The sequence below is a fragment of the Agrococcus baldri genome, assembly GCA_900114805.1.
Classification (GTDB): Bacteria; Actinomycetota; Actinomycetes; order Actinomycetales; family Microbacteriaceae; genus Agrococcus; species Agrococcus baldri.
In genome coordinates this window covers 57,312-278,537 of the sequence record FOZN01000004.1, presented here as the reverse complement: position 1 = coordinate 278,537, position 221,226 = coordinate 57,312, and the positions used below count along the sequence as shown (strand labels likewise).

Sequence of the window (221,226 nt, the reverse complement as noted above, 5' to 3'; positions counted from 1 at the left end):
AATAGACGTGTGGAAGGGGGAGCGATGTCTGATGTCCTGATCGACCGGCCCGAGCTCGAGAGCCTGGGGCAGTACGAGTTCGGCTGGCATGACTCCGACGAAGCGGGAGCCATTGCCAAGCGCGGACTGAGCGAGCAGGTGGTCCGCGAGATCTCCGAGCTCAAGAACGAGTCCGACTGGATGCTCGAGCGCCGCCTCAAGGGGCTGCAGCTGTTCGGGCGCAAGCCGATGCCGACGTGGGGTGCCGACATCTCCGGCATCGACTTCGACAACATCAAGTACTTCGTCCGCTCGACCGAGCGCCAGGCGCAGACGTGGGAGGACCTCCCCGAGGACATCCGCAACACGTACGACCGCCTCGGCATCCCGGAGGCCGAGCGCAGCCGCCTCGTCGCCGGTGTCGCAGCGCAGTACGAGTCCGAAGTGGTCTTCCACTCGATCCAGGCCGACCTGGAGGCGCAGGGTGTCATCTTCATGGACACCGACACGGCGCTGCGCGAGCACCCGGAGTTCTTCGAGGAGTACTTCGGCACCATCATCCCGGCTGGCGACAACAAGTTCGCCGCGCTGAACACGGCCGTGTGGTCGGGCGGCTCGTTCGTCTACGTGCCGCCGGGGGTGCATGTGGAGATCCCGCTGCAGGCGTACTTCCGCATCAACACCGAGAACATGGGCCAGTTCGAGCGCACGCTCATCATCGCCGACGAGGGCTCGTACGTGCACTACATCGAGGGCTGCACGGCCCCGATCTACTCATCCGACTCGCTGCACTCGGCAGTGGTCGAGATCGTCGTGAAGAAGAACGCCCGCGTTCGCTACACGACCATCCAGAACTGGTCGAACAACGTCTACAACCTGGTCACCAAGCGCGCGATCGCCGAAGAGGGCGCGACCATGGAGTGGATCGACGGCAACATCGGCTCCAAGGTGACGATGAAGTACCCGTCGATCTACCTGATGGGCGAGCGCGCCAAGGGCGAGACGCTGTCGGTGGCCTTCGCCGGCCCCGGCCAGCACCAGGACGCCGGCGCGAAGATGATCCACATGGCCCCGCACACGACGTCGTCGATCGTCTCGAAGTCGATCGCCCGCGGCGGCGGCCGAGCCGGCTACCGCGGCGAGGTGCGCGTGGATGCGAACGCGCACCACTCCGCCAACAGCGTCGTCTGCGACGCCCTGCTGGTCGACACGATGTCGCGCTCCGACACCTACCCGGCGATCGACATCCGTGTCGACGACGTGGTGCTCGGCCACGAGGCGACCGTCTCGAAGGTCAGCGAGGAGCAGCTGTTCTATCTCATGTCCCGCGGCATGACGGAGACCGAGGCGATGGCGATGATCGTCCGCGGCTTCATCGAGCCGATCGCCCGCGAGCTGCCGATGGAGTACGCGCTCGAGCTCAACAAGCTCATCGAGATGAGCATGGAAGGATCCGTCGGTTGATGACTGCGACAGAGACGACCCCTGCCCACCTGACGTCGGCTGAGCCCTTCGTCCCCATCCAGACCCGGTCCGAGCGCCCGACCTCGTTCGACCCGGCCGAGTTCGGCACGCCGACCGGCCGCGAGGTGAACTGGCGGCTCTCCGACATCAAGCGGCTCGCGCCGCTGTTCGTCGACGAGGAGACCGAGACCGGCGACGACATCGGCATCGACTACCAGCTCGGTGAGCTCGAATCCCGCGGCCTGCTGGTCGAGTCGACCGGTCACGACACCGCGCCGCGCGGCGAGATCTTCCGCCCCGAGGACGTCGTCAGCGCGATCGCCTGGAAGCGCTGCGCGAATGCGCTCCACATCCGTCTCCCCGAGGGGCAGGTGCAGGAGGAGCCGGTCATCGCCCGCCTGATCGGCAAGGGCGCGGACCGCCACTCGAACGCGCACATCGTCATCGAGGCCATGCCGGGATCGGTCGGCACCATCGTGCTGCACCATTCCGGCTCGGCGCTGTATGCGCAGAACCTCGAGATCATCGTGCGCGAGGGCGCCCGCCTGACGCTCATCTCGGTGCAGGACTGGGAGGACGACACCGTTCACGCCTCCTCGCACCAGGCCGTCGTGGGCGAGGGCGCGTACCTCAAGCACATGGTGGTCTCCTTCGGCGGTGGCGTCGCGCGCGTCAACCCGTCGATGCGCCTCGCCGGCCTCCACGCCGAGGGCGACATGTACGGCCTGTCGTTCGCCGACAGCGGCCAGCACATCGAGAGCCAGGTCTTCATGTTCCACGAGGGCGTCTCGACCCGCGGCAACGTGCTCTACAAGGGCGCGCTGCAGGGCACCGGCGCACGCTCGGTCTGGATCGGCGACGTGCTGATCGGCAACGGAGCGACCGACACCGACAGCTACGAGAAGAACCAGAACCTGGTGCTGACCGACGGCGCGCGTGCCGACAGCATCCCGAACCTCGAGATCCAGACCGGCGACATCGCGGGGGCGGGCCACGCTTCCGCCACCGGTCGCTTCGACGACGAGCAGCTCTTCTACCTCGAGTCGCGCGGCATCGAGGAGGAGGAGGCTCGTCGCCTCGTCGTGATCGGCTTCCTCATGGAGATCGTGCAGAAGATCGGGGTGCCCGAGATCGAGCAGCGCCTCGCCGAGGCGATCGAGGAGGAGCTGCGCCGCGGTGCGGGTCTCGCCCCGGCCACGAAGGCGGGGGCATGAGCGCACAGCGTGCCTGCGGCGTGAACGACGTCGCCGTCAACGCGGCCATGAAGGTGGACCTCGACGGCATCGCGGTCGCGATCGTCAAGGACTCCGCCGGTGACATCCACGCCATCGGGGATACCTGCACGCACGGTGAGATCTCACTCTCGGAGGGCTTCGTCGAGGGCGATGCGATCGAGTGCTGGGCGCACGGCTCGCAGTTCGCGCTCAAGACGGGCAAGCCCTTGAACCTGCCCGCCTACGAGCCGGTTCCCGTGTTCCCCGTGACCATCGACGGCGACGATGTGCTCGTCGACGTCCAGAACCCACTGACTCAGCAGTAGCAGACGGATTGACGCGGCTGCTGCCGCGAAGGAAGGAAGCGCCATGAGCGTCCTGGAAATCAAGGACCTGCAGGTCTCCATCGAGACCGAGCAGGGCAAGAAGGAGATCCTGCGCGGTGTCGATCTCACGATCAACTCCGACGAGATCCACGCCATCATGGGCCCCAACGGCTCTGGCAAGTCGACGCTCGCCTACACGATCGCCGGCCACCCCCGGTACGTCGTCGACGGCGGCTCGATCACGCTCGACGGCCAGGACGTCCTCGCGATGAGCGTCGACGAGCGCGCGCGCGCCGGCCTGTTCCTGGCCATGCAGTACCCGGTCGAGATCCCGGGCGTGACGGTGTCGAACTTCCTGCGCACCGCCAAGACGGCGATCTCGGGCGAGGCACCGCGCGTCCGCGAGTGGATCGGCAGCGTTCGCGGCGCCATGGAGAACCTCCGCATGGACCCGTCGTTCGGTGAGCGCAACGTCAACGAGGGCTTCTCGGGCGGCGAGAAGAAGCGGCACGAGATCCTCCAGATGGAGCTCCTGCGCCCGGCGTTCGCCGTGCTCGACGAGACCGACTCCGGCCTGGACGTCGACGCGCTGCGCATCGTCTCCGAGGGCGTGAACCGGATCAAGGCCGAGAGCGGCCTCGGTGTCATGCTCATCACGCACTACACGCGCATCCTGCGCTACATCGAGCCCGACCGCGTGCACGTGTTCGTGAACGGCCGCATCGCGGAGCAGGGCGGCTCCGAGCTGGCCCACCGCCTCGAGGAGGAGGGCTACGATCGGTACCTGAAGGCAGGTGTCTGATGGCTCTGATCGAGGTTGACGCAGCGAAGTTCGACGAGGCGACCGAAGCGCTGAAGGACGTCGTCGACCCCGAGCTCGACGTCAACATCGTCGACCTGGGTCTGATCTACGACCTCGCGTGGGACGACGAGCAGGATGCGCTGGTCGTCTCCATGACGCTCACCTCCGCGGGCTGCCCGCTCACCGACGTGATCGAGGCCGAGATGGCTGAGAAGCTCGACGGCGTCGTCGACCAGTTCCGCATCAACTGGGTGTGGATGCCGCCGTGGGGTCCGGAGCGGATCACGGAGGACGGCCGCGAGATGATGAGGGCGCTGGGCTTCTCCATCTGAGATGGACCCGCTCGACTGGCTCCTCTCGCTCTACACCGCGACCATCCCGGTCGGTGGCGGTCAGGAGCTGCTGCTGCGCGAGGTCGTCGGCAATGCCTTCGGCCTCGCGAGCGCGCTCGGCGGCATGCTGCGGCGGGTGTGGGCATGGCCGGTCGGCATCGTCGGCAATGCGCTGCTGCTGACCGTCTTCCTCGGCACGCTGCTCGATCCGGCCCATGAGCTGCCCGCGCTGCTCGGGCAGGCCGGCCGCCAGGTGATGTTCATCGCCGTCGCCATCTACGGATGGGTCCGGTGGCGCCAGGCGCGCGACGGCGGCGGCCAGATCGTGCCCCGCTGGGCGTCGTGGCCGCAGCGCGGCGGCCTGGTGCTCGTGCTGGTGCTCGGCACGATCGCCATCACGCCGCTGTTCCGCATGCTCGGCTCCTACGAGCCGGTGTGGGCGGATGCGTGGACGTTCGTCGGCTCGCTGCTGGCCACCTACGGGATGGCGAAGGGCTGGACCGAGTTCTGGCTGATCTGGATCGCCGTCGACCTCGTCGGCGTGCCGCTGCTGTTCAGCGCCGGCTACTGGGCGACCGCGCTGATGTACGCCTTCTACGGCGTCTTCACGCTCGTCGGCTTCATCGTCTGGTCGCGCGCTCGGCGCAAGCCCACCATCGAGACGGTCATGCCCGATCCGCGGATCGGGAAGCCGCAGGACTGAGCCTGCCGCACCCCGGCTTCAGTGCCGCGGCTTGCGCGGCGGACGCTCGTCGCGCTGGCGCCGGTCGTCCGGGCCGCCGCGGTCGTCGCGCTGGCGTCGCTCGTCGCGCCCGCCGCGCTCGTTCCGGCCGCCGCGCTCCGCGCGCCCGGTGTCGACACGGATGTCGATGGGCACACCCATGATCCGGGTCTGCGACAGGCGCTCGAGCTGCGAGCGGTCGAGCTCGGGCAGCTCGACGAGCGTGAAGTCCCAGCGGATCTGGATGCGGCCGAAGTCGTCGCGCCCGAGGCCGCCCTCGTTCGCGAGCGCGCCCACGATCTGGCGGGGCTCGACGCCGCGCCGGCTGCCGACGGCGAGGCGGTAGGTCGTCGCGTCCGAGGGGCCGCGGCGGGAGCGGCGCTCACCCTGCTCGTCGCCGCCGGCGCGGCTGCCCTGCTCCGCGCGCGGGGCGCGCTCGGTGCGCGAGGCCTGGAGTTTGCGGTCGGCCGCCTCGTCCAGCAGCAGGGGAGTGTCGCCCTGCGCAACGACCGCGAGCGCGGCGGCGACGTCCTCCTGCGGCACGTCGTGGTGCTCGACGTAGTGGGCGACGATCTCGCGGAAGCGCTCCACGCGGTCGCTCTGCGCGAGCGCGGCGGTGATGGCGTCGTCGAAGCGCGCCAGGCGCGTGGTGTTCACCTCGCCGGCGCTCGGCATCGGCATGACCGTGACCGTCGCCTTCGTCGCCTTCTCGATCGCGCCGAGCATGCGGCGCTCGCGCGCGGTGACGAAGCTGATCGCGTCGCCCGAGCGGCCGGCGCGGCCGGTGCGGCCGATCCGGTGCACGTACGACTCGGTGTCGATCGGCAGGTCGTAGTTGATGACGTGGCTGATGCGCTCGACGTCGAGCCCGCGGGCGGCGACGTCGGTGGCCACCAGCACGTCGAGGTCGCCGGCGCGCAGCTGCTCGATGGTCTTCTCGCGCTGCGGCTGCGCCACGTCGCCGGAGATCGCGGCTGCCGCGTAGCCGCGCGCTCGCAGGCGCTCGGCCACCGTCTCCGTCTCGTTGCGGGTGCGCGTGAAGACGATCGCTCCCTCGAAGGGCTCCACCTCGAGCACGCGCGTGAGTGCCTCGAGCTTCTGCTGGTAGGAGACGAACAGCGCCCGCTGGGTGATGTTCGGGGTGGTCGAGGCGCTCGCCCGCACCGTGACCTCGGCGGGTTCGCGCAGGTGCTTCTGCGAGATCGCCCGGATCTGCCGCGGCATGGTGGCAGAGAACAGCGCGACCTGCTTCTCGGCGGGGGTCGACTCCAGGATCTGCTCGACGTCCTCCGCGAAGCCCATGCGCAGCATCTCATCGGCTTCGTCGAGCACGACGTGCGTGAGACCGGAGAGGTCGAGCGTGCCCTTCGCCAGGTGATCCATGATGCGACCGGGCGTGCCGACGACGACGTGCACGCCGCGGCGCAGCGCCGAGAGCTGCACGCCGTAGCCCTGCCCGCCGTAGATCGGCAGCACGTGCACACCGCCCAGGTGCGCCGCGTAGCGCTCGAACGCCTCGCAGACCTGCACCGCCAGCTCGCGCGTCGGCGTCAGCACCAGCACCTGCGGGCTGCGGCGCGCGACGTCGACGGCGGCGAGCACGGGCAGCGCGAAGGCCGCCGTCTTGCCCGTGCCGGTCTGCGCGAGTCCGATGACATCGCGACCGGCGAGCAGCAGCGGGATGGTCTCGGCCTGGATCGCCGATGGAGTCTCGTAGCCCACGTCGTCGAGCGCGCGCATGATCGCGGGCGGGAGGCCGAGGCTCGCGAACGTCGTGCGCTCGGCGTCGGGCTCAGTGGCAGGGGGCTGCTGCGCGTCGGTCATGCACGCAACGCTACGCGCTCCACGGCGCATCGCGCGCCGCGAGGTCGATGAGGTGCCACGACGGCGCGCTTCGCCCGGGCATGACGACGCCCGCGCGGTCGGCTCGCGCGGGCGTGGTCGAGGCATGCGCCGGTGGCGCGACGGGTCCGGCTCAGCCGGCGCTGCGGTCGAGTGCCCGCACGCCCTTCCAGGCGAGCGGCAGCGCCGCGGCGGCGATCGCCCACTTGACGAGGCCGCCGACGATGAACGGCAGGAAGCCGACCGCGAGTGCGCCGCCGAGGCTCACCGGGGTGCCGAGCGTGGCGAGCACCATCGCCATGTAGGGGATGCCGAAGGCGAAGGGGATAAGGCTCGCCAGGCCGAACAGTGCGATGGCGAGCACGGGGCGACGATCCCAGCGGCGCTCGGCGAGCGCGCCGACGACTGCGGCGGTGGCGATGAAGCCGATGATGAACCCGAAGCTGGGCTTGCCGATCGTTGCGATGCTGCCGGTGAAGCCGGCGAAGATCGGTGCACCGGCGAGGCCGAGCGCCATGTAGCCGACGAGCGCGGCGACGCCGCGGCGGAAGCCCAGGGCTGCGGCGACCAGCATCACGCCGAGCGTCTGGCCGGTGATCGGCACCGGCCACATCGGGATCTCGGCCTGCGCGAGCGCGGCGACGACGGTGATGCCGGCGAGGACGAGCAGGGCGTCCTTCGCGAGCGTTCGCTGACCGACGAGCGCGTCGGCGAGCACGGTGCGGCGGGAGAGTGGCACAGCAGCTGCAGTCATGAGCGACAGCCTATGCGGGGGCGATGGCCGCTCGGTGCACCTATCCATTCCGGCGCCGCCGATCTAGCCTGGCTGCATGAGCGATCTGAGGGCCAAGGCCACCACCCTGCTGCGCATGCACGACGACTTCGTCGTGCTCCCGACCGTCTGGGATGCGTGGTCGGCCCGTGCAGTGGTCGACGCCGGCTTCGCAGCGATCTCGATCGGCAGCCACCCGCTCGCCGATGCGCGCGGCCAGCGGGACGGCGAGGGGATGAGCCTCGATGACGCGCTCGAGGGCATCGCACGCATCACCGCCGCAGCCGACGTGCCGGTCAGCGCCGACCTCGAGTCGGGCTACGACACGGCGCCCGCCGAGCTCATCGAGCGCCTGCTGGAGGCGGGCGCCGTGGGGCTGAACATCGAGGACACCGTGCACAGCGAGGGCCGCATGCGCGAGCCGCAGGAGCATGCCGACTACATCGCGGGCCTGCGCGCCGCAGCCGACGCGGCAGGCGTCGACGTGGTCATCAACGCGCGCACCGACGCCTTCGTCAAGCCCGAGCTGCACGGCGGCGACCCCGTGACGCAGGCGGTCGAGCGGATGCTGCTGGCCGAGCAGGCGGGCGCGCGCTGCCTGTACCCGGTGAAGGTGCCCGACTCCGCGGCCCTGACGGCCGTGCTCGAGGCGGTCACCCTGCCCGTGAACGTCATCGCGCATCCGCTGGAAGGGTCGGCCGTCGGCGGGCTGCAGGAGATCCGCGCGCTGGGTGCCCGTCGCGTCACCTTCGGCCCGATGCTGCAGAAGGCGCTCACGGCGACGATCGCCGAGCTCGCCGCGCCCTGGCGCTGAGCGGCCGGCGTCCGCGCTGATAGGCTGAACGGCTGGCCCGCTCTCTCGGGCTCACCCCCACCCCCTGTCGAGGAAGGCTCCTGCGCGCATGATCGCTGTGTCTGGATTCGAGCTCTCCGTGGGCCCTCGCACGCTGATGAGCGACGTGTCCTTCCGCATCAGCGGGGGCGACAAGATCGGCCTGGTGGGCCGCAACGGCGCCGGCAAGACGACCATGACGAAGGTGCTCGCCGGCATCAGCGACGACCGCGACGGCCACACCTTCAGCGGCACGATCGACCGCAGCGGCGAGATCGGCTATCTGCCGCAGGACCCGCGCTCGGGAGACCCCAAGCAGACCGCCCGGCGCCGCATCCTCGACGCCCGCGGCATCGGCGAGCTGGTCGAGGGCATGCGCCTGGCCACCGAGCAGATGGGCGAGGGCGGCGCGGTCGCCGACGACGCCATGCGCCGCTACGGCCGGCTCGAGGATCGCTTCCTGGCGCTGGGCGGCTACGCGGCCGAGGCCGAGGGCGCCGCGATCGCCTCCAACCTGCAGCTGCCCGACCGCATCCTCGACCAGCCGCTCGAGACGCTCTCCGGCGGTCAGCGCCGTCGTATCGAGCTGGCCCGCATCCTCTTCTCGGGCGCCGACACGATGCTGCTCGACGAGCCCACCAACCACCTCGACGCCGACTCGGTGGTGTGGCTGCGCGAGTTCCTGAAGGGCTACCAGGGCGGCCTGCTGGTGATCAGCCACGACGTGCAGCTCGTCGAGGAGACCGTCAACCGGGTCTTCTACCTCGACGCCAATCGCCAGGTCATCGACATCTACAACATGTCGTGGAAGCTCTACCTGCGGCAGCGCGAGGCCGACGCCGAGCGCCGCAAGCGCGAGCGCGCGAACGTGGAGAAGCAGGCGAGCCAGCTCGAGCTGCAGGCGGCGAAGATGGGCGCGAAGGCCACGAAGGCCGTCGCCTCCAAGCAGATGGCGAAGCGCGCGGAGCGGATGCGCTCGGGGCTGGAGGACGTGCGCGCCGTCGATCGGGTGGCGAAGCTGCGCTTCCCGAAGCCCTCGCCGGTGGGCAAGACGCCCATCATGGCGCGCGACCTGTCGAAGTCCTACGGCTCGCTCGAGATCTTCACGGCGGTCGACCTCGCCGTCGATCGCGGCTCGCGCGTCGTCATCCTGGGTCTCAACGGCGCCGGCAAGACGACGCTGCTGCGCATCCTGGCCGGCGTCAGCGAGAGCGACACCGGCGAGATCGAGCGCGGCCACGGCCTGCGCGTGGGCTACTACGCGCAGGAGCACGAGACGCTCGACGTCGAGCGCAGCGTGCTGCAGAACATGCTCACCGCCTCGCCCGACATCACCTCCACGGAGGCGCGCCGCGTGCTCGGCTCGTTCCTGTTCACCGGCGATGACGCCGACAAGCCCGCCCGCGTGCTCTCGGGCGGCGAGAAGACCCGCCTGTCGCTGGCGATGCTGGTGGTCTCCAGCGCCAACCTGCTGCTGCTCGATGAGCCCACGAACAACCTCGACCCCGCCAGCCGCGAGGAGATCCTCGGCGCGCTGGGCGCCTACGAGGGCGCGGTCATCCTCGTCAGCCACGACGAGGGCGCCGTCGAGGCGCTCGACCCCGAGCGCGTGCTGATCATGCCCGACGGCACCGAGGATCTCTGGAATCCCGAGTACCTCGAGCTCATCGGCCTGGCCTAGCCTTTCTCTGGCGGCATTCCGCCGCCGGCTGACAGCATGGAGGAGCAGCTGCGATGGACGAGCTGAGCGGATGGGTCCTGGTCGTCTGGGAGTCGTTCAATGCTGTCGGCGTGCTCGCCTTCGCGCTCTCCGGTGCGCTGCTGGCGACGCAGAAGCGCATGGATCTGGTCGGCATGGCCGGCCTCGCGGTCGTCACCGCGACCGGCGGAGGCATGGCCCGCGACGTGCTGATCGGCGCGACACCGGCGGCTGCGCTCACCGATTGGTGGATGCTCGCGGTCGCGCTCGTGGGCGCCCTGCTGGTGTTCCTGCTGCACCGATGGATGAGCCGGCTCGACACGCCGGTGCTGGTCTTCGACGCCATCGGCCTGGGCATCTTCGTCGTCGACGGCGCGAGCAAGGCGATGCAGTACGACGTCGGGCCGGTCGGCGCGGCCTTCGTCGGCATGCTGACCGGCATCGGCGGCGGTGTGCTGCGCGACGTGCTCGCAAACGACGTACCCGCAGTCTTCCGCCGCGAGTCGCGGCTCTACCTGCTGCCGGCGCTGATCGGCTCGAGCATGGTGGCCGCTGCCGTCAGCCTCGGCATCGGCTCCTGGTGGCTGATGGTGCTCATCGCCGTGCTCGTGTGCGCGCTGCGCATCGCCAGCGAGCTGCTGCACTGGCGGCTGCCGGCGGTGAAGACCGAGGCGATCGACATCATCGGCCGCTGATCGCGCTGCGCGCGCCTCAGGTGCGATCGAGGATGTCGTCCTCGACGTCGGCGTCGGTCCGCCGCACGCGCTTGGGCCGCTCCTGGGGCGAGGCGCTGCGCAGCTCGTCGCGCATGCCCCACGCGACCGCGGCGAAGCCGCCGAGCGCGAACACGTACCACTGCAGCGAGTACGACAGGTGCGGGCCCTCGTCGAGCACCGGCCGGCTCGCAACCGAGACGTCGTCGGGCACGCCGCCGTCTTCGCTGACCAGCAGCCCGTATGCGCCGGTGTAGGTCGGTTCGCCCAGCGCGTCGGCGAGCTCGTCCAGGTCGACCGAGGCGATCTGCCCCTCGGGCGCGCCGCGGCCGGCGATCGAGCCCTCGTCGGGGCGCAGGCGCGCGACCACCGTCGTCGGACCCTTGGGGGTCTCCGGCTCTGTCATCGGCTGCTCGGCGCCGGGCGCCTGGTCGATCCAGCCGCGGTCGACGATGAAGACGGTGCCGTCGGCGGTGCGGAAGGGCGCGATCACGTCGAACCCGACCTGGCCGCTGCGCCAGCGGCCGCGCAGCAGCAGCTGCTCGTCCGGCAGGTACTCGCCCTGCAGCAGCACCGGCGTCCACTGCTGGTCGGGGTCGAACGCACCCGGGTCGGGCAGCGCATCCGTCACCGCCGCCGGCGCCCGGTCGTAGTTCGACTCCAGCCGGTCGATCGCGGTGAGCGCCTCCTCACGCCGGTTCCACTGCCAGATGGCGAGGAAGCAGCAGACGATGGCGAACACGACGGCCAGCGAGAGGTAGCCGAGCCAGCGTGGCTCGCGGAGCAGGCGCAGCATCAGGCGACCCGCTCCACGGTCTCGCCGAAGGCGGTCACGATCACCGGGAAGCCGCGCGAGCGCAGCCACTCGGCGAGGGAGTCGCGGTGCTCGTCACAGGCGGCCCAGGTCTTCACCCGGTCGGCGGAGTGGATGCGCGGGTTGCGCCAGTGCACCGCGTGCGCCGCGTCGGCGCTGCAGCCGGAGGCCGAGCACGGCGTCGCGCCCTGGCCGCCGTCGAGCATCGACAGGAGGCTCACAGCACGTCGCCTCTCGGCGCGGCGCCGCCGGTCTCGGGTGGTGCGGAGGCCGCGGCGGAGGGGCCAGGCGGTAGCGCGTTGGGTGCCTCGAGCCCATCGGTCGTGGGACGGGTCGACACGTTCGCGACGACGACCGCGAAGAACGGGAGGAAGACCGCCAGCGCCGCGGGTATCAGCTTCCACCAGTCGGGCACGATGAAGAACACGCCGAACGCCGCGACCCGCACGACCATCATCCAGAAGTACGTGCGGAAGCGCCTCTGACGATCCTCGTCAGGGGACATCGGGAGGTCGGTGAGCGACCCGGCGCTATCTCGAACTCTGTGCTCTCGCATGGCTCCGATCAGTCTACGCGCGTGGCGCGGGCGATGGCCCTGCGCACATGGGCCTGCGCATAGGCTCGGGGGCATGACTGCACGCACTGTCCTCGTCACCGGCGGCAACCGCGGCATCGGCCGCGCGATCGCGCAGGCCTTCCTCGACGCCGGCCACCGCGTCGCCATCACCTCGCGCGACGGCTCCGGCCCCGAGGGCGCGCTGGCCGTGGCCGCCGACGTCACCGACAGCGCCTCGGTCGACGCGGCGTTCACGACGATCGAGGCCGAGCTGGGCCCGGTGGAAGTGGTGGTGGCGAACGCCGGCATCACCCGCGACACGCTGCTGATGCGCATGAGCGAGCAGGACTTCTCGGAGGTCGTCGACACCAACCTCACGGGCGCCTTCCGCGTCGCGCAGCGGGCCTCGAAGGGCATGCTGCGCGCCAAGTGGGGCCGCATCGTGCTGATCTCGAGCGTCGTCGGCCTCTACGGCGGCCCCGGCCAGGTGAACTACTCGGCGTCGAAGGCGGGCCTGGTGGGCATCGCCCGCTCGATCACCCGCGAGCTCGGCGCGCGCGGCATCACCGCCAACGTGATCGCGCCCGGCTTCATCGAGACCGACATGACGGCGGAGCTCGACGACAAGACGCAGGCCGAGTACAAGAAGGCCATCCCTGCCGGCCGCTACGCGACCCCCGAGGAGGTCGCGAACGTGGTGCGCTGGATCGCCAGCGACGAGGCCGCCTACATCTCCGGCGCCGTCATCCCCGTCGATGGCGGCCTCGGCATGGGTCACTGACCTCCGGATCCCCGGCATGGAGTCGCGACACCTCAGCGTCGTCATCCGCCGCGACTGGCGCGCGGTCGCAGCCTTCGCCGGTGATCCCGAGCAGCTGCCGCGCTGGGCGGCCGGCCTCGCCACTGGCGAGCTGCGCAGGGACGGCGACGCGCTGGTGCTGGAGTCTCCGATGGGGGAGGTGCGGGTGCGCTTCGCGCCGCACAACGCCTTCGGCGTGCTCGACCACGACGTGACGCTGCCCGACGGCACGGTCGTCCACAACCCGCTGCGTGTGCTGGCGCATCCGCACGGCGCAGAGGTCGTCTTCACGCTGCGACGCCTGGACGGCGTGAGCGCGGATGCGTTCGAGGCCGACGCGCAGGCGGTGGCCGCCGACCTCGCGCGGCTCAGGTCGCTGCTCGAGCGCTGAGCGCTCCGCAGGTGTACGACGGTTTGCTCACAACCGGCGGTCGGGAGCGCCGATCGCCATGCATCTGCTTTCAGGGGCGAGCGGGCGCGGGCAGCAGCGCGATGAGCTCGCGGAAGTCGGGCACCTCGACGATGTGGCTCGCCTGCTCGCGCACGGCGGGCTTCGCGCAGAACGCGACCGAGATGCCCGCCGCTCCCATCATCAGCAGGTCGTTGGCGCCGTCGCCGACCGCGACGATGCGCTCGCGCGGCACGCCCAGGTTGAGGCGCAGCGACTCGAGCGTGTCGCGCTTGGCCGCACCGTCGATGACGGGACCGATCGAGCGGCCCGTCAGGCGCCCATCCGCCACCTCGAGCCGGTTGGCGCGCGCATGGTCGATGCCGAGCTGCGCCGCCAGCGGGTCGAGCACCTCGTGGAAGCCGCCCGAGACGGCCGCGACGACGCCGCCGCGCTCGTGCACCTCGGCGATCAGCTCCGGCACGCCGTCGGTGACGGTGACCTGCTCGCGCACGTCGTCGAGCACGGATGCGGGCAGGCCCTCGAGCATCAGCAGACGCTCGGCGAGCGAGGCGGCGAAATCGAGCTCGCCGCGCATCGCGCGATCGGTGACCGCGGCCACGTGACGCTCGGCGGCGGGCCCGACCGCGCGCGCGATCAGCTCGATGACCTCATCGCGGATGAGCGTGGAGTCGACGTCGGTGACCAGCAGCAGGGCGGCGCCGCTCACTGGAAGATCTTGGTGCCCTTGGGCACCGTCACGATGCCGGAGGCGGAGATCGAGAAGCCGCGCGAGCGGTCGAGGTCGTGGTCGACACCAACCTGCACCCCGGGCCCGAGCTCGACGTCCTTGTCGATGATGGCGCGGCGCACGACCGCACCGGCGCCCACGTGGACGAAGTCGAACAGGATCGCGTCGGAGACCGTGGCGCCGGCATCGACCACGCACCAGGGAGCGACGACGCTGCGCACGATCGATGCGCCCTGCACGACCGAGCCGGAGCCCACGATCGCCTCGTTGACGTCGGCGGCGCGGCCCCACGCATCCCTCGTGAACTTTGCCGGCGGCGCGTTCACGATCTGCGTGTAGATCGGCCACTCGCGGTTGTAGAGGTTGAAGATCGGCAGCGCCGAGATGAGGTCCATGTGGGCGTCGAAGAACGACTCGATGGTTCCCACGTCGCGCCAGTAGTACTTGTCGCGCTCGGTCGCGCCCGGCACGGTGTTGTGCTTGAGGTCGTACATGGCGGCCTCGCCGCGCTCGACGAACCACGGGATGATGTCGCCGCCCATGTCGTGGCTCGAGCCCTCGAGCCCGTTGTCGACCGTGACCGCCTCGACCAGCGCATCCGCGTCGAAGACGTAGTTGCCCATCGAGGCCAGCACCTCGCCGGGGGCGACGACCAGGTCAGAGGCGTCGGCCGGCTTCTCGTGGAAGGCCTTGATGAAGCCGGGGCTCGTCTCGTCCTCCTCGATCACGCCGAACTGGTCGGCGAGCTCGATCGGCTGCCGGATGCCCGCGACCGTGGCGCGAGCCCCGGAATCGATGTGGGCGCGGATCATGTCGCTGAAGTCCATGCGGTACACGTGGTCGGCACCGACCACCACCACGATGTCGGGCTTCTCGTCGGCGACCAGGTTGAGCGACTGGAAGATGGCGTCGGCGCTGCCCGCGAACCAGTGCTTGCCGGTGCGCTGCTGCGCCGGCACCGACGTGACGTAGGAGTTCAGCATGTTCGACATGCGCCACACCTGCGAGAGGTGCCGGTCGAGCGAATGCGACTTGTACTGCGTCAGCACCACGATCTTGCGCAGATCGGAGTTGATGAGGTTGGAGATCGCGAAGTCGATCAGCCGATAGGCGCCGCCGAAAGGCACTGCGGGCTTCGCCCGATCGGCCGTGAGTGGCATCAGCCGCTTGCCCTCGCCGCCGGCGAGCACGATTCCGAAGACCTTCTTCTCCATGGCCTCACCATACGGGGAGTCACGTGTGAGGAGCCAGGATTTGCATACTGCGAAGCGCGCAGATCGCTGGCGTAGGGTGAGGCCATGCGCGTCGATCTGCTCACGAAGGAGTACCCGCCTGCGGTCTACGGCGGCGCCGGAGTGCATGTGACGGAGCTCGCGAAGGCGCTGCGGCGCACGATCGAGGTGCAGGTGCGCTGCTTCGGGCAGCCGCGCGACGAGCACGACACCACCGCATACGAGGTGCCCGATTCGCTCGCCGATGCGAACGGAGCGCTGCAGACGCTCGCGGTCGACCTGCAGATCGCCGACGCGGTCGCCGGTACCGAGCTCGTGCACTCGCACACCTGGTACGCCAACGAGGCGGGGCGCCTCGCGCAGGAGCTGCACGGCGTGCCGCACGTGGTCTCGGCGCACTCGCTCGAGCCGCTGCGGCCGTGGAAGGCCGAGCAGCTCGGCGGCGGCTACCGCATCTCGAGCGACATCGAGCGCCGTGCCTACGAGGCCGCCGACCGCGTGATCGCCGTCTCCAACGGCATGCGCGCCGACATCCTGCGCTCCTACCCCGCCCTCGACCCGGAGAAGGTCGTCACCATCTACAACGGCATCGACCTGGAGTCGTGGGCACCGAACCCCGACCCCGGCCGAGCGCGCGCGCTGGGGCTCGACCCCGAGCATCCGTCGATCGTCTTCGTCGGCCGCATCACCCGCCAGAAGGGCCTGCCGCACTTGCTGCGCGCCGCCCGCGCGCTGCCGGACGACGTGCAGCTGATCCTCTGCGCCGGCGCGCCGGACACGCCCGAGATCATGGCGGAGGTCAAGGGACTCGTGCAGGAGCTGCAGGCGACCCGCGAGGGCGTCGTCTGGATCGACGACGTGCTGCCGCGCGAGGCTCTGCGCGCACTGCTGACACACGCGACCACCTTCGTCTGCCCGAGCGTCTACGAGCCGCTCGGCATCGTCAACCTCGAAGCCATGGCGTGCGGCGCGCCGGTGGTCGGCAGCGGCACCGGCGGCATCCCCGAGGTGATCGACGATGGCGTGACGGGCTTCGTGGTGCCGATCGACCAGGTGCAGGATGGCACCGGCGCGCCGACGGATCCCGAGCGCTACGAGGCCGATCTCGCCGATGCGCTCTCGCGCATGGTCGCCGACCCCGAGGCGGCGAAGCGGATGGGTGAGGCAGGGCGGGAGCGCGCCCGCACCCACTTCGACTGGGGCCGCATCGCGGAGCAGACGCGCGAGCTGTACGCCACCGTGATCGCGGAGCGCGCCGCAGCCGCCGGGTAGGCGCCGCGCCGCAGCCGCTGCCCGCGCGCCCGTGCGGATCGGGTCGCCGCGCTCGATAGGCTCGCCTGCATGGCCAGCGTCCTCGAGCTCACCGACGTCTCGTTCGTCAGGAACCGCAATCGCATCCTCGACTCGATCTCCTGGACGGTCGACGAGGCCGACCGCTGGGTCATCCTCGGACCCAACGGCGCCGGAAAGTCGACCATCCTGCAGCTCGCCTCGGCGAGCACGCACCCGACCTCCGGCACGGTCGAGGTGCTGGGGGAGCGCGTGGGCAAGGTCGACGTCTTCGAGCTGCGCACCCGCATCGGCCTCGCCGCCACCGGGCTGGCACGCCGCATCCCCGCCCACGAGCGGGTCGGCGACGTCGTGCTGACCGCCGCTTATGCGGTCACCGGCCGCTGGCGCGAGCGCTACGAGTCGTTCGACCTCGAGCGCGCCGCCGAGGTGATGGACGCGTGGGACCTCACCGAGCTCTCCACCCGCACCTTCGGCACCCTCTCCGACGGCGAGCGCAAGCGGGTGCAGATCGCCCGCGCCGTCATGACGGACCCCGAGCTGATGCTGCTCGACGAGCCCGCGGGCAGCCTCGACCTCGGCGCGCGCGAGTCGCTGCTGGAGTCGCTGGCGGACTACGCCTCCTCGTCCCTCGCACCCGCGATCGTCATGGTCACGCACCACGTCGAGGAGATCCCGCCCGGCTTCACCCACGCGATGCTGCTCGGCGAGGGCAGGATCCAGGCGGCGGGCCCCCTCGAGGAGGTGCTGACCGACGCCAACCTCACTGCCACCTTCGGTGTGCCGCTACAGGTGCAGCACGAGGACGGCCGCTGGCGCGCCCGCGCCAAGCGCTCGTGAGCACCCGCCGCGCCGCACCATCCCACGACTCGCACACCACTCGACTGAACTGATACACTCGTCTGTCGGCCCGCACGTTGGCCGTAGACTTTCCGCGCCCGAGCGACCAAGGACTGCAATGAAGACCGAGACTCACCCCGACTACCAGCCGATCGTGTTCCGCGACCTCGCCTCGGGCGAGACGTTCCTGACGCGCTCGACGGTCACCAGCGACAAGACGATCGAGCTGGACGGCGAGACCTACCCGGTCATCGACGTCGAGATCTCGTCGGCTTCGCACCCGTTCTACACGGGCAAGCAGCGCATCATGGACTCGGCCGGCCGCGTCGAGAAGTTCAAGAACCGCTACAAGGGCTTCGGCGGCTGATCCAGCAGCTTCCACGAAGGGCGTCGGGCTTCGGCTCGGCGCCCTTCGTCATGTCTGGGCGTGGCGGGCCACTGGCGGCTACGCGCGGCTACGCGCAGCTGCCGGCTACGAGCGCAGCGGCCAGCCGCGGCCGGCGCTGAACGCCGGGTCGGTGCGGCGCCGGTAGGACTCGAAGTCGGCGGCCTGCTCGTCCGCCCAGCCCGCCGTCATCTCGTGCAGCGAGATCGGATCGATGCGCAACTCCGCGTACCTCGCCGCCATCGCCTGCGCGACCCTGCCGGCGGCGATCGCGTCGGCGCTCGCATCGTGCGCGTCGAGCAGCTCGACGCCGTAGATCTCGCTCGCCACCTGCAGCGTGCGCTTGCCGCGGCGGAACTTGTCGAGCCGCCGGTCGAGGATCATCGGGTCGATCACCGGGCGGGCGTCGAGCGGCTCGTGGCCGTGCCTGCGGCACTCGGCGTCGAGCAGCGAGATGTCATAGGCGGCGTTGAAGGCGCATACTGCGAGGCCCTGCGCGAAGTAGCCCGCGAGCACGTCGCGGATCTCGCAGACCGACGCCGACGCATCCGCCCCCTCTGCCCGTGCGCGCTCGGTGGTGATGCCGTGGATGGCGACTGAGCCCTCGGGGATCTCGATGCCCGGGTCGACGATCCAGGAGCGCTCCTCGATGACCTCGCCCGCGGCGTCGAGCACGCCGACGTAGGCGGTGACGACGCGAGCCTCGGCGGGGTCGACGCCGGTCGTCTCCAGATCGAACACCACGAGCCGGTCGATCCAGCGATCCGGTGCGTTCGCGTTCACCTCGAGGATCGGGCGCAGCAGCTGGGTCTGGGTCATGGCCCCACGCTAGCCGCGGCCTCCCACACCCGCCGGTAGGCTCGGCGAGTGCCTGTGGATGACCGACCTGCCGACGACCCGGCCGCGACCCGCCCCGGCGTCGACTCGCCGTATCGCGCACTGCTCGACGCGCTGCCGCAGCGCCGCCGCGAGGCGATGGTCGACGGCGTGCGCACCGCGGTGTTCGAGTACGGGCCGGAGGACGGCCCCGCCATCGTCTTCGTGCACGGCTTCCGCGGCGACCACCACGGGCTCGAGCCCGTCGCGGCGCATCTGCCCGGCTTCCGCGTGCTCGTGCCAGACCTGCCGGGCTTCGGGTCATCGGATGCGCTGCCGCACGCCACGATCGACGCCTACGCGGCGTGGTTGCGGGCGTTCGTGGCCGCCGAGGCGCCGGCGCTCGGTGGGCGGCGGCCGGCGGTGCTCGGCCACTCCTTCGGCTCGATCGTGGTCGCCCACGCCGCCGCCCAGGCTTCCGACGGCACCGTACTGGAGGCGGATCGCATCATCCTGGTGAACCCGATCGCGACGCCCGCGCTGGCCGGCGCCAACACGTTCGGCTCGCTGCTCGCGCTCGGCTACTACCGCGCTGCGGCCGCGCTGCCCGAGCGCGCGGGGCTCGCGGTGCTGGGCGCGCCCCCCATCGTGCGCGGCATGAGCGTGTTCATGGCGAAGACGCGCGACAAGGCACTGCTGCGCTGGATCCACGACCAGCACGACCGCTACTTCTCGCGCTACGCGTCGCGGCAGTCGGTGCTCGAGGCCTTCGACGCGTCGATCCGCCACACGGTCGGCGAGGTGGCGGGGCGGATCGCGCAGCCGGTGCAGCTGATCGCCGCCGACCGCGACGACATCACCCCGCTCGCGCACCAGCACCGCCTGCGCGCGCTGTTTCCCGATGCCCGGCTCGCGGTGCTCACGGGCGTCGGCCACCTCGTGCACTATGAGCAGCCGGCGCAGGCGGCACGTGTCATCCGCCGCTTCCTGGCCGAGCCCGCCGCGACCGACGGCAGCTAGCCCGTGCGCATCCTCTTCGACTGCCGCTACGTGCGCTTCCCGCGCCACGACGGCATCTCGCGCTTCTCGGCAGCGCTGGTCGCGCAGCTCGCCCGCGAGCACGAGGTGACCATGCTCGTCAGCGACGAGCGGCAGCTGGCGATGCTGCCGGCGCTGCCGCACGTGCTCGGCCCGTCGCCCACCGGCCCGCTCGAGCCGCTCACCGCGTGGCGGCTGCGGAAGGTGCCCGCCGACGTCGCCTACTCGCCGATGCAGACGATCGGCTCGGTCGGCCGCGCCTGGCCGCTCGTGACCACCGTGCACGACCTGATCTACTACCGCCACCCGACGCCGCCGCGCGACCTGCCGGCGCCCGTGCGGCTGCTGTGGCGGCTCTACCACCTCTCCTACGCGCCGCAGCGGCTGCTGCTGAACGGCGTCGACGGCGTCGTCACCATCTCGCAGACCACGCGCGAGCTCATCCGGCAGCACCGCCTCACCCGCAGGCCGGTCGCGATCGTGCCGAATGCCGCCGCGCCGCTCGGCGAGCCCGTCGACCACGACTCCCCGCCGACGAAGCGGCTGGTCTACATGGGCTCGTTCATGCCCTACAAGGACGTCGAGACGCTCGTGCGCGCCGCCGCCCTGCTGCCCGGCCACGAGCTGCACCTGTGCAGCCGCATCGATCCCGCGACCCGCGAGCGGCTGACGGCACTGGCGGCAGGCGCATCCGTCATCTTCCACGACGGCGTCTCCGACGAGGAGTACGCCGAGCTGCTGCGCTCTGCCTGCGCGCTCGTGCACGCCTCGCACGAGGAGGGCTTCGGCATCCCGCTGCTGGAGGCGATGAGCCTGGGCGTGCCTGTCGTGGTGGCCGACACGGCGATCTTCCGCGAGGTGGGCGGCGAGGCCGCGGTGTACTTCCCGGTCGGCGATGCGGATGCGCTGGCGCACGCCGTGCGCGCGCTCGAGGGTGAGTGGGCGGCCAGGTCGCGCGCCGCCCGGCAGCAGGCCGCCACCTTCAGCTGGCGCTCCTCCGCCGAGCGGCTCGGCGCGTTCCTGGCCGAGGTGGCCGCGACGGGGCGCCGCCGGTAGCGATCAGAACGGCGCGACGAGCGCGTCGGCGATCTCGGTGAGCGTCTCGCTGGTGCCGCCCTCGACGCGCACGGCCGCCCGCGCATCCCACTTCGTCTCGCCGCGGTTGACGATCACGATCGGCACGTCGGCGCGGCGCGCCACCTCGAGCAGCCGCGTGCCCGAGTTCACCACCAGCGAGGAGCCGGCGACCAGCACCGCCTGACCCGCGGCGATCGTGTCGCGCGCCGCGGCGAACACCGCCGGCGGCACGAACTCGCCGAAGAAGACCACGTCGGGCTTCAGCATGCCACCGCAGTGGGGGCACGGCGGCACGCGGAAGTCCTGCGAGGCGTCGATCTCGACGTCGCCGTCGGGCTGCAGCCGCACCTGCTCGGGCACCACGATCCAGGGGTTGAGCCGCTCGATCTCGGCGGCGATCCGTTCGCGGTCGTAGCTGCGCCCGCACTGCAGGCAGGAGACGGTGTGCATGCGCCCGTGCACGTGCACCACCTCGCGGGAGCCGGCCCGCTCGTGCAGGTCGTCCACGTTCTGCGTGGCGATGCCGGTGATGAGGTCGGCCTCCTCCATGCGCGCGAGCGCGCGGTGCCCGTCGTTGGGCTGCACGCCGGTGAAGCGCTTCCAGCCCAGGTGGCTGCCGGCCCAGTAGCGACGCCGCGCCTCCTCGCTCGAGCGGAAGGTCTCGAAGACCATGGGCGTGCGCGGCGGCGCGCCGGCGCCGCGGTAGTCGGGGATGCCGGAGTCGGTCGAGATGCCGGCGCCGGTCAGCACCGCGACGCGTCGTCCTCGCAGCAGGTCGATCGCCCGTTGCAGGTCGCTGGCTGTGTCGAGCACGTGCCCAACCCTAGTGCGGCGGTAGGCTCGACGACCGTTGGGGCAGGGGGAGCGGCGCATGGAGATCATCCAGATCGACTCGCTCGACGACCCCCGCCTGCACGACTACGTGGGGCTCACCGATGTCGCCCTGCGACGCCGCACGGAGCCCGAGCGCGGCCTCTACATCGCCGAGTCGCAGACCGTGCTCGAGCGCGCGCTGCGCGCCGGTCACCAGCCCCGCTCGATCCTCGTCGCGCCGCGCTGGCTGCCGCAGGTCGAGGAGATCCTGGCTGCCGCCGAGGCGGTGCGGGAGGTGCCGGTGTTCGTCGGCGAGGAGCCTGTGCTCGAGCAGCTCACCGGCTTCCACCTGCACCGGGGCGCGCTCGCGTCGATGCAGCGCCCGGTGCTGCCGGATGCGGCGGCCCTGCTCGCGCAGGCGCGTCGCGTCGTGGTGCTCGACGGCCTCGTCGACCACACGAACGTGGGCGCGGCGTTCCGCTCGGTCGCGGGCATCGGGGCGGATGCGGTGCTGGTCACGAAGACCTGCGCCGACCCGCTCTACCGCCGCAGCGTGCGGGTCTCGATGGGCACCGTGCTGCAGGTGCCGTGGACCCGGATCGAGTCGATCGAGGCGGCGGCGCCCACCTTCCGCGAGGCAGGCTTCGAGACCGTGGCGATGGCGCTGCGCGACGACGCGGTCACGCTCGACGAGTACGCCGCGGCGCCGGCCGAGCGGGTCGCGCTGCTGTTCGGCTCCGAGGGGCCTGGGCTCGGCCGCCGGGCGCTCGCCGCCGCCGACCGGGTGGTGCGCATCCCGATGCACCACGGGGTCGACTCGCTCAACGTCGCCGCATCCGCCGCCGTCGCGATGTGGGCGCTGCGGGGCAGCGCGTGAGCAGCCCCGCGGTCACCGCGGTCACGCAGCGCCGCCGCCGCACGCATCCGCTCGTGCTCCTGCTGCGGTGGGCGGTGCTGCTGGCCCTGATCGTCGCCGTCGTCGCGGCCACCGCGATCGCCTTCGCCCCGGCACCGCGGGTGGCGGCGACGCCGATCGCGCTGCCGGAGGCGAGCGGCGCGCCGGTCTCGGTCGCGTGGCCCGAGGGGATCGCGCGCTCGGCCGGCTACGCCGTCGTCGGCATCGACGCCGCGCAGGAGCACTGGGGCGACGAGTCGGCCGTGCCGATGGCGAGCCTGACCAAGCTGGTCACCGTGCTGACCGTGCTGGAGGCGCATCCGATCGCCGGCGACGACCGCGGCGCGGCGATCACGCTCGGCCGTGCCGACATCAACGCGCTCGGTGCCGCCATCGCCGAGGCCGCGCCGGTGGTGCCGGTCTACGACGGCATGGTGGTCGCCCAGCGCGACCTGATCGAGTGGTCGCTGGTCGACTCGGCCGGCAACGCCATGTGGTCGCTGGCCAATTGGGCCTTCGGCTCGATCGACGCCTACCTGGCGGCCGCGAACGACTGGGCGGCCCGGAACGGGCTGGCCGACACCGTCGTCGCCGACCCGTCCGGCCTCTCGCTCGAGAGCCGCTCCACGGCCGCCGACATGACCGAGCTGGGGCTGCTGGCCGTGGCCGACCCGGTGGTGCTGGCGGCGATCGGCATGGAGCGCGTCGCCGTGCCCGGCGGCACCGTGGCCAACACCAACCCGCTGCTCGGCGAGGGCTTCATCGACGGCGGCAAGACGGGCACGCTACGCGTGTGGGGCCGCAACCTGTTCGTCACCGCCGAGCGCGACATCGAGGGCGAGCCGCGCCGCGCTGTGGCGGTGATCATGGGCGTGGTGACCCAGGACGACATGAACGCCGCGATGCTCGCGCTGGTCGAGAGCCTCTGGGACGACTTCGGCACCGTCGCGCTCGTGCCCGCCGGCACGCCCGTCGCCGAGTACCGGGCGCCGTGGGGCGGCGTCGTGGAGGCGGCCACCGTCGCAGACCTGCACACGGATGCGTTCGGCCCGCACCTGCCGACGGCCCACTTCGCGACGGCCGAGGCGGTGCAGGACGGCATCGAGGTGGCGGCACCGCGCGGGCAGGTCGGCACCGTCGTGGTCGAGGACATCTACGGGGTGACGACCCAGGTGCCGGTGCGCACCGACGCCATGCTCGCCGCACCCGACCTCGGGTGGCGGCTGACGCATCCCTCGACCGCCGTCGAGTGGTATTTCGACTGAGCGCTGGAGCTGAGAGCGGAGACCATTTCTGGTCTCCGCCGCGACGCCAGCTCCGAAGCCCGTCTCGGGCTGAGGTATTAGCCGCCCAGGTGCTCGAACGGCAGCACCGGGCCGGCCTCCGGCCGCTTGGCGTGGATGGTGTCGCCGGAGGACTGCCCGCGCAGTCGCCGCACGACCCAGGGGGCGAGGTGCTCGCGCGCCCAGTGCAGGTTCTCCACCGCCATCTGCTGCCGGGTGCGGCGGGGCAGGGGCTCGGGCTCCATCGCCGTCAGCTGGTGCTGCACGCCGAGCGCGTCGAGCACCAGCATCGCGATCGCATGGTGCCCGTAGTGCGAGAAGTGCAGCCGGTCGGACGCCCACATCTGCGGCTGCTGCAGATGGTGCGCCGACCACATGTCGGCCACCACGGCGCCGTGCTTCGCGGCGACGCCGAACAGGTTGGCGTTGTAGATGCCGACCTTGCCACGGATCGCGCGCAGCACCGGCGTCATGGCGATGTCGGGGCCGTTGAAGAGCACCACCTCTGCGCCGGTCGCCCGCAGCCTGCCGACGATGACGTCGAGGCGCGCGGCGAGCGCGTCGGGGTCGCCGCCGGGTCGCAGCAGATCGTTGCCGCCCGCGGAGATCGTGACCAGGTCGGGCTGCAGGGCGATCGCCGGCTCGAGCTGCTCCTGCTCGATCTGCCCGAGCAGTCGCCCGCGGATGGCGAGGTTCGCGTACTGGAAGTCGGGCCGCGTGCGCGCGAGCTCCTCGGCGACGCGGTCGGCCCAGCCGCGCAGGCCGTTCGGCAGGTCGGGCTCCTCGTCGCCGACGCCCTCCGTGAAGCTGTCGCCGAGAGCGACGTAGCGCGTGTAGGGATGCTCCATGCCGGGGTGCGCGGTGCCAGGGTGCTGCATGCCCTCCATCCTGCCCTGCCGGGGCTGGATGTGGGCACCGCGTGGGACGATGGATGCGTGAGCAAGCAGGACGGCTCGAACCGACTGGTCTCGGGTCCGGAGGTCGACGATACGACCGCGACGATCCTGCACGTCGACCTGGATGCGTTCTTCGCCTCGGCGTCCCTGCTCGCCCGGCCAGATCTGCTCGGCAGGCCCGTCGTCATCGGCCACGACTCGTCGCGCTCGGTGGTCACCGCAGCCACCTACGAAGCGCGCAAGTACGGCGTGCACTCGGCGATGCCGATGGCGCGCGCACTGCGGCTGTGCCCGAACGCGATCATCCTCGACCCCGACTTCGCGCTCTACTCGCGGCTGTCGCAGCAGGTGATGGGCATCCTCGACGAGACCTCGCCCGACGTCGAGCGGCTCGGCATCGATGAGGCCTTCGTGGGCATCGCGGGGCTCCGCCGGCTCGCCGGGGGCGCCAATCGCATCGGGCCGACGCTGCGTGCGCGCATCCGCGCCGAGACCGGACTGGTCGCCTCGATCGGCGCGGCCGGCACGAAGTATGTCGCCAAGCTCGCCTCCTCCCGGGCCAAGCCCGACGGGATGCTCGTGGTGCCGAACGAGCAGGTCGTCGACTTCCTGCACCCCCAGCCCGTCTCGGCGCTGTGGGGCGTCGGCCCGAAGCAGCAGGACCGACTGGCCCGCTACGGCCTCCACACCATCGCCGACGTCGCGCACACCTCCGAGGAGCGGCTGAGCTCGTGGTTCGGCGAGGCGACGGGGCGCCACCTGGCCGACCTCGCCTGGGGCCGCGACCCGCGCGCGATCGTCGAGCGCGACCATGACAAGTCCTTCGGCCACAACCACACCTTCTTCCGCGACGTCACGGACCGCGCCGAGCAGCAGGGCGAGATCCTGCGGCTCGCGACCGGCGTCGGCCGGCGGCTGCGTGACGCCGGCGTGCAGGCGCGCACCGTCACGCTCACGGTGCGCTTCCACGACTTCAGGACCATCACGCGCTCGCGCACGCTGCCGGAGGCGACCGACGTCACCCGCGTGATCGTCGAGACCGCCTGGTCGCTGCTCGAGCAGCTCGGCGAGCTGCCGCCCGTGCGACTGCTGGGCGTGCGGGCGAGCTCGGTGCAGCCCTCGGCCGACCACGGGCTGCTGTGGGACGACAGCGAGACGTGGGGGAGCGCGGAGCGGGCGATGGACGCCGTGCACGACCGCTTCGGCGCGGCGACCGTCGTGCCGGCGAGCATGCTGCGGCGCGAGCGCAAGCGCGACGACACCGGGCCCAGCGGCGGCGACTGACGCGCGTTCAGCCCCGCGCGAGCCAGCGCTCGAGCGGGATCGATCCCAGCTCGTCCGGGGCCAGCACCCAGACGACGACGTAGACGAACCAGCTCACGACGGTCAGCGCGAGCACGATCGTCAGCAGCCGCACGAAGCCGGCGCTCGTGTTCGTGTGCCGGGCGATGCCGCCGCACACCCCGCCGATCAAGCGGTCCGGTCCGCGGTGGAATCCGGACGCGCGGATGCTCGAGAACAGCGTCGTCATGCCGTCACCGTAGCGCTCGCGCGGCCACTGACGGACCAGTCCGCCTCGCACGAGCGCTTGACGTGCAGCCTGTATATACAGCACTATACAAGCACCGATCCGCCACCGTGCACGAAGAGGAGCCACCCGATGCAGGTCACGTCCCCCGGCCACGAGGCGCGCGAGGTCCGCGCGCCGCGCGGCACGCAGCTGTCGGCGAAGAGCTGGCAGACCGAAGCGCCGCTGCGCATGCTCATGAACAACCTCGACCCGGAGGTCGCAGAGCGTCCCGACGACCTGGTCGTCTACGGCGGCACCGGCCGTGCCGCGCGCAGCTGGGCCGCCTACGACGCGATCGTCGAGACGCTGCGCGACCTGGAGGACGACGAGACGCTGCTGGTGCAGTCCGGCAAGCCGGTGGGCGTCTTCCGCACGAACCGTTGGGCGCCGCGCGTGCTGCTCGCCAACTCCAACCTCGTCGGCGACTGGGCGACCTGGCCGGAGTTCCGCCGGCTCGAGGCCGAGGGCCTGATGATGTACGGCCAGATGACGGCCGGCTCCTGGATCTACATCGGCACCCAGGGCATCCTGCAGGGCACCTACGAGACATTCGCGGCGATCGCCGACAAGCGCTTCGACGGCACGCTCGCCGGCACCATCACCCTCACGGGCGGATGCGGCGGCATGGGCGGCGCGCAGCCGCTCGCCGTGACGCTGAACGACGGCGCCTGCCTCATCGTCGACGTCGACGCGTCGCGCCTGCAGCGCCGCGTCGGCAAGCGCTACCTCGACGAGATCGCGGCCGACCTCGACGACGCGCTCGCCAAGGTGCAGCAGGCGAAGGACGAGCGCCGCGGCCACTCGGTCGGGCTGGTCGGCAACGCCGCAGAGGTCTTCCCCGAGATCCTCCGCCGCCACCGGGCGGGCGAGATCACGGTCGACATCGTCACCGACCAGACCAGCGCCCACGACCCGCTCTCGTACCTGCCGATCGGCTACACCGTCGCCGAATGGCAGGAGCGCGCTGCGGCCGACGCCGAGACCTTCACGACGGATGCGCGGGCGTCGATGGCCGCGCACGTCGCGGCCATGGTCGAGTTCCAGGACGCCGGGGCCGAGGTGTTCGACTACGGCAACTCCATCCGCGACGAGGCACGCCACGGCGGCTACGACCGGGCGTTCGAGTTCCCCGGCTTCGTGCCGGCGTACATCCGCCCGCTGTTCTGCGAGGGCCTCGGACCGTTCCGCTGGGCGGCGCTCTCCGGCGACCCGGAGGACATCCGCGTCACCGACGAGGCGATCCTCGAGCTGTTCCCGGAGAACGAGCATCTGCACCGCTGGATCCGCGCCGCGCAGGAGCGCGTCGAGTTCGAGGGCCTCCCGGCGCGCATCTGCTGGCTCGGCTACGGCGAGCGCCACCGCGCGGCGCTGCGCTTCAACGACCTCGTGGCCGAGGGCAAGCTCTCCGCGCCGGTCGTGATCGGCCGCGACCACCTCGACTCCGGCTCGGTCGCCTCGCCCTACCGCGAGACCGAGGCGATGGCCGACGGCTCCGACGCGATCGCCGACTGGCCGCTGCTCAACGCCCTCACGGCCGCCTCGTCCGGCGCCACCTGGGTCTCGATCCACCACGGCGGCGGCGTCGGCATCGGGCGCTCGATCCACACCGGGCAGGTCTCCGTCGCCGACGGCACCGAGCTGGCCGCCGAGAAGCTCTCGCGGCTGCTGCTGAACGACCCCGGCATGGGCGTCATCCGCCACGTCGACGCCGGCTACCGGCGCGCCGCCGACGTCGCCGCAGAGCGCGGCGTCCGCATCCCGATGGAGCCCGTCATCCGGGACGGCGAGCGGCGGGCGCGGTGACGGCGATGACCGGTCAACTCGAGCCGCCAGCGTGGTCGGGCCGTGACGACGGCCCCGGTGCCGAGCACGCCCGATGGCACGCCGCGGTGCAGCCCTATCCCGCGCAGGGCAGGGGGGCGGATGCGGTGCCCGGCGTCGTGCTCGTCGGCTTCGCGAGCGACGCGGGCGTGCGGCGCAACGAGGGCAGGCCCGGCCAGGTCGACGGTCCCGACGCGCTGCGCGCGGCGCTCGCCCCGCTTGCGCTCACGGCGCCGCTCACCGCCTACGACGTCGGCACCGTGCGCGTCGAGGGCGACGCGCTCGAGGGCGGCCAGGAACGGCTGGGGGAGATCCTCCGCGGCGTGATCGATGCCGGCCACCTGCCCATCGCGCTCGGCGGCGGCCACGAGATCGCCTACGGCAGCTACCTCGGCATCGCCGACGCCGCGCTGCGCGAAGCGCGGCCGCGACTGGGCGTGCTCAACCTCGACGCGCACTTCGACCTGCGCCGCGCACCCCGGGCATCCTCCGGCACGCCGTTCCTGCAGGCGCTCGAGCGCGAGGGGGCGCTGGGGCGGCCCGTCGACTACGCCGTCCTCGGCATCAGCGAAGCCTCCAACACGCACGCGCTGTTCGACACTGCGGCGCAGCACGGCGTGCGCCACCTGCTCGACGACGACAGCCGCGACACCGCATCCGTCGATGCCTTCCTGGATTCCTTCCTCAGCGAGATCGACGTGCTGTACCTGACGATCGACCTCGACGTGCTGCCGGCGTGGATCGCGCCGGGCGTCTCGGCGCCGGCGTCGTTCGGGGTGCCGCTCGAGATCGTGCAGCACGTGTGCGACCGGATGAGCGCGAGCGGCAAGCTGGCGCTCGTCGACGTCGCTGAGCTGAACCCGGCGTTCGACATCGACCGTCGCACGGCCCGCGTCGCCGCCCGTCTCATCCACCGCATCGCGATGCGCCACGTGCCCGTCGCAGCGGCAGGGGTCGCGTGATGCTGGTCGACACCGCCGCGCTCGCCCGCGAGTTCGAGGCCACCGGAGGCGACGGCACGCCGGTGTACGAGCGCATCAAGCGCGTCATCGGCGCCCGCATCCGCACCGGCAAGTGGGCTGAGGGCGACCGGCTGCCGTCCGAGCATCAGCTGGTGACGGCGCTGGGCGTCTCGCGCATGACGGTCAATCGGGCGCTGCGCGAGCTCGCCGACGGCGGCACGATCGTCCGCAGCATGGGCGTGGGCAGCTTCGTGGCCGAGACGAAGGCCGCCTCTCCGCTGCTTGAGGTGCGCAACATCGCCGACGAGGTGCAGCGGCGGGGGCACCGGCACAGCACCCGGCTCGTCTCACTCGCGGCGGAGGACGCCGACGACCGGCCGTTCGCGGCCGACTCGATGACCGACCGGGTCTACCGCTCGGTCATCGTGCACTTCGAGGACGACACCGCGATCCAGCTCGAGGATCGCCTGGTCAACCCGGCCTTCGTGCCGGAGTACCTGCAGCAGGACTTCACCAGCTTCACGCCCAACGACTACCTCACCCGCGTCGTGCCGCTGGTGCGCACCGAGCTGGTGATCGAGGCGGTGCTGCCGACCGACGAGCAGGCGGCGCTGCTGGGCATCGAGCCGCATGAGCCGTGCCTGCAGATCCGCCGCAGCACCTGGTCGGCCGAGGGCCTCGTGAGCGTCGTGAGGCTCACGCAGCCCGGCGCCCGCAGCCGCCTGGAGGGCGGCTTCGAGACCTCAGGGGCGCGCTGATCCCAGGCGAGCGCTGTCCCGAGGCGAGCGCTGTCCCGAGGCCGACGCTGCCTCCGGTCGAAGCTGCCTTCAGCCGACATCGGCGTCAGCGGCCCAGCCAGCGCTCCAGCGGGATGGAGCCCGACTGGTTCGGCGTCAGGATCCAGACGCCCGCGTAGACGCCCCAGCCGAGCACCGGCAGCGCGAACAGCAGCAGCGTCAGCAGTCGCACGAGCCACACGTTGACGCCGGTCTTCGCGGCGATGCCGCCGCAGATGCCGGCCAGCAGGCGGGCGGGACCGCGACGGAACCCCGCGGAGCGGATGGAGTTGAAGAACGACATGCCGCAACGGTAGCCCTGCAGGCTGTGCGCCGAGCAGGCGGACGCTCGACGATCGGCTCAGCCGATCGCGGCCGAGAGCCACGCGACCTGTCGCAGCCGGAAGCGCACCTGGGCACCGATCTGCTCACCCGCGAAGGCGCGGGCGCCGTCCACCGCCTCCGGCGGCAGGTGCCGGCGGGCGAAACGCTCGGCGTCGACGGGTGCGCCGGACCGCTCCTCGACCGCCCCGCGCTCGGCCAGCTCGCTCGATGGCGATGATCGGCGTACCGGGAGAGGCGAACAGCGCGTCGCGCTCTGCAGTCGGGAGTGCCATGCGGCGAGCCTGCCACGACCCGCTGACGCGCGGAACGAGAAGAGGCCCGGAGCGATGAGCTCCGGGCCTCTGCCTGTGCGCGAGGGGGGACTTGAACCCCCACGCCCTAATACGGGCACTAGCACCTCAAGCTAGCGCGTCTGCCAATTCCGCCACCCGCGCAAGGTGTCGGACCACTTGGTGGACCAAGAGAAGACATTAGCACGGCCCGCGACGCGCTCACGACCATCGCGCAGGGCGACGCGCCGAGCTGCAGCACCACCGGCGTGCCGACTGCGCGCACCCCGGCCGAGGCGGTCGCGGCCGCACCGAGCGACTAGCCTTGCGTGGTGACCGACCGCCTGACCCGCACCGCCCAGATCGCCAGGGACCTCATCCGCATCGACACCCAGAACTGGGGCGGCGGCCGCTCCAACGGCGAGGCGGATGCGGCGGCCTACGTCACCGAGGTGCTGACCGCGATGGGCGTGGCGAGCGAGACCGTCGAGTCGGCGCCCGGCCGCGCGAGCGTGGTGGCGCGCATCGAGGGGGAGGACCCGTCGCTGCCGCTGCTGGTCGTGCACGGGCACCTCGATGTCGTGCCCGCCGACGCGAGCGAGTGGAGCGTCGACCCGTTCGCCGGTGAGATCCGCGACGGCCTGCTGTGGGGCCGCGGCGCAGTCGACATGAAGCAGATGGACGCGATGATCCTGGTCGCGCTCGAGCGCATCCTCGCCAGCGGCAGGAGGCCACGCCGGGGACTGGTGATCGCGTTCTTCGCCGACGAGGAGGCCGGCGGCGTCTACGGCGCGCAGTGGCTGGTGCGCAACCATCCCGAGCTGTTCGCGGGCGCGACCGAGGCCATCAGCGAGGTCGGCGGCTACTCCATCGACGTCGCGGGGCAGCGCGCCTACCTGCTGCAGACCGCCGAGAAGGCGCTGCAGTGGATCCTGCTGCGTGCGCGCGGCACGGCCGCCCACGGCTCGCAGCATATGCGCGACAACGCCGTCACGAGGCTCGCCCGCGCCGTCGCCGCGGTCGGCGCCCACGAGTTCCCGGTCGAATACACCGACACGACGCGCGAGCTCTTCGCCCGCCTGGCCGAGCTGCAGGGCATGGAGGACGACGACCCGGATGCGGTGGCCGAGCAGCTGGGGACCGTCTCGCGGTTCCTGCGCTCGAGCCTGCGCCACACGGCCAACCCGACGATGCTCGACGCCGGCTACAAGCACAACGTCATCCCATCGGTCGCCGAGGCTCGCATCGACATGCGCCCGCTGCCCGGCCGCGAGCAGGAGGCGCTCGACACCATCCGGGCGCTCGTCGGCGACGACATCGAGGTCGAGCTCGTGCACGGCGACGTCGGCCTCGAGCAGCCCTTCTCGGGTGCGCTGGTCGAGGCGATGACCGCCGCGATCGGCCGTCACGACCCGGGCGCCCCGGTGCTGCCGTACATGCTCTCCGGCGGCACTGACAACAAGCCGCTGTCAGAGCTCGGCATCGCCGGCTACGGCTTTGCGCCGCTGCGCCTGACGCCCGACCTCGACTTCGCGGCGATGTTCCACGGGGTCGATGAGCGCGTGCCCCTCGAAGCCCTCGAGTTCGGCACCGACGTGCTCGAAGACCTGCTGCTGACCTACTGAGGACCTGCTGAATCCATGGACTGGCTGATCGCGATCTTGCTCGGTGCGCTCCAGGGCGCCACCGAGTTCCTGCCCATCTCCTCGAGCGCCCACCTGCGCATCGCCGGGCTGTTCCTGCCGGGCGCCGAGGATCCCGGCGCCACCTTCACCGCCATCACCCAGATCGGCACGGAGCTGGCGGTGGTGATCTTCTTCTGGAAGGACATCACGCGCATCATCGGCAAGTGGTTCCAGCAGTTCTCCGGCAAGACCGACCGGAGCGACCCGGACGTGAAGATGGGCTGGCTGGTCATCATCGGCACGGTGCCGATCGTCATCGCCGGCGTGCTCTTCCAGGACCTCATCCGCGACCAGCTGCGCAGCCTCTGGATCACCGCGACGGTGCTGATCGTCTTCGGCATCATCCTCGGCATCGCTGACATGCTCGGCCGTCGCGTGAAGACGCTCGAGACCACCACCTACCGCGACGGACTGCTGATCGGCGTCGCCCAGGTGCTCGCGCTGATCCCCGGCGTCTCGCGCTCCGGGGCCACCGTCACGATGGGACGCGCGCTCGGCTACGAACGGCCCGCAGCGGCAAAGTACGCGTTCTTCCTCGCCGTCCCGGCCGTCTTCGGCGCCGGGATCTACGAGACCATCCAGGCGGTCAGCGAGCCGAGCTCCGTCGGCCTGGGCATGGGCCCGACGATCCTCGCGACGGCGGTCGCCTTCCTGGTCGGCCTGGTGGTCATCAAGTGGCTGATGGACTGGATCTCGCGCCGCAGCTTCATGCCCTTCGTCGTCTACCGCATCGTGCTGGGCGCGCTGCTGCTGGTCGCCCTCAGCGCCGGCTGGATCGAGGCGCTCTGATGCACAGCTGGCAGCGCCCCGCGGTGCCCTCGCTGGAGGCGCTGGGAACGGGCGAGGGCACCCGCCCGAGCGTCCACGACGTGCGCACGGATGCCCGGGTGGTCGTGCCCGAGGGGCCTACCGCATCCATGTACACCTGCGGCATCACCCCGTACGACGCGACGCACCTCGGGCACGCGTTCACCTACCTCGCGTTCGACACGCTCACCCGCGTCTGGCTCGACGCCGGCATCGAGGTGCGCACGGCGATGAACTCGACCGACGTCGATGACCCGCTGCTCGAGCGGGCGGCGCGCGACGGTGTCGATTGGCGAGAGCTCGCGCAGCGGCAGCAGCAGCTCTTCCGCACCGACATGGAGGCGCTGCGCATCCTGCCGCCCGACCACTGGGTCGCCGTCACCGAGCGCATCGCTCCCATCGGCGATGCCGTGCGCCGGCTGCTCGACTCCGGCGACGCCTACCGGCTGGCGGCCCCCGACGGCGAAGATGCGCTGGGTGAGGACGTGCTGTTCGACACCACCCGCGCGCGGCGGTTCGCCGTCGGCGAGGGCAGCCGCACCGATGCCGCGCAGATGCTCGAGCTCACCCGAGAGTTCGGCGGCGATCCCGACCGCCCGGGGAAGCGCTCGCCGCTGGACCCGCTGCTGTGGCGCGCCGAGCGCCCCGGTGAACCTGCCTGGGACTCTGCAGTCGGCCGCGGGCGCCCGGGCTGGCACGTGGAGTGCACCGTGATCGCGATGGACGAGCTGGGAGCGCCGTTCACGGTCGCCGCGGGCGGCCGCGACCTGCGCTTCCCGCATCAGGAGCTGCAGGGGCACCACGCCATCGCGCTCGGTGCGCCGCTGTTCAGCATGACGCGGCTCAACGCCGGTCTGGTCGCCTACCAGGGCGAGAAGATGTCGAAGTCGCTCGGCAACCTGGTGCTGGTGTCGAAGCTGCTCGCGCAGGGCGCCCGGCCGGCCGCGCTGCGCCTGGCGCTGCTCGACCACCACTGGCGGCAGGACTGGGAGTGGGCGGACGACGAGCTCGAAGCCGCCGAGCAGCGGCTCGACCGCTGGCTGGCGTGGTCGACCACTCCGGACGACGACCCCTCGCTGGGGGAGTCGGTCGTGCCATGGCTGCGCGTGACGCTCGCCGACGACCTCAACACGCCCGCCGCGCTGCAGGCGGTCGACGCCTTCATCCAGCGCGCCCCCGCCGATGCCGGCAGCCTCGCGGCGATCGACGCCCTGCTGGGCATCGATCTCGCCGCCGTAGCAGCGCGCTGACGCACGCGGCCGGCTGACGGCCGCTCGGGCCGATACTCAGACCGGCGGGGCGTCCTCGTCCGGCTGGTCGTCGCGCGGCTCCGCGGGCGGCGCGGGAGGCACGCTGCCGCCTTGGCGAGGCGGCTTCGGGCCCTGATCGCGCAGGAAGCGCTCGAACTCGTGGGCGATGGCCTCGCCGCTCGCCTCGGGGCTCTCGACGGCGTCGCGCTGCTCCTCGAGCTTGCCGATGTAGGCCCGCATCTCGTCATCGCGCTCGGTGATCTCGTCGATGCCGCGCTCCCACTCGCCGGCCTGCTCCGGCAGGTCGCCGAGCGGGATCGTCACGTCGAGCATCTCCGAGAGCCGGTCGAGCAGCGCCACGATGGCCTTCGGCGCCGACGCGTTGTGCACGTAGTGGGGCACCGATGCCCACAGCGACGCAGTCGCGATGCCCGCCTCACCGGCCAGCAGCGCCAGCACCGACATGATGCCGGTGGGGCCCTCGTAGTCGCTGGCGACCGCACCGAGGCGCGACTGCAGCTCGGCGCTGTCGCTGGTGATCGAGGTCGAGATGGGGCGGGTGTGCGGCACGTCGGCCAGCATCGAGCCCACGAAGACGATCGCGTCGATCTCGCAGCCGCGCGCGATCTCCAGGAACTCCGCCGCGAAGGCCGTCCAGTTGCGGCTGGGCTCCGCACCGACGAGCGCGAAGACCTCGCCCTCGTTGCCGGAAGAGACGTCGAGACCGGCGTCCTCGGCGAGCGCGGTCCTGCTGGAGGGCCGCGTCGGGGCGTAGGCGATGGTGGCGGGCCACTGCAGCGCACGCGTGCCGTCCTCGAGCGTGCGCACCACCGGTCGGTGCAGCGCGAAGTCGACGAAGTCCTCAGGCTCGATCTCGTCGAACGCCTCGAGCTCGCACGCCTCGATCAGCTTCCGCACCGCACCGCTCGCGGCGTCGCCCGCATCCGTCCAGCCCTCGAAGGCCACGACCATGATGCGACCCTCGATGGGTCCTCGTGCCACTGACGGCACCTCCTCGCGTCAAACGGACACTCTACGCGCGCCAGTAGGCTTGCGCGGTGACTTCGCCTACCCCCGACGCCGTCTCACGAGCCCTCGATGCCGTGCTGTTCGACATGGACGGCACGCTCATCGACACGGAGCCGCAGTGGATGGCAGCCGAGGCCCGACTCGCCGCCGAGCACGGCATCCCGTGGGGGAGTGCGGAGGCGGAGGCGCTCGTCGGTGTCGACCTCTGGGACGGCGCCCGCGTGTTCATCGCCAAGGGCGTGCCGCTCGACGAGGATGCGATCGTCGCGCGCCTGGTCGGGGAGGTGCTCAGCGCCCTCGGCGACGAGCTGCCCGTACGGCCAGGTGCGCTCGAGCTGCTGAGGGCGCTGCTCGACGCCGAAGTGCCCGTGGCGCTCGTGACCATGTCGACGCGCGAGATCGTCGACCGCGTCGAGGCCGCCCTCGCCGAGCGGCTCGGCCGCGCGCCCTTCACCGTGACCGTGGCGGGCGATGAGTGCACGGAGGGCAAGCCGCACCCCGAGCCCTACCTGCAGGCGCTGCGGATGCTGGGGGTGAGCGCGGAGCGCTCGGTCGCGATCGAGGACTCCCTCCACGGTGCGCGCAGCGCGCTCGCCGCGGGGCTGACGACGATCGGGGTGCCGCACGCCGTCGACATCTCGCAGCTGCCCGGCATCGTGCACTGGCCGAGCCTCGCCAGTCGCAGCGTGGCAGAGGTGGCTGCGAGCATCGGGGAGGCCCGCGCATGATGGGCAGGACCGGCCCGTTCCAGTGGGGCGACGTGGTGCAGCTGACGGGCCCGAAGCAGCGCATGTACACGATCGTGCTGACGGAGGGCAAGCAGTTCGGCACGCAGAAGGGCGCCGTACCGCACTCGGCCATCGTCGGGCTCGACGACGGCTCGCTCGTCACGGTCGGCGACGCCGAGCACCTCGCGATCCGTCCGCTGCTGCAGGACTACATCATGTCGATGCCGCGCGGCGCCGCGATCATCTACCCTAAGGACGCGTCGCACATCCTCGGCTTCGCCGACATCCACCCCGATCTCACGATCGTCGAGGCCGGGGTCGGCTCCGGTGCGCTCTCGCTGTGGCTGCTGCGAGCGCTGCACGGCACCGGCCGGCTCGTCTCCTTCGAGCGCCGCGAGGAGTTCCGCGACGTCGCGGAGGCGAACGTGACCGGTTTCTTCGGCGAGCGGCCCTGCAACTGGGACACCGTGCTCGGCGACCTCGCCGACGAGCTGGGGGAGCACGTGAGCGAGGGCGAGGCCGACCGCGTCCTGCTCGACATGCTGGCGCCTTGGGAGTGCGTCGACGCCACGGCGACCGCGCTCCGCCCCGGCGGCCTGGTGCTCTGCTACGTCGCCACCGTGACGCAGCTCTCGCGCACGGTCGAAGCCATCCGCGCCGACGGCCGCTTCACCGCCCCGAAGTCGTCCGAGACGCTCGTGCGGGGCTGGCACGTGGAGGGCCTCGCCGTGCGGCCCGACCATCGGATGGTCGCCCACACCGGCTTCCTGATGACCGCCCGCCGCATCGCCGACGGCGTCGAGCTGCCCTCCTTCCGACGCCGAGCGGCCAAGGCCGACTTCGCCGAGGCCGACATCGAGGCATGGACCCCGGGCGCCGTCGGCGACCGCACCCCGAGCGCGAAGCGCGCGCGTCGCGCGCGCCGCGACGCGCAGCGGCAGGCGGAGGCGATAGCGGCGGGCTCGGAGCCGGCTGGCGAGGCAGCGTCGGACGTCGACGACGCGCAGGTAGACTGACCCGGTCCCGAACCCTGAAAGGCATCGCTGTGCGCACACGCCCCCTCATGATCGCCGCGCTGCTCGTCGCCGCAGCCGGCCTCACCGCCTGCCAGGCGCCCGCAGGCAGCATCGACGGCTGCATGCCGACGCTGCCCGCCGGAGCCGCGTCGAACCAGGTGAGCGTCGAGCAGACGGAGGGTGCGCCGACGGTCGACTTCGAGATCCCGCTGGTGACCGACGGCGACCAGGCGACGCTGACCGGCGGTGACGCTGACCGCATCGAGGACGGCGACGTCGTCGACGCGAACTACGTCGTCTACTCCGGCAAGACCGGCATGATCATCACCAGCTCGTACCCCGAGCCCGGCTCCGACGTCCCGGCCGCCGAGGCCCTGCGCCTGTCCGCCGGCGGCGACACGGCGCTCAGCCAGGCGGTCTCGTGCGCGGCCCCCGGTTCGACCGTCGTGCTCACGACCACCATCGAGAGCCTGTTCGGCCCCGGCGCAGAGTCGCCGGAGATGGACATCGCCGCGGCCGACACCGCGGTGGTCGTGCTCGACGTCACCGGCACCCACCCGGGCCGCGCCGAGGGCAACGCGCGCCCCGGCCAGCAGGGCATGCCGGCGATCACCCTCGCCACCGACGGCCGTCCCGGGGTCACCTTCCCAGGCGGCCCCGCACCGGCAGAGCTGACGGTCATGCAGAGCATCGAGGGCACCGGCGAGCCCGTCGCCGAGGGCGACAGCGTGCTGCTGCACTACACCGGCATCGTCTGGGAGACCGAGGAGGTGTTCGACTCCTCATGGGAGCGCGGCGCCCCGACCGTCATGACCATCGACGACGCGAACCTGATCCCCGGCTTCGTGGACGCGGTGGTCGGCCAGCCGATCGGCAGCCAGGTCGTGGTCTCGATCCCGCAGGAGCTCGGCTACAACGACGCGGCCACGCGCCCCGCGACGATCCAGGAGGGCGACCACCTGCTGTTCGTGATCGACATCCTCGACCGGGTCGAGCCCGTCGCCGGCTGACGGCGACCCGTCGATGAACCGCGTCGAGGCCGAGGAGCGCCAGTTCTCTCTGCTGCTCGCGCTCGTGGACACGAGCGTCGGCTTCACGAAGCATGAGCTGTTCACCCGAGTCGCCGGCTACCAGGGCCAGCCGGTCGGCGATGCGCTCGAGCGCATGTTCGAGCGCGACAAGGATGCGCTGCGCGAGCACGGCATCGTCATCGACGTCGTGCAGCCCCCGGGCGACGACAGCAACCAGGAGGCCCGCTACCGCGTGCTCGACGGTGTGCTCGGCTCGCCCGCAGAGCTGCAGTTCGACGCCGAGGAGCGCGACCTGCTCGACCTCGCGCTGCGCGTGTGGCACGAGGGCGGCCTCACCGAGGAGTCGCAGCGCGCGGCGCTGAAGCTGCGCGCCGACCCCGAGTTCCGCGGCGGCCTGCCGCTCGAGCGCACCCCCGGCCGCACGAGTGACCCCGAGGACGCCGAGCCGGCCACCGCATCCGTCCTGCAGCCCCGCCAGCGTCCCCGCGAGAGCGCCTTCCAGGCGTTGAAGCGCGCCGCCGACCGGCACCGCGAGGTGGTCTTCGACTACCTCAAGCCGGGGGAGCGCACACCCCGCAGCCGCACGGTGCAGCCGTGGGCGACCGTGCTGTTCCGCGGCCGCTGGATGCTGGTCGGCCATGACCTCGGCGCTGAGGACACCCGCACCTTCCTCATGCAGCGCATCGTCTCGCCTGTGAAGGACCGCGCAGCCAAGCATCCCTTCGAGGTTCCGGAGGATGCGGCGACCGCGGCCCTGGCCAAGCTCGAGCAGATCTGGGCGACCGCCTCGGTGGGCGTGCACGCGCTGCCCGGCAGCGACGCCGACATCCGTCTCCGGCACCGGCGCGACACCAGGGAGGAGGACGGCCTGCTCGTCGTCCACCATGCCGACCGTCATCTCATCGCAGACGAGCTGACCGGCTTCGGCTCCGACGTCGCCATCGCCTGGCCTGCCGAGCAGCGCGAGCTGGTGCGGCAGCGCCTCGAGCGCATCCGCGACGCCCATGACGACGAGCGCACCGAGGAGGCCGCCTCGTGAGCGAGAGCCGCATCGAGCGCGGCATCGGCCTGCTGCTCTCGCTCATCCAGTACGTCACCGCGTCCGGGTCGGTGACGGTGCAGGAGGCGGCCGCCCACTTCGGCGTGCCCGAGCAGCGCATCCGCGAGGCCGTCGAGCGCGTCTTCATGGCCGGGGTGCCCGACGGCGCGGGCGACTTCATCCGCTTCGACATCGACTTCGACGCGTTCGAGCAGCAGGACGTCATCTCGGTGACGATGCGGCCCGCCTTCGAGGACGAGACGGTGCGCCTCTCGCCGCGCGAGGCCAGCGCGCTGATCGCCGGGCTCACCCTCGTCGCCGGCTACACAGGCGCCGCGCCGGCGCGGGTGGCGGCGCTGCGCGAGAAGCTCCGCAGAGCCGCCTCGCAGGGCGCCGACACGGTCGCCGTCGACGCGCTCGCCGTGCCGCTGGCGGCGCAGCGCATCCGCGACGCGATCCGCGACCGCTCCGTGCTGGCGATCGACTACCGCAAGCCGGGGGCCGGAACGCAGCGGCGGCGCATCGCCCCGGTGGCGCTCAACCTCAACGAGGGCCAGGTCTTCGTCGAGGCCGCCGATCTCGACAAGCAGGGCATGCGCACCTTCAGGCTCGACCGCATCGAGGCGATCGAGCCGACGGACGATGCATGGCCGGATGCGCTGCCAGAGCGTGAGCGCACCGTCACGGGCACCGCACAGGTCGTCTCGACCCGCGCTGCGGCGGCCCTGCTGCGCGACTACGCCACCTCGGAGCCGGTCTCGGTCGACGGGGAGCGCGTGCGGTTCGACATCGAGGTGTGGAGCGAGCCTGCTGTGCTGCGCGCAGTCGCCGCGTGCGGCGGGGACGCCGAGATCGTGGCACCCGCGAGCCTGCGGCGCGCGATGCGCCGCTTCGCCGTCGACGCGCTCGGGAGCGCGAGCAGCGGCCGGGAGCAGACGCAGCAGGACTGACGCACCCGTCCCACCGCGATGCCGGTAGGATGGGTGACGACCAAGACGGGGCGGAAGGCGATCATGGGTGGATTTCTCGGCAATGCGGGAGCGCATTGGTGGATCATCCTCATCATCGTCGTGCTCGTCTTCGGTGCGGCGAAGCTGCCGGCGCTCGCCCGCAGCCTCGGGCAGTCGGTCAACATCCTGAAGAAGGAAGTCAAGGGCGACGGCACGAAGGACGACGCCGCCAGCACCGACGGCGGCGACTCGACCGCCAGCACCGACCGGAAGTAGCCGATGGCCCGCAAGGGGCGCACGGCTGAGCGGCAGTCGAAGCTGGAAGGCCGCATGCGGCTGGCTGAGCACCTGCGCGAGTTCAAGCGTCGCTTCTACATCTCGGGTGCCGCGATCGTGGCGGCCGCCATCGGCGGCTTCTTCCTCGCCGAGCCGCTGCTGCGGCTGCTGAGCTCGCCGCTCGCCGAGCTGCAGGCGGCGGGACTCGACGTCGAGCTGAACATCACCAACATCACGCAGGCCTTCGACGTGCAGATGCGCATCGGCTTCCTGCTGGGCATCATCATCTCGAGCCCGATCTGGATCTGGCAGCTGCTCGCGTTCATCGTGCCGGCGCTGCGCACCATCGAGCGCCGCTACGTGTTCGGGTTCATCGCCGCAGCCGTGCCGCTGTTCATCGCCGGCTGCGCGACCGGCTGGTTCGTGCTGCCGCGCATCATCCGCCTCTTCGTCGGCTTCACGCCCGACGGCTTCACCGCCTTCCTCGGCGCGACCGACTACTGGGACTTCTCACTCAAGCTCGTCTTCGCCGCCGGCGTCGCCTACACGCTGCCGGTCGTGGTCGTCTTCCTGAACCTTGCCGGCATCGTCTCGGGAAGGGCGATCCTGGGCGCGTGGCGCTGGGCCATCCTGACGGCCACGCTGTTCGGCGCCTTCGTGACGCCGGCCGGCGACGTGTGGAGCATGTTCATCATCTCGGTGCCGATGGTGGTGCTGTACTTCGCGGCCGCCGGCATCGCGCTGCTCGTCGACCGGCGGCGCGCCAAGCGCGAGTCTGCCAGGGTTGAGGCATGAGCGCGGTGACCCGATGACCATCGCGACCGACGCGTTCGCCCGCGCGATGCCGTTCGGGCTCGACCCCTTCCAGCGCGAGGCGTGCGAGGCCATCGAGGAGGGCTCGAGCGTGCTCGTCGCCGCTCCGACCGGCGCCGGCAAGACGGTCGTGGCCGAGTTCGCGATCCACCTCACGATGGAGGCGCCGACCGGTCGCGTCTTCTACACGACGCCTATGAAAGCCCTGTCGAACCAGAAGCACCGTGAGCTGACCGAGGTCTACGGCAGCGCATCCGTCGGCCTCCTCACCGGCGACACCTCCATCAACGGCGATGCCCGCATCGTGGTGATGACCACCGAGGTGCTGCGCAACATGCTCTACGAGGGCCGCGACCTGTCGCAGCTCGAGTACGTGGTGATGGATGAGGTGCACTACCTCGCGGACCGGTTCCGCGGGGCGGTGTGGGAGGAGGTCATCATCCACCTGCCGCGGCACGTGCGGATGGTCTCGCTCTCGGCCACCGTCTCGAACGCCGAGGAGTTCGGCGCCTGGCTCGACGCGGTGCGCGGCGACACCCGCGTGATCGTCTCGGAGCACCGGCCGGTGCCGCTGGACGCGCACGTGCACATCAAGGGCCGCCTGGTCGATCTGTTCGACTCGAAGGCGGGGGAGGACACGCACCGGCCCAGCAAGGAGCTGCAGCAGCTGGCGCGCGGCACCGACCTGGCCGACTCCGCCGCGCACGGCCACCGCGACCGGGGCGGGCACAACCGCTATCGCTCGAGGCGCCCCGACAAGGGCGGCCGCCGGGGCGCGCCGGGCGGTTGGGGCGGCCCGCCCCGGGTCGACCGGGTGGCGCTGATCGAGCAGCTCGACCGGCAGGAGATGCTGCCGGCGATCGACTTCATCTTCTCCCGGGCCGGATGCGACGCGGCTGTGCAGCAGGTCGTGGACGGCGGGGTGCGGCTCACGAGCCCTGAGGATCGCGCCGAGATCCGCGCGATCGTCGACGAGCGCACGCGGCTGCTGGACGACGCCGACCTGGGCGTGCTGGGCTACTACGACTGGATCGACGGCCTCCTGCGCGGCGTCGCCGCCCACCACGCCGGCCTGCTGCCGGTGTTCAAGGAGGTCGTGGAGGAGCTCTTCCGCGCCCGCCTGCTGAAGGTGGTCTTCGCGACCGAGACCCTCGCGCTCGGCATCAACATGCCCGCCCGCACCGTCGTGCTCGAGCAGCTCGAGAAGTTCAACGGCGAGGCGCGCGTGCGCATCACGCCGGGGGAGTACACGCAGCTCACCGGCCGCGCCGGCCGCCGCGGCATCGACACCGAGGGTCATGCGGTGGTGATCTGGAGCGGCAAGCTGCAGCCGGTGGAGGTCGCCTCGCTCGCCTCCCGCCGCACCTACCCGCTGCACTCGAGCTTCAAGCCCACCTACAACATGGCCGTCAACCTCATCGACCGGCTGGGCGTGCCCGGCACCCGTGAGGTGCTCGAGACCTCGTTCGCGCAGTTCCAGGCCGATCGCTCGGTCGTGCAGCTGGCGCGGCGGGTGGTCGACCAGCGCGCCAGCCTGGCCGGCTACGAGGAGTCGATGCGCTGCCACCTGGGCGACTTCTCCGAGTACGCCGCGCTGCGGCGCGAGCTGGCCGACCTCGAGCGCGACGCGCAGCGCAAGAACCTCGGCCACAGCGAGCACGACCGCATCCAGAAGCAGCTGAAGGGCGTGCGCGGCCGCATGAAGCAGCACCCCTGCCATGCCTGCCCGGAGCGCGAGTCGCACGCCCGATGGGGCGAGCGCTACTGGCGCCTGCAGCGCGACGTCGAGAAGGCCGAGCGGCAGATCGCCCGCCGCACGGGCGAGATCGCCGAGCGCTTCGACCGCATCACCGTGATCCTGCGCACGCTCGGCTACGTCGCGGAGACCGAGTCGGGTTCGCGCGTCTCGCCCGCCGGCGAGGTGCTGCGCCGCATCTACGGCGAGCGCGACCTGCTGGTCGCCGAGAGCATCCGGCAGGGTCTCTGGAACGGGCTGGACGCGCCCGCACTGGCGGCGCTCGCCAGCGCGCTGGTCTTCGAGGGCCGCCGAGACGACGGCATGCTGCCGCAGCGGATGCTGCCCAAGGGCGCGTTCCTCGACGCGCTGGATGCGACGCACACGCTCTGGGCACAGCTCGACGACCTCGAGCAGGAGCACCGGCTGCCGGGCTCCGAGCCGCTGCAGACGGGGCTCACCCTCGCGATGCACCGCTGGGCGCGCGGCTACCCGCTCGACGGCGTGCTGCGCGACACCGAGCTGGCCGCCGGCGACTTCGTGCGCTGGACCAAGCAGACGATCGATGTGCTCGAGCAGATCGAGCAGGTCGCGCCCAAGCGCCTCACCCGCAACGCCCGCGAGGCCGTGGAGCGCATCCGCCGCGGCGTCGTCGACGCATCGGGCTCCGCGCTGTGACCGTCAACCCCCTCGCCGGCGCCGGCATCAAGCAGCGCGTCGCCCGCACCCGCGCGCGGCAGCCGCTGTCGACGGCGTACGCGTGGGCAGCAGCCATCCTGGCTGGGGCGATCATGCCGCTCGCCTTCCAGCCGTTCGACTGGTGGCCGCTGATCGTGCTCGCGGTCGCGCTCTCGCTGCTCTCGCTGCGGGGCCGCACGATCGGCACCTCCTTCGGACTGGGCTTCACGACCGGTGCGATCTTCTTCCTGCTCCACATCCAGTGGATCTCCGTGTACCTCGGGCCCGTGCCGCTGATCGCCCTGACGGCATGGATGGCCGTCTGGTGGGGGATGGGCGGCGTCGTGCTTGCGCTCGCCTGGCGCTGGGCGGAGCCGCGCATGCCGGGCCCGATCGGGTCGTTCGTCATGCTGCCCCTGCTGCTGGGCGGCCTCTGGCTGCTGCGGGAATCGCTCTCGTCGACCGTGCCGTGGGGCGGCTTCGCCTGGGGCAGGCTCGCGCACTCGCAGGCCTCCAGCCCGCTCGCCGACACGACCAGCTGGGTGGGCTTCGCAGGCCTCAGCTTCCTCATCGCGACCGTCTCGGCGCTGGTGGTGCAGCTGGCGCTGCACCACCGCACGATCCTGCGCCGCCGGCTCACCTTCGGCGCCATCGCCCTCATCCTGCTGGTCGCCATCCCCGGCTTCCCCATCGAGCAGAGCGGCAGCCTGCGCGTCGGCGCCGTGCAGGGCGACAGCGAGGCCGGCCTGCTCGCCCCGCGCGTGCCGGGTCAGATCCTGCAGCAGCACGTCGATGCCACGCGCGAGCTCGCTGGCTCACAGCTCGACCTGCTCGTCTGGCCCGAGAACGCCGCCGAGTTCTACGCCGACGAGACACCAGCGACCCTGGCGGCGCTCGACCGCGTCGCCACCGAGTTCGACGCGCCGCTGGTGGTCGGCACCGTCACCCGCGACGGCGACGACACCTACAACGCGCTGCTGCAGATCGAGCCGGGGCAGGGCGCTGTGGCCGAGTACCGCAAGCAGCATCCGGTGCCGTTCGCCGAGTACCTGCCGCAGCGCGAGTTCTTCGGGCCCATCCTCGAGCAGCTCGGGTTCCTCGAGCTCATCCCGCGCGACTTCTCGATCGACCCGGCGAGCCCGAACGCCTTCCGCCTCGCGGGCACCAGCGCGGGGCTGGCGATCTGCTTCGACATCATCGACGACTACCTCGCGCGCGAGATGGTGCTCGAGCACGGCGCCCAGATCATCCTCGCGCCCACGAACAACGCCGACTTCGGCGAGGGCTCCGCCGAGAACGTCCAGCAGCTCGCGATCGCGCAGCTGCGCGCGGTCGAGGCGGGCCGCGCGGTCGTCAACATCTCCACCGTCGGCACGAGTGCGATGATCGGTCCCGATGGCACGATCATCGATCGGCTGCCGCAGTACGAGCCGGGGACCATGCTCGACGACCTGCCGCTGTCGACGACCGTGACCCCGGGCATCCGTCTGGGAGCATGGATCGACTGGGCCCTGTGCATCGGCAGCGTCCTCACCCTGGCCGGCCTCGGAGTCGCCACGGCAATGCAGCGGAAGGAGCGAGCGGATGCCTGACGTCATGATCGTGGTGCCGACCTACAACGAGGTCGAGGGCCTGGAGCGCACGGTGGGGCGGCTGCGCCAGTCGGTGCCGCACGCCGAGCTCGTGATCATCGACGACGGCAGCCCCGACGGCACCGGCGAGCTCGCCGACCGGCTCGCGAAGGCTGACGCCGGCACGCTCGTCATCCACCGCAGCGAGCGCGGCTACCGCTCCGCCGTCATCGAGGGCATGCGCTTCGCGATGTCTCGCGGCGCCACCCGGGTCGTCGTCACCGACGCAGACGGCTCCTACGACGCCGACGCCCTGCCTGAGCTGCTGGCCGTCTCGCAGTCGGGGGTGGATCTGGTGATCGGCTCCCGCTTCGTCGAGGGCAGCGACGTGCGCAACATGGGCTGGCGGCGCAGCGTCGCGGCGAAGGTCGGCAACGCCTACGCGCGCACGATGCTCTCCACCGGCGTCAAGGACCTCACGAGCAGCCTGCGCGTCTACCGCACCCGCATCCTGGAGTCGGTCGACCTCGATGCGATCAAGGTGGACGCCTACGCCTTCCAGATCGCCATGGCGGTGCGCGTCGCGCAGGCCGGCGGCACCATCGCAGAGGTGCCGGTCGGCTTCATCGAGCGCGCCGTGGGCAGCTCGAAGATGCGCGTGCTGGAAGAGCTCGGAACGATCGGGGCGGTCACCAAGTGGGGGCTGTCGGGCGTGCGCGCCCTGCCGAAGCCGCCGCGCTGAGCTACGGCAGCAGCGGCAGCGCCAGATCGCAGCGGTCGGTGACGATGCCGTCGGCACCCAGATCGAGCAGCTCCTGCATCTCGACCGGGTCGTTGATCGTCCACACGTGCACCTCGACGCCCGCGCGCCGGAACGCGGCGACGCTGCGCTCGGTGATGATCTCGAGCCCCTTGTGCCTGCGCGGCACCTGCAGCGCCACCACCGGGCGGAGGATGCGCTCGAGCTGACCGTGCAGGCCGAGCCGCTGGGCGGCCAGTGCGCGCACGGCGAGCGACTGCGACGCGCTGGTGGCGACCCCCGGCAGCAGCTGCTGCGCCTGCTTGCGCCGCCGCTCCGAGAACGAGGTGAGCAGCACGCGGTCGGTGGCCTTCGCCTCGACCACCGCACGCACCGCGGGCACGACGGAGGCATCCGACTTCAGGTCGATGTTCCACTTCGCGTCCGGCAGCGCCAGCAGCGCCTCGCGCAACCCCGGCACCCGCTCGCCCTGGCCCAGGTCGATCTCGCCGAGATCCTTCCAGAGCGTCTGCTCGATCACGACGTCCCGCCCGGCGACCCGGTCGAGGCCCGGGTCGTGCGCGAGCACGGCGACGCCGTCGGCGGTGGCGTGCACATCGGTCTCGAGGAACGTGGCACCGGCATCCACTGCGGCGATGAACGCCATCATCGTGTTCTCCGGCGCATCGAGGGCGAGCCCCCGATGCGCCAGCACCCGCGGCGACGCCGGGGTCAGGAACGCGCTCACGCCCGCGTGGGCCCGCCGTCCTGGGGGGCGTCGGGGAGATCCTCGGGGTCGACCGCCGGTGCATCCGCCCGCACTTCGCGCGCCGTCTCGATCGCCTCGCTGTAGTCGGTGTCGGGGGTCTCGTCGGCGAGCGACGTGGACGAGGAGACGTTGTCGATGCGGCCGGCGTCCTTCGGGTCGATGCCGCTGGCCTGCAGCGTCTCGGCGATCGAGGGCACCTCGACGTCGGAGACCGAGTCGGCCTGGAAGGTCTCGTCCAGGATCGACTGGCCGGTCTCACCGCTGTGCTTGGTCTTGGCCTTCTGCGCCGGCACCTCGGCGCGGCCCTCGAAGAAGCCCTTGCCGACCTGCTGCAGCGCGTCGGTGAGCTCCGACGGGATGATCCAGAGCTTGTTCGAGTCGCCCTCGGCGAGCTTCGGCAGCGTCTGCAGGTACTGGTAGGCGAGCAGCTTGTTGTCGGCGTCGCCCTCGTGGATGGCGGCGAACACGCGCTCGATCGCCTCCGACTCGCCCTTGGCCAGCAGCACCTGGGCCTCGGCGTCACCCTTGGCGCGCAGCACCTGTGCCTTGGCCTGGCCCTCGGCTCGCAGGATCTCCGACTGGCGGAGGCCCTCGGCCTCGAGGATCTGCGACTGCTTCGAGCCCTCTGCGGTGAGGATCGCGGCGCGGCGGTCGCGCTCGGCGCGCATCTGCTTCTCCATCGAGTCCTGGATGGAGTGGGGCGGGTCGATCGCCTTCAGCTCGACGCGGCCGACGCGCAGGCCCCACTTGCCGGTGGCCTGGTCGAGCACGTTGCGCAGCTGGCCGTTGATCGTGTCGCGGCTGGTGAGCGCCTCCTCGAGGTTCATGCCACCGACCACGTTGCGGAGCGTGGTGGTGGTGAGCTGCTCGACACCCGAGAGGTAGTCGGCGATCTCGTAGGTGGCCGCGCGCGCATCCGTCACCTGGAAGTACACGACGGTGTCGATCGAGACGACCAGGTTGTCCTCGGTGATCACCGGCTGCGGCGGGAACGAGCGCACCTGCTCGCGCATGTCGACGTGGTACGCGACGCGGTCGATGAACGGCACGAGGAAGTTGAGGCCGGGCTGCAGCACCTTGTGGAAGCGGCCGAGCCGCTCGACCACACCGGTGAAGCCCTGCTTGATGATCCTGATCGACCTGAAGAGCGTGACGAGCACGAACAGGACGACCAGGATCACCACGACGAGCAGGAATGCTCCGAGGATGAATTGTCCGTCGATCGGCATGAGGCAGCTCCTTGGGTTAGCGCTGGGCTGGGACGACGATGGCCGTCGCCCCTTCGATGGCGGTGACGACGATGCGCTCGCCGACGTCGGGATCGCGCGGCTGCACCGCGGGGGAGAGGCGGGCCGTCCAGATGTCGCCGTTCACGAGCGTCACCTCACCCGCGCCGCGCACGAAGGAGCGAGTGACCTCGCCCGCCATGCCCAGCAGCGCCTCGATGCCCTGCAGATTGACCTGGCCGGATTCGTGCAGGCGATGCAGCAGCTTCGGCCGCACGAGGAACAGCAGCGTGATGGCAGCCGCGGCGGCGATCAGGATCTGCGCCCACCAGGGCAGCCCGGTGATGCTGGAGACGAGGCCGACGACCGACGACATGCCGATCATCAGGAACGTGAACTCGAGCGTCACCATCTCGATGATGAAGCACACGAGCGCTACGACGAGCCACGCGATCCAGGCATATTGGACGAGATCCACACGCCCAGCATATTGAGCGGATGCTGTGACCGGGCAAGGCGCGCGCGGCCAGCCCGGTCGCGGGTCGCCGCCGTGGCCGCACGGGCCGCACAGTAGTCTCATCGGGAACGAAGGAGCACACGTGTCGGAGACCCCCACCGCCCCCCTTGAGCCCGGTTCGCTGACCGGCCGCACCGCGCTCGTGACCGGCTCGAGCCGCGGCATCGGCGCGGCCACCGTCGCGCTGCTCGCCGCCGCCGGAGCGAACGTCGTCGTGAACTACCGCGCCAAGGCGCCGCGCGCCGAGAAGGTCGTCGCGGCCGCCCAGGAGCAGGGCGTCGAGGCGATCGCCGTGCAGGCCGACCTCACCGACGCCGCGAGCCTCGCGACCATGTTCGAGGCGGCGCGCTCGCGCTTCGGCGGGATCGACATCCTGGTGATGAACGCCTCCGGCGGCATGGAGAGCGGCATGGGCGAGGACTACGCCATGCGGCTGAACCGCGATGCGCAGGTCGCGCTGCTCGAGGCCGCGCTCCCGGTGCTGAGCAATGGGGCCCGCGTCGTGTTCGTCACCAGCCACCAGGCCCACTTCATCCGCACCACGCCGACGTTGCCCGAGTACGAGGCCGTCGCGCTGTCGAAGCGTGCGGGCGAGGACGCCCTGCGCGAGCGCATCCCGGCGCTGGCCGAGCGCGGCATCGAGCTCGTGGTGGTCTCCGGCGACATGATCGAGGGCACCATCACCGCCACCCTGCTGGAGCGCGCCAACCCGGGCGCGATCGCCAGCCGCCGCGAGGACGCCGGCAAGCTCTACAACGTCGAGGAGTTCGCGCAGGAGGTCGCGCTCGCCGCTGTCGAGCCGGTGCCTGCCGAGCACACGCGCCTGGTCGGCGACGTCGAGGGATTCGGCGCTGCCGAGGGCACCGCCTGATGCGCGCCGAGGACATCGAGCAGCTCGTCACGCTCTCCCGCCCCGCCGTGCACCCCGGCGGCAAGTGGGCGATCGTCGCGGCCTCACGGCCCGACCTTCGCGCGAACCGCAACGTCGGGCAGCTCTGGAAGGTCTCGCTGCGCGACGGTTCGCGACGACGACTCACCGGCGGCACCGCCGACCGCGCCCCGCAGCTCACGCCCGACGGCCAGACGGTGCTGTTCGTGCGCCCCGATGCGGCCGACACGCCGCAGGTGTGGGCCATGCGCGTGGACGGCGGCGAGCCCGTGCAGGCGACCGCGCAGGCGGGCGGCGTGCTGGAGTTCGCGGTCTCGCCCACCGGCGACCGCATCGCCTTCACCTCGATCGTGGCCGAGCCCGGCCGCTACGGCTCTGTCGCCGGCGTCTCGCCGGCGCAGGAGTCGCCGCGCCTGATCACCCGCAACCGCAACCTCGCCAACGGGCTCGGCAGCCTCGTCGGCCGGCACGCCCACCTGTTCACCGCGGCGCTGCCCGATCTCGATGCCGAGCCCCGCTACGACCGCGCCGCGCATCCGCACGACGATGAGACGACGAAGGACGACGCGCCGCACGCGCCCGAGGCGGTCAAGCTCAGCCACGGCGACTTCGACCACGCGGCACCCGCGTTCTCGAGCGACGGCGAGCGCGTGCTGTGCACGACGGCCCGGCACGACACCCGCGACGACGACCTGCTGACGGCCGTCGTGGAGTTCGACGCGACCGTCGCCGAGGGTGAGCCGCACACGATCCTCTCCTCCCGCGCGGGCCTCAGCGTCGACGAGGTGCAGGCGACGCCCGACGGCGGCTTCGTGCTGATCGCGGGCAAGCTGGGGGACTCGGGTCGTGACTTCGTCGCCCGCCAGGCGCAGCTGTTCGTGCTCGAGCAGCCGGGCGCGCACGCCGAGGAGGTCACCGACGAGGAGTCGGTCGACCTGGGCGAGAGCGGCAGCCACTCGACGGTGGTCGAGGACGGCGTGCTCGTGCAGGAGCGGCGGCGCGGCCGCGTGCGGCTGGTGCACGTCACCGGCGGCGGCTCGAAGGAGCTCATCGGCGGCGACCTCGAGGTGCTCGGCCACGGCGTCGGCGAGGGTGTGACAGTCGCGACCGTGCGCACGCCCACCTCGATGGGCGAGCTCGCCGTGCTCGACGACCGCGGGCTGACGGTGCTGACCGACTTCGGCAAGGCGCTGGGTGAGACCGGCCTGGTGGAGCCGAGCGAGCACGAGTTCGCCGCCCGCGACGGCGGCACCGTGCACGGCTGGGTCTTCATGCCCGAGGGCGAGGGCCCGCACCCGGTGCTGCTGAACATCCACGGCGGCCCCTTCGCGCAGTACGGCGTCGGCGTCTTCGACGAGGCGCAGGTGGCCGTCGCCGCCGGCTACGCCGTCGTGCAGTGCAACCCTCGCGGCTCCGCCGGCTACGGGCGCGCGCACGGCGCCGCGATCAAGCAGGCGATGGGCACCGTCGACCTGCACGACGTGCTCGACTTCCTCGACGGCGCGCTGGACGCGCATCCGTCGCTCGACCGAGAGCGACTGGGCATCATGGGCGGCTCGTACGGCGGCTACCTGACTGCCTGGACGATCGCCAACGACCACCGCTTCACCGCGGCCGTCGTCGAGCGCGGCTTCCTCGACCCCGAGTCGTTCGTCGGCACGAGCGACATCGGCTGGTTCTTCTCGGGGGAGTACACGGGCACCGACGCGGATGCGGTGCGGGCGCAGTCCCCGATGGCGCAGGTCGGCAACGTGCAGACCCCGACCCTCGTGGTGCACTCCGAGCAGGACTGGCGCTGCCCACCCGAGCAGGCCCAGCGCTACTGGGCGGCGCTCAAGCGGAACGGCGTGGAGACCGCGCTGCTGCTCTTCCCGGGGGAGGACCACGAGCTCACGCGCACCGGTCAGCCGCGGCACCGCGTCGAGCGATTCGAGCACATCCTCGCGTGGTGGGCGAAGCACCTGCCGACGCCCCTGAACCACGGCTGAGGGGACGGGCTCGGCGGGGTGGTGACCTAGGTCATCATCCCGCTGATCTCGTCGACGGCCCGCACCACCGCATCCCGCCCGACCCGATCGATGACGCCCAGCCCGTAGAGGATGCTCGCCGCCTCGTCGTAGGAGCTGTGGAAGCGGATGCCCGCCTGCTCGAGGCTCGCCCGCTTGGCGCCGGTGACCGGCACCACCTCGTGGATGAGCACCGCGACCACGAAGTCGGGGCCGCGGCGCAGCATCTCGGCGCCCACCTGCGCGTCGGCCTGGCCGCTGTCGCCGAGGAAGAGGAACCGGCACTCGGGGAACAGCGAGCGCTCGCGCTCGAAGTTCTGCAGCTTGCGCGCCTTGATCGAGGCCTTCGTGAAGAGGTTGAAGACGGAGCCGCCGAGCACCGCGTGCGGCGGCATGCCGAGGCCGGTCAGGGCGTTGCGCGTGTACTGCTCGATCAGCCCCTTCGGGCCTCCTGGGCGCGCTGTCACGAATGTCAGGTCGCCGGGCCGCGAGGGCTCCGCCGCGCGGCCCTGGTCGAGCGCCTTGAGCAGCTCGACCACGCCCGGGTAGACGGTGCCGCGCGGATAGCGGCCGTCGTGCAGCATCGCCTTGACGGTGTCGTCGATGTCGCAGAGGATGCGCAGGTCGGGCGAGGGTGCGGATGCCGCTTCGGCGGCGATGTGGGCGAGCACGGCGTCGCGGTCGGCGGGCGTGAGGCGCTCGTAGACCACGTGCTCGAGGTCGTGGCTGTCGCCGGTGGCGTTCAGCAGGTACTTCATGTCGCGGAAGGGCTCACCGGTCAGGGAGGTGAGCATCGATCGGATGCCCGTCGACAGGATCGGGCTGGGGGAGAGGCGCCGCAGCGCGTGCACGACGCGGGCGCGCATGGCAGGGCTCAGCTCGTCGACACGGTCGGTGCACAGCAGCTGCACGAGCTCGCGGCGCTCGTCGCCGCGGAAGAGGCCGGTGAGCACGGTGCCGGCGATCGCTGCCACGGAGCGCTCGAGATCGATCTGTTCGAGCACGCACTCGAGCTGCCCCTGGGGCGTCGCGCGCAGCTGCTGCAGTGCTTCCCTCGGCTTCATACGAGCGATCCTCGCAGGCGGATGCTGAGCGCCCCGCGATCGATGCGCGCGTCCAGCCGCGTGATGCGGCCCGCCGCATCGCCGTCGATCTGCACCGGCAGCAGCTCATCCGTCCAGCCCAGTGTGACGCGCTCGGCGGTGCGGTGCCGCAGCACGCCCTCGGCGCGCGCGATGCCGGCGCCGGCGGCAGCGATGCGACCCCAGTGGGCGAGGTGGCGCGGGCTGACGGCGGCGATGTGCAGCAGGCCGTCGTCGAGCCGGGTGTCGGGCAGCACCTGCAGGCCCGCGGGGATGCGTGCGGCGTTGTGCACGAGCACGCTCCAGGCGTGCGTCGACTCGATCTCGCCGCCGTCGAAGCGGCCGCGCACGGCGAAGCTCGGGCTGCGCAGCCGGCGCGCTCCGATGGCGATGTAGGCGGCCCAGCCGAGCCGGCGCTTGTGCAGCAGCGAGGCAGCCTCGACAGCCAGCGCGTCGTTGCCGACACCGGTCACGACCAGGAAGGCGCGCTCGGGCTCGGTCACGCCGTCGCCCCGCGTGAGCACGACGCGGCCGAGGTCGATGCGCGCGGCGTTGCCGCTCGGCGCCGATCCGCCCACGGCGATGCGCGCCGTCGCTGCCGCATCCCGCAGCGGCAGGTCGAGGTTGCGAGCGAACAGGTTGGCCGTGCCGGCCGGCACGATGCCGAGCGGCACGCCGGTGTGGGCGAGCACGCTCGCCACCTCCCGCACGGTGCCGTCGCCGCCGATGGCGACCACGGCATCCGCCCCCTGCTGCAGCGCCGCACTGGTCTGCGGACCACCCGGCTCAGCGATGCTCGTGGGCAGCACACGCGCGTCTGCCCCGGTGGCTGCCGCTTCGCGCAGCACCGCGTCGACGGCGCGGTCGAAGCCTCGCGCGGTGGGATTGCCGATGACGGCGAGCGAGGGCACGCGGCCAGCGTAGCCGCGCGCACTCGGCGGCCGGCGGTCACGCCGTCGTGAGGGCGCCACCGGCCCGGCATTGCCCGTAGGCGACGGCGAGCACGAGCGCGACGATCACGGCATGATAGGCCGCAGCGACAGGAAGGCGCCCAGCCGCGCGATCTCATCGTGCACCGCATCACGCAGGCGGGCGCTCGGATCCTCGTCCCAGTGGATGCGGTGCACGCGCAGCGCACCCGCGTCGCGATCGGACTTCGCATCCACCTTGCCGACCAGCCGATCGCCATCGAGGATCGGCAGCGCGAAGGCGCCCCACCTGCGCGTGGCGGCGGGCGTGTACTGCTCGAGCGCGTACTCGAAGCCCCACAGCTGCGTCATGCGCTTGCGATCGGCGATCAGCCGATCGAGCGGCGAGAGCAGCGCCACCCGGCCGGCGAAGCCCTCGGCGCTCGCATCGGGGTCGAGCCGCCACTGGCCGCGCAGCACCGTTCCGTCGGCGCACTCGACGCGCACGGGCTCGCCCTCGTCGCCCAGGTGGGTCGCTCGCGCGATGCCGCACGCGCGCAGCCAGCGCTGCCCCCAGGTGCGCTCCGCCTGCTCCCGCTCCACCGGCTCGACGGGCGGCAGCACGCGCTCGGCCAGATCCCAGACGCGCGCGGTGCCGAGCCGTTCGGCGACGACCACCTCGCCGCGGATCTGCAGCAGCTCGAGCATCATCGCGACGTTCCGGTCGGTGTTCCAGCCGCTGGAGCGGTAGGGCACGTCGGCGGCGTCGTCGATGTCGGCCTGCGGCAGCGGGCCGTCCTCGCGCAGCTGCGCCAGCACCCGGGCGCGAAAGCCATCGTTGGCCTCCAGCCAGTCGCGCGCCGAGGCGTGGATCGCGTCGGCGGAGCGGCCGATGGCCGTGAGCCACGGCAGGTCGCTCGTGGCCCGCAGCGCGATCGCCCACGCCTCCATCGGGTGCCGGTGGGGGCCGAGGTGCTCGACGAGGCTGAGGTCGACCTCGACGCTGCGCCGCACGTCCTCGTAGGCGAGCTCCGGGATGCGCGTGTGCGCGATCTGCTCGGCCGAGGGGCACACGATGTCGGCCGGGTTCAGCGGCAGCAGCGTCAGCTGCTCGGCGAGCGCGGGCAGGTCGCCCGCGTCGCGCTGGTCATACCCGTCGGCGTCGAGCCACTGCGCGCGCACCGCGATGCGCCGCGCCTCCTCGGCCGTGATCGTGCGCACCTCGCTGACAACCATGTGGCGATGCTACGCACTGCCGCCGACGCGAGTCCGTGGTGTGGGGGAGGATGGGCGCATGGAGGACGAGCTCCGCATCGTGCCGGCGAACCGTGCCAGTCCCGCCGACCTCGACGCGATCTTCGGCAGTCGCGGCAACGGATCCCGCTGCCGATGCCAGCGCTACCGGCTCGAGCGCGGCGAGACCTTCGCAGGCACCCCCGTCGAGGAGCGCGCCACGCGCCTGCGCGACCAGACGAGCGCGGGCGAGCCCGACGCATCCGCCACCACCGGCCTCGTCGCCTACCTGGGCCAGCTGCCGGTGGGCTGGGCGGCCGTGGCGCCGCGCTCGGAGCACCAGGGACTGGTGCGCGAGTTCACGGTGCCCTGGAAGGACCGGGATGAGCACAGCGCGGATGCGTCGGTGTGGGCGATCACGTGCCTGTTCGTGCGCGCGGGGCACCGCAGGAGCGGCATCAGCCGCGAGCTCGCGGCGGCTGCCGTGGCGTTCGCTCGGGAGCGCGGCGCGCGAGCGGTGGAGGCATACCCGATCACGACCACCGCGGTGATCGAAGAGGAGCTGCACGTCGGCACGCTGCCGACCTTCGAGGCGGCCGGCCTCACCGAGGTCTCGCACCCGACGAAGCGACGGAAGGTGCTGCGCGCAGACTTCGCCTGATGCCGGACCGCGGCTGTGCGTCGCATATCAGCTCCGGCGCCTCGCTTGCCGCCTCCTGCGTGTACGCCCCCGGCGCACCCGCGGTGCCAGAATTGCCACATGTCAGACACGCGCCGCCGCCCCGAGACCGTCGCCGTCACCGCGGGGCGCCCGCCGCACGCGCCAGGAGCGCCCCTCAACGAGCCCGTGACCTTCACGAGCACCTTCGTGCAGGGCGGCGACCCCGTCTACGCGCGCTATGGCAACCCCACGTGGAGCGCCTTCGAGGAGGCGCTGGGAGAGCTCGAGGGCGGCGACTGCATCGCGTTCGCGAGCGGCATGGCTGCGGTGAGTGCCGTCATGGCGCAGGTGCCGCACGGGGGAGCGGTCGTCGTCGCGCGCCACACCTACCAGCACGCGCTGCTGCTGCTCGACGAGGGCGCCGCGACCGGCCGCTTCGAGGTGCGGCGCGTCGACATCACCGACGCCGACGCGGTCGAGGCCGCGCTGCCCGGAGCGGCGCTGCTGTGGCTCGAGTCGCCCACGAATCCAGCGCTCGAGATCGCCGACATCCCGCGCCTGACGGGCGCGGCGCAGGCAGCCGGGGCGCTGAGCATCGTCGACAACACCTTCGCGACGCCGTTGCTGCAGCGCCCGCTCGAGCTCGGCGCCGACGTGGTCGTGCACTCCGCGACGAAGCTCATCGCGGGCCACAGCGACGTCGTGCTGGGTGCGGTCGTGACGCGCACGCCCGAGCTGGCCGAGCGCATCCGTCACCACCGCGGTCTGCACGGCGCCATCCCGGGCCCGATGGAGGTCTTCTTGGCGCTGCGGGGGCTTCGCACGCTGTCGGTGCGGCTCGAGCGCGCCGCGTCGAATGCGCGCGAGCTCGCACGCAGGCTCGCGGGTGCGCCGGGTGTCGTCGACGTGCGCGACCCCGGCTTCAGCACGGTGCTGGCGATCGTGCTCGCCGATGCGGCCGCCGCCGACCGGGTCGTCGAGCGCGTGCAGCTGTGGATCCCGGCGACGAGCCTCGGGGGAGTGGAGTCGACGCTCGAGCGGCGCCGGCGCTGGCCGACGGAGGCGCCGACCATCCCGGAAGGGCTCATCCGGCTGTCGGTCGGCATCGAGCACATCGACGACCTGGCCGAGGATCTGCTGCACGCGCTCGGCAGCTGATCGGCGGCGGCCTGCGCGGCTGCGCCTGGGCCTCAGCGCCGCCGGAGGTCGCGCACGGCCAGCACGGGAGCGCCCGCCGCACTCCATGATTCGGGTGCGGATGCCGCCACGGCGCGATCAGACGCGAGCACCGCCTGCCTCGCGTCGTCGACGCGGGAGTGGCGACCGAGCCCGACGCCCTGCCCGTCGACCGCGTGGAAGAGGTCGAGGCTGCGCTCGATGAAGCCGAGGAAGTGCGCGCCGCCGGCGTCCGACCGCGAGGCCACCCACAGGTCCTCGCTCGGCGACGACCACGTCACCGCGGAGCGTCCACCGTCCGTCGTGCGAGCGATCGAGCGGCGCTCAGGCACCAGCGTCTGCGACATTGCTTGCTCCTTCGTTACATCATTAGTTCGATGATCAACCTATACCATCGTCGAACGATAGGGTGACATCGACGCGAGAGAGAGGAGCACCACGATGCACGCTGCTGCGACGCCACAGAACTCCGGCTACTGGTACCCGGAGCACGGGGTGCCGACGAGCGTCGACGTGCTCAACCTGCTGCGGCGCTACCGATCGGCCGAGAAGGCCATGCGGGCGCGGACGCGGTCGTCGATGGGCATGGGGGAGACCGACCTGCTCGCGCTGCGGCTGCTGCTGCAGGCGGAGCGGCGCGGTGAGACGCTGCGCCAGCGGGACCTCGCCACTGCACTGGGGCTCGCATCGCCGTCGGTGACGGCGCTCGTCGACCGGCTGGTCAAGAGCGGGCATGTGCGTCGCGAGCCTCACCCGGACGACCGACGGGCCTCGATCGTCGTGCCGACCGTCGACACCGACGACGAGGTGCGCGCGACCCTCGGCGCGATGCACCGGCGGATGATCGACGCGCTCGACAACCTGGGCGACGCCGAGCGCCGCACGGTCGCGGGCTTCCTGGAGCGCATGTGCGAGGCGGTCGAGACGGTCGACGATCACGAGCAGCCTGGCCACGCAGCACGGACGCCCGCTCGCTAGCATCGCTGCTGTGAGCGACGAGGCTGATCGAAGCGACTGCGTGTTCTGCGGCATCGTCACCGGCGCGGTGCCGTGCGCGAAGGTGGCAGAGGATGCGACGACCCTCGCCTTCATGGACATCGATCCGGGTGCGGACGGCCACCTGCTCGTGATCCCGAAGCAGCACAGCGCCGACCTCATCGACATCCCGGCCGACGCCCTCGCCGCGACGGTGCTCGCTGCCCAGCGCATCGCCAGGGTCGCGCTCAGCGAACTCGACGCTGACGGCGTCAATCTGCTGCAGTGCAGCGGGGCCGAGGCCTGGCAGACGGTGTTCCACTTCCACCTGCACGTGATCCCGCGCTACCGGGACAGAGCCAAGGATCGCCTGGAGCTGCCATTCGAGCCGGGCCACCCGGCCGATGCGGCGGCCATCGCGGAGCGCGCACGGGTGCTCGCGGCCGCGCTCGAGACGACTAGCCTCGAAGCATGAGTCGCACCGTATGGGCTGTCATCTGCGCGATCGTGGCGATCGTCATCGCGTGGCTGATCGTCGACGTCGTCTTCAGCCTCCTGTGGTTCATCGGGAAGCTCGTCATCGTGGCCGTCGTCGCCGTCGTGGTGTTCTTCGTGCTCCGCTCCTTGATAGGCCGCCGGTCGTCAGAACGCTGACCGACGCGCATCGTGCGCGTTGTGCGGCCGCCGTTCCGCGCCCTGCTCAATGCGCCGATAATGCACATTATGTCGGATTGAGTTGATACCGAAGCTCCGGCCCCACTCTCCCTGAGGCCCAACTCAGCAAACAGATCCCACCAAAACCCGCTCCTGACCGGGTGTTTTCCGCGCAGGGCCGGACGCCGGCCGACGGGCGCCGCTCCTGATTGGTGCAAAGTTTGCACCACCATGAATGCAAGTCATCCAGCGCCTCGGGCGTCGTAGGTCAGCATCTGCTGTATAGTCAGTGCATGCTGACTATTGCGAATCGACCGGACGTGATGCATCGGCTGGGCCGGGCACTGGCGGACCCGACGCGCTCACGCATCTTGTTGAACTTGCTACAGGGACCGAATTACCCCGCTGTCCTTGCGCGCGAGCTCGAGCTGACACGCTCGAACGTGTCGAACCATCTCGCCTGCTTGCGGGACTGCGGCATCGCCGTGGCCGAGCCCGAAGGCCGGCAGACGCGATACGAGATCGCCGACCCACACCTCGCCCAGGCACTGACCGCGCTGGTCGAGGTGACGTTGGCTGTCGACGAGCAAGCACCGTGCCTGGATCCGGAGTGCCCGGTCCCCGGCTGCTGCGAGTCGACCCGATGAGCGCAGAGACGCTCACCGAGGCACGACGAACCACCCTGCATCGCCGAGTGCGGTTCATCGTCGGCTTCACGATCACCTACAACCTCATTGAGGCGATCGTCGCGATCTGGGCGGGCTCGATGGCCTCCTCGGCCGCGCTGATCGGGTTCGGGCTCGATTCGATCGTCGAGGTGCTCTCCGCGGCCGCAGTCGCATGGCAGTTCACGCGCAAGGATCCGGAACGGTGGGAGAAGGCGACCGTCCGCGCGATCGGCATCGCGTTCTTCGCGCTCGCCGCGTACGTCATCATCGACGCGGTGCTCACGCTGACCGGGGTGGAAGAGGTCGATCACAGCCCGCTCGGCATCGGCATCGCCAGCCTCAGCCTGCTCGTCATGCCGGCACTGGCCTGGTTCGAGTTCCGCACCGGTCGCGAGCTCGGTTCGCGCAGCGTGCAGGCGGACGCCAAGCAATTGCTCCTGTGCATCTACCTGTCCGGCACGGTGCTCGTCGGCCTGTTGCTCAACCTGCTCTTCGGCTGGATGTGGGCAGATTCCGTGGCTGCACTCGTTGTCGCGGGACTCGCGATCCGCGAAGGCGTCGAGGCATGGCGCGGCGATGTCGAATCGCCCTTCGAGGTCCTGGGCGATCTCGAGGAGAAGGACCTCTAGATGCTCGCGACCATTGCCTCCGCGATCGGCATGTTCGCGGCAACCAACATCGACGACATCGTCATACTCACCGTGCTCTTCCTCGCATCGTCCCGCGGCGGGCCTCGACCCTGGCAGATCGTCCTCGGCCAATACCTGGGATTCGCAACCCTCGTTGCGATCAGCGTTGTCGCGGCACTCGGGCTCACGATCATCCCGGACGAGTGGGTCGGCTTCCTTGGCCTCCTCCCCCTGCTGATCGGTGTAATCGGACTCATCCGGGGACTGCGCGAGCGCGACGATGCAGATCCTGACGAGTCAACGATGAAGGGCCTCGGCCTGCTCGGCATCGCCGGGATCACCATCGCGAATGGGGCGGACAACATCAGCCTCTACACGCCGGTGTTCCGAACCATCTCGCCCGCAGACACCACGATCACCATCGTCGTGTTCCTCGCTCTGGTGAGCGTCTGGTGCCTCTTCGGTAAGGTCATCGGCACGCACAAGGCCGTCACCGAGACTCTCGAGCGCATCGAGCACTGGCTCGTGCCCGCCGTGTTCATCGGCCTCGGCCTGTTCATCCTGATCGAATCCGGCGTCGTCCCCCGCCTCTTCGAGGCACTGGCCTAATGTCGACGACTGGCAACAGCTCGCCAAGTCCCGCGGCAGCACCGGCAGTCGCCGCGGGAGGCGCCTCCCCGCCACACACGACACCTCGATTGTGGAGGGTGACCCTGCTCGGCTACCTCGCTGCGCTCGCCGCCGTGGCGATCGATCAACTCAGCAAGATCTGGGCAGAGGCGACCCTCGCTGTGGGCGAGCGTCATCCACTGCTGGGCGACATGCTCGCAACGCAACTCACCTATAACCCGGGTGCGGCACTCTCGCTCGGCGCCAGCGCGACACCGCTCATCACCGCCCTCGCAGCTGCGGGCACTCTATTCGCGGCTTGGCTCACCTGGAGAACCACGTCGCTACCCTGGGCGCTGAGCCTTGGCCTCATCCTCGGCGGTGGCCTCGGGAACGTCATCGACCGCCTGGTACGGCACCCCGGTCCCGGCCGAGGCCACGTGGTGGACTTCATCGCCTACGCCGATTGGTTCATCGGAAACGTCGCAGACGTGTTCGTGTTCGGCGGCCTGACGCTCTGCATCGCCCTCGCCTTCAAGGGCAAACCCATGCGGTCCTAATCCTCAGGACCTGGCTGTGCCGCGCTCGGCCGAGTCCGAGCGCGGCAGCTCACGACGTGAGTCGATATCCCCGATATCCAGTCAAGGTGGGCAGTACCCCCACTCGCACGTTGGTATCACTTCACGCCCACGACGCGCCCTGGCGGAAACTCGCGCCTGACCGGGCGTTTTCCGTGCGTGGTGAACTCTTAACGAGCGCTCACCGCTCATAGGTGATGCAGACAATGCACCAACCCGGCGTCCTGCGGCCCGGCCGGTGCGGCCCGGGTCGGGTCAGGCACAGCAGGAGGTGGGTAGTTCGTTGCGGAACAGCCCGGCGGCGATCCGCAGGCTCTCGGCCATGGTCAAGTAGGGAGCCCAGGTGTCGGCGAGGTCGTCGACGGTCATCTCGGCCTTGATCGCGTAAGTGGCGGCGAGCATGATCTCGCCCGCTCCGTCAGCGACCGCGTGGACGCCTAGGACCTTGCCGGTGCGTGCGTCGGCGACCAGTTTCAGCGCGCCGCGAGTGTCGCGGTTCACCAGTGCGCTCGGCACGTCCTCCAACGCCAAAGTGCGGCAGGCACACGGGTGGCCTTGCTCAAGCGCTTCTTTCTCAGTGAGCCCTGCCGAGGCCAACTGTGGGCGGGTGAACATCACCGCCGGCAGGCCGGTGTAGTCCACCGTCTCACGCTTTGCCCCACCGTCGCCGAGTGCGTTGACGGCAGCGACCCGTCCAGAGGCGGCGGCGACGTACACATACTGCGGAGTGCCCGCAACGTCGCCCGCTGCATACACCCGCGGGTTGGACGTGGCCTGGTGTTCGTCGATCACGACGAAGCCCCGGGCGTCGGTGTCGACGCCCGCTGCCGCGAGATCCAACGCGATGGTGTCGGAGTGCCTGCCGGTCGCCACCAACAGTCGCTCCGCAGTCACCTGGTTCCCGGACGCGGTGATCACTCTGACGCCGCCTTCCTCGGCGGTCTCGACACCGGTCGCGTGTTCGGCGATCACGGCGATACCGTCATCGGCGAACACACCGGCCATGACCTCGCGCAACTCCGGCTCTGCGCGCGACGCCAGGCGCCCGATCACAGTCACGCGAGCGCCGAGGTGCGCGAACAGCTGGGCCTGCTCCATCCCGACATAGCCGCCACCGATGATCACCAGCGACTCGGGCACCTCGGTCAGTTCCATCGCAGTCGTCGACGTCAAGTACTCCACATCCTCGATCCCGTCGATGCCGCGCACCGTGGGCTGCGAACCGGTCGCGATCACGTAGGACCGTGCCCGCAGCGGCTTCCCGTCGACCTCCACCGTGTCCTTGTCGGCGAAGCGAGCCTCACCTGAGATCAGCGGGAACCCCCACGCGTCAGCGACCTCGGTGTACTTGTGCTGCTTGAGTCGGTCGATCAACTCAGCTTTCTGCGCCACCAGGGCGTCCAGGTCCACGCCGTCCGCGGAGGTGGGAACGCCGTCGAACGGGTTGGTTAGCGCACTGTGCCGTGTCCCGGCAGCGGCCAGCAGGGTCTTGGACGGAATACAGCCGACGTTGACACAGGTCCCGCCCAGAGCGCCGCGCTCGATCAGTACGACCTCGGCGCCCGCCTTGCGGGCCGCGATACCTGCTGCCATCGCGGCTCCTCCCGACCCGATTACGGCCAGGTCAACGTCGTACTCCGCGCTCATCTCAAGCTCCTCCGGTTTGGTATTCGCCCATCCATCACCCACCATGGACCTTCCAGTGCAGTAGAAGGTCAAGTACCGAGAGCGGAGACCGCCATGCGAATCGGTGAACTCGCCGAGGCCACTGGCACGACCACCAAGACCCTGCGGTTCTACGAGGACAGCGGACTGCTGCCGCCCCCCGAACGGACCGTCAGCGGATACCGCGACTACGACCAGGATGCCATCGCCAGGCTGGATTTCATCCGGCGAGGGCGCGCCACCGGACTCACACTCGCTCAGGTCCGCGAGGTGCTCGATATTCGAGATGCCGGGACCGCCCCGTGCCACCACGTCAAGGAGCTCCTCGACATCCGCCTCACTGCCCTCGACCAGCAGATCGCCGACCTACAAGCGCTCCGCACCAACGTCGCCCACCTCCGAGACGACGCCGCACAAGCCAACCCCTCCGAATGCCAGTCCAAGGACGTATGCCGATACCTGTGAGCCCTTCGTGGCCATAAGGCCGCGGCGGTAGCGCATGACGACCGGTGCGGACTGCTCAAGGCGACTCTGTGCTCAGGTTCACGACCTGGGTTGATATCCCCGATATCCAGTCCCAGACGGGACGACGCGCTTGAACGCTCCCCTTCATGCGGTGACACGACCTGCCGATGCAGAGCAACAACTGCGTGCGGACACCACCTATGTAGAGGAGGTGATCCGACTCGCGGAAGACTTCTGCTGAGACCAGCGCTTGACCGCCTGGACGGACCGAGGATGACGCAGAACGTCGAGATCACTGCCCCCGCAGGTCGTCGAGCAGCTCGTCCATCGATTCGGCGGTGCGCAGCTCATGCTTCGGCAGCGCGGACAGATTCGGGCGGCCCGTCCTCTTGCTCGGGATGATTCGCGTCGACGACGCCGTCGGCTCGACCCTTGCGACAGGTCGGTTGTAGGAGGTGATCGTGTAGCTCTCCCCCGCTTCGACGTCGCGCAGCATCTGCATCGGGTTCTGTCGCAGCTCACGCACGGAGATCGTCTTCATGGGCAGAGTGTAGATCGGTGAGGTGCATCGTAGGTTGGGCGCCCTCAGCCCCGTTGCACCGCGCTCACATCGACGCAGACGACGCCCGTGTTGCCCTCCTGATCGGCGATCACGGTGAGCCCCGACTCATCGCCGCGATCGACGACCCGTCCACCGGCGGCGACCGCGGCATCGATCCGCTGCTGGGCGGTCTCGGGCGCCACGTACACCTCGACGTGGAATCGCTGGCCCGCTCCCCCGGCCTCACCGAACCACAGGTTGGGCACGCGACCCGACGCATCCCGGATCTCGTCGCTCGGTGAGCCGTGGCCCTGCGATGAGGCGTCGCCTGTGAGCAGCGCTGCCCACACCGGCGCGATCGTCGCGGAGCGCGCCGCGTCGAGGCCGAGCTCGATGACGCTCACCGAGCCCGGCTCCGACCGCAGCCGCCGCTCGCCCGCGATCGCCGTGATCCGCCGCGCGAGGTCGATGTCGAGCTGCGTGACCCACTCGACGATGTGCTCGGTGTCGCCGTCGCGGTAGACCGCGTCGTCGCTGGTCAGCTTGAGGTCGACGCAGCCAGGGGCCATCGAGACGCGCGGATGGTGACCGAGCTCGTCGCCCGCCTCGCCCACCGCCGCCAGGAACCTGACGCCGGCGCCGAAGTCGTCGATCAGGTAGCGGGCGTGCAGCCCCTGCGCGAGCTTGCGCCAGTCGGTCAGATCGGCCGCGGCGATCGCGCCGCCTCCCAGCATGTCCATGTTCCCGAACGCTATCGCCGAATCGACCGCCCCGCGAGGGCGCCGCTCCCCCTACGATCGACGGCATGGCGGCCGACGACTACGCGATCGAGCCGCTCAGCGTGGAGACGTGGGACGCGTTCGCCGCGATGGTCGACCGGCACAACGGCATCTTCGGCGGCTGCTGGTGCACGTACTTCCACCCCGAGTGCGCCGACCGGCAGCCCGGCGCCGAGGGCACAGGCTGATGAAGCGGCAGCTGGTCGAGGCCGGGCGTGCGCACGCGGCGCTCGTGATGGCCGGCGACGAGGCGATCGCCTGGGCGGAGTTCGGCACCCCGGAGGAGCTGCCGAACATCCACCACCGCAAGCAGTACGACGCCGAGGCCGACCTCGCCCCCGACTACCGCATCACGTGCATCTTCGTCGACAAGCGGCACCGTGGCGACGGCCTCGCCAAGGCCGCGCTGCAGGGCGCACTCGGCCTGATCGCCGCGCAGGGCGGCGGCGTCGTCGAGGGCTACCCGCACGAGATCGGCGCCAAGCGACCGAGCAACTCCTTCGTCTACAACGGCACTCGCACGATGTACGAGGAGGCCGGCTTCACGCACATCCGCCCGAAGGGGCTGAAGAACACCGTCATGCGGCGCACGGTCGAGCCCGCCTGAGCGCAAGGAGCGCCATGCCACTGCAGGAGATCGCCGACGGGGTGCTCGTCCACGAGAGCGCGTGCATCCAGAGCAACTGCGTCATCGTGCGCGGCGACGAGGGCGCGCTGCTGATCGACCCGGGCATCACGCGCGACGAGCTGGCCGGCATCGCGCGAGCGCTCGACGAGCGAGGCCTGCCGGTCGTCGCGGGCTTCGCCACCCATCCCGACTGGGATCACGTGCTCTGGCACCCCGCGCTCGGCGATGCACAGCGGTACGGCACGGCCGACTGCGCCGCGACCATCCGCGCGTTCGTCGGTCGCGACGGCTGGCGAGCCGAGCTGGCCGACTATCTACCGCCCGAGTTCGCCGACGACATCCCGATGGAGCTGCTCGGCGACATCACACCCCTCTCGCCCGGTGCCGCGCACATCCCGTGGGCCGGCCCGCGCATCCGCATCATCGAGCACCGCGCGCACGCCCCCGGCCACGCGGCATTGCTCATCGAGGACGCCGGCGTGCTCGTCGCCGGCGACATGCTCTCGGATGCGCTGATCCCCTTCCTCGACCTCGACGCCGCCCAGCCGCTCGACGACTACCTCGGCGCGCTCTCGCGCTTCGAGGAGATCGCGGATGCGGTGCGCACGATCGTGCCGGGCCACGGCTCGGTCGGTGACGGGCAGGCACTGCGCGATCGCATCGCGCTCGACACGGCGTACATCGAGGCGCTGCAGCGCGGCCGCGAGCCCGACGACCCGCGCATCGGCCCCGACGCGCCGCTCGACTGGATGGCGGACGTGCACCGGGCGCAGCTGCAGCGCCTGCGCGATCGCATCGAACCGCGATAGTCGGGTGCCTTCCGGCGCTGCCGGGGATCCTCGAGGCAGGAGGGACACCATGATCGCAGCGCTCAACCGGCTCGTCGAACTCATCGAGGAGGACCTCACCGAGGAGCTCGACGTCGCCAGCCTGACCGCGCGGCGTCGGTCCGGCGCCGGGCGGGTCGCCTCACTCGGCCATGCGCTCGCCGTCCGGTGAGAGCACCCACCACGCCTCGTTGACGCCCTGGCCGTTGACATCCCCGGCCGCCGCGTCACCCGCGAAGTAGTAGAGCGGCCAGCCGTTGAGCGTCACCTGGATGCCGCCGTCGATGCCGGTGATCGTGCTCACCTCGCCGGTCACACCCTCGACCTCCGGCGCGTCCGACTCGGTCGTCACCGCAGGCCAGTTCGCGGCGCACTCCCCTTCGCAGGTGCTCGCGTCGCCGCCCTGGGTGTCGTTGTCGAACATGTAGACCGTCATGCCCTCGCCGTCGACGACGATCTCGCCGAGCGAGGAGTCGGCCACCATCAACGCGGCCGCGGCGGCCGGCGCGTCAGAGGCGTCGGAGCCGCCATACGGGTCGCCGGCGCCCGAGTCGGTGGTCTCGGATGCCGGCGCCGCCGGTGGCGCTTCGGCGTCGTCCGCCGGGCTCGCGCAGCCGGCGAGTGCGACGACGAGCAGTCCGGCGGCCAGCGCCGCCGAGGTGATTCTCGAGCTCATGAGAGCGTCCCTTCATCGGGGCCGCGGATGCGGTCACTGGGGACACGAATCCGGGCGCACGGAGGTTCACCACGGCTCCGTCTGCGGCGCGCCTATCCCTCGTCGAGCTCTGCCCGCATGAGCACGTCGCCGCTCCCCTCGGCACGGATCTCGACGGCGGCGATGTCGGCGACGTCGAGCGCGGTCCCGGCGCTCAGCCGCGCGGTCGAGCCGGGCGCCGCGCGCCAGCTCGAGATCTGGCTGCCGGCCCCGTCTCGGTCCACGACCACCAGCACGTACGGCCGGCCGTCGACCGGCCCGCCGCTGCCCCGATAGCTGCACTCGAGCTCGATTCGCGTTCCCCAGCCGACCGGGTCCAGCTCGACGCTCGCGGTGAGCGGCAGGTCGCCGGCAGCCACCAGCTCCGCCGCTCGCACGTCGCCGCGCGACGAGACGGGAACCAGCAGTCCGCCGAGCGACACCACGAGGGCGACGACCAGCACCGCGGCGGCGGCGAGCATGCCTGCCCACCGTGTGCGACGCATCCGCCCCTCTCGCGCCGCGCGCTCGAGCAGCGCGTCGCGAGTCAGCATCGAGGAGGCCGACCGCTCCCCCGGTTCAGCCGCATCGTCGCGCTGCTCGTCCAGCATCGACTCGGCGCGACCGGGGTCGACGCGCGCGAGCAGCCCGAGCGTCGGGGCGATCTCGGCCACCGCGCGAGCGCAGCGCTCGCACCCCTCCAGGTGCTCCTCGAAGGCGCGGCGATCCGACGGGCTCAGGGCACCGATCACATATGCGGCGTCCCAGTCCGAGAAGTGCTCGTGGGCCTGGCTCATCGGGTCACCCCCGTCTCCTGCAGTGCGAGTCGCAGCGCGCGCAGCCCGTAGTGCAGCCGCGACTTCACCGTGCCCTCCGGGATCTCGAGCTCTGCGGCGATCTCGGCGATCTGCCGGCCGCCGAAGTAGGCGCGGATGATGACGCCGCGATGCTCCGCGCTCAGCTCGGCGAGCGCATCCTCGATCAGGATCGCCTCGAACAGCGCGTCGGTGGCGTCGGTCGTCGACCGCTCCGGCAGCTCCGCGACGATCACCTCGTGGCGCCGGCGCGCTGTGCGCGTCTCATCGATCACCAGATGCCGGGCGACGGTCAGCATCCACGCGCGTGCCGTCGCCGGCTCCGCCAGGATCTGCGGGCTGCGCCATGCGCGCAGCAGTGTCTCCTGCACCACGTCGTCGGCACCGGCGCGATCGCCCGTCAGGTGCACGACGTAGCGCCACACGGGCGCGGCGTGCGCGTCGTACAGCGCACCGAGCTGCTCCGCGTCCTCCGGCGGCATCGTCCACCTCCTCGAAGGTGACACGAGAGCGAGCGCCTCGCGGTTCATGGTGAACCTCGCGCCGTCGCGCCTCGTACTATCCAGTATGGATCTCCTGCTCGCCGGCAACGGCTTCGCGATCGCCGGCCTCCCCCTGCACCCGCTGATGGTGCATGCGGTGGTGATCCTCGTGCCGCTGACCGCGCTCGCGCTCGTGCTCGGCAGCCTGTGGCCCGCGGCGCAGCGCCGCCTCGGCATCGTGACGCCGCTCGCGGCCGCGCTGCTGGTCGTGCTCGTGCCGATCACCGTGTCCGCCGGTGAGGCGCTCGCCGACATCGTGGGTGAGACCCCGGCCGTCGAGACCCACGAGGACTACGCGGAGATGCTGCTGCCGTGGGTGATCGGGATGCTCGTGGTCGCGGCAGCGCAGTGGGCGTGGTTCCGCTGGGGCGGCAGGCGCGGGCCGGACGGCTCCTCCCGTCGGGCTCGACCGGTGACGATCGTGCTCGCCGCGCTGGCGCTCGTGGCCGCTGCGGGCGCCACGGTGACCGTCGTGCTGATCGGCGACTCAGGTGCCCGCGCCGTCTGGGGCGGCATCCTGGGGTGAGGCGGTCAGTCTCCGAACATCCATTCCGACGGATACCGCTCGCCCGGATAGCTCCATCCGTCGCGGACCAGCGAGTCCACCGAAGTCTCAGCCGCCGCCAGGGCGCGGCGCCGCACCAGTCCGTCGAGCTCCCTGCGGTGCAGCTCGTCCGACAGCGCCCGTCGGAGCTCGGGCGACTGCCGCACCGTGCTGTCGACGACCGCCTGCGCGATGCCGAGGAGATCCTCATCGTCGAGCGCGCCGATGCCGCGCTCGTGGCGCTCGGCCTTCTCCTCCCGACGCCGTTCCCAAGGCGAGACCGTCCGCTCCGCCATCGCGGCGAGCCAGTCGTAGTCCCCGTCCCGTTCGAGCTGGCGCAGCCGCGGCAGCACCAGCTCGGGAGACAGATGGCGCTCCGCCGCAGGCAGCATGCGGCGCAGCTGGCCGCGGAGCCCCTGCACGGTGCGCTCGAGCCTGACGGCGATCTCCTCCAGGCCGCAGCCCTCCCGGCACGCCTGCATGATGACGGCGAAGTCTCCCTCCTCCCACCGGCTCCCGTGCTTGGCGGGCACCCGGTCACTGGGCTGGTCGTGCTGGGCGTGGATGCTGTCGATCGCGGTCACGCGGTCAGTGTGCGGGAAGACGTGGGCGCACATCGGGCACCGCGACCCGCGCTGTGGAGAGCGCCGGCGGCGACCTAGGCGCGCGACGCCACTGCCACGCGCTGCGCGAGCTCGGTGCCGGGCGTGGCGAGGCGGTCGACCGCCTCGAAGATGATCCGCTGCATCTCGGACGCGGCGGCCGAAGCGCCGACGTCGGTGCGCCGGGCGAGGTTGACGGTGCGGGTGAGCTGGGGTCGCACAAGGCGCCGACTGTGCAATCCGGGCCGGTCGATCACCACCATCGCCGGCACCACCGCGACCCCGATCCCGCGCTCCACGAACCGCAGCACCGCATCCATCTCAGCGCCCTCGACGGCGATCGTCGGGGTGAGGCCTGCGGCCGCGAACGCGGCGTCGGTCGCCACGCGCAGGTCGTAGCTGCGGCTGAACGCGACCTGCGGGACGCTCGCCAGCTGCGCCAGTGTGAGCTCGCGCCGCCCGGCGCCGCTCCGCTCCCCGGCGCTCGCTGCCGACACGACGACCAGCTCCTCCGACAGCAGCGGGATCAGCTCGGTGGCAGGCGCTGCCGGCTGCGCGCTGCGCGTCACCACGAGCGCAAGGTCGAGCGCGCCCTCGTTCAGCGCATCCACCAGGAAGCGGGAACCGCCCTCGGTGATGTGCAGCTCGACACCCGGATGCGCGGCCCGGTACGCCGCGACCGCGTCGGCGACCAGCGACACGCAGAGCGTCGGTGGGGCGCCCAGCCGGACGCTGCCGCGTCGCAGGCCCGCGAGCTCGTCGAGCTGCTCGCGTGCGGTGCGCGCATCGCCGAGCATGCGCCGCGCGATCGGCAGCAGCACCTCCCCCGCCGCCGTCAACGTGACGCCGGAGGGCGCGCGCCGCAGCAGCTCGGTGCCGAGGTCGGATTCCAGCGCGCCGATCTGACGGCTGAGCGAGGGCTGGGCGACGAAGAGCTCATCGGCGGCACGGGTGAAGCTGCCGATGCGCGCCACGGCCTCGAATGAACGCAGGTGCTCGAGCTTCATCGCCATAGCGTACCGACATGACAGTCAGCCGATCAATGCATTGGACGCATGCGTTGTCGCTCCCTAGCGTGGAGGAATGACCGCACCACACGCATCCGAACGCCTCCTCTCCACCTCCGTCCTGGTGATCGGCACCGGCGGCGCGGGGCTGCGCGCCTCGATCGAGCTGGCGCAGCGCGGCGTGCAGGTGCTCGCGGTCGGCAAGCGCCGCAAGCACGACGCGCACACGACGCTCGCGGCGGGCGGCATCAACGCCGCGCTCGGCACCATCGACCCCCAGGACTCCTGGCAGCAGCACGCGGCCGACACGCTGCGCGAGTCGTACTTCCTCGCGGACCCGGCCATCGTCGAGACGGTGGCGCGCGGCGCGGCGCAGGGCATCGATGAGCTCGAGCGCTGGGGCATGCCGTTCGCCCGCGAGGACGACGGCCGCATCTCGCAGCGCTTCTTCGGCGCGCACACCTACCGCCGCACCGCCTACGCGGGCGACTACACCGGCCTGGAGCTGCAGCGCACGCTCATGCGGCGCGCGGCCGAGCTGCGGGTGGAGATCGTCGACACGATCTACATCACGCGCCTGCTGGTCGCAGACGGCACGATCTTCGGCGCCTACGGCTTCGACATCCTCGACGGCACGCCCGTGCAGATCCTGGCCGACGCCGTCATCCTGGCCGCGGGCGGCCATACCCGCATCTGGCGGCACACCTCCTCGCGCCGTGACGAGAACACGGGGGATGCGTTCCGGCTCGCAGCGCTGGCCGGTGCACGCATCCGCGACCCCGAGCTCGTACAGTTCCACCCCTCCGGCCTGCTGGAGCCCGACGACGCCGCCGGCACGCTCGTCTCGGAGGCCGCGCGCGGCGAGGGCGGGATCCTCACGAACGCCCTCGGCGAGCGCTACATGGAGCGCTACGACCCCGAGCGCATGGAGCTCTCGACGCGCGACCGGGTGGCGCTGGCCGGCTTCACCGAGATCGCCGAGGGCCGCGGCACAGACAAGGGCGGCGTCTACCTCGACGTCTCGCACCTGCCGCGCGAGCAGATCCTGCGCCAGCTGCCGCGCGTGTACCGCACCCTGATCGACCTGCAGATGCTGGACATCACCACGACCAAGATGGAGATCGCTCCGACCGCGCACTACTCGATGGGCGGCGTCTGGGTCGACCCCGAGCACCACGGCACCGGTGTCGACGGGCTGTACGCGATCGGTGAGGCCTCCTCCGGCCTGCACGGCGCGAACCGGCTGGGCGGCAACTCGCTCATCGAGCTGCTGGTCTACGGGCGCATCACCGGGCAGCACGCCGCCGACTATGCCGGCGCGCGCACCGACGTGCGCCGCGACCCGGCTGCCGTCGAGGCGGCGCGCGACGAGATGCGGTCGCTGATGCGCGAGCGCGGCACCGAATCCGCCCGCCGGCTGCAGCGCGAGGTGCGCAACCTCATGAGCGAGCACGCGGGGGTCGTCCGCACCGAGCGCGGGCTGCAGGAGGGGCTGCGCAAGCTGACGTCGCTCGAGGATCGCGCCGAGCGCGTGACGGCGCACCCCGACATCGCCGGCTTCGACGATCTGGCCCACGCCTACGACTTGCTCGGCTCACTGCTGGCAGCCCGCGCCACGCTCGAGAGCGCACTCGAGCGGCGGGAGACGCGCGGCGCCCACAACCGCGCCGACTTCCCGGAGACCGACCCGGCCATGCAAGGCAACTTCGTCTGGTCGCCCGCCGAGGGTGTCAGCTTCGAGCCCCTCTCGACCGCGCCCGACAGCTTCCGTCACCTGGCGGAGGCCGGCGCCGACGACTCCGTCGCCGGCAAGCTCGTCGAGTAGTCGGGCGGCGACCGGTGCTGGCGTCAACGGGCGACGCACACACCGCGGGTCTACACTCAGCCCCGACCTGCGGAGGAACAGCGCTCGGCGACTGCCGAGCCACCTCCCGGAGCGAAGGGACCGCCGATGTCGAACACCCGAAGCGCGCTCGCCGTGCTGCTGACTGCCGCTGCGCTGGTGCTCACCGGCTGCACAGGCAGCACCCCCGAGGCCCCGGCCGAGAGCGAGCCCGCCGCGACCGCGCCGGCGGCCACCTCCGACGACGGCGGCGGCTCCGACGACTCCGAGGCTCCCGCCGCCGGCGGCGAGCTGACGGGCATGGTCGGCACCGCTGACGACCCGGAGGCGTACGAGATCGCGCTGCTGGACGCCGAGGGCAACCCCGTCACGTCGCTGCCCGCGGGCGACTACAGCCTGACCTTCGCCGATCTGTCCCGGATGCACAACTTCCACCTCACCGGGCCGGGCGGCGTCGATGTCGCGACCGATGTCGCCGGCAACGACGAGACGACGGTCGAGGTGACGCTCGAGCCCGGCACGTACACCTTCGTCTGCGACCCGCACCAGAGCAACATGCGCGGCGAGTTCGAGGTCACGGGCTGAGCGACAGCGCCCGCATCTGCTGATCGGGGCCGCGCTCACCAGCGCAGGTCGTCGAGCCCGATGATCTCGCGCGGTGGGCACTGCCTGGTGTCGGGCTGGTCAGCGCCGGGCAGCCCGTCGAAGGAGAGCCCGGTGCGCTCGGCCAGCTCCGCCAGGCTCAGCTCGTACGTGCGGAACGCATCCAGGTAGGCGGTGCGCAGCCCGTCCAGGTCCTGCGTGAGCAGGAACGCCTTCGACCGCAGCGCATCCGCCACCTTGTAGACGACGACCTTCCAGTGGTCGCGCGGCACCTGCACGAGGTCGCGGTACCAGGGGTCGTCGTCGGCGAGCACGGGTCCGGCGAAGACGCTGATGCGGCGGTCGACGAGCTCGTCGAGCTCGAGCACCCCGTTCTCGAGCTCGCCCCAGATGCCGCCGCGGCTCGACTGGTTGAAGCCGGCCAGCTGCGGGGAGATGTTCGTGAACGTGAAGGAGTCGCGGTTGGCCTGCTTCGCCTCCTCGACCGTGCCCCACAGCAGGTCGGCGCGGCGGGCGATGTGGCCGCGGTCGAGATCGTTGTCGCGGTAGACGGCCTCGCCGGTCTGCTGCTCGTCAGTGAGCCGGTCGTCGAGGAAGAAGCGGCTGCTGCGCGCGATGCCCGGCTGGAGGCGCAGCCCGTCGACGTTCCAGGCGACCGACCACGCGAGCCGCCGCTGCAGGTGCATCGTGACGCTGAAGTGCACATACGGCAGCACCGGCGCGGCTGCATCGGCCGCCGGTGCCGGCGCCGCGACCGGCTCACCGAGGAATGCAGCGTCGTAGCCCAGCGCCGCCGCGGCATCGGTCGATCGGCTCCGCGCCGGCGCACCCTCGCCCTCCACGGTCAGCGTCATGCCGAGCGGATCGTCCGTCGCGACGACGAATCCGAGCTCCTCGTAGACGCCGACAGCCTCCGGGCTCGCGAACAGGCCGACGATCGCCTCTGCCGGCGCGACTCGGCGCACCCGGGCGAGCAGCCGCGCGACGATGCCGGAGGCGATGCCCTGATCGGCGGCATCCGGTCGCACCATCACGTCCTGCACGTACCAGTAGCGCACGCCGTCGCCCACCAGCCGTCCGACGCCGACGACGCGATCCCCCTCGCGCGCGACGACGCCGTGCTCAGAGCCGTGCAGCGACGCGGGCAGGCTCGCCCAGTCGAAGTGGTCGTCCCAGCCCACCGACTCCGCGACCGCGCGCTGCTCGGCAGCCGACGGCACGCGCTCCTCGAAGACGATCATGCGCTGCTCCCTCCCCCGACGCGGCCACCAGTCTGACGCAATCGTCCACCGGACGCGGCGGCCTCAGCCCGCAGTCAGCCGACGGTGCCACCGTGGGGCACATGGACACGGACACCACGCACAACGATCAGCTGCAGACCGTCACCGACATCATGCGCTCCACGCGCATCGCGGCGCTCTCCTACATCTCGACCGGCGGCGACCTGGTGTCGACGCCGATGGGCACGCAGGACTTCGCCGAGCCGGGCACCGTCTGGTTCATCACCGAGCGCGCGACCGACAAGGTCGAGGCGATCAGCGCCGACCCCCGCGTGAACGTGCACTACGCCGGCAAGGGCGGCTGGGTGTCGCTGGCCGGCACCGCGCGGTTCATCCAGGACGACGCGAAGCTGCGCGAACTCTGGGACGCCTCCGCCGGGGCCTTCATGGAGGGCGATCCCGAGGATCCCGGCAACGGCCTGCTCGAGGTGACTGCCACCTCCGCCGAGTACTGGGACTCACCCGGCGGGATCGCGACCGCCGTGCAGCTCGTCAAGGGGCTGGTCGGCGACGAGCGGCCGGATCTCGGCGACAGCGGCGTCGTGCCGCTCTAGCCGCGCGGCAGCTCGCCGGTCGTGTCGACGACCGGCGAACGCGCCGCCGCACAAGCATGAGGCGCCGCCGACTCAGCGCTTCACGGGCGCTTCGAGGCGCTCCTTCAGCAGCTGCTTGGCACGGGCGTGCCTGCTGCGCGCTGTGGATGCGGGGATCTGCTGCAGCCGGGCGGCCTGCTCGATCGAGAAGCCGTCCCAGTGCACCAGGCGGATGAGCTCTGCCAGCTGCGTCGGCAGCGCCGCGACCGCGAGCTGCACGTCGAGCGCGTCCTCGTCGACGCCATGCACCGTCGTCGTCTGCGCCTGCCGCACGGCCGCCGCCAGCTGCTCGGCGAGAGCGCTGCGTCGACTGCCGCTGCGGTGATGGTGGCGCAGCACATTGCGCGCCACACCGAAGACCCACATCCGTGCTTGCTCAGGCTCCTGCGGAACTTTCGAGGTCGAGAGCCATGTCGCCGCCAGCGTCTCGCTGACCATGTCGGCGGCGTCCTCCGGGCTCGGCGTGCGACGGAGGAAGTAGCCGAGCAGATCGGGTGCGACGGAACGCAGCACCTGCTCCACCTCACGCTGCCGCGAGGCGGATTCCGTCACGGTGCCTCGACGCACTGCGTCTCCAGCGCCATCTCGATGCCCGCGTCACCGAGCTCCGCGTGCTCCGCGAAGATCACCTGGGCGAGATCCTGGCTCACCGACAGCATCATCGCGTCCTGCAGGATGCGTGCGTCCGACTCCAGGATCAGCGCGCCCTCGTGGCGCACGTCGAAGTCGCCTGGCTGAGCGTCTGCGACGAGCCGTCCGATCTCGTCGAGTCTGCCCGCGCTGTTGAGGCCAGCGGCCACCCGCTCGGGATCGGCTGTCAGCGCATCGACGTCGAGCGACTCGAGGTAGGCGAGTCCTGTCGCGAGCGCGTCCGCAGGCAGGCCGTGGGTGGCGAAGTGCGAGGCGCAGGTGCCCAGCGGCGTGCCCTCGACGTCGGTCCAGCTGCGCTCGACCACGAGCTCTGGCTCGGTCACGATGCTCCACGGTCCCCACACCGTCGCCGCCACGGCAGCGGGCGCACCAAGTGCCAGCAGCAGTCCGCCGATGCCGAGCCCCGACATCCAGCGCGATCGCCGCGCGGTCCGTTGCGGGAGCGTCGCCTCCACCATGCGGGTGAGCGATTCGCCCACTGCGGCGTCACGATGCACGCTTCCGCCGGCGCGCTCCAACCTGGTCTCGAACGACTCGTCCACGGCTGCCTCCTCAGGGTCATCCTGCACAGTGCATGCCCGGCAGCGGCCGTTCCGTCCATCCGCATCGCGAATCGGCCGCGAAGTGCTACCGCGCGACCTCCAGCACCGCCCAGCCGCGCGGCGGCAGCGTGAGGCGACCATCTGCCAGCTCGCACTCCCCCGCGACGACCGACGACGCATCCGCCGCCGGCATCGTCACCGGCTCGTCGTCGAGGTTCAGCGCGGTGATGAGTCCCGCCTCGCCCGTCGCGGTGCGCAGCACCATCGAGGTGTTCGCCACCTCGATCACGTCGGTGCGCGCGGTGGTCAGCCACGGGTTGCGCCGACGCAGTGCCAGCAGCTCGCGGTGCACGTCGAGCAGGTGACGAGCGGATGCGTCCAGGTCGTCGGGCGAGACCGGCTCGGCCGGGAACTCGGGCCGCACCGCGTCGTCGCCGCCCTCGCGCTCCTCCTTGACGGCCTGCCAGCCGTACTCGTCGCCGGCGTAGATCGCAGGGCTCCCGGCGACCGTGCAGAGTACGGCGAGGGCGTGCGGCACGAGCTCGGCACCGACCGCCGAGGCGATGCGGGTGACGTCGTGGTTGCCGAGGAACGTGTAGGGCACGAAAGCCTCGAGCAGCTCGTTGCCGCGGCCGATGGCGTGCTCGAGCTCGAACAGGTTGCGGTCGACGATGGCGTGCCAGATGCCCTGCCACAGCTCGTACTGCGTGAGGCTGTCGATGGTCGACTCGGCGGCGAAGCCCGAGTAGTCGCCGTGGATCACCTCGCCCAGGAACCAGGCATCCGGGTGATGCTCGCGCACCTGCGGCAGCACGCGGGCCCAGAAGTCGGCGGGCACGGCGTAGGCGGCATCGAGCCGCCAGCCGTCGACGCCGCGCTCGAGCCAGTGCCGCATCACGTCGACCACCAGCTGCGCGGTCGCGGGCGAGGTGTGGTCGAGCTCGACGAGCGCACCGTGGCCCTCGAAGACCTCTGCCTCGCCGCCCTCGCCGAGCCGGAACAGCGCCGCCTCGGGCGCGCGCGCGTCTGCCTGCGCGGCGGCGAAGGCCGGGTGCTCGCGTCCCACGTGGTTGAAGACGCCGTCGAGCAGCACGCGGATGCCGCGCTCGTGCGCCGCCGCGATCAGCCGGTCGAGATCGGCGTCGTCGCCCAGCCGCGGGTCGAGCGCGAAATGGTCGACCGTGTCGTAGCCGTGCGTGCTGCTGGCGAAGATGGGGCCCAGCGCGATGCCGTTGAGGCCGAGCTCGAGCACATGGTCGAGCCATGCCTCGATGCGCGGCAGCCGGTGCACGACCTCGTCGCCGTGCGCGTCGCGGATGGGAGCGCCCGTGAAGCCCAGCGGGTACACGTGCCACCACATCGCGCTGGTGCTCCAGTGCGTCACTCGCTGCTCGGCTGCCATACCTGCCATCATGCCCGGTGCGCTCAGACCTCGTGCACCTCGAGCGTGAAGCCCTGCGCGCACAGCCTCTCCGCGAGCACCCCGCCCAGCGCCACCGCCGGCGTGAGCACGCCGCCCTGCTCGCTGCAGCGCTCGGCGTCGACAGCGAGTGCGAGACCGGCCTGGCCCAGCATCACCGAGGTCGCGGCATACCCGGGATCGCCCTCTGCGGCGACGGTCGCCGTGTATCGGCGCCCGTGCTCGGTGCGGGTGCGCGTCTCCATCACGAACGATCCTGTCCTGCGCCGCTCGGCGGACGGACCCTCCCCTGGTGCAGGGAGCAGCTGATCGAGGACGTCGCGGATGCCCGGCGTCGCCATGCCCGCCATCGCCGCTCGCAAGCCCGCCGCGAGCAGCGCCGCCCGCGCCCTCCCCCGCAGGCCGCGGCCGGTGGGCACGACCTCGCGGTAGCGGAACCTCGCGCCGTAGGCTCCGCCGAGCAGGGCATCCGATCGCCGCACCAGCCTCGTGTTGTAGCCGGCCATCACGAACGGGGCGTTCCACGTGCCCGTCTCGTCGTCAGCGAAGTGCCGCCAGAGATCCGGCTGGCCGGGGGCGGCCTCCCGCCCGCCGCTCAGCGCCGCAGGGTCGGAGACGATCCGCTGCGCCGATCGGTCCCCGCGCATCCTCGCGAGCTGCAGCCGCATCGAATCGATCGTGCCGCCGCTCAGCCCGCCCGCGAGGCGCCGCACCCGCAGCGTCGTGTCGGTCAGCGCCCCCGCGCCGTCGGCGAGCGCGCGCTCGTGCAGCAGGTGCACCGCGAGGTCGGAGGGCACCGCGTCGAAGCCGCACGACACCACGATGCGCGCACCGCTCGCCACCGCCGCATCGTGGCAGCGATAGACGATCTCGCGCACGAACAGCACCTCGCCGCTCAGGTCGGCGTAGTCGGTGCCGAGCTCCGCGCAGGCCTCCACCAGCGGGATGCCGTGCCGCAGGTAGGGGCCGACCGTGCTCACCACCACGCGGGTGCGCGTCGCCAGGGCTCGCAGGCTCGCGCGGTCGTCGCTGTCGGCCAGCACCAGCGGCCAGTCGGCGGCGGCACCGGGCAGCTCGGCCCGCACGCGCGCGAGCCGCTCCTGCGACCGGCCCGCCAGCGCGATGCGGAGGCCCGCCGGTGCGGTGCGCGCGAGGTGCTCGGCCACCAGCCGCCCCACGAAGCCGCTCGCGCCGAACAGTGTCAGGTCGAATTCGCGGTCAGCCATGCCGCTCATCGTCCTCCGGTCTTCTCCGAGCCGGCTGGCAGGTGAGCGGCTGGTCTCGGCACGATGCGCGCGTGCGCTGGCATGCTGGTGCGCATGGCTGGCGCACCAGAGGGGTTCGAGTACACGGCGCGAGACGATCGCGTGGAGATCCGGCACCACGGCACGCTCGCGTCGACCCTGCGCAAGGCGGCGGCGGCGAAGTTCCTGCGGGATGTCGAGTGCGGCGACCGGCAGCAGCTGATGGCGCGCGTGACCGGCAACTACAAGCACGGCAACGAGCGAATGCAGCGACGCCCGTGACGCGCACGATCGTGCTCACCGGCGCCTCCGACGGCATCGGCGCGGCCGCGGCGCGGCAGCTGGCGCGGGTGGGGCATCGGCTGCTGCTGGTGGGCCGCTCCCCCGAGAAGACGGCAGCGGTCGCGGATGCGCTGGGTGCTGAGCGCTTCATCGCCGACTACTCGAGCCTCGACGAGGTGGCGCGGCTCGCCGACGAGCTGCGCGGCGCCGCCGACCGCATCGACGTGCTGGCCAACAATGCCGGCGGCCTCCTCGGCCGTCGCACCGTCACCGCCGACGGCAACGAGCTCACCTTCCAGGTCAACCACCTGGCGCCGTTCCTGCTCACGCAGCTGCTGCTGCCGCAGCTGCAGGCGGGCAGCGGCATCGTCGTCAACACGTCGAGCTCCGCTGCCCGGCTGCTCGCCCGCTTCGATGTCGACGACCTCGACACCGAGCGTTCGTACAGCTCCAACCGCGCCTACGGCAATGCGAAGCTGGCGAACGTCCTGCACGCCCGTGGCCTGCTGGCGCGCTACGGCGACGCCGGCATCCGCCCCGTCGCCTTCGACCCCGGCAACGTGCGCACCGGCTTCGCCACCGGCTCCACCAGCATCCTGCGCCTCGTCTACCGCACGCCGCTCGCGCGGCTGCTGCTCATCAGCCCCGAGCAGGGCGGCGAGCACCTGCGGCACTTCGTCGAGGGCACCCCCGGCACCACCTGGCAGCCGGGCACCTTCTACGCCGAGACCACCCCCGCAACCCCGTCGCAGACGAACCCGCTCGTGCACGCCGACGTGCTCGTCGACCGCCTCTGGGAGCGCAGCGAGGCGCGCGTCGCGCCCTGGCTGCGGGGCGCGCGGTGACCGGCCCCGCGGTCGTGCGCATCGACGCGCTCACCTCGCGCGTCACGGGCCGCTGCTACCGGGCCGTCGACCCCGCGCATCTCGACTCGGCGCTCGAAGGCTCGCGAACCGCGGGCCGCTACTCCCGGGCGTCCTCGCCGACGCTGTACCTCAGCGCCTCCCGCGAGGGGGTCGCCGCCGCGCTCGAGGCGCACGCGGATGCCCGCAGCAGCAAGCTCGTGGTGGTCGAGATCGACGTGGATGCGTCGGGCATCGTCGATCTGCGGGACGCGGCTGCGCTCGAGGCTGCCGGCATCGAGCTGGCCGATGCGACCGCGCCGTGGCAGGCGGCGGTGCGCGCCGGTGCGGAGCCGCCGTCGTGGGGTGTGCGCGATCGGCTGGTCGAGCTCGGTGCCCGCGGTCTCATCGACCCCTCGCGCAAGCGCCCCGGCCTGTGGCATCTGGCGCTGTTCGACTGGAACCGCCCCGGTGCTCCGGTGGTGACGATGGCCGGTGGGCGCGGGTGAGCGCTCGCGTGCTGCTGCTGAGCGACACCCACCTGCCGGTGCGCGCGAAGGCGCTGCAGGAGCAGGTGTGGCGGATGGTGGACGAGGCCGATCTCGTCATCCACGCCGGCGACTGGGTCGATGTCGCGCTGCTGGATGCGCTCGAGGTCCGGGCTCGCCGGCTCGTGGCCGTCGCGGGCAACAACGACGGTCCCGAGCTCTGGCAGCGGCTCGGCGGTCTCGCGCGCGTCGAGGTCGAGGGCGTGCGCTTCGCCGTGGTGCACGAGACCGGCAGCGCCGCCGGGCGCGAGCGCCGGTGCGACGCGCGCTTCGGGCCGGCATCCGAGCAGCCGGCCGACGTGCTCGTGTTCGGGCACTCCCACATCCCCTGGGACAGCGTCTCCCCGTCGGGGCTGCGCCTGCTCAATCCCGGTTCGCCCACCGACCGCCGCCGCCAGCCGGTCGGCACCGTGATGACGTTGGAGGCCGAGGCGGGAGCGCTGCGCGAGGTGACGCTCGTGCCGACACCGCGCTGAGCCGGCATCCACCGGTGCTGAGCCGGCATCGGCCGGTGTGGGGCCGGGCCCCAGGCTTGCATGGGTACGCTTGGGGTACAACGGCAGCACTGCGCCGAAGACCTGGAGGGACATCGTGCAGGGAGTCGATCCGCTCACGCCCGGAGCGCTCCTCGCCGACCGGTACCGCATCGGCTCGCTGCTGGGTGCCGGCGGCATGTCCTTCGTGCACCGAGCCGTCGACGAGACGCTCGGCCGCGAGGTCGCCGTGAAGGCACTCATCCGAACGTCGGCGGAGCCGGTGGAGCTCGAGCGCATCGGCGCGGAGATCGACCTGCTCGCCACCCTGAGCCATCGCGCGCTCGTGACGCTGTTCGACGCGGGCACCGCCGTGCTCGAGGCGCGCCCCGTGACCTACCTGGTGATGGAGCTCGTCGACGGACCGACCCTCGGCATGCGCGCCGCAGCAGGGCCGATCGCGCCGATCGACCTCGCGCACATGGCGCAGGACATGATCGAGGCGCTCGTCGTCGTGCACGCGCACGGCGTCGTGCACCGCGACATCAAGCCCGCCAACATCCTGCTGGCGCCCTCGCTCGTGCCGGGGCACGAGTTCACCGCGAAGCTCGCCGACTTCGGCATCGCGGCCATCATCGACGGCGACCGGCTGACCGATACCGGCACCGTGCTCGGCACCGCCGCCTACCTGAGCCCGGAGCAGGCCGCCGGCGGGCGCGTCGGACCCGCGTCGGACGTCTACTCGCTCGGCCTCGTGCTGCTCGAGGCCATCACGGGCCACCGCGAGTACCCCGGACCGCTGATGGAGTCGCTGAGCGCCCGGCAGGCCCGCGACCCGCAGGTGCCCGGTGAGATCGGCTACCACTGGAAGTCGCTGCTCACGGCGATGACCGCCCGCGACCCCGACTCCCGCCCCACGGCCAAGGCGGTGCTCCAGCGGCTCGCGGCGACCGCGGAGGAGCTGCCGGTAGTGCCGCCGCGCGACCAGCCGGCGCCCGCTGCTGCGCCGGCGGCCGGAGCCGCGGCGCTCGGCACAGCGGCGACCGGCGCAGGTGCAACTGGCGCGACCGCCACCGGCCTGGTCGCCACCGACATCGCCGGCGCCGGCGCTGTGCCAGAAGCGACTGCCGCCAGCGCCGCCCGACCCGTCGCCGCGGCCCCGTCGCTCGCCGACAACGACGACGACCACGGCGACACCAAGGAATTCGCCGTGCCGACCGGCCGCCGGCCTCGGCGCAACTGGGTCGTCGCCGGCAGCGTGGCCGCGGCCCTGGCGATCGTGGCCGCCGTCGCGGTCTTCGCGATGCAGGGCATCGGGCTCCCCCAGTCGGGCACGGCCGACGTGCCCGAGGTCTCGCAGGCCCCCGCCGACCTCGTCACCGAGACCTCGGCGCCCCCCACCCCGACGCCGACCACCGGCACGACGACCCCCGTCGTCACCGACGACGAGCCGGCTCCAGCGCCGCCGGAGACCGCACCCGCCGAGACCGCTCCCGCGGAGACGGCGCCGGCGGAGACCGCCCCTGCCGAGACCGCCCCCGCCGAGACCGCCCCCGCCGAGCCTGCGCCCACCCAGTCGGCGCCGCCGCCGCCCGCGCCCACCGAGACGTCTCCAGCCCCGTCAGGCATGCCGGCTCCGCCGGAAGAGACCAGCAGCAGCTGAGCGACGTGAGCCACCCAGCAGCGGCGGACGCCGCGGCGATCGAGCACGCCGCGGCGCTCCTGCGCGCGACCGCCGAGCGACTCGCCGCTGCCGGCGCCCGTGACGAGGCGCTCGCCCGCTACGACGAGCCGAAGCCGCTGCTGGGCATGATCCAGCGCCGGCCGACGATGCGCCCCCTCGGTCGGGCATGGCGGATGGGTTCCCTGCTGCTGCAGAGGGACGGCGCGGTCTGGGCGACGGGCATCTCCACCCGCGTGGCCGAGCCCGGCCGCCCGCAGCATCACACCGCATCCGTCGAGACCCGCCGGGCGTACCGGGCGGCAGCGCTCGTCGGCGGCTTCCCGATGGGCGAGTCGGTCAACCACGGCATCACGCCGATCGCGGTCGACGAGACGCTCATCGGCGCCTCCGGACCGCTGTTCGTGAAGGACGGGCAGGCGTGGGCACGGTGGGGCCGCGATGCGCCCGTGTTGCTCGAGCGCTACCTCGACGACCTCGCCGACCTGCTGCTGCACCCGCCCCAAGGCGCGTAGCCGAACGTCGGTGCGCACGGACCGCTGCCCATTCGCTGGCAGGATCGGAGCCATGCCCGCTGATGCCGCTGCCGCCGCCCCCGATCCGTACTTCGTCGCGCACGGCGAGGGCCGCTATGCGCCGACCGCGGCGGCCGAGGGCGCCTGGCAGCCGGGCGAGATGCACTTCGCGCCGCTCGGCGGGCTGTTGACGCACGCGATCGAGGCGCATCGCATCGAGCGGCACGCGGGTGAGGCCGCGCCGCTGCGACTCTCGCGCATGACCTTCGACATCCTCGGCTTCCTCGCGCTCGAGGAGACGACGGTGCGGGTCGAGACCCGGCGCCCGGGTCGCACGATCGAGCTCACCGAGGCGACCGCATCCATCGCCGGTCGCGACGTCGCCGTCGCGCGCGCCTGGCACAGCGTTGCGGTCGACACCGCGGCGGTCGCGGGCGGCGACGCCGAGCCGCTGCCGGCACCCGCGGCGATGCAGGCCTCCGACTTCGCCAAGGGCTGGGGCGGCGGCTACGTGCACTCGGTCGAGTTCCGCGAGGACGGCTCCCGCGCACCCGGCCGCAACCGCGGCTGGCAGCGCACCGCGCATCCGCTCGTCGCCGGCGAGGCCTACGAGCACATCGCGGCCTGGATCGGCCTCATCGACGGCGCGAACGGCATCGCCGTGCGCGAGCAGCCGGACGCGTGGATGTTCCCCAACCTCGATCTGACGATCCACCTGCACCGCGAGCCCGAGGGTGCCTGGGTCGGCTACGAAACGACCGTCTCGTTCGGCCCCGCCGGCCAGGGCATCACCCACACCGCGCTGCACGACGAGCGCGGGCACGTCGGCTTCGCGCTGCAGACGCTCACCGTGCGGCCCTCGCCGCTGCGGCAGTAGCGGAGCCGCCTCAGCCGCGGACGGCTCCGTCCGCGAGCTCGGGCGGCCACACCACCGCGAAGCGCTCGAAGACGATCTCGTCCTGCTCGTTCCAGGTCGCACCGCGTGCGGCGGTGGTGCGCTGCCAGTAGCGGCGGTGCTCGTCCTGCCACGACGCGAGGGAGCCGTCGTCCTCCCCCTCGTCGGCGGCGAAGGCGGCGTCGACACTGCCGAAGGGCCCGACGCGCAGCTCGGTGCTGCGGATGACGATGCGCGGTGCGCCACGGCCGTCGCAGGCGATCCAGTGCGAGCCGACGCGCGGCAGCTGCTCACCGGCGGCGAGGAACTCCGAGACCAGCTCGGCGGTCGCGCGCTTGCGGCCGCTCAGCACGATCTCGAGCAGCGCGTCGGCGAGCTGCTCGGAGTCGCCGAACCGCTCCACGGTGTGCTCGGCGCCGCTCGCGACCGCCTGCGGATGGGCCGCCGCATAGGCATCCCACATGGCCGCTGCGGCCGTCAGGTCGGGCTCGCCGGCCGGGGTCCTCGCATCTGCGTCGCTCATGGCTGCCATCGTGCCACGGACGACGGCCGCCGACGCGCGCTACGGCTCGGCGGCGCAGCGCGCGACCGCCCAGTCGAGCAGCGCCTCCCGCTGGGCATCCGGCGATGGCAGCACGAGTTCGACGGGCTCGCCGCCCATCATCGCCAGCAGGCGGAAGATCGTGCCCTGCTTGTCCTCCGCGATCGCGTGCGGGTCGCATCGGCCTGGCTCCAGCGGCATCTCCAGCACGGTCGCCGCGTCACCGCGCTCGATGGTGAGGTCGAGCGGCAGGTCTTCGACCCTGGTGCCGGATGCGTCCACGGGCGTGAGCAGGACGGTGGCTGTCAGCGCTCCGATCCAGCCGCGCTGCTCACCGGGCTGCTGCGCGGGCACGACGTGCAGTCGCAGCACCGCCGGCCCCGAGCCGTCGGCGGGGATGCTCGGCTCGAGCCAGGTCAGCTGCGCCACCGCCTCCTCGAACAGCCGCAGGTCGCAGATCTCCTGCCCCAGCCGCTCGAGCTGGTCGAGCGGATCGGCCGGCTGCTGCTCCAGCACCGTGCCGTCCGTCAGCTCGAGCGTCGCCAGGTGCTCGATCGGCGCGCGCCGGTCGCACGTGGGCTCCGGCAGCTGCAGCCGCAGGTTGCGCCGCTGCCCCGGCGGGATGACGGCCTCGTCCTCGCGCACCATCGGCGCCGACCACCTGCTCGACGCGTACGTCGCCCGCACGACGCGCAGCGACGCATCCGACCCATTCGTGACGCGCAGCTCGATGTGCCCGGAGGCGACGTCGCCGCGCAGCTGCACGATCTCCATCAGCACCTCCGGCTCCGCCGGCACCTCGGGCTCCGCAGGCACCTCGGGCCCCGCCGGCGCGACGCCGGCGCTCGGCATCGGCGTCGCCCCCGCGGTCACGGAGGGCGCCGGCGCGGGCGAGGCAGCGCATCCGCCCGTCAGCAGCAGTGCGCCGAGCGCCAGCCCGACGCACCCGCTCCTCCGCACCCGCACGCCGCCATGGTGCCACGCGCGGCGTGAGCCCGGCAGCGACCCGCTCGGCATGTAATCTCTGACATCGTGCCGCGCGCCAGCACCAGCCGCCGTGCGCCCCACCGACCGCGATGCACACAACCGGAGAGACGATGGATCTGACGCCACTGAACGACATCCTCGACACCATCAGCGGCGTGATCTGGGGGCCCTTCCTGCTCATCCCGCTGCTGGTCGGCACCGGGCTGTACCTGACGATCCGGCTCGGCGGGCTGCAGTTCCTGAAGCTCGCCGCGGGCCTGCGACTGGGGATCGGCAAGAGCCGGGATCAGGGCGCAGAGGGCGACATCTCGCAGTTCCAGGCGCTCACCACCGCGCTGGCGGCGACCGTCGGCACGGGCAACATCGTCGGCGTCGCGACCGCGATCGGCATCGGCGGGCCCGGCGCGCTGTTCTGGATGTGGGTGACGGGCCTGGTCGGCATGGCCTCGAAGTACACCGAGGCGTACCTCGCCGTGCGCTTCCGCACCACCGACGAGGCGGGCGAGAAGTCGGGCGGCCCGCAGATCTACCTGCAGCGGGGCATCCGGGGACCGCTCGGCAAGGTGCTGGCGCTCTCGTTCACGATCTTCACGGTCGTCGCCTGCTTCGGCATCGGCAACATGACGCAGGGCAACTCCATCGCCTCCAACGTCGAGCACAGCTGGGGGCTGCCGACCTGGGTCACCGGAGCGGTGCTGACGGTGCTGACGCTGGTCGTGCTCGTCGGCGGCATCAAGTCGATCGGCAAGGTCACCGCCGCCTTCGTGCCCGTGATGATCGTCTTCTACGTGCTGAGCGGGCTCTACATCCTGGGTGCGAACGCGGGCGAGCTGCCGGCAGCCTTCGGCGCGATCGTCTCGCAGGCCTTCACCGGCACGGCGGCGGTGGGCGGCTTCGCCGGCTCGGTGCTCATCATCGCCGTGCAGATGGGCGTCGCGCGCGGCCTCTTCTCGAACGAGTCGGGCCTCGGCTCCGCCGCCATCGCGGCGGCGGCCGCGAAGACCACCCACCCGGTGCGGCAGGGGCTGGTGTCGATGACGCAGACGTTCATCGACACGCTCATCGTCGTGAGCATCACCGGGCTGACGATCGTCGTCACGGGGGTGTGGGACGACATCGACGCCGCCACCGGCGAGCAGCTCAGCGCCGCGCTCATGACCGGCGAGGCCTTCACCCATGGGCTGCCGGGCGAATGGGGCCACTGGGTCGTGACCATCGGGCTCGTGATGTTCGCCTTCTCCACCATCCTCGGCTGGTCGTACTACGGCGAGCGCAACATCGAGCGGCTCTTCGGGCGCCGCCTGGTGATGCCGTTCCGCGTGCTGTTCGCGCTGGTGGTCTTCGTCGGCTGCACGATCTCGCTCGACACGGTCTGGAAGTTCTCGGACATCGCGAACGGGCTGATGGCGCTGCCCAACCTGATCGGGCTGCTCATCCTCTCGGGGCTCGTCGCCCGCGAGACCCGGCACTACCTCAGGCACGACCCGAGGCTCGAGGCGTCGAAGGGCGAGATCGAGGCGTTCATGGGCGATCAGCCCGGCTGGGCCGACTGGAAGGCGGGCGACCGGGTGGGCACGTCGCGCCTCGACCTGTCGGCGATCCACGGCGAACCGGTCGGGCGCGACGGCGTCGAGCAGACGCCGCGATCCGACGGCTGATCGCCCGGCGGCTGCCGGTGTGCCGCGGACTGGACGCGGGCTGGCGAGCGTGATGGGGAGTTCTGCCCATCGTCTGGCCTGCCCGCTGGGTCTACGGTGAGCGCGACAGAGGGCACGAGCGCAAGCCGCGCCTCGAGTCGCCGTCGCTGGTGGCCCATCTCCCCGTCGGGCCGCCAGCGGCACCGCCGCTCACTCGTCCCAGGTATGAGCCGCCGGCCGGGCTACTGCTCCAGCGCCTGCTGGATCGCCGTCTCGACGTCGTCGTAGTTCTGCAGCTCGACCATCTCACCGTCGACGAAGAACGTCGGGGTCGACTGCACGCCCGCCGCGATGCCGGCCTCGTAGTCGTGCGCGATGCGGTCGGCCGTCTCCTCGGCCACAACTGCGGCGTCGTAGGCCGCCAGGTCGAGGCCGAGCTGCTCGGCGTAGCCGCGGAAGGTCGCCGCGGCGTCCTCGGTGCCGGCCCACTCGGCCTGGTGCTCGAAGAGCATGGAGTGCATCGCCTCGAACTCACCCTGCTGCGCGGCAGCCTCGGCGGCAGCAGCGGCGGGCACCGCGTTCGGGTGCATCTCCAGCGGGAAGTAGCGCACGGCGAAGGTCACCTGGCCCTCGTAGCGCTCGCGCAGGTCCTCCACGATCGGGTGGAACTGGCCGCACGACGGGCACTCGTAGTCGAAGAACTCCACGACGACCGGGGCGCCCTCCCCCGCGTCGTCCAGGATGTGCGTGCTCTCGTCGACCAGCTGCACGTCGCTGCCGGCGACCGGCTGCGAGCTCTCCCACGGGCGCACCACCAGGAGGGCGACGGCGACGATCACGACGATCGCCCCCACGACGGTGGCGATGCTGATGACGGCGTTCTTCGACATGGGTACAAGGTTACCCGGCGAACAGGCATTACCTGCCCCGATGGGCTGTGCATCTGGCATGGGTCGTGTCGGCGCGCGCGAGTAGTCTCGCGCCGTGGAGTTCGAGTTCACCGGCATCGCGATCGAGTGGCGCGGCCCTGCGCCCTTCGTCTTCCTCCCGGTGCCGCCCGACGAGGCGGCGATGATCGCCGAGCTGGCGAGCGAGCTCACCTACGGCTGGGGCTGCATCCCCGCGCAGGCCGTGATCGGCGGCACGACCTTCACCACCTCGCTCTTCCCGCGTGAGGGCGGCTACCTGCTGCCGGTCAAGGTGGCGGTGCAGCGCGCCGAGGGGGTCGGCGTCGGCGATCAGATGACTGCCCGGATGCGTCTGGGACGATGAGGGGCATGGAGATCGCAGCACGTCTCGGCAGCCTCACCGCAGATGCGGCGAAGGCCGCTGAGCGCACCATCCACCGCCTCGCGAAGCCGGCCGCACTCGCCCTGGCACCGGTGCTGCTGCAGCAGGCGAAGCAGCTGCAGCGCAACCTCGTGTGGCTGCCGGAGCCGAAGGGGCAGCGGCACGGCACGATCGCGGCACCCGAGGGCGGCGGCGCCACTCCGCTGCGCCTGCTCGCGATCGGCGACTCCACCGCCACGGGCGTCGGCGCAGAGCGGCTCGAGGACGGCCTCGTGCTGCAGACCGGCAAGCGCCTCGCCGCTCGCGAGCAGCGGCCGGTCGCGTGGCGCATCATCGGGCTCGAGGGCTTGACCACGGCCCAGGTGCTCGAGCGCCACCTGCCAGAGGTGGAGGGCGAGTGGGACGCGATCCTGCTCCTCGTCGGCGCCAACGACGCGCTGCAGCTGGTCGGCCGCGGGGCCTTCGCGAGATCCATCCGCCGGCTGGTCGCCGGGCTCTCCGAGCACCTCTCCCCCGGCGGCGTCATCGGCCTCACGGGCACGCCCCAGATCGACACCTTCGTCTGGCTGCCGCAGCCTGTCCGCTCGCTCATCGGCGGCCATGCGCGCACGCTCGACGACGTGCAGCAGCGCATCGCCGCCGACGATCCGCGCGTGCTCCACCTGCCGACGCCGGCGATCGTCGAGCCCGAGCAGCACGCGGCCGACGGCTTCCACCCCTCGGCCGCGGGCTACCGGCTGTGGTCGAGCATCGTCGCCCCGCGCGTCGCGCAGGCGCTCGCACGCCGCGCGACCGACGCTCCAGCAGCCGAGACTCCGTCGGTCGCCCCCGCCGCCACCGAGCTGTCGGCGCCGGTCCGCCGGGGCATCGTGCCGCCGTACCTGCTCGAGCAGCTCGCCGCCGCGGGCCTCCCGACGGCCTCGATCGTCGCCGAGCGCACCCTGGGCCTCGACCGAGGCATCCGCACCGGTCGCGAGACCACCGCGCCGCAACAGCCGAGCCTGCGACCCGACGCCCCCGTGCGCGTCCCGGGCGAGCCGCCAGCGCCGCACCGCACGATCAGCGACGCGAAGGGGGCCACGACGCTGCCAGGCAGCGCGGTGCGCACCGAGGGCGAAGAGCCGACGGACGACATCGCCGTGAACCAGGCGTACGACGGCCTCGGCGCCTCGTGGCAGCTGCTGATGGATGCCTTCGGACGCGACTCGCTCGACGGCGCGGGCATGCCGCTGCTGGCGACCGTGCACTACGGCGACCGCTACGCGAACGCCTTCTGGGACGGCACGCGCATGGTGTTCGGCGACGGCGACGGCGAGGTGTTCGCCGGCTTCACGAACGCCGTCGACGTGATCGGGCACGAGCTCGGCCACGGCGTGATCTCCTCCACCGCCGACCTCGTCTACCGCGACCAGTCCGGTGCCCTGAACGAGTCGATCGCCGATGTGCTCGGCTCGCTCGTCAAGCAGCACGCGCTCCGGCAGAGCGCCGAGCAGGCCGACTGGCTCATCGGCGCCGGCGTCTTCACCGACACGGTGCAGGGCGTGGCGCTGCGCTCGATGTCGGCGCCCGGCACCGCCTACGACGATCCGGCGCTCGGCAAGGACCCGCAGCCCGGTCACATGCGCGACTTCATCGTCACCCGCGACGATCTCGGCGGCGTGCACATCAACTCCGGCATCCCGAACAAGGCCTTTTACCTGGTCGCCACCGCGATCGGCGGGAACGCGTGGGAGGCACCGGGCCTGATCTGGATGGACGCCCTCACCGGCAGCCTGGACCGCACCGCCGACTTCGCGACCTTCGCGGCCGCGACCGTGGACGCATCCGTCGCCCGCTTCGGCGACGACGCTGCCGAGACGCGGGCGGTGCGCGAGGCGTGGGCGGCAGTCGGCGTGACCGACGAGGCAGTGCCGGATGCGCCGGTCGCCGACGAGGTCAGGGTCGCCCGCACGGGTGGCATGCTCGGGCGCACACAGGCTGCGGTGCTCGAGCTGCAGGTCATCCCGGGCGACGACCGGCAGCAGCTCGACACGCTCGTCGCCTCCGGCGTGCTGGAGGACCTCGGCGGGCAGACGCTGCCGGATGCCCCGCTGTGGCGCGTGACGGTCGAGACGAAGTGCGACGTGACGGTCGCCGAGCCGCTGCTGCCCGAGGAGGTGCTGTCGCTGTTCAGGCGCCTGCTCGAGCTCGGTGACGAGCCCGCGTAGTCCACCGCCGCCGCGGGCGGCCCGCTCCTAGTCCGCTGCGGCGGCGCGCATGGCCGCCTCGCGGATCTCGACCATGTAAGGCGCGACGACCTGCTGGCTCACGCGGCAGTCGGCGACGAAGACGCCGTCCTCTCCCGCGGCGAGCCAGTCCTCCAGCTGCCGCAGGTCGTCCAGCGTCTCGATGACCGCCGCGGTGGCGCCAAGGCCTCGGCCGAGTGCGGCGAAGTCGACCTGCTCGATGAGCATCGGCGCCTCGGCGACGCCTCGCACGGCGTACTGGTGCACCTCGGCGCCGTAAGCGGCGTCGTTCACGAGCACGATCACGCCGCGGCGCACGGTGCGCACGACGCTGTCGAGATCGGCCAGCCCCATCAGCGCTCCGCCGTCGCCGGAGACCAGCACGATGGTCGACTCGGGCCGCGCGGCACCGGCGCCGACCGCACTCGGGAACCCGAGGCCGATCGTCTGGAAGGCGGTGCCGACCATCAGCAGCCGCTCGGGGTCGGCGACGCTGAGGTGCGTGGGCGCCCAGCCGATGAAGTGGCCGCCGTCCTGCACGATGACGCGGTCGGCGGGCAGGATGCGCTCGAGCGCGTGGAACAGGCTGCGCGGGTCGAGGCGGCCGTCCGGTGCGGCCGCATCGCCAGGCTGGCGCTCGAAGTGCACGCCGGTGACGTCGCCGAAGCCCGCCGCGGCCCACCCCTCGTCGCCCTGTCGACTGCTGTCCTCGGCGGCCGCGGCGTCGCCGGCGGTCAGCGCGAGCAGCGCCTCGGCGACCAGCCGCGCGTCGCCGCGCACGAGCTCGTCGACGCGAGGGTTGGTCGCGGCGTCCAGGATGTCCACCTGGACGATGCGGGCGTCGGCCGCGAAGGCGTCGCCGAAGCGCATCTGGAACTGGTTGAGGCCGGCGCCGACGACCAGCGCCACGTCGGCCTGCTCGATCGCCTCCGCCGCGCGGTCGGAGGCGAAGCCGCCGCAGATGCCGAGGTGGCGGTGGTCGGGCGCGAAGATGCCGCTGCCGAGCGCGCTCGAGGCAGTGCGCGCGCCGAGCCGAGCCGCGAGCTCGCGCAGGGCCTCCGCTGCGCCGGCCAAGTGTGCACCGCGCCCCGCGAGCAGCAGCGGCCGGCGCGCTCCCGCCAGGGCCTGGGCCACCCCGGCGAGCTGCTCGGCGTCGATCGAGACGAACGGCTCCGAAGCTGCATCGAGCGATGCTGACTGCACGCCGTCGCCCTCGAGCTGAGCGTGCGCGACGTCGTACGGGATGCCCAGCACGACAGGACGGCGCTCGAGGAGCGCGGTCTCGACCGCGCGACGGGTCGCCGACCGGGCGTCGCCACGGCCGACCACGATCGCGGCCGCACCGACGGCGTCGGCGATCGCGGCCTGATCGACATCCCACGGGCGGCGGCCGCTGGTGGGCTGGTCGCCGACGACGAGCACGAGCGGTATGCGCGCCTGCGCGGCCTCGGCGAGCGGGGTGATGGCGTTCGTGTAGCCCGGGCCGTAGGTGGTGGTGGCGACCGCGAGCTGCCCGCTCGCCCGGTAGAAGGCGTCGGCAGCTGCCACGGTCGCCGCCTCGTGGCGCACGGTCGTCAGCCGCATGGCACTGCGGCGGACGACGGCGTCGAGGAACCAGGCGTTGCCGTTGCCCATCAGGGCGAAGACATCGCTGGCGTGCTGCTCGAGCTCGGCCGCGACTGCGGCCGAGACGGTGATGGTGGTCTCAGACATGGGGGCTCTCCGGCAGAGAAGGAGGCTCGACGGCGCGGCGCTGCTGCGACACGGCACGGAACCTCATCGATGGGGTCCATGTGTGTCGCGCGCGGATGCGCGTGGTCCCTTTTCTCGAGACCGGCACCGGGTGGGACGCGATGCCTGACGCCGACGATCGTATCCGGTCGGCGGTCAGTCGCGGAAGGTCTCGCGAGCCTTGGTGGGCAGGCCCAGCTGCGCGTCGTGCGGATGTGCGCGCAGGTGCTCGCGCATGCGCGGGATCGCGAACTCCACCCGACCGCGCTCGGGCGCGACGATGATGCCGCCGTCGAGCAGGCGCGAGCGCTGCCTGCCGGCATTGCCGCTCGTCGCGCCCATGCGCTCGGCGACCGCAGCCGTCGAGGCCGGCCCGTCGTCCTCGGCCATCGCCAGCAGGTAGTCGCGGTCGCGCGCCGAGAGCCCTCGCAGCGCCGGCACGATCACGCTCTCCCCCATGGCTGCGTGCGCGACCTCGACGGCGTGCTGCACCGCATCCGTCGTGATCGCGGAGGTGCTGGGCGTGTACTCCCAGGCGCGGGCGCCGATGGACTGCACGAGATAGGGGTAGCCCTCGCTGCCCCTCGCGGCGCGGTCGAGGGCCGCCTCGCCGATGGTGCGCCCGCGGCTGCGCACGGGCTCGGCGATGGCGGCGCGGGTCTCGGCGAGCGTCAGGGTGTCGAGGCGCACCTGCTGCGCGCGGCGGAAGAAGGTGAGCCCGTCGGCGTCGAGCGCGGCTGCGATCGAGGCGGGCACGCCGGCGGCGACGATCGCGATGCGGCGGTCCTCGCGCATCAGGTGCTGCACCGCGATGGCGATGCGGCGCAGCTGGTCGAGCGACTCGATCGCGACCTCGTCGAGCGAGACCAGCACACCGGCGCCGCGCCCCTCCGCCAGCTCGACGAGCCGGCCGAGCATGCTCTCGAGGCGAGGCTCGCGCTCGTACTGCCGCACGACGGCGGTCGTGATCCCGCCGAGCTGCGGCACCGAGACGCCCGTGACGTCGCGCGTGACGGCCTCCGCGTCCTGCGCCTGCAGGAGCGCGGGCAGCCGGTCGTGCTCGAGTTCGTCGACGAGGCTCGCATGCAGCGTGCCGTGCACCACCGTCCAGTCGTGGGCGAGCGCGAGATCCTCCACTGCGTTCAGCAGCACGGTCTTCCCGACGCCGCGCATGCCGGTGACGAGCGCGGCGCGATAGGGCGACCACGCGCCCAGGCCGAACACCTCGCGCCACTCGTCGAGCAGCGCATCCCGACCCGCCAGCATGGGCGGCGAGATACCGAATCCGGGCCTGAAGGGGTTGTCGTGCACGCGCCCACTCTGCCATCGCCCGCCGACACGGCGACCCGACACGGCGACCCGCCGCGAGGAGCACCCGCCCCGCCGGCGCCGGGCGTGGAACGATGGGGCACATGCCCGCGACGCCGCTGCCCCGTGCCCTGCGCACCGGCCTGCTCGTCGCCGCGGTGGTGCTCGCCGTCAACCTGCTGGCCGCGGCGCTGATCGGCATCGGCGTGGGCGACGCCGACATGCTGAACCTGGTGCGCACGGTGCTCATGTGGTTGCTGCTGCCGCCCATCGCGATCGCGCTCGCGCTGCTCGGCGCGCTCCGGCATCCGGTCGGCCGCTGGCACCTCGCCGCGGTCATCCTGTGCGGTCTGGGCGACGGCTTCGGGGCCACCACCGGCATGACGATCGTGCTGCTGGGCCTGTTCCTGCTGGGTCACATCGCCTACCTGTTCGCCCTCTGGCCGACCCGCAAGCGTTCGCTCGCGTGGAACCCGGCGGCGATCGGCTACGCGATCGTCGCGCTCATCGCCGGCATCCTCATCGCGGTGAACGCCGGCATGCTGGCCATCCCGGTGCTGTTGTACTCCTTGGTGCTGGCGGCGGTCGCCGCCTTTGCCGCGATCGACACCGCTGGCCTGCTCGGCGGGCTGCTCTTCCTGGCGAGCGATCTCGTGCTGGGCATCGGCCTGTTCGTGATCGACATCCCCGACCCGCTGCGCACCTTCTGCGTGCTCATCCCCTACGTGGGCGCCCAGGCGCTGCTGGCGGTGAGCCTGCAGCAACGGCTGGGCCTGGGCGCTCCGGAGTCGACCGCCCCGCTGCCGAGCACCGCGAACCGGGCGACCTCGGGCTATTACCGCATCGAATAGCAATCATCAGTGACACAGGCTGGACTTCTATCCCCCGGCCTGGTGGGATCGATGGCATGCAGCACGCCACCGCATCCGAGCACACCCGGCACCGCGCCGCCGGCGAGACCATCGGCTTGCTCGGCGGCATGAGCTGGCACTCCACGATCGAGTACTACCGCGCGATCAACGAGCGGGTCGCCGACGAGCGCGGCGGGCACGCCTCCGCCCGCATCCTGCTCTCGAGTCTCGACTTCGCAGAGATCCGTGACTGCCAGCTGCGCGAGGACTGGGCGGCGGCGGGCGAGATCCTGGCACGCGAGGCAGTCGCGCTCGAGCGCGCCGGCGCGGGGTCGATCGCGATCGCGACCAACCTCATGCACAAGGTCGCGCCCGCTGTCGAGGCGAGCATCGGTGTGCCGCTCGTGCACATCGGCGATGCGGTGGCGGATGCGGCGGGTCGCGCCGGCGCGCGCACGCTCGGCATCGTGGGCACGCAGTGGGTGATGGCCGAGCCGTTCTACGCCGACCGGCTGGCACGGCACGGCATCGGCGTCGTCGTCCCCGCCGCTCCCGAGCAGTCCGAGCTCGACCGCATCATCTTCGACGAGCTCACGCAGGGCGTGGTGACGGATGCGTCGCGCACGGTCTACCGGGAGGCAATCGCAGCGCTCGTGGCCGATGGCGCCGAGGCCATCGTGCTCGCCTGCACCGAGATCATGCTGCTGGTCGGCGCCGACGACTCGACGGTGCCGCTGATCGACTCGTGCGAGGCGCATGCCGGCGCGCTGGCGCGGATCGCGCTGGGCGAGCTGGCGGCCGATGGCCTCGCGCCCGGCGCCCGGCGCTCCGCCACCCGCGGCTGAACGGACCGGGGCTCGTGGCCGCCGAGCCGCTGCCCTGCTGAGCCTCGGCGCTCGGAGCCTCAGGCGGCGCTCTCGCTCCACAGCGACTGCATCGCCTCGAGCACGGTGCTGACCGCCGGCACGCGCTCGGCCCCGTGCCGGTAGCGCAGCGAGACCGTGCGACCGGAGCCGTCGGAGAGCGCAGCGACCACCACGTCGTCGCGCGTCAGCACCCGCAGCGCCATGGCGGGCAGCAGCGTCACGGAGCCGGTCGCGGCCACGAAGGACTGCGCGGCGACGAAGTCGTCGGTCTCGAACTGGATCCTGGGCGCGAAGCCCGCATCGGCGGCCAGCGACTCCAAGTGCGCGCGGCAGCGTTCGCAGCCGCCCACCCAGTCGGATCCGGCGAGCGCGGCGATGTCGACCGGGCCGCCGCCGACCAGCTCGTGGTCGACCGGCAGCACGATGCGCGAGGGGTCGCTGCCGAGCGCGAGGCGCGCGAGCTGCACGTCGTCGTGCAGCTCGTCGTACTCGAACGCGACGGCGATGTCCGCATCGCCGGCGAGCACCGCCTCGATCGCCTCCGGCGGCTCGAGCTCGATGACACGCGCGGTGAGCTCCGGCACGGCGACCCGTGCGGCGGCGATCGCACGTGGCACGAAGTCGGCCAGCGCCGACGGGAACGCGGCGATCGTGACGCTGCCCGCGCCCTCCGCGAGCGAGGTGAGCTCTGCCTCGGCCGATCCCAGCAGGCCCGCGATCGCATCGGCATGCCGCAGCAGCCGCTCGCCCGCCTCCGTGAGCGTGACCCCGGTCGATGAGCGCAGCAGCAGCGCCTGGCCCACCTCCTCCTCGAGCAGGCGGATGTGCTGGCTGACGGCGGGCTGCGTCCAACCGAGCGCGCGAGCGCCGCCGGAGACGGAGCCCTCGCGCGCGACCGTTCGGAAGATCAGGATGCGACGCGGGTCCAGATGCATGCGACAAGCATGCCGCACCCGACCGGGTTCCGGCTCCGCGCCCCGCTCACTCGCCAGGCATGCGCACGGGCGCGTCGATGGCGCCGGTGGGCGGCTCGTCGCGGCGCGCGGGGCGGCGGGCGGCGAGCAGCTCGACCGCGTACATCGCGCCGAGGATCATGCCGCCGCCGACGACCAGCCGCCAGGTGATGCCCTCGCCGCCGAAGGCGACGGCGAAGGCGGTCGCCCAGACCGGCTCGGCGGTCATGATGACGGCGGCGCGCGTCGCGCTGAGCTGCGCCTGCGCCCAGGTCTGCACCCACATCGCCGCGATGGAGGCGAACACCACCATGTAGAGCATCGACGCCCACTGCTCGCCCGTGCTCGGCAGCGTGATGCCATCCGGAGCGCCGCCGGCGAGGCAGACGATGCCGATCACCCACAGCTGCACGATCGCGATGCCGAGCGCGTGCTCCACCCGCGCCCAGCGCGCGGTGGCGATGATGTGCAGCGCGTACGCGAGCGCCCCGCCGAGGGTGAGCGCCTCGCCGAGGCCGAAGGAGATGCCGGTGAGGGTCAGCACCACCAGGCCCGCGGCCGCGACCGCCACGGCGATCCAGGTGCTCGTCTCGATGCGCTGCCGGAAGGCGAGCGCGGCGATCAGCGGCGTGAGCACGATGTAGACGCCGGTGAGGAACCCGCTCACCGACGCCGGCGTGGTCTCGAGCCCGACCGTCTGCAGGATCTGCGCCGCGGTGTAGAGCAGCCCGAGCACCGCCGAGCGCAGCAGCAGCGGGCGGCCCAGCCGGGCGATGCGCCGCCAGGCGATCGCGGTCATGATCGCGGCGGCGAGCAGGAACCGCACACCGAGGAAGTCGAGCGAGGGCACGTGCTCGACGAGGTCCTTGATGAGGAAGAAGGTCGAGCCCCATACGACGGTGAGGCCCACCAGCAGGACTGTCGCCAGTCGTGAGGTGCCCGTCTCCGCCATCCGCTCAGAATAGGCCGGTAGCGTGGCGCCCATGAACGAGCAGCAGGCCCAGACGCAGGTCACCGAGAACGCAGAGGCACGCCGCTTCGAGGCGCACATCGACGGCGTGCTGGCCGGCTTCGCCGATTACCGCGACGCCCAGGCCGTGCGCTCCTTCGTGCACACCGAGGTCGACCCGGCGTTCGGCGGCCGCGGCGTCGGCTCGACGCTCGTCGACGAGGCGCTGCGCGCCACCATCGCCGATGGCAAGCAGATCCGACCGATCTGCTCGTTCGTCGTCGCCCGCGCGGCAGCCGACGAGTTCGCCGCGCACGTCACGCACTGACGACCGGCTACGACTCCCCGAAGCCGTCCGCGGCCAGCAGCTCGATCGCCGCGATGGCCTCCGTCGCCTGTGCACCGGTCGCCTCGAACCGCGCCACCGTGCCGCGATCGAGACCGAGGGCCAGCACCCGCAGCATGCTCTTCGCGTCCACGCCGTTGACGGTGACCTGCGCGTCGAAGCCGCTCGCGGTCCGCACCAGCTCCGCCGCGGGCCTGGCGTGCAGCCCGTGCTGGTTCGCGAGCTCGATCTCCGCCACCGCCGACGGTGCGGGGGCACTCAGATCCTGCTGCTCGGTCGCGGGCTGCGCCGCAGCGGGCGCCTGATCCTGGGCCGCCGCGAGCACCTGCTCGAGGCTCGCCCCCGACGCAGCCGCGACGGCGGCGGCGACGGCACCCTCCACGATCGGCGCGTCGGCGATGCGGATGCGTTCGGGGTCGTCGGCGAAGTCGAGCGCGGTCTCGGCGGTCAGGACGGCAGAGCCCAGATCGCACAGCACCACCACGCCGTCGCCGGAGTCGGCCGCGGTCAGCGCCGCCTGCACCTTGTCGAAGCTCGTGCCGATGCCGCCGCCGTCGGTGCCGCCTGCGGGGGCGATCTCGACCGCTGCCGCCATCTGCGCTGCCAGCTCGACGACTCCCTCCGCGATACGCGCGGAGTGCGAGACGATGACCAGTCCGACCGTCACTGGGTGTCCGCCGCCACCCGCAGGATGAGCGCGGTCGACTCCGCGCCGGGGTCGCGGTGCCCGATCGCCCGCTCCCCCAGGTAGGAGGCGCGCCCCTTGTGCGCCACCAGCGGCTCGGTCGCGATCGCGCCCTCCGCCGCCGCACTCGCGGCAGCCTCCAGCACGGCGCGCACGTCGTCACCCGCGGCGCCGGCGGCCTCGACGGCCGGTCCCCACGCATCCACCATCGTCTTGTCGTTCGGCTCGGCCTTGCCGCGGGCGACGATGCCGTCGCGGGCGGCGGTCAGCACCTCGACCAGTCCGGTGGCATCGAGCTCCGGCCGGTCGCCGGCGGCCATGGCCGCCTTCAGGAAGGCGGTGCCGTACAGCGGGCCGGCGGCGCCGCCGACGGTCGAGATGAGCGTCGTGGCGACCAGCTTCAGCACCGCGCCGGGCGTCGGGGCGTCATCGAGCCCATCGAGCTTGCCGAGCACCGCCTGGAAGCCGCGGTCGAGGTTCTCGCCGTGGTCGCCGTCGCCGATGGCGCGGTCGAGCGCCGTCAGCTCCGACTTGCGCGTGGCGATCTCGGCGGCGATTGCCTCGATCCACCGCCGCGTCCACGCGCCGTCGAGCCCGCTCACCGGCCCCACCGCAGCGCGGCGGTGTGCACCGGCGCGTCGTAGAGGTCGAGCAGCTCGTCGTCGACCTTCAGCAGGGTGATCGACACGCCCTGCATCTCCAGGCTCGTGACGTAGGAGCCCACCAGCGAACGGGCGAGGTCGATGCCCCGCTCGGCGAGCACCTCGGCGGCGCGTCGGAAGACGATGTAGAGCTCGGACATCGGCGTGCCGCCCATGCCGTTGACGAGCAGCACCACCCGGTCGTCCTTCGCGAACGGGAGGTCCTCGAGGATCGGCTCGATCAGGCGGTCGACGAGCCGGTCGGCTGGCTCCAGCGCGATGCGGGCGCGGCCCGGCTCGCCGTGGATGCCGATGCCGATCTCGACCTCGTCCTCGCCCAGCTCGAAGCTCGGCTCGCCGGCGTGCGGCACGGTGCAGGGCGCGAGCGCCAGGCCCATCGAGCGCACCTGGCTGTTCACGGTGCGCGCGATCTCGGCGACCCGGTCGAGCGAGTCGCCCCGTTCGGCGGCGGCGCCGGCGAGCTTCTCCACGAGCATCGTGCCCGCGACGCCGCGGCGACCGGCCGTGTAGAGGGAGTCCTTGACCGCCACGTCGTCGTCGACGATCACCGACTGCACCTCGATGCCCTCGGCGAGCGCGAGGTCGGCGGCGGTCTCGAAGTTGAGCACGTCGCCGGTGTAGTTCTTCACGATGTGCAGCACGCCCGCCCCGGCGTCGACCTGCTTCGTCGCCTCCAGGATCGGGTCGGGCGTGGGCGAGGTGAACATGGCACCGGGCACCGCCGCGTCGAGCATCCCGTGCCCGACGAATCCGGCGTGCAGCGGCTCGTGGCCCGAGCCGCCTCCGGAGACCAGGCCGACCTTGCCCGCCACGGGCGCGTCGGCCCGCACCACGACGAATGGCGGGTCGATCACCACCCGCACGAGGTCGCTGTGGGCTGCTGCGAATCCGGCGACGCCTTCGTCGACGGTCTTCGCGGGATCGTTGATGAGCTTCTTCACGGTGGGCCTCTCCCTCGCGGTGATCCGACGCCGGTGGTCCAGCACGGTGGTCCGTTTCGTCCTCACGCTACGCCTCAGCCTGAAGATTCTCGACGCATCATGTAGAAAATCCTCAGCGGACGCACACAGCCGAGCAAAGCACAGTTACTGTGTCGGTACTGCCCGAGCGGGCGGTTCGGGCGATGAGGCCCGGAGAAGAGAAAGCAGGGACCTGTGGATCAGAACCTCGGTCTGATATTCCTCTCGGAGCTGGTCGGAACCGCGATGCTGGTGCTGCTCGGCTGCGGCGTCGTCGCCAACGTCGTGCTGAAGGGCAACAAGGGCTTCGGCGGCGGCTTCCTGATGATCAACTTCGGCTGGGGCCTCGCGGTCTTCGCCGGTGTCGTCGTCTCGATCTACTCGGGTGCGCACATCAACCCGGCCGTCACCTTCGGGCTCTTGGCGAAGGATCTCGTGCAGGGCAACGAGGTCAACTGGGCCGCGGTACCCGTCTACATCATCGCCCAGCTCATCGGTGCCTTCATCGGTGCCGTGCTGTGCTGGCTCGCCTACAAGCAGCACTTCGACATCGAAGAGGACCCGGGCGCCAAGCTCGGCACCTTCTCGACCGGCCCCGGCATCCGCCACAACGGCTGGAACCTCGCCACCGAGATCATCGGCACCTTCGTGCTGGTGTTCGTGGTCGTCGGCTTCGGCGCGCAGGGTGGGGACGCAGAGCTGGGAGTGCCGGCAGGCCTCGCCTCGCTGGGCGCGCTGCCTGTCGCCCTGCTGGTCGTCGGCATCGGCGCCTCGCTCGGTGGACCCACGGGCTACGCCATCAACCCCGCCCGTGACCTCGGCCCCCGCATCGCGCACGCGCTGCTGCCGATCAAGGGCAAGGGATCGAGCGACTGGAGCTACTCCTGGATCCCGGTCGCCGGGCCGATCATCGGCGGGGTCATCGGCGGCGCCACCGCGCCGCTGCTGATCGCCACGATCGCCGGCGCATGATCGCGAGGGAGGGGGCCGAACCGGTCCCCTCCCTCCATTCTTCGCGCACACACCGCACCCAACACATCCATCACCCAACGAAGGAGTTCCGGTGAACGACTACGTCATCGCCATCGACCAGGGCACGACCTCCACTCGCGCCATCCTCTTCGACCACGCCGGGAGCATCGTCTCGTCCGGCCAGCTCGAGCACGAGCAGATCTTCCCGCAGGCGGGCTGGGTCGAGCACGACCCCATGGAGATCTGGAACAACACCCGCGAGGTCATCGGCCAGGCGCTCTCGAAGGCCAACGTCACGCGCCACAACGTGAAGGCCATCGGCATCACGAACCAGCGCGAGACGGCCGTCGTGTGGAACAAGAACACCGGTGAGCCGGTCTACAACGCGATCGTCTGGCAGGACACCCGCACGCAGAAGATCGTCGACCGCCTCGCCGACGGCGACACCGACCGCTACAAGAAGCAGGTCGGCCTGCCGCTGGCGACCTACTTCTCGGGCACCAAGATCGTCTGGATCCTCGAGAACGTCGAGGGCGCCCGGGAGGCCGCCGACGCCGGCGACCTGATCTTCGGCACCACCGACAGCTGGGTGCTGTGGAATCTCACCGGCGGGGTGAACGGCGGCGTGCACGCGACTGACGTGACGAACGCCTCCCGCACGATGTTCATGGATCTCGAGACGACCACCTGGAACGACGACATTCTCGCCGACTTCGGCGTGCCGAAGTCGATGCTGCCGGAGATCAAGTCGTCCTCGGGCGAGTTCGGCGTCGCCGCCTCGGAGTCGCTGCTGCGCGAGACGCCCATCACGGGCATCCTGGGCGACCAGCAGGCGGCGACCTTCGGCCAGGCCGCGTTCGACAAGGGCGAGGCGAAGAACACCTACGGCACGGGCAACTTCCTCATCTTCAACACGGGAGAGGAGATCGTGCACTCCGAGAACGGGCTGCTGACGACCGTCGGCTACAAGATCGGCGACGAGCCCGTGCACTATGCGCTCGAGGGCTCGATCGCGGTGACCGGCTCGCTCATCCAGTGGCTGCGCGACAACCTCGGGCTGATCAAGGACGCACCCGCGGTCGAGGAGCTCGCGAAGTCGGTGGAGGACAACGGCGGGGCCTACTTCGTGCCCGCGTTCTCGGGCCTCTTCGCGCCGTATTGGCGACCGGATGCCCGTGGCGCGCTGGTCGGTCTGACCCGGTACGTCAACAAGGGCCACATCGCCAGGGCGGCCCTCGAGGCGACCGCCTTCCAGACGGCAGAGGTCGTCGACGCGGTCAACGCGGACTCGGGCGTCGACCTGACCGAGCTAAAGGTCGACGGCGGCATGATCGCCAACGACACGCTCATGCAGTTCCAGGCCGACATCCTGCGTGTGCCGGTCATCCGCCCGGTCGTCGCAGAGACCACGGCGCTGGGCGCCGCCTACGCCGCGGGCCTCGCGGTCGGCTTCTGGGCCTCGCTCGACGAGCTGCGCCAGCAGTGGCAGGAAGACCAGCGCTGGGAGCCGCAGATGGAGCAGGAGGCGCGCGACCGCACCTACCGCAACTGGAAGAAGGCGGTGCAGAAGACGCTCGACTGGGTCGACGACGACGTGGAGTGATCCGCGCGTGAGGCGAGGGGCGGCTGCGGCCGCCCCTCGTTCGCGTCTGCGGCTACGTCGCGCGCAGCTCCGGGCCGCTGATCCAGATCACCGCTGCCGCGATCGCGACGATCACCATGGTGACCCGCGCGGTGGCCACCGAGAGCACGATCGACGCCCACCAGTCGTCGCCGGCGGAGAGCCTGCCGCGCTCGACCGGCTGCTTCGCAGAGATCGCGACCGCGATGGCGATCAGGTCGAGGCCCACGAGCATCGTGATGACCTCGTAGCGCCTGCGACTGCGCTCCCCTGTGCGCGATGCGCGGCCGGAAGCGTGCGGCTCCGCGACGTTCGCGACCGGCAGCAGGGCGCGCATCCACCCGTCGAGCCACCAGCCCAGCAGCACGAGGCCGAGCAGCAGCGCGAGCATGACCGCGCGGGAGAGCGCCTCGTCGGCGGCGCTGGCAGCCTCCTCCCACGGATCCTGCGCGAGCCGGGCGCGCAGCACCGGCAGCGCCCTGGCGTAGAAGGCCGCGCCGGCGATGGCATAGCCGAGCACGACGATCAGGATCGTGAGCGGATGCCGCATGCGCACGAGCATCCAGGCCACGACGAGCGCCGCGCCGCTGGCGAACTCGATCGCGTCGAGCGCGCCGTAGGTGGTCGCTCCCAGCAGCGTGGTCGACTGCATCATCATGGTGACCGAGTTGCCGAGCGCGAACAGCACGATGCAGTAGGTCGCCCCGACCCGGTAGCCGCGCGAGGCCGGTGCGACGAGCGCCGCGAGCAGCAGCAGCAGCACGCCGATGCCGCGCAGCGTCAGCGATGGCGACAGCGCTGGCGGGCGGTGCAGCAGCAGCGTCAGCCCGTAGCAGGCCAGCAGCCCGCCGAGCGCGAGCGCGACCAGCAGCAGCGAGCGCGAGGCGCGGTCTGCCCAGCGCAGCGGCCAGCTGTGCCAGACCTCCTCGGACGACCAGGTGCCCTGCCGGTGCGCGCGCGGCTGCTCGGCAGCGCGGTCGCGCGCCGTCAGCTCGCGGCTCTGCGCCATGCCTCGAGCGTGCGCGTGGCCGCGCCGGAGTCGATCGCGGTCCTGGCCGTCTCGAGCTCCTCCGCGAGGCGCTCCTTCAGCGGGCGGTCCTTCTGCCGAGGGTCGCTGTCCAGGCGCCAGGCCACCAGCGCCGCCGACGCGTTCAGGAGCACGATGTCGCGCACGGCGCCGCCCTCGCCCGCGAGCGTGCGCTGCAGCACCTCGGCGTTGTGCTCGGGCGAGCCTCCGCGCAGGTCGTCGAGCGAGGCGCGCGGGATGCCGAGCTCGCGCGGATCGATGTCGTGCTCGACGACATCGCCGCGCGCCACCTCCCACAGCTCCGAGTGCCCGGTGGTGGTGAGCTCGTCCAGCCCGTCCTCGCCGCGCACCACCAGCGCCGTGGCGCCGCGGGTGGCGAACACGCCCACGAACTGCTCGATGACGGCCTTGTCGGCCACGCCCACCAGCGAGACCTCCGGTCGAGCCGGGTTGACCAGCGGCCCCAGGTAGTTGAAGACGGTCGGCACGCCCAGCTGCGCGCGCACCGGACCGGCATGGCGGAAGCCCGGGTGGAACCTGGTCGCCCAGGCGAAGGAGATGCCCGCCTCCTGCAGGATGCGCCGCACCGCCGCGGGGTCGTCGTCCGCGGGCACCACGCCCAGCGCGTCGAGCACGTCGGAGGCGCCGGAGGAGGAGGACACCGCGCGATTGCCGTGCTTGAGCACCGGCACGCCCGTCGCCGCGACCACGATGCACGCGGTGGTGGAGATGTTGACGGTGTGCTGGCGATCGCCGCCGGTGCCGACGATGTCGACCACCCGCGCGTCGCCCGGCAGCGGCACCGCCGCCTCGAGCACCGCGTCGCGGAATCCGACCAGCTCCTCCGACACCACGCCCTTCGCGCGCAGCGCGATCAGGAAGCCGGCGATCTGCGCCTCGGTGGCGCTTCCGGCGACGACCTCGGCCATCGCCCACTCGGCCTGACGGATGGCCAGATCCTCGCCGTCCAGCAGCGTCTCGAGCACGACTGGCCAGGTCAAGAGGCGATCCATGGCATCAGCCTATCTTTTTGCGGCACGCTGTCCGTCGGGTCGAGACCGCCCCTCCATCTGTCACTAGGATGGGTCTCGTGTCCACTACTGCGCTCCCTCTGTCGCCATCCTCGGCGCCGATGATCAGGCGGCCGAACACCGTTGCGGTCGGCACGATCGTCTGGCTCGGCAGCGAGGTCATGTTCTTCGCCGGCCTGTTCGCGATCTACTTCACGCTCCGAGCCATGTCTGGCGACCTGTTCGCCACCGAGGCCGAGAAGCTGAACGTGCTCTTCGCCACGATCAACACGATGATCCTGCTGGCCTCCAGCTTCACCTGCCAGGCGGGTGCGAACGCTGCGGAGCACCACCAGGCGCGCAGGACCGGCGGCGTGCTGCAGTTCAGCAAGTGGGGCATGATCGAGTGGTTCTACCTCACCTACGCCATGGGCGCCACCTTCGTCATGCTGCAGGTCTTCGAGTACATCGAGCTCGTCCACCACGGTGTGACGCTCTCGTCGAACTCCTACGGCTCCGCCTTCTACTTGACGACCGGCTTCCACGGCCTGCACGTCAGCGGCGGCCTCTTCGCGTTCCTGTTCGTCATCGGACGCGCGTACGCGGTGAAGCGCTTCACTCGCAAGGAAGCGACGAGCGCTCACGTCATCTCCTATTACTGGCACTTCGTCGACGTGGTCTGGATCGGCCTGTACCTCGTCATCTACTGGCTCAAGTAACGGTTGGGTGAATAACGTTGGCTACACGAAAGAAGACCGGCCGCAGGCATCCGCTGGCCAGCACCGCGCTGCTGCTCATCGGCCTCGTCGCAGCAGGCGGCGCGTCCGCCGCGGTGGGCACCATCGCGAACGCGGCCCCCGCTGCGGAGTCCGCGCACACGCAGGCACTGACCGTCCAGGACGGCGCTGAGCTGTTCCGCGCCAACTGCGCCACGTGCCACGGCATGAACGCCGAGGGCACCGAGCACGGCACCAGCCTGATCGGCGTGGGCGCCGCATCCGTCAACTTCCAGGTCATGACCGGCCGCATGCCGATGGCCTTCCAGGGCCCGCAGGCGCTCGAGCGCGACCCGATGTTCACGCAGGAGCAGTCGGACGCGATGGGCGACTGGATCGCCTCGCTCGCGCCCGGCCCCGAGCGTCCCGCCGAAGAGTGGCTCGACACCTCGCAGGTCTCCGACGAGGGGATCGCGAACGGCGGCGTGCTGTTCCGCATCAACTGCGCCATGTGCCACAACCTCGCCGGCGCCGGCGGTGCCCTCACTGAGGGCAAGTTCGCGCCGCCGCTGGGCGACATCGACGCCGCGCACATCTATGAGGCCATGCTGACCGGCCCGCAGAACATGCCGGTGTTCAACGACGCCAACATCGCGCCGGAGCAGAAGCGCGAGATCATCGCGTACCTGCACTACCTCGACGACAACCCGTCGGTGGGCGGATTCGACCTCGGTGCCCTCGGCCCGGTGTCGGAGGGCCTGTTCATCTGGATCTTCGGCCTCGGCGGCCTCGTGGCCGTGACGGTCTGGCTCACGTCGAAGCCCAACTGATCCATGGCCCAGGAGACAGAGAGGAACAGCATGTCGGCTGAAGACCAGTCGGCTCCGCGCGAGCCCAGCGGCCACGAGCAGAGCGTCGTCGTCCACGATCGCGGTGCTGCCGTCGAGCAGACGGATGCGTTCGAGAACCCCGGCCTGCCGCCGCATCGTCCGCGCCAGACCGACCTCCACCCCCACAAGGAGCGCCGCGCAGAGCGCCAGGTGGTCGGCTGGTTCCTGCTCTCGATGCTCGGCTCGGTGCTCGCGATCGTCGCGTACATCGCCGTGCCGATCGAGCTCGGCAACATGGCGAGCGTGCGTGCGAACAACCTGTTCCTCGGCCTCGCGATCGCGCTCGCGCTGCTCGGCATCGGCATCGGTGCGATGCACTGGGCCCGCCAGCTCATGAGCAGCCACGAGGTCGTCGAGGAGCGCCACCTGACGCGCGGCTCGGAGCCCAGCCGGGCGCGGGCCGTCGAGATCTTCCAGCTCGGCGACGAGGAGTCGGGCTTCAGCCGCCGCTCGCTCATCCGCAACACGCTCATCGGCGCGATCGCCCTGGTGCCGCTGCCCGCGGTCATCCTCTTCCGCGACCTCGCACCGGCGCAGGACGCCGTCGAGGCGATCGCCCACACCATGTGGCGTCCCGGCATGCGCCTGGCGCTCGACCCCTCGGGCGCGCCCATTAAGGCGACCGACGTCACGCAGGGCTCCGCCTTCCACGTCATCCCCGAGCCGCTGACCGAGATCGGCCACAACGAGGGCTACCTCGACCAGAAGGCGCTCGCCGCGGTGCTGCTCGTGCGTCTGCCCCCGGAGAGGCTGTTCGAGGAGCCGGGCCGCGAGGGCTGGTCCTACGACGGCATCGTGGCGTACTCCAAGATCTGCACGCACGTCGGCTGCCCCGTCGCCCTGTACGAGCAGCAGACGCACCACCTGCTCTGCCCCTGCCACCAGTCGACGTTCGACGTCTCGCACCACGCGAAGGTCGTCTTCGGCCCCGCGAAGCGCGCGCTGCCGCAGCTGCCCATCACGGTGGACGACGAGGGCTACCTCGTCGCACAGCGCGACTTCACGGAGCCGATCGGCGCCTCGTTCTTCGAGCGCCTGCACCACGTCGACCCGGAGCACGTCCCGCTGTCTGCTGCTGAGACGGAGAACCGCGCATGACCACCACCGCCCCGCGCCCCTCCTTCACCTCGCAGGCGTCGAACTACCTCGACGAGCGCACCAGCATCTCGACCATGGTCGCGGCGCTCGGCCGCAAGGTCTTCCCCGACCACTGGTCGTTCATGCTCGGCGAGATCATCCTCTACTCGTTCGTCGCGATCCTGCTCTCGGGCACGTTCCTGACGTTCTTCTTCGAGCCCTCGATGACGGCCGTGCACTACGACGGCTCCTACGTGCCGCTCAAGGGCGTCGAGATGTCGGCGGCCTACGCCTCGACGCTGGACCTCTCGTTCGACATCCGCGGCGGCCTGCTGATGCGCCAGGTGCACCACTGGTCGGCGCTGCTGTTCATCGCCGCCATCGGCCTGCACATGCTGCGCGTGTTCTTCACGGGCGCCTTCCGCAAGCCGCGCGAGATCAACTGGGTCGTCGGCTTCATCCTCTTCATCCTCGCGCTGGCTGAGGGCTTCACCGGCTACTCGCTGCCCGACGACCTGCTCTCGGGCAACGGCCTCGCGATCATCAACGGCATGATCAAGGGCATCCCGCTGGTGGGCACCTGGATCTCGTACCTGCTCTTCGGCGGCATCTTCCCGGGCGATGACATCGTGCCCAGGCTGTTCGTGCTGCACATCATGCTGCTGCCGGCACTCGTGATCGCCTTCATCGGCGTGCACCTGGTGCTCATGGTCGTCAACAAGCACACGCAGTTCGCCGGCCCCGGCAAGACCAACGACAACGTCGTGGGCGCGCCGATCATGCCGCTGTTCGCGGCGAAGGCCGGCTCGTTCTTCTTCATCGTGTTCGGCTTCCTGGTGGCGATCGGATCGACCTTCACCATCCTGCCGGTGTGGGACTTCGGCCCCTACGACCCATCCCCCGTCTCGGCCGGCACCCAGCCCGACTGGTACATCGGCTTCGCCGACGGCGCACTGCGGCTCGCGCCTGGCCTGGAGTCGGAGATCTTCGGGCTGACGCTGTCGTGGAACATCCTGCTGCCGATCGCGGTGCTGGGACTGTTCATCGTGCTGGTCATGTTCTACCCCTTCATCGAGGCGTGGATCACCAAGGACCAGCGCGAGCACCACATCGCCGAGCGTCCCCGCAACAACCCGACGCGCACCGCCATCGGTGCGGCCGGCGTCTGGTTCTACGCGGTGCTGTGGGCAGCCGCCTCCTCCGACCTGATCGCGACGCACTTCCACCTGAACGTGTTCCAGGTCACCTGGGCGCTGCAGGCGGCGCTCATCCTCGGCACGATCATCGTGTACTGGATCACCAAGCGCACGGCGATCGCCCTGCAGAAGAAGGATCGCGAGATCCTGCTGCACGGCTTCGAGTCGGGCAACATCCGCAGGCTCCCCGGCGGCGAGTACGTCGAGGTGCACGAGCAGCTCGACGAGTACCAGTCGTGGAAGCTCAAGGCCTACGAGAGCTACGCGCCGGTCATGGTGCGCCCGAACGCCAACGGGAAGATCACGCCCGCGACGCACCTGCGCTCGGCCATGTCCCGCTGGTTCTTCGAGGACCGCATCGAGCCGATCACGCGCAGCGAGATCGAGGCGTCGAAGCACCACGACTGATCCGATCGATCGACGCGGAGGCCCCGGGGGTTCGCCCCGGGGCCTCCGTCGTTCGAATCTGAAGGAATGCACGACGAGCGGATGCGTTGACCCCGGGTGGAGAGGACACCATCCATGAGCATCGAGTTCGGCGCCCACACGTTCGCCGCAGTCCCCGTCGTCGACGGCACCCCTGTCAGCCACGCGCAGGTGCTGCGCGACGTCGTCGCGGAGGGCGTCGCCGCCGATCACGCCGGCCTGTCGTTCTTCGGCATCGGCGAGCATCACCGCGAGGACTTCGCGGCGAGCGCGCCCGAGATCGTGCTGGGCGCGCTCGCGACCGTGACCGAGCGCATCCGCCTGGGCACTGCGGTCACGGTGCTCTCGTCGAACGACCCCGTGCGGGTGTTCGAGCAGTTCTCCACCCTCGACGGCATCTCGCACGGGCGCGCCGAGATGATCGTCGGGCGCGGCTCGTTCGTCGAGTCGTTCCCGCTGTTCGGCTACCGGCTCGAGGACTACAACGAGCTCTTCGAGGAGCGCCTCGAGCTGCTCGCCGCGCTCGTGCGCGAGGAGCCCGTCACCTGGAGCGGCCGGCTGCGCTCGCCGTTGTCGGAGCAGTCGGTGCATCCGCGCTCGCACGCTGCCGAGCACGGCGGCCGCATGCCCGTGTGGGTGGGCGTGGGCGGCTCGCCCGAGTCGGTCATCCGCACCGCGAAGCACGGCTTCGACATGATGCTCGCGATCATCGGCGGCAGCCCTGCCCAGTTCGCCCCGTTCGCCGGCCTGTACCGGAAGGCGATGGAGCAATTCGGGCACACGGATGCCTCGGGCGCGACCCTGGGACGCGTGGGCATGCACTCCCCCGGCTTCGTCGCCGAGACCGACGAGGAGGCCAAGCGCACCCTGATGCCGCAGTGGATGGTCTACCGCAACCGCATCGGGCGTGAGCGCGGCTGGGGCGACGCGACCGAGCGCGAGTTCGACGCGCAGGTGGCGGAGCACGGTGCGATGTTCGCCGGCAGCCCGGAGACGGTCGCGCAGAAGATCGTCTGGGCGGCGGAGACGCTCGGCATCGAGCGCTTCGACCTGAAGTACGACTCCGGCACGAGCCACGCCGACAACCTGCGCTCGATCGAGCTGTTCGGCCGCGAGGTCATCCCGCGCGTGCGGGCGCTGCTGGGCGAGTAGCCGGCGGCTGCGGCGCGCCGCCGGCGCGCGTGGCTAGCCGAGCACGGACTGCGCGCGCTCGAGCAGCTGCTGGGCGGAGGCCGCGCCGCGCTCGTCACCCCTGCCGGCGTTGGCGAGGGCATGGCCGAGCAGGTGCGTGGCCGCGATCGCCGCGACGCGGGCATCGCCGTGCCAGCCCGCCTGCAGCTCGTCGGCGAAGGCGCTGAGGGCCTGCGCCGAGCCGACGGTCGACGCGCGCTCCAGCGACGAGACCACGACGTGCCCGAACAGGGCGCCGCGGTCGTCGGCCGGATCGCCGAGACCCGCGGTGTCGATGTCGAGGATGCCGGTGATCGCCGACGGGTCGCGCTCGTCGACGAAGATCTGGCCCAGGTGCAGGTCGCCGTGGATCGTCACCGGTGCAGGCACCGCGGTTGCGGCGTAGCGCTCGTGCACCAGCTGCGCGAGCCTGCTCGTCTGCCGGGCGAAGAGCGGCGCGGTCTCCTCCATGCGCTCGGCGTACCAGCCGACGCGGCGCGCCAGCGACTCGCGGGCACCGATGGTGACCCGCACGGTGGAGATGTGGCGGGTCAGCTCGTCGAGCCCAGCGGCGAAGCGCGGGCGGTCGATGCGCTCGAACACGTCGATCGCGGGCACGCCCTGCAGCTCGCCCAGCAGCACCAGACCGGCATCCGAGAAGCCGAGCGAGCGAGGCACGGGCACGCCGGCGTGCTGGAAGCGCTCATGCAGGTCGTGGATCGTGGAGGCGAGCGACGGTTGCACGACCTTCGCGAACCAGCGGTCACTGGCGGTCTCGACACGCAGCACGGCGCGCTTGCCGGGCCGATACGCCTCCATGCGCAGGCGCGCGCCCTCTGCCGCGATGCCGAACTTCGCCAGCACGACGCCCGCGGCCTCCGGGTACGAGACGGCCGGCAGCGACGGCAACGAGGGATCCTGCGGGTAGACCCACGCGGTGAGGCGCCTGCCCGCCGCATCGGTCAGCTCGACCGTGTGCTCATCGGTGGGCGCGCTCGGCGAGGTGTTCACATAGATGGTGACCCGCTCGACCGTGTCCTGCGGGGTCCGCACCCCGCAGGCGTAGCCGACGATGAAGCCCTCGTTCACCGGCTCCACATCCTTCTGCGAGAAGTCGACGAGCTCGCGCCCGCTCTCGGCCAGGAGCCGCGTGAGGACCGCGGCGGCGTTGTCGAGCATGGGCCCCATCCAACACCGCCCGACCCGTGAACCGCGCACGGCGCGCGTATCGTGGAGCCATGCGTTGGCTGGGACGGCTGAGGGCAGAGCAGCAGGCGAGCTGGCTGCAGGTGCTCAAGATCGTGGTCGCCATCGCCGTCTCCTGGTACGTCTGCGTGCTGCTGCTGGGCACCGAGCTGCCGATCTTCGCGGCCATCGCGGCGCTGCTGGTGGTGGCGCCGAGCGTCAACCAGTCGCTCGGCAAGGGCATCGAGCGCTCGATCGGCACGCTCGGCGGCGTGGTGCTCGCTTGGCTCGCCAGCCTTGTGCTGCCGCCCGGTCCGCTCATGGTGCTCGCCGTGACGGTGCTGGCCGTGATCGTGGCTCGGCTGCTGCGCCTCGCGCCGATGGCCGCGAACCAGCTGCCGATCAGCGCCATGATCCTGCTCGCGCTCGGCGCCGGCTCGGGGCCGCTGTTCGGCTTCGAGCGCATCGTGGAGACCGTGATCGGCGCGGTCTGCGCGCTGCTGATCAACCTGGTGCTGGTGCCGCCGGTGCAGCACGAGCCGGCCGAGCGCGCCATGCGCGAGCTCGCCCACGGCATCGCCGACGCCTACGAGCGCATCGACCGCTCGCTCACGAGCGGCTCCCCCACCGAGCGCCTGCTCGCCGACGCCCGCGCGCTCCGAGACGGCATCCAGTCGACCAGGGCCGCGATGGACGACCTGGAGGACTCCACCCGTCTCAACCCCCGCACGAAGCGCATGCGCGAGCGGCTCGAGCGCGACGAGCGGCTGCTGCTGACCCTCACGGTGCTCGCGAACCGCGTGATCGGCATGTCCCGCTCGATCGCCGACCGCAGCGAGGCGTTCCTGCCCGACGCGTCCATCGCGGGCGAGCCCACCGTGCGCCGCATCGGCATCGAGTCACGGCGCATCGCGCACGAGGTGCGGGCGCTGGTCGACCAGCAGGCGCACGACGACGGGCGCACCACCTCGATGCCCGCGCTCGACGGGCCGATGTTCACCGAGCCCATCGAGGTGCCCAGGCCCCACCCGGAGCACTGGGTGCTGATCGGCGCCCTGCTCGAGGACGTCCGTCAGGCGAGGGAGTCGCTGGAGGCCGGCGCCGACGGCGTGTAGGGCGTCAGCCACAGCAGCCGCCAGAACTCCTCTGCGGAGAGCTCGAACGAGTGCGTGTCGATCGAGACCGCGCGGCGCACCGCATCCGGGTCGAGGTGCGGCCGGGCGAGGATCGTGACGGCGCTCTGCCGCAGCAGCGCCGACTTGCCGTAGTGGATGGCGAGGATATCGGGGGTCGCGGGGGTGTCGGAGACCACGTAGGCGCTCGCCAGCAGCCGCGAGCGGCCCAGCATGCGCCACGAGAAGTGCCGACCCGCCCAAGCGGCCTCGGCGATGACCTCGCGGTCGCCCTTGTCGGGGCGGTGGTACTCGTAGACCTCGCGCAGCTGCAGCGGCGAGCTGCGCACGAGCTCGAAGGTCACCCGCGGGTTCTTGCGCTCGGTGTTCGTCCAGTACGGGAAGGTCGTCGCGCGGATCGCCCACGTCCCCCGCAGCAGACGAGCGAGCTCGGCAGGATCGGCGACACGTGACATGCGTTCAGGATAGCCAACGGATACGCTCGCGTCATGGCCGACGACCACCTCGAGCGTGCGATCCTGCTCGCAGCGCAGGCGTTCGACGGCCGCGTCGACCGGCAGGGGCACCCCTACATGGCGCACGCGGTGCGGGTGATGCTCGCCGTCGACGGCGACGACCTGCGCACCGTCGCGATCCTGCACGACGTCTTCGAATGGGGCACCATCACGCTGCGCGAGTTCGTCAGCGCGAAGTTCCCCAAGCGCGTCATCGATGCCGTCGACGCCATGACCAAGCGCGAGGGCGAGAGCATCGCCGAGCACGTCGAGCGGCTGCGCGCCAGCGAGCTCGCGGCGACCGTGAAGATCGCCGACCTGCGCGACAACGCGCTCGCGTGGCGGCTCGAGGCGATGCCGAGCCCGGCCCAGCGCCGCGAGCTGGTGGCGATGTACCGCGAGACCGCTCAGCTGCTGGGCACGAGCCTCGACGAGATCTGCGGCCGCAAGGTCACGTGAGCCGGGCGCGCCGGTCCTCGGCTGCGCCGGCGTCGGGCTACCAGATGCCCCAGGGGCGCCGCCGCACGCGCCGCTCGGCCGGCAGCAGCAGCCGCAGGAACAGCCGGTAGCGCGGCTCGTCGAGCACCAGGTCGTGGCTCGGCAGGTGGTCGGTGATCGGCCCGAACAGGCGCTTGAAGATGCCCGGACCGTGCATGCGGTGCGACTCGTCGTCCGCCTGCCACGAGGGCGGCGTCGCATACGTGTCGTACACCTCGCGGCCCTGCTCCTTGAACCACTGCATCGCCGTCCAGCGCATCAGGTGGGCACCGCCGCGGATGGCGCGGTCGGGCACCGAGCCGCCGTCCTTCGCCAGCGCGTAGCGGCCGAAGCCGATCATGAAGGCGGATGCCTGGGGACCGTCGTGCGCGCCGTCGTACCCGAACCAGAAGTGGCCCTGGCCGCGGTCGCACAGCTCGCCCCAGAGCGTGCGGTAGTAGTCGTACGACTTCATGGTGTCGACGCCCTTGCCGCCGGCGACCGTCTGCATGAGCTCGTACATCTGCCGGTAGGTCGCCTCGCCCGGCTCGGCCTTCTCGACCCGGTAGCCGTGCTTGACGGCGTTGCGGATGTGGTTGCGCAGCTTCTTGTTGAAGCCGGCGAAGATGTCGTCCACCTCTGGCGTCAGGTCGACCAGCACCGTGTGGATGTTCTGCTGCACGGTGTTGGCGACCCGGTAGCCCGCATCCGCCAGCAGCGCGCGCCGCTCGGGCGTGTCGACCTCGTAGGGCTCGACCTTGACCGCGTACACGCCCTTCGTGACATCCCAGCGGGCCGAGCGGAGCGCATCCGCGATGCCCGGGAGGTCGTCGAAGGCGGCACCGGGGCCGAGCGGCAGGTACCAGAAGCGGCCCGCGAGGCTGCGGTGCTCGAGTGCGAGCGCGTGCACCGTGGTGCCGGGCGACTCGAGCACGAGGAAGACCGGGTGCAGGCGCTCGGTCGACTTGAGCCGCGCGTAGGCGAGGCCCTGCGTCCACTGCCCGCCGTCGGGGTTGGCCTGCACCTTGGCATCCCAGTCGAGCAGCTCCTCCTGCCGCGCGCGGCGGATGGTCCATGAGCCGGTCATGCTGGCCTCCTCATCGCAGTGCGTCCGTGCCGGGCTTGATGCGCCACTCGATGCGGCGCACGACGCGCTCCCACAGCCGGTGGCGGATGGGCCGCAGCAGGATGTCGAACGACGGCAGGTAGCTCACCACCGGTCCGAACTTCTTCTTGAACTGGCCCACGCCGTAGTACCAGTGGGTCTCGTCGTCCATCTGCTCGGGCCGCGGGGTGCCGCACAGGTCGAAGGCGGTCTTGCCGTCGCGCGCTGCGTCCTGCATGGCGCGCCACAGCAGCAGCGCCGCTCCCCCGGCGATGGCGCGCGAGGGGCGCGAGCCGCCGTCCTTGTAGACGGCGGTGCGCCCGGCGAGCGTGACGAAGATGGCGGCCTGCGCCTCGGTGCCCTCGTCGTCGTAGCCGAAGTAGAAGCGGCCGTTGCGGGTCTTCGCGAACTCGCCCCAGAACAGCCGGTAGTACGCGAACTCGCGCATGGCGGCGACGCCCTTGCCGCCGTTGATGGTCTTCAGCAGCTCGTAGAAGCGCACGAAGTCGTGCTCGGTCGCCTCGTGCGCCTCGATCGTCTCGATCCGGTAGCCCTTGTTCTCCGCCCCGCGGATCGACGAGCGCAGCTTCTTCTGAAACTGCATGATCAGCTCGTCGCCGAGGGTCAGATCGAGCACCACGGTGTGCGTCAGCAGCTGCATGTCGCGGCTGCGCACCGTGCCGGCGGCCTCCATGCGGGCGATCAGCTCGGGGCTGCGCAGCAGGTGCGGCTCGACCTTGATGGCGAGCAGGCCGTCCTGCTGGCTGCCGAACTCGCGCATCGCGGCGACCATGCCCTCCAGGTCGTCGCAGGTGGGCCCGAGCGGGATGTACCAGTAGCGGCCCAGCCACACGGCGCCCTCGTGGGCGAGCGCGTAGACGGTCTGCGCGCCCTCCACCACCAGGAAGCGCGGCGTGAGCCGGTCGTAGCGCTTGATCTCGCCCATCGCCCTGGCGCTGGTCATGATGCCGCCGTCGGGGTTCTGCTCGATCAGCTCGTCCCAGTGCGCGATCTCATCGTCGGTCGCGAAGCGGACGCTCGTGGCCTCGGTCATCGCAGCGTGTCCGGGCCCTTCTTGATGCGCCATTCGATGCGGCGCACGACGCGCTCCCAGAGCCTGTGCCGCATCGGCTGCAGCACCAGGTCGAACGACGGCAGGAAGCTCGAGATCGGGCCGAAGCGCAGCTTGAACTGCGCCAGCCCGTGGAAGGGATGCGTCGGGTCGTCGACACGGTCCGGCGGCGGGGTGCCGGCCAGGTCGAAGGCGAGCTTCCCGTCGGCGATCGCGTCCTGCATCGCCGTCCACAGCAGCAGCGCCGAGCCGCCGTTGATCTTGCGGTCGGGGCGCGAGCCGCCGTCCTTGTAGACCACGGTGCGGCCGGCGGTGGTCACGAAGATGCCCGCCTGCGGGTCGCCCGAGTCGTCGTCGTAGCCGAAGTAGAAGCGGCCGGTGCCATTAGCGGTGAAGGCGCCCCAGAACTCGTCGTAGTAGGCGCGCTCGCGCATGCCCGCCATGCCCTTGCCGCCGGCGACGGTGAGCATCATCGCGTGCATCCGGTCGAAGGTCAGCTGCGTGGGCTCAGGTCGCTCGACGCGGTAGCCCTTCTTGGTCGCGCCGCGCACCTGCCGGCGGATCATCTGCGAGAACGAGGCGAACAGCTCCTCCTCGCCCTGCGCGAGGTCGAGCACCACGGTGTGCGTCATGACCTGCATGTCGCGGCTCTGCTCGAGGCCGAGCGCGACGAGCTCGTTGATGCGCTCCGGCGTGCGCTCGAGGTGCGGCTCGATCTTGACCACCAGCAGGCCGTCCTCGCCCTGCGCGAAGGCGCGCAGGCCCTCGACCACCGGCGCCATGTCGGTCGCGGTCGGCCCCATCGGCAGGTACCAGTAGCGCCCCAGCGACACCTTGCCCTCGAGGGCGAGGGCGTGGATGCGCTCGGTCGCGCCCTCGGCGCCGGCGACCGGTGCGTCGATGACGAGGAAGACGGGCTCGAGGCCGTCGAACCGCTTGGTCTCGGCGAACGCGAGCGACTGCACCATGTGCCCGCCGTCGGGGTTCGCTTCGATGCGCGCGTCCCACTCGGCGATCTCGCTGGGGTCGGCGCGACGGACGGAAGCTGCGATGGGCATGGAACCTCTCGGTCTGGCGGGCGGCTCCAGTCTACGAGGCTCCCGGCTGGGCCAGCGGGGCGACCGTCGGCTCGCCGCGCAGATCGCGCATCAGCAGGGTGGCGCCGACGATCGCGGCCGGGGTGGCGATCACCGCGACGCCGGGGATGAGCAGCAGCAGGTAGGCGACGATGCCGAAGCCGAGTGTGCGCCACCGGTGCGCGCCGAGCAGCGCCCGGCGCTCGGCGAGCGACATGCCGCGGGCATCGCCGGGGATGCCGGTGAGCTCGCGCGCGAGCGCCGTGCCGCCGAGCACGGCGCCGACGACGAGGCCGAGCACGCTGCCGACCAGCGGGATGAGGCCGACCACGAACACGGCGATGGCCGTGAGGATCGCGGTGCCGATGAGCACCACGGCGTCGCGCAGCCCGCGCCGCAGCGAGACCCAGAAGCCGAGCTCGACCGGCGCGGCGATGCCGCCGAGCCGCTGCTCGACCGAGCGCGAGATGCGCTCGTAGAAGGGCTCGCCTACGGTGAGCGTGACGGCCGCGAACGTCAGCACGCACAGCACGATCGCGCCCACCAGGATCCCGAGCGCGAGCGCGAGCCGCAGCGCATCGCTCCAGAGCGGCGCCCAGCCGTCGGCGAACGGTGTGAGCGCGTCGGCCCAGCCGCCCACCTGGAAGCTCAGCACGATGATGAGCGTCAGCATGAGCGTGCCGACGATGAGCGCCGGCACGGCCCCGAGCGCCATCAGCGCCGGGTTCTTCGCCCAGGTGCCGAAGCCGCGCAGGAACAGGCCGGCGCCGGCGAGGAGCTCAGAGATCCGATGCCGCATGCGCCCATGCTGGCACGCGACGCTGGGGGCGGCCGGAGCAGCGGCCGTAGGATCGATCCGTGCCGACGCTCGCTTCCCCTCGACGCCCGGCGCACGCGGTGGCGGTGCTGCTGGCCGCGGTGCTGTGGGGCACGACCGGCACCGTGGCGCACTTCGCGCCCGCCGGCTCCTCGCCGCTCGCGATCGGGCTGTCGACCTTCGCCATCGGCGGCGTCGTGCTCGCCGCGATCTCGGCGAAACGCGTGCTGGCGGTGCTGCGGCAGCGGCAGCAGCTCGCCTGGGTGCTCGCGGGCGCCGTCGGCGTGGTGCTCTACCCGGCGGCCTACTACCCATCGATGGCGCTCGCGGGCGTCGCCGTCGGCAACGTCGTCGCGCTCGGCTCCGGCCCGATCTTCGCGGCGCTGCTCGAATGGGCCGTCGACCGGCGCAGGCCCGACGCCCGCTGGGCGCTCGCGACGGGGGTGGCCGCCGTCGGCATCGTGCTGCTGACGCTCGGCGGGCACGGCGGTGCGGCAGCGGATGCGTCGCTCGCGCCCGCGGGCGTCGCACTCGCGCTGGTGGCCGGCTTCGGCTACGCGCTGTATGCCTTCGCAGGCAGCCGCCTCATCGCCCGCGGCGCATCCGCCTCGGGAGCCATGGGCGCGCTCTTCCTGGTCGGCGGGGTGGCGTGCGCAGCCTGGCTCGCCCTCGTCGGCGTGGGACCGCTCGCCTCCCCCGCGGGGCTCGCGACGATCGGCTATCTCGGGCTCGTGCCGATGGCGCTGGCCTACCTGCTGTTCGGCTTCGGGCTGCGAGTGCTGCGCTCGTCGAGCGCCACCACGATCGCGCTCGCCGAGCCGGTGGTGGCGACGCTGCTGGCCGTGCTCGTGGTGGGCGAGCGCCCGGCCGTCATCGGCTGGATCGGGCTCGCGGTCGTCGCCATCGGCATCGCGCTGCTCGCGCTGCCGAGTCCCTTGACGAGCCGCTCGCGCGGAGTAGCGTCGGGGGCACCGACGACGAGAGGAATGGGCATGCCTGATCCGCACATCAAGGACGAGGAGCTCTACGAGACGCTCCGCGACGAGGGCAACTCGAAGGAGAAGTCGGCCCGCATCGCCAACGCGGCGGCCCGCGACGGCCGCGACGAGGTGGGCGAGCGCGGCGGTGAGGCCGGCGACTACGAGGACCGCACCGTCGACGAGCTGCAGGATCGCGCGAAGGAGCTCGGCATCGAGGGCTACTCCGACCTGAGGAAGGACGAGCTGATCGAGCGGCTGCGCAACCACTGAGCGCCCGTTCACAGCCGGGCGGTGGGAAGATCCGGCTGTGAACGACTCCCGTGGGCGCGACGAGACTCCTGAGGAGCGCGCCGACCGCAACTTCGCCGACATCCTGCAGGAGCTGCGCGTGGTGCTCACCGGCACGCAGCTGATCTCGGGCTTCCTGCTCGCGGTCGCCTTCCAGAGCGGCTTCAAGGATCTGGATGCCGACGAGATCGTGCACTACCTGGTGCTCGTCGCGATCGCCGGGCTCGCCACGCTGCTGGGCATGACGCCGGTGGTCGTGCACCGCCTGCACTTCGCCAAGCGCATGAAGGCGGATGTCGTGCAGTTGGGCAACCGCTTCCTGATCGCCACGCTCGTGGTGGTCTCCGCCCTCGTTGTCGGCGTCACCTCGTTCATCTTCGAAGTGGTGCTCTCGGCGGCCGCGGGCATCTGGGCCGCGGGCGTGACGCTGGCGGTGCTGGTGGCGCTCTGGACCATCGCGTGGATCGCACGCCGGCGGGCTCCCGCCCGTGAGTGACCTTCGGCTGGTGAGATCCTTGGTTATCAGATAACGAAGGGAAGGGTGGCGAGCATGGCGAGGATGAGGGACGGCCACGCCGGCGGAGCGGCCGACGAGGGGCACCCGCCGGGCGCCCACGACGCCGCCCGAGCAGCGCATCCGCCCCTCGAGCGCACGCGCTTCGGCGGCACGGAGCGCGCACCCGAACGGCAGCGGCACGAGCGCGACGTGCCATTCTCGCGCAGCGACATGAGCAAGGGCCCGACCGAGCTCATGGAGCACCGCGGCCCGCGCGTGCACTGGCGCGTGCTAATCATCGCCTCGGTCGTCACCCTCGCCTTCTCCATCTGGGCGATGCTGATGCCTCAGCAGGCCAACGACACGATGCAGGCCGCGGTCGGCTGGATCGCCACCAACCTGGGCTGGTACTACGTGCTCACGGTGACCATCGTGATCGGCTTCGTGCTGTGGGTCGCGCTCTCGAAGGAGGGCAGCGTGCGCCTCGGGCCCGACCACTCGCGGCCGCAGTACAACCTGTTCACCTGGGTGGCCATGCTCTTCGCCGCCGGCGTCGGCATCGACATGCTCTTCTACTCGGTGACGGGCCCGGTCGTGCAGTACCTCGACCCGCCCAGCGGCGACGGCCAGACGATGGCTGCGGCGCAGGACGCGGTGGTGTGGACGATGTTCCACTACGGCATCGCGGGCTGGTCGATGTACGCGCTGCTCGGCATGGCGATGGGCTACTTCTCCTACCGCTGGGGCATGCCGCTGTCGATCCGGGCGGCGCTGTACCCGCTGCTGGGCAAGCGCGTGCGCGGCCCGCTGGGCGACAGCATCTCGATCATCGCGCTGGTGGGCACCGTGTTCGGCGTCGCCACCTCGATGGGCATCGGCGTCGTGCTGCTGGGAGTGGGCTTCTCGCTCATCTTCGGGCTGCCGCAGGGCATCGCGCTGCAGATCGGGCTCGTGATCGTGGCGGTGCTGCTCACCATCGCCGCGACCACCTCCGGCGTCGACAGGGGCATCCGCTGGATCTCGGAGCTCAACCTGTGGAGCGCCGCGGCGATGATGCTCTACATCCTCTTCACCGGCCAGACGGCCTTCCTGCTGAACGCGCTGGTCGAGAACATCGGCCGCTTCATCGTCACGCTCCCCGAGCGAACGCTGCAGACCTTCGCCTACGAGCCCGACGGCGCGCAGTGGATGGGCGGCTGGACGCTCTTCTTCTGGGCGTTCTGGCTCGCCTGGGGCCCGTTCGTCGGCGTCTTCCTCGCGCGCATCTCGCGGGGCCGCACACTTCGGGAGTTCGTCATCGCCGCGATCACCGCGCCGGTGCTGTGCGACTTCTTCATGGTGTCGCTGTTCGGCAACTCGGCGCTGCACGAGGTGATCGTGGGCGGCAACACCGAGTTCGCCCAGCTCGCCGTCGAGAGCCCGGAGGCGGGCTGGTACGCGCTGCTCCAGATGTTCCCGGGCGCGATGTTCCTGATCGGGCTCGCCACGCTGTCCGGCCTGCTGTTCTACCTGACGAGCGCGAACTCGGGCGCCATGGTGATGTCGAACTTCTCCTCCTCCATCCCGGAGCCCAGCCAGGACGGCCCGAAGTGGCTGCGCATCTACTGGGCGCTGCTGACGGCACTGCTGACCATCGCGATGCTGCTCGCCGGCGGCGTGACCACCATGGAGTACGCGACACTCATCTTCGCCCTGCCGGTGACCGTCATCGCCTACCTCGTCATGCTCTCGTTCTCGAAGGTGCTGCGCATGGAGCGGGCCGAGCGCGAGGGCCGGGTGCTGCAGCGTCGCACGATGGCGACGACCGGCGGCAGGGCGCCCGAGCGGTCGTGGAAGCAGCGGCTCGAGCGCATGCGCGCCTTCCCGTCGAAGCATCAGGTGGCGCAGTTCCTCGACCGGGTCGTGCGACCGGCGATGGCGGATGTCGTGGCCGAGTTCCGCGCGCAGGGCTACGAGGTCGAGCAGGGCAGGATGGCCAACTCGACCACCGGCATCGACGAGCCGCTGCTGCGGGTGTCGATGGCGGAGTTCCGCGACTTCCACTACCAAGTGGCGCTCGTCGAGGCACCGGTGCCGATGTTCGGCGGCCGCATGTCGCGCGAGACGGACGTGTACTTCCGACTCGAGGTGTTCACGCAGACCGGCTCGGGCGGCTACGACCTGATGGGCCTGACGAAGCAGCAGATCATCGACGACGTGCTCGACCGCTACGAGGCGCACCTCGCGTTCCTCACCGTCAGCGAGGAGTCGGATGTCGCCTCGGTGCTCACGCCCCGCATGCAGCAGCCGACCGGCACCCTCCCCGCGCTGCCGAAGAGCGCCGACGACGTGCAGGATCTCGGGGACCGCAAGGACTGATCGGGGCTTCCCTTCGGTGGCGTTCCACGATTGGCTGGCGGCGCGAGGAGTTCCCTCGCGCCGCAGTCGAGGAGGACGGCAATGGCATCCATCGCACGGATCACCACCATCAGCGCACGCTCGGAGACCAGCTTCGAGGATGCGATCACCCAGGGCATCACGAGAGCGAACGAGACGCTGCGCGGCATCGAGGGCGCCTGGGTCAAGGATCACGTCGTCAACATCAAGGACGGTGCCATCACCTCGTGGCAGGTGACGCTCGAGCTGACCTTCGTGCTCGACGACGCCGGCCCCGCGGTCGATCCCTCGTTCGACTGAGCACGGGCAGCCACAGCCGATCCCGGGGAGAGGGACTGCGTGCCATGCCGCCGATGCAGCCGGTGGAGTCGTCGAGCGTGGATGCGGTCGGCTTCGATCCGGCGCGCAACGAGCTGACGATCCGCTTCGTCGGCGGCGGCACCTACGTGTACGGCATGGTGCCGCGCGCCGTGTTCGAGGCGCTGCTCGCGGCTGAGTCGATCGGCACCTTCGTGAACCAGCGCGTCAAGCCCCGCTTCCCGGTGCGGACGGTCGCGGCTGCCTCGTGATCACCGTCGATGAGCTGCGGAGCATCCGGATCTTCGCCTCCCTGCCGCAGGATGCGCTCGAGTACCTGACCCGGGCGGTGGAGGACATCCGGCTGATCGCAGGCGAGTACTTCGCCCACGAGGGCGACGAGCGCGCGCTCTTCGTCGTCGTCGAGGGGCGCGCTGAGATCACCAAGGTCGTCAACGGTGAGGAGCGCGTGATCGGCACGCGCGTGCCCGGACGGTTCTTCGGGGAGGTGCCGATGACGCTCAGCACGCCCTTCCCAGCGAGCGGCCGGGCCGCCGAGGCCGCCCGTGTGCTGAAGCTCGACATCACCGCCTTCTACACGCTCGCAGCCCTCGCGCCATCGGTCCCGACCCGGGTGGCAGGGCTCGCACGACGATACCTCGACTCGCTGCAGGAGCTCGCCGCGGAGCGGCCCGACACCGACATCCGCCTCATCGGCCCGCGCGGCGATCCGCGCACCCACGAGATCGCCGGCTTCCTCGCACGCAACCAGGTCGCCTTCGACCGCGTGACGCTCGATGCCCCTGCCGAGTCGGCGCGCTACCCCGTGCTCGAGCGTGAGGACGGCGAGGCGCTGCTCGAGCCCACGATGCGGGAGGTCGCCGAGGCGACCGGGCTCGCGGTGCGGCCTGAGCACAGCCGCTACGACGTCGTCATCGTCGGCGGCGGGCCGGCCGGCATCACGGCCGCCGTGAACGGCGCCGCCGAGGGGCTGCGCACGATCGTCATCGAGTCGCTCGCCCCCGGCGGCCAGGCCGGCACGTCGACGCGCATCGAGAACTACACAGGCTTCCCGTTCGGCATCTCCGGCGACGACCTGGCCAGCCGCGCGCTGAAGCAGGCCAAGCGGCTCGGCGGGGAGATCGTGGTGACCCGCACCGTGGAGGCGGTCGATCCCGAACGGCTCGAGGTGCGGCTCGACGGTGGCGATGTGCTCGGTGCTGCCGCGCTGCTGCTCGCCACCGGTGTGGCCTGGCGGAAGCTGCCGGTGCCCTCGATCGAGCGCCGGATCGGCAACGGGGTGCACTACGGCGCCGCACGCAGCGACGCCGCGCTGACCCACGGCGCCCAGGTCTGCATCGTCGGCGCCGGCAACTCCGCCGGGCAGGCGGCCCTGTTCTTCGCGCGCCACGCGCGCTCGGTCACGCTGCTCGTGCGCGCACCCTCGATCGAGGTGAGCATGTCGCGGTACCTGATCGACCAGTTGGCAGCGAACGACGGCATCCGGGTCGAGACCCGGACCGAGGTCGTGGACGCCCATGGCGCCGAGCGACTGGAGACGATCGAGGTGCGCGACCGTGCGACCGGGATCGTCAGCGCCCGACGCTGCGACGTGCTGTTCGTGATGATCGGTGCCGATGCCATGACCGGCTGGCTGCCCGACGTGATCGCGCGCGACGCCCGCGGCTACGTCGTGGCCGGCTCGGAGGCGGCGGCCTCCGGGCACTGGCAGCTCGATCGGCGCCCCTTCGATCTGGAGACGAGCGCGCCGGGCGTATTCGCGATCGGCGATGTGCGCTCGGGATCCGTCAAGCGCGTCGCCGCCGGCGTCGGTGAGGGCGGCATGGCGATCGCCTTCGTGCATCAGTACCTGGCGCTGACGCCCACGGAGCCCGCCGGCAGCTGAGCGAGCGAGCGCTCGCGGCTGTGTGTCGCCGCGTTACCGGGCGCCTCGCCGCTCGGCCGACGCCCCTGCCAGCATGACCGCACGAGCAACAGGAGGCGAGCGATGACGGCATACGGTCGCGGCGAGCACGCGTGGGACAGCATCGGCAGGGTCGCCCTCGAGCGACCCTCGAGCCGCAAGTGGAGCCTGCATCCCGGCACCATCGGCGCCTGGGTGGCGGAGATGGACTTCGGCACCGCGCCGCCGGTCCGAGAGGCTCTGCGCCGCGCGATCGACGACGACGTGCTCGGCTACCTCTCCCCCGGGACCGCGGCGGAGCTGGCAGAGGCGACCGCCGCGTGGCAGGCGACGCAGCACGGCTGGCAGGTCGACCCCGAGCGCGTGCACGCCGTCTCGGACGTGATGGCGGCGCTGGGCGCTGCCGTCGAGCACTATTCGCCCGAGGGCTCCGCGGTCATCGTGCCGACGCCGGCCTACATGCCGTTCCTCACCTACCTCGCGACGCTCGGTCGCCCGGTCGTGCAGGTGCCCGGGGTCGTGATCGACGGCCGCTGGCAGCATGATCTCGACGGCATCGACCGCGCGTTCGCCGCCGGCGCGCGCACGCTCGTGCTCTGCAACCCGCACAACCCCACCGGCACGGTGCTGCCGCGCGCCGAGCTCGAGCAGATCGCCGAGCTCGTCGAGCGCCATGGCGGACGCGTCTTCGCCGACGAGATCCACGCCTCCATCCGCTTCGACGGGCGCGAGCACGTGCCGTACGCCTCCGTGTCGGCCGCCGCGGCCGGCCACACGATCACGGGCACCAGCGCCTCCAAGGCCTGGAACATCCCCGGGCTCAAGGCCGCGCAGCTCATCACCGCGAACGACGCCGACGAGGCGCGCTACCGCAGCTTCGGCTTCGCGGTGGTGCACGGCGCGTCGACGCTCGGCGTGGTCGCCTCGACCGCGGCCTACCGCGCGGGCGGGCCGTGGCTCGAGGGCACGGTCGACTACCTGCAGCGCAACCGCGATCTGCTCGGCGCGCTGCTCGCCGAGCGCCTGCCGGGTGCGCACTGGCACGCGCCGGAGGCCACCTATCTCGCCTGGCTCGACCTGACCGGGCTGCGCCTCGGCGCCGACTCGCCCGCGGCACTGCTGCGCGAGCGGGCGGGCGTGACGCTCACGGACGGCGCGCTCTGCGGCGCGGGCTCCGAGCAGCACGTGCGACTGGTCTTCGCGACCCCCGCCCCCGTGCTCGAGGAGGCGATCGACCGGATCGCCGCCGCGCTGGCGCCGATCGGTGCAGGCTCGCCCCGATGAGCGCGACCGACTGGGGCTTCGCCACCCGCCAGATCCACGCCGGCGCGATCGTCGACGCCGAGGCCGGCGCCCGCATCACCCCGATCTACCAGAGCGCCGGCTACGTCTTCGACAGCTTCGACGACGGCGCGGAGCGCTTCGCCGGCCGCAGCGCGCGACGCGCCTATTCCCGCAACGACAACCCCACGAACGTGGTCGCTGCTCGCCGCATCGCCGACCTCGAGGGCGGCGTCGACGGCGTGCTGGTCGCCAGTGGCCAGGCAGCCATAGCCGCAGCCCTCTCGGCGCTCGCGCAGTCCGGCGACCACATCCTCACCTCCGACCGGCTCTATGAGGGTACGCGCGAGATGGTGCGCGGCGCACTGCGCCGGCAGGGGCTGCGGTTCAGCGCCGTCTCCATCGACGCCGACGAGCAGGCATGGGTCGACGCGGTGCTCCCGGAGACGCGCGCGATCTACGCCGAGTCGATCGCGAACCCGCTCGGCGAGATCGCCGACCTGGCCATGCTCGGCCGCGTCTCTGAGCGCACCGGCGTGCCGCTCGTGATCGACAACACCGTCGCCACGCCCTACCTGTGCCGCCCCTTCGAGCACGGCGCGGCTGTCGTCATCCACTCGACCTCCAAGTGGCTGAGCGGTCACGGCTCGGTCATCGGCGGCGCCATCATCGACGGCGGCACCTTCGACTGGGCCGCCGCCGCCGACCGGTTCCCGCAGCTGCACGAGCCTCGGCCGCACGGCGCCGAGTCGTTCGCCGAGCGCTTCGGCGACGCCGCGTACACCGCCTACCTGCGCTCGGTGACGGTGCTCGAGCACGGCCCGAGCTTCCCGCCCACGAGCGCCTTCCTGCTGCTGCACGGCATCGAGACGCTGTCGCTGCGCATGGAGCGCCACGTCGAGAACGCGCGCGCCGTCGCCGACGCGCTCGCCACGCATCCGGCCGTCGCTCACGTGCACTACCCCGGTCGGCCTGACGACCCGCGCAGGGCAGTGGTCGAGCGGATGCTGCCCGACGGTGCCGGCTCGATCGTCTCGGTCGACCTGGTCGGCGGCCGCGATGCCGCTCGGGCGTTCCTCGACGGGCTGCGGCTGGTGAGCCAGATGACCCACATCGGCGACGTCCGCACGCTCGCGATCCACACCGGCAGCACCATCCACGGCAAGCTCGACGACGCCGAGCGGCGCGCGCTCGGCATCACGCCGGGGCTGGTGCGCATCTCCATCGGCCTCGAGCGGGTCGACGACATCGTCGCCGACCTGCTGCAGGCGCTCGAGGGGATCCGTCCGTGAGCCTGCGCTACTCCTTCGAGCTCTTCCCGCCCCGCACTCCGGCGTCCGCGTCGCGCGTCGACGCAGCCGTCGATGCCTTCATCGCGCTCGATCCCGAGTTCGTCTCGGTGACCTTCGGCGCCGGCGGCTCGACCTCGCGCCACTCGCTCGGGGTGCTGCAGCGGCTCATCGACGGCGGCGCGAACCCGATGGCGCATCTGACCTGCACGGGGCTCAGCGTCGCGGAGACCTCGCAGCTCGTGCGGCAGTTCCTCGACGCCGGCATCACGCGCTTCCTCGCCCTGCGCGGCGACCCGCCGCGCGAGGACAGCCCGATGCCGCCCACGTCGCTGCAGACCGCGTCGCAGCTCGTCCAGCTCATCCAGCGGGTCGAGTCCGAGCGCGAGCCCTATGCGGAGACCCGACTGCCGGGCCTGCGCGCCGCGTCGCTGTCCGACCGGCGACGCACGGTCGACGTCGCGGTGGCCGCCTTCCCGAACGGCCATCCCGGCGCCGGCGTGCATCGCCGCGACATCGACGCGCTGCTGGCGAAGCAGGCCGCCGGCGCCACCATGGCCATCACGCAGCTGTTCTTCGACCCCTACGACTACGCCCGCTTCGTCGAGCTCGCCCGGGCACGGGGCGTGACCATCCCGATCGTGCCCGGCGTCGCGATCCCCACCTCGCACCGCCGGCTCGTGCGCTCGGCCGAGCTCGCGGGCGAGGGGCTCCCGCAGGTGCTCGCCGACCGGCTCGCGCGAGCGGCACCCGAGGACGCCGTGCGGATCGGCGTCGACGCCGCCGTGGCGCTCATCAGCGCGCTCGCCGAGCACGACCCGCCCAGCGTGCACCTCTACACCTTCAACGACCACCGACCCGCGATCGACGTCCTCGAGGGCGTCGGCGCGCTGCCCATCGCCACCAGCATCAGCACAGGAGCACCATGACGACCATCAGCACCCGCGAGCAGCACGCCGCGGCACCGATCTTCCCCGGCGGCACCATCCTCGGCTATCCCCGCATCGGCCGCCGCCGCGAGCTCAAGCGCGCGCTCGAGGCGCACTGGCGCGGCACCATCGACGCCGCCGACTTCCACGCCGCGGCGAGCGCGAACCGGCTGGCCGACCTCGAGCGCCTGCGCGAGCTCGGCCTGCGAGCCGATGACGCCTCGATCCCGATCGAGGCGGCGCACTACGACCACGTGCTCGACGCCACCCTCACCTTCGGTGTCGCGCCCCCGCGGCTGCGCGGCGGCCTGCCGGAGGGGCTCGCCGGCGAATGGCTGCTGGCGCGCGGGCATGACGACACCGCGCCGCTCGAGATGACCAAGTGGCTCGACACCAACTATCACTACCTGGTGCCGGAGCTCGACGCCGAGACGACCTTCTCCTTCGCCGACACCCGCATCGTCGACCGCTTCGTCGAGGCCGGTCGGGCCGGTGTGCACGGACGCCCGGTCGTGGTCGGGCCCGCCACCTATCTCGCGCTCTCGAAGGCGGCGGACATCCGGCCCATCGAGCTCGCCGAACGGCTCGTGCCCGCCTACGGCGCGCTCGGGGAGGCGCTGGCCGCGGCCGGCGCCACCTGGGTCCAGCTCGACGAGCCCGCGCTGATCGCCGACTTCGACCACGTCGAGCTCGCCGAGCTGCAGGCCGTCGCCCGCGCCGGTGCCGAGGCCCTGCGCGCAGCCGGACTGCGGGTGCTGCTGCATGTCGGACACGGGGATGCTGCCGGTCGCGTCGAGTCGCTGGCCGACGCCGTCGACGCACTCGCGATCGACCTCGTGCGCGGCGGCGCGCCGGCGACCGGCTCGACGCCGCTGGTCGCCGGTGTGGTGCACGGCCGCAACGTCTGGCGCACCGACCTCGACGGCGCCCTGGAGCGCCTGCGGGAGATCGCGGCTCGCGGCCCGGTCGCCGTCGGCACGAGCACGAGCCTGCTGCACGTGCCGCACGACGTGGCGGCAGAGCAGTCGCTCGCCCCCCGACTGCGATCGTGGCTGGCTTTCGCCGACCAGAAGGTGGCGGAGGTCGTCGCACTGGCCGCAGCGCTCACCGGCTCCCTCGACGAGCAGGCGTTCGCCGACGCGCGCGCCGCGGTCGCGGACCGCGCCGCTGCACCCGGCGTGCGCGACGGCTCCGTCCGCGCTCGACTCGCGTCGCTGCCGAGCGAGGCGCGCCAGCGCGCGACGTACGACGAGCGCGCCCGGCTGCAGCGCGAGGCGCTCGAGCTGCCGCCGCTGCCGACCACGACGATCGGCTCGTTCCCCCAGACCGGCGACATCCGCACCGCCCGCGCACGGCACGCGCGAGGCGAGCTCGACGACAGCGGCTACACGCAGGTGCTCCGCGCCGAGGTGCGCCGCGTGATCGAGCTGCAGGAGCAGCTGGGACTCGACGTGCTCGTGCACGGCGAGCCGGAGCGCAACGACATGGTGCAGTACTTCGCCGAGCACTTCGACGGCTTCGCCGCGACCGAGCACGGCTGGGTGCAGTCCTACGGCTCGCGGGCCACGCGGCCGTCGATCCTGTGGGGCGACGTCTCCAGGGCGGCGGCCTTCACCGTCGAGTGGATCGCATATGCGCAGTCGCTGACGAGCAAGGTCGTCAAGGGCATGCTCACCGGACCGGTCACGATCCTCGCGTGGTCGTTCGTGCGCGACGACCAGCCGCTGGCCGAGACCGCTGACCAGGTGGCGCTCGCGCTGGCCGACGAGATCGCCGATCTCGAGGCCGCGGGCGTCCGCATCGTGCAGGTGGACGAGCCCGCGCTGCGCGAGCTGCTGCCGCTGCGCCGCGAGGCCCGCCCCGCCTACCTCGACTGGTCAGTGGGCGCCTTCCGGCTGGCCACCGGCGGTGCGGCGCCGGCCACCCAGATCCACACGCACCTCTGCTACTCGGAGTTCAACACGGTGGTGGATGCGATCGACGGCCTGGATGCGGACGTCACGAGCATCGAGGCAGCGCGCTCCAAGATGGAGGTGGTCGAGGCGCTCGCCGCGCACGGCTTCGGTCGCGGCATCGGTCCGGGTGTCTACGACATCCACTCCCCTCGCGTGCCTGGGCACGACGAGCTCGACGAGCTGCTCGCCACCGCCACCGCAGGCATCCCCGAGGGGCTGCTGTGGGTCAACCCCGACTGCGGCTTGAAGACGCGCGGCTACGACGAGACGGTGGCGAGCCTCACCCGCCTGGTGGCGGCGGCTCGACGCGCGCGCGAGGCGGTCGTCGTCGGCTGAGCCTTCCGCCCCGCACGGCGCGCACCGGCCTTGCTGGCGGTGCGCGCCGTTGTCGTCCCGGCGTGTGTGACGCCGTGTTGCAGCCCGGGATGCGCGGACTCGGGCGATCGGCTTGTCTTAGAGGCACACCAAGCACCGCTTATGGAGGTCCTCGTGAACCGCACACCGCATCCGCGTCTGTCAGCACTTGCCGGCGTCGCCGCCCTCGCCCTCGCCCTGAGCGCGTGCTCCACCAGCCAGGCCTCCGCGCCGCAGAGCAGCGACGGCGGCCCCAGCATCGGCGGCACGCTCACGTACCTCGAGCACCAGGCCTATGCGACGCTCTACCCGCCGAGCGCCGGCTTCTACCCGAACGGCGCGCTCGTGAACAACCTCACCGTGCGCCTGCTGCATCAGGACCCCGAGACGCTCGAGCTCGAGCCCTGGGTCGCGACGGCGCTGCCGGAGGTCAACGCGGACGCCACCGAGTACACCTTCGACATCCGCACCGACATCACCTACTCGGACGGCACCCCGCTGACGGCCGAGAACGTGGTCGCGAACATCGACCTGTACGGCCTCGGTGACCAGGATCGGGCGCTGATCGTCAGCGAGGCGATCAACAACTACGAGCGCGGCGAGGTCGTCGACGACGACACCGTGCGCTTCCACTTCAGCGCTCCCGCGCCTGGCTTCGCGCAAGCGGTGTCGACCATCAACTCTGGCCTGCTGGGGGATGCGTCGCTCGAGCTCGACTCCGAGGGCTTCGGCCCCGGCAACGCCAGCGAGGTGATCGGGGCCGGGCCCTTCGTCGTGGAGTCCGAGCAGATCGGCACGACGATCCGGCTCGCCGCACGCGAGGACTATGCGTGGGCACCGCCGTCGGCTCAGAACCAGGGTCGCCCCTACGTCGACGCGGTCGACATCGTGATCGCCCCGGAGGACAGCGTGCGCATCGGCTCGCTCGTCTCCGGCCAGGGGCACATCGCGCGGCAGGTCGAGCCGCAGCACGAGGCGCAGGTGGCCGCGGCCGGGCTCGAGATCGTCGCCGAGCAGACCAACGGCGTCAACAACGGGCTGAGCTTCCGCTTCGACCACCAGCTGCTGCAGGACATCCGCGTGCGGCAGGCCCTGATCGCCGGCATCGACCGCCGGGAGATCGTCGACTCGATCTTCTCGGACGGCTATCCGCTCGCGACCTCCTCGCTCAGCCGGACCGCGCTGGGCTACGCGGAGCAGGTCGGAGCCTACGAGTTCGACCAGGAGCGCGCCAGGGCACTGCTCGACGAGGCCGGCTGGGAGGTCGGCGACGACGGCATCCGGGTGCGCGACGGCGAGCGACTGCACCTGGTCGTGAACGAGGCGCTGCCGCAACCCCGCTCGCGCGACGTCATCACGCTCGTCGCCCAGCAGCTGCGTGAGGTCGGCGTGGAGCTCGAGCTCTTCCAGGGCGACCAGGCCGCGCAGACCGCTGCCGCGGCAGACATCGACCAGATCCAGATCTACCACTCGATGGTCGGGCGAGCCGACTACGACGTGATCAAGAGCCAGTACTCGATCGAGAACCGCAACACGCTGCGCAACGCCGACGAGTCGGGCGAGCCGATCGACGTCGAGCTCGAGGCGCTGCTGCGCGAGGTCGCCTCCGCACCTGGCACCGAGCAGCGCGCCGCTGCTGCAGCCGCCGTGCAGGCGCACCTGACCGAGCACGCCTACGCGCTGCCCTTCTTCGAGGAGCCGCAGGTCTACGGCCTGCAGCCGGTGGTGCACGGCTTCGGCACCGAGTCGGTGGGCCGCCCGACGTTCTCGGGCGTCTGGCTGGAGGGCTGAGCCGGCTATGCCCTACGCACTCCGCCGCACGGGACAGGCAGCGCTGGTCGTGGCCGCCACGTTCGTGCTCGCCTTCCTGCTCCTGCACGCGCTGCCGGGCGACGCCATCGTCGCCCGGTACGCGAGCCCGGAGCTCGGGCTCACCGAGGCGCAGCTCGATCAGCTGCGCCTCGTCTACGGCACCGATCAGCCGGTCTGGGTGCAGCTGTGGCAGTCGGCAGCGGGCTTCCTCAGCGGCGACCTCGGCACCTCGCTGCAGAACGGGGCCGCGGTCGAGTCCCTCCTCGCCGCGGCGCTCCCCGCCACTGTCGCCCTGGCATCGCTCGGGTTCCTCGTCGCCGTGCTGCTGGCGTGCGGGGTCGCCGTCGCCGCGACGTTCTCGTCAGCCGAATGGCTGCGGCGCGCCTTCCGCTCGCTGCCGCCGCTGTTCGTGTCGGTGCCGGTCTTCTGGCTCGGCATCGTGCTGCTGCAGGTCTTCTCGTTCCAGCTCGGCCTGATCCCGGTGATCAACGCGAACCCGGTCGAGGCACTCGTGCTGCCGGTGCTGACGATCGCCGTGCCGATCGCTGCGCCGCTGGCGCAGGTGCTCATCCGCAGCATCGACGACACCGTCGCCGAACCCTTCATCGCCGTCGCCCGGGCGCGCGGTGCCGGCCCCCGCTGGCTGCTGTCGAAGGAGGTCGCGCGCAACTCGCTGCTGCCGACGCTGACCATCGCCGGGGTGCTGTTCGGCGAGCTGATCGCGGGCGCGGTGGTCACCGAGACCGTCTTCGCCCGCACCGGCCTCGGCCGGCTCACCGTCGATGCGGTCGCCACCCGCGACACCCCGGTGCTGCAGGCCATCGTCGTCATCTCGGCCGTCGGCTTCGTCGCCATCAACCTGGCGGTCGACCTCGTCGCCCCGGCGATCGACCCCCGGCTGCGGAAGGCGGTGCACGCATGAGCGCGTCAGCAGCGGTCCTGCTCCCCCGGAGCACCGAGCGCCCCGCCGCGCGCCGGCGACCCGCCCTCACCCTCGTGCTCGCGATCGCGGTGCTCGCCGTCGCACTGGCGTGGGCCATCGCGCCGTGGCTGTTCACGAGCCAGGACCCCCTCGCGGGCGAGGCGCTGAACGCCCTGCAGCCGCCGAGCGGGGCGCATCCCTTCGGCACCGACGCCACCGGGCGCGACCTGCTCGCCCGCGTCATCTTCGGCGCCGCCAACTCGCTCTCCGGCGCCGCCATCGCCGTGCTCGTCGGCCTGGTCGTCGGCACGGCGATCGGCGTGCTCGCCGGCTCCACCGGCGGCGTCGCCGAGGAGGCGCTCATGCGGATCGTCGACGTGCTGCTGGCGATCCCCGGCCTGCTGCTGGCGCTGAGCGTCATCGTGCTGCTCGGCTTCGGCGTCACGAACGCCGCGATCGCCGTCGGCGTGACCTCGATCGCCGTCTTCGCCCGGCTGGCCCGCTCGCAGGTGCTGCGGGTGCGGCGCAGCGACTACGTCGAGGCGGCCTTCGGCTCCGGCGGCTCGTTCCTCCGCGTGCTCTGGCGGCACGTGCTGCCCAACTCGCTGGGCGCTGTGCTGGCGCTCGCCGCGCTGCAGTTCGGCAGCGCCATCCTGCAGATCTCCACGCTCGGCTTCCTGGGCTACGGTGCGCCGCCGCCCACGCCCGAGTGGGGGCTGCTGATCGCCGAGAGCCGCGACTACGTCGGCTCCGCCGCGTGGCTCACCACCCTGCCAGGACTCGTCGTCGCAGCCGTCGTGCTGTCGGCCAACCGGGTCGCATCCGCCGTCAGAAAGGCAACCGCATGAGCACCCTGCTCACGATCGACGACCTGGCCGTCTCCTACCGTGCTCGCGGCCAGCGGCACACCGCAGTGGACGGCGTCAGCCTCGAGCTGCAGCGCGGCGAGGTGCTCGCGCTGGTCGGCGAATCCGGCTCCGGCAAGACCACCATCGGGCACGCGATCATCGGGCTGCTGGCCGCGGGCGGCCGCCTCGAGCGCGGCAGCATCGGCCTGCGGCTCGCCGGCGGCGGACTCGATCTTGCGAAGCTGCCCGCTCGCGCGCTCCAGGAGCTGCGCGGCGCGCGCATCGCGCTCGTCCCGCAGGATCCCGGCACCTCGCTCAACCCGGTGCGGACGATCGGGGCATCGGTCGCCGCGCCGCTGCGCATCCACCGCTGGGGCACGAAGGAGGCCATCCGCCGCCGCGTCGTCGACCTGCTCGAGCGGGTCGGCCTCGACGACCCCGAGCGGCGCGCGCGGCAGTACCCGCACGAGCTCTCGGGCGGCATGCGGCAGCGCGCGCTGATCGCCGCAGCCGTGGCCCTCGAGCCCGCCCTGATCATCGCCGACGAGCCGACCAGCGCGCTGGATGTGACGGTGCAGCGGCGCATCCTCGACCTGCTCGACGACCTGCGCACGGAGCTCGGCTCCAGCGTGCTGCTGATCACGCATGACCTCGCGGTCGCTGCCGAGCGGGCGGACAGCATCGCGGTGCTGCGAGGCGGCAGGCTCGAGGAGGCCGGTGAGACGCGCGCGGTGCTGCGCGACCCGAGTCGCGACTACACGGCCGCCCTGCTCGCCGACGCGCCCGCGCTCACCGACGCGGCACCTCGGCAGGCTCGGCCGGCGGTCGAGCCGTTCGTGACGGTGGAGGGCCTCGTCCACGAGTACGGGAAGGGCGCGGATGCGTTCCGCGCCGTCGACGACGTCGGCCTCGGGATCGCTCGTGGCACGACGCATGCGCTGGTGGGCGAGTCCGGCTCCGGCAAGACGACGATCGGCCGGGCGCTCGCGGGCTTCCACACGCCCGCCGCCGGATCGATCCGCATCGGCGAGCTCGACGTGCTCGCCGAGCGCGGCAGCCGACGCCTGCGGCACGCGGTGCAGCTCGTCTCGCAGAACCCCTACGCCTCGCTCGACCCGCGCCGCTCGATCGGGCAGACGGTGGGCGAGCCGCTGCTGAACCTGCCGCTCGCCCACGGCGGCGTGCGCGATCGCCGCGTGCTCGCGGAGCGCGTCGCCACCGCGCTCGAGCAGGTCGCACTGCCCGCAGAAGTCGCCGGCAGACTGCCGCGCGAGCTCTCCGGCGGGCAGCGCCAGCGCGTCGCCATCGCCCGCGCGCTCATCATCGAGCCGCAGGCGGTCGTGCTCGACGAGGCGGTCTCGGCGCTCGACGTCACGGTGCAGTCGCAGATCCTCGACCTGCTCGAGCGGCTGCAGCGCGAGCTGGGCCTCACCTACCTGTTCATCACCCACGATCTCGCGGTCGTGCGTCGCATCGCCGACACCGTCACGGTGCTGCGGGGCGGCCGCGCCGTCGAGACGGGCACGGCGCAGCAGGTGCTGTCGAGCCCGCAGCACGAGTACACGCGGGCGCTGCTGCATGCGGTGCCCTCCCCCGACTGGCTGCGGGACGCCCGCCGCAGCCGGCGATCACCGCACGGGCAGCTGGAGGTGGCGTGATGGCGCCGACGATCGGATTCTTCACCCGCGTGCTCGACGACGCGGCTGCAGCGGAGCGCTACCGCATCGCGCTCGAGCAGATCGAGCTGGCCGAGTCGCTCGGCTTCGAGACCGCATGGGTGGCACAGCATCACCTCGACGGCGCCGAGGGCGGTCTGCCTTCGCCGTTCGTGCTGCTCGCGGCGGCCGCCGCGCGGACCGCTCGCATCCGGCTCGGCACGGCCATCCTCACGCTCGCGCACGAGCATCCCGCGCGCGCCGCAGAGGACGCGGTCGTGCTCGACACGATCGCGGGTGGCCGCGCCGAGCTGGGCCTGGGCACCGGCGGCAGCCCCCGCACGCTGAGCGCCTTCGGCGAGGACCCCGGGCAGCGTCGCGCCATCTACGACGCGAAGCTCGTCCGGCTGCGCTCGCTCATCGCCGGCACCGCCGACGAATCGCTGTACCCGCAGCAGCAGACCGGGCTCGAGGGCCGCATCTGGCAGGCGACCTTCTCGCCGGAGGGCGCCGGCGCGATCGGCGCGCAGGGCGACGGCCTGATGCTCTCGCGCGTGCAGCCGATCCCGAGCGAGCACACGGGCGACGTCCCGCCGCGGGTGTGGGAGGTGCAGCGCCGGCTCGTCGACGCCTACCTCGACGCGCTGCCATCGGGTGTCGCGCCGCGCGTCCTCGCCTCCCGCAGCGTCGTGGTCGTCGACCCGGCCGACCGCAGCGCCGTGCGCGCGCATGCCGAGGCCGGGATCGGCGCGCAGGTGGCGCAGCTGCACGGCATCACCCCCGGCTCCCTCTCGCTCGACGAGCTGCTCGTGCGCAGCGAGACCCACCTCGGCACGCCGGCGGAGGTCATCGACTCGCTCGCAGCCGACACCGTGGCCGCCGGCGCCACCGAGGTCTCCATCCAGGTGCACTCGGTCGACCCCGACGCGTCCATCACCAACCGCTCGCTCGAGCTGTTCGCCCGAGAGGTCGCGCCGGCGCTCGGCTGGCGCGTCGCCATCGAACCCCAGGAGGCACGCCGTGTCGCATGACGTCATCGACCACCTCGCCGAGATCACCGCTGGATCCCGGCTCGACACGATCCGCAGAGCGCGGCCCGATGCGCGCGAGAACGCGCAGCAGAGCTTCCTCGCGCTGCTCGAGCCGGCCGACCCCGGTGAGCTCTCGCTCGGGGACCGCTACGCGGTCGCCGCCTACGTCGCGCTGCTGCACGATGCCCAGGGCGCGCCCACCCGCTCGTCGGCCTTCTACCTCGAGCTGCTGGACGACGCGGCGGCCCCCGGGGTCACCGCGTCCGTGCGACGCGCAGCCGACGCGGGCCGCGCATCCGGCCCGTACGGCGGCTACCGCGAGCCCGCGCTGCAGCGGGAGGCGGTCGCCGGCCCCGTCGCCCGCGTCGACCGCTCCGTGCTCGGGGAGCGACTGGCGGCAGCGCTCGAGCACGCGCACCTGCTGGTGCTGCACCCGCGCGACGCGCGGCCCGAGGCGCTGCGTGCGCTGACCGCCGCGGGCTGGGGCCCCGATGCGCTCGTCTCGCTCAGCCAGCTGGTCGCCTTCCTGTCGTTCCAGCTGCGGCTCGTGCACGGCCTGCGCGTGCTCGCCGCCGCGGCACCCGATGCGCCCGCATCCGCCGCGCTCGCATCCGCCACCGCACTCGAGGAGGCCCGCGCATGACCACGATCGCCGACTATCCGGCGCTGCGGCGCCCCGAGGGCTTCACGCAGCGCAGCCTCGGCTGGGTGCCGTGGGCACCGCCAGTGCCCGAGGACGAGCTCACCGAGGCGCAGCACGACAGCCTGGTCGAGCCCGGCCGCGCCACGAACCCCTATTTCCGGCTGCTCGCCCGCGACCCCGAGGCGCTGCGGGCGCGCACGCTCACCGATCTCGACATCTTCCACAACGAGGATGGCGGCATCCCGCGATGGGAGCGCGAGCTCGCCGCCGCCGCCGCCTCGCGCGTCAACGGCTGCGTCTTCTGCGCCTCGGTGCACGCGCGTGCGGCGTCGCGGCTCTCGGGTCGCGGCGACGACGTGCAGCGGCTGCTCGACGAGGGCGTCGGCGCGCGCGTCGACGAGCGCTGGGATGCGATCGCGGATGCCTCTGCCGCACTGACGGTGACACCTTCGGCGTTCGGTGCCGAGCACGTCGAGCGCCTCCGCGCGGCCGGCCTCGACGACGCGGGGATCCTCGACCAGATCAGCGGCGCGGCCTTCTTCAACTGGGCCAACCGGCTGATGCTCTCGCTCGGCGAGCCCGAGGTCGTCTGATGGGCGTGCCCCGCATCCTCGACCACATCGTGCTGGCCGGTCCGGATCTGGCGGCGCTGGTCGAGGCGTTCGAGCGCGCCACCGGCGCGCGAGCGACGCCCGGCGGCCGGCACCCGACCGGCACTGCCAACGCGCTCGTCGCCTGCACGCGCGGCGGTGAGCGGGTGCGGCAGTACCTCGAGCTCATCGGACCCGACGCCGAGGCAGGCCGGGTGGCGGCCGAGGTGCCGCGCTTCGGCATCGACCAGTTGGCCGCGCCGCGCGTGGCGAGCTTCGCGATCGCGCCCGCCGACCTCGATGCGACGATCGAGCGTGCGCGCGCGGCCGGCCACGACTACGGGGATCCCGAGCCGCTCTCGCGCCGCACACCCGACGGGCGCGAGCTCGCCTGGCGCCTGGGGCTCCCTCGCGACGAGCAGCAGCCGCCCTTCCTCATCGATTGGGGCACCACCCCGCATCCCGCCCTCGACGAGCTGCCCACGGTCGAGCTCGTCGCGCTGCGCCGCCGCACCCCTGATGTCGAGGGCGAGTCTGCCCGCCTGGCGGCGCTCGGCGTCGAGGTCGGAGACGGTGCGGATGCGCTGCAGGTCGTGCACGCCGAGACGGCCGGCTTCGAGTTCGACGTCGTCGTCGACGGCACCGCGGTGACGGTGCGCTGAGGCGCCTCGCGCGTTCGAGGGGCCGGCCAGCGGCGCACGCCGCTGCCGGCCCCTCCGTGCTGCGCCGCGTCAGACGATCGAGACGGCGGCCCCGAGCCGCTGCTCGGCCAGCCGGGCGCCCTGCCCGAGCGACTCGAGCTTCGCGATCGCGATCGACGGGTGGATGCGACCGCCCAGCCCGCAGTCGGTCGAGGCGATCACGCGCTCCGGCCCGACGATGCGCGCGAAGCGCTCGATGCGATCGGCGACCAGCTCGGGGTGCTCGACGACGTTCGTCGCATGGCCGATGACGCCTGGGGCGATGCGCTTGCCTGCGGGCAGCTCGACCTGCTCCCAGACGCGCCACTCGTGCTCGTGGCGCGCGTTCGCGGCCTCGAACGAGTAGCTGCCGGCGTCGACCTCGAGCACGAGCTCGGCGATGTCGCCGAACGCCACGTCCGTCGTGTGCGGCCCGTGCCACGATCCCCAGCACAGGTGCAGGCGCACGAGCTCCTCCGGCAGGCCGCGGATGGCGTGGTTGAGCGCCTCGACCCGGATGCGCGTGAAGGCCAGGTAGTCCTCGATGGACGGCTCCGGGTTGATCTGGTCGAAGTTCTCGGCCAGCGAGGGGTCGTCGATCTGCACGATGAAGCCGGCGTCGGTGATCGCCTGGTACTCCTCCCGGAGCACGTCGGCCCACGCCCAGATGTGCTCCTCCTCCGAGCCGTAGTGGCGATTCGCGATGCGCGCGGCCGAGCCGGGCGAGAGCGCGGTCAGGAACCCCTGGTCCGCACCCGCGCTGTCGAGGCCGGCGCGCAGGTTCGCGATGTCGGTGGCGAGCGCCTCCTGCCCCGTATAGCGCAGCGCGCCGGTGGTGGCGGGGAACGGCGTCGCCGGCGACTGCTTGAGCACCGGCTGCTCCGGGTCCTGGTAGGCGTCCTGGAAGCGCACCCAGTCTCTCCGGTCGGGGAACGAGGTCAGGCGCACGTCGCCGGGGGCCGAGCGCTGAATGGGCTCGGTGAAGATGTCCTCGCCGGTGATCTCGAGCCCGGCCACGCGCTGGAAGGCGTAGGTCCACCAGGCGGCGTAGTCGGAGGGGTTCGACATCGCCTTGCCGTACTCGCCGTCGCCGATGATCGTGATGCCGAGCTCGCGCTGCCGGCGCACGAGGTCGGCGACCGCCGCGGTGAGCAGCTCCTCGAACTCGGGGGTCCGCTGCAGCGTGAGGCCGTCCTCGGCGAACGAGCGCGCAGCGTTGGCGGCGATGAGCTCCGGGGTGCGCGGCAGGCTGCCTGCGTGGGAGACGTCGATGCGGGTCATGGTGGGCCTTCCGTTCTGTGGGTCTCCCACGCACGGTAGCCAGCGGCCGGGCCCTGCCGGTAGCGGCGGGGGTCACGGTTCGTCACACAGCGGTCGCGCTGTACCCGATGCAGACGGATGCGGGGACTCGCGGCACGCACTCTTCCCTATGAGTCGCTCGTGAGTACGCTGTTACGCAACCGAACCGGGGAGATGACGATGGACGACATCACATTCCAACTGCTGGCAATCGCGATCTACTTCGCGGCGATGATCGCGATCGGGGTCTACGCGGCCCGGAAGACCAAGAGCCACGAGGACTACATGCTCGCCGGCCGCGACCTGCATCCGTTCACGGCGGCACTCTCCGCCGGTGCTTCTGACATGTCGGGCTGGCTCATGATGGGCCTGCCCGGCGCCATCTACGCCGCGGGCCTGATCGAGGCGTGGATCGCGATCGGCCTCACCATCGGCGCGTTCCTGAACTGGCAGTTCGTCGCTCCGCGACTGCGCGCCTACACCGAGGTGTCGAACAACTCCATCACCATCCCCAGCTTCTTCGAGAACCGCACGCGCGACCGCACGCGTCTGCTGCGCATCGTCGCCGGCGTCGTCATCCTGGTGTTCTTCACCTTCTACGTCTCCTCCGGCATGGTCGCCGGCGGCGTCTTCTTCGAGTCGTCGTTCGGCGCCGACTACATCTGGGGCATGCTGCTCGTCAGCGGCGTCACGCTGCTCTACACGCTCTTCGGCGGCTTCCTCGGCGCATCGCTCACCGATGTCGTGCAGGGCCTGATGATGTTCCTCGGCCTCATCATCGTCCCCGTCATGGCCTTCATCACGGTCGGCGGCTTCAGCGGCGTGCAGGAGGGCATCGAGGCCTCGGGCGCAGAGCTCACGGGCCTGTTCCCCGCCGACATGAACGGCATGGTGGTGCTCGGCATCATCTCGGCGCTCGCCTGGGGGCTCGGCTACGTCGGCCAGCCGCACATCATCGTGCGCTTCATGGCCCTGAAGACCGTGCACGACGCCAAGGCCGGCCGCAACTACGGCATCAGCTGGATGGTCATCTCGCTCATCGGCGCGGTCGTCTCCGGCTTCATCGGCATCGCTTACGTGCAGCAGCAGGGCATCGCGCTCGACAACCCCGAGACCGTCGTGCTGCTGATGTCGCAGGCCCTCCTGCACCCCTTCGTGGCAGGCCTCGTGCTGGCGGCGGTGCTCGCGGCCATCATGTCGACCATCTCCAGCCAGCTGATCGTCAGCTCGTCGGCGCTCGTGGAGGATCTCTTCCAGGTGTTCGTGAAGCGGCAGCCCTCGCAGAAGGTGCTCGTCATCCTCGGGCGTGCGTGCGTGCTGGCCGTCGCGACCATCGCGGCGGTGCTCGCGATCACGCCCAACGACACGATCCTGGGCCTGGTCGGCTTCGCCTGGGCGGGCTTCGGCGCCGCCTTCGGCCCGATCGTGCTGCTGAGCCTCTACTGGCGCAAGCTCACGAACTGGGGCGCACTGGCCGGCATGGTCGTCGGCGCTGCGACCGTGTTCATCTGGGACGCGGTCGAGAAGGCCGGCACCGATGCCGATGGCGTGGTGGCACCCGGATTCGAGTTCTTCACGCTGTACGAGATCGTGCCTGGCTTCGTCCTCAACCTGATCGTCGCGATCGTCGTCAGCCTGGCCACGTACAAGCTCAACGCCGACGTTGAGGAGGAGTTCACGCGCACGGGATCGATCGTGCTGCAGGGCAACACGGGCACCATCAACGCCGGCACGGCTCGCGCCGACAGCGGCCACGTCAGCGACGAGGCGGCTGCAGACCGCAACGCGCTGCCGTGATCGCTGCAGCCTGAGCACGGCGAAGGCGCCACGGCCCCTCGGGGTCGTGGCGCCTTCGCCGTCGGCGCATGATGCGGCGGATGCGTCCCCGTGCGTCCGCGAGCACCCCGAGATCGTCGCACGACCGCGGGTGGCCTACGGTCGTAGCTACGGCGGATGGAGGCACCATGACCACGACCACGCGCGTCTATCGGAACGCGGCTGCGCGCGACTGGCGCTGCGACGCGGTGACCGGCATCGCCGACTTCCACGCGACGCTGCCCGGCTACGCCCCGACGCCGCTCGTCGAGCTTCCCGCCCTGGCGGACGAGCTCGGCATCGCCCGCGTCTTCGTGAAGGACGAGTCGTCCCGCATGGGCCTGCCCGCCTTCAAGCTGCTCGGCGTCTCCTACGCCATCGTGCGCGCACTCACCGAGCACCTCTCCCCCGGTGCCGCACCGCTGTCGCTCGACGAGCTGCGGGAGCGGCTGCACGGCAGCGGCCTGACGCTCGTCGCCGCGACGGACGGCAACCACGGCAGGGCCGTCGCCCACATGGCCCGCCTGGTCGGCATCCGCTCGGCCGTCTTCGTGCCCGCGACCGTCACGAGCACGGCGCAGCACGCGATCGAGTCGGAGGGCGCCGTCGTCCACGTGCTCGAGCTGCCCTACGACGAGGTCGTGGTGGCCGCGGCGGAGGCCGTGCACGCCGACCCGGCCATGCTCCACATCCAGGACACCGCGTGGCCCGGCTTCCACGAGGTGCCGCAGTGGATCGTGGACGGCTACGACACGCTCGGCGCCGAGATCGACCGGCAGCTCGGCGACGCGGGCGCCGCGCGCCTCGACCTGGTCGCCGTGCCGGTCGGTGTCGGCTCGCTCGCGCAGGCGGTCGTGCGGCACTATCGCGCGGCTGCCGCCGACGTCGCGGCTCCCACGGTGCTGTCGGTGGAGCCGGAGCTGGCACCCTCGCTCATCGGCTCGCTGGAGTCCGGCCGGCCCGTGAGCGTCGAGACCGGGGCGACGATCATGCTCGGCATGAACTGCGGCACCATCTCGGAGATCGCCTGGCCGGTGCTGCGAGACGGGGTGGATGCGGCGGTCACGGTCTCCGAGGACGACACGGCGCGCGCGGTGCACGACCTGCAGCGGCTGGGCGTCGACGCCGGCCCGTGCGGCGCCTCCACGCTCGCCGGCCTGCGCGCGCTGCAGACCGCTGCAGCGCAGGATCCGGCCGCCGCGCTGCCGCAGGACGCGGTCGTGGTGCTGCTCTCGACCGAGGGCTCTGCGGCCAACCCGCTGCCCGATCGGTATCGGTGACCGCTGCGGCCGCTCAGCCGGGCCCGCGACGGCCGAGGATGCCGGCCAGCACGGCGTGCAGCAGCGGCACCGCGGAGGCGACCATCAGCACGATGCCGAGCACCGGGTTCCACGACAGCAGCAGCACGCCGGCCACCATCAGGCCCGAGAAGACGATGGCCGAGACCACCCGTCGAGCAGCGCGCTCCAAGCGGGCGAGCTTGCGCTCGACCTCGGGCACTGCGACGGCCAGCCGGCCCTCCTCGAGGCGGGTGAGCACCTCGTCGATGCGGGTCGGCAGGTGCGCGATGAGGCTGGTGGTCGAGATGGCCCGCTGCGCGACGTCGATGACGACGTTGCCGCTCTCCTCCCGCAGCAGATGCGCCGCGTAGGGCTCGACCGAGTCCCACACGTTGAAGGCGGGATCGAGCGAGCTGCACAGGCCGGAGGTCAGTGACACGGCGCGGATGATGAGCAGGAAGTGCTCCGGCAGCTGGAACGGCATCGAGCGCAGCACATCGCTGAACTCCGCTGCGAACGCGCGGAAGTCGCGCTCGTCGACCTGGCGCAGCTCGGCGAAGCCCATGCCGCCGAACCGCTCGAAGGCGCGCGCCATCGCGCGCTGCAGCGCAGCCTCCTCCGCCGAGGGCAGCAGCGCGCCGAGCTCCTGCATGCCGGCCACGAGTCCCTTGCCGTCACGGGCCGCTGCCGCGAGCAGCATCCTGCGCAGGCCGGCACGGGTGGTGGCGGGCACCTCCCCCATCATCCCGAAGTCGACGAAGGTCAGCTGCCAGCGCGCTCCCGCCGGGGCCGACGCATCCGCCCCGTCGAGCAGCGGCGTGACGAAGAGGTTGCCGGGATGCGGATCGGCGTGGAAGAAGCCGTGCGTGAAGACCTGGTCGAACATCACGGCGGCGAACTGCTTGGCCACCTCGGCGGGATCGATGCCCGCGGCCCGCAGGCCGTCGAGGTCGTTGATCTTGATCGCCGAGACGTCCTCGAGGGTCAGCACCCGGCGCGTCGTGCGCTCCCAGACGATCTCCGGCACGCGCACCCGCGGGTCATCGGCGAAAGCCTGCGCGAAGCGATCCGCGTTCGCGGCCTCGTGCAGGTAGTCGATCTCCTGCAGGCTCGTCTCGGCGAACTCCTCGACCAGCGCGGGCATGTCGACGCGGTCGGCGATCACCTGCACGCGGCTCAGCCAGCGGGCGACCCGGCGCAGCGCCGTCAGGTCGACAGCGACGATCCCCTCGATACCGGGCCGCTGCACCTTGACCACGGCGTCGGTCAGGCCGGTGTCGGCGGTGTCGAGCGGCGAGAGGCCGGCCCGGTGCGCCTGGCCGAGCGAGGCGGCCGCGACCGGCTGCTCGGCCATGCTCGAGAAGGCGCCCTCGAGCGGTACGCCCAGCTCACGCTCAGCGAGCTCGCGGATCTCGGGGAACGGCACCGCAGGCGCCTCGTCCTGCAGGCCCTCGAGCTCACGGGTGATCTCCGGCGGCAGCACGTCGAGCCGCGACGACATGAACTGCCCCACCTTGATCATGAGGCCGCCGAGCTCGACGGCGAGCGCGTGGAAGCGGCGCGCCAGCCGCTGCAGCCGCTCGCTGCGCCCGCGCTCGGTCACGGCGCCCAGGCCGATGCGGGGCAGCAGCAGCTCGAACCACCACACCAGCGCGACGTGGCGCATCGCGAACCGCATGATGCGGCGGTAGCGGGCTCGCTCGCTTCTCACGTCGGACATCGGCTCCCCTTGATCCCGACGTGCCGGCGGCACCCGGCTCAGTCTTGAGCGAGGATCGAGTAGAGCCTACGACGCGCGTCCACGAGCACGGTGACCGCCTGCTGCACCTGCTCCGGGGTGCCGGTGCGGCCGACCTGGGCAGCCGCCTGCGCCAGCTCGATGCCGGCCTTCGGCAGTGCCCCGTGGCCGCCGCCCTCGCGGCCGCTCGAGGCCTCCCACGGCGCGGGCGCCTCGGCGGCCTCAGCCTCTGCCCGGCCACCCTCGGTGAGCGAATAGGTCTTGCGGCCACCGGACTCCTCGGCGGCGATCAGCCCCTCGTCGGCCAGCAGCTGCAGCGTCGGGTACACCGAGCCGGGGCTGGGCTTCCATGCCCCGCCGCTGCGCTCCTCGATCTCGCGGATGATCTGGTAGCCGTGCATGGGCCGCTCGGCCAGCAGCGCGAGCACCGCCGCACGCACGTCGCCGCGGCTCTTGCGCGGGCCGCCGCGGCTGTCGAACGCGCCGCGCAGCTGCTCCATCGCATCCCAGATGCTGCCGCCCGGGCCGCCGGGCCGGAACCCGCGCTGGCCGCCGGAGAATCCTGCGCCTGCGTATGACTCGTGCATGATGGCCTCCTCGGCTGCGTCGCATCTCGACGATAGTCAACGATATGTCGCCCAGCGGTGCAGCGGAAGAGGCGATCCCGGCCCCGATCACGCGCGCGTGGCAGACTGCAGGCGTGGACGCCCCCGAAGACCCCGGCACGGAGATCTCCTACGACGAGCAGCGCTACCCGGCCAGGCCCAAGCGCCTGCGACCGCGCGATCAGATCCGCGGCGGCAGTCCGCGGCGCTTCTCCACCGACCCGCGCACCGCGAACGCGTCGAACCCCTCGTACGTGGAGTGGCTCGTGCGGCAGTCGATGCTGAAGGACGCCGATGTGCTGAGCCGTCAGCTCTCGGGCCAGCCCTCCATGTGGCGCAACCCCTACGCGCGTCCCGACGCGCGCAGGGCGATCGGCGTGAGCGACGTGTGGTTCACGGCCTACCCGATCTCGCTCATCACCCGCCCCGGCCAGTCCTTCCTCGATGCGCTGGGCGACGAGGCGCTGTGGACGGCATTCGAGCGGATCGGCATCGACGCCCTCCACACCGGCCCCGTCAAGCGCGCCGGCGGCATCACCGACTGGCGCGAGACGCCCAGCGTCGACGGGCACTTCGATCGCATCAGCACCCAGATCGACCCGGCCTTCGGCGACGACGACGCCTTCCGCCGCCTCTCCGACGTCGCGGACGCCCACAACGGCAGCGTCATCGACGACATCGTGCCGGGGCACACGGGCAAGGGCGCCGACTTCCGACTCGCCGAGATGGCCTTCAAGGACTACCCGGGCATCTACCACATGGTGGAGATCCCGCCCGAGGACTGGCACCTGCTGCCGGAGGTGCCAGCCGAGCGCGACGCCGTCAACCTCGACATCGTGAGCGAGCGCGAGCTGAGCGATCGCGGCTACATCATCGGCGAGCTGCAGCGCGTCATCTTCTACACGCCGGGCGTCAAGGAGACCAACTGGAGCGTCACGGCACCGGTGCTGGGCGTCGATGGCGTCGAGCGCCGCTGGGTCTACCTCCACTACTTCAAGCAGGGCCAGCCGTCCATCAACTGGCTCGACCCCACGTTCGCCGGCATGCGCCTCGTCATCGGCGACGCGCTGCACTCGCTCGGCGACCTGGGCACGAGCGCGCTGCGGCTCGACGCGAACGGCTTCCTGGGTGTCGAGAAGAGCGCCGAGGGGCTTCCGGCCTGGTCGGAGGGGCATCCGCTCTCGCACGCGGCCAACCACATCATCGCCGGCATGGTGCGCAAGGTGGGCGGCTTCACCTTCCAGGAGCTCAACCTCACGATCGAGGACATCCGCGACACCAGCGCCGTGGGCGCCGACCTCTCCTACGACTTCGTCAGCCGGCCGGGCTACCACCACGCGCTCGCCACCGGGGACACCGAGTTCCTGCGGCTGACGCTCATGACCTCGCTCGAGCTCGGCGTCGAGCCGGTGGGCCTCGTCCACGGACTGCAGAACCACGACGAGCTGACGTACGAGCTGGTGCACTGGGCGACGAGGCATCGCGACGACCTCTACCCCTTCCGCCACGAGGAGATCACCGGCGGCGACCTCGCCGAGCTCATCCGCGCCGAGCTGACCGAGACGCTGACGGGCACCGCCGACTACAACCGCGTCTTCACCCAGAACGGCATCGCCTGCACGAGCGCGTCGCTGATCGCCGCGACCCAGGGCCACGCGCGGCTCGAGGACATCACCGAGGCCGCGATCCCGGCCATCCGCGACGCGCACCTGCTGCTGGCGAAGTACAACGCCTGGCAGCCGGGCGTCTTCGCGCTCTCCGGCTGGGATCTCACCGGCATGCTGACGCTGCCTGCCGAGCAGGTGCAGGATCTCATCGCCGCCGGCGACACCCGTTGGATCGAGAGGGGCGCGCACGACCTGCTCGACGCATCCCCCGACGTCACCGCCTCCGCGGCGGGCATGCCGCGCGGCCGATCGCTCTACGGCCCGCTGCCCGAGCAGCTCGAGCAGCCGGACTCGTTCGCCACGGGCCTCGCCGAGCTGCTGTCGATCCGGCGCGCGCACGGCATCGCGACGGCCACGCAGCTCGACGTGCCGCACGTCGCGCACCCCAGCATGCTCGTGCTCGTGCACCGCCTCGACGACGGCGACCCGACCGCAGTCGACGCCCGCATCCAGGTCACCGTCCTCAACTTCTCGGGCGAGGCGATCGAGGGCACCGTGCACTCGGAGTCGATCCCCTCGCAGCACGATGTGATCGACGCCGAGAGCGGCGAGCGGATCGCGCATGTCGACGACCTGCAGAGCTTCAGCGTGAGCCTGCCCGCCTACGGCGGGCTCTTCCTGACGCTCGAGCCCATCGACCCGGCGGACTGAGCGCTCGCGGACCCGCAGCCGGCGCGACTCACTGGTACGAGACGAAGACCGGCGTGGGCTCGATCGCCATGGTCGCCGCGGGATCCAGCATCGGGTGGTCCTCGTCGATGAAGTTCTTCCAGCCCATCGCGATGCCCGCGGGCAGATCCCGCAGCAGCGCGTTCCAGGTCTCGAGCTTCGCCGCCTGCGTGCCGTTGCCGTCCACGTGCAGCACCAGCGCGAGCTCGTCGTGGGCGGTGTCGAGCTGCGCCCGATCACGGATCATGCGCCGCGTGAACTGGTGCAGCACCACGACCTTCTGCGGCAGCGCGTGCGCGGCGGTGAGCTCGGCGAGCCAATCGAGCGTCTCGTTGATCTCCGCTGCGTCGACGCTGCCGATCTGCTCGAGGTGGCGTTGACCGGGCAGCAGCCGCCACTCGGGGTCGAGCGCGAGCCCGACGTGCGGCAGCACGAGCAGCTCCTCGTAGAGTCGCGCCTGCTCCGGGAACGACGACAGGCCCGGCTGCAGATCGAGCACGACGTACATGCCCTCCTCGCCGGCCCGCTCGACCCACGGCCGCAGCGTCTCCACGCTGACCTCGTTCGAGTAGTTGCCGTCGTCGCCGGCCGCGCCCGCGGCGACGGTCGCGATGATCTCGAAGGCCGGCACGACGGTCCTGTCGGTGAGCGCCTGGAACTGCGCGGCGCGCTCGCGGGCCCTGGTGACAGCCCAGTCGAGGTCCTGCTCGCCGAGCTCGCCCAGCACGGGCACGCCCGGGTGCCCGTACAGCGCCACGAACATGCGGGTGGGGAAGACGATCTGGCCGCCGCCGGGCAGCTCGACCTCCGTCGCCGCAGCCGTGAAGCGCTCGGCCAGCAGCGGGGTGGCGCCGAAGCTGTCGCCGAGCGCGAGCACCGTCGCTCCGGCATGCGCGCTCGCGGTCGCGACCGTCTCGCTCGAGCGGCGCGGGTCGCCGCCGGGCAGATCGGCGGTGGTGCCGGATGCGGCGCGCACGACGGTCTCTGCTGCTGCGGTCGCGTCGGCGCTCACGTCCGCTGCCGCGGCGCTGTCGGTGAGCAGCACCACCGGCGGCGCCGGCTGCGTCACCTCGATCGCGGGCAGGTCCTGCTCCGCCGGAGGCACGGCCGGGTCGAGGTCGAAGCGCTCGAGCTGCCCGTTCAGCGTGCCCAGGTCGTCGCCTGCGAGTGCCACGACGCTGGTGGCGCCGAGCCGCGCGAGCTCGTCGGCGACGCCTGGGCCGGCGATGAGTAGCGGCGCACCGGTCGCCACGGCAGTCTCGGCGAGGTCGTCGGCGCGGGAGGCGCTCGCCAGGAAGATGACGTCGCTGGCCTCGAGCAGCCGCTCGCTCGCTGCGACCGAGGCGGCGGATGCGTCATCGCCCGGCAGCACGACCGGCGGCTGCACGGCCGCGCGGTAGGTGACCGCGAGCGGCGGCAGCGGAGCGCACGCTCCGGGCACGAGCGCGACCGCGAGGGCGATGACGAGGACCAGCGCCATGCGCCGCACAGCCACGCCGACCACCTCCCCTGCCCTTCGTGCCCCACGGTACGCGTGCACTGCCCGGCCCTGGCGGGCGACGCGCGCCTGTCGCTGAACCGGCACGCAACCCGGGTGGTGCGTGCACGCATCCGCCCCCGAACACAGCAGAGCGGGCCTCCCGCCAGGGAAGGCCCGCTCCGGCGTCGAAGGGCTCAGCCCCCGTCGGCAGTGCCCATCAGGCGGCGACGAGTGCGCCCTCGCGCACGTGCTCCATCGCCTTGCTCCAGACGACCAGCTGGTCGAGCATCGGCGCGACCGACGCGGCCTGCATCTCGGTGGGTTTGAAGGTCGAGAAGTTCTCGAAGTCGGTGAAGAGCGAGAACATGCCGGTCTTCTGCACGTGGGCGACCTGCAGCTCCGAGAGGATGCCGCGGAGGTGCTCGACGGCGCGAACGCCCATGGCCGAGCCGTAGCCGACGATGCCGGCGGCCTTGTTGTTCCACTCGGCGTTCAGGAACGAGATCGCGTTCGCCAGCGCCGGCACGACGGAGTGGTTGTACTCGCCGGTCACGAACACGAAGCCGTCGAACTCGGCGATCTTCGCGGCCCAGGCCTGCGTGTGCTCATTCGTCTGCGAGCCGGGCATCGGCTCGTCGAGCAGCGGCAGGTCGAAGTCGGCGATGTCGACCAGCTCGTAGTCAGCGTCGCCGCGCTGCTGCGCCTGCTCCAGCACCCACTGCGAGACGCCCGCGCCGATGCGGTTCGGGCGGGTGCTGCCGGTGATGATGGCGATCTTCGTCGTGTGTGTCTTCCTCAGGGTCAGGGCTGTCGAGCAGCGCCGCGTCGATGGGATCCGGATGTCCCGCGCTGTCGCGATCGGCGTCGCGCCGTGAGCATCCACTCCATCCAACCGTTTCGATCTTGAACTATTCCGGCGAGGTCAGATTTCTCTGCTGCGCCCGCTCGGCGCTCGATGGCGCGCCCGACGGAGCGCCGATTCGCGGGATCATGGAGCCGGAAGGGACGAGCGGATGCGCGACCACGACGACCTGACGGCCAGACAGCGCAGGCTGTGGGAGCGCGCCGCGCCGCACTACGACCGGAGCATGGCGCTGGCGGAGCGGCTCTGGTTCGGCGGCGGTCGCGAGTGGCTCGGCGCGCGGGCGCACGGCCGTGTGCTGGAGGTGGCGATCGGCACCGGCGCCGATCTGCCGCACTACCGGGCGGATGCGGTCGTGACGGGCGTCGACCTCAGTCCCGGCATGCTCGCCGTCGCCCGGGCGCGCGCGGCAGAGATCGGCCGCGAGGTCGAGCTCGTCGAGGGCGATGCGGAACGGCTGCCGTTCCCCGGCGCCTCCTTCGACACCGTCGTGTGCGCACTCGCGCTGTGCAGCATCCCGGATCCGGCGCGCGCGATCGGCGAGATGCACCGGGTGCTGGTGCCCGGCGGGCGGCTGCTGCTGCTCGACCACGTGGGCAGCACCTGGCTGCCGCTGCGGTGGACGCAGCGGCTGGTGGAGCAGGTGACGGTGCGCACCGCAGGCGAGCACTTCACGCGCCGCTCGAGACCGCTCGTCGAGTGCTCGGGCTTCGCCGTCGAGGAAGCAGAGCGGCTGCAGGCGGGCACGGTCGAGCGACTGCGAGCGCGCAAGCCCGGCTGACGGGTGCGCCGGCTCCTGGCGGCGATCAGCGACTGCGCTCGCGCTGCCGCATCGCGACCAGCTCGTCGTAGCCCGACTCGAACGTCGGGTACCGCAGCGTCGGCAGGAGCGTGCGCAGCAGCGCACCGCTCAGCACCGTGCCGCTCAGCCTTGCGCCGCTCTGCACCGTGCCGCTCCGCACCGCGCCGCTCCGCACCGCGCCGGCGGCGGTGCCCGCGTCGCGCGTCTCGGGCTCCGACCGTGGCGGCGGCGCGACCCCGAGTCGCCGCGCGATGTGCGTCACGACGTCGCCGAGCGGCGCCGGTGCCGCATCGACGGCGTGCACCAGCCCGGGCGGCGCCTCGGCCGTCAGCATCGCCTGCAGCGCGCGCACCAGATCGGTCTCATGGATGCGGTTGGTGCGCCGCGCGTAGTCGACCGGCTCGCCGGCGAGCACGATGCGCAGCAGTCGCTCCCTGCCGGGGCCGTAGATGCCGGCGGGTCGCACGATGTGCGCGCCGAACAGCTCGGCCGCCAGCCGCTCGCCCGCGAGCAGCGTCTCCGCCCGCGCGCTCGCCGGCGCGGGCGGGTCACCCTCCGTGATCTGCCGCTCACCCGGTCGCCCCTCGAAGACCCGGGTGGAGGAGACGAGCACCACGCGCTGCGGGATGCGCGGCAGCGCGGCGGCGAGGTTGCGGAGGGCGGCGAGATAGCCGTCGGGCACTCCGGGTGCGGCCAGCGCCGGCGTGAGGGTGATCACCATCGCGTCCGCAGCCGGCAGCTCGCGCGGCGGCGGCGCGAGCAGATCGACCTGCAGCGGTGACAGCGACGGCGGCAGCGCAGCGGTGGTGCGCCGGAGCGCGAACGCCTGCGCGCCGGCGCCGACCAGGCGCTCCCCCAGCCGCGTGCCGACCTTCCCGCAGCCCACCAGCAGCACGCGCGCGCCCGGTGCGGACGCCGCCGGCCGCGGGCCGCCCGCCGTCATGCGCCCGCCCCTGCCCCGGCTGCCGCCGACGTGCGCTGCGGGTCGATCATCGTGATGCCGGTGGCCGTCGAGCGGTCGTAGCCGGGCAGCAGTACCGCAGCCTCCTCGAGCCCCACGGTGCGCTCGACGAGCCGCTGCGGCTCGAGCACGCCCTGCTCGATGAGCGCGAGCATCCCCGGGTAGTCGCGCGCGGCCATGCCGTGGCTGCCGAGCAGGTCGAGCTCCCACGCGATCACGCGCGAGAGCGGCACGCGCGGATGCCCGCCGGCCGGCGGCAGCAGGCCGATCTGCACGTGCCGGCCGCGTCTGCGCAGGCCGAGCACCGCATCCGTCGCCGTCTGCTCGCTGCCGACGGCGTCGACCGACACGTGACTGCCCCCGCCGGTGAGCGCCGCGATGGCCGCCGGCACGTCGCTGCCGTCGGCGAGCACGGTGTGCTCGGCGCCGAGCCCTGACGCGAGGGCGAGAGCGGATGGGTTGCGGTCGACCGCGATCACGCGCGCGCCGAGCGCGTGGCCGATCATGACGGCGCTGAGGCCGACGCCGCCGGCGCCGATGACGCTCATCCACTCCCCCGCCTGCACGCGGGCGCGGCCGACGAGTGCGCGATACGCGGTCGCGAAGCGGCACCCGAGGCTCGCCGCGGTCGCGAAGTCGACGCCGTCGGGGATCGCGACGAGGTTGGCATCGGCCGCGTGCAGCACCACCTGCTCGGCGAACGAGCCCCAGTGGGTGAAGCCCGGCTGCTGCTGCTCGGGGCACACCTGCGCGTCGCCCGCCAGGCACCACTCGCAGCGTCCGCAGCCGCACACGAACGGCGCCGTCACCCGGTCGCCGACCTGCCAGTGCTGAACGCCCGCGCCGACCGCCGAGACGACGCCGGCGAGCTCGTGCCCTGGCACGTGCGGGAACGCGATCTCGTCGTGCCCCGCCCACGCGTGCCAGTCGCTGCCGCACAGCCCGGTCGCCAGCACCTGCACGACGACGCCGAGAGGCGGCGGCGCGGGTGAGGGCACCTCGCGCACGACCGGTGCGCCGCGGACGGTGTCGATGACGAGCGCGCGCATGGCTCGATCCTGGCAGAGGCGGTGCCACAAGCGGGGGCTTGCGCGCCGCTGCCGCATCGCCGACGCTGGAATCACCCCACAGCCACAGGAGGTCGCGATCCATGGACGCAGCGCACGACAGCGATGAGCGGGCCGGCACCGTGGTGACGCGGCCCAATCGCGGGCAGTGGGAGAACGCGGTGGCGGGTCATCCCGAGCGCTCGCAGAGCTTCGGGACGAAGGAGGAGGCGGTCTTCCTCCGGCGCGCGGTCGCCGACGAGCTCGGCCTGCGTCACGTCGTGCAGGACGAGGAGCAGCCGCGCAGCGACTGAGTCGTCGCCCGGCCAGGGTGCACGCTCAGCGACCCTCGAGCACCGCCCGGGTCCTCGCGTAGCGGCGAGCGCCGACGACGCGCCACAGCAGCCGCACGGGTGCGGGCAAGTGCTTGCGCTGCCACGCCTCGCCGCCGTCGGGCTGTGCACGCAGGATCGCACCGAGCGAGTTCCAGGTCTGCCCCTTCGGCGTGTGCTTCCTGCCATGCGCGGCGAACCACTGCACCTCCTCCTCGGTGATCACCGCTTCCATCACGGGCACGATGGTGCGCTCCTCGTCTGGCAGATGCACGGCGAGCGCCTCGTTGACGCCTGCGAGCGCCTCCACCACCGCGACGCGGTCGGAAGGCTGGGCGGATGCGCGCCACGTGGGCAGCGCCGCGTCGAGCTCGTGCAGGTGCAGGTGCACCAGCATCTGCGCGTGCTGCTCCTGCATGCGCGTCACATGCGAGCCGCACGCGGGCGAGCGCTCGCTGAGCATGCTCCACAGCCGCTGGTCTTCACCCTCATGGTGCGCGTGCAGGCTCGCCGAGAGCAGATCGAGCTGCGCCGCGACCGCGGCCGCGTGCACGGTGTCGCCCGCGGCGACCCCCACGACGAGTGCTGGAGCCTCCCCGAAGCCGCTCCTGAACATGCGGTGGATCTCCGCCATGCCGCTCGCGTCGCAGAGCTTCGTGGGCGGCTCTGCATTGCTGGAGGGAAGCGCTCTCGCTGCCATGGTCCATCCTTCTCGAACACTGTCTGGATTGCCCAACTGTAGGCCTGCGCGCGCAGGCTGACAATGGTCGACGCGGGCGAGAGCCGCGCAGCCGCTGGCGAGCGACGATGCCGGGCGATGACGAGCGTCAGCGCCCATGCGCACCCGAACGGGGTCGCATGTCGTCGGCCGCCGCTAGCGTGCACACCCATGACGATCCGAGCGGCCGAATGGGATGTGCTGCATCCACTCGACGGCGCGCCGCTCGCGGTCGTTCGGCTCGTGCTGCTCGGGCCGCGACGCGAGCCGTACTACCGGGCCGTCACCGCGCATCCGGATCGCTCGCAGCGCCGCCTGCTCGGCTACTGGTCGAGCGTCGATGAGGCGCACGAGGCCTCGCTCGCGCTGTTCGAGCGGAGCACCGGGCGCTCGACCAGCGGCGGCGACGACCGCCGGCAGCGCGCGGTGCCGCCGCAGAAGCCGCCGCCCGCGCCCTACCCGACCGGCCGCGCGGCACCCGTCGCGCGCCGCGCCGCGTGAGGCCGGCGGCTTCGCCAGCTCCGCGAGGGGTGCTCGGACGGTGCCGGCGCGCCACTCGCTGTGCGGCTCTATCGGGCCAGCCGCGGCTGCCGATGAGCGACGAGCATCACCCAGCCTCCTGACCTGTGCGTCCAGCACACTGGCGTGCCGTCACCCGGCCCACGCGCGTCAGACCAACGCTCATTGAACGAGAGGCTGATCTGATCGTTCGCGGCAGCCTTCGTCCGGGGAGCGGGATCCTGCCCGGTGACCCGCTGGTGACTCCCGATGTTGGGCGGGGCGCAATCTCGGCGCCGACAGCATCGCGAGCAGCGCCAGCATCCCGAAGGCTGCTGCCGCCGCGGTGCTGAAAGCCACCAGGTCGCTCAACCGGCCGACCAGCAGCACCGCGCATGCCGCATGCGTTCCCGCACTACCGGTCAGCGCGTCAGCAGCGCACGAGCCACGGTCGCCCGCCATCCGGCATCGGCGAACAGACCGCTCAGCTGGTCGAGCACGTCGCGGGTCGGCCACGCCCAGATGTGCGCGGCATCGTCCAGGCTGCCGGCGCTCAGCATCCACCCCAGGTCGGCAAGCAGTGCGCCGCCGTCGGGCGCCGGCACATCGGTGCCGAGCAGCGCCGACCGCAGCAGCAGCAGCATCCCTGCATCGCGCTCGTGCGGCTTGCCCAGCGGCACACGGCTGCGGATGTGGTCCCACAGTGCCGCAGGGTTACCGGCCGTCGCGCGCGCGGCCGTCGTCGGCAGCAGCCTGCCCTTCAGCTTGCGAACGAGCCCGAGCTGCGTCGCCGAGGCTCGCAGCGCAGCGACCGGGCGCGTCTGGTCCTCGCGGTTGCCCTTCCCGATCCATGTGCCATCGAGTTCGAGCGCATCCCACAGTGCAGTCACGACCGTCGGCGGCAGCCATCCGGCCGCGGTGAGCGACAGCCCGTCGCCGACGACCTCGAGCAGCAGCCGGTAGGGCTCGACGGCCCGCTGCGCCTGCTCGGGTGACAGGTGCACGGGCTCGCGCAGCGCATCCGTCACCAGTGCCGCGAGCATGCTCAGCTGGGAGCCGCCCGCCTGCAGCAGCATCTGCGGGATGTACGGGTGCACCGTCTCGAGCGCCGGCAGCGGCCCGGTCGCCAGCATCTCGTTCACCTCGTCGACGTCGAAGTGCTCCGGGTCGAAACCCTCAGGCGCCCAGCGGCGCAGCTCCTCCGCCCACTCGGGGTCGATGTCGACCGGCCGCCCGGCGAGCACTTCGAGCAGTTGCGCGTAGCCGCCGATGCCGCCGCTGTCCTCGGGCGGGCAGGCGCGCTTGCCCGCCACGCACAGCGCATCAGGTGCGCCGTCGCCCCATTGCTCGACCCGCTCGAGCGTGATCGTGTGTTGCCAGCCGTCGCCGAAGTCGTACTCGTAGTGCAGCCGGTCCCCCGCCTTCGCGAGCACCTGGTCGAGCCGCACGTCCGCCTCGAGCGTGCCGACATCGCCCTCCTCGACGTCGAACGGGGTGAGGAACGGCTCGACGTCCCAGTCGAGCGCTCCCGGCCCCATCACGAAGTGGTGCAGATGCGAGTCGGTCCAGCCCATCGCGATCTGCAGCACCGTGTGCAGCCGGTCGAGCGGCATGTGGCTCGCGACCTGCAGCCGGCGCCAGATCGGCGGCTGCGCGCCCTTGAGGTCGACGCGGATCGTGTACCGGCGCGGATGCGGCTGCCTGCGCAGGAGGGTCGGCTGGCGGCGACGAGACCCGAAGGCGTTCATCCCCCGCCGCCGATGCCCGGGAACGGGATCACGTTGTCCTCTTGGCCCATGTGCCATGCCTCCCTCACCCGGCGGATCGATGCCTCACGATGCTATGCGGATGCGGTGGACCAGCACCGCACGGCCGCGCCGTGGAGGCGACGTCGACCTCCCCTTGGATGTGACAGGCGGTCGCGGCGTCATGTACAGTAGTGGGGTTGCTCCGGGAAGCCGGAAGCAGCGCAAGGGTCTGTGGCGCAGCTGGTAGCGCACCTGCATGGCATGCAGGGGGTCGGGGGTTCGAGTCCCCCCAGATCCACCACTGAGAGCCCCGCCGCTCGGCGGGGCTCTTGTCGTCTCTCCTTGCGGGCGGTCCACTCCGCACATGCAGATGTTTCCCGCCCCGCCCCGCCGCGCTCAGCGCTCGCTCGCGCTGCTCGATCGACATCCGCGCATCCTCGCATCCTCGATCAGCTCGGCGTCACGGCGTTCGCGGTGCTGATGGCGAAGCGGCGCGCCGCCAGCTGACGCCCGTACACGCCGCCGCGGCCGCTATCCCGCGTTGCTGGGCGGCTCCACCATCATGAACATGTCACCGAACTGCTCGCCGACGATGCGGAACTGCCCCCAGCGCACGCCGCCGGCCTCGCGGTGGTCGAGCCCGATCCAGTCCCAGGCGAGGATCGCCGGGTTGTCGGCGCTGCACGCGGGCGGCTCCGTCTCGGTCGCGCCGTCGATGCACAGCAGCGCCAGGCCGTCGCCGCCCTCGACCACCGTCACACGCTCGTAGGTCTGGGCAGTGGATGCGCAGCCGGTCAGCACCAGCAGCGCAGCCGCAGCCGTCACCGCCGCTGCTCGTCCGCTCACCCGCACGCGTTCGATCGTACGGGCTCGGCCCTGCGCAGCGGCCGCGAGGCGCCGCTAGGAGTCGTCGCCTGCCGCCGCTCGCGCGACGACGCTCCTCGCGTGCCGCAGGATGGGCTCGTCGACCATGCGCCCCTCGAACGAGAAGACGCCGGGGGTCGCCTCTGCCGCGGCCAGCACCCGCTGCGCCTCGGCGACCTGCTCGGCGGTGGGAGCGAAAGCGCGCCGATAGGGCTCGATGTGGTTCGGGTGGATCGCAGCCTTGGCGCCGAAGCCGCTGGCGGCGGCATCCGCGGCCTCCGCGTGTGCCCCGTCGAGGTCGGTGATGTCCGCGCGGATGGCGTCGATCGCGGTGACCCCGAAGGCGCCGGCCGCCAGCAGCACGCGGCTGCGCGCGTGCATCGCGACGTCGCGGTACGCGCTTGACTCATCTCGGCTCGACGTGCCGCCGAGCGATGCGACCAGGTCTTCCGCACCCCACATGATGCCGACGACCGCGTCATGCGCGACGAGGGACTCGGCCGCCAGCACACCGCGGGCGGTCTCGCACAGCACCACCACGCGGGCATCCGGCACGGCAGCCACGACTCGGTCGACCTGCTCGCTCGACTCGGCCTTCGCGAGCATCACCGTGCGGAACGGCGAGGCCGCGACGGCGGCGAGATCGTCGTCGAAGCCGGCGGCGGATGCGTCCTGGACGCGGACGATGGTGCGCGCGGGATCGAGCGTGGCAGCCTGCACCGCCTCGCGGGCGGCGGTCTTGGTCTCGCCGCCGACCGCGTCCTCGAGGTCGAGGATCACCGCATCCGCCCGGTCTGCCGCCTTCTGGAAGCGATCGGGCCGGTCGCCGGGGCAGAACAGCAGCGCCGGGCCCATGCCGAGCGCCGCCATGCCGGCGCTCACGCGGTGGCCCGGGTCGCGGCGGTGCCGGGCGAGCCCTGCATGAGCACGCTGCGGGTGGCCTTCGCGACCACCTCGCCGTGCTGATTGCGGGCGATGTGCTCGAAGGTGGCGATGCCCTGACCGGGGCGCGAGGCCGAGGCGCGCTTGCCGGTCACGCGGGTCTCGCAGTAGATCGTGTCGCCGTGCCTGACCGGTGCGGGGAAGGCGATGTCGCTGAAGCCGAGGTTCGCGACGATCGTGCCCTGCGTCAACTGCCCGACCGACAGGCCCACCATGGTCGCGAGCGTGTGCATCGAGTTCATGAGCGGCTCGCCGAACTCGCTCTGCTCGCTCCATGCCCGGTCGAGGTGCAGCGGCTGCGGGTTCATCGTCAGCGTCGTGAACAGCACGTTGTCGGTCTCGGTCATCGTGCGGCCGGGGCGGTGCTCGTAGACGACGCCCTCCTCGAGCTCGTCGAAGTACAGCCCGCGCTGCGTGATGCGGCGCGCGGTGTCGGTCTGCGTGTCGGCCTCGGCCTCCGGCGTGCTCTCGCTCATGCGCTCTCCTCGATCGGTGTCACGGTCGCGAGCTCCTGCCCGCGCGTGACCTGCTCGCCGCTCGCGACCTGCAGATGCACGGTGGCGGCGACAGGTGCGCGCAGCACATGCTCCATCTTCATGGCTTCGACGCTGATGACCGCCTGACCCTCCGCGACCGTGTCGCCGTCGGCGACGTGCACGGCGACCACGGTGCCGGGCATCGGCGAGGCGAGACTGGGCTCTGCCGGGCCACGACCACGACGGATGCGGGGTGGCGCCTCGACGAGGAAGTCGCCGTCGCGGGTGCGCACCCAGGCGCCCTCCGGTGTCTCGCGCACCCAGGCGTCCTGCGGCAGCAGCAGCTCGTCGGCCGTGCCGTCGGCACGGGTGACGGTCGCGCGCTCGGCGCGCACCCGCACCACGGCGACGCCGTCGCCGTCGCGCAGGCGCGTGACGCGCCCCACCGAGCCGCCCATGCGCCAGCCGTCGGCTTGCCAGGCGCCCAGCTGACCCGGCCCCTGCAGCGCCTCGCTCGCAGCCACCTGCACGAGCACTTCGCTCGGCACGCGCTGCGCGGCGATGCGCTCGCCCTCGCGGTCGATGAAGCCGGTGTCGAGGGAGCCTGCGCGCACGCTCGGCTCGTCGAGCAACGCGCGCAGGAACGCGCGGTTGGTCGTCACGCCCAGGATCGACGACTCGGCCAGCGCCTCGCGCAGCCCGTCGATGGCGGCGGCGCGCGTCGGCGCGTGCACGATGAGCTTCGCGATCATCGGGTCGTAGCTCGAGCCGACGACCGTGCCCTGCTCCACTCCGGGGTCGACACGCACCTCGACCGCGCGCGGTTCGCTGAAATACGGCCAGTCGACGTCGAGCACCGTGCCACCGGTGGGCAGGAAGCCCGCCGCGGGATCCTCGGCGTAGATGCGCGCCTCGATCGCGTGGCCGGTGAGCGTCACATCCTCCTGCGCGATGGCGAGCCGCTCCCCCGCGGCGATGCGCAGCTGCTGCTCGACCAGATCGATGCCCGTCACCATCTCGGTCACCGGGTGCTCGACCTGCAGGCGCGTGTTCATCTCCATGAAGAACGGTTCGTCGGGCCGGTCGCCCGCGACGATGAACTCCACCGTGCCGGCGCCCACGTAGCCGACCGAGCGGGCCGTCTCGACGGCGGCCTGCCCGATGGCCGCGCGCTGCGCCTCGGTGAGCAGGGCGCTGGGCGCCTCCTCGATCACCTTCTGGTGGCGGCGCTGCAGCGAGCACTCGCGCTCGCCCAGGTGGATGACAGTGCCGTGGGTGTCGGCGAGCACCTGCACCTCGATGTGGCGCGGGCTGGTGACGAAGCGCTCGATGAACAACGTGTCGTCGCCGAACGACGAGCTCGCCTCGCGGCGCGCGGCGGCGAGCGCCTGCGCCAGCCCCGCGGGCTCGTCGACGCGGTACATGCCCTTGCCGCCGCCGCCGGCGGCCGGCTTGATGAGCACCGGGAAGCCGACCCGCTCGGCGCCCGCGATGAGGGCCGCGTCGTCGAGCCCGGGCTCCGCGATGCCCGGCACCGTGGCGACGTCGCGCGCCTCGACCGCGTGGCGGGCCGAGATCTTGTCGCCCATCGTCTCGATCGCCGAGGCGGGCGGCCCGACGAAGACGATCCCGGCGTCGGCGCACGCCTGCGCGAACCCGGCGTTCTCCGACAGGAAGCCGTAACCGGGGTGGATCGCCTGCGCGCCGGTCGATCGCGCGGCCGCGATGATCTTGTCGCTCGACAGGTAGGTCTCGCGCAGCGGACCGGCCCCGAGCGAGACGACCTCGTCGAAGTGACCGGGGTGCGGTGAGGGGTCGTCCTCGGCGCGCACGGCGACCGAGCGGACGCCCATCTCGCGCAGGGTGCGCGCGATGCGGATGGCGATCTCGCCGCGGTTGGCGACCAGCACGGTGTGGAACATCTCGGTCGCGGCGGCTGTGCGCTCTGGCATGTCGGGCATCCCCATCACATCCTGAACACGCCGAAGCGCGGCTCGGGCAGCGGCACGGCGGTCACGACGTCGAGCGCCATGCCGAGCACGCGGCGGGTGTCTGCCGGGTCGATGACGCCGTCGTCCCACAGCCGCGCGCTGGCGTAGTAGGGGTTGCCCTGCCGCTCGTACTGCTCGCGCACCGGCCGCTCGAACTCGTCCTGCGCATCCGCCGACCACTCCTCGCCCGCGGCCTCGAGCTGCTCGCGCTTGACGGTGGAGAGCACGGATGCTGCCTGGGGCCCGCCCATCACGCTCACGCGCGCGTTCGGCCACAGCCACAGGAACCGGGGGTCGTAGGCCCGGCCGCACATGGAGTAGGTGCCGGCGCCGAAGGAGCCGCCGACGACCACCGTGAGCTTCGGCACGCGCGTGGTGGCCACGGCGGTGACCATCTTGGCGCCGTGCTTGGCGATGCCGCCGCGCTCCGCCTCGGAGCCGACCATGAAACCGGTGATGTTCTGCAGGAACACCAGCGGCACGCCCCGCTGGTCGCACAGCTCGATGAAGTGCGCGCCCTTCATCGCCGACTCGCTGAAGAGCACACCGTTGTTGGCGATGATGCCGACGGTGTGGCCGTGCAGCTCGGCGAAGCCGGTCACGAGCGTCTCGCCGTAGCTGGCCTTGAACTCGTGGAACTCGCTGCGGTCGACGATGCGGCCGATGATCTCGCGCACGTCGTAGGGCGTCTGCAGGTCGGGCGGAACGACCTCGTAGAGCGTCGACGGGTCGACCGCGGGTGCCTGCGGGTCGTCGGCGATCGGCGATCCGCTGTAGGGCGCGTGCGCGAACCAGCCGAAGACGCCCTTCGGTGCGAGCCGCACTCCCGTGACGCCGCGATCCTCGTGCGGCAGCGCCTCGACCATGTCGCGCACGATCTCGAGCGCGTGCGCGTCGTCGTCGGCGAGGTGGTCGACGACGCCCGAGACCTCGGCGTGCAGCTGCCCGCCGCCGAGCGACTCGGCGTCGATGACCTCGCCGGTGGCGGCCTTCACGAGCGGCGGGCCGCCGAGGAAGATGGTGCCCTGGTCGCGCACGATGACCGTCTCGTCGCTCATCGCCGGCACGTAGGCACCGCCGGCGGTCGACGAGCCCATCACGGCGGCCAGCTGCGGGATGCCGAGCGCCGAGAGCTGCGCCTGGTTGAAGAAGATGCGGCCGAAGTGCTCGCGGTCGGGGAAGACCTCGTCCTGCATGGGCAGGAACGCGCCGCCGGAATCGACGAGCGCGATGCACGGCAGGCGGTTCTCGCGCGCGATCTGCTGCGCGCGCAGGTGCTTCTTCACAGTCAGCGGGTAGTAGGTGCCGCCCTTGACGGTCGCATCGTTGGCGATCACCATGACCTGCTTGCCGTGCACCAGCCCGATGCCGGCGACGACGCCGGCTGAGGGCGCGTCACCAGGCTGGCCGTCCGCAGGGCTGCCGTAGACGCCCCAGGCGGCCAGCGGCGCGACCTCGAGGAAGGGGCTGCCCGGGTCGAGCAGCGCGTCGATGCGGTCGCGCGCCAGCAGCTTGCCGCGCGCGACGTGGCGTTCGCGGCTCTTCTCCGGGCCGCCGAGCGCGACGGTGCCGAGCCGCTCGCGCAGCTCTGCCACCAGTGCCTGCATCGCAGCGCGGTTCGCCTTCGCCGCGTCGGAGCCGGTGTCGACGTGGGTGGTGAGTGCGTGCATGCCCCTACCGTGCCACGTCGGCGTCGGGTGCGGGCCCAACCTGACCGGTCATCGCGACAGCGCTCATCGGGCCAGCGCCAGCGCCGGGCGCTCCAGCACCGCCGCGATGTCGGCCAGGAAGCCCGCGGCCTCGCGGCCGTCGAGCACCCGGTGGTCGAACGAGACCGTCACGGTGCACACGTCGCGCAGCACGATCTCGCCCTGGTGGTTCCAGGGCAGCTTGCGGATCGCGCCGAGCGCGATGATCGCCGACTCCCCCGGGTTCAGGATCGGGATGCCGCCGTCGACGCCGAACACGCCCACGTTCGAGATGGTGATGTTCGACGAGGTGAGCTCCTCCATCGACAGCGTGCCCTCGCGCGCCCGCACGGCACGGTCCTTGATCTGCGCGGTCAGCTCGACCGCATCCATCGTCTCCGCCTGGTCGACCGAGGCGACCACCAGGCCGCGGTCGGTCGAGACGGCGATGCCGAGGTTCACGTGCGCGAAGCGCTCGAGCTCGTTGGTGTCGGCGTGGAAGGCGGAGGCGACGTCGGGCCAGCGCTTCGCCGCCAGCAGGATCGCGCGGCTGGCGAGCGCCAGGAACGAGGCGTCGCCCGACTTGGCGAGCGCGAGCGTCTCGGTCACGTCGACCTGGTGGAAGGTGGCCGCGTGCGGCACGGTGAGCGCCGACTTGGCCATCGCGGCGGCGGTGTGCTTGCGCAGGCCGGTCACCTTCTCGCGCGTCGAGGCCGGTGCTGCCGCAGCGCCCGAGGCAGACGTGGCGGATGCGGTGCCCGCGCCCTCGACGTCGGCGCGCGTGACGAGGCCGTCGGCCCCGCTCGGGCGCACCGACTGCAGGTCGATGCCGCGATCCTTCGCGAGCTTGCGCACGGGCGGCATGGCGCGGTTCGGGCCGCGCTTCTCGGCGCGCTCGAACGGCTCGACGTCCCAGGTGCGCTTGCTGCGGGTGGGCTTGCCGCCGTGCACGGTGATCGAGCCGACCAGCACCGAGACCTTCTCCGGCTTGTCGTCGGGTGCCGCAGCCTCCGCCTGCGCGGCGACATTGGTCTCGGGTGCGGAGGCGGGTGCGGTCACGACGTCGGGCTCATCGCCGACGGGACCGGGCGCATCCGGGGTCACCGCCTCGTCGTCGGCAGCTGCGACCGTGTCGCCCGCAGCGGGTGCGGAGGCGGGCACGGCGCTGCCGTCGTCGAGGTCGAAGTCGATCAGCGGGGCGCCCACGTCGACCGTCTCGCCCTCGCCGGCGTGCAGCTTGGCGATGACGCCCTCGTAGGGGCTGGGCAGCTCGACGACCGCCTTGGCGGTCTCGATGTCGGCGAGCGGCTGGTTGAGCTCGACGGTGTCGCCCTCGGCGACCTTCCAGGCGACGATCTCGCTGTCGGTCAGGCCCTCGCCCAGGTCGGGCAGCAGGAAGGTCTTCATCGTGCGGCTCCAGCGGTCGTGGCGGCACCGGTGACGGCGGCGTAGTCGAGGTCGGTGCGCGAGTTGCGGCGCCCGAGTGTGCGGTCGACGGCGTCGAGCAGCCGGTCGAGGCTCGGCAGGTAGTCGTGCTCGACGGCCGAGGGCGGGTACGGGGTGTCGTAGCCGGTGACGCGCTCGGGCGCGGCCTCGAGATGCGCGAAGGCGCGCTCGGCGACGGAGGCGATGAGCTCGCTCGAGACGGACGACTCGGCGGGCGCCTCGTGCGTGACGATCAGGCGGCCGGTGCGCTGCACCGACGCGACGACCGTGTCGACATCCAGCGGCGAGATCGAGCGCAGGTCGATGACCTCGACCTCGATGCCCTCGTCCGCGGCGGCGATGGCGGCGCGCAGCGCGGTGTCGACCGTCGGCCCGTAGGCGGCGATCGTCACATCGCGGCCGCTGGCGACGATGGTGGCCGTCTCGAGGTCGCGCACGATGGAGCGGTCGACCTCGCCCTTGGTGTAGTACTTGCCCTTCGGCTCGAAGAACAGCACCGGGTCGTCGCTCTGGATGGCGGCGCGCAGCGTCGAGTACGCCTCCTGCGGCGTCGAGGCGGTGACCACGCGCAGCCCTGCGGTGTGGGCGAAGTACGACTCGGGCGACTCGCTGTGGTGCTCGACCGAGCCGATCGCGCCGCCGAAGGGCACGCGAATGGTCAGCGGCATCTTCACCCGGCCCTGCGAGCGGTAGTGCAGCTTCGCGACCTGGGCGACGATCTGGTCGAACGCGGGGTAGATGAAGCCGTCGAACTGGATCTCAGCGACCACGCGGAAGTCGCGGTAGGTCATGCCGATCGCGGTGCCGATGATGGCCGATTCGGCCAGCGGCGTGTCGATCACGCGCTGCGGGCCGAAGCGGTCCTGCAGGCCGTCGGTGACGCGGAAGACCCCGCCGAGCTTGCCGATGTCCTCACCCATCAGCAGCACGCGGTCGTCCCCGTCGAGCCCGTCGGCGAGGGCGGCGTTGATGGCCTTCGCCATCGTCATCGTCTCGGTCATGCCTTGGCCTCGATGCTGCTCACGAAGGCGCGGTGCTCGAGGCGCTGACGCTCCAGGCGCTTCGACGGCTGCGTGTAGACGTTGTCGAAGATCTCGTCGGGGGCCGGCGGCTCGGCGTGCTCGCACGCGGCACGGAACTCCTTGGCGAGCTGGTCGGCGCGGATCTTCGCCTCGGCGCGCACGGCCTCCATGTTGGCGCCCATGCGCTCCAGCGCCCGCTCGACGCGCTCGATCGGGTCCTTCGCGGTCCACGCCTCCACCTCGGCCTCGTCGCGGTAGCGCTTCGGGTCGTCGGTGGTGGTGTGGGGGCCGCGGCGGTAGGTGACGGCCTCGATGAAGGTGGGGCCGCCGCCGGTGCGGGCGCGGTCGAAGGCGATGCGGGCGGCGGCGTGCATGGCGAGCACGTCGTTGCCGTCGACGCGCATCGAGGGGATGCCGAAGCCGGTGGGGCGCAGCGCGAGCGGCACGCCCGACTGCAGGCCGACGGGCTCGGAGATCGCGTACTGGTTGTTCTGGCAGAGGAAGACGACGGGCGCCTGGAAGGAAGCGGCCCACACGAGTGCCTCGTTGACGTCGCCCTCGCTCGTGGCACCGTCGCCGAAGGCGGTCAGCGCGACCTCGTCGGCGCCGTCCATCTTGGCGGCCATGGCGTAGCCGACGCCGTGCAGCGACTGCGCGCCGATGATGATCTGCGAGGGCGCCATGCGGATCTCCTGGGGGTCCCAGCCGCTGTGCGCGTAGGCCTTCCAGATGCGCGAGAACTCGCCCATGTCGGCACCGCGCAGCAGCGCGAAGCCGTGCTCGCGGTAGGAGCCGAAGACCCAGTCCTTGTCGCCCAGCGCGCGGGCGGGGCCGACCTGCGCGGCCTCCTGGCCCAGCAGCGGCGGCCACAGCACCAGGTGGCCCTGGCGGGTGAGGGCGAACGCCTCGACGTCGAGGCGGCGCACGCGCACCATGTCGACGTAGAGGTTGGTGAGCGCGTGCTCGTCGATGTCGCTCAGATGGGGGTCGAGCACCTCGCTCGGCACGCGGGTGCCGTCGACGTCGAGCACGGTCAGGGGGCAGTCCAGGCCGAGCGCGAGCTCGGGGCGGGGGGCTGGCAGCATGATCGACACGATCGAACCTCCTCGTTCGAGCGCCTTGTGGGCGCCGGTCGGATCGACGGGACGGGTTGTCCGAAGATCTGTGCTCCGAAGGTAGCCCCGTCTGGCACTTCGCGCAATCAGCGACACGCTGGCTGCGCAGGTCGCGCATTTCGCGACGAGCGGGTGTGCGCTAGATTGCGCATCATGCGCACCGTCGATGACACCGATCGGAAGATCCTGCTCGAGCTCACCAGGCATCCGCGGAGCACGAACGCCGCGATCGCCGAGCAGCTGGGTCTCGCGCGCAACACCGTGCAGAGCCGGGTGGCCGCGCTCGAGGCCTCGGATGCGCTACAGGGCTTCGACCGCAGGTTCCACGCCGCGGCGCTCGGCTACCCGCTGACGGTCTTCATGGCGACGCACGTCGACCAGCCGAAGATCGACTCGGTGGTCGAGCAGCTGCGGCAGATCCCCGAGGTCGTGCAGGCGTTCGGACTCTCGGGCCAGGCCGATGTGCTCGTGCGCGTGGTGTGCCGCGACGCCGAGGATCTCTACCGCGTCAACAAGCTCGTGCTCGCCTGCGAGGGCGTCGAGCGCACCGAGACGTGGCTGTCGATGGGCGAGCTGATCCCCTTCCGGCTCGCGCCGGTGCTCGAACGCGACCTGGGCCGTCGATGACGCTGGGCCGTCGATGACGCTGGGCCGTCGATGATGCGGGGCCTGCGCGGCATCAGCGCCGCTGCAGCGCGCTCACGAGCGCATCATGGCGGGCTCGCAGACTCCGCGCGGCAGCGCTGCCGGAGCGCTCCAGCACCTCGAGGTTGAGCTCGGTGGCGCGCAGGGCTGCTCGTGCGGCACCCGCGATGATGTCGGCGCCGGCGCGCACGTCGCTCACGAGCGCAGGCTTGACGAGCGGCTCCGCATCGGCTGCGAGCTCGAGCGCATCGCGCAGCGCCGTGGCGAGGTCGAGCGGCACCTCTGCGGCCGTGAGCGTCGCACGCTCGATGGCGTCGCCGCGCGCCGCGCGCTCGGCCTCGTCGCGCTCGGGCATGCCGCGCGCGTCGAGCACGGCGCGGAACACCGCGACGTCCCGGTCGGCGGTCGCGACGACGCTGCTGAGCAGCGCGTCCCCGCGCTCGCGCAGCGCTGCGGGCGGCTCGTCGGTGATGGCGAGCGCCATCAGCACGAGCCCGATCCCGAGCGCGCCGGAGACCGGAGCGATCGAGCCGTTGCCCGGCGTCGGCTCCGGCGACGCGGTGCGTCGGAGCAGCTCGTCGGCGCGCAGCGACCACACGCTCTCGCTCGTCGGCTCGCTCACATGCCGAAGCCTAAGCCCGCCTGGGTGCGATGCCCTCGGAATGCACCGCACGCATCCGCGTTGCACACCTCGGAGGACTTGATGAACACCACGATCGATCTGCTGCCCGACGCCACCGACATGGGCCCGGTGATGCTGAAGACCGCATCCCTGGCGCGCCTGGTGCACTGGTACACCGCCGGCGTCGGCCTCGAGCACGTCGCCGAGCGGCCCGGCGTGGTCGAGCTGGGCGTCGACGGCCGCACCATCCTGGTGCTGGAGGAGGCGCCCGATCTGCGCGGGCCCAACCCGGCAGACGCCGGCCTCTTCCACACGGCCATCCTCTACCCCACGCACGCGGCCCTGGCCGCGGCGGTCGTGCGGATGACGCAGATCCCGAACATCCAGTTCGCGGGCACCGGCGACCACCACGTCTCCGAGGCGTTCTACTTCGCCGACCCCGACGGCAATGGCGTCGAGCTCTACGTCGACCGCCCGCGCGAGCAGTGGCGCTGGTCGAACGGCCAGGTCTACATGACCACCGAGTTCATCGACCCGAACCGCTTCGTGAACGAGCACCTCGATCGCGGCACCTTCGGGCAGTCGTCCACGGCACCCGTGGATGCGAAGGTCGGCCACGTGCACCTGCAGGTCGGCGATGTCGCCACCGCGCGCGAGTTCTACGTCGGCGCGCTCGGCTTCGCCGAGACCACCTCGCTCGGCAACACGGCGCTGTTCGTCAGCGCCGGCGGCTACCACCACCACATGGCGATGAACGTCTGGAACTCGCGCGGCGCCGGCCGCCGCGCCGACACGCTCGGCCTCGGCCGGGTCGAGATCCGGGTGCCCGATGCGGATGCGCTGGGCGCGGCGCGCGAGCGGCTCACGACCGCGGGCGTCCCGATCGCCGACGACGGGCGCAGCATCCGCTTCGACGACCCGTGGGCGAACCTCATCACCCTCACGCCCGTCGCGGCGTAACCCGTACGCGAGACGCGCACGTATCGGGCGGTTCGCTCGAACTCGACAGGGGCTCGAGCACACTGCCCTATACCTGTCGCGCGAGGGCTATTCGGCCGGGTGCTCCGGCAGCTGCAGGTCGACGACCGGCGCATCGCGCCACAGCCGCTCGAGCTGGTAGTAGGTGCGCTCCTCCTCGTGGAAGACGTGCACCACGATGTCGGAGAAGTCGAGCAGCACCCAGCGGCCGTCGGCCCGGCCCTCGCGGCGCACGGGCTTGGCACCCTCGGGATGCAGCGCATCCTCGATGTCGCGGGCGATCGCGCTGACCTGGCGCTCGTTGCGGCCCGTGACGAGCAGGAACACATCCGTGAGCGGCAGCTGGCCGGAGACGTCGAGCGCCACTTGGTCGACGCCGAGGGCCTTGTCGGCTGCGCGTGCTGCGACACGCGCGAGCGCGATCGCCTTCTCATCCGCGCTCATCGCGCACTCCCGTCGATCAGAGCCAGCCCTGCGAGATCGCGAGGAAGAGCACCGTGCCGACGCCGACGACGAATGCGCCGGCGCCCACACCGATGACCACCGGCCAGGCATTGGTCCGCTGCTTCTGCGGTGCGATCTGCACGCGCGCGTTCGCGTACGAGGAGACCGCCTTCGAGGCGCGCACGGGCGCCGTCTCGGGGCTCGAGACCTCGCCCTCGGCGACATCGGAGTCGACGTCGTTGCCGTCGATCGATGCGCGACCGCGACCCGAGGAGGCGAAGCCCTCCGGCACGTCGATCGAACCGGTGACGAGCAGGCCGTCGTCGCCCTCGAGGGTGAAGTCGGGGCTCTCGCTGCCGGCGGGCAGCACGAGCGCGTTCGCCGTGAACGACGAGGTCGAGGTGCCGCTGCTGCCGGCGACGCCCTGCTCGCGCAGGTCGGCGATGTGGTGCTCAGAGGTGTCGGAGACGACGTTGACGATCACCGGCAGGCGCTGCGACTGGCCACGGCTGGGGCCGGTGACGGTGAGGCTCTCGTCATCTGCGGAGGCACCGCGGCGGTCCTCGAGCTCTGCGGGCGTGACCTCTGCGACGCGGCGCGACGAGACGCGCGGCTGCTCGACCAGCACCTCGTCGATCTCGAGGTCGTCGACCTCGGCGTCGTCGACGGTGTCGAGGCCCTGCACGTCATCGATCTGCGCGCTCGAGCGGCGCGCAGAGGAGGGTGCGGGCACGGATGCGCTGCCGGCGGCGGGTGCGCCACCGGGCGCGGGAGCGCTGGGCGCCCCGTCCGTCAGCTCGGCCTCGAGCACGCCCAGACCGACGGGCTCGTCGACCGGCTCGACGGTGGCCTCGGCGGTGGTCTCAGGGGCGGGCTGCTGCGCCGCCTTGTCCTTCTTGCGGCCGAAGAAGCGGCCGAGCGGCTTCGAGGTGGCGCCCTTGTCGTCCTCACCCGGAGCGGCCCCGGGCTGCTGGCGCACCTCACGGAGATCGAGCGCTTCCGTCTCGGCGAGCTCGACGCGCTCGGCGGATGCCGCCGGCACGCTCGGCGTGGAGTGGCGGCCGAGCTGCTCGGGAGCGGACGCGGCAGCGTCGGACGCCTCCTCGGGCACCGGCGGCACGCCGCCGGTCTGGGCGAGCTCGGCAGCGCGTTCGCGCGCCCGAAGCTCGCGCCGCGTCAGCGGCCGTTCTTCGTTCGCGTCAGTCATGCTGAGAGTCTCCGGTACAGGTCGTGCTTGCTGATGTATTGAACCACCCCGTCCGGCACGAGATACCAGACGGGATAGCCGGCGCTCACGCGCGCTCGGCAATCGGTCGAGGATATCGCAAGTGCGGGGATCTCCAGCAGTGAGACACGGTCCGGCGGATACCCGGTGATGGAGACCTGGTGGCCCGGGCGGGTGACGGCGACGAAGTGCGCGAGCTCCCAGAGCTCGTCGACGTCCTTCCACTCCACGATCGAGGTGAAGGCATCCGCCCCCGTGATGAAGAACAGGTCGGCGTCGGGCTGCTGCTCGCGGATGTCGCGCAGGGTGTCGATCGTGTAGGTCGGCCCGTCGCGGTCGATGTCGACGCGGCTGACCTTGAAGCGCGGGTTCGAGGCGGTCGCGACGACCGTCATCAGGTAGCGGTCCTCGCTCGGCGAGACGTCGGGCTTCAGGTAGGGCTCACCGGTGGGCACGAAGACGACCTCGTCGAGGTCGAAGTGCTGCGCCACCTCGCTGGCGGCCACGAGGTGGCCGTTGTGGATGGGGTCGAACGTGCCGCCCATGATGCCGAGGCGTCGGCGGCGATCTGCCACGTCGCCTGCGTCAGTGGTGCGGGTCGGCAGCCGTCGTCGCGGCACCGGCGGAGCGGTGGGCGACGTCGCGGAAGGAGCGCAGCACGATGGCGGAGATGATGAAGACCGCTGCGGTGATGCCGGCGGCGATGAAGGGTTCGAGAGCGGCAGTGGCCGATTCGGCCTCAGCGGCTGCGGCGAGTGCGAGCAGGTTCATGCCTCGATCCTAGCGCGGTGGCGAGCAGTGGCGGCTCAGGCGCGCACCTGACCGGTGCCGCGCACGATCCACTTCGTGCTGGTCAGCTCGGTCAGCCCCATGGGGCCGCGGGCGTGCGACTTCTGCGTCGAGATGCCCACCTCGGCGCCGAAGCCGAACTCGCCGCCGTCGGTGAAGCGGGTGGATGCGTTGTGCATCACGACCGCGGAGTCCACCTGTGCCAGGAACGTGCCGGCCGCATCCGCGTCCTCGGTCACGATCGTGTCGGTGTGGTGCGTGCCATAGCGGTTGATGTGCTCGATGGCGGCGTCGAGGTCGTCGACGACGCCGATCGCGACATCCATCGACAGGTGCTCGGTCGACCAGCCGCTCTCGCCCAGCGGCTCCGTGCGCGCGGCGCCCGGCAGCGGGCCGTCGGCGTGCACGGTGACGCCTGCCTGCTGGAGGGCCTCGGCGAGCGCGGGCACCGCGGTGTCGGCGATGTCGCGGTGCACGAGCACCGTCTCGAGCGCGTTGCAGACGCTCGTGCGCTGGGTCTTGGCGTTCAGCACGATCTCGAGCGCCATCGGCAGCTGCGCCGCCCGGTCCACGAACGCATGCACGACACCGGCGCCGGTCTCGATGACGGGCACGGTCGACTCGGTGACGACGCGCTCGATGAGTGCGGCGCTCCCCCGCGGCACGAGCAGGTCGACGAGCCCGCGGGCGCGCATCAGGCGCCCGGCGCCGTCGCGGCCGAAGCGGTCGATGGTCTGCACCGATGCGCGCGGCAGGCCGGCCGCCTCGATGGCGCCCTGCATGGCCTCGACGAGCACGGCGTTGGTCTGCTCGGCCGCCGAGCCGCCGCGCAGCACGACCGCGTTGCCCGAGCCGAGCGCGATGCAGGCCAGGTCGACCGTCACGTTCGGGCGGGCCTCGTAGATGACGCCGATGACGCCGAACGGCACGCGCACCTCGGTGAGGTCGAGCCCGTTGGGCAGCGTGCGCTGGCGCAGCACCTCGCCGATCGGGTCGGGCAGCTCTGCGAGCTGCCGGGCGGCCGCGGCGAGTCCGGCGATGCGCTCCCGATCGAGCAGCAGACGGTCGAGCATGCCCTCGGCGAGCCCGGTCCCGCGGCCGCGCTCGAGGTCGGCGGCGTTGGCGGCGAGGATGTCGTCGCTCGCTGCCTCGATCGCCTCAGCGATGGCGAGGATGGCGGCGTGGCGCTGCGGCGCGGGAGCGACGCCGAGCGCGCGGGAGGCGCGCTGCGAGTCGGTCAGCAGCGCGTCGAAGTCGTCGGTCGGGAGCTCGGCGGCCATGGTTCGATCCTAGGCCGCGACGAATGCGCGCACCGCTGGTGCAGCGGACAGCTCGCGCTCGGTCGCCCTGCCCGTTGCGGCGGGCTCACGGCCGATGTCGGGTCAGGCCGTCCGCGTCCTTGAAGGGGAACCGTCCGGCGGCGACATGGAGTCCGCGGAGCGCGGCCGGGTGCACGACGACGCCGCCCGCGACCGCCATGATGTCCACGACTTCGTCGTCATCGGGATCGTCGCCGCAGCCGCAGGAGAGCAGCTGCCTCCCGCAACGCGGGCACGCCTCCATATCGCAGCCGTAGTGGTGGAAGCCCTGGCGCTGGACGCCGCAGTCGCCGCAGCGGCCGTCCCGCCCGGCGCGGGCGCCGGCCTGGCGCAACCGGTCGAACCGTTCGCCCCGGATGATGAACGCATCCACGGTGCAGGTTGCTGCCTCGAGCATGTCCCGTCGGCAGTCTTCGCACTCGGCCATCGTCTTCCCTCCGTTCGGTCACAGCGCGACGCGCCCGTGCGCGGCACCGCTGCACTCACTGCTGAGGAGGCCGATGGTGCCAGGAGGGTGCGACAACGGGACGTGCGGAATCCGCCACCTGTGGAGAGTGCGTTCATCGCCGACATCAGCCGTCCGCGAGCCGCCGTCCCAGCACGGTCACGGCCTGCTGCTCGTAGCCGATCGCCCGGTAGAAGCCGGTGGCAGCCTCATTGTCGGCGCGCACCATCAGCTGCAGCTTGACGCCGCCGTGCTCGACGATCCATGCCTCTGCCGCCCGCAACAGCCGTGCGCCGACGCCCTGTCGACGGTGCGAGGCGTCGACGGCCAGGTAGGAGACCCAGCCGCGTGGCCGTCGTGGCCGACCATCACGGTGGCGACGAGCGCTCCGCCGTCGCGGATGCCGAGCACGGCCGATGCGAGACGGTCGACCGCGCGGGCGAAGTCGGCCTCGGGCGCGTTTCAGGGGCGGGCGAGGCCGCCGGTCTGCCACAGCGCTACGGCCTCCGCAGCGTCGGCACTGCCGAGCTGCTCGACGGGCGCTGCGGCCCCGCCCACCCGGCTCAGCCCTCCGGCTGGGGGTTCGGCTCGAACTCGGTGCCCAGCCGCTCCCCCGCGACCAGCCGCTCGAGTAGCGGGGTCGCGGTGACCGTCACGCGCACGCCGGCGTCGGCGGCGAGACGCGCCGCATCCACCTTCGTCATCGCGCCGCCGGAGCCGATGTGGCTGCCGCTGGCGCCCAGGCGCACGCCCTCGAGCGGGTCGCCGTACGGCACGTGGCTGATCGACTCGGAGCCGGGCTCGTCGGGCGGTGCGGTGCGCAGCGCCTCGATGTCCGAGAGCAGGATGAGCCGATCGGCACCGACGAGCTTGGCGACCAGTGCCGCGAGCCGGTCGTTGTCGCCGAAGCGGATCTCGTGCGTGGCGACCGTGTCGTTCTCGTTCACGATCGGCAGCATGCGCAGCTCCATCAGCCGCTCGAGCGCGTTGCGGGCGTTCACCCTGTGCGAGTCCATGTCCATGTCGGATGCGGTGAGCAGGATCTGCGCCGCGATCACCTCGTGGCGCGAGAGGCTGCGCTGGTAGCGGTTCATCAGCACGTTCTGCCCCACGGCCGCCGCGGCCTGCTGCATGGGCAGGTCGGCCGGGCGCTCCTGCAGGCCCAGGAACGGCATGCCGGTGGAGATGGCGCCGGAGGAGACCAGGATGACGCGGCCCGTGCGGTGCAGCGCCGCGAGCCCGTCGACGAGCGGCTCGATCTGGGCACGGCGATCGCCCGAGATCGACGAGGAGCCGACCTTGATGACGATCAGCTCGCCCGCACTGCGGTCGAGCGACGTCATGCGTCCTCGTCCCAGCGCTCCACCTCGACGCTGTCCTCGGTCCAACGGGCGGCGTCGCGCTCCTGCGCGAGGCCGTCGCGGGCCGCCTGCTTGGCGTCCATGCGGCGGTGGTACTCCTCGCGGCGCTCCTGCGTGGTGCGGCGGTCATTGCGATCGAGGCGCGGATCGGTGCCGCGGTTGCCGACCAGCTCGGCGGCGGAGGCGATGGTGGGTTCCCAGTCGAAGACGATGCCGGCGCCCGGGCCGATCACGACGGTCGCGCCGGCGACCGCACCGGCCTTGAGCAGCGCATCCTCGGTGCCGAGCTTGGCGAGACGGTCAGCGAGATAGCCGACGGCCTCGTCGTTGCGGAAGTCGGTCTGCTGCACCCAGCGCTCGGGCTTGGCGCCCAGGATGCGGTAGACCGGGCCGGCGTGCGTGCCCTCGACCTTGACCCGGAAGCCGGTGTCGTCGATCGCCTTCGGCCGCAGCACGATGCGCTCGGGCTCAGGCTCGGCCGACTTGGCCTCGCGGTCGGCCTCGACGATCTCGGCGAGCGCGAACGAGAGCTCGCGCAGCCCCTTGTGGGCGACCGTCGAGATCTCGAAGACGCGGAAGCCCATGGACTCGATCTCCTCGCGCACGAACGCGGCGAGCTCGGCGGCCTCGGGCACGTCGATCTTGTTGAGGGCGACGAGCTGCTGGCGCTCGAGCAGCGGCGTCTGCCCCTCCGGCACCGGGTAGGCGGCCAGCTCGGCGAGGATCACCTTGAGGTCGCTGACCGGGTCGCGGCCGGGCTCGAGCGTCGCGCAGTCGATCACGTGCAGCAGCGCCGAGCAGCGCTCGACGTGGCGCAGGAACTCGAGGCCGAGGCCCTTGCCCTCGCTCGCGCCCTCGATGAGGCCCGGCACGTCGGCGATCGTGTAGCGGGACTGGCCCGACTCGACCACGCCGAGGTTCGGGTGCAGGGTCGTGAACGGGTAGTCGGCGATCTTGGGGCGCGCGGCGCTCATGGCGGCCACGAGGCTCGACTTGCCGGCGCTCGGGAAGCCCACCAGCGCGACATCGGCGACGGTCTTCAGCTCGAGCGTGATGTCGCCCTCGAAGCCGGGCGTGCCGAGCAGCGCGAAGCCGGGGGCGCGGCGCTTCTGGTTCGACAGTGCGGCATTGCCGAGCCCGCCCTGGCCGCCGGGGCCGACGACGATGCGCATGCCCGGCTGCGTGAGGTCGGCGAGCTGCTCGCCGTCGGCATCGGTCACCACCGTGCCGACCGGCACGGGCAGCTCGAGGTCGGCGCCGGTGGTGCCGGCGCGGTGGTCGCCCATACCGGGCTGGCCGTTCTCGCTCGCGCGGTGCGGCGCCCGGTGGTAGCCGAGCAGCGTCGTCACCTGCGGGTCGGCGACCAGCACGATGTCGCCGCCGTCGCCGCCGTTGCCGCCGTCGGGGCCGGCGAGCGGCTTGAACTTCTCGCGCTTGACGGAGACGCAGCCGTGGCCGCCGTTGCCGGCACGCAGGTGCAGTGTGACCTGATCGACGAATGTCGCCATGGTGTGTCTCCTCTAGATGCGAGAACGGGGCGAGCCGAAGCCCGCCCCGTTCATCGGGATGTCAGTGTCGCGCGTGCGCTGATTACTCGGCTGCAGCGACGATGTTGACGACCTTGCGGCCGCCCTTCGCGCCGAACTCGACAGCGCCGGCCTCGAGGGCGAACAGCGTGTCGTCGCCGCCGCGGCCAACGCCTGCGCCGGGGTGGAAGTGGGTGCCGCGCTGGCGGACGATGATCTCGCCGGCCTTGACGACCTGGCCGCCGAAGCGCTTCACGCCGAGGCGCTGCGCGTTCGAGTCACGACCGTTGCGGGTGGACGATGCGCCCTTCTTATGTGCCATCTCTGCGAGCCCCTTACTTGATGCCGGTGATCTTCAGGCGCGTGAGCTCCGAGCGGTGGCCCATGCGGCGCTTGTAGCCGGTCTTGTTGCGGTAGTGCTGGATGCGGATCTTCGGGCCGCGCAGGTCGGTCACGATCTCTGCCGTCACCTTGACCTTGGCGAGGTCAGCAACGTCCGACGTCACCTTGTCGCCGTCGACGAGCAGCACGGGGGCCAGCTCGACATTGCCGTTGTCGTCACCGGCGATGCGGTCGACGACGAGAACGGTACCGACCTCGACCTTCTCCTGCCGGCCGCCGGCGCGCACGATTGCGTACACCACGTTGGATCCTCACTGTTGGAACGACTCCCGGCCGTACCGGGACGAAGCTTTCGGCGCGCGCACGAAATGCGACTTGCGCCAGCGAACAACGATACAGGCAATCGTCGTTCTCGGTCAACACGAGCGCACCGCGCGTCGCGCATCCGCCCGCCTCGGTCGTCGGCGCTACCGTTGCCGGATGGCGATCCTCGTCGACGACCCGCTCTGGCCGGCCCACGATCGCTTCTGGGCGCACATGGTGAGCGACACGAGCCTCGACGAGCTGCACGCCTTCGCGCGCCGTGCCGGCATCCCCGCGCGCGGCTTCGACCACGACCACTACGACGTCCCCGCGGAGCGGATCGACGCGCTCGTGGCCATGGGCGCGACGCGCGTCGGCCCCAAGGAGCTCGTGCGCCGGCTGATCGCCAGCGGCCTGCGCGTCAAGGAGCGCGACCGCCGCGACTAAGCCGCGGCTGTCGACCGACCAAGTGTCGCCGATCGAATGGCGGCTTGCCCGACGCGCTGGTAGCGACCAGCGACTACTGCTCGTCGGGCTTGGCCGTGATCACGCCGGAGGAGGCGCGGCGCGAGCGGCGAGCCGCCTTGCCGGTGCCGGGCGCGGGAGCGGCGAGCGCGTCGAGCGCGCTGCCGAGCAGCCCGTCGAGGTCGTTCTCGGTCGCCTTGCGGGCCGGCTGCTCCTGGTGGGGCTCGACCGGGATGTCGAGAATCGTCACGACCGGCTCGGCCGCCACCTGCTCGACCGCCTGCTTCGAGGGCTCGACGATGCCGGAGACCGGCTCCTGCGAGCGGTCGCGGCCCTGGCGCCGGTTGGACCGGCGGCCGCCGCGCTCACGGCCGGACTGCTCCGACTGCGTCTGCTCGGGCGCCGACTGCTGCTGCGCCTGCTCGGGCGCCGACTGCTGCGGCGGCTCCACCTCCGCCTCGGCCGCGGCGTGCTCCTGCTCGCCCTCCGGGTGCTTGCCCTTGGCCGCCGAGGCGATCTGCGACAGGCCCTTGCGCATGTCGTCGGTGATGGCGTGGGTGCCGCCGCCGTTGCCGCTCTGCTGGTGCTGCTGCTGGTCGCTCTGCTTGCCGCCGCGGCCCCGGCGACGGCTGGTGCCGTTGCCGCCGCTGTCGGCCTGGCGCTGCGACTTCGAGACCGGCTCGTGGTGCACGATGATGCCGCGGCCGGCGCACACCTCGCACGCCTCAGAGTACGACTCGAGCAGGCCGAGGCCCAGCTTCTTGCGCGTCATCTGCACGAGGCCCAGGCTCGTGACCTCTGCCACCTGGTGCTTCGTGCGGTCGCGCGAGAGGCACTCGATAAGGCGCCGCTGCACGAGGTCGCGGTTCGACTCGAGCACCATGTCGATGAAGTCGATCACGATGATGCCGCCGATGTCGCGCAGCCGCAGCTGGCGCACGACCTCCTCAGCGGCCTCGAGGTTGTTCTTGGTGACCGTCTCCTCGAGGTTGCCGCCGGCTCCGACGAAGCGGCCCGTGTTGACGTCGACGACGGTCATCGCCTCGGTGCGGTCGATCACCAGCGACCCGCCGGAGGGCAGGAACACCTTGCGATCGAGCGCCTTGTCGATCTGCTCCGAGATGCGGAAGTGCGAGAAGGGGTCGTCGGTGCCCTCGTAGGCCTCGACGCGGTCGATCAGGTCGGGTGCGATGGCCTCGAGGTACTCGCGGATGGTCTCGAGCGCCTCGGAGCCCTGGATGACGAGCTTGCCGAAATCCTCGTTGAAGACGTCGCGCACGATCTTGACCAGCAGGTCGGGCTCGGCGTGCAGGCGCAGCGGCGCGGAGCCCGACTGACGCTGCTGCTGGATGCGCTCCCACTGGCGGGTGAGGCGCTCGACGTCGTTCGTCAGCTGCTCCTCGGTGGCGCCTTCGGCGGCGGTGCGCACGATGACGCCGACACCCTCGGGCAGCACCTGCTTGAGGATCTTCTTCAGGCGCGCCCGCTCGGTGTCGGGCAGCTTGCGCGAGATGCCGTTCATCGAGCCGCCGGGCACCGACACCAGGTAGCGGCCGGGCAGCGAGATCTGGCTGGTCAGTCGGGCGCCCTTGTGGCCCACCGGATCCTTCGTGACCTGCACGAGCACGGTGTCGCCGGGCTTGAGTGCGAGCTCGATCTTGCGCGGCTGGCCCTCGAGCTCTGCGGCATCCCAGTCGACCTCGCCGGAGTACAGCACGGCGTTGCGGCCGCGGCCGATGTCGACGAAGGCGGCCTCCATGCTCGGCAGCACGTTCTGCACGCGGCCGAGGTAGACGTTGCCGATCAGGCTCGACTCCGACGACTTCGCCACGTAGTGCTCGACCAGCACGCCGTCCTCGAGCACCGCCAGCTGCACGCGGTCGTGCTTCGAGCGCACGATCATCTGCCGCTCGACCGACTCGCGGCGGGCGAGGAACTCGGTCTCGGTCACCACCGTGCGGCGACGACCGGCGTCGCGGCCCTCGCGGCGGCGCTGGCGCTTAGCCTCGAGCCTGGTCGAGCCCTTGACCTTCTGCGGCTCGGTGATGAGCGGCCGGCTGCTGCCGCCGTCGTCATCGCTGTCGCCGCGACGCGTGCGGCGGTTGCGGCGCGAGGAGCGACGGCCGCGCTGCGAGCGGCCGTCGAAGTCGTCGTCGTCGTCGTCCTCGTCGTCATCGTCGGCGTACGAGCGCGTGGCGGGCAGCGCCGGCAGCGCCTCCAGATCGGGCGCATGGAACAGCAGCCCGAACGGGCCGGCGGGCACCGCGGGCAGCACCTTCGCGGCGGCCAGCGGGTCGGCGGCCTGCTCGTCGGACGAGACAGCGGATGCGTCCCCATGCGACGCGGTCGGAGCCGACGTCGCCGGGTCCAGCAGCCCGGGCTCGTGGCCCGGCTCCTGCTCGGTGGCAGCCTCGGCCGCAGCCGCAGTCGCGTCAGCCGAGGCATCCGCCGCCGGCACGGTCTCGGTCGCGTCGGCCGACGCATCCGTCGCCGGTTCGCCCGACGCATCCGACGCCTCAGTCTTCACTGGCGTCTCAGGCATCACTGGCGCCTCGGTCTCGGCAGCGGCCGGCGCCTTGCGCGTCGAGACCCGCTTGCGCTTGGGCTTCTCAGGCTGCTCGGCGGCGGGGGCCGTCTCGGTCGGGGCCTCGATCGTCGCGTCGTCGGCGTTCGGCTCGTTGCCCTCTGCGGGGAGGTTCGCTGTGTTGTCGGCCATCTCTGGCGTACTCCTGTCGCGACCGGCGCCGCCGATCGACATCTCGCTCGCGGCCCGGGGCTCGCCCGGCGCGAATCCTTGCAACTCGCCCCCTCGCGGGAGCGGCCCGGGCCAGTCAGGCTGCCCGGAGAAACTTGTGCGTGCGCCCGTCGGGCGCGCTGCCGGCAACTCTACCGCACGCGGGCGCGCCCGCTACGGCAGCACCACGCGCACGGCGAGCGCCACGAAGGCCGCCGCGGCCGCCAGCGTGCCGAAGATCGCGAGCCAGCCCTGCGGTTGCACGCTCCGCCCGATGCGCGAGCCCACCAGCACCAGCACCGTCAGGTACAGCGCCGAGGCCAGCTCGAGGATGAGCATCAGCACCGCGATGTCGACCAGCGGCGTGGGCGACTGCGGGTCGATGAACTGCACGAAGAAGGAGGCGAAGAACAGGATCGCCTTCGGGTTCAGCAGGCTCGTGATGAGCGCGGTGCGGAAGGGCGCGAGCCGCGGGCGGGCGATGATCGGGTTCGGCACCTCGATCGGCTGGGTCGGGTTCTCGGTCGGCGCCGGCTCCGCCTGCCGCCGGCGCTTGGCGCGGATGCGGTCGACGGCGCTGCGCACCAGCCCGTACGCGAGCCAGAGCAGGTAGGCGGCGCCGGCCCACGTGAGCACGCGGAAGATGAGCGGGTTCGCCGAGAGCGCCTGCGCCGAGAGCACCGCGAGCACCATCAGCACCGCGTCGCCGACGAAGACGCCGAGCATCGCGCGGAAGCCCGCACCGCGGCCGGCGCGCAGGGCGGTGGCGATCACGAACAGGCTGTTCGCACCCGGCAGCAGCACGATCACGACGACGCCTGCTGTGAATGCGGCAAGAGTGGCCGCGTCGAGGCTCATGACCGGGCTCCGGCACTGATTGAATGTTGCGCAGGAGGCCACATGTCTGACGCTCGACCCGCCCACTTCACGGCGCCGCTCTGGCTCGGCGTGCTGTTGATCATCACCGGGCTCGCCGGGCTCCTCGGCGCCTTCGCGCTCTCGGTCGACAAGATCGAGCTGCTCGAGAACCCGCAGGCCTCCCTCGGCTGCGACTTCAACCCGTTCCTGACCTGCTCGGGCGCGATGGGCTCGCAGCAGGGCGAGGCGTTCGGCTTCCCGAACCCGTTCCTGGGTCTCATGGCGTTCCCGGCTCCGATCATCATGGGGGCGCTGACGCTGGGCCGGGTGGCGATGCCGCGCTGGGTGTGGACGGTGTTCTCGCTCGGCGTGCTGGGCGGCCTCGCGTTCGTGCTCTGGCTGGCGCAGCAGTCGATCTTCTTCCTCGGCTTCGTCTGCCCCTGGTGCTTCCTGGTGTGGATGGCCATGTACGCCATGAGCTTCCCGCTGTGGGTCTGGGGCTTCGGCTCGGGCGCGCTGCCCGCCGGAGCCGGATTCCGCCGGGTCGCGGCCAGGTTCACGAGTTGGGGCTGGGTGCTCTCGCTCGCGCTCGCGGTGATCGTGGTGCTCACGATCATGATCGCGCTCCCCGGCATCCCGCGCTACCTCTTCAGCGGCTTCTGATCGAGCGGCCCTGAGACGACGGATGCGCTGCGGCCGTCGGGTCCTGGAACCCGGTGCCGCAGCGCATCCGTCGTCGTGGTGGCGTCAGGCATCGCGCGCGGTGACTGCGCCAGGCTGACTCAGTCGAACCAGAGCGCGAGCTCGCGCGCTGCCGACTCCTCGGAGTCGGAGCCGTGCACGAGGTTCTGCTGCACCTTCAGGCCCCAGTCGCGGCCCAGGTCGCCGCGGATCGTGCCGGGCGCGGCGGTGGTCGGGTCCGTGGTGCCGGCGAGCGAGCGGAAGCCCTCGATGACGCGGTCGCCCTCGAGGCGGATCGCGACCGAGGGGCCCGAGAGCATGAACTCGACGAGCGGCTCGAAGAAGGGCTTGCCCTGGTGCTCGGCGTAGTGCTCCTCGAGGCGGGTCCTGTCGGGCTGCACGAGGCGCAGGTCGGTGACCACGTAGCCCTTCGCCTCGATGCGGGCGAGGATGGTGCCGGTCAGCTGGCGCTGGACGCCGTCGGGCTTGATGAGGACGAGGGTGCTCTGCATGCCTGCCAGCCTACCGAGCGGAACGGCCCCTACTGCCCCGGTGCGCCGCGCGGATCGAGCCCTGCCGCGCGGCGGCCCCGCTCGATGCCGCGCGCCTTCACGAAGCAGTAGACCCACAGGATGATGAACACCAGCGCGACGACGCCCCACACCGGCTCGACGAGCGTCAGGGCTGCGAGCGCGACCTGCAGCGCGAGGCTTACGGCCCATCCCCACGGGCGGGCCAGCAGCGGCATGGTCGCCAGCAGCAGCACCGCGACGACCGCGAACGCCACCGGCTGCGGCCAGTCGCGCGAGACGCCCCAGACGGCGAGCGTGCCGAAGGCGAGGCCGGCGACCTCGAGCGTGTGCGTGATGCGCAGCAGCGCCTCCATCGCTCCGCGCGCGGGGCGCGGCCTGCGCGCCTTGGCAGGACCGGCGGATGCGTTCGGCTCGGCCTCGCGCGGCTCGTTCGTCTCGGCGCTCACTGCTCCCCCTCCAGCTCCGGCGCGTCCAGCTGCACGGTGGCGGCCTGCCTGCGTGCGTCGGGCCGCAGCAGCCAGCCGGCTTCGCGGGCGTGGCCGATGACGTCGCCGAGCAGCGTGATCGACCCTGTGACGACCACTGCGCCGCCGCGGTCGGCCGCCGCGTCGCGGGCGGTCTCGACGGCGGTCTCGAGGTCGGTCTCGACCAGCACCCGGTCGGCGCCCAGCACCGCGACGGCCTGCGCCGCGAGCTCGTCGGCATCGAGCGCGCGCTCGGAGCTCGACTGCGTCACCACGACCTCGTCGATCACCGGCTCGAGCTCGGTGAGCACGCCGGTCGCGTCCTTCCCCACCAGCACGCCCAGTACCAGCGTGACGCGCTCGAGCCCGAAGTACTCCCCCAGCGCGGCGCGCAGCGCGGCGGCGCCGTGCGGGTTGTGGGCGGCGTCGGCGATCACGAGCGGCTCGGCGCCGATGGTGTCGAGCCGGCCGGGCGAGCTGACCGCGGCGAGGCCGTCGGCGAGCACCTCGGCGGTCATCGGCTGCGCGCCGCCGCCCAGGAACGCCTCGACCGCCACGAGCGCGAGCGCTGCGTTGCGGCCCTGATGCGCGCCCATGAGCGGCACCAGCTGGTCGATGTACTCGGCCGCGAGCCCCTTGACGGTGATGAGCTGACCGCCGACCGCGACCGACTGCTCGGTGAGCGAGAAGTCGCGCCCGTCGACGAGCAGCCGTGCGCCCATCTCCTCGGCACGCGCCTCGAGCACGGCCAGCGCCTCCACAGACTGCGCGGCCGAGACGACGATGGCGTCGGGCTTGATGATGCCGGCCTTCTCGCCCGCGATGGCCTCGACCGTCGTGCCCAGCCGGTTGGTGTGGTCGAGCGCGATCGGGGTGATGACCGCGACGTCGCCGTCGGCGACGTTGGTGGAGTCCCAGGTGCCGCCCATGCCGACCTCGAGCACCGCGACGTCCACCGGCGCATCCGCCATGACGGCGAAGGCGAGCACGGTGAACGCCTCGAAGAACGTCAGCCGGCGCTGGCCCTGCTGGGCGAGCTCGGCGTCGACCATGTCGAGGAACGGCGCGATGTCCTCGTAGCCCTGGGCGAACGCCTCGTCCGTCACGGGCTCGCCGTCGATCAGGATGCGCTCGTTGACGCGCTCGAGGTGCGGGCTCGTGAGCACGCCCGTGCGCAGCCCGTGGGCGCGCAGCAGCGTGTCGATGATGCGCGCGGTCGAGCCCTTGCCGTTCGTGCCGGTGATGTGGATCACGCGGTAAAGCCGCTGCGGATCCCCGAGCAGCTCGACCGCGCGCCTGGTCGCCTCGATGCGCGGCTCGACCGCCGCCTCCCCCGCCCTCTCCAGCAGCGCCTGGTAGGCGGCCTCCGCCGCCTCAGCGTGCTCGAGCGAGGCGAGGATGCGGTCGTCGATGTGCGCTGCGCCGGTCTCGTCCGTCATGCCGGTCTCGTCCGTCATGCCTGTCTCGTCCGTCATGCCTGTGCCTTCTCGATCGTGATCGCCAGCGGCGAGCCGTCGCCCACCCGGTGGGCGGTGCGGCCGTCGGCCAGCTCGCCCATGGTGTCGTCGATGCGCTCGAGCGTGAGCTCGACGGCGAGCGTCTCCGCCTTGACGAGCTCGCCGTTGGCCTCGAGCGCCGCCACACCGTGACCGTCCGAGCCGAGAGTGAGGCGGATGCGGTCGCTCACGTCGAGCCCGGCGTCCTTGCGCGCCGACTGCACGGCGCGCACGACGTCGCGCGCGAGCCCCTCGGCCTCGAGCTCGGGCGTGGTCGCGGTGTCGAGCACCACGAAGCCGCCGGCCGGCAGGAAGCCGACCGCGGCCGTCTCGTCGGCGACCTCGAGCGCGAGCTCGTACTCGCCCTCGGCCAGCGCGATGCCGCCGGCGGTGACGGTCTCGGCGCCGGAGTCGTCGGCCGCGACCGACCAGTCGCCGGCGCGCGCGGCCTGGATGGCCCGCTGCACGTCCTTGCCCAGGCGCGGTCCCGCCGCACGAGCGTTGACCTGCAGCCGACGGGAGATGCCGTAGCGCTCGAGCGCGTCGTCCGCGGCGGCCTCCAGCACGATCTCGCGCACGTTGAGCTCGTCGCGCAGCACGCCGGTGAACGCGCTGACGTCGACGGCACCGACGACCGTGAGGGTCGGCAGCGGCAGCCGCACGCGCTTGCGCGCCTGCTTGCGCAGGGCGTTGCCGACCGAGGCGATCGCGCGCACCGCATCCATCTGCGCGACCAGCTCGGGATCGGCCGGCAGTGCGTCGTCGCCGGCACGGTCGACCTGCGGCCAGTCGGTCAGGTGCACCGAGCGGCCACCGGTGAGGCCCTTCCAGACCTCTTCGGTCACCAGCGGCGACAGCGGCGCAGCGATGCGGGTGAGCGTCTCGAGCACCGTGTGGAGCGTGTCGAACGCCTCCGCTCCGGATCCGTCGGACGACACACCGGTCCAGAAGCGGTCGCGCGAGCGCCGCACGTACCAGTTGGTGAGCACGTCGAGGAACTCGCGCACCGCCCAGGTGGCACCGGTGGCATCCAGGCGCTCCAGCGCATCCGTCACTGTCTCCACCGTCTCGCGCAGCTTCGCGAGGATGTAGCGGTCGAGCACATCGGTGGACGCCGTCGAGCGCTTCGCCAGGTACGGCTGGCCGTCGGCGGCGCGGTTGGCGTAGGTGGAGAAGAAGTACCAGGTCGACCACAGCGGCAGGTGGAACTGCCGCAGCGCCTCGCGGATGCCCTCCTCCGAGACGATGAAGTTGCCGCCCCGCAGGATCGAGCCCTGCATCAGGTTCCAGCGCACCGCATCCGACCCGTACGTGTCGAACGACTCGTTCACGTCGGGGTAGTTGCGGCGCGACTTCGAGGCCTTGAAGCCGTCGTCGCCGAGGATGATGCCGTGGCTGATGACGTTCTCGAACGCCGGCCGGCCGAACAGCGCCACCGACAGCACGTGCATGACGTAGAACCAGCCGCGCGTCTGGCCGATGTACTCGACGATGTAGTCGGCGGGGCTGTGCTCCTCGAACCACCGGGTGTTCTCGAACGGGTAGTGGAACTGCGCGAACGGCATCGAGCCCGAGTCGAACCAGACGTCGAGCACGTCGGGGATGCGGCGCATGGTGCTCTTGCCGCTCGGGTCGTCGGGGTTGGGCCGCGTCAGCTCGTCGATCGCCGGCCGGTGCAGGTCGGTGACGCGCACGCCGAAGTCGCGCTCGAGCTCGTCGAGCGAGCCGTACACGTCGATGCGCGGGTGGTTCGGGTCGTCGCTCTTCCACACCGGGATCGGGCTGCCCCAGTAGCGGTTGCGGCTGATCGACCAGTCGCGCGCGCCCTCGAGCCACTTGCCGAACTGGCCGTGCTTGACGTTCTCGGGCACCCAGTTGATCTGCTCGTTCGCGGCCAGCAGGTCGTCCTTGATGTCGGTGACCTTCACGAACCAGCTCGAGACCGCCTTGTAGATCAGCGGGTTGCGGCACCGCCAGCAATGCGGGTAGGAGTGCACGTAGCTCGCCTGGCGCAGCACGCGGCCGGCGTCCTTGAGCAGCCGCGAGAGCGTCTTGTTCGCGTCGAAGACCTGCTCGCCCGCGACCGGCGCCACCACGTCGAGGAAGCGGCCGCCGTCGTCGACCGAGAGGATCGTGGGGATGCCGGCGGCGTTCGCGACCCGCTGGTCGTCCTCACCGTAGGCGGGCGCCTGGTGCACGATGCCGGTGCCCTCGCCGGTGGCGACGTAGTCGTCGACGAGGATCTGGAAGGCGTGCTCGGTGCCCCATTCGGATGCGTCGGCGAAGAAGTCGAACAGGGGCTCGTAGGTGATGCCTGCGAGATCACTGCCGGGCAGCGTGCGCGCGACAGCGGCGAGCGCCTCCTCGGCGGAGTCGTAGCCGAGATCTTTGAAGTAGCCGGCGACCGTGTCGGCGGCGAGCAGGAAGGACCCTCCGCCGGCAGACGTGCCGTTCGGCCCTGCGGGCACGACCACGTAGTCGATCGCGGGCCCCACCGCGAGCGCGAGGTTCGTCGGCAGCGTCCACGGCGTGGTCGTCCAGGCCAGTGCCTGCACGCCCGACAGGCCCGCCGCATCCGCCCCCTCACCCGTGAACGGGAAGGTGACGGTGAGCGTGGTGTCCTGGCGATCCTGGTAGACGTCGTCGTCCATGCGCAGCTCGTGGTTCGACAGCGGCGTCTCGTCGCGCCAGCAGTACGGCAGCACCCGGTAGCCCTCGTAGGCGAGGCCCTTGTCGTGCAGCGTCTTGAACGCCCAGATGACGCTCTCCATGTAGGTGAGGTCGAGGGTCTTGTAGCCGCCGTCGAAGTCGACCCAGCGGGCCTGGCGGGTGACGTAGGCCTCCCACTCGTCCATGTACTCCAGCACCGAGGCGCGCGCGTGCTCGTTGAACACGTCGACGCCCATCGACTCGATCTCGGCCTTCTCGGTGATGCCGAGCTGCTTCATCGCCTCGAGCTCGGCGGGCAGCCCGTGGGTGTCCCAGCCGAACACGCGCGGCACCTGCTTGCCGCGCATGGTGTGGAAGCGCGGGAAGACATCCTTGGCGTAGCCGGTGAGCAGGTGGCCGTAGTGCGGCAGCCCGTTGGCGAACGGCGGGCCGTCGTAGAAGACCCATTCGGGGCAGCCCTGCCGCTGCTCGACGGAGGCGCGGAAGGTGTCGTCGCCCTTCCAGAAGGCGAGGATGCCGGTTTCGAGAGCCGGCAGGTTCGGGCTGGCGACGACGGGCTCGTCGCTCGAGAGCGGGTACCTGGCCGGGTGGGTCGAAGGCTGGTCGGTCACGCTGGGTCTCCTGCATCCTCATGATTCTCGGATGCGGGGACGCTCTCGCGCGGTACCACCCCGCTTGCAGGCCTTCCGGCCCGCCGCTTCGTGCCCGCGCCTGCTGCGGGCCATCGGCTGTGACGGGCCTGCCCCGTTCGGATCTAGTGAGCCGCCCTGCACCTCACGATGCCCGACTGCCGTTCTGCCGACCGCTCCCCGGTGATGGCCGGATCAGTGCGTGTAGGAGAGATCCTACCGCGCCGATCCGGCCCTCGCCACGCTCGGGCTCAGCGCCCCTCGCCGCGCAGCGTCACGTTGCCGGCGCTCACCTGCACGTCGATCGTGGAGGTGGCGCTGGGGTCGTCGACCACGTGCACGTCGGAGCTGCCGGCGGAGGTCTCCTCCGTCACCGCGTACTCGCCGTCCGGGATGGACAGGTCGATGCGGCCCGCGCTCACGCGGGCGTCGATCGATGCGGGCTGCTCCCCCGACAGCGAGCCGACGATGCGGCCGGCGCTCACGTCGAGGTCGACGGCTCCAGCGGTGCCCACCTCGATGCGCGCCTCCCCGGCCGAGACCTCGACCGCGAGCGACTCGGCCGTGCCCGCGAGGTCGACGTCGCCGGCGCTCAGCTCGACCGAGGCGGCACCCCAGTCGCCCGAGGCCTCGAAGCTGCCGGCGGAGACGCCCACCTCGAGGCCGAGGCCGCGGTGCTCGAGCTCGGCGGGCAGGGTGAGGACGGCGCGCTCCTCGCCGACCCGGTCGCCGAGGATGATGCCGAAGCCGAGCCAGTTCCAGCGCCAGTCGGTGTCGACCGAGAGCACATCGCCCTCCCGCTCGAGGCGCCACTGCTGCACCGGGCCGCCGTTGGTGGTGACCTCGAGCGTCGCCTCGTCGACGTCGGCGAAGCGGATCTCGAACGCCGATGCCGAGCTGTCGATGTGCAGCTCTTCGACACCGCTCGCGTCGGCGCTGTAGTCGTTGCTGGTGGCCTGGTGCGAGCCGAAGCCGCGCAGCACCCCGCCGCCGACGCCGTAGAGGATGGCGATCGCGCCGAGCACGATCACGACGATGCTGATCCAGCGGCCAGGGCGGCTGGTGCTCGTGGGGGTGGGGATGGTCATCGGATGCCTCCGGTCGCGTCGGGCGCGCTGGTCTGGTCGGTGGATGTGGGGGCGTCGAGGTGCGCGAGCACCGCGAGCACGCGGCGGTTGCCGTCCTCGGGCTCGAGCTCGAGCTTCTGGAACACGGCGGAGATGTGCTTCTCGACGCTGCCGGCCGAGACGTAGAGGCGGTCGGCGATCGTCTGGTTCGACGAGCCCTCCGCCATGAGTGCGAGCACCTGCCGCTCGCGCGGGGTGAGGCGCTCCATGCGGGTGTCGCGGCGGCGGCGCGCGAGCAGCTGGCTGACGACCTCCGGGTCGAGCACGGTGCCGCCCGCGGCGACCTGCTCGACGGCGGCGAGGAAGTCGCGCACGTCGGCGACGCGGTCCTTCAGCAGGTAGCCGAAGCCCGCGGTGCCGCTGGCGATCAGGTCGGCCGCGTAGCGCTCCTCGACGTACTGCGAGAGCACCAGCACCCGGGGCCGCTCGCCGCGCGAGCGGATGCCGATCGCGGCGAGGATGCCCTCGTTGGTGCGCGTCGGCGGCATGCGCACGTCGAGCACCGCGAGCTCGGGGTCGTGGGCGGCGATGGCGGCCTCGAGCGCGGTCGCGTCGGGCAGCTGCGCGACCACGTCGTGGCCGGCGTCGGTGAGGAGGCGCGCGATGCCCTCGCGGAGCAGGACGCTGTCCTCGCAGATCAGGATGCGCACGGGACGTCCACCTCGATCGCGGTCGGGCCCCCGGCGGGGCTGGACATGGTGAGCGTGCCGCCGACGCCGGCGACGCGGTTGGCGAGCCCGTCGATGCCGCCGCCGGGCTGGCGCTCGGCGCCGCCGATGCCGTCGTCCTCGACCCGCGCCCACAGCGAGGCGGTGCCGGTCTCGGATCGGCGCGTGCGGATGGCGATGCGGATGCGGCTGGCACGGGAGTGCTTCTGCGCGTTCGTGATGCCCTCGGCGATCGCGAAGTAGACGGCGGTCTCGGCGTCGCGGCTGCAGCGGTTCTCGATGCGGGCGTCGATCTCGACCGGCACGACGCTGCGGGCCGCGAGTGCTGAGACGGCGGCGTCCAGGCCGCGGTCGTCGAGCACGGCGACATGGATGCCGCGGGCGACCTGGCGCAGCTCGGTGACGGCCGACTTCGACGACGCGTGGGCCTCGTCGATCAGCTGCATCGCGGCCACCGGGTCGCTCTCGATCTTGTCGCGCGCCATGCCCAGCTGCATCGCGATCGAGACAAGCCTTGGCTGGACGCCGTCGTGCAGGTCGCGCTCGATGCGGGTGCGGTCGAAGTCGGCCGCGCGCACGGCGCCGTGGCGGCGCTCGCGCTCCGCGCGGGCCTCGCGCTCGAGGCGCTCGCGGTCGTCGGGCACGAGCAGGCCCGTGGTGATGTTGCGATGCGCGACGGCGAGCGCGATGGTGCCGGCGATGCCGGCGACCAGCGAGAGCAGCCCGACCAGCGGTGCCCACTCGACGGGCACGGCGATCGAGGTGAGCGGGATCCCGACTCGCTCGGCGTCCCCGAGACCCGCGAGCGCGAGCGGGACGCCGATGCCGACGAGCGTCAGCAGCGGCAGCGTGAGGGCGCCGAACAGGCTCGCGAGGAAGAAGGAGAGCACCGCTCGCCAGTGCTGGCCGTCGGTGAGGATGCGCAGCAGGCGGTGGGGCAGGCGCAGCCAGTCGGTGCGGTACGAGGGGCGGAAGACCGCGGCCGGCACGTCGACGCCGTAGAGGCCCGCGACACGTTCGCGCTCGAACCAGGCGACCGCGAGGATGCCCAGCAGCGCGAGCGCCAGCAGCAGGAACCCGACCAGCACCACGAGGGTGCCGATGCCGGCCGCGGCCAGCGTGACGATCGTGATCAGGATGGGGATGCCGATGGAGCCGAGGATCGCGAGGTGCGCGATCGTGGCCAGGAGCGGACCGGTTCGTTGCATGCCTCAACGCTAGGCCGCGCGAGCGCCGTGCGCCCGGCGGATCCCCGGAAGCCTTGTGGGGGTTTCCCCCACCCGGCGGGGCCCGCGTCATAGGGCGCGGCAGTACCCTCGGCGCATGCTCATGAATCGCTCCGCCCGCACCGGCGCGGCCGCCGCGGTCCTCGTCGCCGGTCTGCTCGTGAGCGGGTGCGGACTCCTGCCCTCGCCCTCGATGCCGCCGGTGCCGACGGCCGAGCCGGCGCCCTCGGGCTCCGCCGAGCCCGGCACGCAGGCGCAGCAGTGCGCGCAGCTGGTGGCGGAGGTGTCGAGCATCGCCACCGACCTCGGTCAGATCGGCTCGAGGCTCGGCACTGACCCGTTGGGGGCGCTCGCGCTGCTCGGCGGCATCACCGAGCGCATCGGCGATCTCGAGACGAGAGTGACCGACCCGGCGCTGCTCGGGCGCATCGGCGAGATCCAGGCCGGCTGGGATGCGCTGGTCGCCGACGCCACCGAGTCGATCTCAGCCGGCGACACCTCAGCCTTCGAGCGCATCGGATCGGGCCTGACCGAGCTCGGCGAGCAGGTCACCGCGCTGCAGGAGTTCTGCGCGGGCACGGCATGAGCGCGCCGCTGCTCGCGCTGCTCGACGGCTCCATCGTCGACGTCGCGCACCCGATCATCCGCGCTGACGACCTGGGCGTCGTGCGCGGCGACGGCGTCTTCGACGCGACGCTCGTCCGCTCCGGCGCCGACGGTGCACCGCACGTGCGCGACCGCGAGGCGCACCTCGACCGGCTCGAGCGCTCGGCCGAGATCCTGCAGCTGCCCGCCCCCGACCGCGCGGGCTTCGACCGCGCCATCGATGCGCTCGTCGCGGCGTGGGACTTCGGCGCCGAGCCGGAGGCCATCATCCGACTGGTGCTGACCCGCGGTGCGGAATCGGGCGGCGGCGCGACGGCCTTCGCCCTCATGGCGCCGCTGGGCGCATCCGCCATCGCCGAACGGCAGCGCGGTGTCGCCATCACGCTGCTCGGTCGCGGGCACGACGGCGACGAGGTGGCCGCGATGCCGTGGCTGCTGCCCGGCGCGAAGAGCCTGTCGTACTCGATCAACATGGCCGCCAAGCGGCACGCGGCGCAGCACGGCTTCGACGACGTGGTCTTCGTCTCACCCGCGGGCGCGCTGCTCGAGGGCCCCACCTCGACGCTCGTCGTCGACCGGGGCGGCCGGCTGCTGACGCCGCGGCAGGACGGCATCCTCGCCTCGATCACGCTCGAGCACCTCACGCGCGACGCGCCGGCGGAGGGCCTCGACGTGGCCTTCGAGACGCTCAGCCCCGACGACCTGCGGGCCAGCGACGGCGCGTGGCTGCTCTCCTCCGGCCGGCTGCTGGCGCGGGTGACGAGCGTCGACGGGCAGCCGCTGCCGGTCTCGCCGCACGACCCGGCGCTGCGCCGCCTGCTCGACGTCTGAGGCGCCCCGACTCCGCTGCCGAGCCGCTCAGCGCGGTGCAGCCAGGAGCGTCGCGACCGCCTCGGGAGGCGCGCCCTCGTGCAGCACCGTGACCAGCAGGGCGTCGATCACGGTCGCCTCGGCGATGAGCACGGCGTCGGCCGCGCGCAGCAGCGCGGTCGGCCCGTGCGCGCTCTGTCCTGCCCCGAACTCACCGGTGTCGGTCTCGACGCCCGCGCAGTCGATGCCGAGCCGCTGCAGCGCGGCGAGGGCCTGCGCGGCCGCCGTCGGTGACGGGTAGCGCACCAGCACCAGGTCGAACGGCGCGCCGGGCGCGGGCTCGGCTGCGAACGAGGCTGCCGCAGCCTCGATCGCGGCCCCGTCGACAGCCTCGGCCGCAGCGGCGCAGGCACCCCCGGCCTCGCGCGCGGCGCCGACGTGCACGATCGCGATCTCAGGCGTCGTCGCGGCAGCGGACGCCATCTCGCTCCACGCCGCCGTGCGCTCGCCGCGAGCGCTCGCCCAGCGCAGCTGCGGCAGCTCGTGCGCCATCGGCAGCAGCGCGAGCAGCCGGGCCGGGTCAGGACTCGGCGCAGGCGTCGGCCCAGGGTTCGGCCCCGGGCTCGGCCCCGCGCTCGGGCTGGGTGTGGCGGCGGGTGAGGGCGTGGCGGATGGGTCGGGCTGCGGCACCGGCGGCACGTACGGGCCGTGCACGGTCGGCACGGGCGCCAGCGGCACCTCCGTCGCCGGCGACAGCGGCGGCCGCGCCGTCTCGGCCGGCGGTGCGACGACCGCGGGCGGCTCGGTGACGGAGGGCGGCGGTGTGACCGAGACTGCCTCCGGTGCAGTCGGCATGAGGCCGCAGCCGACCATCGCCGTGACTGTCAGCAGTGCCGCGGCGACCGTGACCATCCGAGGTCCGGGCCTCATGTCCCCCATCCTGCGCGGCAGCGAAGGGGGCGCGACGGAGGCGCGGCGTCAGCAGTGCGGATCGTTGCGCATTCGTAATGCTGCGGCGATCGGCTCGATCGCGTCACGCACCGCGAGCGCGGCGGAGGAGCGGGCAGCCGTGCCCGTCCACGCGACCAGCGCGGCGCACGCGGCGGCGACGACCGCGACCGGCGCGACCGCCGCATCCGCCGACTCGGGCAGCGCGTCGTGCTCGAGCGCGAGGGCGAGCGCCGCACGGTCGACCAGCGGCTGCAGGCGGGCTGGCGCGCCATCGCGCAGCGCCTGCACGGCGCCCATCGCCTGCGCGTCCCGCAGCGCGGTCGGGGGCGTGCTGCCCCACGGCTCGACCGCCCGCGCGATCGCGTCCACCAGCCGCTGCAGCGCATCCCCCTGCCCGTCGGCGATCGCGTCGCCGGCACGCTCGATCGCGGCGTCGAGGACGCCCCAGAGCGCGTCGGCCTTCGAGTCGCAGTACGAGAAGAAGGTGCCGCGGGAGACCCCCGCGCGGCGGGCGATGTCGTCGACGCTGACCGCGTCGTAGCCGCGCTCGAGGAACAGCTCGAGGGCTGCCTCGTGGATCGTGGCGGCGCTCGACGCGCGCGGCCTTCCCGGCCCTCTCTGCGAAGTCATGCGGAATCCTTCCAGCGGTCTATTGTTGCACCCGGTATTGATATCAGCGCCGCCGTCGGCGCCCTGCGAGGAGCATCCCGTGACCACCATCTCAGCAGCCGCCCCCGCGCGGCCGCACACCGCGACCCGGCGGGTCGCCGCTGCCGCAACCGTCGGCACCGCGCTCGAGTCGTACGACTTCTACACCTACTCCTACTTCGCCGCCTTCTTCGCCGGCCCGTTCTTCTTCGCCGCCCTCGGCCCGGCGGGGGCGCTGCTGGCGTCGTTCGCGACGATCGGCATCGCCTTCGTGGTCCGCCCCATCGGCGCCGTGGTGTTCGGCCACCTCGGCGACCGCATCGGCCGCCGCTCGACGCTGCTGATCACCATTGCCCTGATGGGCGTCGCGACCGGGATGGTCGGGCTGCTGCCCACCGGCGACGGCTGGGCCCTGTTCGGCGCGGTCGCCATCGTGCTGCTGCGCATCGTGCAGGGGCTCTCGCTCGGCGGCGAGTGGGGCGGTGCGGTGCTGCTGGCGACCGAGCACGCCGACGCCCGGCGGCGCCCGTTCTTCGCCTCGCTGCCGCAGCTGGGCTCCCCCATCGGCTCGGTCGCCGCGGGCGGCCTGATGCTGACGATGTTCTTCGGGCTCGGGCCGGAGGCGATGGCGGCCTGGGGCTGGCGCATCCCGTTCCTCATCGCCATCCCGCTCATCGCGGTCTCGCTCTACCTGCGCTGGTCGATCGACGAGACGCCGGTCTTCAAGGCGCTCGCGTCGACCGGCGGGCGCGAGCGGATGCCGGTGCTCGCCGCCATCCGCACGCAGCCCGCCGCGTTCGGCGTCGCTATCCTGGTCGCCCTGCTGGGCATCGGCTCCTACTCGCTGATGAACACCTACACGATGGGCTACGGCGTCGCGACGCTCGGGTTCGACGAGATGCAGCTGCTCACCGCGGCCACCATCGGCGGCCTGCTGCAGTTCGCCGCCGTCCCCTTCTTCGGCTGGCTGGCGACCCGCATCGGCTCCGCGCGCGTGGTGGCGCTGGGCGCGCTCGGCACCCTGCTGATCGCCTTCCCCGTCTACTGGCTGCTGGGCAGCGCGACCTTCGCGGTGCTGGTCACGCTCATGGTCGTCGGCGGCATCCTGCCGACCGCATCGTGGGCGGCGCTCGGCGGCACCATGCAGGAGCTCTTCCACGGCCGCCACGCCTACTCGGCGCTCTCGGTCGCGTACGCGCTCGCCGCGGTGCTCGCCGGCTTCATCCCCTACCTCACCGCCGAGCTCGGCGTGCTCACCGGCGGCGCCTGGTGGCACCCCGGCATCGTGCTCGCCGTGCTGTCAGCGCTGACGCTCGTCGGCGCAGTCATGGCACAGCGGATGCGTCACCTCGGCGACGAGGACGCCGACGCCGCGCAGGCGCTCACCGAGGAGCGCGTCGCCGAGCCCGCCTGACACCACGCGGCCGGCCTCACCACCCGAGCGAGCCAGCATATGCAGGGCGATCTACTCTCTCAGCGCTCCGGTGCGCGCACATACCCGTAGATCCGTGCCTGCCGCCGGGGTGGCCGTGCACGGAGGCGAGAGGATGGGCGCATGGCGAGGCCGACGATCGCGCGGAGCGCGAGTGCCGAGATCGAGGTCTCGCGCTCGCGCTTCGTTGCGACGGCGCACCGCATCGACTCGCTCGACGAGCTGCCCGTGCTCGTCCGAGCAGCGCGCCGCGCCCATCCCGATGCGCGGCATGTCTGCAGCGCCGGGGTCGCCGGGCCGAACGGCGAGGCCAGCCGTTCGAACGACGACGGCGAACCGGCCGGCACTGCGGGTGCGCCGATCCTCTCGGCCATCGCCGGCCGCGACCTGACGGATGTCGCCGTGCTCGTGGTGCGCTGGTTCGGCGGCGTGAAGCTCGGCACCGGCGGGCTCGTGCGCGCCTACGGCGGCATCGCGGCGGAGGCCCTCGACGCAGCGGGCCGGCTGGCGCGCGTGCCGGCGAGCGAGCTCATCGGCACCGTGCCGATCGCCGACGCGCCCCGCATCGAGCACGCGCTGCGCAGCGCCGGCCACGAGCCGCACCTCGACTACGGCGCTGATGCCGCGGCCGCGCTGCGGCTCACCGTCGCGGACGCCGCCCTACCGGAAGCCCAGGCGCTGCTCGCGCAGCTCGGCGTCGTGACCAGCGCACACGGCGGGCTGCTGCTCGAGCTGCCGCCCCGCTGACCCCGATCCGGGCCGCCTGCCGAACTTGCGTCACCAATGGCTCGGAGCAGCCCGTCGAAGGCGCGGTCGGTGACACCTCTCGCGCGTCGGTGGCCGAAGGACGGGCATCGCGTCAGGCCAGCGAGCGCGCCACCGCGACCGCCTGCGCCGCGTAGCCGCCGCCGAACAGCATCGTGTGCACCAACAGCGGCTGCAGCTGCTGCATCGGGATGCGCTCGCGCCACCCCTCAGCCAGCGGCGAGGCCTCGTCGTAGGCGACGAGCACCCGCTCGAGCTGCGGCAGCCCGAACAGCGCGAGCATCGCCAGATCGGTCTCTGCATGGCCGCCCTGGGCGTGGGGGTCGATCAGCACGGCGCCGGTGTCGACCGCCGACCACAGGACATTGCCGCTCCAGAGATCCCCGTGGATGCGCGCCACGCCCGTGACGAGCGCGGGCTGCGGTGCGTCGAAGTCGCCCGCCGCCATCCGATCGACTGCACGCTCGACGACCGACGCGTCCTCACGGTCGAGGCGACCGCTCAGGACGCAGCGTTCGAGGATCGGCCGCACGGCCGTCGCTGCCCACGCCCCGCCCCACGCCGCGCCCCACGACCCGGCTGCCGGCTCGGCGACCGGCTCGGCGGCAGGCTCGGCGGCCGGCTCGGCGGCGGGTTCGGCCGCCCGCTCCGGTCCCGCCGCCACGGGCTCGGACGACCGCTCTCGTCCCGCCGTCACCGGCTCGGGCGCGAGGGGTGTGCGCGACGACCCCACTTCGAACGGTGGCTCCGCCCCCGTCGGCGGGCAGCAGTGCCACGGCGCGCCGAGGGCGTGGAGCTGCGCGAGGCTACGACCGAGCGCCTCCGCCCGCTGCGGGCTCGCCGCCGCCGGCTCGACCCGCGCCACCCGCAGCACCTCGCCGTCCAGCCTGGCGCGCGCGATCCTGGTGCCGCCGGCCGGCTCGGCCTCTGCGAGCCAGGCGAGACCGGCCGCCTCCATCCGCAGGGCGGCAGCGGGTCCGCGCTTGACGACCTCCATCCCCCGACCCTACGAGCAGGCGCCGCCGCGACCCGTTCCAGCCGCCGGATACCGTGGAGGCATGGCCAGAACTCCCAAGCCCATGCCGCTCTGGCTGCCGATCGTCACGGCGGTGTGCTTCGCACTGGCCGCGGTGCTGCAGACCGACACCTTCTCGACCGTCGCCTTCTCGATCGCGGCGGCGGCGCTGGCGCTCACGGCGCTCGTCCAGTGGCGCATGCGCCGCCGCGACCGATAGCGCGCCGCACCGTAGACTTGCCTCCAGCACAACCAGGCTTCATGCCGCACCTGCGGCACAGACGCGAAGCCGCGCACATCGAAAGCGAGACGCCATGAGCGCCACCACGCCCGCAACGCCCGGCATGCCGGACCGCCCCGCCCTCGAGGGACTCGAGCAGAAGTGGGATCGCCTGTGGGAGGAGGCCGGCACCTATCGCTTCGATGGCGTCGCCGCGGACGGCACCCCGCTCGAGCGTGACGCGATCTACTCGATCGACACGCCCCCGCCCACCGCATCCGGCTCGCTGCACGTCGGCCACGTGTTCTCCTACACGCACACCGACCTCATCGCGCGCTTCCAGCGCATGCGCGGCAAGCATGTCTTCTACCCGATGGGCTGGGACGACAACGGGCTGCCCACCGAGCGCCGGGTGCAGAACTACTACGGCGTGCGCGTCGACCCGACGCTCCCCTACGTCGAGGGCTTCACCCCTCCGCAGGAGGGCGGCGACAACAAGAGCTCGAAGGCCGGCGACCAGCTGCCCGTCTCGCGCCGCAACTTCATCGAGCTGTGCGAGCGCCTCACCGAAGAGGATGAGGAGAAGTTCGAGCACCTCTGGCGCACCCTCGGGCTCTCGGTCGACTGGAAGCAGTCGTACCGCACCATCTCCGACGACGCCCGCCGCACCTCGCAGCTCGCGTTCCTGCGCAATCTCGAGCGCGGCGAGGCGTACCAGGCGGATGCGCCGACACTGTGGGACGTGACGTTCCGCACCGCCGTGGCCCAGGCCGAGCTCGAGGACCGCGAGCAGCCCGGCGCCTACAGCACCCTGCTGTTCGAGAGCCAGGACGGCGAGCTGCGCATCGACACCACGCGCCCAGAGCTGCTGGCCTCCTGCGTGGCCGTGGTCGCGCATCCGGACGACGAGCGCTACCGGCACCTCTTCGGCACCACCGTGACCACGCCGGTGTTCGGCGTCGAGGTTCCTTTCGTCAAGCACGAGCTCGCCCAGGCCGACAAGGGAACGGGCGTGGCGATGATCTGCACGTTCGGCGATGTGACCGACGTCATCTGGTGGCGCGAGCTGCAGCTGCCGAGCCGCTCGGTGATCGGCTTCGACGGCCGCTTCGTCACCGACGCCCCCGAGGCGCTCGAGAGCGAAGCGGCGAAGGCCGCCTACGCCGAGCTCGCGGGCAAGACCGTCTTCAGCGCCAAGAAGACCATGCTCGAGCTGCTGCAGGCCGCCGGCCGCGTGGTCGGCGATCCGCGCCCCATCACGCACCCGGTGAAGTTCTTCGAGAAGGGCGACAAGCCGCTCGAGATCGTCTCCACGCTGCAGTGGTACATCAAGAACGGCGGCCGCGACGAGTCACTGCAGGAGCGTCTGGTCACGCACGGCCGAGAGATCTCCTGGCACCCCGAGCACATGCGCACCCGCTACGAGAACTGGGTGCACGGCCTCAACGGCGACTGGCTCATCTCGCGCCAGCGCTTCTTCGGCGTGCCCATCCCGGTCTGGTACCGGCTCGACGAGCAGGGCGAGCGCGTGCCCGGCGGCGTGCTGATGCCGAGCATCGACCAGCTGCCGCTCGACCCGACGACCGACGTGCCGGCCGGCTACGAGGAGTCGCAGCGCGGCGAGCCGGGCGGCTTCGCGGGCGAGATCGACATCATGGACACCTGGGCGACCTCCTCGCTCACCCCGCAGCTCGCCGGCGGCTGGGCGGCCGACGCCGAGCTCTGGCAGCAGATCGCACCGTTCGACCTGCGGCCGCAGGGGCAGGACATCATCCGCACCTGGCTGTTCTCGACCCTGCTGCGCTCGATGTTCGAGGACGGCAGGGCGCCGTGGAAGCACGCGGCGCTCTCCGGCTGGATCCTCGACCCCGACCGCAAGAAGATGTCGAAGTCGAAGGGCAACGTCGTCACGCCGCTGGGCATGCTCGAGGATCACGGATCCGACGGCGTGCGCTACTGGGCGGCCTCGTCGCGGCTGGGCGTCGACGCGACGCTCGACCCGCAGAACCCGAAGATGATCAAGATCGGGCGCCGCCTGGCGATGAAGGTGCTCAACGCGGCGAAGTTCGTGCTCTCGATGGAGGGCGCGCCGGGTGAGGTGACCGAGCGGCTCGACCGCGAGATGCTCGCCGAGCTCGCCTCGGTCGTGCGCACCGCGACCCGCGCCTTCGAGTCCTACGATCACGCGAAGGCGCTCGAGGTCACCGAGGCGTTCTTCTGGACCTTCTGCGACGACTACCTCGAGCTCGTCAAGGAGCGCGCCTACTCGGGCGACGAGGCGCGTCGCGGCTCCGCGATCGCGGCGCTGCGCACGGCGATCGACGTGCAACTGCGGCTGCTGGCGCCGTTCCTGCCCTTCGCGACCGAAGAGGTCTGGTCGTGGTCGCACGAGGGCTCGATCCACGTCGCCCCCTGGCCGACGCCGGACGAGCTCGGCAACGGCAGCGATGCGATGGGTGCCGGCGCGGTCGCCACGGGCGCGATCAGCATCGGCTCGACCGGCATGCTCGCGACCGTCGGCCGCGCGCTGATCGGCATCCGGAGGGCGAAGACGGATGCGAAGGCGAGTCAGAAGACGGCCGTCGCCTCCGCGGTCATCGCCGTCCCCGCCGCGCTGCGCGAGCACCTCGAGGCCGCAGCCGACGACCTCAGGGCCGTCGGACGCATCCGCGACCTCGCCCTCGTCGAGGCAGACGAGCTCGCCGTCGGCGAGATCGTGCTCGAGGAGGCCTGATGCAGATCGGCACCCGCTGGGCGGTCGGAGGCGAGCCGCCGCAGGCGGTGCCGGTCGCGATGCGCGCCGCGATCGACGACGAGGAGCGCACGCTCGCCGAGATCGGCGCCGAGACGGGCAGCTGGCGCTGGACCCTCACGTTCCTCGAGGGCCGGCCGGTGGTCGAGCTCGATGACGGCACGACGATCCGCCTCGACGGCGATGACGTGCTCGTCACCCGCGAGCCCTAGATGCGGCGAACGCCCCCGACCTTCGCGGACGGGGGCGTTCTGCTGTCGCGGATCAGCGCAGCGGGCGCATGAGCAGCTCGGCGCGCGTGTAGCTGTCCAGGATCAGGTTGATCGGGGTGGTCGCTGGGTGTGCGTCCTTGTTCGGCATGGGGTGCTCCTTCATGGGTCGTGCCCGATCAGTCGATCGGGAAGGCGTTGAACTGGATCTGGATGCGGTGGACCGGGTCAGCGGGGTCCGCGTCGACGGCGTCGGTGCCGGCCGCCTCTGCGGCGGCGACCGCGTCGCGGATGATCCGGTCGATGTCTCGCGTGAGCCTGCGCAGCTCGCTGGCGGGCAGCGTCGCGGAGCGTGAGGTGATGCGGGAGGCGTCGAGGGTGGGCTCGTCGTAGCGGTCCTCACCGGTGGCGATGTAGGTCGACAGCAGCGCGCTGTCGTGCTGCGTCCAGGCGCCGAGCACCGTCGCGCTGGCCGCTCTGCCCTCCGGCACGTCGGCGAGCTCCTTCGTCCACACGTCGACCGGGCCGACGGCGCGGCGCCACCAGCGTTCCCGACCGGTGCCGAGGGTCGGGTCATCGGTGATGAAGCCCTTGGCCTCCAGCTGCCGCAAGTGGTAGCTGGTGGATCCGGTGGACTCCCCCAGCGCGGCGGCGAGCGACGACGAGGTCTGCGGCCCGCGAGTGGTCAGGGTGTGCAGGATGCGCACCCGCAACGGGTGGGCGAGGGCAGTGAGGGATTCGAGTTCGACGGCCGGGGCCTCGCTCTCGCCGCCGGATCCGTCGACGGCGGCGTCGAGCATGACTCCAGAATACCCTTTGCAAAGACTCCTTTGCAATAGGTGTCAGATAGCTCTCGCGGTCAGTCTCGCGCGAGGATCCAGCCGTGCAGCATGGCCATCCAGCCGTCTCCATCGCGCGACCACGCACCCCACGCCTCGGAGATCGCCCGGCGCTCCCGCGCATCCGCCAGCCCGTGCCGCTGCGTCCCCTCTGCGAAGGCCGAGTGGAGCGCGCGCTCGACCCACTGGCCGCCCCAGAACGCGCGGCCCTGCGGCGACTCGAAGCACCAGGTCTCGACATCGGTCTCGATCTGCCCGAAGCCGGCTTCGCGCGCCCAGGCCTTGAGCTTGGCCCCCGCGTCGCCGTCGCCGCCATTGGCCGCCTGCAGCGCCATCATGAGATCGCGCCAGCGCGCGAGCTCGGGCGTCAGCGGATGGATGGTCGTGGCCGAGTAGACCACCTCGCGCGCCGCCACCAGCTCGCCCGCCGTGCGCCAGGCGCGGAGTGCCGCCACCGGCTGGCCCAGGTGCTGCAGCACCTGGTGCGCGTGAACGACCTCCCAGCGCGCTGCGTCGCCGCCGCCGGGACGCGGCGGGTCGTAGGCGTCGCCGACGTGGAAGGCGACGTTGGTGACGCCGGCTTGCACGGCTGCCGCACGCGCCATCTCGACCACCTCGGCGCTCGCGTCGATGCCCAGCACGGTGCCCCGCTCCCCCACGCGTCGCGCGAGATCGATCGTGATCGAGCCCGGGCCGCAGCCGACGTCGAGGATGCGCATGCCCGGCTCGATCAGCGGCGACAGGTATGCGGCCGAGTTGGCGACGGTGCGGGCGGCGTGCGCGCCGACGACCGAGGCGTGATGCCCGTGCGAGTAGGTTGCATCCGGCATGCGGGGAGTCTACGACTCGGTGACCGTCCGAGCACCCCGCCCTAGGGTGGATCCATGACCAACCCCTTCTTCGCGCCGAGCGCGCTCCCGTACCAGCTGCCGCCCTTCGCCGAGATCCGCGACGAGCACTTCGAGGAGGCGTTCGAGGCCGGCTTCGAGGAGCAGGCGACCGAGGTGCGGGCGATCGTCGAGGACGACGCGGCGCCGACCTTCGAGAACACGATGGTGCCGCTCGAGCGCTCGGGCGGCATCCTCTCCCGCGTCGCGCACGTGTTCTGGAGCATGACCTCGACCGACTCGACCCCGTTCTTGGAGGAGCTCGAGGAGCGCTACGCGCCACGCTTCGCCGCGCACGCCGACTCGATCACCCTCGACCCGGCGCTGTACGCGCGCATCCGAACCCTGCACGGGAGCCCGGCAGCGGAGTGGAGCGACGAGCAGCACTATCTGGTGGAGCGCAGGTTCACCGAGATGACGATCGCCGGCGCCGGGCTCGACGACGCCGAGCGCGATCGCCTGAAGCAGCTCAACCAGCAGATCGCGACGCTCACCACCCGCTTCGACAAGCACCTGCAGGCCGACACGAACGAGCTCGCGGTCGTCGTCGACACGGAGGCAGAGCTCGACGGGCTCTCCGACGGCGAGATCCAGGCGGCGGCATCCGCCGCAGCCGACCGCGGCCTCGATGGCAAGTGGCTCATCACCCTGCCGCTGTTCTCGGGCCACCCGTGGCTCGCCTCGCTCACGAACCGCGACGTGCGCAGGCGCGTGCTGGAGGCATCCCTCGCCCGTGGCACGCGCGGCAACGAGCACGACAACCGCGAGACGGTGCTCGAGCTGACCGCCGCCCGCGCCGAGCGCGCCCAGCTGCTCGGCTTCGCCACGCACGCGCACGCGATCACCGCCGACGAGACGGCCGGCAGCCCCGAGAACGTGATGGCGATGCTGACGAAGCTCGCCGCGCCCGCAGCTGCGAACGCGAAGGCCGAGGCCGCAGCGCTGCAGGCGCAGATCGACGCGGCCGGCGACTCGTACGAGCTCGCCGCCTGGGACTGGGACTACTGGACCGAGAAGGAGCGCACCGCGCGCTTCGACGTCGACACGGCGGCGCTGCGCCCCTACTTCGAGTCGGAGCGCGTGCTGTGGGACGGCGTCTTCCACGCCGCCACGCAGGTCTACGGCGTGACCTTCCAGGAGCGAGTCGACCTGGTCGGCTACCACCCCGACGTGCGCATCTTCGAGGTGCGGAACGAGGACGGCAGCGAGGTCGGCCTCTATCTGCTCGACCTCTACACGCGCGACTCGAAGCGCGGCGGCGCCTGGATGAACCCGCTCATCCAGCAGAACACGCTGCTCGACCACCCGACGGTCGTGATGAACAACCTCAACGTGCCCAAGCCTCCCGCGGGCACGCCGACGCTGCTCACCTTCGACGAGACCACGACGCTCTTCCACGAGTTCGGGCACGCGCTGCACGGGCTGTTCGCGCAGGTCACCTACCCCTCGTTCGGCGGCACGAACGTGTTCCGCGACTTCGTGGAGTTCCCCAGCCAGGTCAACGAGATGTGGATGCTGTGGCCGGGCATCGTCGAGCACTACGCGAAGCACATCGAGACCGGCGAGCCGCTGCCCGCCGACGTCATCGAGCGCCTGCAGGCGTCGGAGTCGTTCAACCAGGGCCACGACACGAGCGAGTACCTCGCCGCGGCGCTGCTCGACCAGGCCTGGCACGCGCGCACCGCGGGTGATGAGGTGACGGATGTCGCGGCGTTCGAGCAGGATGCGCTGGCGGCGGTCGGCCTGCTCAGCGCGACCGTGCCGACGCGCTACTCGACCGGCTACTTCCAGCACGTCTTCTCCGGCGGCTACTCGGCCGGCTACTACTCCTACATCTGGTCGGAGGTGATGGACGCCGACACGGTCGAGTGGTTCAAGGCGCAGCCGTCGATCCGGGAGGCGGGCCAGCGATTCCGCGAGCGACTGCTGGGCGTCGGCGGCTCGAAGGATCCGCTGGAGGCCTTCCGCGACTTCCGTGGCCGCGACGCGGAGATCGCGCCGCTGCTGCAGCGACGCGGGCTCGACGCCGAGTAGCGTTCCGCGCACGAGAGCCGGGGTGCCGGATCCGTCTTCGGATCCGGCACCCCGGCTCTGTCTCTCCCTGCGCTACGGGGTCAGGCCTCCCACGGGTTGCGCGATCTGGTAGGTCGGCGACTCCACGCCTCCCAGGTTGTCGGTGTAGCTCACCGTCACCCGGATGTAGTAGCCGGCGTCGGCCTCGACCGTGGTGTATGCGTTGGTCGTACCCCCGATCTCCGCCCAGCTGGCCGCGTCATCCGGCGTCAGCGTCCGCTCCCAGAGGTGAGTGAACACGACGTCCTCGACTCCGTCGCCGTCAGCCACCGGGGCCGCCAGCAGCAGCTGGCCGACCTGCGGGGCTGCCGCCGGGGCGCCCGTGTACCCGATCGACAGGCCGGTCGGCACATCGTTCCCGTTCAGGACCACCCCGGTCGTCACGGCCGAGCCCGTCGTCTGCCGCAGTCCGGCAGTGTCGATGTAGCTCGCCGTGACCCGGAGGAACTGATCCACAGCCGCGTCCGGCGGTGCGTAGGTGCTCGTCGCCGCGCCGTCCGTCACGGTCGCGGAGATCGTGACGAGCTCCTCCCACTCAGAGACGGTGTCGGGCGTATCGCCCTCGCCGGCCCACCAGGTGAACTCGATGCTGGTGAACTCGCTCACGTCGAGCGGCGTCACCCCGTCGAGCTCCATGAGGGATGCCGTGATCGGCACATCCTCGACAGGAGCATCGGTCGAGAGCGTCACCGTGCCGACAGGCTCGCACGCCTCCCAGGTGTCACCGGCATCGTTCAGCACCGCGCAGCCATCCGAGAACTGGAGTCGCTCGAAGCCGCGGATGACATCCGTGCCGTCGCTCTCCTCCGCCTCGTCGACCAGCGTGTGCTGGATCTGCCAGTACCCGTCGGGCAGCGGCGTCACCGTGTACGACGACATCGGGTTGTTATAGACCGATGTGTCGCTCGAGGTCGCAGCATCCGGATCCATCACGATCTCGCGAACGATGTCGATGTCGCCCGGGTTGAGAGTGCCTGCGAAGACTCGCGCCTGCAGGCCCTGTGCGCTGTCGAATCGCTCGCCAGTGGTTGTGTCCTCCAGCTGCACGCGCAGCATCGCGTCGCCATCGAGGTAGTCATTGCCTCCTCGTCCCTCGATGCTGTCGTTGCCGGGGCCGCCGATGATGATCATGCTGACGCCGTCGGCGTCGATCGGCGGCGTGTCCCGCATGAGCGGAGCTGCGTAGTCGTACGCGGCCCCCGTCGGCCGCAGCAGCGCCTCGAGCCCGTCGATCAGATCGAGGCTCTCCTGCGTCGCCCGGTGGAGCGGGATCTCGCTCGCGGCGACATCGTCTGCCTCCACCAGCGGTCCGCGCAGGGTGTCAGATCCTGCACCGCCCGAGAGCGCCTCGAGCAGGTCGAATCGCGACGGCAGCGGGTTGTTCGGCTCGAAGACCCGAGAGAACTGCCAGTCCGAGGTGACATCGGCGGTCTGGCCGTAGTAGGTCAGCCAGTCGAAGCCGATGTTGCCCAGGTGACGGTCGGTGCCGACTGCGGAGCCGATCAGGATGTCGTCGCCACCTTCGCCCTCGATGTCGTCATTGCCGAGTCCGCCGATCACGACGTCGTTGCCGCCCAGAGTGTCGTTCTGGAACTGGTCGGCGTTGTCGCCCTGGAGGAGGTCGGCGTGCGAGCCGCCCTCGACCCAGTCGTGCTGCTCCCCGCCGAACACCGTCATACGTCCGGAGGTTCCGAGCACCACGTCGTCGCCCATCCCGAGGAAGAACTGCGAGGCGTCGCCGCCGCCGTTGACGATGAAGTCATCGCCAAGGCCTCCGAGACCCAGGTCTGCAGCACCGGGGCCGATGTGGATGGCATCGTTGCCCTGGTCGCCATGGATGGTGTCGTCGCCGAACGAGTCGGTGATGATGTCGTCCCCATGACCGCCGAGGATGGAGTCGTTGCCGGAGCCGCCCTCGATGCGGTCGTCTCCGTCATAGCCCCAGAGCGCGTCATCGCCCTCGTCACCGGTCATCCGGTCGGCTCCCGCCGTTCCGTGCAGCTCGACGTGCTCGTCGCCGGTCCATCGCCAGCCATCGATCGCGTTGCCGAGCAGACCGGCCGGAACCGGGCTAGGCAGAGCCTCGAGGTCGATGATCGGATCCTGCAGTGCGAAGATGTTCGCCGGCAGGTGCGATGCGTCGGTGTTGCGCTGGATCAGGTCGGAGAACGAGTTCGCCTCGAGCGCGGCGAACAGCTGCTCGCCCTGGTTGCGGAAGAGGTAGTAGAACCGGTCGCCGAACTGCAGTGCTTCCAGCTGCTGCTCGAACACGAAGTTGAACGTCGATCCCAGCATGCCGCCGAAGGCGTCGATCCGCTCGGCGAGGCCGCCGACCCAGAACTCCACATCCTCGAGGCCCGTGACCGTCGTCCCGTCGACATCCGCCCAAGCACCGGTGCCGTTGATGAAGTCCAGCCTGTCGGCCGGTGCTTCCAGCGGCGCGGGTGCGAACTCCATCAGCTGGGTCTCCGTCTCCGTGTTGACCGCGAAGGTGTTGCCCAGCACGTGGATCTCGGTCGGCGAGAGCCGTTCGATCTCAGCCCGCAGGGCGGGCGTCAGACCGGTCGGCGGGAGCAGCAGGATCGGCGAGCCGTTGATGCCTGCGCCAGGTGCCGCCGCGAGTGCGTCGGGGAAGCGCGTGCCGATCGTGACGTACAGCCGGTCAGCACCATCGGGGAAGTAGCGCTTGCTGATCTCGATCGCCGTCTCGTACCGGTTTCCACCGGCGACTCGGACAACCGTTCCCGTCGTGTACTGCGCGAGCTGCGTCTGCACCGAGGCGCTCACCGACGGAGTACCGCCGAGGACGACGATCTCAGCCGGGTTGAGCCGGTCGAGCTGCTCTGCGATCACGTCCGGGATGGCATTCTGCTGCACGATCAGCACCGGCGAGCCGGACTGCGCCGCCACCGCCGCGCCAGCCAGCGCGTCGGGGAAGACCTGCCCGCTCGCGACGAACACTCGCTCGACAGGCTCGGCGAAGTTCTCCGCGATCGCTGCAGAGGTGAAGTAGCGGTTCGGGCCTGCGAGCCGGCTGACCGGAGCGTCGGTCGCGGACAGCGCGTTCAGCGAGATGATGGTCTCGTCGCTGACCGACGCCTGGTCGCCGAGCACGACGATGCGCTGGGCGTTCAGCCGCAGCAGCTCTGCGTGCGTCTCCTTCGGGATGCCGCCGGTGCGATCGTTGTTCACCAGCAGGACGGGTGCGCCCAGTGCTCCGGCGCTCAGGGCGTCGGGGAACCTCGTCGCGTTCGCGAGGTACACCACTCCCTGGTTCGGCAGGTAGTGCCGCTGCGAGAAGAGCGCGGCCGTGTGGTAGCGGTCCGTGCCCGGGAAGCGGGTGATGAACTCGAGACCGGCCGGAGCGCCGTTGACCAGGATCTGCGCCGCTTCGCGTCGCTCGTCCAGGGTCGTCGCGGCCGTCACCGTCGGGTGCGTGCCGTACGCGGCGACGAAGTTCACCAGCGACGCGTTGCTGCCGCCGCGACCGAAGTTGTTGCCGTTGCGCAGATTGAGGCCGAAGTCGACCCAGTCGCTGTACGGCTCGAGCGCGGCATCACCGGTCTCGGCGAAGAAGGTCTCCCTCGCAGCCTGCAGCGGCGGGATGCCCACGTCACGGCCTCGCAGCAGGTTGATCGTCGCGAGGTCGAGCGGCAGGCCGAGCAGGTTGTTGCGCAGCGTGTCGGTGACGTGCTCGTCGATCTGGCTGCCGATGCGGTTGGTCGTGCCGTTGATGATCGAGCCAGCTGCCTGCCCGGGCGTCAGTGTGCCCCCCAGGTCGAAGGCCGCCGGGTTCAGGAATCCGTCGAGCAGTGGCACGTCCTGCAGCCCGGTGGCTCCAGGGACGTCCTCACGGCCGATCTCCTCCGTCATCATCGAGTGGCCGAAGCGGTACACGACCTGCGCGAACTCCATGGTGATGGACGGATCCATCCCTGCGTTGTAGCTGTTCTCGTTGAACACGACCGCGTCGATGGTCGGCGCGATCGTGCGCGCGAACTCCTCGAACACGATGTGCTGGTACTGCATCTCGGTCGCGAACTTCGCGGCCTGGAAGAGCCGCTGCTCGTAGCTCCAGTCATCTGCCTGCGGGCCCGGCAGCGTCTCCTCCGCCTTCGCCGAGGGGTAGCTGTGCTCCTCGCCGCGGAACGCCGCTGCGAACTCTGCGAGCAGGGTCGGGTCGGCCATCGTCTGGTCGTTGCGCAGCAGCGCCGTGCTGGGATCGCCGCTCAGCAGCCGCTCGATCTGACCCACCATGCGGTTGTGCTCCGCGTGGAACACCGCGTGCACGGCGGTGAGGCCGATGTTCTCGTTGACACGGCCGTCGCCGGCGATGAAGTGGTCGTTCAGCGCGACGTTGTCGTAGCCGGTCAGCAGGGTGTCGGAGACCGGTGCGCCGCTCGCGTCGAACAGCGGGATCTCCGGGTCGATGATGTCGCCGTTCTCGTCGAACTGCAGCGGCACCAGGTTGCCATCGGCATCGAACAGCGGCGTGGCGCCGTGCGCGATGTCATCGAGGAAGGCGTGACCCGTGGAGAGCGCGTTCGCCGTCGAGACGGGCGACTCCAGGTTGCCCTCGACGAACGTGACGTCGTCGACCGTGGTTCCGTCCGCGACGATGAGCTGCGGCAGCCCGCGGACTGGGCCGGGGATGAAGTTGCCGTACGGGTCGACGAGCAGCTGCGGCACGGCGAGCAGGTCGCCGTCGTCCAGCGCGATGCCGAAGATCTCGTTCGCCTGGCGCTTGACGTCCGCCCAGGTCGCCATGCCGCCGGCTGCGCCCTCGAGCAGGTGTCCGGTCTCGGTGGCGTCCGCGTTGAACTCGCGCAGGAAGACCTGGTGGGCGGGGTGCGAGGAGTACGTCTGGTTCTGGTCGACGAACGGCGACGTGCGGTTCTGGAACTCCGTCGTCGCGTTGCCCTCGGCGTCCTCGATGCGGTCTGCCCGCGTCAGCACCAGGAAGTTGGTGTTGGACTCGGGGTCGTAGAGCGGGTCGTCCGCCTCCAGCGGCACGACGAGCGTGCCGTGGCCGCCCTTCGAGATCTGGTCGAGGCCGTGGTCGAAGAACTGGCCGAAGAACCCGAGGAACGTGTTGAACGGGGCAGACAGCCCCTCATCCGGTGCGGTGTTCGGCGTGCGCGCCATGTCGGTGCCGGGGATGAGCTCCGCCGTGCCCGCGTCGATCTGGTTGACGATCGCCGGGTTGCTCGTCGTCTGGTCGACGATGAGGTTGCTGACCACGCGCGGCTCTGAGTCGTAGACGAAGCCCTCCGTCTGCGCGTAGCAGGTGTCGCCCCACGGATCCATCCCGGCGCCCGGAGTTCCGGGTGCCTGGCAGATCGCGTGCGGTCCGGGAGCGGATCCCGGCGGCGTGCCGCCGAAGTTCGGCGGAGCCTCTTGGCTCGGCGCAGGCTCGCCCTCGCGCCAGACGGGGTCGAGCATGCGCGGGAACTCCTGGAGCCCGGAGCCCCAGGCGGAGCGTCCCACGAAGAGGTTGTTGTAGCTGCCGTCGACGGTGCGCACGCCGGCGGGCCGCATGACGTCGGGCACGCAGGTGCCGGTCGCGTCCTGCGGGTTGCCGCACAGCAGCGTGTAGTTCGACGGGTTCTGCTGATCGGCGGCGTGTGCCTCGGAGATCTGGATCTGCCGCAGGATGAACTCGAGGTCGTTCTGGTTCAGGACGAACGAAGGGTCCTCATCGGTCACGGCGACGGCGGGCGTCGGCGCGAGCGTGATCGAGACCGGGATCACCATCGCGAACGCCGCGACGAGCGCGAGTGCGTCTCTGCGCAGGCGTGAGCCGCGACGTTGAGGCCTGGATGGCGAGCTGCTGGGTGGGACGAGCGTTTGCACGGTGACTCCTCGTTGCTATACCCGGGGGGAGGGATCCCCCAGGGCGAGCGCCCACGGCAAGGGGTGGCAGCGTTGCCACCGATTCGCTTTCGCAGTGCCACGGGCATTGCTTGCTTCGGTTGTCGCCAATCGTTCTCGGGACGCAACCATTCGCGCAATATGCAAACACTGTGATCAGTCTGTGGACTGGCGCACTCAAGACCCGGTTTTGGCCGATGTGTGCTCGACGCTGGCGATCTCCTGAGGTCAGCATGAGCCTCGCCTGCGGTTAGCGCGGCGGCGAGGTGCGGTCACTGCGTCAGCGCGAGCGTCCCGCCTGCAGCACGAGCCAGATGAAGTAAGGGATGCCGACCAGCGCCGTCATGATGCCCGCCGGCAGCTGCGCGGGTGCGATGAGCGTGCGGCCCAGCGTGTCTGCCAGCAGCGTCAGCGTGCCGCCCAGCATCGCCGCGAGCGGCAGCAGCACTCGGTGCCGCGCTCCGACGAGCGCACGCGCCGCATGCGGTGCCACCAGCCCCACGAACGCGACCACCCCGATCGCGGCAACTGCTGTCGAGGCGAGCACCACCGCGAGGGCGAGGGCGAGGATCTGCACGGCCGTGAGACGCACGCCGAGTAGCCTGGGCGTCGCGTCGTCGAGCTGCGCCAGATCGAGGTCGCGGTGCATCCACAGCAGCGCGAGCACGCCGATCGCCAGGGCGACGGCGACCGGCGCCACGTCCTCGAACCCGCGGCCGTAGGTCGATCCCGCCAGCCAGACGATCGCCTTGCCCCGGTTCCAGGGGTCGGTGACCACGATGAGCATGCTCGTCAGCGCCGCCGTGCCCGCCGACAGCGCGAGGCCGGTGAGCACCAGGCGCAGGCTGCCGAGCCGGCGCCAGCCCACCAGCAGCAGCACCAGCAGGCCGGCGATCGCGCCGCCGGCCAGGGCGCTGCCGGCCACCGCCCAGCCGACCGCGGTCGGCACGAGCGTGATCACGCCGACGGCGCCGAGACCAGCGCCGCCGGCGACACCGAGCAGGTACGGCTCGGCGAGCGCGTTCCGCGCGACGGCCTGCACGAGCGCGCCGGAGAGCGCGAGCGCGATCCCCGCGGCGACAGCCGCGGCGATCCGAGGGGCTCGGGTGTCGAGCGTGACCCGCACCGCATCCCCCGCCCTGCCCGACAGCCAGTTGACGACGTCGCCGAGCAGCAGCATCCGGTCGCCCAGCAGCACCGCGGCGATCGTCAGCGCCGCCAGCGCGAGGGCGGCGATCGCGATCGGCAGCCACGCGCGGCTCACGACCGTGCGCGCGCCCAGCACCGACATCGACTCGGTCTCGGCCGCGCCCGCCATGGTGCGGGCGAGCACGATGATGCACACCGCGCCCACGAGGCTCGTGACGACGCCGGTCGGCACGTCGAGCGAGGCGCTGCCCGGCAGCACGGCGCGCAGCAGCACGTCGGCCCCCACCACGAGCACGGCGCCTGCGAGGGCGGCGAGCGGGATGGCGACGAGATGCCGCGCGGCACCGGGGATGTGCGAGGCGAGCATGCGGATGACGATCGGCGCCGCGAGCCCCACGAAGCCGATCGGGCCGGCGATCGCGACGGCGGCGGCGGCGAGCGCGACCGAGGCGATGAGCGTGATGAACCGCAGTCGCCCGACGCCGACGCCGATCGTCGTCGCGGCCTCCTCGCCGAGTGCGAGCACGTCGAGCCTGCGCGCGAGCAGGAGGAGCGCCACGATGCCGAGCAGCACGATCGGCAGCAGCTGCGCGACGGTCTCGATGCCGTTCTGCGAGAGCCGGCCGACGCCCCAGGCGTAGAGGCCAGCGGTCTCCTGCTCGAACAGGATGATGGTCACGGTGGTCACCGACTGCAGCGCCAGCGCGAGCGCTGTGCCGACGAGCACCATCTGCGTGGTCGAGCCGCGGCCGCGGCCGATCGCCACGACCGCCAGCGCGGCGAGCAGGCCTCCCACGAACGCCAGCCCTGCGCCGCCGATGCCGGGCAGGCTGATGCCGAAGACGGCCGCGATCGCGATCGCCGCGCCCGCACCGCCGTTGACGGCGAGCGTGTCGGGCGATGCGAGCGGATTGCCGGTCAGCGTCTGCATCGCATAGCCGGCCGCGCCGAGTGCCAGCCCGACCACGATCGCCGCGGCGATGCGCGGCAGTCGGCTCTCGACGATCACGGCGGCGTGGCCGCGCTCGCCCCCCAGCCAGCCGAGCAGCTCGGTCAGGCCGAGGTCGGTCGTGCCCTGTGTGGCGTGCCAGCCGGCGAGCGCGATGAGTGCGACGAGGAGGGCCGCGCCGAGCGCGAGCCCTCCAGGCCGGACGCGGATCACGGGGTCGGCGCGAGTGACGCGACGAGCGCGTCCAGGTAGGCCGTCAGCGAGTCGACGCCGCCGAAGAGCCAGATGCCGTCGGGCAGCCGGTGCACCTTGCCGGCCTGCACGGTCGGCAGCCCGTTCCAGATGTCGTTGTCCGCGAGCTGATCCTGGAAGACGTCGCGCTGGCTGCCCACCGACAGGTACACGATGTGCGTGTCGTCGGCGAGCGCGGTGAGGCCCTCGACGTCGGTGATGCCGAGGCCGTACTGCTCGTCGCCCTCGCCGGGCCAGCCGTTGGCGAAGCCGATGGACTCGAAGGCTGCGGGCAGGAGCGCCCCGTCGGCGTACGGGCGGATCTCGACCTGGCCGCCGTTCTCATAGCCGTCCATGTGGGCGATCGAGGTGCCGGCGAGTCCTGCCTCCTCGACGGTGGCGGAGAGCTCGGCGACGTGCGCCTCGTACTCGCTGATCGCGGCCTCAGCGGCGTCCGAGCTGCCGGTCGCCTCGGCGACCAGGCGCAGGTCGGCTTCCATGGTGCCGAGCGGGTCGGCGGCGTCGGCACCCTGCAGCACCAGCACGGGCGCGATGGCCTCCAGGTCGCCGTAGGCGCCCGCGTCGCGGCCGGCGACGGCCACGATCAGGTCGGGCGCGAGGCCGGCGATCGCGTCGATCGACGGCTCGACCCGGGTGCCGACGTCGGTCGGCTCGCCCTCGAGCGGCGCGCCGGTGGCCGCCCACTCCTGGTAGCCCGCGACGTCGGCCACCCCGACCGGCGCGATGCCGACGGTCTGCAGGTGCTCGACGGCGACCCACTCCAGCGCGACGACGTCCTCGACGCCCGCGGGGATCTCGACCTCCACGCCCCGGGCATCCGTCACCGTCACCGCTTCCGCGGCGGCGTCGGGCTCGGCGCTGTCTGCGGGTGCCTCGGTGGTGCCGCAGGCGGCGAGCGCGAGCGCGGTGAGCACCGCAGCGCCGACGAGCATGGGCCGCCCCGTGAGGGTTCGCTTGGTCATGGTCAGCCTTCCTCGGCCCGGGGCGTCGCCGCCGGGCTCATGGTGGGATGCGTCACGCGGCGCGTGACACGGCGGGCCGGCGGCGGAGCCGCTGCGGCCGGATGCGCAAGCCGTCTTCGACTGGCTCGACGTCGATGGGCACCTCGTAGGCGGCGGTGAGCCGCTCGGGTGTGAAGACCTGCTCGGGGGTGCCGGTGGCGACGATGCGCCCGTGCACGAGCAGCACGACCTCGTCGGCGATCTCGGCGGCCTGCTCGAGGTCGTGCAGCACGATGCCGACGGCCACGCCGTCGTCGGCGAGGTCGCGCACGATCTCGAGGATCTCGCGCTGGTAGCGCACGTCGAGGAAGGTGGTGGGCTCGTCGAGCAGCACGATGCCGGTCTGCTGCGCGAGGCAGGTGGCCAGCCACACGCGCTGCCGCTGGCCGCCGGAGAGCTGCGAGACGGGCTGGTCGGTCAGGTCGGCGATGCCGGTGGCCGCCATCGCACGGTCGATGACGTCTGCGCCGTTCGGGTCGCCGGTGCGGAAGCGGCCACGGTGCGCGAAGCGGCCGTAGGCGACGACCTCCCGGACGCTGACGCCGGACGGCTCGGGGTGTGACTGCGCGAGCAGCGCGATGCGGCGGGCGAGCTCGCGCTCCCCCAGGCCGGATGCGTCGGCGCCGTCGGCGAAGACCACGCTGCCGCCCGACGGGCGGTGCAGCGCGGTGAGGCCGCGCAGCAGCGTCGACTTGCCGGAGCCGTTCGGCCCGACCAGCGCGGTGACGCAGCCGGGCGTGAGCGCGATGGATGCGTCGTGGACGATCCGATCGCGGCCGTACGCCATCGAGACGTCGGTCGCGCGCAGCGCCAGAGGATGGGTGATCGTCACAAAGGTAAGGCTAGCCTTACCTCAGTCCCGAGCGCAATCCGAGCGGGACTGAGATCGACTACGCGGAGAGCTCCTGGATGTCGTCGGCGGTCAGCACCTCGGGAGCCTCCCCGCCTGTCACCGACTCCTTCGTCACGATCACGCGCTCGACGCTCTCGCGCGAGGGCACCTCGAACATCACCGGTGCGAGCACCGTCTCGAGGATGGAGCGCAGGCCGCGGGCGCCGGTCTTCCGCTCGACGGCGAGATCGGCGATCGCCTGCAGTGCCTCAGGCTCGAAGTCGAGCTTGACGCCGTCGATCTCGAAGATGCGCTGGTACTGCTTGACGAGCGCGTTCTTCGGCTCGGAGAGGATCTCGACCAGCGCCGACTGATCCAGCGGCGAGACCGTCGCGATCACCGGCAGGCGGCCGATGAACTCGGGGATCAGGCCGAACTTGTGCAGATCCTCCGGCAGCACCTCCTCGAACACGTTGAGGTCGGGCTTGAGTGAGGCGACGGGGGCCCCGAAGCCGATGCCGCGCTTGCCGGCGCGGTTGGCGATGATGTCCTCGAGCCCGGCGAAGGCGCCGGCGACGATGAACAGGACGTTCGACGTGTCGATCTGGATGAACTCGGAGTTCGGGTGCTTGCGCCCGCCCTGCGGCGGGACCGAGGCGACCGTGCCCTCGATGATCTTCAGCAGCGCCTGCTGCACGCCCTCGCCCGAGACGTCCCTCGTGATCGAGGGGTTCTCCGCCTTGCGCGCGACCTTGTCGATCTCGTCGATGAAGATGATGCCGGTCTCGGCGCGCTTGACGTCGAAGTCGGCGGCCTGGATGAGCTTCAGCAGGATGTTCTCGACATCCTCCCCGACGTAGCCCGCCTCGGTGAGCGAGGTGGCGTCGGCGACCGCGAACGGCACGTTGAGCTGCTTCGCGAGCGTCGAGGCCAGATAGGACTTGCCGCAGCCGGTCGGGCCGACCATGAGGATGTTCGACTTCTGGATCTCCACCCCGTCGCCGACGCTGTCGGCAGAGGCGAGCTGCTGCGAAGCGGCGACGCGCTTGTAGTGGTTGTAGACCGCGACGGCGAGCGAGCGCTTGGCGCTCTCCTGCCCCACCACGTACTCCTCGAGGAACTCGAAGATCTCGCGCGGCTTCGGCAGCGTGAAGCTCTCGGTCGAGGGCGTCTCGCCGGCTTCGGCCATGCGCTCCTCGATGATCTCGTTGCACAGCTCGACGCACTCGTCGCAGATGTACACCGCGGGGCCGGCGATCAGCTGCTGCACCTGCTTCTGGCTCTTGCCGCAGAAGGAGCACTTGAGCAGGTCGCCGCTCTCTCCCAGTCGCGCCATGTTGCACCTCTTGATCATCGTCGAACGCAGGCTGCGCCCGTCCATGGAAGTTTAGAGCAGGGCGCTGACACAGCGACCGACCACGCCGCCATGGGCCAGATCGCCATCGATAGGCTGGACCCATGCCTCCTGCCCTCGCCGTGCTCTCGGCCGTCCTGCTGCTGCCCGCCCACGCATCCGTCATCGGCTCGACGCCGGCGGCCGGTGACGTGGTGACGGAGCAGCCGGGCAGCTTCAGCGTCGTCATGAACGAGGAGATCCTGGCCGTCGAGGGCGCGAGCGGCTCGAACGCGATCCAGGTGACGGATGCGGCGGGCCTGTTCTACGGGGACGGCTGCCTGAGCGTCGACGGCGACACCGCGTCGATGCAGGCGCAGCTCGGCGAGGCCGGCGACTACGCGCTGACCTTCCAGGTCGTCTCCGCCGACGGCCACCCGGTCTCCGACACCATCGACTTCACCTTCGATCCGGCAGATGGTCAGGCCGGGGCGCCCGGCGTCGCCGAGGCGCCGGTGTGCGGCGTGGCTGCGCCCGAGGCCGAGGGCGAGGGCGATGGCGATGCCGACAGCGCGCCGGCCACCGCCGCCGCCGAGCAGGGCACTGAGGCCGAGCAGGGCACCGAGGGCGAGCAGTCCGACGGCGCGGTCGAGCAGGGCGGCTCGTTCCCCTTCATCGCGATCGGCGTGCTCGCGCTGCTGGCGCTGCTGGCGCTCATCGCCTTCCGCGCGAACCGGCTGCGGGGTCAGCTGAAGGACCGGCACGAGGAAGCCGAGCCGGCAGACGACGAGATCTGAGCCGCTCGGCAGCGGCATCACGAAAGGGCCGGTACCCGCTCTGGGTACCGGCCCTGCTCGTTCGCGACGCTACGCGCCGAGCTGACCCGGCGCCGTCTTGCGGCTCGTGAGCACCTGGTCGATCAGGCCGTACTCGAGCGCCTCCTCGGCTGAGAGGAAGGTGTCGCGCTCGATGTCCTTCGACACCGTCTCGACGTCGCGGTTCGAGTGCTTCGAGAGCGTCTCCTCGAGCCACTCGCGCATGCGCAGCACCTCGCGCGCCTGGATCTCGATGTCCGAGGCCTGGCCGCGGCCGGCGTCCGAGGTCGCCGGCTGGTGGATGAGGATGCGCGCGTTCGGCAGTGCGAGGCGCTTGCCGGGCTCGCCCGCCGCCAGCAGCACCGCGGCGGCGGAGGCCGCCTGGCCGAGGCACACCGTCTGCACCGCGGGACGGATGTACTGCATCGTGTCGTAGATCGCCGTCATGGCCGTGAACGAGCCGCCGGGCGAGTTGATGTACATGATGATGTCGCGGTCCGGGTCCTGCGACTCGAGCACGAGCAGCTGCGCCATGACGTCGTCGGCGGATGCGTCGTCGACCTGCACGCCGAGGAAGATGATGCGGTCCTCGAACAGCTTCGCATAGGGGTCCTGGCGCTTGTAGCCGTAGGCGGTGCGCTCCTCGAACGTGGGCAGGATGTAGCGCGAGCCGGGCATCTGCAGGGCGCTGCCGCCCGCCTGGAACGTGGGAGTCTCCATCAGTTGCCACCTTCCTGGTCTGCCGACGCATCCGTCGTCAGGTCGTCTGCCGCATCCGTCGTCGTCAGGCCGTCCTTGTCGGTGCCGCCGCCGCCGGTGACGTCGGAGGCCGACGCGCGCAGGTGGTCGACGAAGCCGTACGCGAGCGCCTCTTCCGCCGAGAACCAGCGGTCGCGGTCGCCGTCCGCGTTGATCTGCTCGACGGTCTTGCCGGTGCGCTCGGCGGTGATCTCAGCGAGGCGGCGCTTCATGTCGAGGATGAGCTGCGCCTGCGTCTGGATGTCGCTCGAGGTGCCGCCGAAGCCGCCGTGCGGCTGGTGCAGCAGCACGCGCGCGTTCGGGGTGATGTAGCGCTTGCCGGCCGTGCCGGCGGTGAGCAGCAGCTGGCCCATCGAGGCGGCCATGCCGATGCCGACCGTGACGATGTCGTTGGGCACGAACTGCATGGTGTCGAAGATCGCCATGCCGGCCGTGATCGAGCCGCCGGGCGAGTTGATGTAGAGGTAGATGTCCTTGTTCGGGTCCTCTGCGGCGAGCAGCAGGATCTTCGCGCAGATCTCGTTCGCGTTGTCGTCGCGCACCTCCTCGCCGAGCCAGATGATGCGGTCGCGCAGCAGGCGGTCGAAGACCGAAGGCGCGAAGACGGGTTCAGCCACAGGTGACTCCTTCTCTCGATTGGTCTCAACCCTAGGCGAGCGCAGACCCGATTCCGGGCCGTGTTCGCCGCAGGCGGAGGCATGCGAAAGGGCCGGGCGAGCGCCCGGCCCTCTCGCTGCGGATCAGTCCTCGGCGTGCTGCGCCGCGAGCTTCGCCTCGGTCTCGCGGATGGCGGCCTCGACGTCGTCCTCGCCCACCTCGTCCGACTGCGCCGGCGGCAGGAACTCGCTCAGGTCGACCGTCTCGCCCTTGTCGTCGACGACCGTGACGCGGCCGAGCAGCGTCGAGAGGGTCTTGCCGCGCAGGATGTCGCCCAGCAGCACCGGCAGCTGGCCGTTCTGCTCGAGCGCCTGCACGAGGTCCTGCGGACCCATGCCGTACTGAGCGGCCTGCTGCACGATGATCTGCGTCAGCTCCTGCTGCGTGACCTCGAGCTGCTCCTCCTCGGCGAAGCGGTCGAAGATCATCTGCTGCTTGAGCAGCTTGCGGGTCTCCTGGCGCACCTCTTCGCCGTGCTCGGCGTCCTCGGCGCGGTTCTCGGCCTCGAGGTGACGGACGACCTCGTCCTCGACGACCTGCGTCGGCACCTCGACCTCGACGGCCTCGATCAGCTCGTCCTGCAGGCGCTGGCGCGCCTGCTCGGCCTGCGCCATGCGGCCAGAGCGGCCCGCCTGCTCGGCCAGGTCGGCCTTCAGCTCGTCGATGGTGTCGAACTGGCTGGCCATCTGCGCGAAGTCGTCGTCCGCCTCGGGCAGCTCGCGCTCCTTGACGGCCGAGACGGCCACCTTGACCTCTGCGTCCTTGCCGGCGTGGTCGCCGCCGACCAGGGTCGACGTGAACGTGGTCTCCTCACCGGCGGTGAGCGACTCGACGGCCTCGTCGATGCCGTCGATGAGCTCGCCGGAGCCCACCTCGTAGGAGATGCCGGAAGCCTCGTCGACGGTCTCGCCGTCGATGGTCGCGGTCAGGTCGAGCTGCACGAAGTCGCCGTTGGCGGCGGGGCGGTCGACGGTTACGAGCGTGCCGAAGCGGGTGCGCAGCTCGTCGAGCTCCTTCTGCACCGCGTCGTCACCGACCTCGAGCGCGTCGACCGTGATCGTGCGGCCCTCGACCGTGGGCAGCTCGAAGTCGGGGCGCACGTCGACCTCGATCTCGAGCACGAGGTCGCCGGAGAAGTCCTTGACCTCGGGCCACGCGGTGACGTCGGCCTGCGGGCGGCCCATCGGGCGCACCTCTGCCTCGGCGACGCCCTGGCGGTAGAACTCGTCGATCGACTCGGAGACGGCCTGGTTCAGGATCTCTCCGCGGCCGACCCGCTGGTCGATGATCGCCGCGGGCACCTTGCCCTTGCGGAAGCCGGGCACGCTGATCTGCTCGGCGACGGTCTTGTACGCCTGGTCGATCGCGGGGCGCAGCTCCTCCGGCTCGACCGCGATGGTGAGCTTGGCGCGCGTGTTCTCGATCTTCTCGACCGTGGTCTTCACGAGGTGGTCTCCTGAGGGGTTCGTGGATGTGCCGGACAAGCCGACCGGTGACGCGATGGCGCGCCGGATCCGCCGCGAGAGGGCGGACCACCGCCCAAGCCTACCGGCCGTGCGGGGCCGAGCCGCAATCCGTCCGTTCGCCGGCGACGAACCACTGGCATGACCGCCCTCCTGCTGACTGCGCCGGCAGCGCCCCTTCGGGCGCGTGTGTCGTCCGCTCGGCTCGTCGCGCGGGGACCGGCGCGTGCGACTGCGATACTCGGGCGCGTGGAGATCGACGTCGAGCAGTGCCTCGTGCGCGCCGCCGACGGCGACGAGCGGGCGTTCGCCGAGCTCTACGACGCCACCGCGGCGCGGGTGTTCGGCCTGGTGCTGCGCATCCTCGTCGATCGCGCGCAGGCCGAGGAGGTCGCGCAGGAGGTCTATCTCGAGGCGTGGCGCGGTGCGCGGCGCTTCGATCCTGATCGCGGCGCCGCGATCAGCTGGCTGCTGCAGATCGCCCATGCCAGGGCGGTGGACCGCGTGCGGTCGTCGCAGGCGCAGCGCAATCGCGACGAGCGCATCGGCGTGCGCGACACGGCGGTGCCGATCGACGACGTCGCCGAGCGGGCCGAGACCTCGCTCGAGTCGGCCAGGGCGAAGCGCGCGCTCACCGAGCTCAGCGAGCCGCAGCGGGAGGCGATCGAGCTGGCCTACTTCGGCGGGCTCACCCAGAGCGAGATCGCCGAGCGCATCGGCGCGCCGCTGGGCACCGTGAAGACCCGGCTGCGCGACGGCATGCGCCGATTGCGCGAGATCCTGGGTGTGACGACATGAGCAACGACGGCGACGAGATGAACGGGGGCGACGACATGCACGACCAGCAGTCTGTCGACGGCCTCGCTGCGGCGTACGCGCTGGATGCGCTGACGCCCGACGAGCGCGCGCTGTTCGAGGCGAAGGCCACACCGGCCGCTCGCCGGGAGGCGGAGGAGCTCGCCGAGACCGCGACGCTGCTCTCCGGTACGGAGGTCGCTCCCCCGCCGGCGCTGCGCGCGAGCATGCTCGACGCGATCCGCGCCGAACCGCAGCACAGCGCCGAACCGCAGCACAGCGCCGAGCCGACCGCCGGCGCTGCACCAGCAGACGCCGATGCGCCCCAGGTGCCGGCCACGACCGCGGCAGCTGCGGCACCGGCGGTTCCCCGCGCCCACGACGCATCCGCACCGGCCGCTCACGGCGGCCACGACGCATCCGCCCCCGTCACCCGCCGGCCCGGGCCGGCCGAGCGCCGCGCCCGCGCGCGGTGGCGTCCGGCACGCGTGATCGGCGCTGTCGCCGCCGGTGCGGCGCTGCTGGCCGGCGGCATCGCCATCGGCTCGCAGCTGGGCGGCGACTCGCAGCAGGAGGCGCTCGGCGCGGTCGTCGCGGCGCCCGACGCGCAGCGCAGCGAGGTCGCGCTCGAGGATGGCGGCACCGCCACCGTCATCTGGTCGGCCGAGCGCGCCCAGTCGGTGCTGCTGTTCGACGGCCTCGCCGCCGCACCCGCCGGCCGCGAGTACCAGGCCTGGTACATCGACGCGGCCGGCCCGCGCAGCGCCGGCCTCTTCCAGGCCGACGGCGGCAGCACCGCCGTGGTGCTCGAAGGCGAGTTGGATGCGGGCGTCGCCGTGGGCGTGACGGTCGAGCCCGAGGGCGGGTCGGAGGCACCGACCACCGAGCCCTTCCTCGTCGTCCAGACCTGACGCATCCGCTGCCCTCGTGCCCGGGGCGCCGGAGCCTGCGATCGCTCGACCTGGCAGGATCGGACGGTGTCTGATTCCGTGAGCGACCGGCCGGCGCGCTCAACCCGCCTCGGCCCGATCGCGATCGTCATCGCCTCGATCGGGCTGGTGGTCATGTGGAGCTCGGGCTTCGTCGGCGCCGAGCTGGCCGCGCGCGCCGAGGGCGAGCCCGTCACGGTGCTCGCGTGGCGGTTCACCGTGCTGTCAGGCCTGCTCGTCGCGGCGATGCTGATCGCTCGCCGCCGCTGGCCCCGGTGGCGCAGCTGGCTGCGGCAGGGCGGCATCGCGCTGCTCAGCCAGTTCGGCTACCTGCTGATGATCTTCGAGGGCGTGCGCTTCGGCGTCGATGGCGGCACCGCGTCGCTGATCGCGGCACTGCAGCCGATGCTCGTCGCCACGGTCGCGGGCCGATTCCTGGGCGAGCGCGCCAACGGGTGGATGTGGTCGGGCATGCTGGCCGGGTTCGCCGGCGTCGCGCTCGTCGTCTCGGGGCAGCTCGTGCTGTCGGGTGCGCCGCTGTGGGCGTACGCGCTGCCGCTGATCGGGGTGCTCTGCCTCGGCAGCGGCACCGTGCTGCAGCGCCGCTGGCATGCGCACGACGACCTGCTGCAGACGCTGCTGATGCAGGCGGTGGTCGCCGGCGGCGCCTTCATGCTCGTCGCGCTGGTTCGGGGGCAGGCCGCGGTGCCCACGTCGCTCGACGTCTGGGGCGCGATCGTGTGGCTCGTGTGCCTGTCGAGCCTGGGCGGCTACGTGCTCTACGTGACGGTGACGCGCTCGCACGGCGCGACCTTCGTCTCGACGATGCTCTACCTGACGCCGCCGACCACGATGCTGTGGGTCTGGCTGGTCTTCGGGGTGCCGGTCTCGCTGCTCGGCGTGATCGGCATGGCGGTCGCGGCGGCGGGCGTCGCGGTGGTGCTGGTCGCGCAGCGGCGGCTCAGCTGAGGTGTCAGCGAGGCGAGGGCCGTCGGCTCCGACGACTGAAACTCGAGTCGGGGCGACAGGATTCGAACCTGCGACCTCCCGCCCCCAAAGCGGGCGCTCTAGCCAAGCTGAGCTACGCCCCGTAGGGATCGCTCCCGTACGGCTAGCGAGTCTACCGGCGCGAGGATCTCATGATGACCGCGCGACCGCTGGCTTCGCGGACCCCTGATCCGCCGCGGAACCCCAGATCTCAGGTTCACCTGCCGATCTGGGGAGTCCGGGAGCCCGCACAACGGCCATCGCATAACTGAACGCGTTCAGTTATAGTCGGAGCATGACCTCGCACGGCAGCAACGGCACCCCTGCACCCACGAAGGGCGCGCGCACGGCCGCACGCATCCGTGCTGTCGCGTTCGATGCCCTGCGCGAGGACGGCTGGCGCGCCACGACCATGCGCGGCATCGCCGAGCGGGCGGAGGTCTCCCCCGGCACCATCTACCTCTCGCTGCCCTCCAAGGAGCACCTGCTGCTCGAGCTCTACGGCGAGACCGTGGCGCGCATCGAGCAGCGCGCGGCAGACGACCTCGCGGGTGTGCGAATCTTCGCCGCCCGGCTCCGGATCGTGATGCGCGTCGCCCTCGACGAGATCGCGCCGTTCCATCGGGTCGCGACCGAGGCGATCGGCCAGGCGATCGCCCCCGACTCCCCCGTGAGCCCGTTCGGCGATGAGACGCGGGCACCGCGCGAACGGATGCTGCGCCTCTTCGCGACCGTCGTCGAGGATTCCGACCTGGTCGCCGACCGGCGGCTGCGCGAGGCGCTGCCCGAGCTGCTGTGGGGGCTGCTGATGGCGGGGATGCTTGCGTGGACGAGCGACCGCAGCCGCGAGCAGCGTCGCACCCGAGCGCTCGTGGAGCAGGCGGTGCCGATGCTCGATCGCGCGATCCGCGTCACCGCGGTGCCGCTGCTGCGGCGACAGGTGCGCGACCTCCTCGCGCTGACCGCCGCAGCGAAGGAGCTATCCCATGACGACGCCTGATCGATCCCCACTACCGCCGCGATCGGCGGACCGTTCGCAGTTCGGCTGGCGCGACCCTGCGAAGCACGAGTGGACGGCAGGCGACATCAAGTTCGGCTGGCTCATCGGCGCCGGCGTCGTGCTGGTGGGCTCGCTCGTCATCGGCGTCATCATGTGGGGGTCCGCGGCGCTCATGGGCGTCTTCGGCGGTTTCCTGCTCGGCCTGCCGATGCTCACGCTCTACGGCGTACCGGTCGCGATCGCGGCCGCGACCGCGCTCCGCCGCGTCGCCAGCGAGGCGATCCATCTGTTCGTGTTCGCGGTGCTCGGTGCCATCGGGGGCGGCATCACGGCGCTGCTCGCGCAGGGCATCGTCGCCGGATGGGCCCTCGTGCCGTCGACCGTCATCGTCGGCGTCGCGACCGCGGTGATCGCCCGAGCGGTGGCGCACGACACCGCCCTGCGCACCCGCGGCAGCGTCGACAGCTAGAGCGTCCGCTCCCGGATCATGCGCGACAGCTCGAGCCCCGAGTCTTTCACCGTGCGCTCCTGTGTCTCGTAGTCGACCCGCACGATGCCGAACCGCTTGTGGTAGCCCCACGCCCACTCGTAGTTGTCGAGCAGCGACCAGTACATGTAGCCCTTGACCGGCACGCCGGCGTCGATCGCGTCGAGCACGGCGCCGACGTGCGAGCGGAGGAACTCGACCCGCTCGGTGTCGTGGACGCGCGCCTGCCCGGCCGCCGCATCCGTCGTCGACGTCGTGGACGCATCCGCCCCGTCTGCGTCGAAGACGACCTCGTCGTCGTAGGCCGCGCCGTTCTCGGTCACCCACAGCTCGATGCCCGCGGCACCCGTGTACTCGTCGTGCAGGTGGCGCAGCAGCGTCGTCAGGCCCGCCGGCCGCACCTCCCAGCCCATGTTCGTGGTCGGCACGTCGCGCGGGTGCGCGTGCACACCCTCGGCGGCCGGGTAGGGGCTGGCGATCGGGCGGTCGGTCGGCGCATCCTGCAACACCGGCACGGCCGGCGGCTCGTACGAGACGACGTCGTCGTGGTAGTAGTTGACGCCCAGCACGTCGATGGGTGCCGCGATCGTCTCGAGGTCGCCGGGCTGCACGACCGCGTCGAGCCCGAGGTGGCCGACGTCGGCGAGCAGCGACTCGGGGTACTCGGCGCGCATGATCGGGTGCACGAAGAAGCGGTTGTACTGGTCGTTCAGCCGCCGCGCGGCCTCGAGGTCGGATGCGCTGGTGGCGTCGACCGGTTCGGCCGGCTGGAAGTTGAGGGTGATGCCGAGCCGCTCGGCGCCGGCCTCGCGCAGCGCGGTGACGGCCATGCCGTGGGCGAGCAGCAGGTGATGGCCGGCCTGGAGCCCGGCCTCGACGCTCTGCCGTCCGGGCGCGTGGGCGCCGGCGGTGTAGGAGAGGAATGACGAGCACCAGGGCTCGTTCATGGTGGTCCAGTTCGTGACCCGGTCGCCGAGCGCCTCGTGCACGGTGAGCGCGTAGTCGACGAAGCGGTGCGCGGTGTCGCGGTTCGTCCAGCCGCCCTGCTCCTCGAGCGCCTGCGGCAGGTCCCAGTGGTAGAGCGTCAGCCAGGGCAGGATCTCGGCGTCCAGCAGCTCGTCGACGAGCCGCGAGTAGAAGTCGATGCCCTTGGGGTTGGGCGCTCCCCCGTCGGGCCGCACGCGCGCCCAGCTGGTCGAGAAGCGGTAGGTCTGCAGGCCGAGCTCGCGCATGAGCGCCACGTCCTGCGGCATGCGGTGGTAGTGGTCGCACGCGACATCGCCGGTGTGTCCGTCGATCACGGCGCCCGGAACGCGCGCGAACGCGTCCCAGATGCTGGGGCGGCGGCCGTCCTCGGCCGCGGCGCCCTCGATCTGGTAGGCGGCGGTCGCGCCGCCGAGGATGAGGTCGTGGGGGATGCTTCGATGCACGCCACGAGCGTAGCCCGAGCGGCACGGGGTGCGGATGCGTCGGCGCGGATGCGGTAGATTCGTCCAGTCCCGTGCTGCACGGCTCGGGGCGCGCGGGCGTAGCTCAATGGTAGAGCCTCAGTCTTCCAAACT

Annotated in this window: 222 protein-coding genes, 4 tRNA genes and 1 pseudogene (1 of these 227 cut by a window edge); 122 read left to right on the top strand and 105 right to left on the bottom strand. The window is 71.7% G+C overall.

Features of this window, described 5'->3' with window-relative positions; all coding sequences use genetic code 11:
- Positions 1-24: 24 nt before the first annotated feature.
- From sufB to pnuC, 6 genes are read left to right on the top strand one after another with little or no spacing between them, the layout of a single operon-like run.
- A complete protein-coding gene (sufB, locus tag BM288_RS13015; RefSeq protein ID WP_092919455.1) occupies positions 25-1,443 on the top strand; it encodes a Fe-S cluster assembly protein SufB in 1,419 nt (472 codons plus the stop codon).
- The gene (sufD, locus tag BM288_RS13010) at positions 1,443-2,657 is read left to right on the top strand and encodes a Fe-S cluster assembly protein SufD (RefSeq protein ID WP_092919453.1); all 1,215 of its coding nucleotides are present in this window, start codon (positions 1,443-1,445) and stop codon (positions 2,655-2,657) included. Before sufB ends, sufD begins: the two co-directional genes overlap by 1 nt.
- Positions 2,654-2,983 carry a non-heme iron oxygenase ferredoxin subunit gene (locus BM288_RS13005; RefSeq protein ID WP_092919451.1) on the top strand — a complete coding sequence of 110 codons (330 nt, stop codon included), beginning with the start codon at positions 2,654-2,656 and terminating at the stop codon, positions 2,981-2,983. The genes sufD and BM288_RS13005 overlap by 4 nt, the downstream gene beginning before the upstream one ends.
- Before the next feature lie 43 nt (positions 2,984-3,026).
- On the top strand, positions 3,027-3,785 hold the full coding sequence (gene sufC / locus BM288_RS13000) for a Fe-S cluster assembly ATPase SufC (RefSeq protein WP_092919449.1): 759 nt from the start codon (positions 3,027-3,029) through the stop codon (positions 3,783-3,785).
- The gene (locus BM288_RS12995; protein WP_092919447.1) at positions 3,785-4,117 is read left to right on the top strand and encodes a metal-sulfur cluster assembly factor; all 333 of its coding nucleotides are present in this window, start codon (positions 3,785-3,787) and stop codon (positions 4,115-4,117) included. Before sufC ends, BM288_RS12995 begins: the two co-directional genes overlap by 1 nt.
- Before the next feature lies 1 nt (position 4,118).
- Positions 4,119-4,820 carry a nicotinamide riboside transporter PnuC gene (gene pnuC, locus BM288_RS12990; protein WP_092919445.1) on the top strand — a complete coding sequence of 234 codons (702 nt, stop codon included), beginning with the start codon at positions 4,119-4,121 and terminating at the stop codon, positions 4,818-4,820.
- 18 nt (positions 4,821-4,838) lie between these two features.
- On the opposite strand, the gene BM288_RS12985 is transcribed toward pnuC, so the two are convergent.
- Together BM288_RS12985 and BM288_RS12980 are read right to left on the bottom strand one after the other, a co-directional pair.
- Positions 4,839-6,662 (bottom strand): DEAD/DEAH box helicase, encoded by a 1,824-nt coding sequence (locus tag BM288_RS12985; protein ID WP_092919443.1) that lies wholly within the window; start codon positions 6,660-6,662, stop codon positions 4,839-4,841.
- Between the two features lie 151 nt (positions 6,663-6,813).
- On the bottom strand, positions 6,814-7,434 hold the full coding sequence (locus BM288_RS12980; RefSeq protein ID WP_092919441.1) for a biotin transporter BioY: 621 nt from the start codon (positions 7,432-7,434) through the stop codon (positions 6,814-6,816).
- Positions 7,435-7,510: 76 nt separating this feature from the next.
- Between BM288_RS12980 and BM288_RS12975 the strand changes: the two genes are divergently transcribed.
- The 3 genes from BM288_RS12975 (at position 7,511) to BM288_RS12965 (ending at position 10,678) form a co-directional block, all read left to right on the top strand.
- Entirely contained in the window at positions 7,511-8,266 is a 756-nt protein-coding gene (locus BM288_RS12975) for an isocitrate lyase/PEP mutase family protein (protein WP_092919439.1), read from the top strand.
- 88 nt (positions 8,267-8,354) lie between these two features.
- Entirely contained in the window at positions 8,355-9,965 is a 1,611-nt protein-coding gene (locus BM288_RS12970; protein ID WP_092919437.1) for an ABC-F family ATP-binding cassette domain-containing protein, read from the top strand.
- A gap of 53 nt (positions 9,966-10,018) precedes the next feature.
- On the top strand, positions 10,019-10,678 hold the full coding sequence (locus tag BM288_RS12965) for a trimeric intracellular cation channel family protein (RefSeq protein WP_092919435.1): 660 nt from the start codon (positions 10,019-10,021) through the stop codon (positions 10,676-10,678).
- Between the two features lie 16 nt (positions 10,679-10,694).
- On the opposite strand, the gene BM288_RS12960 is transcribed toward BM288_RS12965, so the two are convergent.
- Genes BM288_RS12960 through BM288_RS14515 form a run of 3 tightly spaced genes read right to left on the bottom strand, consistent with a single transcriptional unit; the run spans position 10,695 to position 12,066 of the window.
- The gene (locus tag BM288_RS12960; protein WP_092919433.1) at positions 10,695-11,492 is read right to left on the bottom strand and encodes an SURF1 family cytochrome oxidase biogenesis protein; all 798 of its coding nucleotides are present in this window, start codon (positions 11,490-11,492) and stop codon (positions 10,695-10,697) included.
- Positions 11,492-11,731 carry a hypothetical protein gene (locus BM288_RS12955; protein ID WP_404799723.1) on the bottom strand — a complete coding sequence of 80 codons (240 nt, stop codon included), beginning with the start codon at positions 11,729-11,731 and terminating at the stop codon, positions 11,492-11,494. Before BM288_RS12955 ends, BM288_RS12960 begins: the two co-directional genes overlap by 1 nt.
- Complete coding sequence (locus tag BM288_RS14515) at positions 11,728-12,066, bottom strand: DUF3099 domain-containing protein (RefSeq protein WP_318255575.1); 339 nt, start codon at positions 12,064-12,066, stop codon at positions 11,728-11,730. Before BM288_RS14515 ends, BM288_RS12955 begins: the two co-directional genes overlap by 4 nt.
- Before the next feature lie 73 nt (positions 12,067-12,139).
- Here BM288_RS14515 and fabG point away from each other — a divergent pair, with 73 nt between their 5' ends.
- Positions 12,140-12,847 (top strand): beta-ketoacyl-ACP reductase, encoded by a 708-nt coding sequence (gene fabG, locus BM288_RS12945; protein ID WP_092919429.1) that lies wholly within the window; start codon positions 12,140-12,142, stop codon positions 12,845-12,847.
- A gap of 16 nt (positions 12,848-12,863) precedes the next feature.
- Positions 12,864-13,256, top strand: coding sequence for an SRPBCC family protein (locus tag BM288_RS12940; protein WP_092919427.1), 393 nt, complete (start codon positions 12,864-12,866; stop codon positions 13,254-13,256).
- Positions 13,257-13,326: 70 nt separating this feature from the next.
- Here the strand turns inward: BM288_RS12940 and serB are convergent, their stop codons facing one another.
- Both serB and glgC read right to left on the bottom strand, forming a co-directional pair.
- Positions 13,327-13,983 carry a phosphoserine phosphatase SerB gene (serB, locus tag BM288_RS12935; protein ID WP_092919425.1) on the bottom strand — a complete coding sequence of 219 codons (657 nt, stop codon included), beginning with the start codon at positions 13,981-13,983 and terminating at the stop codon, positions 13,327-13,329.
- Positions 13,980-15,218 (bottom strand): glucose-1-phosphate adenylyltransferase, encoded by a 1,239-nt coding sequence (glgC, locus tag BM288_RS12930; protein WP_092919423.1) that lies wholly within the window; start codon positions 15,216-15,218, stop codon positions 13,980-13,982. Before glgC ends, serB begins: the two co-directional genes overlap by 4 nt.
- An 84-nt stretch (positions 15,219-15,302) precedes the next feature.
- Here glgC and glgA point away from each other — a divergent pair, with 84 nt between their 5' ends.
- The 3 genes from glgA to BM288_RS12915 all read left to right on the top strand — a co-directional run bounded on the left by glgA (position 15,303) and on the right by BM288_RS12915 (position 17,733).
- Positions 15,303-16,508, top strand: a complete 1,206-nt coding sequence (gene glgA / locus BM288_RS12925) for a glycogen synthase (protein ID WP_092919421.1) — start codon at positions 15,303-15,305, stop codon at positions 16,506-16,508.
- A gap of 69 nt (positions 16,509-16,577) precedes the next feature.
- Positions 16,578-17,366: an ABC transporter ATP-binding protein gene (locus tag BM288_RS12920; RefSeq protein ID WP_092919419.1), complete on the top strand. Its 789-nt coding sequence runs from the start codon at positions 16,578-16,580 to the stop codon at positions 17,364-17,366.
- Positions 17,367-17,484: 118 nt separating this feature from the next.
- A complete protein-coding gene (locus BM288_RS12915) occupies positions 17,485-17,733 on the top strand; it encodes a type B 50S ribosomal protein L31 (RefSeq protein WP_092919417.1) in 249 nt (82 codons plus the stop codon).
- 105 nt (positions 17,734-17,838) lie between these two features.
- On the opposite strand, the gene BM288_RS12910 is transcribed toward BM288_RS12915, so the two are convergent.
- Entirely contained in the window at positions 17,839-18,570 is a 732-nt protein-coding gene (locus BM288_RS12910; protein ID WP_092919415.1) for an exonuclease domain-containing protein, read from the bottom strand.
- Between the two features lie 156 nt (positions 18,571-18,726).
- Between BM288_RS12910 and BM288_RS12905 the strand changes: the two genes are divergently transcribed.
- Positions 18,727-19,587, top strand: coding sequence for an alpha/beta fold hydrolase (locus BM288_RS12905; protein ID WP_092919824.1), 861 nt, complete (start codon positions 18,727-18,729; stop codon positions 19,585-19,587).
- Positions 19,588-19,590: 3 nt separating this feature from the next.
- The gene (locus BM288_RS12900) at positions 19,591-20,661 is read left to right on the top strand and encodes a glycosyltransferase family 4 protein (protein ID WP_092919413.1); all 1,071 of its coding nucleotides are present in this window, start codon (positions 19,591-19,593) and stop codon (positions 20,659-20,661) included.
- Between the two features lie 3 nt (positions 20,662-20,664).
- Here BM288_RS12900 and BM288_RS12895 read toward each other — a convergent pair whose 3' ends face one another.
- Positions 20,665-21,495 (bottom strand): Sir2 family NAD-dependent protein deacetylase, encoded by an 831-nt coding sequence (locus BM288_RS12895; RefSeq protein ID WP_318255573.1) that lies wholly within the window; start codon positions 21,493-21,495, stop codon positions 20,665-20,667.
- A 58-nt stretch (positions 21,496-21,553) separates the two neighbouring features.
- On the opposite strand from BM288_RS12895, the gene BM288_RS12890 reads away from it, so the two are divergent.
- Positions 21,554-22,372 carry a TrmH family RNA methyltransferase gene (locus tag BM288_RS12890; RefSeq protein ID WP_092919409.1) on the top strand — a complete coding sequence of 273 codons (819 nt, stop codon included), beginning with the start codon at positions 21,554-21,556 and terminating at the stop codon, positions 22,370-22,372.
- Positions 22,369-23,655, top strand: a complete 1,287-nt coding sequence (locus BM288_RS12885; RefSeq protein WP_143103110.1) for a D-alanyl-D-alanine carboxypeptidase family protein — start codon at positions 22,369-22,371, stop codon at positions 23,653-23,655. The genes BM288_RS12890 and BM288_RS12885 overlap by 4 nt, the downstream gene beginning before the upstream one ends.
- A gap of 77 nt (positions 23,656-23,732) precedes the next feature.
- Here BM288_RS12885 and BM288_RS12880 read toward each other — a convergent pair whose 3' ends face one another.
- Complete coding sequence (locus tag BM288_RS12880) at positions 23,733-24,551, bottom strand: SGNH/GDSL hydrolase family protein (protein ID WP_318255571.1); 819 nt, start codon at positions 24,549-24,551, stop codon at positions 23,733-23,735.
- A gap of 57 nt (positions 24,552-24,608) precedes the next feature.
- Between BM288_RS12880 and dinB the strand changes: the two genes are divergently transcribed.
- Positions 24,609-25,853, top strand: coding sequence for a DNA polymerase IV (gene dinB / locus BM288_RS12875; protein WP_092919405.1), 1,245 nt, complete (start codon positions 24,609-24,611; stop codon positions 25,851-25,853).
- A 7-nt stretch (positions 25,854-25,860) separates the two neighbouring features.
- Here the strand turns inward: dinB and BM288_RS12870 are convergent, their stop codons facing one another.
- Positions 25,861-26,100 carry a PspC domain-containing protein gene (locus tag BM288_RS12870; protein WP_092919403.1) on the bottom strand — a complete coding sequence of 80 codons (240 nt, stop codon included), beginning with the start codon at positions 26,098-26,100 and terminating at the stop codon, positions 25,861-25,863.
- Positions 26,101-26,229: 129 nt separating this feature from the next.
- Here BM288_RS12870 and hutU point away from each other — a divergent pair, with 129 nt between their 5' ends.
- The 3 genes from hutU to hutC are packed head-to-tail and all read left to right on the top strand — an operon-like array spanning position 26,230 to position 29,680.
- The gene (gene hutU, locus BM288_RS12865; RefSeq protein WP_092919401.1) at positions 26,230-27,942 is read left to right on the top strand and encodes a urocanate hydratase; all 1,713 of its coding nucleotides are present in this window, start codon (positions 26,230-26,232) and stop codon (positions 27,940-27,942) included.
- 5 nt (positions 27,943-27,947) lie between these two features.
- Entirely contained in the window at positions 27,948-28,922 is a 975-nt protein-coding gene (gene hutG / locus BM288_RS12860) for a formimidoylglutamase (protein ID WP_092919820.1), read from the top strand.
- Positions 28,922-29,680: a histidine utilization repressor gene (hutC, locus tag BM288_RS12855; protein WP_092919399.1), complete on the top strand. Its 759-nt coding sequence runs from the start codon at positions 28,922-28,924 to the stop codon at positions 29,678-29,680. Before hutG ends, hutC begins: the two co-directional genes overlap by 1 nt.
- 85 nt (positions 29,681-29,765) lie before the next feature.
- On the opposite strand, the gene BM288_RS12850 is transcribed toward hutC, so the two are convergent.
- Both BM288_RS12850 and BM288_RS12845 read right to left on the bottom strand, forming a co-directional pair.
- Complete coding sequence (locus tag BM288_RS12850) at positions 29,766-30,002, bottom strand: PspC domain-containing protein (RefSeq protein WP_092919397.1); 237 nt, start codon at positions 30,000-30,002, stop codon at positions 29,766-29,768.
- A 389-nt stretch (positions 30,003-30,391) separates the two neighbouring features.
- A tRNA-Leu gene (locus tag BM288_RS12845) sits at positions 30,392-30,477 on the bottom strand.
- A gap of 167 nt (positions 30,478-30,644) precedes the next feature.
- Here BM288_RS12845 and BM288_RS12840 point away from each other — a divergent pair.
- Genes BM288_RS12840 through mshC form a run of 3 tightly spaced genes read left to right on the top strand, consistent with a single transcriptional unit; the run spans position 30,645 to position 34,054 of the window.
- Positions 30,645-31,937 carry a M20/M25/M40 family metallo-hydrolase gene (locus BM288_RS12840; protein WP_318255570.1) on the top strand — a complete coding sequence of 431 codons (1,293 nt, stop codon included), beginning with the start codon at positions 30,645-30,647 and terminating at the stop codon, positions 31,935-31,937.
- A 15-nt stretch (positions 31,938-31,952) separates the two neighbouring features.
- Positions 31,953-32,786 (top strand): undecaprenyl-diphosphate phosphatase, encoded by an 834-nt coding sequence (locus BM288_RS12835; protein WP_092919393.1) that lies wholly within the window; start codon positions 31,953-31,955, stop codon positions 32,784-32,786.
- Positions 32,786-34,054 carry a cysteine--1-D-myo-inosityl 2-amino-2-deoxy-alpha-D-glucopyranoside ligase gene (gene mshC, locus BM288_RS12830; RefSeq protein WP_092919391.1) on the top strand — a complete coding sequence of 423 codons (1,269 nt, stop codon included), beginning with the start codon at positions 32,786-32,788 and terminating at the stop codon, positions 34,052-34,054. The genes BM288_RS12835 and mshC overlap by 1 nt, the downstream gene beginning before the upstream one ends.
- 36 nt (positions 34,055-34,090) lie before the next feature.
- Here mshC and BM288_RS12825 read toward each other — a convergent pair whose 3' ends face one another.
- Positions 34,091-35,056 carry a PAC2 family protein gene (locus BM288_RS12825; protein ID WP_318255569.1) on the bottom strand — a complete coding sequence of 322 codons (966 nt, stop codon included), beginning with the start codon at positions 35,054-35,056 and terminating at the stop codon, positions 34,091-34,093.
- 56 nt (positions 35,057-35,112) lie between these two features.
- Between BM288_RS12825 and BM288_RS12820 the strand changes: the two genes are divergently transcribed.
- From BM288_RS12820 to BM288_RS12775, 10 genes are read left to right on the top strand one after another with little or no spacing between them, the layout of a single operon-like run.
- Positions 35,113-35,811: an HAD family hydrolase gene (locus BM288_RS12820; protein WP_092919387.1), complete on the top strand. Its 699-nt coding sequence runs from the start codon at positions 35,113-35,115 to the stop codon at positions 35,809-35,811.
- Positions 35,808-36,827 (top strand): tRNA (adenine-N1)-methyltransferase, encoded by a 1,020-nt coding sequence (locus BM288_RS12815; RefSeq protein ID WP_404799722.1) that lies wholly within the window; start codon positions 35,808-35,810, stop codon positions 36,825-36,827. The genes BM288_RS12820 and BM288_RS12815 overlap by 4 nt, the downstream gene beginning before the upstream one ends.
- Before the next feature lie 29 nt (positions 36,828-36,856).
- Positions 36,857-37,837: an FKBP-type peptidyl-prolyl cis-trans isomerase gene (locus BM288_RS12810; RefSeq protein WP_143103109.1), complete on the top strand. Its 981-nt coding sequence runs from the start codon at positions 36,857-36,859 to the stop codon at positions 37,835-37,837.
- 13 nt (positions 37,838-37,850) lie between these two features.
- Positions 37,851-38,897 carry a helix-turn-helix transcriptional regulator gene (locus BM288_RS12805; protein ID WP_092919381.1) on the top strand — a complete coding sequence of 349 codons (1,047 nt, stop codon included), beginning with the start codon at positions 37,851-37,853 and terminating at the stop codon, positions 38,895-38,897.
- Complete coding sequence (locus BM288_RS12800) at positions 38,894-39,847, top strand: helix-turn-helix transcriptional regulator (protein WP_092919379.1); 954 nt, start codon at positions 38,894-38,896, stop codon at positions 39,845-39,847. The genes BM288_RS12805 and BM288_RS12800 overlap by 4 nt, the downstream gene beginning before the upstream one ends.
- Positions 39,848-39,880: 33 nt before the next feature.
- Positions 39,881-40,123 (top strand): twin-arginine translocase TatA/TatE family subunit, encoded by a 243-nt coding sequence (locus BM288_RS12795; RefSeq protein WP_318255568.1) that lies wholly within the window; start codon positions 39,881-39,883, stop codon positions 40,121-40,123.
- Positions 40,124-40,126: 3 nt separating this feature from the next.
- A complete protein-coding gene (gene tatC, locus BM288_RS12790; RefSeq protein ID WP_318255567.1) occupies positions 40,127-40,918 on the top strand; it encodes a twin-arginine translocase subunit TatC in 792 nt (263 codons plus the stop codon).
- A 13-nt stretch (positions 40,919-40,931) separates the two neighbouring features.
- Positions 40,932-43,349: a DEAD/DEAH box helicase gene (locus BM288_RS12785; RefSeq protein ID WP_092919377.1), complete on the top strand. Its 2,418-nt coding sequence runs from the start codon at positions 40,932-40,934 to the stop codon at positions 43,347-43,349.
- A complete protein-coding gene (gene lnt / locus BM288_RS12780) occupies positions 43,346-44,941 on the top strand; it encodes an apolipoprotein N-acyltransferase (protein WP_092919375.1) in 1,596 nt (531 codons plus the stop codon). The genes BM288_RS12785 and lnt overlap by 4 nt, the downstream gene beginning before the upstream one ends.
- Complete coding sequence (locus BM288_RS12775) at positions 44,934-45,662, top strand: glycosyltransferase (protein WP_092919373.1); 729 nt, start codon at positions 44,934-44,936, stop codon at positions 45,660-45,662. The genes lnt and BM288_RS12775 overlap by 8 nt, the downstream gene beginning before the upstream one ends.
- A 1-nt stretch (position 45,663) precedes the next feature.
- Here the strand turns inward: BM288_RS12775 and BM288_RS12770 are convergent, their stop codons facing one another.
- Genes BM288_RS12770 through BM288_RS12760 form a run of 3 tightly spaced genes read right to left on the bottom strand, consistent with a single transcriptional unit; the run spans position 45,664 to position 48,132 of the window.
- On the bottom strand, positions 45,664-46,407 hold the full coding sequence (locus BM288_RS12770) for a glycerophosphodiester phosphodiesterase family protein (RefSeq protein ID WP_318255566.1): 744 nt from the start codon (positions 46,405-46,407) through the stop codon (positions 45,664-45,666).
- Positions 46,404-47,657 (bottom strand): SPFH domain-containing protein, encoded by a 1,254-nt coding sequence (locus tag BM288_RS12765; RefSeq protein WP_318255564.1) that lies wholly within the window; start codon positions 47,655-47,657, stop codon positions 46,404-46,406. The genes BM288_RS12770 and BM288_RS12765 overlap by 4 nt, the downstream gene beginning before the upstream one ends.
- Before the next feature lie 16 nt (positions 47,658-47,673).
- A complete protein-coding gene (locus BM288_RS12760) occupies positions 47,674-48,132 on the bottom strand; it encodes an NfeD family protein (RefSeq protein WP_318255562.1) in 459 nt (152 codons plus the stop codon).
- Between the two features lie 121 nt (positions 48,133-48,253).
- Between BM288_RS12760 and BM288_RS12755 the strand changes: the two genes are divergently transcribed.
- Positions 48,254-49,042, top strand: coding sequence for an SDR family oxidoreductase (locus tag BM288_RS12755; RefSeq protein WP_092919369.1), 789 nt, complete (start codon positions 48,254-48,256; stop codon positions 49,040-49,042).
- The gene (locus BM288_RS12750) at positions 49,042-51,048 is read left to right on the top strand and encodes a S9 family peptidase (protein ID WP_092919367.1); all 2,007 of its coding nucleotides are present in this window, start codon (positions 49,042-49,044) and stop codon (positions 51,046-51,048) included. Before BM288_RS12755 ends, BM288_RS12750 begins: the two co-directional genes overlap by 1 nt.
- Before the next feature lie 26 nt (positions 51,049-51,074).
- On the opposite strand, the gene BM288_RS12745 is transcribed toward BM288_RS12750, so the two are convergent.
- The 3 genes from BM288_RS12745 to BM288_RS12735 form a co-directional block, all read right to left on the bottom strand.
- Positions 51,075-52,130, bottom strand: a complete 1,056-nt coding sequence (locus tag BM288_RS12745; protein WP_092919365.1) for a phosphatase domain-containing protein — start codon at positions 52,128-52,130, stop codon at positions 51,075-51,077.
- Entirely contained in the window at positions 52,127-53,059 is a 933-nt protein-coding gene (locus tag BM288_RS12740) for a diacylglycerol/lipid kinase family protein (protein ID WP_177220389.1), read from the bottom strand. The genes BM288_RS12745 and BM288_RS12740 overlap by 4 nt, the downstream gene beginning before the upstream one ends.
- A 105-nt stretch (positions 53,060-53,164) precedes the next feature.
- Positions 53,165-54,292, bottom strand: a complete 1,128-nt coding sequence (locus tag BM288_RS12735; protein WP_318255561.1) for a DNA glycosylase AlkZ-like family protein — start codon at positions 54,290-54,292, stop codon at positions 53,165-53,167.
- Positions 54,293-54,350: 58 nt separating this feature from the next.
- Between BM288_RS12735 and BM288_RS12730 the strand changes: the two genes are divergently transcribed.
- The gene (locus tag BM288_RS12730) at positions 54,351-54,950 is read left to right on the top strand and encodes a GNAT family N-acetyltransferase (protein WP_092919361.1); all 600 of its coding nucleotides are present in this window, start codon (positions 54,351-54,353) and stop codon (positions 54,948-54,950) included.
- Between the two features lie 99 nt (positions 54,951-55,049).
- Positions 55,050-56,108: a trans-sulfuration enzyme family protein gene (locus tag BM288_RS12725; RefSeq protein WP_092919359.1), complete on the top strand. Its 1,059-nt coding sequence runs from the start codon at positions 55,050-55,052 to the stop codon at positions 56,106-56,108.
- A gap of 32 nt (positions 56,109-56,140) precedes the next feature.
- Here the strand turns inward: BM288_RS12725 and BM288_RS12720 are convergent, their stop codons facing one another.
- The gene (locus tag BM288_RS12720) at positions 56,141-56,473 is read right to left on the bottom strand and encodes a hypothetical protein (protein ID WP_092919357.1); all 333 of its coding nucleotides are present in this window, start codon (positions 56,471-56,473) and stop codon (positions 56,141-56,143) included.
- A gap of 94 nt (positions 56,474-56,567) precedes the next feature.
- Between BM288_RS12720 and BM288_RS12715 the strand changes: the two genes are divergently transcribed.
- From BM288_RS12715 to BM288_RS12685, 7 genes are all read left to right on the top strand, one after another.
- The gene (locus tag BM288_RS12715) at positions 56,568-57,104 is read left to right on the top strand and encodes a MarR family winged helix-turn-helix transcriptional regulator (protein WP_092919355.1); all 537 of its coding nucleotides are present in this window, start codon (positions 56,568-56,570) and stop codon (positions 57,102-57,104) included.
- A gap of 10 nt (positions 57,105-57,114) precedes the next feature.
- Entirely contained in the window at positions 57,115-57,576 is a 462-nt protein-coding gene (locus BM288_RS12710; protein ID WP_318255560.1) for an HIT family protein, read from the top strand.
- The gene (locus tag BM288_RS12705) at positions 57,573-57,755 is read left to right on the top strand and encodes a hypothetical protein (protein ID WP_092919353.1); all 183 of its coding nucleotides are present in this window, start codon (positions 57,573-57,575) and stop codon (positions 57,753-57,755) included. The genes BM288_RS12710 and BM288_RS12705 overlap by 4 nt, the downstream gene beginning before the upstream one ends.
- Positions 57,756-58,048: 293 nt before the next feature.
- Positions 58,049-58,402: a Cd(II)/Pb(II)-sensing metalloregulatory transcriptional regulator CmtR gene (gene cmtR / locus BM288_RS12700; RefSeq protein WP_092919351.1), complete on the top strand. Its 354-nt coding sequence runs from the start codon at positions 58,049-58,051 to the stop codon at positions 58,400-58,402.
- On the top strand, positions 58,399-59,052 hold the full coding sequence (locus BM288_RS12695) for a cation efflux transmembrane domain-containing protein (protein ID WP_092919808.1): 654 nt from the start codon (positions 58,399-58,401) through the stop codon (positions 59,050-59,052). Before cmtR ends, BM288_RS12695 begins: the two co-directional genes overlap by 4 nt.
- The gene (locus tag BM288_RS12690; protein WP_092919349.1) at positions 59,053-59,661 is read left to right on the top strand and encodes a cadmium resistance transporter; all 609 of its coding nucleotides are present in this window, start codon (positions 59,053-59,055) and stop codon (positions 59,659-59,661) included.
- A 98-nt stretch (positions 59,662-59,759) separates the two neighbouring features.
- Positions 59,760-60,221, top strand: coding sequence for a signal peptidase II (locus BM288_RS12685; RefSeq protein WP_177220388.1), 462 nt, complete (start codon positions 59,760-59,762; stop codon positions 60,219-60,221).
- A gap of 273 nt (positions 60,222-60,494) precedes the next feature.
- On the opposite strand, the gene merA is transcribed toward BM288_RS12685, so the two are convergent.
- On the bottom strand, positions 60,495-61,886 hold the full coding sequence (gene merA, locus BM288_RS12680) for a mercury(II) reductase (RefSeq protein WP_092919345.1): 1,392 nt from the start codon (positions 61,884-61,886) through the stop codon (positions 60,495-60,497).
- Positions 61,887-61,979: 93 nt separating this feature from the next.
- Here merA and BM288_RS12675 point away from each other — a divergent pair, with 93 nt between their 5' ends.
- Positions 61,980-62,369, top strand: coding sequence for a heavy metal-responsive transcriptional regulator (locus tag BM288_RS12675; protein WP_092919343.1), 390 nt, complete (start codon positions 61,980-61,982; stop codon positions 62,367-62,369).
- 292 nt (positions 62,370-62,661) lie between these two features.
- Here the strand turns inward: BM288_RS12675 and BM288_RS12670 are convergent, their stop codons facing one another.
- Together BM288_RS12670 and BM288_RS12665 are read right to left on the bottom strand one after the other, a co-directional pair.
- On the bottom strand, positions 62,662-62,910 hold the full coding sequence (locus BM288_RS12670; RefSeq protein WP_092919341.1) for a type II toxin-antitoxin system Phd/YefM family antitoxin: 249 nt from the start codon (positions 62,908-62,910) through the stop codon (positions 62,662-62,664).
- Between the two features lie 44 nt (positions 62,911-62,954).
- The gene (locus BM288_RS12665; RefSeq protein WP_092919339.1) at positions 62,955-63,650 is read right to left on the bottom strand and encodes a VOC family protein; all 696 of its coding nucleotides are present in this window, start codon (positions 63,648-63,650) and stop codon (positions 62,955-62,957) included.
- A 65-nt stretch (positions 63,651-63,715) separates the two neighbouring features.
- Here BM288_RS12665 and BM288_RS14700 point away from each other — a divergent pair, with 65 nt between their 5' ends.
- From BM288_RS14700 to BM288_RS14510, 4 genes are read left to right on the top strand one after another with little or no spacing between them, the layout of a single operon-like run.
- Positions 63,716-63,877, top strand: coding sequence for a hypothetical protein (locus BM288_RS14700; RefSeq protein WP_318255559.1), 162 nt, complete (start codon positions 63,716-63,718; stop codon positions 63,875-63,877).
- Positions 63,877-64,296: a GNAT family N-acetyltransferase gene (locus BM288_RS12660; protein WP_318255558.1), complete on the top strand. Its 420-nt coding sequence runs from the start codon at positions 63,877-63,879 to the stop codon at positions 64,294-64,296. The genes BM288_RS14700 and BM288_RS12660 overlap by 1 nt, the downstream gene beginning before the upstream one ends.
- A gap of 14 nt (positions 64,297-64,310) precedes the next feature.
- A complete protein-coding gene (locus BM288_RS12655; protein ID WP_092919337.1) occupies positions 64,311-65,126 on the top strand; it encodes an MBL fold metallo-hydrolase in 816 nt (271 codons plus the stop codon).
- Between the two features lie 49 nt (positions 65,127-65,175).
- On the top strand, positions 65,176-65,316 hold the full coding sequence (locus BM288_RS14510; protein WP_177220387.1) for a hypothetical protein: 141 nt from the start codon (positions 65,176-65,178) through the stop codon (positions 65,314-65,316).
- Here BM288_RS14510 and BM288_RS12650 read toward each other — a convergent pair.
- From BM288_RS12650 to BM288_RS12640, 3 genes are all read right to left on the bottom strand, one after another.
- Positions 65,287-65,820 carry a COG4315 family predicted lipoprotein gene (locus tag BM288_RS12650; protein ID WP_092919335.1) on the bottom strand — a complete coding sequence of 178 codons (534 nt, stop codon included), beginning with the start codon at positions 65,818-65,820 and terminating at the stop codon, positions 65,287-65,289. The two genes, BM288_RS14510 and BM288_RS12650, sit on opposite strands and share 30 nt — an antisense overlap.
- A gap of 92 nt (positions 65,821-65,912) precedes the next feature.
- On the bottom strand, positions 65,913-66,635 hold the full coding sequence (locus BM288_RS12645) for a zf-HC2 domain-containing protein (RefSeq protein ID WP_092919333.1): 723 nt from the start codon (positions 66,633-66,635) through the stop codon (positions 65,913-65,915).
- Positions 66,632-67,135, bottom strand: a complete 504-nt coding sequence (locus BM288_RS12640) for a sigma-70 family RNA polymerase sigma factor (protein ID WP_092919331.1) — start codon at positions 67,133-67,135, stop codon at positions 66,632-66,634. The genes BM288_RS12645 and BM288_RS12640 overlap by 4 nt, the downstream gene beginning before the upstream one ends.
- Positions 67,136-67,220: 85 nt before the next feature.
- Here BM288_RS12640 and BM288_RS12635 point away from each other — a divergent pair, with 85 nt between their 5' ends.
- Entirely contained in the window at positions 67,221-67,721 is a 501-nt protein-coding gene (locus tag BM288_RS12635; RefSeq protein ID WP_092919329.1) for a DUF2231 domain-containing protein, read from the top strand.
- A gap of 5 nt (positions 67,722-67,726) precedes the next feature.
- On the opposite strand, the gene BM288_RS12630 is transcribed toward BM288_RS12635, so the two are convergent.
- On the bottom strand, positions 67,727-68,323 hold the full coding sequence (locus BM288_RS12630) for a hypothetical protein (RefSeq protein WP_092919327.1): 597 nt from the start codon (positions 68,321-68,323) through the stop codon (positions 67,727-67,729).
- A gap of 74 nt (positions 68,324-68,397) precedes the next feature.
- Positions 68,398-69,354 carry a LysR family transcriptional regulator gene (locus BM288_RS12625; protein WP_092919325.1) on the bottom strand — a complete coding sequence of 319 codons (957 nt, stop codon included), beginning with the start codon at positions 69,352-69,354 and terminating at the stop codon, positions 68,398-68,400.
- Between the two features lie 70 nt (positions 69,355-69,424).
- Here BM288_RS12625 and BM288_RS12620 point away from each other — a divergent pair, with 70 nt between their 5' ends.
- Complete coding sequence (locus BM288_RS12620; RefSeq protein WP_092919323.1) at positions 69,425-71,173, top strand: FAD-binding protein; 1,749 nt, start codon at positions 69,425-69,427, stop codon at positions 71,171-71,173.
- A 126-nt stretch (positions 71,174-71,299) separates the two neighbouring features.
- Positions 71,300-71,776, top strand: a complete 477-nt coding sequence (locus BM288_RS12615; protein WP_092919321.1) for a plastocyanin/azurin family copper-binding protein — start codon at positions 71,300-71,302, stop codon at positions 71,774-71,776.
- 35 nt (positions 71,777-71,811) lie between these two features.
- Here BM288_RS12615 and BM288_RS12610 read toward each other — a convergent pair whose 3' ends face one another.
- Positions 71,812-73,035 (bottom strand): GNAT family N-acetyltransferase, encoded by a 1,224-nt coding sequence (locus BM288_RS12610; protein WP_092919319.1) that lies wholly within the window; start codon positions 73,033-73,035, stop codon positions 71,812-71,814.
- Positions 73,036-73,136: 101 nt separating this feature from the next.
- Between BM288_RS12610 and BM288_RS12605 the strand changes: the two genes are divergently transcribed.
- Entirely contained in the window at positions 73,137-73,628 is a 492-nt protein-coding gene (locus BM288_RS12605; protein WP_092919317.1) for a pyridoxamine 5'-phosphate oxidase family protein, read from the top strand.
- A gap of 72 nt (positions 73,629-73,700) precedes the next feature.
- Here the strand turns inward: BM288_RS12605 and BM288_RS12600 are convergent, their stop codons facing one another.
- The 4 genes from BM288_RS12600 to BM288_RS12585 form a co-directional block, all read right to left on the bottom strand.
- Positions 73,701-74,219 (bottom strand): RNA polymerase sigma factor, encoded by a 519-nt coding sequence (locus BM288_RS12600; RefSeq protein WP_318255557.1) that lies wholly within the window; start codon positions 74,217-74,219, stop codon positions 73,701-73,703.
- A complete protein-coding gene (locus BM288_RS12595) occupies positions 74,216-74,860 on the bottom strand; it encodes a hypothetical protein (protein ID WP_092919313.1) in 645 nt (214 codons plus the stop codon). Before BM288_RS12595 ends, BM288_RS12600 begins: the two co-directional genes overlap by 4 nt.
- A gap of 85 nt (positions 74,861-74,945) precedes the next feature.
- Entirely contained in the window at positions 74,946-76,262 is a 1,317-nt protein-coding gene (locus tag BM288_RS12590; RefSeq protein WP_092919311.1) for an alpha-amylase family glycosyl hydrolase, read from the bottom strand.
- A gap of 23 nt (positions 76,263-76,285) precedes the next feature.
- Positions 76,286-77,506, bottom strand: a complete 1,221-nt coding sequence (locus BM288_RS12585) for a saccharopine dehydrogenase family protein (RefSeq protein ID WP_092919309.1) — start codon at positions 77,504-77,506, stop codon at positions 76,286-76,288.
- 93 nt (positions 77,507-77,599) lie between these two features.
- Between BM288_RS12585 and BM288_RS12580 the strand changes: the two genes are divergently transcribed.
- The 7 genes from BM288_RS12580 (at position 77,600) to BM288_RS12550 (ending at position 82,742) form a co-directional block, all read left to right on the top strand.
- The gene (locus BM288_RS12580; protein WP_092919806.1) at positions 77,600-77,806 is read left to right on the top strand and encodes a hypothetical protein; all 207 of its coding nucleotides are present in this window, start codon (positions 77,600-77,602) and stop codon (positions 77,804-77,806) included.
- Positions 77,803-78,651: an SDR family NAD(P)-dependent oxidoreductase gene (locus tag BM288_RS12575; protein WP_092919307.1), complete on the top strand. Its 849-nt coding sequence runs from the start codon at positions 77,803-77,805 to the stop codon at positions 78,649-78,651. The genes BM288_RS12580 and BM288_RS12575 overlap by 4 nt, the downstream gene beginning before the upstream one ends.
- Positions 78,648-79,157, top strand: a complete 510-nt coding sequence (locus BM288_RS12570) for an RES family NAD+ phosphorylase (RefSeq protein WP_318255555.1) — start codon at positions 78,648-78,650, stop codon at positions 79,155-79,157. Before BM288_RS12575 ends, BM288_RS12570 begins: the two co-directional genes overlap by 4 nt.
- Positions 79,154-79,672, top strand: a complete 519-nt coding sequence (locus tag BM288_RS12565) for a metallophosphoesterase family protein (RefSeq protein WP_092919305.1) — start codon at positions 79,154-79,156, stop codon at positions 79,670-79,672. Before BM288_RS12570 ends, BM288_RS12565 begins: the two co-directional genes overlap by 4 nt.
- Positions 79,673-79,787: 115 nt before the next feature.
- Complete coding sequence (locus BM288_RS12560) at positions 79,788-81,332, top strand: serine/threonine-protein kinase (protein ID WP_143103108.1); 1,545 nt, start codon at positions 79,788-79,790, stop codon at positions 81,330-81,332.
- 5 nt (positions 81,333-81,337) lie between these two features.
- A complete protein-coding gene (locus tag BM288_RS12555) occupies positions 81,338-81,865 on the top strand; it encodes a hypothetical protein (RefSeq protein ID WP_092919301.1) in 528 nt (175 codons plus the stop codon).
- A gap of 52 nt (positions 81,866-81,917) precedes the next feature.
- Complete coding sequence (locus BM288_RS12550) at positions 81,918-82,742, top strand: thioesterase family protein (protein WP_092919299.1); 825 nt, start codon at positions 81,918-81,920, stop codon at positions 82,740-82,742.
- Between the two features lie 10 nt (positions 82,743-82,752).
- Here the strand turns inward: BM288_RS12550 and BM288_RS12545 are convergent, their stop codons facing one another.
- Positions 82,753-83,283, bottom strand: a complete 531-nt coding sequence (locus tag BM288_RS12545; protein ID WP_092919297.1) for an ASCH domain-containing protein — start codon at positions 83,281-83,283, stop codon at positions 82,753-82,755.
- Between the two features lie 39 nt (positions 83,284-83,322).
- On the bottom strand, positions 83,323-84,267 hold the full coding sequence (locus BM288_RS12540; RefSeq protein WP_092919295.1) for a hypothetical protein: 945 nt from the start codon (positions 84,265-84,267) through the stop codon (positions 83,323-83,325).
- A gap of 131 nt (positions 84,268-84,398) precedes the next feature.
- Between BM288_RS12540 and BM288_RS12535 the strand changes: the two genes are divergently transcribed.
- Positions 84,399-85,946 (top strand): alanine/glycine:cation symporter family protein, encoded by a 1,548-nt coding sequence (locus tag BM288_RS12535; RefSeq protein WP_092919293.1) that lies wholly within the window; start codon positions 84,399-84,401, stop codon positions 85,944-85,946.
- Positions 85,947-86,167: 221 nt separating this feature from the next.
- On the opposite strand, the gene BM288_RS12530 is transcribed toward BM288_RS12535, so the two are convergent.
- The gene (locus BM288_RS12530) at positions 86,168-86,815 is read right to left on the bottom strand and encodes a DsbA family protein (protein WP_092919291.1); all 648 of its coding nucleotides are present in this window, start codon (positions 86,813-86,815) and stop codon (positions 86,168-86,170) included.
- A 94-nt stretch (positions 86,816-86,909) separates the two neighbouring features.
- Here BM288_RS12530 and BM288_RS12525 point away from each other — a divergent pair, with 94 nt between their 5' ends.
- Together BM288_RS12525 and BM288_RS12520 are read left to right on the top strand one after the other, a co-directional pair.
- A complete protein-coding gene (locus BM288_RS12525; protein ID WP_092919289.1) occupies positions 86,910-87,197 on the top strand; it encodes a DUF1905 domain-containing protein in 288 nt (95 codons plus the stop codon).
- A 5-nt stretch (positions 87,198-87,202) separates the two neighbouring features.
- Positions 87,203-89,422, top strand: a complete 2,220-nt coding sequence (locus tag BM288_RS12520) for a protealysin inhibitor emfourin (protein ID WP_177220386.1) — start codon at positions 87,203-87,205, stop codon at positions 89,420-89,422.
- Positions 89,423-89,449: 27 nt separating this feature from the next.
- Here BM288_RS12520 and BM288_RS12515 read toward each other — a convergent pair whose 3' ends face one another.
- A complete protein-coding gene (locus BM288_RS12515) occupies positions 89,450-91,153 on the bottom strand; it encodes a thiamine pyrophosphate-binding protein (protein ID WP_092919285.1) in 1,704 nt (567 codons plus the stop codon).
- Between the two features lie 174 nt (positions 91,154-91,327).
- Positions 91,328-92,482, bottom strand: coding sequence for a P-loop NTPase family protein (locus tag BM288_RS12510; RefSeq protein ID WP_092919283.1), 1,155 nt, complete (start codon positions 92,480-92,482; stop codon positions 91,328-91,330).
- A gap of 101 nt (positions 92,483-92,583) precedes the next feature.
- Here BM288_RS12510 and BM288_RS12505 point away from each other — a divergent pair, with 101 nt between their 5' ends.
- On the top strand, positions 92,584-93,330 hold the full coding sequence (locus BM288_RS12505) for a lysoplasmalogenase family protein (protein WP_177220385.1): 747 nt from the start codon (positions 92,584-92,586) through the stop codon (positions 93,328-93,330).
- A gap of 56 nt (positions 93,331-93,386) precedes the next feature.
- Positions 93,387-94,175, top strand: coding sequence for an aspartate/glutamate racemase family protein (locus BM288_RS12500; RefSeq protein ID WP_092919279.1), 789 nt, complete (start codon positions 93,387-93,389; stop codon positions 94,173-94,175).
- 59 nt (positions 94,176-94,234) lie between these two features.
- On the opposite strand, the gene BM288_RS12495 is transcribed toward BM288_RS12500, so the two are convergent.
- Positions 94,235-95,131, bottom strand: coding sequence for a LysR substrate-binding domain-containing protein (locus BM288_RS12495; RefSeq protein WP_092919277.1), 897 nt, complete (start codon positions 95,129-95,131; stop codon positions 94,235-94,237).
- A gap of 46 nt (positions 95,132-95,177) precedes the next feature.
- Positions 95,178-96,101 carry a DMT family transporter gene (locus BM288_RS12490; RefSeq protein ID WP_092919275.1) on the bottom strand — a complete coding sequence of 308 codons (924 nt, stop codon included), beginning with the start codon at positions 96,099-96,101 and terminating at the stop codon, positions 95,178-95,180.
- 31 nt (positions 96,102-96,132) lie between these two features.
- Between BM288_RS12490 and BM288_RS12485 the strand changes: the two genes are divergently transcribed.
- Positions 96,133-96,426, top strand: a complete 294-nt coding sequence (locus BM288_RS12485; protein WP_092919273.1) for a GNAT family N-acetyltransferase — start codon at positions 96,133-96,135, stop codon at positions 96,424-96,426.
- A 7-nt stretch (positions 96,427-96,433) separates the two neighbouring features.
- On the opposite strand, the gene dhaM is transcribed toward BM288_RS12485, so the two are convergent.
- Genes dhaM through dhaK form a run of 3 tightly spaced genes read right to left on the bottom strand, consistent with a single transcriptional unit; the run spans position 96,434 to position 98,732 of the window.
- Positions 96,434-97,111, bottom strand: coding sequence for a dihydroxyacetone kinase phosphoryl donor subunit DhaM (dhaM, locus tag BM288_RS12480; protein ID WP_092919272.1), 678 nt, complete (start codon positions 97,109-97,111; stop codon positions 96,434-96,436).
- Positions 97,108-97,731 (bottom strand): dihydroxyacetone kinase subunit DhaL, encoded by a 624-nt coding sequence (gene dhaL / locus BM288_RS12475; RefSeq protein ID WP_092919802.1) that lies wholly within the window; start codon positions 97,729-97,731, stop codon positions 97,108-97,110. The genes dhaM and dhaL overlap by 4 nt, the downstream gene beginning before the upstream one ends.
- Complete coding sequence (dhaK, locus tag BM288_RS12470) at positions 97,728-98,732, bottom strand: dihydroxyacetone kinase subunit DhaK (RefSeq protein WP_092919270.1); 1,005 nt, start codon at positions 98,730-98,732, stop codon at positions 97,728-97,730. The genes dhaL and dhaK overlap by 4 nt, the downstream gene beginning before the upstream one ends.
- Positions 98,733-98,996: 264 nt before the next feature.
- On the opposite strand from dhaK, the gene BM288_RS12465 reads away from it, so the two are divergent.
- Positions 98,997-99,722 (top strand): MIP/aquaporin family protein, encoded by a 726-nt coding sequence (locus BM288_RS12465; RefSeq protein WP_404799728.1) that lies wholly within the window; start codon positions 98,997-98,999, stop codon positions 99,720-99,722.
- Positions 99,723-99,813: 91 nt separating this feature from the next.
- Complete coding sequence (glpK, locus tag BM288_RS12460) at positions 99,814-101,325, top strand: glycerol kinase GlpK (protein WP_092919267.1); 1,512 nt, start codon at positions 99,814-99,816, stop codon at positions 101,323-101,325.
- A gap of 52 nt (positions 101,326-101,377) precedes the next feature.
- On the opposite strand, the gene BM288_RS12455 is transcribed toward glpK, so the two are convergent.
- Both BM288_RS12455 and trpD read right to left on the bottom strand, forming a co-directional pair.
- Positions 101,378-102,352 carry a hypothetical protein gene (locus BM288_RS12455; protein WP_092919262.1) on the bottom strand — a complete coding sequence of 325 codons (975 nt, stop codon included), beginning with the start codon at positions 102,350-102,352 and terminating at the stop codon, positions 101,378-101,380.
- Positions 102,331-103,383, bottom strand: coding sequence for an anthranilate phosphoribosyltransferase (trpD, locus tag BM288_RS12450; RefSeq protein ID WP_092919260.1), 1,053 nt, complete (start codon positions 103,381-103,383; stop codon positions 102,331-102,333). Before trpD ends, BM288_RS12455 begins: the two co-directional genes overlap by 22 nt.
- A gap of 119 nt (positions 103,384-103,502) precedes the next feature.
- Here trpD and ctaE point away from each other — a divergent pair, with 119 nt between their 5' ends.
- The 5 genes from ctaE to BM288_RS12425 all read left to right on the top strand — a co-directional run bounded on the left by ctaE (position 103,503) and on the right by BM288_RS12425 (position 108,837).
- A complete protein-coding gene (ctaE, locus tag BM288_RS12445) occupies positions 103,503-104,099 on the top strand; it encodes an aa3-type cytochrome oxidase subunit III (protein WP_318255552.1) in 597 nt (198 codons plus the stop codon).
- A gap of 17 nt (positions 104,100-104,116) precedes the next feature.
- Complete coding sequence (gene qcrC, locus BM288_RS12440; RefSeq protein WP_318255551.1) at positions 104,117-104,926, top strand: cytochrome bc1 complex diheme cytochrome c subunit; 810 nt, start codon at positions 104,117-104,119, stop codon at positions 104,924-104,926.
- Between the two features lie 30 nt (positions 104,927-104,956).
- Entirely contained in the window at positions 104,957-106,084 is a 1,128-nt protein-coding gene (gene qcrA, locus BM288_RS12435; RefSeq protein ID WP_092919256.1) for a cytochrome bc1 complex Rieske iron-sulfur subunit, read from the top strand.
- On the top strand, positions 106,081-107,667 hold the full coding sequence (gene qcrB / locus BM288_RS12430; protein ID WP_092919254.1) for a cytochrome bc1 complex cytochrome b subunit: 1,587 nt from the start codon (positions 106,081-106,083) through the stop codon (positions 107,665-107,667). The genes qcrA and qcrB overlap by 4 nt, the downstream gene beginning before the upstream one ends.
- A gap of 114 nt (positions 107,668-107,781) precedes the next feature.
- Positions 107,782-108,837: an LLM class flavin-dependent oxidoreductase gene (locus BM288_RS12425; RefSeq protein WP_092919252.1), complete on the top strand. Its 1,056-nt coding sequence runs from the start codon at positions 107,782-107,784 to the stop codon at positions 108,835-108,837.
- A gap of 33 nt (positions 108,838-108,870) precedes the next feature.
- Here the strand turns inward: BM288_RS12425 and BM288_RS12420 are convergent, their stop codons facing one another.
- Positions 108,871-110,034 (bottom strand): phosphotransferase, encoded by a 1,164-nt coding sequence (locus BM288_RS12420; RefSeq protein WP_177220384.1) that lies wholly within the window; start codon positions 110,032-110,034, stop codon positions 108,871-108,873.
- Positions 110,035-110,093: 59 nt separating this feature from the next.
- Between BM288_RS12420 and BM288_RS12415 the strand changes: the two genes are divergently transcribed.
- On the top strand, positions 110,094-111,155 hold the full coding sequence (locus tag BM288_RS12415; protein ID WP_092919248.1) for an FUSC family protein: 1,062 nt from the start codon (positions 110,094-110,096) through the stop codon (positions 111,153-111,155).
- On the opposite strand, the gene BM288_RS12410 is transcribed toward BM288_RS12415, so the two are convergent.
- Complete coding sequence (locus BM288_RS12410) at positions 111,113-111,628, bottom strand: hypothetical protein (RefSeq protein ID WP_092919246.1); 516 nt, start codon at positions 111,626-111,628, stop codon at positions 111,113-111,115. The two genes, BM288_RS12415 and BM288_RS12410, sit on opposite strands and share 43 nt — an antisense overlap.
- Before the next feature lie 33 nt (positions 111,629-111,661).
- On the opposite strand from BM288_RS12410, the gene BM288_RS12405 reads away from it, so the two are divergent.
- Positions 111,662-112,126 (top strand): HD domain-containing protein, encoded by a 465-nt coding sequence (locus BM288_RS12405; protein ID WP_092919245.1) that lies wholly within the window; start codon positions 111,662-111,664, stop codon positions 112,124-112,126.
- Between the two features lie 37 nt (positions 112,127-112,163).
- On the opposite strand, the gene BM288_RS12400 is transcribed toward BM288_RS12405, so the two are convergent.
- Genes BM288_RS12400 through BM288_RS12385 form a run of 4 tightly spaced genes read right to left on the bottom strand, consistent with a single transcriptional unit; the run spans position 112,164 to position 116,196 of the window.
- Positions 112,164-113,231 carry a lipid II:glycine glycyltransferase FemX gene (locus BM288_RS12400; protein WP_092919243.1) on the bottom strand — a complete coding sequence of 356 codons (1,068 nt, stop codon included), beginning with the start codon at positions 113,229-113,231 and terminating at the stop codon, positions 112,164-112,166.
- 10 nt (positions 113,232-113,241) lie between these two features.
- The gene (locus BM288_RS12395; RefSeq protein WP_177220383.1) at positions 113,242-114,303 is read right to left on the bottom strand and encodes a lipid II:glycine glycyltransferase FemX; all 1,062 of its coding nucleotides are present in this window, start codon (positions 114,301-114,303) and stop codon (positions 113,242-113,244) included.
- Positions 114,300-115,379: a lipid II:glycine glycyltransferase FemX gene (locus BM288_RS12390; RefSeq protein WP_092919239.1), complete on the bottom strand. Its 1,080-nt coding sequence runs from the start codon at positions 115,377-115,379 to the stop codon at positions 114,300-114,302. Before BM288_RS12390 ends, BM288_RS12395 begins: the two co-directional genes overlap by 4 nt.
- A 31-nt stretch (positions 115,380-115,410) precedes the next feature.
- Entirely contained in the window at positions 115,411-116,196 is a 786-nt protein-coding gene (locus BM288_RS12385) for an EI24 domain-containing protein (protein WP_092919237.1), read from the bottom strand.
- Positions 116,197-116,255: 59 nt separating this feature from the next.
- Between BM288_RS12385 and BM288_RS12380 the strand changes: the two are divergent.
- The 19 genes and pseudogenes from BM288_RS12380 to BM288_RS12295 form a co-directional block, all read left to right on the top strand.
- Positions 116,256-117,125: pseudogene (locus BM288_RS12380) on the top strand (DMT family transporter); the annotation flags it as partial.
- Between the two features lie 81 nt (positions 117,126-117,206).
- A complete protein-coding gene (locus BM288_RS14695) occupies positions 117,207-117,464 on the top strand; it encodes a DUF7218 family protein (RefSeq protein ID WP_318255600.1) in 258 nt (85 codons plus the stop codon).
- A gap of 37 nt (positions 117,465-117,501) precedes the next feature.
- On the top strand, positions 117,502-117,978 hold the full coding sequence (locus BM288_RS12375) for a DUF6328 family protein (RefSeq protein ID WP_092919235.1): 477 nt from the start codon (positions 117,502-117,504) through the stop codon (positions 117,976-117,978).
- 54 nt (positions 117,979-118,032) lie between these two features.
- Complete coding sequence (betT, locus tag BM288_RS12370; RefSeq protein ID WP_318255550.1) at positions 118,033-120,336, top strand: choline BCCT transporter BetT; 2,304 nt, start codon at positions 118,033-118,035, stop codon at positions 120,334-120,336.
- An 81-nt stretch (positions 120,337-120,417) separates the two neighbouring features.
- Positions 120,418-120,654, top strand: a complete 237-nt coding sequence (locus tag BM288_RS12365; protein WP_092919231.1) for a dodecin family protein — start codon at positions 120,418-120,420, stop codon at positions 120,652-120,654.
- 44 nt (positions 120,655-120,698) lie between these two features.
- Complete coding sequence (locus BM288_RS12360) at positions 120,699-120,923, top strand: KTSC domain-containing protein (protein WP_092919229.1); 225 nt, start codon at positions 120,699-120,701, stop codon at positions 120,921-120,923.
- Complete coding sequence (locus BM288_RS12355; RefSeq protein ID WP_092919227.1) at positions 120,920-122,557, top strand: FAD-dependent oxidoreductase; 1,638 nt, start codon at positions 120,920-120,922, stop codon at positions 122,555-122,557. The genes BM288_RS12360 and BM288_RS12355 overlap by 4 nt, the downstream gene beginning before the upstream one ends.
- 102 nt (positions 122,558-122,659) lie before the next feature.
- Positions 122,660-123,859: a MalY/PatB family protein gene (locus BM288_RS12350; RefSeq protein WP_092919225.1), complete on the top strand. Its 1,200-nt coding sequence runs from the start codon at positions 122,660-122,662 to the stop codon at positions 123,857-123,859.
- The gene (locus BM288_RS12345) at positions 123,856-125,148 is read left to right on the top strand and encodes an O-acetylhomoserine aminocarboxypropyltransferase/cysteine synthase family protein (protein WP_092919223.1); all 1,293 of its coding nucleotides are present in this window, start codon (positions 123,856-123,858) and stop codon (positions 125,146-125,148) included. The genes BM288_RS12350 and BM288_RS12345 overlap by 4 nt, the downstream gene beginning before the upstream one ends.
- Positions 125,145-126,074, top strand: a complete 930-nt coding sequence (locus BM288_RS12340; protein WP_092919221.1) for a methylenetetrahydrofolate reductase — start codon at positions 125,145-125,147, stop codon at positions 126,072-126,074. The genes BM288_RS12345 and BM288_RS12340 overlap by 4 nt, the downstream gene beginning before the upstream one ends.
- Positions 126,071-128,365, top strand: coding sequence for a 5-methyltetrahydropteroyltriglutamate--homocysteine S-methyltransferase (metE, locus tag BM288_RS12335; RefSeq protein WP_092919219.1), 2,295 nt, complete (start codon positions 126,071-126,073; stop codon positions 128,363-128,365). Before BM288_RS12340 ends, metE begins: the two co-directional genes overlap by 4 nt.
- A 153-nt stretch (positions 128,366-128,518) precedes the next feature.
- Positions 128,519-130,174 carry a TIGR04028 family ABC transporter substrate-binding protein gene (locus BM288_RS12330; RefSeq protein WP_318255548.1) on the top strand — a complete coding sequence of 552 codons (1,656 nt, stop codon included), beginning with the start codon at positions 128,519-128,521 and terminating at the stop codon, positions 130,172-130,174.
- Positions 130,175-130,181: 7 nt separating this feature from the next.
- The gene (locus BM288_RS12325; protein WP_092919215.1) at positions 130,182-131,117 is read left to right on the top strand and encodes an ABC transporter permease; all 936 of its coding nucleotides are present in this window, start codon (positions 130,182-130,184) and stop codon (positions 131,115-131,117) included.
- Positions 131,114-131,965 carry an ABC transporter permease gene (locus BM288_RS12320; RefSeq protein ID WP_092919213.1) on the top strand — a complete coding sequence of 284 codons (852 nt, stop codon included), beginning with the start codon at positions 131,114-131,116 and terminating at the stop codon, positions 131,963-131,965. The genes BM288_RS12325 and BM288_RS12320 overlap by 4 nt, the downstream gene beginning before the upstream one ends.
- Positions 131,962-133,623 carry a dipeptide ABC transporter ATP-binding protein gene (locus tag BM288_RS12315; protein WP_092919211.1) on the top strand — a complete coding sequence of 554 codons (1,662 nt, stop codon included), beginning with the start codon at positions 131,962-131,964 and terminating at the stop codon, positions 133,621-133,623. The genes BM288_RS12320 and BM288_RS12315 overlap by 4 nt, the downstream gene beginning before the upstream one ends.
- Complete coding sequence (locus BM288_RS14690; RefSeq protein ID WP_092919209.1) at positions 133,623-134,651, top strand: LLM class flavin-dependent oxidoreductase; 1,029 nt, start codon at positions 133,623-133,625, stop codon at positions 134,649-134,651. The genes BM288_RS12315 and BM288_RS14690 overlap by 1 nt, the downstream gene beginning before the upstream one ends.
- Positions 134,641-135,294 (top strand): CMD domain protein, encoded by a 654-nt coding sequence (locus BM288_RS12305; RefSeq protein ID WP_318255547.1) that lies wholly within the window; start codon positions 134,641-134,643, stop codon positions 135,292-135,294. The genes BM288_RS14690 and BM288_RS12305 overlap by 11 nt, the downstream gene beginning before the upstream one ends.
- A complete protein-coding gene (locus BM288_RS12300; protein ID WP_092919206.1) occupies positions 135,291-135,887 on the top strand; it encodes an alkylhydroperoxidase domain protein in 597 nt (198 codons plus the stop codon). The genes BM288_RS12305 and BM288_RS12300 overlap by 4 nt, the downstream gene beginning before the upstream one ends.
- Complete coding sequence (locus tag BM288_RS12295; RefSeq protein WP_092919204.1) at positions 135,887-136,546, top strand: VOC family protein; 660 nt, start codon at positions 135,887-135,889, stop codon at positions 136,544-136,546. Before BM288_RS12300 ends, BM288_RS12295 begins: the two co-directional genes overlap by 1 nt.
- A gap of 69 nt (positions 136,547-136,615) precedes the next feature.
- Here the strand turns inward: BM288_RS12295 and BM288_RS12290 are convergent, their stop codons facing one another.
- Positions 136,616-137,845, bottom strand: a complete 1,230-nt coding sequence (locus BM288_RS12290; RefSeq protein ID WP_092919202.1) for a cobalamin-independent methionine synthase II family protein — start codon at positions 137,843-137,845, stop codon at positions 136,616-136,618.
- 198 nt (positions 137,846-138,043) lie between these two features.
- On the opposite strand from BM288_RS12290, the gene putP reads away from it, so the two are divergent.
- Together putP and BM288_RS12280 are read left to right on the top strand one after the other, a co-directional pair.
- Positions 138,044-139,660: a sodium/proline symporter PutP gene (gene putP, locus BM288_RS12285; protein ID WP_092919796.1), complete on the top strand. Its 1,617-nt coding sequence runs from the start codon at positions 138,044-138,046 to the stop codon at positions 139,658-139,660.
- Positions 139,661-139,827: 167 nt separating this feature from the next.
- Positions 139,828-140,958 (top strand): diaminopropionate ammonia-lyase, encoded by a 1,131-nt coding sequence (locus tag BM288_RS12280; RefSeq protein WP_092919200.1) that lies wholly within the window; start codon positions 139,828-139,830, stop codon positions 140,956-140,958.
- A 13-nt stretch (positions 140,959-140,971) separates the two neighbouring features.
- Here the strand turns inward: BM288_RS12280 and BM288_RS12275 are convergent, their stop codons facing one another.
- Both BM288_RS12275 and BM288_RS12270 read right to left on the bottom strand, forming a co-directional pair.
- On the bottom strand, positions 140,972-142,678 hold the full coding sequence (locus BM288_RS12275) for an ABC1 kinase family protein (RefSeq protein ID WP_092919198.1): 1,707 nt from the start codon (positions 142,676-142,678) through the stop codon (positions 140,972-140,974).
- Between the two features lie 38 nt (positions 142,679-142,716).
- On the bottom strand, positions 142,717-143,283 hold the full coding sequence (locus tag BM288_RS12270; RefSeq protein WP_092919196.1) for a PadR family transcriptional regulator: 567 nt from the start codon (positions 143,281-143,283) through the stop codon (positions 142,717-142,719).
- Between the two features lie 44 nt (positions 143,284-143,327).
- Between BM288_RS12270 and treS the strand changes: the two genes are divergently transcribed.
- Positions 143,328-145,619 (top strand): maltose alpha-D-glucosyltransferase, encoded by a 2,292-nt coding sequence (gene treS / locus BM288_RS12265; RefSeq protein WP_092919194.1) that lies wholly within the window; start codon positions 143,328-143,330, stop codon positions 145,617-145,619.
- Between the two features lie 28 nt (positions 145,620-145,647).
- Here treS and BM288_RS12260 read toward each other — a convergent pair whose 3' ends face one another.
- Positions 145,648-147,132, bottom strand: coding sequence for a hypothetical protein (locus BM288_RS12260; RefSeq protein ID WP_092919794.1), 1,485 nt, complete (start codon positions 147,130-147,132; stop codon positions 145,648-145,650).
- 202 nt (positions 147,133-147,334) lie between these two features.
- Positions 147,335-147,916, bottom strand: a complete 582-nt coding sequence (locus BM288_RS12255; RefSeq protein WP_092919792.1) for an NADPH-dependent FMN reductase — start codon at positions 147,914-147,916, stop codon at positions 147,335-147,337.
- Between the two features lie 214 nt (positions 147,917-148,130).
- Between BM288_RS12255 and BM288_RS12250 the strand changes: the two genes are divergently transcribed.
- On the top strand, positions 148,131-148,760 hold the full coding sequence (locus BM288_RS12250) for a class I SAM-dependent methyltransferase (RefSeq protein WP_092919193.1): 630 nt from the start codon (positions 148,131-148,133) through the stop codon (positions 148,758-148,760).
- Between the two features lie 25 nt (positions 148,761-148,785).
- Here the strand turns inward: BM288_RS12250 and BM288_RS12245 are convergent, their stop codons facing one another.
- Entirely contained in the window at positions 148,786-149,724 is a 939-nt protein-coding gene (locus BM288_RS12245; protein WP_092919192.1) for a sugar nucleotide-binding protein, read from the bottom strand.
- Positions 149,721-150,791, bottom strand: a complete 1,071-nt coding sequence (locus tag BM288_RS12240) for a zinc-dependent alcohol dehydrogenase family protein (RefSeq protein WP_092919191.1) — start codon at positions 150,789-150,791, stop codon at positions 149,721-149,723. The genes BM288_RS12245 and BM288_RS12240 overlap by 4 nt, the downstream gene beginning before the upstream one ends.
- A gap of 101 nt (positions 150,792-150,892) precedes the next feature.
- Between BM288_RS12240 and BM288_RS12235 the strand changes: the two genes are divergently transcribed.
- Complete coding sequence (locus tag BM288_RS12235) at positions 150,893-151,102, top strand: hypothetical protein (RefSeq protein ID WP_092919190.1); 210 nt, start codon at positions 150,893-150,895, stop codon at positions 151,100-151,102.
- 25 nt (positions 151,103-151,127) lie between these two features.
- Here BM288_RS12235 and BM288_RS12230 read toward each other — a convergent pair whose 3' ends face one another.
- Entirely contained in the window at positions 151,128-151,820 is a 693-nt protein-coding gene (locus BM288_RS12230; protein ID WP_092919189.1) for a hemerythrin domain-containing protein, read from the bottom strand.
- Positions 151,821-152,009: 189 nt separating this feature from the next.
- Here BM288_RS12230 and BM288_RS12225 point away from each other — a divergent pair, with 189 nt between their 5' ends.
- Complete coding sequence (locus tag BM288_RS12225) at positions 152,010-152,339, top strand: hypothetical protein (protein ID WP_092919188.1); 330 nt, start codon at positions 152,010-152,012, stop codon at positions 152,337-152,339.
- A gap of 419 nt (positions 152,340-152,758) precedes the next feature.
- Here BM288_RS12225 and BM288_RS12220 read toward each other — a convergent pair whose 3' ends face one another.
- Entirely contained in the window at positions 152,759-154,084 is a 1,326-nt protein-coding gene (locus tag BM288_RS12220; RefSeq protein WP_177220381.1) for a plasmid pRiA4b ORF-3 family protein, read from the bottom strand.
- 225 nt (positions 154,085-154,309) lie between these two features.
- Between BM288_RS12220 and BM288_RS12215 the strand changes: the two genes are divergently transcribed.
- Positions 154,310-154,385 (top strand) — tRNA-Ala (locus tag BM288_RS12215).
- A 230-nt stretch (positions 154,386-154,615) separates the two neighbouring features.
- On the opposite strand, the gene BM288_RS12210 is transcribed toward BM288_RS12215, so the two are convergent.
- The 8 genes from BM288_RS12210 to BM288_RS12175 all read right to left on the bottom strand — a co-directional run bounded on the left by BM288_RS12210 (position 154,616) and on the right by BM288_RS12175 (position 163,598).
- Positions 154,616-154,930 carry a hypothetical protein gene (locus tag BM288_RS12210; RefSeq protein ID WP_143103107.1) on the bottom strand — a complete coding sequence of 105 codons (315 nt, stop codon included), beginning with the start codon at positions 154,928-154,930 and terminating at the stop codon, positions 154,616-154,618.
- A 54-nt stretch (positions 154,931-154,984) separates the two neighbouring features.
- Positions 154,985-155,818 (bottom strand): HpcH/HpaI aldolase/citrate lyase family protein, encoded by an 834-nt coding sequence (locus BM288_RS12205; protein ID WP_092919791.1) that lies wholly within the window; start codon positions 155,816-155,818, stop codon positions 154,985-154,987.
- Between the two features lie 8 nt (positions 155,819-155,826).
- Positions 155,827-156,366, bottom strand: a complete 540-nt coding sequence (locus BM288_RS12200) for a MaoC family dehydratase (protein WP_092919185.1) — start codon at positions 156,364-156,366, stop codon at positions 155,827-155,829.
- Positions 156,363-158,318 carry an acetyl/propionyl/methylcrotonyl-CoA carboxylase subunit alpha gene (locus BM288_RS12195; protein ID WP_092919790.1) on the bottom strand — a complete coding sequence of 652 codons (1,956 nt, stop codon included), beginning with the start codon at positions 158,316-158,318 and terminating at the stop codon, positions 156,363-156,365. Before BM288_RS12195 ends, BM288_RS12200 begins: the two co-directional genes overlap by 4 nt.
- Positions 158,319-158,332: 14 nt before the next feature.
- Positions 158,333-160,027, bottom strand: coding sequence for a carboxyl transferase domain-containing protein (locus tag BM288_RS12190; protein WP_092919184.1), 1,695 nt, complete (start codon positions 160,025-160,027; stop codon positions 158,333-158,335).
- A 63-nt stretch (positions 160,028-160,090) separates the two neighbouring features.
- Positions 160,091-161,452 carry a dihydrolipoamide acetyltransferase family protein gene (locus tag BM288_RS12185; RefSeq protein ID WP_092919183.1) on the bottom strand — a complete coding sequence of 454 codons (1,362 nt, stop codon included), beginning with the start codon at positions 161,450-161,452 and terminating at the stop codon, positions 160,091-160,093.
- Entirely contained in the window at positions 161,449-162,492 is a 1,044-nt protein-coding gene (locus BM288_RS12180) for an alpha-ketoacid dehydrogenase subunit beta (protein ID WP_092919182.1), read from the bottom strand. Before BM288_RS12180 ends, BM288_RS12185 begins: the two co-directional genes overlap by 4 nt.
- Complete coding sequence (locus BM288_RS12175) at positions 162,489-163,598, bottom strand: thiamine pyrophosphate-dependent dehydrogenase E1 component subunit alpha (RefSeq protein ID WP_092919789.1); 1,110 nt, start codon at positions 163,596-163,598, stop codon at positions 162,489-162,491. The genes BM288_RS12180 and BM288_RS12175 overlap by 4 nt, the downstream gene beginning before the upstream one ends.
- 183 nt (positions 163,599-163,781) lie before the next feature.
- Here BM288_RS12175 and BM288_RS12170 point away from each other — a divergent pair, with 183 nt between their 5' ends.
- Positions 163,782-164,255 (top strand): Lrp/AsnC family transcriptional regulator, encoded by a 474-nt coding sequence (locus BM288_RS12170; RefSeq protein WP_092919181.1) that lies wholly within the window; start codon positions 163,782-163,784, stop codon positions 164,253-164,255.
- A gap of 52 nt (positions 164,256-164,307) precedes the next feature.
- Here BM288_RS12170 and BM288_RS12165 read toward each other — a convergent pair whose 3' ends face one another.
- Complete coding sequence (locus BM288_RS12165; protein WP_177220380.1) at positions 164,308-164,895, bottom strand: cyclodeaminase/cyclohydrolase family protein; 588 nt, start codon at positions 164,893-164,895, stop codon at positions 164,308-164,310.
- Between the two features lie 81 nt (positions 164,896-164,976).
- Between BM288_RS12165 and BM288_RS12160 the strand changes: the two genes are divergently transcribed.
- Positions 164,977-165,855, top strand: a complete 879-nt coding sequence (locus BM288_RS12160; protein ID WP_318255544.1) for a VOC family protein — start codon at positions 164,977-164,979, stop codon at positions 165,853-165,855.
- Positions 165,856-165,942: 87 nt separating this feature from the next.
- On the opposite strand, the gene rsfS is transcribed toward BM288_RS12160, so the two are convergent.
- From rsfS to rplU, 11 genes are all read right to left on the bottom strand, one after another.
- On the bottom strand, positions 165,943-166,317 hold the full coding sequence (rsfS, locus tag BM288_RS12155) for a ribosome silencing factor (RefSeq protein WP_092919178.1): 375 nt from the start codon (positions 166,315-166,317) through the stop codon (positions 165,943-165,945).
- A gap of 16 nt (positions 166,318-166,333) precedes the next feature.
- Positions 166,334-167,524 (bottom strand): hypothetical protein, encoded by a 1,191-nt coding sequence (locus BM288_RS12150; protein ID WP_092919177.1) that lies wholly within the window; start codon positions 167,522-167,524, stop codon positions 166,334-166,336.
- Positions 167,521-168,117, bottom strand: coding sequence for a nicotinate-nucleotide adenylyltransferase (gene nadD / locus BM288_RS12145; RefSeq protein WP_092919176.1), 597 nt, complete (start codon positions 168,115-168,117; stop codon positions 167,521-167,523). Before nadD ends, BM288_RS12150 begins: the two co-directional genes overlap by 4 nt.
- Before the next feature lie 10 nt (positions 168,118-168,127).
- Complete coding sequence (locus BM288_RS12140) at positions 168,128-168,313, bottom strand: hypothetical protein (RefSeq protein WP_092919175.1); 186 nt, start codon at positions 168,311-168,313, stop codon at positions 168,128-168,130.
- Positions 168,314-168,348: 35 nt separating this feature from the next.
- Positions 168,349-169,611, bottom strand: a complete 1,263-nt coding sequence (locus tag BM288_RS12135; protein ID WP_092919174.1) for a glutamate-5-semialdehyde dehydrogenase — start codon at positions 169,609-169,611, stop codon at positions 168,349-168,351.
- 85 nt (positions 169,612-169,696) lie between these two features.
- Complete coding sequence (locus BM288_RS12130; protein WP_092919173.1) at positions 169,697-170,047, bottom strand: hypothetical protein; 351 nt, start codon at positions 170,045-170,047, stop codon at positions 169,697-169,699.
- A gap of 175 nt (positions 170,048-170,222) precedes the next feature.
- Entirely contained in the window at positions 170,223-170,588 is a 366-nt protein-coding gene (locus BM288_RS12125) for a GNAT family N-acetyltransferase (RefSeq protein ID WP_318255543.1), read from the bottom strand.
- Between the two features lie 70 nt (positions 170,589-170,658).
- Positions 170,659-171,438, bottom strand: coding sequence for a glutamate 5-kinase (gene proB, locus BM288_RS12120; protein ID WP_092919172.1), 780 nt, complete (start codon positions 171,436-171,438; stop codon positions 170,659-170,661).
- Positions 171,435-172,964, bottom strand: coding sequence for a GTPase ObgE (gene obgE, locus BM288_RS12115; RefSeq protein WP_092919171.1), 1,530 nt, complete (start codon positions 172,962-172,964; stop codon positions 171,435-171,437). The genes proB and obgE overlap by 4 nt, the downstream gene beginning before the upstream one ends.
- Positions 172,965-173,046: 82 nt before the next feature.
- Positions 173,047-173,304 (bottom strand): 50S ribosomal protein L27, encoded by a 258-nt coding sequence (gene rpmA, locus BM288_RS12110; protein WP_092919170.1) that lies wholly within the window; start codon positions 173,302-173,304, stop codon positions 173,047-173,049.
- 13 nt (positions 173,305-173,317) lie between these two features.
- Positions 173,318-173,626: a 50S ribosomal protein L21 gene (gene rplU / locus BM288_RS12105; protein WP_092919169.1), complete on the bottom strand. Its 309-nt coding sequence runs from the start codon at positions 173,624-173,626 to the stop codon at positions 173,318-173,320.
- 178 nt (positions 173,627-173,804) lie between these two features.
- Between rplU and BM288_RS12100 the strand changes: the two genes are divergently transcribed.
- A complete protein-coding gene (locus BM288_RS12100; RefSeq protein ID WP_092919168.1) occupies positions 173,805-174,074 on the top strand; it encodes a DUF4031 domain-containing protein in 270 nt (89 codons plus the stop codon).
- A gap of 73 nt (positions 174,075-174,147) precedes the next feature.
- Here the strand turns inward: BM288_RS12100 and BM288_RS12095 are convergent, their stop codons facing one another.
- Complete coding sequence (locus BM288_RS12095) at positions 174,148-176,808, bottom strand: Rne/Rng family ribonuclease (protein ID WP_092919788.1); 2,661 nt, start codon at positions 176,806-176,808, stop codon at positions 174,148-174,150.
- Between the two features lie 192 nt (positions 176,809-177,000).
- Positions 177,001-177,684: a leucine efflux protein LeuE gene (leuE, locus tag BM288_RS12090; RefSeq protein ID WP_092919167.1), complete on the bottom strand. Its 684-nt coding sequence runs from the start codon at positions 177,682-177,684 to the stop codon at positions 177,001-177,003.
- A gap of 42 nt (positions 177,685-177,726) precedes the next feature.
- Between leuE and BM288_RS12085 the strand changes: the two genes are divergently transcribed.
- Entirely contained in the window at positions 177,727-178,347 is a 621-nt protein-coding gene (locus tag BM288_RS12085) for a vitamin K epoxide reductase family protein (protein WP_092919166.1), read from the top strand.
- Between the two features lie 119 nt (positions 178,348-178,466).
- On the opposite strand, the gene ndk is transcribed toward BM288_RS12085, so the two are convergent.
- The 7 genes from ndk to BM288_RS12050 all read right to left on the bottom strand — a co-directional run bounded on the left by ndk (position 178,467) and on the right by BM288_RS12050 (position 187,160).
- Positions 178,467-178,877 (bottom strand): nucleoside-diphosphate kinase, encoded by a 411-nt coding sequence (ndk, locus tag BM288_RS12080; protein ID WP_092919165.1) that lies wholly within the window; start codon positions 178,875-178,877, stop codon positions 178,467-178,469.
- Between the two features lie 29 nt (positions 178,878-178,906).
- The gene (locus BM288_RS12075; protein WP_092919164.1) at positions 178,907-179,344 is read right to left on the bottom strand and encodes a DUF4233 domain-containing protein; all 438 of its coding nucleotides are present in this window, start codon (positions 179,342-179,344) and stop codon (positions 178,907-178,909) included.
- Entirely contained in the window at positions 179,341-180,837 is a 1,497-nt protein-coding gene (locus BM288_RS12070) for a bifunctional folylpolyglutamate synthase/dihydrofolate synthase (protein WP_318255542.1), read from the bottom strand. Before BM288_RS12070 ends, BM288_RS12075 begins: the two co-directional genes overlap by 4 nt.
- Entirely contained in the window at positions 180,834-184,139 is a 3,306-nt protein-coding gene (ileS, locus tag BM288_RS12065; RefSeq protein WP_092919163.1) for an isoleucine--tRNA ligase, read from the bottom strand. The genes BM288_RS12070 and ileS overlap by 4 nt, the downstream gene beginning before the upstream one ends.
- A 269-nt stretch (positions 184,140-184,408) precedes the next feature.
- On the bottom strand, positions 184,409-185,245 hold the full coding sequence (locus BM288_RS12060) for a DUF4097 family beta strand repeat-containing protein (RefSeq protein ID WP_092919162.1): 837 nt from the start codon (positions 185,243-185,245) through the stop codon (positions 184,409-184,411).
- Positions 185,242-185,934, bottom strand: a complete 693-nt coding sequence (locus BM288_RS12055; protein WP_092919161.1) for a LuxR C-terminal-related transcriptional regulator — start codon at positions 185,932-185,934, stop codon at positions 185,242-185,244. The genes BM288_RS12060 and BM288_RS12055 overlap by 4 nt, the downstream gene beginning before the upstream one ends.
- The gene (locus tag BM288_RS12050) at positions 185,922-187,160 is read right to left on the bottom strand and encodes a sensor histidine kinase (protein ID WP_092919160.1); all 1,239 of its coding nucleotides are present in this window, start codon (positions 187,158-187,160) and stop codon (positions 185,922-185,924) included. Before BM288_RS12050 ends, BM288_RS12055 begins: the two co-directional genes overlap by 13 nt.
- A gap of 115 nt (positions 187,161-187,275) precedes the next feature.
- Between BM288_RS12050 and BM288_RS12045 the strand changes: the two genes are divergently transcribed.
- A complete protein-coding gene (locus BM288_RS12045) occupies positions 187,276-187,764 on the top strand; it encodes a hypothetical protein (protein WP_092919159.1) in 489 nt (162 codons plus the stop codon).
- The gene (locus BM288_RS12040; RefSeq protein WP_092919158.1) at positions 187,761-188,615 is read left to right on the top strand and encodes an aminotransferase class IV; all 855 of its coding nucleotides are present in this window, start codon (positions 187,761-187,763) and stop codon (positions 188,613-188,615) included. Before BM288_RS12045 ends, BM288_RS12040 begins: the two co-directional genes overlap by 4 nt.
- Positions 188,616-188,642: 27 nt before the next feature.
- Here BM288_RS12040 and BM288_RS12035 read toward each other — a convergent pair whose 3' ends face one another.
- Together BM288_RS12035 and BM288_RS12030 are read right to left on the bottom strand one after the other, a co-directional pair.
- Positions 188,643-189,524 (bottom strand): hypothetical protein, encoded by an 882-nt coding sequence (locus BM288_RS12035; RefSeq protein ID WP_143103105.1) that lies wholly within the window; start codon positions 189,522-189,524, stop codon positions 188,643-188,645.
- A gap of 48 nt (positions 189,525-189,572) precedes the next feature.
- Positions 189,573-190,175: a TetR/AcrR family transcriptional regulator gene (locus tag BM288_RS12030; RefSeq protein ID WP_092919156.1), complete on the bottom strand. Its 603-nt coding sequence runs from the start codon at positions 190,173-190,175 to the stop codon at positions 189,573-189,575.
- Positions 190,176-190,254: 79 nt separating this feature from the next.
- Between BM288_RS12030 and BM288_RS12025 the strand changes: the two genes are divergently transcribed.
- Both BM288_RS12025 and BM288_RS12020 read left to right on the top strand, forming a co-directional pair.
- Positions 190,255-191,607, top strand: coding sequence for an MFS transporter (locus BM288_RS12025; protein ID WP_318255541.1), 1,353 nt, complete (start codon positions 190,255-190,257; stop codon positions 191,605-191,607).
- A 141-nt stretch (positions 191,608-191,748) separates the two neighbouring features.
- Positions 191,749-192,372, top strand: a complete 624-nt coding sequence (locus tag BM288_RS12020; protein WP_092919155.1) for an IMPACT family protein — start codon at positions 191,749-191,751, stop codon at positions 192,370-192,372.
- Between the two features lie 112 nt (positions 192,373-192,484).
- On the opposite strand, the gene BM288_RS12015 is transcribed toward BM288_RS12020, so the two are convergent.
- The gene (locus tag BM288_RS12015) at positions 192,485-193,387 is read right to left on the bottom strand and encodes a fructosamine kinase family protein (protein ID WP_092919154.1); all 903 of its coding nucleotides are present in this window, start codon (positions 193,385-193,387) and stop codon (positions 192,485-192,487) included.
- A gap of 61 nt (positions 193,388-193,448) precedes the next feature.
- Here BM288_RS12015 and BM288_RS14505 point away from each other — a divergent pair, with 61 nt between their 5' ends.
- From BM288_RS14505 to BM288_RS12005, 3 genes are all read left to right on the top strand, one after another.
- A complete protein-coding gene (locus tag BM288_RS14505) occupies positions 193,449-193,625 on the top strand; it encodes a hypothetical protein (RefSeq protein ID WP_177220379.1) in 177 nt (58 codons plus the stop codon).
- Positions 193,626-193,719: 94 nt separating this feature from the next.
- Positions 193,720-196,359: a valine--tRNA ligase gene (valS, locus tag BM288_RS12010; RefSeq protein ID WP_092919153.1), complete on the top strand. Its 2,640-nt coding sequence runs from the start codon at positions 193,720-193,722 to the stop codon at positions 196,357-196,359.
- The gene (locus BM288_RS12005; RefSeq protein ID WP_092919152.1) at positions 196,359-196,589 is read left to right on the top strand and encodes a hypothetical protein; all 231 of its coding nucleotides are present in this window, start codon (positions 196,359-196,361) and stop codon (positions 196,587-196,589) included. The genes valS and BM288_RS12005 overlap by 1 nt, the downstream gene beginning before the upstream one ends.
- 176 nt (positions 196,590-196,765) lie before the next feature.
- Here BM288_RS12005 and BM288_RS12000 read toward each other — a convergent pair whose 3' ends face one another.
- Entirely contained in the window at positions 196,766-197,386 is a 621-nt protein-coding gene (locus tag BM288_RS12000; protein ID WP_092919151.1) for an ArsR/SmtB family transcription factor, read from the bottom strand.
- Between the two features lie 59 nt (positions 197,387-197,445).
- Positions 197,446-198,255 carry a class I SAM-dependent methyltransferase gene (locus BM288_RS11995; RefSeq protein ID WP_092919150.1) on the bottom strand — a complete coding sequence of 270 codons (810 nt, stop codon included), beginning with the start codon at positions 198,253-198,255 and terminating at the stop codon, positions 197,446-197,448.
- Positions 198,256-198,309: 54 nt separating this feature from the next.
- Here BM288_RS11995 and BM288_RS11990 point away from each other — a divergent pair, with 54 nt between their 5' ends.
- Positions 198,310-200,346 (top strand): M3 family metallopeptidase, encoded by a 2,037-nt coding sequence (locus tag BM288_RS11990; RefSeq protein ID WP_092919149.1) that lies wholly within the window; start codon positions 198,310-198,312, stop codon positions 200,344-200,346.
- Positions 200,347-200,418: 72 nt separating this feature from the next.
- On the opposite strand, the gene BM288_RS11985 is transcribed toward BM288_RS11990, so the two are convergent.
- From BM288_RS11985 to clpX, 5 genes are all read right to left on the bottom strand, one after another.
- The gene (locus BM288_RS11985; RefSeq protein WP_092919148.1) at positions 200,419-206,139 is read right to left on the bottom strand and encodes a peroxidase family protein; all 5,721 of its coding nucleotides are present in this window, start codon (positions 206,137-206,139) and stop codon (positions 200,419-200,421) included.
- A 397-nt stretch (positions 206,140-206,536) separates the two neighbouring features.
- Complete coding sequence (locus BM288_RS11980) at positions 206,537-208,567, bottom strand: iron ABC transporter permease (RefSeq protein ID WP_318255539.1); 2,031 nt, start codon at positions 208,565-208,567, stop codon at positions 206,537-206,539.
- Positions 208,564-209,568 (bottom strand): ABC transporter substrate-binding protein, encoded by a 1,005-nt coding sequence (locus BM288_RS11975; protein ID WP_092919147.1) that lies wholly within the window; start codon positions 209,566-209,568, stop codon positions 208,564-208,566. Before BM288_RS11975 ends, BM288_RS11980 begins: the two co-directional genes overlap by 4 nt.
- Before the next feature lie 52 nt (positions 209,569-209,620).
- A complete protein-coding gene (locus BM288_RS11970) occupies positions 209,621-210,439 on the bottom strand; it encodes an ABC transporter ATP-binding protein (protein WP_318255538.1) in 819 nt (272 codons plus the stop codon).
- A 58-nt stretch (positions 210,440-210,497) separates the two neighbouring features.
- Complete coding sequence (gene clpX, locus BM288_RS11965) at positions 210,498-211,775, bottom strand: ATP-dependent Clp protease ATP-binding subunit ClpX (protein WP_092919146.1); 1,278 nt, start codon at positions 211,773-211,775, stop codon at positions 210,498-210,500.
- Between the two features lie 122 nt (positions 211,776-211,897).
- Here clpX and BM288_RS11960 point away from each other — a divergent pair, with 122 nt between their 5' ends.
- Positions 211,898-212,569, top strand: coding sequence for a copper resistance CopC family protein (locus BM288_RS11960; protein WP_092919145.1), 672 nt, complete (start codon positions 211,898-211,900; stop codon positions 212,567-212,569).
- 69 nt (positions 212,570-212,638) lie between these two features.
- On the opposite strand, the gene BM288_RS11955 is transcribed toward BM288_RS11960, so the two are convergent.
- From BM288_RS11955 to tig, 3 genes are all read right to left on the bottom strand, one after another.
- The gene (locus BM288_RS11955; protein WP_092919144.1) at positions 212,639-213,307 is read right to left on the bottom strand and encodes an ATP-dependent Clp protease proteolytic subunit; all 669 of its coding nucleotides are present in this window, start codon (positions 213,305-213,307) and stop codon (positions 212,639-212,641) included.
- Positions 213,307-213,963 (bottom strand): ATP-dependent Clp protease proteolytic subunit, encoded by a 657-nt coding sequence (locus tag BM288_RS11950; protein ID WP_318255537.1) that lies wholly within the window; start codon positions 213,961-213,963, stop codon positions 213,307-213,309. Before BM288_RS11950 ends, BM288_RS11955 begins: the two co-directional genes overlap by 1 nt.
- 123 nt (positions 213,964-214,086) lie before the next feature.
- A complete protein-coding gene (gene tig, locus BM288_RS11945; RefSeq protein ID WP_177220378.1) occupies positions 214,087-215,448 on the bottom strand; it encodes a trigger factor in 1,362 nt (453 codons plus the stop codon).
- A gap of 267 nt (positions 215,449-215,715) precedes the next feature.
- On the opposite strand from tig, the gene sigK reads away from it, so the two are divergent.
- The 3 genes from sigK (at position 215,716) to BM288_RS11930 (ending at position 218,159) form a co-directional block, all read left to right on the top strand.
- Entirely contained in the window at positions 215,716-216,264 is a 549-nt protein-coding gene (gene sigK, locus BM288_RS11940) for an ECF RNA polymerase sigma factor SigK (protein ID WP_318255536.1), read from the top strand.
- On the top strand, positions 216,261-217,172 hold the full coding sequence (locus tag BM288_RS11935; RefSeq protein ID WP_092919142.1) for an anti-sigma factor: 912 nt from the start codon (positions 216,261-216,263) through the stop codon (positions 217,170-217,172). The genes sigK and BM288_RS11935 overlap by 4 nt, the downstream gene beginning before the upstream one ends.
- Before the next feature lie 66 nt (positions 217,173-217,238).
- On the top strand, positions 217,239-218,159 hold the full coding sequence (locus tag BM288_RS11930) for a DMT family transporter (RefSeq protein WP_318255535.1): 921 nt from the start codon (positions 217,239-217,241) through the stop codon (positions 218,157-218,159).
- Between the two features lie 47 nt (positions 218,160-218,206).
- On the opposite strand, the gene BM288_RS11925 is transcribed toward BM288_RS11930, so the two are convergent.
- A tRNA-Pro gene (locus BM288_RS11925) sits at positions 218,207-218,281 on the bottom strand.
- A 191-nt stretch (positions 218,282-218,472) separates the two neighbouring features.
- Here BM288_RS11925 and BM288_RS11920 point away from each other — a divergent pair.
- Both BM288_RS11920 and BM288_RS11915 read left to right on the top strand, forming a co-directional pair.
- The gene (locus BM288_RS11920; protein WP_092919141.1) at positions 218,473-219,177 is read left to right on the top strand and encodes a TetR/AcrR family transcriptional regulator; all 705 of its coding nucleotides are present in this window, start codon (positions 218,473-218,475) and stop codon (positions 219,175-219,177) included.
- Positions 219,164-219,646, top strand: coding sequence for a hypothetical protein (locus BM288_RS11915; protein WP_092919140.1), 483 nt, complete (start codon positions 219,164-219,166; stop codon positions 219,644-219,646). The genes BM288_RS11920 and BM288_RS11915 overlap by 14 nt, the downstream gene beginning before the upstream one ends.
- Here BM288_RS11915 and BM288_RS11910 read toward each other — a convergent pair.
- Complete coding sequence (locus BM288_RS11910) at positions 219,643-221,094, bottom strand: GH1 family beta-glucosidase (protein ID WP_092919139.1); 1,452 nt, start codon at positions 221,092-221,094, stop codon at positions 219,643-219,645. The two genes, BM288_RS11915 and BM288_RS11910, sit on opposite strands and share 4 nt — an antisense overlap.
- A gap of 92 nt (positions 221,095-221,186) precedes the next feature.
- Here BM288_RS11910 and BM288_RS11905 point away from each other — a divergent pair.
- Positions 221,187-221,226, top strand: a tRNA-Gly gene (locus BM288_RS11905) (it continues 31 nt past the right edge of the window).

What these genes read in the sequence shown, in the direction of transcription:
- valS (WP_092919153.1), top strand. Translation starts at nt 193,720, where the DNA reads ATGAGCGCCACCACGCCCGCAACGCCCGGCATGCCGGACCGCCCCGCC.
- sufD (WP_092919453.1), top strand. Translation starts at nt 1,443, where the DNA reads ATGACTGCGACAGAGACGACCCCTGCCCACCTGACGTCGGCTGAGCCC.
- qcrA (WP_092919256.1), top strand. Translation starts at nt 104,957, where the DNA reads ATGTCGGCTGAAGACCAGTCGGCTCCGCGCGAGCCCAGCGGCCACGAG.
- BM288_RS11960 (WP_092919145.1), top strand. Translation starts at nt 211,898, where the DNA reads ATGCCTCCTGCCCTCGCCGTGCTCTCGGCCGTCCTGCTGCTGCCCGCC.
- hutG (WP_092919820.1), top strand. Translation starts at nt 27,948, where the DNA reads ATGACCGGTCAACTCGAGCCGCCAGCGTGGTCGGGCCGTGACGACGGC.
- BM288_RS14510 (WP_177220387.1), top strand. Translation starts at nt 65,176, where the DNA reads ATGATCGCAGCGCTCAACCGGCTCGTCGAACTCATCGAGGAGGACCTC.
- BM288_RS12360 (WP_092919229.1), top strand. Translation starts at nt 120,699, where the DNA reads ATGCCGCCGATGCAGCCGGTGGAGTCGTCGAGCGTGGATGCGGTCGGC.
- BM288_RS12410 (WP_092919246.1), bottom strand. Translation starts at nt 111,628, where the DNA reads ATGTCACGTGTCGCCGATCCTGCCGAGCTCGCTCGTCTGCTGCGGGGG.
- BM288_RS12775 (WP_092919373.1), top strand. Translation starts at nt 44,934, where the DNA reads ATGCCTGACGTCATGATCGTGGTGCCGACCTACAACGAGGTCGAGGGC.
- BM288_RS12495 (WP_092919277.1), bottom strand. Translation starts at nt 95,131, where the DNA reads ATGCATCTGGACCCGCGTCGCATCCTGATCTTCCGAACGGTCGCGCGC.
- BM288_RS12725 (WP_092919359.1), top strand. Translation starts at nt 55,050, where the DNA reads ATGTCAGACACGCGCCGCCGCCCCGAGACCGTCGCCGTCACCGCGGGG.
- BM288_RS12485 (WP_092919273.1), top strand. Translation starts at nt 96,133, where the DNA reads ATGAACGAGCAGCAGGCCCAGACGCAGGTCACCGAGAACGCAGAGGCA.
- BM288_RS12745 (WP_092919365.1), bottom strand. Translation starts at nt 52,130, where the DNA reads ATGAAGCCGAGGGAAGCACTGCAGCAGCTGCGCGCGACGCCCCAGGGG.
- BM288_RS12620 (WP_092919323.1), top strand. Translation starts at nt 69,425, where the DNA reads ATGACCGCACCACACGCATCCGAACGCCTCCTCTCCACCTCCGTCCTG.
- leuE (WP_092919167.1), bottom strand. Translation starts at nt 177,684, where the DNA reads ATGAGCCTCGACGCGGCCACTCTTGCCGCATTCACAGCAGGCGTCGTC.
- BM288_RS12295 (WP_092919204.1), top strand. Translation starts at nt 135,887, where the DNA reads ATGGGCGTGCCCCGCATCCTCGACCACATCGTGCTGGCCGGTCCGGAT.
- BM288_RS12100 (WP_092919168.1), top strand. Translation starts at nt 173,805, where the DNA reads ATGGCGATCCTCGTCGACGACCCGCTCTGGCCGGCCCACGATCGCTTC.
- BM288_RS12390 (WP_092919239.1), bottom strand. Translation starts at nt 115,379, where the DNA reads ATGCCCATCGCAGCTTCCGTCCGTCGCGCCGACCCCAGCGAGATCGCC.
- BM288_RS12880 (WP_318255571.1), bottom strand. Translation starts at nt 24,551, where the DNA reads ATGCAGCACCCTGGCACCGCGCACCCCGGCATGGAGCATCCCTACACG.
- BM288_RS12610 (WP_092919319.1), bottom strand. Translation starts at nt 73,035, where the DNA reads ATGATCGTCTTCGAGGAGCGCGTGCCGTCGGCTGCCGAGCAGCGCGCG.
- BM288_RS12345 (WP_092919223.1), top strand. Translation starts at nt 123,856, where the DNA reads ATGAGCGCGACCGACTGGGGCTTCGCCACCCGCCAGATCCACGCCGGC.
- ctaE (WP_318255552.1), top strand. Translation starts at nt 103,503, where the DNA reads ATGATCAGGCGGCCGAACACCGTTGCGGTCGGCACGATCGTCTGGCTC.
- BM288_RS12815 (WP_404799722.1), top strand. Translation starts at nt 35,808, where the DNA reads ATGATGGGCAGGACCGGCCCGTTCCAGTGGGGCGACGTGGTGCAGCTG.
- BM288_RS12940 (WP_092919427.1), top strand. Translation starts at nt 12,864, where the DNA reads ATGGAGTCGCGACACCTCAGCGTCGTCATCCGCCGCGACTGGCGCGCG.
- BM288_RS12275 (WP_092919198.1), bottom strand. Translation starts at nt 142,678, where the DNA reads ATGTCCGACGTGAGAAGCGAGCGAGCCCGCTACCGCCGCATCATGCGG.
- fabG (WP_092919429.1), top strand. Translation starts at nt 12,140, where the DNA reads ATGACTGCACGCACTGTCCTCGTCACCGGCGGCAACCGCGGCATCGGC.
- BM288_RS12300 (WP_092919206.1), top strand. Translation starts at nt 135,291, where the DNA reads ATGACCACGATCGCCGACTATCCGGCGCTGCGGCGCCCCGAGGGCTTC.
- BM288_RS12535 (WP_092919293.1), top strand. Translation starts at nt 84,399, where the DNA reads ATGGATCTGACGCCACTGAACGACATCCTCGACACCATCAGCGGCGTG.
- BM288_RS11935 (WP_092919142.1), top strand. Translation starts at nt 216,261, where the DNA reads ATGAGCAACGACGGCGACGAGATGAACGGGGGCGACGACATGCACGAC.
- BM288_RS12060 (WP_092919162.1), bottom strand. Translation starts at nt 185,245, where the DNA reads ATGACCATCCCCACCCCCACGAGCACCAGCCGCCCTGGCCGCTGGATC.
- pnuC (WP_092919445.1), top strand. Translation starts at nt 4,119, where the DNA reads ATGGACCCGCTCGACTGGCTCCTCTCGCTCTACACCGCGACCATCCCG.
- BM288_RS12890 (WP_092919409.1), top strand. Translation starts at nt 21,554, where the DNA reads ATGGAGATCATCCAGATCGACTCGCTCGACGACCCCCGCCTGCACGAC.
- BM288_RS12045 (WP_092919159.1), top strand. Translation starts at nt 187,276, where the DNA reads ATGCTCATGAATCGCTCCGCCCGCACCGGCGCGGCCGCCGCGGTCCTC.
- BM288_RS12000 (WP_092919151.1), bottom strand. Translation starts at nt 197,386, where the DNA reads ATGCTCGACGCCGCCGTCGACGGATCCGGCGGCGAGAGCGAGGCCCCG.
- BM288_RS12190 (WP_092919184.1), bottom strand. Translation starts at nt 160,027, where the DNA reads ATGCACGCACTCACCACCCACGTCGACACCGGCTCCGACGCGGCGAAG.
- BM288_RS12980 (WP_092919441.1), bottom strand. Translation starts at nt 7,434, where the DNA reads ATGACTGCAGCTGCTGTGCCACTCTCCCGCCGCACCGTGCTCGCCGAC.
- putP (WP_092919796.1), top strand. Translation starts at nt 138,044, where the DNA reads ATGGACGACATCACATTCCAACTGCTGGCAATCGCGATCTACTTCGCG.
- BM288_RS12095 (WP_092919788.1), bottom strand. Translation starts at nt 176,808, where the DNA reads ATGGCCGACAACACAGCGAACCTCCCCGCAGAGGGCAACGAGCCGAAC.
- BM288_RS11990 (WP_092919149.1), top strand. Translation starts at nt 198,310, where the DNA reads ATGACCAACCCCTTCTTCGCGCCGAGCGCGCTCCCGTACCAGCTGCCG.
- BM288_RS12975 (WP_092919439.1), top strand. Translation starts at nt 7,511, where the DNA reads ATGAGCGATCTGAGGGCCAAGGCCACCACCCTGCTGCGCATGCACGAC.
- glgA (WP_092919421.1), top strand. Translation starts at nt 15,303, where the DNA reads ATGCGCGTCGATCTGCTCACGAAGGAGTACCCGCCTGCGGTCTACGGC.
- BM288_RS12690 (WP_092919349.1), top strand. Translation starts at nt 59,053, where the DNA reads ATGCTCGCGACCATTGCCTCCGCGATCGGCATGTTCGCGGCAACCAAC.
- mshC (WP_092919391.1), top strand. Translation starts at nt 32,786, where the DNA reads ATGCACAGCTGGCAGCGCCCCGCGGTGCCCTCGCTGGAGGCGCTGGGA.
- BM288_RS12140 (WP_092919175.1), bottom strand. Translation starts at nt 168,313, where the DNA reads ATGAACCTGCTCGCACTCGCCGCAGCCGCTGAGGCCGAATCGGCCACT.
- glgC (WP_092919423.1), bottom strand. Translation starts at nt 15,218, where the DNA reads ATGGAGAAGAAGGTCTTCGGAATCGTGCTCGCCGGCGGCGAGGGCAAG.
- BM288_RS12180 (WP_092919182.1), bottom strand. Translation starts at nt 162,492, where the DNA reads ATGACCGAGACGATGACGATGGCGAAGGCCATCAACGCCGCCCTCGCC.
- BM288_RS12365 (WP_092919231.1), top strand. Translation starts at nt 120,418, where the DNA reads ATGGCATCCATCGCACGGATCACCACCATCAGCGCACGCTCGGAGACC.
- BM288_RS12670 (WP_092919341.1), bottom strand. Translation starts at nt 62,910, where the DNA reads ATGAAGACGATCTCCGTGCGTGAGCTGCGACAGAACCCGATGCAGATG.
- sufB (WP_092919455.1), top strand. Translation starts at nt 25, where the DNA reads ATGTCTGATGTCCTGATCGACCGGCCCGAGCTCGAGAGCCTGGGGCAG.
- BM288_RS12870 (WP_092919403.1), bottom strand. Translation starts at nt 26,100, where the DNA reads ATGACGACGCTGTTCTCGAGCATCCGCGCGTCCGGATTCCACCGCGGA.
- BM288_RS12220 (WP_177220381.1), bottom strand. Translation starts at nt 154,084, where the DNA reads ATGAACGCCTTCGGGTCTCGTCGCCGCCAGCCGACCCTCCTGCGCAGG.
- BM288_RS12040 (WP_092919158.1), top strand. Translation starts at nt 187,761, where the DNA reads ATGAGCGCGCCGCTGCTCGCGCTGCTCGACGGCTCCATCGTCGACGTC.
- trpD (WP_092919260.1), bottom strand. Translation starts at nt 103,383, where the DNA reads ATGGATCGCCTCTTGACCTGGCCAGTCGTGCTCGAGACGCTGCTGGAC.
- BM288_RS11915 (WP_092919140.1), top strand. Translation starts at nt 219,164, where the DNA reads ATGACGACGCCTGATCGATCCCCACTACCGCCGCGATCGGCGGACCGT.
- BM288_RS14505 (WP_177220379.1), top strand. Translation starts at nt 193,449, where the DNA reads ATGGCCAGAACTCCCAAGCCCATGCCGCTCTGGCTGCCGATCGTCACG.
- BM288_RS14515 (WP_318255575.1), bottom strand. Translation starts at nt 12,066, where the DNA reads ATGCGAGAGCACAGAGTTCGAGATAGCGCCGGGTCGCTCACCGACCTC.
- BM288_RS12615 (WP_092919321.1), top strand. Translation starts at nt 71,300, where the DNA reads ATGTCGAACACCCGAAGCGCGCTCGCCGTGCTGCTGACTGCCGCTGCG.
- BM288_RS12580 (WP_092919806.1), top strand. Translation starts at nt 77,600, where the DNA reads ATGGCTGGCGCACCAGAGGGGTTCGAGTACACGGCGCGAGACGATCGC.
- BM288_RS12715 (WP_092919355.1), top strand. Translation starts at nt 56,568, where the DNA reads ATGCACGCTGCTGCGACGCCACAGAACTCCGGCTACTGGTACCCGGAG.
- BM288_RS12160 (WP_318255544.1), top strand. Translation starts at nt 164,977, where the DNA reads ATGAACACCACGATCGATCTGCTGCCCGACGCCACCGACATGGGCCCG.
- BM288_RS12455 (WP_092919262.1), bottom strand. Translation starts at nt 102,352, where the DNA reads ATGGCGCAGAGCCGCGAGCTGACGGCGCGCGACCGCGCTGCCGAGCAG.
- BM288_RS12605 (WP_092919317.1), top strand. Translation starts at nt 73,137, where the DNA reads ATGGACACGGACACCACGCACAACGATCAGCTGCAGACCGTCACCGAC.
- BM288_RS12545 (WP_092919297.1), bottom strand. Translation starts at nt 83,283, where the DNA reads ATGAGCGACGCAGATGCGAGGACCCCGGCCGGCGAGCCCGACCTGACG.
- BM288_RS12465 (WP_404799728.1), top strand. Translation starts at nt 98,997, where the DNA reads ATGCTGGTGCTGCTCGGCTGCGGCGTCGTCGCCAACGTCGTGCTGAAG.
- BM288_RS12520 (WP_177220386.1), top strand. Translation starts at nt 87,203, where the DNA reads ATGGAGATCGCAGCACGTCTCGGCAGCCTCACCGCAGATGCGGCGAAG.
- obgE (WP_092919171.1), bottom strand. Translation starts at nt 172,964, where the DNA reads ATGGCGACATTCGTCGATCAGGTCACACTGCACCTGCGTGCCGGCAAC.
- BM288_RS12015 (WP_092919154.1), bottom strand. Translation starts at nt 193,387, where the DNA reads ATGGAGGTCGTCAAGCGCGGACCCGCTGCCGCCCTGCGGATGGAGGCG.
- BM288_RS12675 (WP_092919343.1), top strand. Translation starts at nt 61,980, where the DNA reads ATGCGAATCGGTGAACTCGCCGAGGCCACTGGCACGACCACCAAGACC.
- BM288_RS12705 (WP_092919353.1), top strand. Translation starts at nt 57,573, where the DNA reads ATGAGTCGCACCGTATGGGCTGTCATCTGCGCGATCGTGGCGATCGTC.
- metE (WP_092919219.1), top strand. Translation starts at nt 126,071, where the DNA reads ATGACGACCATCAGCACCCGCGAGCAGCACGCCGCGGCACCGATCTTC.
- BM288_RS12290 (WP_092919202.1), bottom strand. Translation starts at nt 137,845, where the DNA reads ATGACCCGCATCGACGTCTCCCACGCAGGCAGCCTGCCGCGCACCCCG.
- BM288_RS12720 (WP_092919357.1), bottom strand. Translation starts at nt 56,473, where the DNA reads ATGTCGCAGACGCTGGTGCCTGAGCGCCGCTCGATCGCTCGCACGACG.
- BM288_RS12490 (WP_092919275.1), bottom strand. Translation starts at nt 96,101, where the DNA reads ATGGCGGAGACGGGCACCTCACGACTGGCGACAGTCCTGCTGGTGGGC.
- BM288_RS12085 (WP_092919166.1), top strand. Translation starts at nt 177,727, where the DNA reads ATGTCTGACGCTCGACCCGCCCACTTCACGGCGCCGCTCTGGCTCGGC.
- BM288_RS12350 (WP_092919225.1), top strand. Translation starts at nt 122,660, where the DNA reads ATGACGGCATACGGTCGCGGCGAGCACGCGTGGGACAGCATCGGCAGG.
- hutC (WP_092919399.1), top strand. Translation starts at nt 28,922, where the DNA reads ATGCTGGTCGACACCGCCGCGCTCGCCCGCGAGTTCGAGGCCACCGGA.
- hutU (WP_092919401.1), top strand. Translation starts at nt 26,230, where the DNA reads ATGCAGGTCACGTCCCCCGGCCACGAGGCGCGCGAGGTCCGCGCGCCG.
- BM288_RS12320 (WP_092919213.1), top strand. Translation starts at nt 131,114, where the DNA reads ATGAGCGCGTCAGCAGCGGTCCTGCTCCCCCGGAGCACCGAGCGCCCC.
- BM288_RS12905 (WP_092919824.1), top strand. Translation starts at nt 18,727, where the DNA reads ATGGTCGACGGCGTGCGCACCGCGGTGTTCGAGTACGGGCCGGAGGAC.
- BM288_RS12200 (WP_092919185.1), bottom strand. Translation starts at nt 156,366, where the DNA reads ATGAGCGAGAGCACGCCGGAGGCCGAGGCCGACACGCAGACCGACACC.
- BM288_RS12650 (WP_092919335.1), bottom strand. Translation starts at nt 65,820, where the DNA reads ATGAGCTCGAGAATCACCTCGGCGGCGCTGGCCGCCGGACTGCTCGTC.
- clpX (WP_092919146.1), bottom strand. Translation starts at nt 211,775, where the DNA reads ATGGCGCGACTGGGAGAGAGCGGCGACCTGCTCAAGTGCTCCTTCTGC.
- BM288_RS12005 (WP_092919152.1), top strand. Translation starts at nt 196,359, where the DNA reads ATGCAGATCGGCACCCGCTGGGCGGTCGGAGGCGAGCCGCCGCAGGCG.
- BM288_RS12070 (WP_318255542.1), bottom strand. Translation starts at nt 180,837, where the DNA reads ATGACGGACGAGACAGGCATGACGGACGAGACCGGCATGACGGACGAG.
- BM288_RS12325 (WP_092919215.1), top strand. Translation starts at nt 130,182, where the DNA reads ATGCCCTACGCACTCCGCCGCACGGGACAGGCAGCGCTGGTCGTGGCC.
- BM288_RS12735 (WP_318255561.1), bottom strand. Translation starts at nt 54,292, where the DNA reads ATGGTTGTCAGCGAGGTGCGCACGATCACGGCCGAGGAGGCGCGGCGC.
- rsfS (WP_092919178.1), bottom strand. Translation starts at nt 166,317, where the DNA reads ATGAGCGCGGATGAGAAGGCGATCGCGCTCGCGCGTGTCGCAGCACGC.
- BM288_RS14700 (WP_318255559.1), top strand. Translation starts at nt 63,716, where the DNA reads ATGGCGGCCGACGACTACGCGATCGAGCCGCTCAGCGTGGAGACGTGG.
- BM288_RS12245 (WP_092919192.1), bottom strand. Translation starts at nt 149,724, where the DNA reads ATGACGGCGGGCGGCCCGCGGCCGGCGGCGTCCGCACCGGGCGCGCGC.
- BM288_RS12315 (WP_092919211.1), top strand. Translation starts at nt 131,962, where the DNA reads ATGAGCACCCTGCTCACGATCGACGACCTGGCCGTCTCCTACCGTGCT.
- BM288_RS12425 (WP_092919252.1), top strand. Translation starts at nt 107,782, where the DNA reads ATGAGCATCGAGTTCGGCGCCCACACGTTCGCCGCAGTCCCCGTCGTC.
- cmtR (WP_092919351.1), top strand. Translation starts at nt 58,049, where the DNA reads ATGCTGACTATTGCGAATCGACCGGACGTGATGCATCGGCTGGGCCGG.
- BM288_RS12030 (WP_092919156.1), bottom strand. Translation starts at nt 190,175, where the DNA reads ATGACTTCGCAGAGAGGGCCGGGAAGGCCGCGCGCGTCGAGCGCCGCC.
- BM288_RS12550 (WP_092919299.1), top strand. Translation starts at nt 81,918, where the DNA reads ATGCCCGCTGATGCCGCTGCCGCCGCCCCCGATCCGTACTTCGTCGCG.
- BM288_RS12625 (WP_092919325.1), bottom strand. Translation starts at nt 69,354, where the DNA reads ATGGCGATGAAGCTCGAGCACCTGCGTTCATTCGAGGCCGTGGCGCGC.
- betT (WP_318255550.1), top strand. Translation starts at nt 118,033, where the DNA reads ATGGCGAGGATGAGGGACGGCCACGCCGGCGGAGCGGCCGACGAGGGG.
- BM288_RS14695 (WP_318255600.1), top strand. Translation starts at nt 117,207, where the DNA reads ATGCCTGATCCGCACATCAAGGACGAGGAGCTCTACGAGACGCTCCGC.
- BM288_RS12035 (WP_143103105.1), bottom strand. Translation starts at nt 189,524, where the DNA reads ATGAGGCCCGGACCTCGGATGGTCACGGTCGCCGCGGCACTGCTGACA.
- BM288_RS12150 (WP_092919177.1), bottom strand. Translation starts at nt 167,524, where the DNA reads ATGACTGACGCGAACGAAGAACGGCCGCTGACGCGGCGCGAGCTTCGG.
- BM288_RS12280 (WP_092919200.1), top strand. Translation starts at nt 139,828, where the DNA reads ATGACCACGACCACGCGCGTCTATCGGAACGCGGCTGCGCGCGACTGG.
- BM288_RS12505 (WP_177220385.1), top strand. Translation starts at nt 92,584, where the DNA reads ATGCCCGCGACGCCGCTGCCCCGTGCCCTGCGCACCGGCCTGCTCGTC.
- BM288_RS12590 (WP_092919311.1), bottom strand. Translation starts at nt 76,262, where the DNA reads ATGGCAGCCGAGCAGCGAGTGACGCACTGGAGCACCAGCGCGATGTGG.
- ndk (WP_092919165.1), bottom strand. Translation starts at nt 178,877, where the DNA reads ATGCAGAGCACCCTCGTCCTCATCAAGCCCGACGGCGTCCAGCGCCAG.
- BM288_RS12640 (WP_092919331.1), bottom strand. Translation starts at nt 67,135, where the DNA reads ATGCCGCCGGAGGACGCGGAGCAGCTCGGTGCGCTGTACGACGCGCAC.
- BM288_RS12995 (WP_092919447.1), top strand. Translation starts at nt 3,785, where the DNA reads ATGGCTCTGATCGAGGTTGACGCAGCGAAGTTCGACGAGGCGACCGAA.
- BM288_RS12635 (WP_092919329.1), top strand. Translation starts at nt 67,221, where the DNA reads ATGGATCTCCTGCTCGCCGGCAACGGCTTCGCGATCGCCGGCCTCCCC.
- tatC (WP_318255567.1), top strand. Translation starts at nt 40,127, where the DNA reads ATGGCCCGCAAGGGGCGCACGGCTGAGCGGCAGTCGAAGCTGGAAGGC.
- BM288_RS11955 (WP_092919144.1), bottom strand. Translation starts at nt 213,307, where the DNA reads ATGGAGACTCCCACGTTCCAGGCGGGCGGCAGCGCCCTGCAGATGCCC.
- BM288_RS12400 (WP_092919243.1), bottom strand. Translation starts at nt 113,231, where the DNA reads ATGACCGGCTCATGGACCATCCGCCGCGCGCGGCAGGAGGAGCTGCTC.
- merA (WP_092919345.1), bottom strand. Translation starts at nt 61,886, where the DNA reads ATGAGCGCGGAGTACGACGTTGACCTGGCCGTAATCGGGTCGGGAGGA.
- BM288_RS12195 (WP_092919790.1), bottom strand. Translation starts at nt 158,318, where the DNA reads ATGCCAGAGCGCACAGCCGCCGCGACCGAGATGTTCCACACCGTGCTG.
- BM288_RS12270 (WP_092919196.1), bottom strand. Translation starts at nt 143,283, where the DNA reads ATGCACGAGTCATACGCAGGCGCAGGATTCTCCGGCGGCCAGCGCGGG.
- BM288_RS11920 (WP_092919141.1), top strand. Translation starts at nt 218,473, where the DNA reads ATGACCTCGCACGGCAGCAACGGCACCCCTGCACCCACGAAGGGCGCG.
- BM288_RS12205 (WP_092919791.1), bottom strand. Translation starts at nt 155,818, where the DNA reads ATGGCGGCGCTCGGCATGGGCCCGGCGCTGCTGTTCTGCCCCGGCGAC.
- BM288_RS12920 (WP_092919419.1), top strand. Translation starts at nt 16,578, where the DNA reads ATGGCCAGCGTCCTCGAGCTCACCGACGTCTCGTTCGTCAGGAACCGC.
- BM288_RS12835 (WP_092919393.1), top strand. Translation starts at nt 31,953, where the DNA reads ATGGACTGGCTGATCGCGATCTTGCTCGGTGCGCTCCAGGGCGCCACC.
- BM288_RS12135 (WP_092919174.1), bottom strand. Translation starts at nt 169,611, where the DNA reads ATGGCCGCCGAGCTCCCGACCGACGACTTCGACGCGCTGCTGACCGAC.
- BM288_RS12415 (WP_092919248.1), top strand. Translation starts at nt 110,094, where the DNA reads ATGCGTTGGCTGGGACGGCTGAGGGCAGAGCAGCAGGCGAGCTGGCTG.
- BM288_RS12250 (WP_092919193.1), top strand. Translation starts at nt 148,131, where the DNA reads ATGCGCGACCACGACGACCTGACGGCCAGACAGCGCAGGCTGTGGGAG.
- rpmA (WP_092919170.1), bottom strand. Translation starts at nt 173,304, where the DNA reads ATGGCACATAAGAAGGGCGCATCGTCCACCCGCAACGGTCGTGACTCG.
- BM288_RS12225 (WP_092919188.1), top strand. Translation starts at nt 152,010, where the DNA reads ATGACGATCCGAGCGGCCGAATGGGATGTGCTGCATCCACTCGACGGC.
- BM288_RS12655 (WP_092919337.1), top strand. Translation starts at nt 64,311, where the DNA reads ATGCCACTGCAGGAGATCGCCGACGGGGTGCTCGTCCACGAGAGCGCG.
- BM288_RS12730 (WP_092919361.1), top strand. Translation starts at nt 54,351, where the DNA reads ATGGAGGACGAGCTCCGCATCGTGCCGGCGAACCGTGCCAGTCCCGCC.
- BM288_RS12515 (WP_092919285.1), bottom strand. Translation starts at nt 91,153, where the DNA reads ATGTCTGAGACCACCATCACCGTCTCGGCCGCAGTCGCGGCCGAGCTC.
- BM288_RS12395 (WP_177220383.1), bottom strand. Translation starts at nt 114,303, where the DNA reads ATGACCGAGGCCACGAGCGTCCGCTTCGCGACCGACGATGAGATCGCG.
- BM288_RS12020 (WP_092919155.1), top strand. Translation starts at nt 191,749, where the DNA reads ATGGCGAGGCCGACGATCGCGCGGAGCGCGAGTGCCGAGATCGAGGTC.
- BM288_RS12850 (WP_092919397.1), bottom strand. Translation starts at nt 30,002, where the DNA reads ATGTCGTTCTTCAACTCCATCCGCTCCGCGGGGTTCCGTCGCGGTCCC.
- BM288_RS12420 (WP_177220384.1), bottom strand. Translation starts at nt 110,034, where the DNA reads ATGCTCGACAACGCCGCCGCGGTCCTCACGCGGCTCCTGGCCGAGAGC.
- BM288_RS12585 (WP_092919309.1), bottom strand. Translation starts at nt 77,506, where the DNA reads ATGGCTGACCGCGAATTCGACCTGACACTGTTCGGCGCGAGCGGCTTC.
- BM288_RS12405 (WP_092919245.1), top strand. Translation starts at nt 111,662, where the DNA reads ATGGCCGACGACCACCTCGAGCGTGCGATCCTGCTCGCAGCGCAGGCG.
- BM288_RS14690 (WP_092919209.1), top strand. Translation starts at nt 133,623, where the DNA reads ATGGCGCCGACGATCGGATTCTTCACCCGCGTGCTCGACGACGCGGCT.
- BM288_RS12645 (WP_092919333.1), bottom strand. Translation starts at nt 66,635, where the DNA reads ATGAGCCAGGCCCACGAGCACTTCTCGGACTGGGACGCCGCATATGTG.
- qcrB (WP_092919254.1), top strand. Translation starts at nt 106,081, where the DNA reads ATGACCACCACCGCCCCGCGCCCCTCCTTCACCTCGCAGGCGTCGAAC.
- BM288_RS12665 (WP_092919339.1), bottom strand. Translation starts at nt 63,650, where the DNA reads ATGGACATGCTGGGAGGCGGCGCGATCGCCGCGGCCGATCTGACCGAC.
- BM288_RS12805 (WP_092919381.1), top strand. Translation starts at nt 37,851, where the DNA reads ATGAACCGCGTCGAGGCCGAGGAGCGCCAGTTCTCTCTGCTGCTCGCG.
- BM288_RS12185 (WP_092919183.1), bottom strand. Translation starts at nt 161,452, where the DNA reads ATGAAGACCTTCCTGCTGCCCGACCTGGGCGAGGGCCTGACCGACAGC.
- proB (WP_092919172.1), bottom strand. Translation starts at nt 171,438, where the DNA reads ATGACGTCGCTCGACCGCAGTGCGGGCGAGCTGATCGTCATCAAGGTC.
- sufC (WP_092919449.1), top strand. Translation starts at nt 3,027, where the DNA reads ATGAGCGTCCTGGAAATCAAGGACCTGCAGGTCTCCATCGAGACCGAG.
- BM288_RS12660 (WP_318255558.1), top strand. Translation starts at nt 63,877, where the DNA reads ATGAAGCGGCAGCTGGTCGAGGCCGGGCGTGCGCACGCGGCGCTCGTG.
- BM288_RS11995 (WP_092919150.1), bottom strand. Translation starts at nt 198,255, where the DNA reads ATGCCGGATGCAACCTACTCGCACGGGCATCACGCCTCGGTCGTCGGC.
- BM288_RS12240 (WP_092919191.1), bottom strand. Translation starts at nt 150,791, where the DNA reads ATGCGCGCGCTCGTCATCGACACCGTCCGCGGCGCACCGGTCGTGCGC.
- BM288_RS12385 (WP_092919237.1), bottom strand. Translation starts at nt 116,196, where the DNA reads ATGCGGCATCGGATCTCTGAGCTCCTCGCCGGCGCCGGCCTGTTCCTG.
- BM288_RS12910 (WP_092919415.1), bottom strand. Translation starts at nt 18,570, where the DNA reads ATGACCCAGACCCAGCTGCTGCGCCCGATCCTCGAGGTGAACGCGAAC.
- BM288_RS12130 (WP_092919173.1), bottom strand. Translation starts at nt 170,047, where the DNA reads ATGCTCGAGGCAGCAACCTGCACCGTGGATGCGTTCATCATCCGGGGC.
- BM288_RS12500 (WP_092919279.1), top strand. Translation starts at nt 93,387, where the DNA reads ATGCAGCACGCCACCGCATCCGAGCACACCCGGCACCGCGCCGCCGGC.
- BM288_RS12960 (WP_092919433.1), bottom strand. Translation starts at nt 11,492, where the DNA reads ATGCTGCGCCTGCTCCGCGAGCCACGCTGGCTCGGCTACCTCTCGCTG.
- BM288_RS12050 (WP_092919160.1), bottom strand. Translation starts at nt 187,160, where the DNA reads ATGCAACGAACCGGTCCGCTCCTGGCCACGATCGCGCACCTCGCGATC.
- BM288_RS12970 (WP_092919437.1), top strand. Translation starts at nt 8,355, where the DNA reads ATGATCGCTGTGTCTGGATTCGAGCTCTCCGTGGGCCCTCGCACGCTG.
- BM288_RS12965 (WP_092919435.1), top strand. Translation starts at nt 10,019, where the DNA reads ATGGACGAGCTGAGCGGATGGGTCCTGGTCGTCTGGGAGTCGTTCAAT.
- BM288_RS13005 (WP_092919451.1), top strand. Translation starts at nt 2,654, where the DNA reads ATGAGCGCACAGCGTGCCTGCGGCGTGAACGACGTCGCCGTCAACGCG.
- BM288_RS11975 (WP_092919147.1), bottom strand. Translation starts at nt 209,568, where the DNA reads ATGACCAAGCGAACCCTCACGGGGCGGCCCATGCTCGTCGGCGCTGCG.
- BM288_RS12785 (WP_092919377.1), top strand. Translation starts at nt 40,932, where the DNA reads ATGACCATCGCGACCGACGCGTTCGCCCGCGCGATGCCGTTCGGGCTC.
- BM288_RS12985 (WP_092919443.1), bottom strand. Translation starts at nt 6,662, where the DNA reads ATGACCGACGCGCAGCAGCCCCCTGCCACTGAGCCCGACGCCGAGCGC.
- BM288_RS12230 (WP_092919189.1), bottom strand. Translation starts at nt 151,820, where the DNA reads ATGGCAGCGAGAGCGCTTCCCTCCAGCAATGCAGAGCCGCCCACGAAG.
- BM288_RS12765 (WP_318255564.1), bottom strand. Translation starts at nt 47,657, where the DNA reads ATGCCGATCGACGGACAATTCATCCTCGGAGCATTCCTGCTCGTCGTG.
- BM288_RS12915 (WP_092919417.1), top strand. Translation starts at nt 17,485, where the DNA reads ATGAAGACCGAGACTCACCCCGACTACCAGCCGATCGTGTTCCGCGAC.
- BM288_RS11985 (WP_092919148.1), bottom strand. Translation starts at nt 206,139, where the DNA reads ATGGTGATCCCGGTCTCGATCACGCTCGCGCCGACGCCCGCCGTCGCC.
- BM288_RS12530 (WP_092919291.1), bottom strand. Translation starts at nt 86,815, where the DNA reads ATGTCGAAGAACGCCGTCATCAGCATCGCCACCGTCGTGGGGGCGATC.
- BM288_RS12175 (WP_092919789.1), bottom strand. Translation starts at nt 163,598, where the DNA reads ATGCTGCCAGCCCCCCGCCCCGAGCTCGCGCTCGGCCTGGACTGCCCC.
- treS (WP_092919194.1), top strand. Translation starts at nt 143,328, where the DNA reads ATGTCGCCCAGCGGTGCAGCGGAAGAGGCGATCCCGGCCCCGATCACG.
- BM288_RS12750 (WP_092919367.1), top strand. Translation starts at nt 49,042, where the DNA reads ATGCGCGCCGAGGACATCGAGCAGCTCGTCACGCTCTCCCGCCCCGCC.
- BM288_RS12235 (WP_092919190.1), top strand. Translation starts at nt 150,893, where the DNA reads ATGGACGCAGCGCACGACAGCGATGAGCGGGCCGGCACCGTGGTGACG.
- BM288_RS12170 (WP_092919181.1), top strand. Translation starts at nt 163,782, where the DNA reads ATGCGCACCGTCGATGACACCGATCGGAAGATCCTGCTCGAGCTCACC.
- BM288_RS12695 (WP_092919808.1), top strand. Translation starts at nt 58,399, where the DNA reads ATGAGCGCAGAGACGCTCACCGAGGCACGACGAACCACCCTGCATCGC.